Here is a 230,686-nt window from a genome sequence, read left to right as displayed (position 1 = left end):
GCAATGCGTCCGAGTTGACCATCTACGCTTGGAATACCCACTGAGCCGCACGAGACCACGATGAGTACACCGACCACATCCGTCGCCGTGTCCGTCTTTGCCGAGCAGGCGCTGCCGCCGTGGCGGCGCGCGGTGCTCAAGGTCGGTAGCAGTCTGTTGGCTGCCGATGGCGGTGGCGTCAGTCCGCGTTTCGCGCTGGGCCTGGCGCAGTTCGTCTCCGCCAATTTGGCAGCCGGGCGCGAACTGGTGATCGTCTCCTCCGGCGCGGTTGCCGCTGGCCGCGCGATTGTGCCCAAAGCCGCCGAGGCCGGCGCGGCGCTGGCGGCGCGGCAGGCACTGGCCGCGCTCGGTCAGGCGCAATTGATTGCGCTGTGGCAGCGTTTCTTCGAACGACCGGTGGCGCAGGTGCTGCTGACCCACGACGACCTGCGCAACCGCCGCCGCTATCTCAACGCGCGCGCCACTCTGGGCGAACTGCTGCGGCTGGGCGCGCTGCCGGTGGTCAACGAGAACGATACCGTGTCGGTGGACGAACTCACACTGGGCGACAACGATAATCTCGCCGCCATTGTCGCCGCACTGATCGATGCCGATGCTTTGTTTATCGCCACCGATATCGACGGCCTGTACACCGCCGATCCACGCCGCGATCAGCAGGCGCAGCCGTTGGACGTAGTGCAGGAATTGAGCGCGTCGGTGCTGGCGATGGCTGGTGGTAGCGGCAGCGGTGTCGGTACCGGCGGCATGCGCACCAAGCTGGAGGCGGCGGTCAAGGCCGGTGCCGCAGGCATCGAAACCTATCTGTTCAATGGTCGCAATGCCGAGGTGGTGCGTGCGCTGGCGCAGGATCGTCTGCGTGGTACCCGCATCCATGCCGCACGCACCCGCATCGCCGCGCGCAAGTACTGGCTGCGCCATGTGCCGGTGGAACCCGGTGCGATTTGGATCGATGCCGGTGCTGCGGCCGCGCTGGTCGACAAGGGGGCCTCGCTGTTGCCGGGCGGCGTCGCGGGGGCCGATGGCGAATTTCGTCGCGGCGACATGGTCCAGGTGTGCCTGCGTCAAGCCGCTGGCGAGCGCTGCCTGGCGCGTGGGGTCAGCCAGTACGCGGCGGCGGACATCCGCCGCATCGCCGGCCATCACTCGCGCGACATCGAGGCGATCCTGGGCTACAACTATGGCGAGAACGTGATCCATCGGGACGATCTGGTGCTGCAGGAGCCGGGGCCCGGGACCGGGGACTCGGGACGCGGAACAGCGGCATAGCGGTACCCAGGTTTGCTGGCGTCGGCCACGCGTCAGCGCCAGTGCGTTGGTTCGATACGATTCGGCGAACGCGCCGCTTTTCTCGGATATTTCATTGCGCCTCAATCATCCATCCTCTGGAACCAAGTCATGACCTCCATCCGCGACCTCGTCCTGCAATGCCGCGATGCCGCGCAGGCGCTGGCGCAGTTGTCGTCCGCAGCCAAGCAGGCGTTGCTGGAGGCGATGGCGGCGGCACTGCAGGCCGATGCCGAGGGGATCCTCGCCGCCAATGCGCGCGATCTGGATGCGGCGCGGGCCAAAGGCGTCGGTACTGCGCTGCTGGATCGGCTGGCGCTGGACCGTTCGCGCCTGGACGGCATCGCGGCGGCGTTGCGCGAGGTGGCCGCGCTACCCGACCCGGTTGGACAGATCACCCGCGACGACGTGCGCCCCAACGGTATCCGCGTGCAGAAGATCCGTGTGCCGCTGGGTGTGGTGGCGATGATCTACGAGGCGCGCCCGAACGTGACGGCCGATGCTGCCGCGCTGTGCATCAAGGCCGGTAACGCAGTCGTCCTGCGTGGTGGCTCGGAGGCGATCCATTCCAATACCGCCATCGCCGCGTCGTTGCGCCGCGCGTTGCGCGAGGCCGGTCTCGGCGAGGCCGCGCTGACCTTGGTCGAGGACCTGCGCCGCGAGACCATGCTGGAGTTGCTGCAGCTCAACGATCTCGTCGATCTGGCGATCCCGCGTGGCGGCGAGGGCTTGATCCGTTTCGTTGCCGAACACGCGCGCGTGCCGGTGATCAAACACTACAAGGGCGTGTGCCATCTGTTCGTGGACGCCTCGGCCGACCTGGACCTGGCGGTCAAGTTGCTGATCGACGGCAAGACCACGCGTCCGGCGGCCTGTAATTCCCTGGAGACATTGTTGGTCCACGCCGACATCGCCACGCGCTTCCTGCCGTTGGCGGCACAGGCGTTGCGCCAACGCGGCGTGGCGTTGCGTGGCGACGCCGCCACCCGCGCGCTGCTGCCGCAGATCGACCCGGCCAGCGACGACGACTACGCCGCCGAGTACCTGGACCTGATTCTGGCGGTCGCGGTGGTGCCGGATCTGGACGCGGCGATTGCGCATATCCGCCGCTACGGCTCGGACCATACCGAGGTCATCGCCACCGCCGATACCGCCAATGCCGAGGCGTTCGTGCAGGCGCTGCGCGCGGCGGTGGTGATGGTCAATGCCTCCTCGCGGTTTTCCGATGGTGGCGAGCTTGGCCTTGGCGCGGAGATCGGCATCTCGACCACACGCCTGCACGCCTACGGCCCGATGGGGTTGGACGCGCTGACCGTGGAGCGTTTCGTGGTACGCGGCGAAGGCCAGGTGCGGCATCCGGACACTGCGTCCTGATGTATCCGCTCATACCAAGTTGTGCTGCGCGCTGGCGGCCGCAGCAGTGGTGTTGTCTGCTTGCGCCATACGTCATCGGCAGACCGTCCTCTCTGGCGAGCATCGAAGCGGACGATCTGCGACCTTTGACACTCCCCTGGCGGCCTGTCGCCGTCTAACCTGACACACTTGTCTCTTAACTGTGATGCGATCAGCTCATGCGCCGTCTTGTTCCCCGTCTGCTTGCCACCGCCGTCGCCGTCATGATCGCCAATGGCGCGATCGCCCAGACCGCGCCCATGACGCCGGACATCACCGGCAAGCCTTTCGTCGCGCCGACCGCGATGGACGACTACATCAAGCGCGAGGTGATGATCCCGATGCGCGACGGGGTCAAGCTGCATACGGTGATCGTGCTGCCCAAGCATGCACATGGCGCGCCGATCCTGCTGACGCGCACGCCCTACGAGGCCAGCGAGCGCGCCAAACGTCTGTTCTCCCCGCAGATGCGCGAGCTGCTGCCGCAGAGCGATGAGGTCTTCGTGGACGGCGGTTACATTCGCGTATACCAGGACGTGCGCGGCAAGTACGGCTCCGAGGGCGATTACGTGATGACCCGGCCACTGCGCGGCCCGCTCAATTCCACCAAGGTGGATCACGCCACCGACGCCTGGGACACCATCGACTGGCTGGTCAAGCACGTGCCCGAGTCCAACGGCAAGGTCGGCATGATCGGCTCGTCTTACGAGGGATTCACCGTGGTCATGGCGCTGACCGATCCGCATCCGGCGCTGAAGGTGGCAGCGCCGGAAAGCCCGATGATCGATGGCTGGATGGGCGATGACTGGCTCAACTACGGCGCTTTCCGCCAGGTCAACCTGGATTACTTCACCGCCCAGCTGAGCAAGCGCGGCAAGGGCACGAGCATTGCGCGCCAGGGGTACGACGACTACAGCAACTTCCTGCGCGCCGGTTCGGTCGGTGCCTATGCCAAGGCCGCTGGCCTGGAGCAACTGCCGTGGTGGCACAAGCTCACCGAGCACCCGGCTTACGATGCGTTCTGGCAACTCCAGGCGCTGGACAAGGTCATGGCGCGCACCCCGTTGAAAGTGCCGACGATGTGGTTGCAGGGCTTGTGGGATCAGGAAGACATGTGGGGCGCGATCCACAGTTACACCGCGATGGAGCCGCGCGACACCGACAACGACCGCAACTATCTGGTGATGGGGCCGTGGCGGCATAGTCAGGTCAATGGCGGCGGCACCTCGTTGGGTGCGTTGCAGTTCGACGGCGATACCACGCTGCAATTCCGCCGCGACGTGTTGAAGCCGTTCTTCGACCAATACCTGGTGGACGGCGCGCCCAAGGCCGACACGCCGCCGGTGCTGATCTACAACACCGGCGCCAACCACTGGGATCGCCTGCAGCACTGGCCCTTGAGTTGTGCGCAGGGCTGCGCGGCGCAGAGCAAGCCGCTGTACCTGGAAGCTGGCGGCACGGTGTCGTTCGATGCGCCTAAAGCCGGGCAGGGCGAGTACACCGAATATGTGTCCGACCCCGCCAAGCCGGTGCCGTTCGTGCCGCGCCCGGTTGTGTTCAGTGACCGCGGCATGTGGACCACCTGGCTGGTCCACGATCAACGTTTCGTCGATGGCCGCCCGGATGTGTTGACCTTCGTCAGCGAGCCGTTGCAAGCGCCGTTGCGCATCGCTGGTGCGCCGCAGGTGCACCTGCAGGCCTCCACCAGCGGCCGTGATAGCGACTGGGTGGTCAAGTTGATCGATGTGTACCCGGATCAGGTGGCCTCCGATCCGCAAATGGGCGGCTACGAATTGCCGATATCGCTGGCGATCTTCCGTGGCCGCTACCGCGAGAGTTTCGAGCATCCCGCACCGCTAGCGCCGAACCAGCCGCTGGCTTACACGTTCGGGTTGCCTACCGCCAACCACATCTTCCAGCGCGGTCACCGGGTGATGGTGCAGGTGCAATCCAGCCTGTTCCCACTGTACGACCGTAACCCGCAGACCTACGTGCCGAACATCTATTTCGCCAAGCCCGGCGATTATCAAAAAGCCACGCAGCGGATCTGGCACACGCCGCAGCAGCCCAGCTTCATCGAATTGCCGGTGTATTGAGCATGCCGTGAGCGCATCCGTGCCGCACTGCGGAACGCCCACCACCGGGCGCTCCGTAGTGCGGCGCATGGCGCCTTGCAAGTGGTGTCGTCAGTGACGCGAACGTGCATGAGCGCCGGCCTGTTGGGCGTTTGTCGAATGCGCTCAATCGTTTGCGCACGATTCGTGCCGAGTGTGTGTATGCGGACCGAAAACGCCAAGCCCGCTCGCGTGATTCCGGCAAGCAAACGGAGTCCTGCTGGATGCGCAGATATCAGCGAAAAACCTGATTGAACGCATCAGGTTGTGAGTGCTACGTAGACATTTTTAGTGGCCCATCTGCATCGCCGCATTTGCAAAAAGTACGGTCTCTGGATTCGAGTGCGAAAATAATTCGAAGGTTTCGTGCGTTCTTCAGTCAGATTTCCGAGTATTTTCTGCCTATTTTCTCATGCGGCTGCGTATTCATAAAAATCACAATGTAATTAGGGTTGCGCGTTCATTGTTCATTGCTGAATTTTGTCTACCCATGGTCTGCGTGCCCGGGTGTATACCTATTGGAAATATTTTCATGCATGTGCAATGTAGTCTGGAAGTTGCAAGATCTGCGTAATTTCCATTATCAAGCAGCCAATCTCATTCTGGGCTTTCAGAGCTTTTTAAATACATTGTTGCCATCTTTTTGCGTTCGCGCTGTCCATGCCTTGATTGGCATTGAGTGTGGTTAAAAAAGCGTCGCGAGTCGTGATGGGGTGAGCATGCGCGGCGCGCGGGAATCGCGATGCACAAAGGTGGTGCGTGAATATTTCCAGCATTTTCCGCGTTTTTCCGGCGGCACTACAGTGGTGTTGTTGGTGAATCTAAAGACGTTTTTTGTTGAGATCTCCGAATTGTTTCTGTTCGACGGTGCTGCCTCATCAGCGCTCCGACGTCGTAACTGAAAAAAATAATGCAGCATTTCGATACTTGAATTGCCCAATGGGCGATTGATCGAGTGCTTTCCTTTGCGAAAACCCAGGACACCCAATATGAGAAAGCGATACGGCAAGCGCCAGAACGCAATGGCGGCACACGCGAGAATGTTCTTGGAGGCACCTGTGCGTGATGCCTCCACTGGCGGCGAACTTGAGCAGCGGCGCCGATTGCGCTTGACCGCATCCGCATTGGCTGTGGCCCTGGCAAGTGTGGGTTGGTCGGGAGCGGGCTGGGCCAGCGTCTTTGCGCCGGTGAATTCCGCTGGCAATGTCACGACCTGCACCTCTGGCGGGGGAGTTCTCGTAGGCAGGAGCAATCCGGGGGCCACCAATGCTTATCCCACCGATGGCTCGGGTACCTTTGCAAGCGTGGCCGGTTGCAATGCGACCGGCGCCGGCCTGGATGCGGTCAGTATTTTCGGCAGCTTCGGTCAGGCGACGGGCGCCGGCGCATCGGTGTTCGGTTCTCAGTCCACGGCCGCGCGCTGGGCTTCGGCGTTCGGTCTGCAAAACCAGGCCAGCGGCACGGCCAGCACCGCGTTGGGTTTCGGCAGCACTGCCAGCGCATTGAACAGCGTGGCCATTGGTGGGGCCGGCGGCGACGGTACTACCCCGCTGTCTCAGGCCAACTCGACGACCGCCTCGGGAACCAATTCAGTGGCAATTGGCAGCAATTCCACCAGCGGCGCGCAAGCTTCTGGCCTCGGTGCCATCGCCATCGGTGGTCAGTCGGTGGCCTCGGCGCAAAATACCATTGCCATTGGCACGAATGCGCAGGCCACGGCGATTGCCTCGTTGGCGATGGGCACCAATGCGACGGCGGCGGCGCAAGCCGTGGCCATCGGTAACAACGCGTTCGCCAACGCGCTGCTGGCAACCGCGCTGGGTAACGGGGCCAACGCCGGGACGAGGTCCTTGGCGGCTGGCGTCGGCGCCACTGCCAGCGGTACCTCTGCGGTGGCGCTGGGCAATGCGGCCAATGCCGGCGCCAATGCCTCGGCCATCGCCATCGGTGTGTCTTCCAGTGCGCAGGCCGCGTCGGCTATCTCCATCGGTGCGTCTTCCAGTGCGCAGGCCGCGTCGAGCATCGCTCTCGGTCCGTCCTCCAGTGCGCAGGCTGCGTCGGGTATCGCCATCGGCAATACCGCTCAATCCGGCGCCACTGGCCAGAACGTGGCGATCGGCTCCTCGGCGTCGGCCAATAGCGGCACGACGGCGGGCGGTGCGGTGGCGATCGGCCTGAGTCAAAACGCTACCGGCAACGGTGCGGTGGCCATTGGCGATCCCAACGTCTCCAACGGTACCGGCGCGGTGGCGGTGGGTGCGAACAACACGGCGGCCGGTGATGCCGCTGGCAACACCACGGCCAACGGTGCGGTCGCTATCGGTAATGCCAATAGCGCGATCGGGCAAGGCGCGGTGGCCTTGGGCAACGCGTCCACCGCCGGTGCGGCGAGCGCCATCGCGCTGGGCGATACCGCGACGGCCAATGGCTCGAACGCCATCGCGCTAGGGGGGAACTCCAACGCCAGTGCGCAACGTGCGGTGGCGATTGGTCAATCCGCCGCTGCCACTGGCACCAACGCGGTCGCGCTGGGTTTCTCCACCAGCGCAAACGGTGTGGGCTCGGTGGTGGTGGGCAGTGGTGCCAGCGACAACGGCGCCACCAGCAGCGTGGTGATTGGCCGTGGCGCGAGCATTGCGGCGGGCATCGCCGGGGTCAACGTGGCGTTGGGGCAGGGCAGCAGCGTGACCGCGGCGCCGGTCGGCACCACGGGCGCCACGCTCAACGGGACCACCTATTCCTTCGCCGGGACCGCGCCGGTCGGCACGCTCAGCATCGGCACCGCCGGCAACGAGCGCACGCTGACCAATCTGGCTGCTGGTCAGGTCAGCGCCAGCAGCACGGACGCGGTCAATGGCAGCCAGTTGTTCGCCACCAACAGTGCCGTGCAGAGCTTGGGCAGTAGCGTTGGCAATATCAATAACGGTGGCGGCATCAAGTATTTTCGTAGTAATTCGACCCAAGCCGATGCGACCGCCAGCGGCACCGATAGCGTGGCGATTGGTCCAGCCTCCAGCGCCAGTGCGCAGAATGCGGTGGCGCTGGGCAATGCCTCCACTGCTGCTGCGCAAAATGCGCTCGCGCTGGGTTTCTCCACCACTGCGAGCGGTGTGGGATCGGTGGTGGCCGGCAGCGGCGCCAGCGACAACGGCGCCACCAGCAGCGTGGTGATTGGCCGTGGCGCGAGCATTGCGGCGGGCATCGCCGGGGTCAACGTGGCGCTGGGGCAGGGTAGCAGCGTGACCGCGGCGCCGGTCGCCACCACGGGCGCCACGATCAACGGGACCGCGTATTCCTTCGCGGGGACCGCGCCGGTCGGTACGCTCAGCGTGGGCAGCGCCGGCAACGAGCGCACGCTGACCAATTTGGCCGCTGGCCGGCTCAGTCTCGGCAGTACCGACGCGGTCAACGGCAGCCAGTTGTTCGCCACCAACAGTGCCGTGCAAAGCCTGGCCAGCTCGGTGCAGGCCAACACCATCCACTACTACAGCGCGAACGACAATGGCGTGGTCGGCAGCAATTTCGCGAACGATGCTGCCACTGGCGGCAATGCGACGGCGGTGGGCAAGAACGCATCGGCTTCGGGTCAGGGGGCGTTTGCGGCTGGTCTGGGCGCATCGGCCAGCATCGACAACAGCGTGGCGCTTGGTGCGGGTGCGGTCTCCAATCGTGCGCTGGCCGCCGCTACCGGCACGATTCCTGCGGGCAGTTCGCTGATCAACTACAACACCACCGATCGCACCTTGCTTGGTGCGCTCAGCCTTGGCAGCAGCACCAGTTATCGGCAGATCACCAATGTCGCCGACGGTACGCAAGCGCAGGATGCAGTGACCGTTCGTCAGTTGGCCGGTGCGCTGACATCCTTTGCGGTGACCCCGGTACAGTATTTCCATGCCAACTCCACCGCGACCGATGCATTGGCAATCGGTACCGAATCGGTGGCGGTGGGGCCGCAGACCGTGGTCAACGGCGATAACGGCATCGGTGTCGGCAATGGTGCGGTGGTGCAGCGAGCCGCGCCCGGTGGCATTGCAATTGGTCAGGGCGCCAATGTTCAGTTGGCCGATGCGGTGGCATTGGGGACGCAGGCATCGGCGGCGGCCACGCAAGCGGTGGCGGTGGGCGCCGGCAGCAAGGTGAGCCAGGCTGGCGGCGTCGCGTTGGGCGCAGGCGCGGTGGCCTCCACGGCTGCCGGTGCGGCTGGGTATGTGCCCGGCAATGCCAGCGCGAGTCAGGCCGCCGCGATCAATGCCACCACCAGCACGCTGGCGAGTGTGTCGGTCGGCGATGCGGCTAACGGTGCTTATCGCCAGATCAACGGGGTGGCGGCAGGTTCGCAGGACAGCGATGCGGTCAACGTCGCGCAGCTCAAAGGTGTGCAGTCGCAGGTACAACAAGTGCAGAACGGTTCGGTCGGTTACGACACCAATCCCGATGGCAGCGCCAATTACCAAAGCCTGACCCTGGGGCGTGCCAATCCCGCTGGTGTCAGCGCTCCGGTGGCCGTGCATAACGTGGCTGCTGGTACGGCGACGAGCGATGCGGTCAATGTCGGTCAACTGAATGCGGGTGTTCAGGCTGCAAAAGATTGGTCGAAGTCCTATACCGACCAACGCTTCGCAAGCCTCGACAGTAATATCGGCAAAGTCAGTGAGCACGCTAATGCCGGCACTGCGTCCGCGATGGCGATGGCGAGCTTGCCGCAGGCCTATCAGCCGGATCAGAGCGCGATGGCGGTGGCATTGAGTAGCTTCCACGGACAAAGCGGTATTGCGATCGGTCTTTCCACGGTTTCCGAAAGCGGCAGTTGGGTTTATCGGCTGAGCGCCAGTTCCAACAGCCGTGGTGATAGCGGTGCGTCGATTGGTGCGGCGCGGGTTTGGTAGTCGCTCTCCAGTGCGATGGCCTCCATGGCCTGCGTGAGAGCGCATTCCATGGGGGCTGGCGCACGCTCCAGCATGCGCACCATCGCGGAGTGAATATTTGCAATGTCCCTTGTATCGAGCTGCGCGGTGCTGAGGGTGGCGTTCTGAGGGCTGGAATACAGCACGATTCACTCAGGCCGCACTGTCAATCTCAGGTTCCGTCCATTGGGCGTTGCATTCTTCGCGCGCAGTTTGGTCTTGCGATGTTCGGTGCTTGGATCAGTGCCATTTACGCGTGTTTTTGCTCTGCCGCAACTTCGGTTGGGACTGTGCAATGTGCTTTGCACGCAAGTGCTGCGATGCACAGATGTCCGCCATCTCCCCGTGCTTTTTTGCCTGGTCTGGCCGTCAATATCCTTTCAGCCAAGGCGATGGCATGTCGTATGCGTTACCACCAGCGCTGCGATGGATTGCCGGATCGACTGTTCGACGTACAAAAAAGCCCGGAAAACTCTCGTTTTCCAGGCTTGATTGATGGTCGGGGAGACAGGATTCGAACCTGCGACCTCTACGTCCCGAACGTAGCGCTCTACCAGACTGAGCTACACCCCGAATAAGCCGCACATGATACGGGTTCCCCCCCGCCTTCGGCAAGATCCTTGGCGAAAAATTTTCAGCCTGTCGGGCTGCCGGCCTTGCTTGACTTCGTCGGGCCTCCAATTTCATGCCATGGAACATGGTAATGCCGGCATCCCAGATGAAGCCGGTTGTAAGCAGGGTGGTATCAGGCCGGCAAAGCGCGCAAAGCCGATGATGCGCATGATGCGGAATCTGGCGGCGGCGTAGGACGACCGCGGCGAGCCACCATGGTGTTTGCGTAGTCGCGCCGCCGTCGAGGGCGGGCGCGTCGCCATCGGCGGCGATAGCGGCAAGATCGCATTGGGCCATGGCGGCGAGCGATTTACAGCGTGTCCAGGAACTGCCGCAGCGCTGGCCCGAAGCGTGCGAAATCGACCAGAAAGGCATCGTGCCCCTGCGGCGAGTCCAGGCCGATGAACTGCGCGTCGGCACCGCCATTGCGCAGGCCCTCGGCGATCTGTTCCTGTTGTTGCACCGGGAACAGGATGTCGGTGTTGGCGCCGATGGCCAGGGCGCGCGCGACGCGGATCGTCGCCAGCCCGGCGAGGACGTCGCCATTGCCGTATTCGGCCAGGTCGAACCAGTCCATCGAGCGGCTTAGATATAGGTAGCAGTTGGGATCGAAGCGGCGTACGAAACGCCGCGCGTGGCCTTCGAGGTAGCTTTCGACCTTGAATTCCAGGCCGAACGGATCGTCGTCGATCTGGTCCGAATCCAGGCGTACGCGGCCGAAGCGGCCATCCCATTCCAGCGCAGAGCGGTAGGTGATCACGCCGAGTTTGCGCGCCATGCGCATGCCCGATTCGGGATAGGTGGTTTCGTCGTAGTCGCCGCCGTTCCAGTTCGGATCCAGACGGATCGCCTCGCGTTGCAATGAGCGGATTGCAATCGAGAACGGCAGCGCCCGCGCGCTACCGGAAATGTTGAGATGGCTGCGTGCCAGTCCGGGATGCCGGCGTAGCAGCGCCAGTGCGGTCATGCCACCCATGGAATTACCGATCAGGCAGGCCAGTTGCGCAATGCCCAGCGCACGCACCACATGCGCGGCGGCATCGGCACCGTCTTCAATGGATAACTCCGGAAAGCGCAAGCGGTACGGCTGGCCATCGTCCGGATGCGGCGATGCCGGACCAGTCGAGCCTTTGCAACTGCCCAGTGCGTTCATGCAGATCACGAACCAGCGTTGCGTATCGATCGGTTTACCGGGGCCGAGCATGTTTTCCCACCAGCCCGGTGTGGGATCGTCGGCATGCGCGGCGGCATGCGCGTCCGGCGACAAGCCGGTGACGATCAGGACCGCGTTGCCGCGATCCGCCGCCAGTGTGCCCCAGGTTTCGTAAGCCACCCGCGCGTTGAGCAAATGGCCGCCGCGTTTCATCGGGAACGGCGAGGGCAGGGCGAGGAAACGGCTAGCAGGCGGGATGAATTCGGTCATGTGCCGATTCTAGAGCGTGTGATGTAGGTTGGTGGTGCCGCCGTGGAGATCGGCCGAGCGCCGCCTCGCCAGTGCGATCACTGGGGATGTACGCAATTCGAGTGCGCGTTCCACCGTGATACGGCACGCGCTGTCGCCGCATCCACACCGTCTTGGTGCCGACTCGTAGACTGCCTCGCGTACCTCGCCAGTTCTGGCATGGAGCGTGGTGCGTGGATGCGAGGTTGGCTTCAATGCTTGCCGATGCGCAGTTGCACCGGCGCGCTGGTCGGCAGCGTCACGATGACCGCTGCCGATTCCAAGTCGCCGTTCTGACGCATGGCATCGCCGCTGGCCGATAGCCGCGCGACCACTTCGACTTGCCGCAGTTGCGACAACGTTTGCGTGGGCATCGGACTGTCCGCATCGCTGAGCGTGACCTGCAACGGCAGTGCCCGCAGCGGTTGTTTTTGCACCGCCACCGGCATCGGGGAGCCACCGGGAACGCGTGCGATCACGAAGAGACTGGCGTCTTTGCGCAGGCGCATGCGTGCGGCGACATCGGGCTCCACCGAGACCACCACGGCCAGCGTCGCGGCGGCGGGCGCTGCGCTGCCGGTTGCGCGGGTGGTGCCGGCGATGGCGGCTTGTGGCAATGGCGGTAGGCCAGCAGCGGCACGGGCAGCATCGATTTGCGGGCGTAATGCCTGCGCGGTTCCCGCATCCACACGTGGCAGCAGTGCCTGCCACGTGGCGGCAGCGGCGGCATTCTGGCCGCGTTGGCGTTGCGCGATCCCCAGGAACCACGCCGCGCGTTCGCTGTTCGGCGCAATTTGCAAGGCCTTTTCTAGCCAGGCGAGCGCCTGGTCGTCGAAACGTCGCTGCGGGTCGGCGAGTGCACGCGCCTGTGCGGCTTCGATCAGGATCGGTGCCTGGTCCGGTGCCAGATGTGCCGCACGGGCGAAGGCGGCAGCGGCCTCGGTGTTGCGTCCTAGCGCGCGTTGACTGCGGCCCAGCAACGCCCAGCCGTCGGCGCGGGTGGGGTCTTGACGCAATGCCGCCTGCAATTGTGCGACGCCTTCTTCCAGCGTGTGCGGCGCTTGTCGCTGTTGCGCCTGCAACGCCCGTGGCGTGCCGACCAGCGCATACAGCGCGGCGGTCGCAGCACTCAGCGCTAGCACCGCGACCACGAGCAGCACCCCACGACGTCGATCACCGCGCAGCGGCCACAGCACCGTCGTGAACAGCAACGCTGCCAGTCCCACGGCGATGCTGGACATCTGCCAACTCAGCATCGCCTCACCACTCCTGTTGATCCAGCAGTGGATTGGTGTCCGTGGTCGGGGCGCGTCGACGCACCAGTCGGACCAGCAGCAGCGCACCAGCACCGAGCAATGCCAATGGCCCGAACCATAGCAGCCAGGTGCGTGCTTCGAGTCGTGGTCGGTACAGCACGAACTCGCCATAGCGCGCGACCAGGAACTGTTTGATTTGTGCATCCGAACGGCCCTGCTGCATCAGCTCTAGCACCTCGCGACGCAGGTCCATGGCGATCTGCGCATGCGAGTCGGCCAGCGATTGGTTCTGGCATTGCACGCAGCGCAACTCAGCGGTCAGCGCATGGAAGCGCGCTTCCTCGGCGGCGGAGCGGTAGGCCAGCGGGGTCGGGTCGGAGAGCGGCACGGCACCGGCTAGCGTGGACCAGGCCAGCAGTACCAGCAATCCACCCCGCAAGGCGTGCCGGCAGTGGTTCATTGGCCGGCCTGGCCTGGTGTGGCTGCGGGAGCGTCGCGTTCGGCCTGGCGCAGCGCTGGCAGCAGTTCGTTCTGGATGATGCGCTCGCTCAGTGGGCCAGCATGTTTCCAGCGCACCACGCCATGCGCATCGACCAGGAATGTTTCCGGCGCTGCGGCCACGCCCCAGTCGATTGCGGTGCGGCCCTCGGGATCGAACAGTACTGCCAGGAACGGGTTACCCAACTGCTCCAGCCAGTGCAGGGCATCGTCGCGCTTGTCTTTCCAGTCGTAGCCGATCACCCGCACGCGCTTGCTCAGGGCGAATTGGGTCAGTACCGGGTGTTCTTCGCGGCAGGACGGGCACCAGCTACCCCAGACGTTGAGTACGTAGGGTGCGCCGAGTAGATCGCGGCTGCGCACGCTTACCGTGGCGTCGTGCAGCAAGGGCAGCGCGAAGGTCGGCGCGGGCTTGCCGATCAGCGCCGATGGCAGCGTATCGCGATCGGCGCTGCCAGAATGCTTGACAGCGTAGAGCAACAGCGCCAGCAGGCAGAGGCCGCACAGTGCGCCGAGCAGGATGACCGGCAGCGGCAGGCGAGCGGAGGTGGGATTGGACATCATGGGGTCTCCGGAGAACGACGGAAGCGCCGGTCGGCCGCGCTGACGAAACCACCCAGCGCCATCAGTGCCGCGCCGAGCCAGATCCAGCGCACGAAGGGTTTGACGTGCAGGCGCATCGCCCAGGCGTTGCCGCCCAGTGGTTCGCCCAGGGAGACGTAGATGTCACCGAATAGACCAGCGTGGATGCCTGCTTCGGTCATGGCTTGGCCGCCGCTGGCATACAGGCGCTTCTCGGGAAACAGTCGTGTCATTGGGTGATCGTCGTACAGCACTTGTAGGTGGGCGCGTTCGGCCACGTAGTTTGGTCCCCGATGTTGCTGGAGATCACGCAGTTCGAAGCGGTAACGGCCTATCTCCACATGCTGCCCCGGTGCTAACGCTACCTCGCGCTGTTGTTCCAGTGCTTGCACCAGCAGCGCGCCGATCAGGAACACCGCGATACCGCCATGAGCCAAGCTCATGCCGAGCATTTCTGCGCTGAAACGGCTGCCTTTGAGCTGCATCCGACTCCATACGAAGCGTGCCGTGCCGAGCAGCACCCAGGCTGCTGCGGCGATGCCGACGCCGGTTTTCCATGGGCTTTGTGGCGCCAGGAAAAAGCCGAGTATCCCGGCCAACAGCGCCAGCGCCGCCCACGGTGCCAGGAGTGCCAGTGGCCGCGATGCTTGTTCGCGCTGCCAGCGGGTTAGCGGCCCGAATGGCAGCAGGGCGACCAGCGGCGCCATCAGCACCACGAACAGCGTGCCGAAATAGGGCGGGCCGACCGAGAGCTTGCCCAGGTCCAGCGCATCGGCCAGCAGTGGATACAACGTGCCCAGCAGCACCATCGCGCAGGCGCAGGTCAGCAGCAGGTTGTTGATCAGCAGCAGGGTCTCGCGCGAGGCGGCGGCGAAGGTTTGTCGCGCAGCGTCCGCGCTGGCCCCCACATGGCCGGCGCGTAGCGCGTACAGCAGGAGCGCGCCACCGCACAGCAAGCTCAGGAAGACCAGAATGAACAGACCACGGGCTGGATCGGCGGCGAACGAATGCACGCTCGTCAGCACCCCCGAGCGCACCAGAAACGTGCCCAGCAGCGAGAGCGAGAACGTGGCGATCGCCAGCAGCAGCGTCCACGCGGTGAAGCTGCCGCGCTTTTCCGTGACCGCCTGCGAATGCAGCAATGCCGCGCCGGCTAGCCACGGCATGAAGCTGGCATTCTCCACCGGATCCCAGAACCACCAGCCGCCCCAGCCCAATTCGTCATACGCCCACCAACTGCCTAGGGCGATGCCGATGGTCAAAAATCCCCAGGCCACATTGGTCCACGGCCGCGTCCAACGCAGCCAGCGCGCATCCACCTGACCATCCAGCAACGCAGCCACGGCGAACGCGAACGGCACCGCGAAACCGACGTAACCGGCGTACAGCAGCGGTGGATGGATCACTAGCCCAGGGTCTTGCAGCAGCGGATTGAGATCGTGCCCTTCCAGCGGCGCTGGTAACAGCCGTGCAAAGGGATTGGAGGTAAACAGCAGGAACGCTAGGAAACCCGTGCTCACCAATGCCAGTGTGCCGATCACCCGCGCCATCACGCTGGCCGGCAGATGCCGAGACGACAGCGCTACGGCCGCGGTCCACAGCGCAAGAATCAGCGTCCACAGCAGCAACGACCCTTCGTGCGCGCCCCACACCGCCGAATAACGGTAAACCAGCGGCAGCAGCGAGTTGGAATTGTCGGCCACGTAGGCCACCGAGAAATCCCCGGTCACGAAGGCATGGGTGAGCACTGCGAACGCGCCAGCAACCAGCAACAATTGCGCGTATACCGCCGGGCGTGCCACCGCCATCCAGCGCGTGTCCCCGCGTTGCGCCCCCGCCAGCGGCACCACGGCCTGTAGCACGGCGGTGAGCAGGGCGAGGATCAGCAGGAGTTGGCCCAGTTCAGGCAACATGGTGCCAGTCCCACAGCTCGCGATCCTTCAACCATAAAGCTGGGACAAGGGGCGGTGAATCCATGCTCCAGGCAGAGCCTAAGCGGACGATGCCGAGGTGTTGCGAATTCATCGGCTCAGATCCAGCGGCGCGGCTGGCTCGGTCTTGGTCTGGCGCTTGCGTTGCGCACGCAGCCGCGCCGCACGCACGGCACTGCGCAGTTGCACGCGCGCCAGGATGAAGTCGGCCAGCAACACGCCAGCGAATACCGCATAGGCACCGATCACGTAGGGCAGGTAGTTCATCCGCGCACCTGCGCCTGTTGCGCGACCCAGTCCTTGCCGGCTTCGCGGCGCAGGTTGTCGGCGCGTGCCCGCGTCAGCAACGCGCCGGCGAACCAGAATTTGGTCGCTGCGACCATCCACCACAACGGCGGCAGCATGCTCGGGTCCATGCTGGACTGGCCGAACAGGCGGATGGTCTGGCCTTGGTGCAGCGAGTTCCACCACACCACCGAATAGCGAATCACCGGCAGTAACACCACCCCGACGATGGCCAGCAGCCCGGCGGCACGCGCAGCGATGCGTCGGTCCTCAATCGCCCGGTACAGGCCCATCACCCCGATGTACAGGAACAGCAGAATCAATTCGCTGGTCAGGCGTGGATCCCAATCCCACCATGTGCCCCACATTGGCCGGCCCCAGATGCTGCCAGTCAGCAGGGTGATCAAGGTGAAGGTGGCACCGATCGGCGCGCAGGCCATCGCCAGGATCTCGCAGAGTTTGATCCGCCACACCTGCGCGATGGCCGCATATACGGCCATCAGCCCGAACACGAACAAACTCATCCAGGCACAGGGCACGTGGATGTAGAGGATGCGAAAGGCGTCGCTCTGCAGACGGTCGGCCGGCACCACGAACAGCGCCTGCCAGATGCCCACGCCGGCCAGCAGCAGTGCAAGCAGATAGCACCACGGTGTCCAGCGCGCGGCGAGACGATCGAAAATGGGCGGCGAACCGAGTTGGTGAAACCAGCGGACGAAGGAGGCCATGCGGTCGATTCTAGCGGGCGGAAGGCGGGCGTCGATGCGGCGAGCGCGATGCGCTGCGGCAACGCCACCGCTGCATGGTACGGCCCATACGGCGTCGACGCTGCGCCAACGGTACTCAGCTCAGCGCGATGCGGATTGCCGCCGCCGCCGCCAGTGGCGCCAGTACCAGCCCCAGCACCAGTCCCGCCGCCAACAAGAGCAAGCCACCGCCAGGATCCAGTCCCTGTGCCGCAGCCGCCACGCTACCGGCGCCGAACACCAGCACCGGGACGTATAGCGGCAGCGCCAGCAGCGCGACCAGAATCCCCGCGCGCTGCATGCTCACCGTCAACGCGGCTACGACGGCGCCGATGAGGCTGAGCAGCGGAGTTCCCAGCGCCAACGATGCCAGCAGCGCCAGCATGTGCTCATGCGGCAGGTGCAGTAATTCGCCCAGCAAGGGCGTCGCCACGATCAGCGGCAAGGCGGTGGTCGTCCAGTGCACCAGCACCCGCACCAGCACCAGCCAGGCCAACGGCACCGGCGCCAATAGCCATTGTTCCAGCGAGCCGTCCTCGGCGTCGCTGCGGAATAGGCTGTCCAGTGCCAGCAGTCCGGCCAGCAGGACGGCCAGCCACAGCGTGGCGGCGGCGACTTCGCCAAGCAGGCGTGGCTGGTTGCCCAACGCCAGTGCAAACAGGACCACGATCAGCAGCGCCAACAGCACGGGCTGCAGCGCATCGCCGCGGCGGCGCCATAGCAGGCGCAGGTCGCGCCGCAGCAATGCGCGTGTGGCTTGCCACAGGCCGGGAACGGGCGCTGCCGGGCTCATGCCTCCACTCCGCTCAACTGCAGTAGCCGGGTGCGCACCGGCGGCGCGGCATAGGCACCATGGGTCGTGACCAAGGCCGCGCCACCACTGCGCAGGTGTGCGGCGATCATGCGGTTGACCAGGTTGATGCCGTCCAGGTCGAGATTGGCGTAGGGCTCGTCGAGCAGCCAGAGCGGGGCTGGCGACAACCACATGCGCGCCAGCGCCAAGCGCTTCTTCTGTCCGGCGGAGAGTTGTCGGACCAGTGTGTCTTCATAGCCGGCCAGGCCGACGATGGCCAAGGCGCTGCCGGGCATCTGTTTGGCGCGGCGGCCTTGCAGGCCACAGACGTAGTGCAGATTTTCCAGCGTGCTCAGGTCTGCCTTCAATGCGCCCAGATGACCGAGGTAGGCCATGAAGCGGGCACGGTCGCCGCGTCGGACCGGGTGGCCGTCGATTTCGATCCGTCCAGCCTCTGCACGCAGCAGGCCGACCAGCACGCGTAGCAGGGTGGTCTTGCCGGCACCGTTGTCGCCTTGCACCAGCAGCGCCTCGCCGGGATCCAGACGGAAGTCCAGCGGGCCGAACACGGCCGCATCGTCGCGGGCGAAGGTGAGCCCGTGCGCAGCCAACAGCGGTGGCGAAGCATGCAGCGGATCGGTCATCGGCAAAGAGCCGCGACGGATCGCGCGGCAGCGGGCTTGGCAAGAGAAGACGCATTGTAAGAGATGCGGGCGTCCGGCGGTTGTTGCCGGTGGGCGGTCACACGATTTTGCGCCGTTGCGGCGCATCGCTGACAAACGGCATTGCGTACACTAGGGTGCTTTCCCATTGCCGCATTTTTTCCCATGCACCTGCAGACCAAGCTGCCCAAGGTGGGCACCACCATCTTCACCGTCATGTCGCAATTGGCCGCTGAGCATGGCGCGGTGAACCTGGGGCAAGGGTTTCCCGACTTCCCTGCGCCAGCGCGCTTGATCGACGCACTGGCCCGTGCGGCCCGCGAAGGCCACAACCAGTACCCGCCGATGACAGGTGTGCCGGTGTTGCGTCAGGCAATCGCCGAGAAGGCGCTGCGCTGCTACGGCGCGCAGGTTGATCCGGACACGGAGGTCACTGTGACCAGCGGTGCCACCGAGGCGTTGTTCAACGCCATCCATGCGGTTGTGCGGCCCGGCGATGAGGTGATCGTGCTCGATCCCGCCTACGACTGCTACGAGCCGGCGATCGATCTGGCTGGTGCGTGCGCGGTGCATGTCGCGCTGGACCCGCATAGTTTCGCCGTGGACTGGGAGCGCGTGCGTGCAGCGATCACGCCGCGCACGCGGCTGCTGATGATCAACAGCCCGCATAATCCGTCCGGCGCGATGCTCGGTGCCGAGGATTTGCAGGCGGTCGCCGAACTGCTGCGCGGTCGCGACATCTTTCTGATTTCCGACGAGGTCTACGAGCACATCGTGTTCGATGGCCGCCGTCATGAGTCGGTGCTGCGCTGGCCGGAACTGCGTGAGCGCGCATTCGTCATCTCCAGCTTCGGCAAGACCTATCACTGCACTGGCTGGAAGATCGGCTACGCAATCGCGCCGCCAGCACTCAGCGCCGAGTTTCGTAAGGTCCACCAATACAACACGTTCACCAGCTTTGGCCCGGCGCAGCATGCGTTCGCCGCGATGATCCGCGAAGAGCCAGAACACGACGAGCAACTCGGTGCGTTCTACCAGGCCAAGCGCGACCGCTTCGCCGAGCAATTGCGCGGCACACGGCTCACGCCGCTGCCGGTGCCGGGCGGTTACTTCCAACTGGTCGATTACTCTGCGATCAGTGATCTGCCGGACACCGAGTTCGTCAAGTGGCTGACGATCGAGAAAGGCGTGGCGGCGATCCCGCTATCGCCGTTCTATCAGACCCCGCCGCACGGCCAGCGGCTGGCGCGGCTGTGCTTCGCCAAGAACGCGGCGACCCTGGACACGGCGATCGAGCGGCTGCGGCGGCTTTGATGTATTGCCGGGGCCCGGCACTCGGAAGCGTTCATCGACGCCGATCTCGCTGTTGATTTTCCGGATCACCAGTCCGGATCTTTCACTCCTGCGGACATCTCATGTACCCCACTCACGACCTGCGCATTTCTCTCGTCCAAGGCGACACCCTCTGGCACGATCCTGCTGGGAATCGCCTGTATTACGCCGAACTGCTGGCGCCGCTGGCCGGCGTGACCGATCTGGTAATTCTGCCGGAGACCTTCACCAGCGGTTTCTCCAACGATGCGCTGGAGCAGGCCGAAGACATGCAGGGGCCGACGGTGGCGTGGATGCGCGCGCAGGCGATGGGCTTGAATGCGGCAGTGACCGGCAGCGTGCAACTGCGCGTATCCGATGCACACGGCGGCAGCAGGGTGTTCAACCGTTTGTTGTGGGTCACGCCCGACGGCGCTTTGCAGCACTACGACAAGCGTCATCTGTTCCGCTACGGCAACGAACATCTGCGCTATGCCGCTGGGCGCGAGCGCCTATGCGTGGAATGGAAAGGCTGGCGGATCAATCCGCAGGTTTGCTACGACCTGCGTTTTCCGGTGTTCTGTCGCAACCGCTACGACGTCGAACGTCCGGGGGAGATGGATTTCGACCTGCAATTGTTCGTCGCCAACTGGCCATCGGCGCGTGCCTATGCCTGGCAGACCTTGCTGCGTGCACGGGCGATCGAGAATCTTTGCTTCGTGGCGGCAGTCAACCGCGTCGGTGTGGATGGCAACGACCTGCATTACGCGGGAGACAGCGCGGTGATCGACTTCCTCGGTCAGCCGCAGTTGGAAATCCGCGGGCGTGAACAGGTCGCGACCACGACCATTTCCGCAGAGGCATTGGCGGCACATCGTGCGCGCTTCCCGGCGATGCTCGATGCCGATGGCTTCGTCCTCGGCGTACCCAATGCCGATGCCTGAACGGCACCGTGACGGCACTGGCGGCGCACACACCGCCTAGTCGTAGGCGCTGCTAGGCTCGCCCCGGATTATCCCAACGGAGCGTTGCCATGACTAAATTGCTCACGACTGCCGCGTTGCTTGCCGGTATTGCCCTCATGCCGCAGGCGCATGCCGCCGGCAATATCGACTGCCAATTGCATTTCAACTTGTCCGGTTGGTCGCTGTTGTACAAGACTGCTAAAGGCAACGGCACCATCACCTGCGACAACGGTGCCAGCATCCCGGTCCGGATCAACGTCAAGGGCGGCGGCCTGAGCGTGGGTAAATCCAAGATCGTCAATGGCCGTGGTCGGTTTACCGGCGCTTATTCGCTCAACGATCTGTTTGGTACCTATGCCTCGGCAGAAGCGCATGCCGGTGTGGTCAAGTCCTCCGATGCGCAGGTGATGACCAAGGGCGACATTTCGTTGGCGTTGGCCGGTACCGGTAAGGGGGTGGACCTTGGCGTGGACGTTGCCGGTTTCACCATCGAGCGCCGCTGACTCCACCCACGACAATCCTGGCCGTCTCGCCCTGCAAGCAAGTGTGGGCGAGACGGCCGCAGCATGCGATTGGATGATCGATTCGTGCAGGTAAGCGCGCGTGTTCGGTGCGGTGATTGTCCCGCTGTTTAGTAGGCTTTGCTGGTGCTCCGCCCGAAGATGTTCTGCTGGGAGTTGGCAAGATCCTGGAACTGGGTGATCGGCAACGGTCGGCTGAAGTAATAGCCTTGGCCGATGTCGCATTTGATGCTGCGCATCCGCATCAGGTCTTCTTCGGTTTCGATGCCTGTGGCAATGACACGCATGCCCAGTCCGTGCGCCAATTGCACTATCGCTTCGAGCATGTCGAATACATGACGGGTGAGTCGTGAGCGCCAGACCATTCGCCGGTCGATTTTCAGGAGATTGAACGGCGCGGTGCACAGACGGTTGAGCGAAAACGCACCGGTGCCGAAATCGTCGATGACGCAATCGATGCCATTCAGGCGCCAATGCGCTACCGCGCCAGCAATGAGGGTGTCGTTGTTGTTCGTGCTGCCGCTCTCTGTCACTTCGATGGCGAATTGATTGCTGCTGCCACCAGAGTGTTTGAGTCGTTGCACGATGTTGTCCGCCCAGGTCGCTGAGGCGATATCCCTGGAAGAAATGTTGATCGACAGCTTGAGTGGGTGTGTTGCAGTCAGCGATTGGCTTACGCTGGCAGCGGTGTCGATGAATTGGTCGATCAGTTCCCAGCCAAGGTCGCACTCTTGTAGGTTGGTCAGAAAGCGATCCGGGCTTATGACGCCCAGCGTTGGGTGGTGCCAGCGCACCAGCGCTTCCGCACCGACCATGGTGCCAGTGGTCAGGTAGTAGCTTGGCTGAAAGAAGGCGGCGATCTCGCCGGCGCGATAGGCGCGAAACACTTCGTTGGCGCCAATGAGTGGGGCAGGATCCTCGATCACCTGACCATTCGCATCGGCGGTGATCGGTGTTGCCGCCCGATACAGCATGTCGGTGAAATCGAACAGGCGCAGGGGTTCTCCAGCGAAGATCACCTGCATCGAACTACTGGCGTGTTGCCTCGCATACTCATAGATCGCGCTCTGGATACGCATGTCCGTCAAGCCGCTCACGATCAGGTGGCCGCTGTAGTGGATCTGGGTCAGGGCATCCACCAATTGCAGAATCGACGCACCCGGCAGGCGCGCGGAAGCGACCAGTAGGTCGAAGGATGTCGTGCGGATTTGTTCGAACACTGCCCCGCTATCGTGGGCGCTATAGATGTGCGTTGCACCGAGACGTTGCAAGAGCTTGCTCACGTAGCTGCCTTGCAATTCGTTTTCGTAAGCCACGATGGCATTCTTTATGCTGATAAAAGGCATGTGCGTGGTGCTGTTCATGGTTGATCCGCTCAAGGCTACTGGCAATGGTGTGCGATTGCATAATCGATACAATCGAGGAGTTTCAGCATGTGCGTATGCAAGTTCTTACGCGATGGCGCGTTGCCTAGCTATACATAGGCGGTTGCCCAAAATGCTGATGGTCGCCATGTTGGCGATACATGCGTGCGTGGCGCATGTAAGCTAGGTGCTGGAAATATCTTCGCTGGTGATAGCGCAGACGCTGGGCTATGCTGAAGCGCAATGTTCTTTATGCCCTGCCGTCACGCGTTGCGCTCGTTTGGGAATAAACATGCCGCAAAAGTTGCTCGCCAGAACGGGCCGATACTACCGGCGCATCCTCTACGGTGCCGCGACCGCGCTATCCATGTCCATCGTCGCCGCCGCGTTGCTGTTCTGCAGCGGCATTATCGACCAGTACCGCGATAAGCAGATCGCACAGTTCGTCAAGAGCAGCGAAGAGGTGCAGACGCAGGTGGACGAACTTTCGGCGCGGCTGGTCCAGTTCGCCGATCTTTACGAAGGCGTATGGAATCTGCGTCAGAACGACGTGGTGCCGGTGCAGCATTATGCGCGCAAGCTTGCAGAGGGGAAGGGTGTCACTGTCACCGAGGACGACCTCACCGCGACGCCGTTTACCTTGATTAGTTCATTGAACGGCACAGCAGATGTGGCTCGGCTGGCCACGGCGCTGCGCGTGGTGCGCGACATGTCCGCAGCACCTTCTATCGATGCCAGGAAAACCGGAGTGACTCTGGATGGTTTCCTTTACTCACCCGATGCCACCTTCATGGCGGTGTCGCCAGTCATGGGGTTGGCTCAGTTGCAGAGTGCACGCAGCGACGGAGTGAGGGCATTCATCCGCCAACGTATCGACGAGCCAGAACGTTTGATCGCTGCCACGCCCACGCAAGACCTGCGCAGCCAGCGGCCGCTGTGGCGGCCCGCCGACGAACGTGACGGAGGCTTGTCGGTATCGCAACTCATCGTGCCGATGTTTCGTGATGGGCAGCGTGTTTTTACCATTGCGCTGTCGTTGCCGGATCGTCAGTTCATGCGCTTTTTTCTGCGCAAGGAGACGCGGCGTCCCGGTTTCTTTTTGTTGAGCAATGCCGGTCAAGAGAATCTGGGGGATTCCCCGCGCAGTGCCGAGGAAGTGGACTTGCTGCGTAGGGTGCGCGCGCAGACTGAGCAATTTTCCCGTGTGGGTGGCGAGCCGATCGCGTTCTACCGCAGTGGCACCTTCTTCGTGGCACAGCGCATCGGTGGCCCGGATTGGATCGCTGTCTATGCCTACACCTGGGAAGACGTGTTGGCCAATCTGCAGCACGAGTTCGTCACCGGCGCGCTGGTCTGTTTGCTGGCGCTTGGGTTCATGTGGGCCGCCGCAGTGTATTTCGACCTGCGCGTAACCAAGCCGCTACTCAAAAATGCCGAGAAATTGATCGAGGCTGAGCATTTCAGTAAGGCGATTATCGATACCTTGCCGATCGGTATTGGTATCTACGCGCCAGACAGCGATGCGGTGATGCTGGAGAACGGGGTGGCCCAGCGCATGCTCGGCAATCGCCTCGATGAGGGCAGCCTGGGCTTCTATCGTCATGTCATGCGCGAACGCAACGCCGAAGCCGTGACCGGCGACCATCATTCCTTCATCGAGGTGCGTTGGGATCTGGCTGAAGGGCAGAGCAGCTATATCGGCGTGGCGTCTTCGCAGACCCGTTTCGGCGGACAACCGGTGATTCTGCTGGGTCTGGTGGATATCAACGAGCGCAAAGCCAACGAAATGCTGTTGATGGAAGCCAAGCAGACCGCCGACGAGGCCAATCGGGCCAAGTCGATGTTCTTGGCGATCGTCAGCCATGAGATTCGCACACCGTTGCACGGGGCGATGGGGCATCTCGAGCTGCTTTCGCGCAGTGCGCTGAGCTTCGAGCAGGGCGAGTGGGTGGACATGATCCGCCGCTCGTTCGACGCCTTGTTGAACCTGGTCAACGATCTGCTCGATTCGACCAAGCTCGAGGCCAATGCCCTGAAGATCAATCCGGTGCAGATGTCGCCCAACGAGGTGCTGGAGCGTTGCGCTCGCAGCTTCGGTGCGTCGATTCTGCTGGGTGGGGTGGCGTTCTACTGCGTCACCGATCCGGATCTGGATGCGATGTTGGAGGGGGACGATCAACGCTTGGCGCAAATTCTGCAGAATCTGCTCGGCAATGCCGCCAAGTTTACCGAACGCGGTTCGATCATGATTTCCTCGCGTTGCTTGAAGCAGGCCGACGGCCAGCTATGGGCGCGCTTCGAGGTGGCCGATACCGGAATCGGCATTCCCGCGTCGATGCAGTCGGCGATTTTCAATCCGTTGGCGCAGGCCGACGATAGTATCAGCCGGCGCTTCGGCGGGACCGGGTTGGGCCTGTTCCTGTGCCGTAATCTGTGTCATCTGATGGGTGGGCGCATCAGTGTGCGCAGCGAACCTGGCACTGGTAGCGTGTTCTGGGTCGATCTACCGTTCAAGCGCACTGGCCGCGCTCTGCTTGCCGAAGCGCGACCTTTGGAGGGTTTCGTCGTCGATGTGCTGTGTCCGCATCCTGCCTGGCGCGCCATGCTCGCCGAGCGTCTGCGCCGCTGGGGCGCGACCTTGAATACTGCCGACGCTGCGAACGCCTCGCTGCATGTGCGCATCGTGGCCGAAGCCGATAACCGCGCCTGGCGCACCGCCGATCTGAGTGCGGTTCCAGTGCTCGGCACGGTCTTTGTTTCGGCCAAAGGACCGCTGACTCCGAAGCGGCACGAAAATCAGGTCGAAGTGAGTTCGTTGAGCTATGCCGGGCTATTGGAAGCGCTGGCCGAGCTGACGGGCACAGCCGCCGAGCATGCACAGCGGCACGCGAGCGGAGCCGGGGTGGAGGGCGTGGAGCAGAATCTGGACATTCTCGTTGCCGAAGACGATGCGGTGAACCGCACGTTGATCAAACACCAACTGGCCGCGCTGGGGTGTACCCGGGTACGTGTGGCGATCGATGGTATGGAAGCGCTCAAGCTATGGCTCGAACGCCGCGCCGATCTGGTCATCACCGATCTGGGCATGCCACACCTGGATGGTGTCGGTTTGCTGCGCAAGTTGCGCGAATTCGATCCGGGCGCGCGGGTGGTGGCGACCTCCGCGTCGGCGGCGGCGGAGATCAGTGCCGATACCGAGCAGTTCTCTGACTCACTGCAAAAACCCGTGTTATTGAGCGACCTGCGTCGCGTCTTGAGGAATGCCATGTTGTCCCGATCCTCCTCCACAAGTTCCGCCAAGCCTCAGGAGTACCGCTCCGATGAACTGGACGCGATGTTACGTCAGGCGTTTTACGCTGAATGGAGCAGTGAGCGGCAGCTCATTGAGCAGGCGTTGGCCGTACAGGACTTGGAGTCGCTACGCCGACGTATACATCGCCTGCAGGGAGCGTTGATGGCCTTGGGAATGGACGAGCTGGTGGAAGAACTGCAATTGCTGCAGCAGGCTTATGCTGGCGGCGATTGGATGTTGCTGAGGTCGCTCTGCCGGCAACTCCTGTCGCATATAGAGGCTAAGTTGAGTTGAGCGTGCGTGACCCGGGTTCGTGGGTTCCTGTCTGTCGCCGCTCTGCGGCGGGCTAGGTGTCCTGGATGTCCAGTTCGCGCAGTAAGGCGGCCAGTTCCACGTCGTTCTTGACACCTAGCTTCCTCATGGCCGCGATCTTTTGGTTGCTGATCGTCTTGGGGCTACGCTTGAGTCGCGCGGCGATTTCGCCCAGCGACAATCCATCGGCGGTCATCCGTGCCACCGCGGCTTCCTTGGCGGAGAGGGTGTTCACCCCGGTGGCGCCACTCCTGCTATAGCGCGTGCTCAGCAGCGCCGCCGACAGCGAGCTTGGTACATAGAGGCGGCCGCTTGCCACGTCGCGTACCGCGGCGACCAGGTTGCCGAAATCGGCACGGCTCTTGCCGATGAAACCGGAAGCGCCGAGTTGCAAGGCTGCCGAGACGATCGACGGTGCCGTATGCGCGCTGAGCACTAACAGTCGCATATTGGGAGAGAACCGGCGCAGGCGCTGCAGTAGGTGCAAGCCATCGGCTTGTGGGTCGCTTTCGAACTCGTAGTCGCACAACAGCACATCCACCGGCTGCTCGGCGAGCGACCGCAGCAACTGGTCGATGGCATCGCAACTGAACACGACTTCGATGTCCAGATTGTCTTTCAGCACGCTGGTGACGCCGAGCAGCACGATCGGGTGGTCGTCGGCGATGCCGACACGGATCCTGTCCATTGTTCAGTTCCTGTGGGTAATTGCCGTCATCGGCGCGCCTATCCGACGAATCATACGGCAACCCTGGCAGCCATGGCTCAGCGGAAAGAGCCGCGTGGCTGCCGCAAATCCTTGCTTTTTGCTAAGCAAACCATGGCGTGCGACACGGCTGTTTTAGGCGTTGGCCCAATGATGAATTGGGGGCGATCCCATCGTCGTGGTGCCGGGCGAATTCTACATTTCTATGCAGTCTTCAGCGGGAGCATAGAAATGAACAGGGCATTCAAGATCGTGTGGAATCGTGTCATGGGCGCATGGGTGATCGTGTCTGAATTGGCCAAGACCAAGGCCAAGGGAGGGCGGCAGAAGCGGGCGAGCTATTCGCCGTTTCTTGGTCTGGCCTTAGTAATGCTGGTCTGCAATGTGAATGCACAAGCGGTGACGGACGTGAAGTACGCCCATACCAACTCCACTGGGGACGACAGTAACGCCAGTGGCACCGATAGCAGTGCGATGGGGCCAGCGGCGACGGCGTATGGTGACAATGCCCTGGCGCTGGGCAATGGTGCGGTTGCGGGCAAGGCCAACACGACCGACCAGCCGGACAACTCCTCGACGATCGTCAACGATGTGGCGTTGGGCAATTCGGCCAAGGCCACTGGCGGCAACAGCATTGCGCTGGGCTACGCTGCCACGGCGGATGCCGACAGCGCGCTGGCGTTGGGCAATTCGGCCAAGGCCAGTGGCTACAATAGCACTGCGGTGGGCTACGCTGCTGCGGCCGGTGGCGACAGCGCGAACGCTCTCGGTTATCAAGCCAATGCCAGCGGAATCTACGCGTTGGCGTTGGGCAGGGAGACCAAAGCCTCCGCCTCATACAGCATCGCCCTCGGTTATCAAGCCAACGCCAGCAACAACGCCGCGCTGGCGTTGGGTCCGTTTGCCAATGCCAGCGGCTCAAACAGTATCGCCATCGGTGTTAAGGCCAACACCAGCGGAGACAGAGCGACGGCGTTTGGCGGCGACGCCAAGGCGTCTAGCTTCAGTGCCGCGGTCGGTTTCTTGGCCAATGCCGCCAGCGTAGGAAGCGTCGCCTTCGGTTATGATGCCCAGGCCACAGGCAGAACAGCCAGCAGCGCCGTCGGTTATGGAGCCACAGCCGCCGAATCCGGTGCGACGGCGTTGGGCTTCTACGCGAATGCTAAGGCTAACAGTGCGCTTGCCCTTGGCAGCAAATCGGTGGCCAGCTACGACAACGATGTCGCCCTGGGGGCCCGTAGTAAGACCAGTTCGACGGTTGCCACTGAAAGCGTCGTGCTCAATGGTCGCAGCTACGACTTTGCCGGTACCACGCCGACCAGCACGGTCAGCGTGGGGAGTGAAGGCAAGGAGCGCACCGTGACCAATGTCGCTGCTGGTCGTCTGTCCGACACCAGCACCGATGCAGTCAACGGTTCGCAGTTGCATGCGACCAACACCGAGTTGAGCAAGATCGACGATGCGATCAAGGGCATCAAGAGCGGCGATGGTGTGAAGTACATGCGGGTCAATTCGAGCGGGGACGATAGCGTCGCCACGGGTACCGACAGCGTCGCGATCGGCTCCGATGCGGTCGCCAGCAACGCGAATGATGTGGCGATTGGTGCGAGTACCCGCACGGCGGCGACCACGGCGGTGGCATCGACGACTCTCGGTGGCTCCAGCTACAACTTCGCGGGCAGCGCGCCGGTCGGTGCGTTCAGCGTCGGTGCGGTGGGTGCGGAGCGACAGATCCAGAATGTCGCTGCCGGCCGCCTGAGTGCCAGCAGCACCGATGCGGTAAATGGCTCGCAACTGTATGCCACCAACCAAAAAGTGCAAGACAACTCCAGCGCGATCTCCACGTTGCAGAGCTCGATGACCACCATTCAGCAGACTACCGACAGCGGCGGTGCCTCGTCGGCTGGCAGGGGAACTAGCAGCACGGGCGATGCCAGTTCCGCCAATGTCGACCCACTCATTCAGGTGGTGCCAGTGATCGTTGGCAACGACGGGACCTCGGTGGCGCTTGGGCCGATGGCCACGGCCAGTAACACCAGTGCCACGGCGACCGGCAACAACAGTCAGGCCAGTGGTTTGAACGCGACGGCGATGGGTGCGGATGCGGTCGCTTCCGGTACCGGTAGCGTGGCCGTAGGTAAGGGAGCCAATGCCACGGAGGACAACAGCGTCGCCTTGGGCCAGGGATCGGTGGCCGATCGTGCCAATAGCGTGTCGGTGGGTTCGGCCACGAATCAGCGCCAGATCACCAATGTGGCGGCGGGAACGCAGCGCACCGATGCGGTCAACCTAGGCCAATTGAACGATGGACTGAGCGGTGTGGCGGATTGGTCGCGCAATTACACCGATGCGCGTGTGGGTCAGGTCGATCGGCGCGCCAGTGCCGGCGTAGCGGCGGCGATGGCGATGTCCAGCTTGCCGCAGGCGTACCAGCCGGATCAGAGCGCGGCGGGTGTGTCGCTGAGCTCGTTCCGCGGGGAGCAGGCGATTGCGGTGGGCGTGTCGACGATCAGCGAAAGTGGCCGTTACCTGTTTAAGGTCAATGCCAGTGCCACCACGCGTGGCGATGCAGGTGTGGCAGTGGGGGCCGGTATGGTGTGGTAAGCCGGACTGCCGCCGGCCGGTCGCTGTCATGCGTCGGTCGGTGGCATCCCATCGCCTCGTACAAGCGCGTCGAAGGGCGCGCTTTTTTACTGCCGGCAGCCACGAAAGGGGGCCGGGCGAGGGGGATGAGGTGTGTCTGAGATGAATATATCCGGATACCGCGCGTTCGGCGTTATGGCGCTGTCGTTGATGACGATAGAGCGCACTTTTTCCACTTCATGATACTCGTGTGTGATGCGGTCAGGCGAACGCAATGGTGCGCAGTGGCAAGGGTGTCGCTAGGATGCGCAATGTTCGCCGACAGCTAACCACACGACGTGTCATCCGCCTTTTTGGTCGGTGCTGCCGGTCGCGTGTGACGGGCGCAGTGTCCGCACAATATCTTGGTTTTGCCGGAGTCGCGCCAATGTGCCGCTAGCGCGTGGTCTGGTCGCACAAGAAAATCTGCCGAGTGCGTATGACCCAGGAGAAGATGCCAATGTCTTTTTACCCGCACGACCTGCATCGAGGCGATGTGCCAATTGCCATGGCTGCCGTTGTTGCGCTGTTGTTCTCGCTATTGCTTGTTCCTATTTGCAGCGCTGTCGAGTTGGCGGTGGCGTCGTGCGCAGTCGACCGGCCGGCATTGCTGGCGCTTGACCAGCAGCAGTTCGACCAGGATGTCAGCAACGGTGGCGGTGGTTGGCGTGCATTGGCGGCGTGCCCAGGTTGCGAACTGGCCGCTGCCGATTTGATCCGCGATTACAGGAAAGCCCATCCCCACTCGGCTGATGTCGGGTTGCTCTCCTGGCACGAAGGGCAATTGCGCGCATTCGCTGGCGACAGCGCTGCGGCCATCGCGTTGATGCAGGCGGCCAAGAAGCCGCCTTCGCAGGACATCACCGGTTGGAATCCTTATGTCGATGCGACCGTTGCGTTCCTGGAGCATGATCGCGCGGGATTTGCCAAAGCCAAGCGTGCGCTGAAAGCAGTGCGGCCGTCTGCGGACTTACCACCGCTACAGCACGGAATGCTGCGGATGCCATTGCCCGGCGGGCAGACGTTCGAAATGCGCTGGCCAATGAATATTGACGTGGTCGAAGGCTTGGCGCTTTGCATGCGCCGGCCTTACCGCGTTGCTTATGGGCCGACTGCCGACCGCACAGCTAGTGAGGTCGCTCTCACATCCACACGTGTGGTTTTGATGGATGACAGAGAGAGGCCGGTGCTGCTCGATGCCTCGTGATGCTGCTTGGCGTCTGGTTTTTTGGTATCACGACTAACGTCACGATCTCCCGCTGCGTGCGCTGTGGTGCGGTGCTCTGCTTGCGCGGGCGAGGCTGTGTTGTGCGACGAATGCGCGATGCAATGCGAACGCAGTCAGATGTGCGTTCATCACTTTCTCCGCATTCCCGCTTGCTGTCGCTGGCCACCCCAAAGGGTGCCTTTGCGCAGGCACCCTTGATGGATGTCGGTGATCGTCCACGCCTGCGCCAGTGTCAGCAGACTCAGCCGCCGCCGCGTGGGCCGTGATTGCCGCCACCCGGACGGCCACCGCCCGGACGCCCGCCACCGGGACGATTACCAGCAGGGCGACCGCCTGGCCCACCCGGACCACGTTTGTGCCCGTCGGCGCGCGGGCCGGCTGGACGTGCGGAGCGCGGTGCGGCGCCGTAAGGGTTGAAACCGGGATTGGCGTGGTCGGATGGAAAGCTGGGTGCATTGCCCGGGTGTCCGTAAGGATGCGCCTTACGCTGGCCTTGACCCTGACTGCGGCTTTGGCCTGCACCTGCACCTGCGCCTGCAGGACGCGGCTTGGCGTAGGGACGCCCCTGGCCTTGCCCTTGCCCCTGGCCGCGACCACCTGGACCAGCGTTGCGGTGCCCGCTTGGACCGGTGCTGACGCCATCGGGAACGTACCAGGTGCGGAAGGCGGCGGGGTTGCCGTCCGGTAGTGGCTTGGGTCCCTTCGGTGTGCGTTGTTTGAATGGCTTTTGTGCCTGTTTGGCGGCCATTTCGCCGCTGACGGTCAGCCCGCCGTGCGGTTTCTTGCCGCCGCGGCCACGGCCGCGGTCCTCGCGGAAGGTGTCGAAGCGGCGCAGTTCGCGGGCTTCGTCGGCGGCGTTATGGCCGTTGACGTAGGCATTGCCGCCGCGACCCACATGCACGGCCGCCTTGGCGGCCTTGCGTTGGCCGATCACCGGCTGCAAGGTCAGTGCCGACGGCGCGCCTTCTTCCAGCTTCAGTTCGGCGCGTAGCGCCTCGACTTTGTCTTGCGCCAGTTCCATGGATTGTCCGCGCAGTATTTCCCGCGGCAGCGCCACTTTGCCGTAACGGGTACGCTTGAGTCGGCTGACTTGGCACCCTTGCGATTCCCACAAACGGCGCACTTCGCGGTTGCGTCCTTCCTTGACCACCACCCGGAACCAGTCGTGCGAATCGGTCCCGCCGATGCGTTCGATCTCGTCGAACTTCGCGCTACCGTCTTCCAGCAGGACGCCGCGTGCCAGGCGCTCGATCATGCTGTCCGGCACGCTTTCCTCGCCTTCCGGGGCGCGTACGCGCACCACGTATTCGCGTTCGATCTCGTAGGAGGGGTGCATCATCGCGTTGGCCAGTTCGCCGTCGGTGGTGAGCAGCAGCAGGCCGGTGGTGTTGATGTCCAGGCGGCCGATCGCGATCCAACGTGCGCCCTTCAGTGCCGGCAGTGCCTCGAAAATGGTGGGGCGGCCTTCGGGATCTTCGCGCGTGGTCACTTCGCCTTCGGGCTTGTTGTAGATGAGCACACGCGAGGGCTCGGTCAGTGCGCTGGCGACAAAGTTGCGTCCATCCAGTTCGATTCTGTCTCCGCTCTTGATCGACATGCCGGTTTGCGCGACTTCGCCATTGACCTTGACCAGGCCATCGGCGATGCGTTGTTCGAGCGCGCGGCGCGAACCTAGCCCGGCCTGGGCCAGGACCTTGTGCAGACGTTCTTCCAGTTTCGGCTGCTCGGTGGCGCTCGCGTCGCGTTTGAGCGAGAGCGTGTTCAACGACGGCTTGCGGGTGGTGTCACTCATTTACTTGGCTCCGGTCGGCGCGGTGCGCGTCGGCCTGTGGTTCGGAATCGGCATCGTCAACAGCCACGGTCGTCGTCGCGACGGCGTTGTCTTCGGCTTGGTTCGCATCCGCCGCGCGCTCGCCCGGCGCGGCTTCGGGTTCGCCCGTCGGGGCAGTGTCGCTGGCATCTATAACCGATGGTGTTGCGTTGTCGTCCCCGCTATCGGCATCTGCGTTGGGCAACGGTGTGGTGTCATCGCTCGTTGACGATGGCGTTTGGGCGTTCGCATCGGCACTGGCCTGAGCCATGTCACCGACCGGTAGGGTGTCGCGATCCAGCGGTAGTTGTGGCTCCAGTTCGCCAATGTCTTTGAGTTCGGACAGGGGCGGCAGTTCGTCCAGACGTTTGAGTCCGAAATAATCCAGGAACCCTTTGGTGGTGCCGAACAGAGCGGGCTTTCCCGGTACGTCGCGGTGGCCGACGACACGGATCCACTCGCGCTCTTCCAAGGCCTGGATGATGTTGCTGCTCACCGCCACGCCGCGCACTTGCTCGATCTCGCCACGGGTGATCGGCTGGCGGTATGCGATCAGTGCCAGTGTCTCCAGTGTGGCGCGGGTGTAGCGGGTCTTGCGTTCGGTCCACAGCCGCGCCACCCAGGCATGCACGTCGCTACGTACCTGGTAGCGGAACCCGGAGGCGACTTCGACCAATTCGACGCCACGGTCTTGGCAGGCTTCGCGCAATTGCTCCAGTGCGCGCTCGATGCTGCCGGGCGGGGCGGGTTCGTCCTCGGGAAACAGGCCGTGCAGTTGCGCCAGCGGCAGGGGCTGGTTGGCGGCGAGCAGGGCGGCCTCGACGATGCGGTTGATCAGCGCTTGATCCATGCGTGGGTGGGTTCTTGGTGGACTCAGGGGGCGGCGTCAGCGGTGTCGCTGTCGTCGAACTCGCTGTTGAATTGCAGTGGTGCGTTGGTGTTGCCCAGTGCCAGCGACTTGACGTAGATCGGCGGCAGCGGTGGCCGTTCGGCGGCATCGGCTGGGACATGCGTCAGCGGCTCTTGGACGATATCCAGCAACTGCTCTTTGGCCAGTTCCAGTAAGGCGAGGAAGGTGACCAGTACGCCCAGTTTGCCTTCCTCGGCCGTGAACAGCGATTCAAAACGGTGGAACTTGCCGTCGTCCAGACGGCCCAGCACGTCGCCCATCCGCTGGCGCACGCTCAATGCCTCGCGCTTGATCGCGTGGCCGCTGAACAATTCGGCACGCTTGAGCACGTCGTACAAGGCCAGCAGCATTTCCTTCAGTTCCACCTGCGGCGGCAGCTTGACGGCGGTGCGGTCGGGTACGTGCGCATGTACTACAGCGGTGTCGCGGTCCTGCCGCGGCAGTGCATCGATATCTTCGGCCGCCTGCTTGAAGCGTTCGTACTCCTGCAAGCGGCGGACCAGTTCCGCGCGTGGATCCGCTTCCTCGCCATTTTCCACCGGCGGCCGGGGCAGCAGCATCCGCGATTTGATCTCGGCCAGAATCGCGGCCATCACCAGATACTCGGCCGCTAGTTCGAAACGCAGTTCCTGCATCACATTGATGTAGTCCACATACTGCCGGGTGATTTCGGCGACGGGGATGTCCAGAATGTCCAGGTTCTGCCGGCGGATCAAGTACAGCAGCAGGTCGAGAGGGCCCTCGAATGCGTCCAGGATGACTTCCAGCGCATCCGGTGGAATGTACAGATCCTGCGGGATCTGCAGCACCGGCTGCCCATGCACCACCGCCAGCGGCATTTCTTGCTGCTGTGGGTGAGGCGTCTGGATTGGCGGGTTCGCGTCGAGCGCGAGTTCTGAGGTCATCGTTTGGACATCGGTGTTGCGGTAGCAAAGGGCGGGGCAGGGAAGACCTTGCGTAGCTCCTTGCCTGCGGTAGTGCGGTTGATGGCGCGTCGTCCCCGCAACGCGGCCCCTCATTCAACGAAACATTACGACGCACGCCACGCGTGTCGTGGCGGCGGAACAACGGAGGAGGGCGTCTGCGCGGGCGGTGTCAGGCAGCGAATTGGCCGTCGGAAGGGGGCTTTGGTCGCCAGCTACCGGCGGACCTCTGCATCAGGCCGCGTGCAATGCTGCTAAGGGTAATGTGCCGGCAGGGTCGGTGTCCAGCGTTGCGGCGGTAGAATTTGCCGATGTTCGGTGTGTAACGAAGGCAGGTGGCGGATGTGGTACGTGATCGAGGGGTACGATGGCGAGGAGGCGTTGCCAAGGCGCGCGGCGGCGCGGCCAGCGCATTTGCAGCGGCTGGTGGCCCTTCAGGACGCCGGACGCCTGCTGCTGGCCGGGCCGTGTCCGGCGATCGACGCCGAAGATCCTGGTCCCGCCGGCTTCAGCGGGAGCGTGGTGGTGGCCGCGTTCGATTCGTTGGCCCAGGCCCAGGCCTGGGCGCATGCCGATCCGTATGTCGCCGCTGGCGTCTATGCGCGGGTCGAAGTGCGGCCGTTCCGCAAGGTGTTGCCATGAGTCAGGTGGCCGCAGACCGGGTCGAGCGGATCCGCGCGGCGCTGCAGACCGCGTTCGCGCCCCTGGCGTTGGAGATCGAAGACGATAGCCACCGTCATGCCGGGCATGCCGGTGCGCGTGACGGTCGAGGCCATTTCAATGTGCGCGTGGTCAGCGCGGCTTTCGCGGGCATGGCGCCCCTGGCCCGCCACCGCGCGGTGTATACCGCGCTAGGCGATATGATGCAGACCGATATCCATGCGTTGTCGATCCGCGCCGAAGTTCCGGGGGATGAGCGCTGACATCGCCTCTAGACTGGCACGCAGCGGCTTGCGGGCATTGCGGCGTTGTGAGCAAGCGCAATGATGCCGCCGCGAGCCTGTTGCCGCGATGGGGTCGACCAATTTCAACGTGGCTAACAACACCTCGCCAGTTGCTGTCTGGCGGGCAACAGCCTGTGCGATATCATGCAGTACGACCCGTATTCCACGTTGGACGATCAGGATTCAACCTGGCTATCGACAAGCAATGCGACACTGCGGTTCCCGCTGGCCAGTGGCGTTGCGCTGGTTGTTGCATGGAGGGTGGCGCATGCAGGTGAACGTACACGGGGTGGCAGGATGAGGCAAAAACGTAGTTCCGCACGCATGTTGCTGCTCATGATGGCGGCAGGCGTGTTGTTGACTTCGTGCAAGAAAGCCGAGGAGCCGAAGGTGGTGCAGAAGAAGCCGGTCCAGGTGATCCTGGTCGAGGCGCAGCTTCCGCCGAAACCGGTGAAGCCCGAGTTGCCAACGCTATTCAGCGACATCGAGCGGCGCACTTTCCAGTTTTTCTGGGACACGACCAACGAAACCAACGGGCTGACTCCTGATCGCTTCCCGTCGCGTCCGTTCGCCAGTATCGCCTCGGTTGGGTTTGCCCTGACCGCCTATCCCATCGGCGTTGAGAACGGTTGGATCAGCCGCAACCAAGCTGTGGACCGCACGCTGACCACCCTGCGCTTCTTTCGCGATGCGCCGCTGGGACCGCAGCGCATCGGCAAGGCCGGCTACAAAGGTTTCTATTATCATTTTCTGGACATGCAGAATGGTCGTCGCTACGACAGCTGGGTGGAGCTGTCCAGCGTCGATACCGCGATGCTGATGATGGGCGTGCTGTTCGCGCAGTCGTACTACGACGGCAACGATGCGCGCGAGAAGCAGATCCGCGAGATTGCCGATACCTTGTACAAGCGCGTGGACTGGGGCTGGTTGCAGCAGCGCGAGCCGCTGATCTCGATGGGCTGGTTTCCGGAGAGCGGCTTCATCAACCACGATTGGACCGGCTACAACGAAGCGATGATGCTGTACGTGCTCGCGCTCGGTTCGCCGACCCACGCGGTTAGTCCCGATGCGTGGACGCTCTGGACGCGCACCTACAACAATGACTGGGGCGTGTATTACGGGCAGGAGTATCTTTCCTTCGGCCCGATGTTCGCGCATCAATACAGCCATGTCTGGATCGATTTCCGCGACATCCAGGACGAGTACATGCGCGAACGCGGTATCGATTACTTCCTCAACAGCCGCCGCGCGGTGCTGGCGCAGCGCGAGTACGCCATTGCCAACCCCATGAAGTGGAAGGACTACGGCGAGAACGTATGGGGGTTGACCGCCAGCGACGGCCCGCAGAACACCGAGCAGGACTACCACGGCGATCAGCGTGAGTTTCGCCATTATTCTTCGCGCGGTGCGGGGCTGCGCGAGAATTTCGACGATGGCACCCTGGCGCCCACTGCCGCGATTGCCTCGCTGGTGTTCGCGCCGGAGGTGGTGATTCCGACGACCGAGGAAATGCACAAGCGCTACGGCGACTTCATTTATTCCAGCTATGGCTTCCTGGATTCGTTCAACCCCAGCTTCAACTACGATATTCCGCTCAAGACCGGGCGTGTCGTTCCTGGTCGTGGTTGGGTGTCAAGTGATTACATCGGCATCGACCAGGGGCCGATTCTGGCCATGATCGCGAACTATCGCAATGAGTTCGTCTGGAATGTCATGAAGAAGAATAAGTACATCCGGACCGGGCTGGAGCGTGCTGATTTCAGTGGTGGTTGGTTGACCCCTGACGGTGAGGCGCAGTCGATGCTGAAAAAAGACGAACAGGCCGCCAAGGCCAGGGAGATCGGCATCGCCGAATCGCGTGCCGCCGCCGTGCAGGCACCACAGAATCCTGTGCCGCGTCAGCCGCACAATTCGAAATGAAAGTGGCTAACACAACCTCGCCAGTCGCTTCTGGGTGGGCGCCGATAGCGCGCACGAACCGTCGTGTACGGCAGGCGCATGATGACGCTGAGCACGGCCCGCGTCCGCACGGCAGTGACGCAGTTGTTGTGTCAGCGACTGCGAGTACGCTGCGTATGATCCCTCGTTGGCTGCTGCTGTTGGGGCTGGTGGTGGCGTTGTGTGCTTGTGCGCGTATGCCGCAAGGTGAGGTGCTGCGGTTCTGGGCGATGGGGCGCGAGGCGGAGGTCGTGGCCCAATTGATCCCGCAATTTGAGCAGGAAAACCCGGAAATTCACGTGCAGATCCAGAATGTTCCCTGGACCGCCGCGCACGAGAAGCTGTTGACCGCCTTTGCCGCCGACGGATTGCCGGACGTGTGCCAGTTAGGCAATACCTGGATTCCGGAATTCGCCGAGCTGGGGACGTTGCAGCCGTTGCAGCCTTACGTGGCCCATTCCAAGGTCGTGGACCCGACGGATTACTTCCCCGGCATTTGGGACACCAGCGTCATCGACGGCCAGCTCTACGGCGTGCCGTGGTACGTGGATACGCGTTTGTTGTTCTACCGCAAGGACATCCTGCGCGCGTCTGGCGTGGAGACACTGCTGCGGAACTGGGCCGAGTGGGAACAGGCGATGGCGGCGGTGAAGCAACATGTCGGGCCTAAGCGCTATGCGATCTTGATGCCGCTCAACGAGTTCGAGCAGCAATTGTCGCTGGGCCTGCAATTGCCCGATCCGCTGCTGCGCGATCACAACAACTATGGGAATTTCGAAAGCGCCGGTTTTCGCAAGGCGCTGGCGTTCTACGCCAATATGTTCGAGCGTGGCTGGGCGCCAAAGATGTCCGAAACCCAGGTTGCCAACGTGTGGAACGAGTTCTTCAACGGCTTCTACGCGTTCTACATTTCCGGGCCCTGGAACATCCGCGAGTTCCGTAAGGTCGCGCCTGCAGCGTTGCAGGACCAGTGGGGTACGTTGCCGCTGCCAGGTCCCGACGGTCCCGGCGCGGGTATCGCTGGTGGTACCAGTCTGGTGATCTTCCGTAAATCCGGGCACAAGGACGCGGCGTGGAAGCTGATCGAATTCCTGTCGCGGCCGCAGATCCAAGCGCGTTTCCACGCGCTGATCGGCGACATGCCACCTCGCCGCAGTACCTGGGCGTATCCGTCGTTGGCCGACGATCCGCTGGCGCATGCGTTCGCCGATCAGTTGGAACGGGTCAAGCCAGCGCCGAAAGTATTGGAATGGGAGCGTATCGTGCAGGAAATGCGCCTTGCCACCGAGCGTGTGGTGCGTGGCGGCGAACCACAGGACAAGGCCATGCGGGAATTGGATAAACGTGTCGACGAGATTCTAGAAAAACGGCGTTGGATCCATCTTCAGCAGCATCGGCAGGCAACGTCCGCGCCGGTTGCCGGAGCGGGGCGATGAAACGTGGCTCCATGGTCGGCTGGCTGTTCGCCGGCCCGGCGCTGATGGTAATTGGTCTGTTCTTTGGTGTGCCGGTGCTGTCGGCATTGGTGTTGAGCCTCACCGATTTCGACCTGTACGCGCTGGCCGATCGCCACAACTTGCGTTTCGTCGGTGTCGGCAACTATCTTGAGTTGCTGCACACTCCGATGTTCTGGAAGTCGCTGTGGAATACCACTTACTTCGTCATCGTCGGCGTGCCGCTGTCCATTGCCACCTCCCTGGGCGCGGCCCTGCTGCTCAATGCGCCGGTGGCACGATGCAAGGCGCTGTTGCGCACCGCGCTGTTCGCGCCGGTGGTGACCACGCTGGTGGCGGTGGCGGTGATCTGGCGTTATCTGTTCCACACCAGCTATGGCCTGGTCAATTATGCGCTGGCGCATGTGGGCATCGGCCCGATCGACTGGCTTGGCGACCCGCACTGGGCGATGCCGACCATCATGCTGTTCGCGGTCTGGAAAAACTTCGGCTACAACATGGTGATCTTCCTTGCTGGCTTGCAGGCCATTCCGCAGGATCTGTACGAGGCCGCGCGCATCGATGGCGCGTCGAAGTGGCGGCAGTTGCTGCATATCACCCTGCCGATGTTGGGGCCGGTGTTGTTGGTGGTCGGTGTCATCACCGTGTCCGGCTATTTCCAACTATTCGCCGAACCATACGTGATGACGCGCGGTGATCCGCTGCAAAGCACGGTCAGCGTGCTGTATTACATGTTCGATGAAGGCTTCAAGTGGTGGAACCTCGGCCGTGCGTCGGCGGTGGCGTTCCTGCTGTTCCTGATCATCCTGGCAGTGACGACGGTCATGCTGCATTTCGGCCGCAAGAAGGGCTTGGTATGAGTGGCAAGAGTCGGGAGATCGGTGCTTCGCGTTGGCATGCGTTGTTGGTCAACGGCGGGCTGCTGCTGCTCGCTCTGATGAGTCTGGCGCCGCTGTTGTGGATGGTGTCGGTGTCGTTTATGCCTGCAGGGCAAGCCAGTCGCTTTCCGCCGCCGCTACTGCCCAGTGGCGCCACCTTGCGGAACTATGTTGAGTTGTTCCGCCATGCCGGCATGGCGCGCAATTTTGCCAACAGCCTGCTGGTGTCATGCGCGATCACGCTCGGCTCGTTGCTGATCAATACGATGGCCGGCTACGCTTTCGCCAAGCTGCGCTTTGTCGGCAAGGAGCGGGTCTTTCAGGTGCTGTTAGCGGCGTTGGTGATCCCCGCGCAGGTGGCGATGCTGCCGTTGTTCTTGTTGATGAAGCAATTGCACCTGGTCAACAGCTTCGGTGGCGTGGTGGTGCCGGCGCTGGCAACGGTATTCGGCATTTTCCTGGTACGCCAGTATGCGCGCTCGATTCCGGACGAGTTGCTGGAAGCGGCGCGCATCGACGGTGCTGGCGAACTGCGTCTGTTTTTCCAGATCGTCCTGCCGATGCTCAAGCCGGTGTTGGTGACGTTGACGATCTTCACTTTCATGGCCGCATGGAACGACTTCATGTGGCCGTTGATCGTGCTGACCGATCAGGAGCACTACACCCTGCCGGTGGCATTGGCGGCACTGTCGCGCGAGCACATCATGGACGTGGAAATGATGATGGCGGGCGCGGTCGTGACCGTGATTCCGGTACTGGCATTGTTCCTGGCGCTACAGCGCTATTACATCCAAGGCTTGCTGCTCGGTAGTGTGAAGGGCTGAGGCGCAGCGCTTGCATTTCATCGGGGCGCATAGTCGAGCGCAGGCGATCGGGTATCTGTGGCCACAGGTGGGAACAGTGGCGGAGAGCTTTCCTCCATCGGCATGGAAGCGGTGGCACTGGGGCATGGAGCGCGGCGTCGCTCAGGTCAGGTCACGCAAACAGGATAACCAGACATGAGAGATGTGATGCGCAATATGGTGGCGAGGATGAGCGGAAGGACGTTGTTGGCGATTCTGGGCCTGCTGGCGGCGCATGCTTGGGCCGCGCCGCCGACCGCGCCTGTGACGCTGGATAGTTTCAATAATCTGGATAACTGGCAGATCGTCGCTTCCAATCAGGTCACCGCTTCGGCGCGACTGGTGCAGGCAGCCGGCGGCGGCAGGGCCAAGGCCATGTGTCTGGACTACGATTTTAATGGAGTGTCCGGCTATGCAGGCATCCGTCGCGCGTTGCCGATCGAGTACCCGGAGAATTACCAATTCGCGTTCCAGTTGCGCGGTGATTCGCCGCGCAACGACCTGCAGTTCAAGCTGATCGATGCCAGTGGCGACAATGTGTGGTGGTTCAACCAACCGCGCTACGATTTTCCCGCGCAATGGAGCGCGGTCAGCTTCAAGAAGCGGCAGATCGACAAGGCTTGGGGGCCGAGTCCGGAAAAAGAACTCAAGCGCAGTGCGCAAATCGAGTTCACCATCTACAACCAGGTTGGCGGTGCCGGCACGGTGTGCTTCGATCAATTGCGTTTGATCCCGTTGCCGCCGCAGGATACCTCGCCGTTGACGGTCCAGGTCAGTACCGATACCGCGCCAGCATTGCGGCAGCGGATTGCCGACGGCAAGCCGGACACAGTGTGGTACAGCGGCAATGCCAAGACCCAGACAGTGATGCTGGATCTGGGCAAGGTGCGCGAATTCGGCGGTGCCAAAGTGCAGTGGGCGCCTGGTGTCTATGCCTCGCGCTACAAGGTGTTGGGTTCGATCGATGGACTCAGTTGGCGCGAACTGCGCGCTGTCATCGCTGGTAACGGTGTGATCGACTGGCTGGCGCTACCGGAAACCGAGGCGCGCTACGTGCGCTTCGACCTGGAGGACGGCCCCAGCTTTCACTACGGCATTGCCGAGATCGCACTGCAGCCGCTGGCGTTTGCCGCGACGACGAACGACTTCATCAAATCGGTGGCGGCGCAGTCTCCTCGCGGTTGGTTCCCGCGTGGCTTCAGTGCAGAGCAGCCGTACTGGACCATCGTCGGCCTGGATGGCGGTCGCGAACAAGGCTTGATCGGCGAGGATGGTGCGATCGAAGTGGGCAAGGGCGGTTTCAGCATCGAACCGTTCCTGTTACTGGATGGCAAGCGCCTGAGCTGGGCTGACGTGAAGACCACGCAGAGCTTGCAGGACGATTACCTGCCCATTCCCAGCGTGGACTGGCGCCACGACAACGCCGCGTTACGCGTGACGGCCTTCGTGCAGGGAGAGCCGGAGCAAGCGCAGCTGGTGGCGCGTTATCGGCTCAGCAACCCAAGCAAGCAGGCGCACGACTACACCTTGGCCTTGGCGGTACGTCCGTTCCAGGTGAACCCGCCCAGCCAGTTCCTCAATACGCTCGGCGGAGTCAGTCCGATCCGTGCACTGGCGTTCGACGGCGCGCAGGTGCGCGTCGATGGTCAGCCGCGCGTGTTCGCGGTGCAGAAGCCCGACGCCACCTATGCCACCGCGTTCGACGCCGGAATGGACATCGAACGTTTGGGTGCCGACAGCAGCGCTTTGCCGCAGCAAGCGCAGGATCCGGACGGGTTGGCTTCCGGAGCACTGCTGTACCGTGGACGTTTGGCGCCGGGCGAGGTGCGCGAGGTGGCGTTGGTGATCCCACAGACGGGCCTGCATGCGCTGCCGCCGGGCTTCGATGCGGCGCGTGCGCAGGAGCAAGTGGCGGCGCAATGGCACGCAACGCTGGATCGGGTGCAATTGCACGTGCCGGCGCAAGGCAAGGCCCTGGTCGATACGCTGCGCACGGCATTGGCGCACATGTTGATCTCGCGGATCGGGCCACGTCTGCAACCGGGCACGCGCTCCTATTCGCGCAGTTGGATCCGCGACGGCGCGATGATTTCCGACGCCCTGCTGCGCCTGGGACGCGCCGATGTGGTTCGCGACTACCTTGCCTGGTACGCGCCCCATCAGTTCGACAATGGCATGGTGCCGTGTTGCGTGGATGATCGTGGCAGCGACCCAGTGCCGGAAAACGATAGCCATGGCGAGTTGATTTTCGCCATCGCCAACTACGATCACTACAGCGGCGACCACGCGTTTGTGCAACAGATGTGGCCGCACGTGCTGGGCGCGTATCAGTACATGGAGCAACTGCGTCTGAGCGAGCGGACAGACGAAAATCGTGCGCGTAATCCGGCCTTCTATGGAATGATGCCGGCGTCGATCAGTCACGAAGGCTATTCGGCCAAGCCGATGCACGCTTACTGGGACGATTTCTGGGCCTCGCGCGGCTACACGGACGCGGCAACGCTGGCTGTCGAGTTGGGCCGTGGCGAGGATGCGGCGAGTTTCGCCGCTGCGCGCGACCAGTTCCGCGAGGATCTGAATGCGTCGTTGCAGGCTGCCACGCAGCAGCACCACATCGATTTCCTGCCGGGTTCGGCTGAACTGGGCGATTTCGATCCGACCTCCAGCACCATTGCGCTGGCGCCGGGGCGCGAGCAGGTGCGATTGCCGTCTGCACTGTTGAATGCCACCTTCGAGCGTTACTGGAGTGAGTTCGTAAGCCGCCGCGATGGTCAGCGCGCGTGGAAGGACTACACCCCCTACGAGTGGCGTAATGTCGCTGCGTTCGTGCGGCTGGGCTGGCGCGAGCGGGCCTGGGAGGCGACGACGTTCTTCTTCAAGGATCGCACGCCACAGCCTTGGAACCAGTGGGCGGAAGTCGTCTCGCACACCCCGCGCACGCCATTTTTCCTTGGCGATCTGCCGCATGCCTGGGTGGCCTCGGATTTCGTGCGCTCAGCGCTGGACATGTTCGCGTACACCCGCGATAGCGATGACAGCCTGGTGCTGGCGGCAGGTATTCCGATCGACTGGTTCGACGGCAAAGGCGTGTCCATCGAACAACTGCGCACGCCGCATGGGCTGCTAAGTTATCGGCTGCGGCGGCAGAAAAATCGCTTGGTGTTGAATGTTTCCGATGGCCTGCATGTGCCGAGCGGTGGCCTGGTGTTTCCGTGGCCGTACCCAGGCGAACCTGGGAGCACCGAGATTAATGGTGAATCTGCGCAATGGGAGCAGGGCCAATTGCGTATTCCCACGCTGCCGGCGGATGTGCAGGTCGAGATGCGTTAACGCCGATGCGCGTGCTTGTCGATGGTGTTGCGGGCGCAGCTTTCATGCAGTTGCGAGGGCAGAGTGTCGCTGAGCAGGTGAGCTGCACTCAGTGCTCAGGTTTTTCCGGTGGCATGAGCACTGGGTATGGTGATTTGCGTGCTGGTGCTGGTGCTGTGCGGTGTGACGTTTGCGCCGCTTTTGTGGGCGGCGCGACTGCTGCGTCTGGCTCAGGATAGGGATATGCCGGTGCCGCGATGGGGTGTAATTGCGCGCGCCAGCGCTGCAGCAGCGGTGCGATCCGGGCACCGACGTAGAGCTGTGGGTGCGACGGCGTTTCGCCTTCCTCGCGCTCGCGTGCATGGATCTGCGCGCTGGCAAGACGGTAGCTCTCGACCAAGTCGCTGGTGCGCGCCAGCGCGTCGATCAGCCAGGCGCGGCCGAAATACGTGGCGCTGGCGGTATTGCCGCAGCCGAACGAGGCACGGTCGCGGCGCGCGGCGGTGATAATCAGCGTGTCGGGGGTCTTCAGCGCCGGTACGAAGCCGCCGGAGTAACAGGCCGATAGCACGATAATCCGATTGACAATGCCGGCGTCGTCGAGCAATCCGCGCAGTTCTTTTGGCGTGATGGTGTCGTATTCGGCATCCTCGCCTGGGCCGAATTGCAGATACAGCTCGTGCTGTTCGGTGCCGTGGCTGGTCAGAAACAGCAGCAGTGCATCCTCGCGTTTATCCATCAGGCTGCCGATGCGTTGCAGGGTGTCTGCCAGATTGTCGTAGGAGGCCTGCGGCGCGTAGGCATGGGCGCCGAGATTGTCGCCATGGTTGATCAGCGTGACGATGCGTCCGGCCGCGCCGAAGCGCTGGGCGAACAGTTGGCGCAGGTATAGCGTTTCGTTGCGGAATACGTCTTCGCTGGCGTCGCCGGCGAAGCCGACGACGTACAGGTCGGTGATTCCCGGGCGTTGCGGTTGCAGCGCGTTCAGCGCGCGGCGCAGTTGCGCCTGATCGAGCGGATCCTGCGGTGCCTGCACTTCATTGGCCGCCAGTGTCGTCTTGGCATCGAGTTGGCAGGCGGGCACGACCAGCGCCAGCAGCAATGCCAGCAGTAACCGTCGTGACAGGTGGTGGCGTGACGGTGTCAGGGATGCGATGAACGTAGCGACGGATGCACGCATGCGTGCGCTCAAAAATCCAGGTCGGCGAAGCTCTCTACGCGGTGGTGCCCATTGCAGGCTTCGCCCTGGCGCGGTTGCGGATAATCGGCGCGGCGGTCGATCAGCACCGTGTCCATGCCGGCTGCGCGTGCCGCGTCCAGTTCAGCGACCACGTCGGAGAGAAACACGATTTGCATCGGCGGCAGGCCGATTGCTTCGGCGATCCGCACATAACTGGCTTGCTCGCGCTTGGCACCGATTTCGGTATCGAACCAGCCGGAAAACAGGCTGCGTAGATCGCCAGCGTCGCTGTGGCCGAAGAATAACTGTTGCGCCGGCACCGAACCGGACGAATACACGTACAGCGCGCGTCCATCGGCGTACCAGCGGCGCAGCGCCGGCGCGGCATCGGGATAGATGTGCGCAGTGAAATCGGCGTCGCGGTAGCCGCTTTCCCAAATCATGCCCTGCAGTGCCTTGAGTGCGGTGTGCTTGCGATCTTGATCGATCCAGCCCTGCAGCGTCTCCACGATGACCGCGTCGGTGCAGATGCTGCCGCATTCGCTAGCCACCGTGTCCAGCCATTGCCGGACCTGCGGCTGCTGGCCGTGCTCGCTGACGAAGCCGGGCAGAGCACGGCGCGCATAGGGGAACAAGACGTCCTTGACGAAGGAAATGCTGCTGGTGGTGCCTTCGATATCGGTCAAGATCGCACGCGGAGCGGCCATGGTTCAGTGCGCCTCGCCGCGCTGGGCCGGCTCGTAGCGCGGGAAGCGCTGGGCGATGTCGGTGCCGGTGAAGTGGCCGATCCAACCGTCCGGCTCGGTGAAGAAGCGGATCGCGACGAAGCGCGGCTCCGGGCCCATGTCGAACCAGTGGTGGGTGCCGTCGGGCACGGCGATGAGATCGTTCTGCACGCATTCGATTTCGTAGACCTTGCCCTCCACGTGCAGGGTGAACAGTCCAGAGCCGGCGACGAAGAAGCGCACCTCGTCTTCCTTGTGGAAATGCTCGTCGAGGAACTTCTTGCGCATCTCCTCGCGCTGCGGATGGTCGGGGGCAATGCTGACCACGTCCACGGTCTTGAAGTTGTGCGCGGTCACCAGACGGTCGATGTCGGCGCGGTAGGCGTCCATCACCGCCTCGGGCGAGGCGCCGGCTTGGATCGGTTGGTTAGCTTGCCAGCGCTCGAAGACGACGCCGATTTTCTGCAGCTCGACGGCGATCGCATCGCCATCGCGGCTATCGAACAGCGGCGCCTCGGGAATGGTGTCGGCAAAGATGCGGAGTCGGCTCATGGCGGCAAGACGAAAGATGCTGGGAGGAAGAGGGTAGCAGGTGTATTGCAGGCGACTGTTGCGGCACTGGAACGTATTGCGCGGTGCGACGATGTCTAGCCTTGTGCGCCTAGTTTGCGCAGTTCCAGTTCGCAATGCAGTAGGAATTCGAAGGCTTCCAGGTGTCGGCGCGCTTCGGCCATGTCGCGACCCCAGGCGTACAGGCCGTGCCCGTCGATCAGGTAGCCCCACAGCGCGGTGCGATCAAGTAGTGCATCCACCTGCGCGGCCAGCACCGTCATGTCCTGGGTATTGGCGAAGACGGGCAGGTCCACCGCAATCTCGTGGGTCTGGTTGCCGTGCAGCGCCTTGAGCAATTCGTAGCCTTCCAGGTGGACATGGCCCTGTGCCGCATACAGGCGCGAGGCGATGGTCTGTACCGGCGAATGCGTGTGCAACACGCAACCGATCTCGGGAAAGCGTCGGTACAGTTGGGTATGCAGCAAGGTTTCGGCCGATGGGCGTAATGGACGGCCCACGGCTTGTGCGTCGAAGTCCACGACCATGATGTCGTCCTCCACCAGCCGGCCCTTGTCGCGGCCGGACACGGTGATCGCGGCGTGGCGCGCGTCCAGGCGATGGGAGAAGTTGCTGCTGGTCGCAGGGGTCCAGCCGGCCTCGGACAGTTCGCGGATGTTGCCGATCAGCAATTGGGCCAGCGTGCGCAGGCGTTCGGGGTCGTAGGGCAGGGCATTCATGGGTCTTAGTTTAGAGCCTGCTGGCTTCCTTGTGAGGATCGCGCTCGCGGCAATCAACTGCTCTAGCCGGGACGAGCGTATCGTGCCCGCTCGCGCAATGCCTGCACTATTCGGAGCCTGCGCTGGATGGGCCGTTGTGCAAACGGCTGTGGCGGTAGCCGTAGCCGAAATAGATCACCAGCCCGATCGCGGTCCAGCCGGCCATCAGTAACCAGTTGTACGCGGTCATTGCCGACAGCAGCGCAAGACAGCTCAGGACACCGGCGATGCAGATCGGCCAGACCAACCGAATGCGGAACGGGCGCGGTAGATCCGGCTGGGTGCTGCGCAGGATCAGCACCCCGGCGCAGACCGCGGCGAAGGCGATCAAGGTGCCCATCGAGGTCAATTCGCCGAGCACGTCCAGTGGGAATAGCGCGGCCATCAGGGCGATGCCGACGCCGGTGATCAACGTATTGATGTGGGGTGTGTGGTAGCGCGGATGGATCTTGGTGAACAGCGGTGGTAGCAGACCGTCGCGGGCGATGATCATGAAAATGCGTGGCTGGCCGATGATCATCACCAGCACCACCGAAGACAGGCCGATCAGTGCGCCGACCTCCACGACCACGCGCAGCCAGGCCAGTTGCGGGTGCGCGGCGACGGCGGTTACCACCGGCTCGTCGGTGCCGAGTTGGGTGTATGGCACCAATCCGGTCAGCACCGCAGCCATGGCGATGTAGAGCACGGTGCAGATAATCAGCGACAGCAGCATGCCGATCGGTAGGTCGCGCTGCGGCCGGTGCGATTCCTGCGCCGCGACCGAGACCGCTTCAAAGCCGATGTAAGCGAAGAACACCATGGCCGCGCCGCGCAGCACGCCCTCCAGGCCGTACTTGCTTGGGCCTTGGCTAGCGGGAATGAATGGGTGCCAGTTGGATGGATCCACATAATGCGAGCCGACCACGATCACCAACACGACCAGGCCGCTCTTGAGCACGACCATCGCCATATTCATCGCCGAGGACTTGCGAATGCCGACGTAGCACAGCCAGGTCAACAGCAACACAATGCCGGAGGCGGGTAGATTGGCGATTGCTCCGGTGAGGTGCAGCTTGCCATCCAGCGGCGCGTTGACCAGCGTTGCTGGTAGGTGGAGGTGGAAGTGATCGAGCAGGCTGAGGAAGTAGCCGGTCCAGCTCACCGCGACCGCCGCCGCCGACACGCCGTATTCCAGCACCAGCATCCAGCCGATGAACCAAGCCGCCAGTTCGCCGAAGGTGGCGTAGGTGTAGGTGTAGGCGCTGCCGGACACCGGCACCATCGCCGCGAACTCGGCATAGGCCAGTGCGCAGAACCCGCAGCACAGCGCGGCGAGCACGAACGAGAGCATGATCGCCGGCCCGGCATGGTTTGCCGCCGCCTGGCCGGTGATGACGAAGATGCCGCCGCCGATCACCGCGCCGATGCCCAGCGCAGTCAGCCCCCAGGGGCCGAGCGTGCGTTGCAGGCCCAGCCCACCGGCATCTGCGTGGCTGGCGTGCGGGTGTTTGGTGGCCAAGAGGTGTTTGAGCATGGAACGGCTCCAGCCGGACGTGGCGCGCAGTGCGAAGGAATGAGGATGAAGGCCGGCGCGTACGCCGGCCGTGGCAGCCGAGGATCAGGCCTTGTCGGCCAGATGGCTGTTGCGGATGCCGTAGCAGAAATAAATGCACAAGCCGAGCAGCGTCCAGACGATGAAGACCTTCCAGTGTTCCTGGAACGCCTGCAAGAACAGCAACACGCAGGCGATCGCGCCGAGCGGACAGATCAGCGGCGCGAGCGGCACCCGGAACGGGCGCGGCAGTTCTGGCTTGGTGAAACGCAGCACCAGCACGCCGATGCAGACCGTGGCGAAGGCGAGCAGGGTCCCCATCGACACCAGTTCGCCAAGGACTTCCAGCGGGATCAATCCGGCCAGTAGCGTGGCGGCCACGCCGACCACGATAGTGCCGACATAGGGCGTATGGAACTTGCGGTGGACCTTGCCGAACAGCCGAGGTAGCAAACCGTCGCGGGACATGGTGTAGAAAATGCGCGGTTGCGCCATCAGCATGACCAGCACCACCGAGGACAGGCCGGCGATGGCGCCGATCTCGATGACGGTCTTCAGCCAAGCCAGGCTGGGATAGTGCTCCAGCGCCGTGGCCACCGGTTTGGCAGTGCCGAGTTGGGTATAGGGCAGCAGACCGGTCAGCACCGCACAGACGATGATGTAGATGACCGTGCAGATCGCCAGCGATACCAGGATGCCGATCGGCATGTTCTTCTGCGGGTCCTTGGTTTCGCCAGCGGAGGTGGAGACCGCGTCGAAGCCGATATAGGAGAAGAACACGATGGAGGCGGCACGGAAGATGCCGCTCCAGCCGAACGTGCCTGGGCCGGTGTTCTCCGGAATGAATGGGGTCCAGTTGGCCGGGTCGATATGCGCGATGCCGACGCCGATGAACAGGCAGATCACCACGACCTTGATCGTCACCACGATGGCGTTGGCCAACGCCGATTGGGTGACGCCGACATAGCACAGCGCGCTGACCGCAACGACAATCAGCACCGCCGGCAGGTTAACCAAGTTGCCGGAGGCGACGAAGGCATGGCCAGTCCATTGCAGCGGTGCACCGGCCAGCTCCGCCGGGAACGGCAGCCCCAGCGTACCGGTGACGAAGCTCATCAGGTAGGCCGACCAGCCGACCGCGACGCTGGAACCCGCGAACAGGTATTCCAGCACCAGGCACCACCCGATGAACCAGGCCACGCCCTCGCCCAAGGTGGCGTAGGAATAGGAATACGCACTACCGGAGACCGGCAACATCGCGGCGAATTCGGCATAGCACAGGCCGGCGAAGGCGCAGGCGATGCCGGCGAACACGAACGAGAGCATCACCGCCGGACCCGCATGGTGAGCGGCCGCCTGTCCGGTCATCACGAAGATGCCGGCACCGATCACCGCGCCGATGCCGAGCATGATCAGGTGCTTGGCGGTGAGGCTGCGTTTGAGGCAGGCTTCGCCCTGCAGACTGCCCTCGAACGGTTCGCCGGCGTCGACATGGCCGGCGGGGGCGATCGGCTTGACCCGCAATAGAGACTTCAGCATTCGGTGTATCCCAGGTAGGGTCGGGGGCAAGCGCCCGGGTATTGAGGTGAAGATGCGTCCATCCCAGGAGTGGATGGCGCAGGCGTCGTACCATGCCAAAGCCGGCCGGCCACCACAAGCTGCGCTGCGCGCCGTATGCCACCATGGCCGGTCCCGATTACGAGAATACGTATGTCCGAACCGCCTTTACGCCAGTCTTTGCACGCATACGCTGAGCGATGCCCGGAACAGGCCGAGCTTGCTGCGCAGTTTCTCGCCTTGCTGGACGATGCCGCCGACCCGTTCGTGCGCGCGCGTCTGGCCGGTCATTTCACCGGCTCGGCGTGGCTGGTCAGTGCCGACGGCGCCCGCACCTTGCTGACCCACCACCGCAAGCTGCGGCGCTGGCTGCAACTGGGTGGTCATGCCGATGGCGAGCGCGATCTGGCCCAGGTAGCATTGAGAGAAGCGCAGGAAGAATCGGGGTTGCCTGGGTTGTTCCTGCTCGATGGCGCCATCTTCGATCTGGATCGACATTGGATTCCGGCGCGCGATGAGGCGCCGGGCCATTGGCATTACGATGCGCGTTACGTGGTGTGCGCTGGCGCGGACGAGACGTTCGCGGTCAGCGCCGAGTCGCTGGCCCTGGCTTGGCGTCCGATTGCGGTATTGCGCAATGATGCCGATCTGGATCCATCGCTGCGGCGCATGGCAAGCAAGTGGGAACTTCGCCCGCGCTGAGGCATGCTCCCGTGTCAGTGAAGTTTCCGCGCTTGCTCAATACGGAGTCCGCGTCAGCAACCTTACCGCTACCCGTGCCAGTTTCTTCTGTAATGGTCCACTGAAATCCTGCTTAGCTTGTTTGCTGATACTTGCTCGGTCAGCAGCTTCTTCAGGCCCGCGTTCCATGCCATCCAACTCCTTAAATGGCCACTGGCCTCCTTCTTGGGCCTGGAATCTCGTCGAATACGCTAGTTCTGTCTGATCCAAATGACAGGTGGCAGGTCGCGTTTGTCATCATCACGCATCATCCACTGATGACTCTCTATGGTGATAGCACCATCTAAGTGAGCGGTTTACGTCACTCGATGTACTCCAAGGAAGACTCTCGTATGCCAAGGAATGTGAAGTGTTGAAGTTGAAAGTGGTGCGGGATGACAAAGTGTAGCGTTGTCGTAGGGGGTGAGTGTATTGGGGATGGAGCTCTTCTAATAGGGCGGGGTGTGCAGAGTGGGTCGAGCGTGACAACTTCGACGATTACTCATGCCGCCACTTGACTCGGTTGCTCATGTGAGTCGTCGGCATTTCGGCACAGCAAGCAAAATTTTGTGATGAGCTCCTCTTAATTTTCCCATTGTTTCGAGTATTTGAACGTTTTTTTGCCAAATACTTGACGTGGCAGGGAATGTGAGGCAGATTCTCGAGCGCAATTTTTGATTGCTCGGCTATAGCAGTAGGAACAGGGGCATGTATCTAAGCCGGTGCATGTAAGGGTGACATGGAAAGTTTGCTATCACATTCTGCTTTTTTAGACGTATATCGCTGGATGGTGGGCATGTTCAATGTTCACTCAATTGCGTGTACGTCAGTCTTTCGCGTCTGTCTCAATCAAACGATGCGCGTGCTGTGCAGGGTCGGCGGAAAATTCCGTGGTCATGCGGGCATCGTGCTGGGTTTTGCTTGTTCATCCAGAAACGTTTCCGTAATTCAGAGGCCAGCGTGAAAAAAACGCATATATTCCGGCTGATTGCTGCGTTGAGCGCCATTGCGCTGTTGAGCGCCTGCGCAACCAGTTCTGCGCCCAATTTCCGTGGTGGCTGGAAGCCGGTCAACCGGCTCTCCGCATCGACGATGGAGATTCCGCTCTACACCTCATACGTATATCAGGCTGTGCCAATGGATGGCACATTGAAGACAATGCTCGAGCGTTGGTCTAAAGATTCCAATATGGAATTGTCCTACGGTATCCAGTCCGACTACACGCTCTATGCGCCCGTTGCCAAGATCAATACTGCCAGCATCCAACAAGCGGTTGCCGAACTGAGCGTGATCTATGCGCCAGAAGGTGTGACGGTCTCTGCTGCGGGTAATCGCATTTTAGTAAAACCCTCGTCGTCGCCCAGTATTACTCCTGGGGTCAGCGGCGGCGCAAAAACAAAGTGACGTCATGCGGGAGCCTGTATGGGCTTGCGCAGCCACATTATGAACCTGGTGAAGTCTGATGTTCGGTAAGAAGCCCGTTGAGAGCGAGAGCGTTAACAAGGCCGTTGCGAAAGCGGTCAATTACGAGATCAGCATTGCTGATTTGGCACGGCGCAGTGAGCGTCGCGCATGGTGGATTGCGTTCAGTGCAATCATCCTGTGCTTGTTGCTCGGCGGTGGTTACTACTACATGTTACCGCTGAAGGAAAAGGTTCCCTACTTGGTGATGGCAGATGCCTATACCGGTAACTCAACTGTATCTGTGTTGCGGGATATTGGTGACGTTAGGAGTATCACTACCAGCGAGGCGCTGGCCAGAAGTAATGTCGCCAGATTCATTACGGCGAGGGAGTCATACGACTCCGAAATGATGGGCCTGAACGACTGGCCGACCGTGTTTTCGATGGCGCCTAAAGATACATCGGTGGGAGCGGAGTATTATGCGTTGCATGCTCCTAATAATCAATCAGCGCCATACTATACTTACGGAAAAACGCGATCCATTCGTGTGGCGATCCTGAGTATTACACTGCAAGGTGGTGCTGGAAAAGCCTATAACGGTGCGAATGTTCGGTTTCAGCGTAGTGTCTATGATAAGAAAAGTGGGCAGTCCACTTTTCTTGATAATAAGTTTGCCATCCTGGGTTTTCGCTATAACAACAACCTGGTGATGGATGAAGATCTTCGCGTGCAGAACCCATTGGGTTTCCAGGTAACGGATTATCGAGTCGATAACGACTACTCGGCGATGCCAGTGCCGCCATCGCCGTCTGTTCAGTCGCCGATGGTGAGCGCGGTGCAGTCGCATCCGCCTGGACCGATGGCTGCACAGTCTTCCATGCCCGCTGGCAACGTGGTTGCTCCTGCCCAGCAACAGATGCCAGCCGCAAATCCTGGTAGTGCACCTGTTTATCCCGGAGCGCAGCCAGCTCTTGCCCCGCCTGCGCCCAACGTTGCACCCCAGAACAATGGCAATGGAGCGAACGTTCGATGAGTTTCTTGACGAAAATGGGTCCTGTGCATATTGCGTCGCTGGCCTTGTCGCTGTTCGCGCCGTTGGCTTCAGCACAGGTGGTTCAGCAGTACGAGTATGAGCCTGACAAGATCTATCAGATCCGTACCGGCCTTGGCATCACCACCCAGGTCGAATTGAGTCCGAACGAGAAGATCCTTGACTACAGTACTGGGTTTAGCAGTGGTTGGGAATTAAGTCGCCGCGAAAACGTCTTCTATCTGAAGCCGAAGAACGTCGATGTTGACACCAATATGATGATCCGCACTGCCACCCATTCCTATATTCTGGAATTGAAAGTGGTCGCCACCGATTGGCAGAGGTTGGAGCAGGCTAAACAGTCCGGTGTTCAATACAAAGTGTCCTTCACCTATCCGAAAGATACTAGTTTCGCTGCGGCGAGTGAGAAGGTGAAGGATGAGTCGCAGTTGGATACGCGGCTGACCAAAGATCGTCATTATTATTTCGATTACGATTACTCCACGCGTTCGAAGCAAATGTGGATCGTGCCGAGCAGCGTTTATGACGATGGAAAGTTCACATACATAAAAATGGATCTGGCGCGTTTCCCGACAGGAAATTTCCCGGCCGTATTCGGTCGAGAGAAGGAGAACGGTGAGGATTTCTTGGTCAATACCACAGTTGAGGGAAATACCCTGATCGTTCATGGGACCTATCCCTTCCTGGTCATCCGCCATGGCAAAAATGTCGTCGGCCTGCGTAGGAATAAGCAAAAGTGAATTCGAACATGCCTCCTTCTGACGAAAATAATGACCATGATCAGGGTCAGCCGCGTTCTCCACAGTCGGGTGACGCTAACCGAGAGAATCCCTATTTCGCTCGTCATCGGCAGACCACCGATCTGGATCTTGACGCCAATGAGCCAGTTCTCAGGTCAAGTGATCTCAAGAAGCTCAATCGTAAAGCATTGGTCTTCTTGGCGGGCGTTGCCTTGCTGTTGGTCATGGCGATTTTCTGGGTCATCGGTGGCGGGCGTGATGCAGCGCCGCCGCCTAAACCACGCCAGGAAGCAGTAGTTGCGCCAGCGCTGCCGCAAACCGCCGCTCCGCCGCCAATCCAGCAGGCCGAACCAGTTCCGTTGGCTGAGCAGCCAAATTTACCGCCGATGCCACCGATGCCACCTGCGACTGTGGCGCAAGATACGCGCCCTTCACGTCAGGAGCGGGGCGCATCGTTGTTGGAGCGGCGCATGGCGGTCATGCAAGAGGCCGGTGGTGCCCAGCAGCAAGGTATCCCCGGGCTATTGCCAGGGCAAGAACAGGGCGGAGCCCAGCAAAAGCAACAGGAGCAGGAAACCTCCGCCAAGCCGATTGCCAATCCGGACGGATTATTGGTGCGCGGCACCTACATTCGCTGTGTGCTTGAGACGCGCATCATTACCGACTTCCCAGGCTTCACATCCTGCATCATCACCGAGCCCGTATATTCGATCAACGGCCGGCGCCTATTGCTGCCAAAGGGGTCGAAAATGTTGGGTCAGTATGGTGCAGTAGAACCGACCGGTCCGCGAATGCAGGTGGTTTGGGATCGCATCACGACCCCGACTGGGATCGACGTCACTATGGTGGGGCCGGGGGTCGACAATCTTGGCAGTGCGGGTCATCCAGGCCAGTACAACGCACATTGGCCAAGCCGGATCTCGTCCGCTCTGATGATCAGTCTTCTCAGCGATGCGTTCAAATGGGAGGCGGCTGAGCACGGCCCCAGGACGACTTCGGTCGGCATCAATTCCGGCGTCGTCACCCAACAGCCCTACGAGAGTAATACGGCCCAATCCATCCAACGCTTGGCGGATCAGGCGTTGGATCGTCGTCACCCAGCGACTGTCACCATCAATCAAGGCACCGTGGTCAATGTGTACGTTGCCAAGGATGTCGATTTCACTGCCGTGTTGCCGCGATGATCGCCTGAGGAATCCGACGTGACTTTCGAAGAATCTCCGACCGCACAGATCTCGACGGATTTCCTGGATTACCAGTACTCGGTGCTGGGAATTCTGGATTATCTCAATTCTCCGGAAGTGACGGAAATCTGCATCAACCGTCCTGGTGAGTTGTACCTGGAGACGCTGCGTGGCTGGCAGCGAATGGACATACCTTCGTTGACCTTCGAGCGTGCGCGGCAGTTCTGTACCTCAGTGGTTAACGAGAGTAATACCGGGCAGCGCATCACGGATGTGGACCCCGTCGTGTCGCTGACCTTCCCGACCGGGCAGCGCGCCCAGTTCGTCATTCCTCCTGCTTGTGATGCAGGGAAAGTGTCGATCACGATTCGTCTCCCGTCCAAGCACACCAAAACGTTAGAGCAATACCAGCAAGACGGGTTTTTCCAGGAAATCCTGGAAATGCAGGCGGGTGTCAGCGAACAGGATCGTGAGTTGCTTGAATTGCGGCGTCAGCACGATTACGCCGAGTTCTTCAAGAAAGCTGTCTTGTTCAAAAAGAATGTTGTCGTTGCTGGTGCTACGGGGAGTGGCAAAACGACGTTCATGAAGTCGCTGGTGAATCATATTCCCAATGAAGAACGTTTGGTCACGATCGAGGATGCACGCGAGCTGTTTATCACGCAGCCAAATGCGGTGCATTTGCTTTACTCGAAGGGCGGGCAAAGTGCGAGTAATGTGACTGCGAAGAGTTGCATGGAAGCCTGTTTGCGGATGAAGCCGGACCGCATTATTCTGGCTGAGTTGCGTGGTGACGAATCTTTCTACTTCATTCGCAACTGTGCTTCAGGTCATCCAGGCTCCATCACCAGTTGCCATGCTGGTAGCATCGGACAGACTTGGGATCAGTTAGCCCTGATGGTCAAAGCATCGGCCGAAGGTTCGGGATTGGAGTTCTCGGTCATCAAGCGCTTGCTCATGATGACCATCGACATTGTGGTGCACATCAAATCGCATGCTGGGCGGCGTTATATCACTGGTATTGATTTCGATCCAGAACGTACACTCTCTGGTGCTAGGAGTGATGTTCATTGACACAATAATTTGCTTGATGGTTGATTGGCTGTAATTTTTTCAGCGATGTCTCATCTGTGACTCCTAAGCACTTGGCGATGGGGTTGATACATACGGAGTGAAGGCTGCATGTTGCCAGGCATGGAACTACTGAGTTGCCCTGAAATGGCGGTTTCGGCCGAAGTCATGCAGCACGTTGTGCGCGTGGAATCCTCACGCAATCCATTCGCGATTGGTGTGGTCGGTGGGCATTTGATCCGACAGCCGAAGAATATCTCCGAAGCGGTCGCCACCGCACACATGTTGGAGCAGAAGGGCTACAACTTTTCCCTCGGGCTAGGGCAGGTCAATCGCTATAACTTGATAAAGTATGGGTTGGATTCATACGAGAAAGCATTTCGGACCTGTCCAAATCTGCAGGTCGCCTCCAAAATTCTCGCGGAATGTTATAGCCGCTCTGGCGGGAATTGGGGCAAATCTTTTAGCTGCTACTATTCCGGAAATTTTGAGACTGGTTACAGCCACGGTTATGTGCAGAAAATCTATGCGTCCATCAACCAAGAGCGCTCTCAAACTGCGACTCCAGTAGTAGCGATCCCGGTAATTCCGGTCGGCATACGCCATGCTGTGACTGGAACTGCAAAGGCTGCGATAGTGCATGAGGTCGATTCGATCATCGCACGTCGCATCGCGGCGTCTAACAATCAACTGGCCGATGGTTTGATCCCGGAAGCGCAGATTTCGACGCGAAATCAGGCTGCTGTCAATACGCAGGGACAAGAAAAGTCGCCAGCGAGTGCCACTGCACTCATGCCGACACAAGAAAAAGATGCTGACCTCTATGTAATACGGTCAACCGGTGGCGGCAAGGGAGTGGCGGTTCCTGTTGGCAGTGGCGCAAATTCAGCTTCTGAGTCTTCCGCGAGTAGTTCGCCGGTTGTTGCGGGATCGGCCGTTGCTGGTAAAGCTGCGCCACCACCGACGTCTGATGATGGAGCGTTCGTATTTTAGCCGGTCTAAGTGGCGTTTTGATGTAAATGATTAAATGATTTCCCCACGTTTTTCAAGTCAAGGAGATACCCATGATGTCCAATAATAATCAGATCAACTCGAACGCCAAGATCATTGGTGTGGCCGCGTTGAAGGCTGCGATTTTTACTGCTGCCATATTTGCTTCCGGTGTTGCCATGGCGGCGGGCACAGGTGCCGATTATGCAGGTGCTGATCAGAAAGTCTGCGGCTTTCTCGGTAAGACGAACAACATTCTGAATATGGCCTCGGTCGTAGTCGTCACCATCGCGACGGTTTTTTCGGGTTACCAGATTGCTTTTGCACATAAGCGTGTTTCTGAAGTTGCGCCAGTTCTCTTGGGAGGCGTGTTGATCGGTGGGGCAGGTCAGTTGGCCAAGATGTTGATCGGCGAAACCGGCCAGGCATCTTGCCAAGCAAGTATCGACCTCATCCAGCACGCGCTGCAGTATGCATAAGGACGTACTTTTCCGGGGTTGTACCCGGCCTGCGATGTTCTTCGGGGTGCCTTACATCCCGTTTTTCATCGGAGCTGGAGGTGGCTTCCTGATGGGAATTTATTTCGACATGCGTTTTCTGTTGCTCATTCCTGTCATCGTTTTTGTTATGCAGCAAATGACCAAGCGTGATGAAATGATTTTCAGAATGCTTGGTTTGCGTTGGATGTTCAAAATGCGTGTGCGTAACCAGCAGCGTTACTCCGGCATGTGGGTTTTTTCTCCAAATGAATATCGGAAGGATGCGTCAGATAAAAATCGTTAAATTTATTTGATATCCGTTTTATCTCAGTGCACGATTTTTATGGCGTGCACTGAATATTTTCTCGTATGTGCGCAATAATTTTCTATAGTGATTTTGACTGTTCCCGACTTACTTAAGTTGGGCCTTGGTAAGACGAAACGTATTTCGAGTTATTCCACTATTATGTTCATCCCAGATACTTCGATCAGTGAGTTCATTTCCATCTCCACTCACGTGGCGCCGTCCGTACTCAAGACGACGGGAGGGGACTTCATGTTGACTTGGCATCTTGGCGGCTTGCCCTTCGTAGGGCGAGAAGAGTGGGAGATCGAACATCGCCACAATACATTCAACCGGATGTTGCAGACCCTGCGCGCCCCCGATTTCGCGAACGTGGCGTTCTGGGTTCATGACGTGCGTCGTCGCCGTCGAATCAATTCCAGTGGTGAGTTCCGTCAAGCCTTCAATCAGGAACTTTCCGACCAGTATTACAGTGCGCTTTCTTCGCAAAAGATCATGCAAAACGAGCTTTACATGACCATGATCTATCGTCCGGTGGTGACCGGTAAGCGGCTGATGAATAAATCTTCTAGCATCACGCAGCTGCAGTCAGAACAGGATCAGGCGATAGCTAAAATTCTTGAACTTGCGGGCAATGTCGAGGCCGTTCTCAAGGATTATTCGCCTTACCGGCTGAGTATGTATGAGGCCAGCAATGGCGTGGTGTTTTCCGAAACGCTGGAATTCTTTGGTTATCTCATCAATCGTATCGATGAGCCGGTGCCAGTGCTGCAGGCACCGGTATCTGCTTATCTTCCAGTCAGTAAGCATATGTTTGCCAATAAAACTGGCGACTATGTGATTAAAACCCCGGAGGGTGTTAATCATTTTGGTGCAATTCTGAATATTAAAGAGTATGTCGACGGTACTTATCCGGGCATTCTTAATGGTATTAAGTATTTAGATTTTGAATATGTTATGACCCATTCTTTCAGTCCGATGGGGCGTCACGACGCGTTGAAGGTGTTGGATCGGACCAAGGGTATGATGGTCTCCTCGGGTGATAAGGCGGTTAGCCAGATTCACGAGCTAGACTTGGCGATGGATCAGTTGTCGTCGGGCAATTTCGTGCTGGGCGAGTACCATTTTACGGTCGCTGTTTATGCCGATACTCAAGAGAAGTTGTCGCAGCAAGTCGCCACCACGCGCGCAGAATTGTCCAATGCTGGTTTCGTCTCGACCAAAGAAGATCTGGCGATTGTCTCATCTTTTTATGCGCAGTTGCCGGGCAACTGGCGCTACCGGACTCGTTTGGCCAATGTCAGTTCATTGAATTTTCTTGGGCTTTCACCTTTGCACAATTTCGCGCAGGGCAAGCGCAATAATAATCCTTGGGGCGAGTGTGTCACCACTCTGCAGACCACGAACGGGCAGCCTTATTATTTCAATTTTCATGCCACGCATCCGGCGGAGAATTCGCTTGGTGAGAAAGCCATTGCCAATACAATGGTCATCGGTAAATCAGGTACAGGTAAGACCGCGCTCATCAACTTCCTGCTCAGTCAGGTGCAGAAATTCGATCCCGTTCCGACTATCTTTTTCTTCGACAAGGATCGTGGCGCGGAGATTTTCGTGCGTGCATGTGGCGGTAACTATCTTGCGCTTGAGAATGGTCAGCCCACCGGATTCAATCCATTTCAGTGCGAACGTAACGAAGCCAATATTCAGTTCTTGTCCGATCTGATCAAAGTCCTCGCTGGAAAGTCTGAATACAGCTCGCGTGAAGAAGAAGATATCTTCCGTGCAGTCGAGGGCATGCTGGATACGCCCATACAATTGCGTAGTATGACCAACTTCCGTAAAAGCTTGCCCAACATGGGTGACGATGGTTTATATGCACGCATTCGCAAGTGGACGGCAGGAAATTCGCACGGCTGGGTGTTCGACAACCCGGTCGATACGATCAATTTGGAAAAAGCCAGCATCATCGGCTTCGACTACACCGACGTGATCGACAATCCGGAAGTGCGTGCCCCGGTCATCAACTATCTATTGCATCGCTTGGAGGCATTGATTGATGGTCGGCCGTTGATCTACGTGATGGATGAGTTCTGGAAGATCCTCGACGGGAAGGGCGGGCTGAAAGAGTTTGCCAAGAACAAGCAGAAGACCATCCGTAAGCAGAATGGCCTGGGCATCTTCGCGACTCAGAGCCCAGAGGATGCGTTGGCCAGCGATATCTCTGCCGCGCTGGTCGAGCAGACTGCCACCATGATCCTGCTGCCCAATCCAAATGCCAGCAAAGAAGACTACATGGATGGCCTCAAGCTCACCGAGGCTGAATATCAAGTGGTCGTGGGTCTAGATGAGCGTTCGCGTTGTTTTCTGGTCAAGCAGGGACACGGATCGTCGGTATGCCAGCTCAACCTGCGCGGTATGGACGATGCGCTATCGGTCATTTCTGCTTCGACCGATAACATCGACATCATGCATCATGTGTTGGATCGTAAGGCCAAAGAGCATGGCGTTGCGCCGGACGATTTGAGGCCCGAACAGTGGTTGAGCGAATTCTATGCAAGGCGTAAGGGGTCCGGAAAATCGGCAGCCGGGAGGTCGTCGTCTTCGGATAGCCGTGGCACCGCAACAGTTGCTTGACGGTGCCTGTCCAGATGGTGATTGCCAGGCTTTTTCCGATTAGCACTGGCTCTTAGTCATTCAGTGGATGCGTTTGAACAGTGCTACATGCAGAGCTGCCGCTGAGTGGCTGTATAACTCCGGCCGCTCCGCATTGTAGTGTTGTTGCGATTCGGACTTGTTGACTTTACCGGGTTCCGGCGACGATCGCCGCCGCCTTGGCGGAGCTCTCGCGGACCTTGTCCCACTGGCCGTTGGCTAGCCACTCTTTCGGCACCATCCACGAGCCACCGATGCAGACCACGTTCGGTTGCGTCAGATATTCGGCAGCCGTGCTCTCGCCGATTCCACCGGTGGGGCATAGTTTCAAGTCGGCCAGCGGACCGGCCAGTCCCTTGAGCATTGCCAGGCCGCCGACCGCCGAGGCCGGGAATAGCTTGCACACGCGGAAACCACGCTCCATCAGTGCCATCAGTTCGCTCGGCGTGCCCGCGCCTGGCACCACCGGCAGGGGCGCTCGCGCCAATGCCTCGGCCAGCATCGGCGTGGTGCCCGGGGTCACGATGAAATCGGCGCCGGCATCGATCGATTGCTGCAACTGACTCGCGTTGAGTACCGTGCCGGCACCGATGACGATATCCGGCAATTCGCGCTTGAGCATTGCCAGCGCTTCCAAGGCAACGGGCGTGCGCAGGGTCAGTTCGATTGCCGGCAGTCCGCCTTCCAGCAGCGCGGCAGAGACGCGGCGTGCTTCTTCCAGGCTGTGCACGGTCACGACGGGCAGGATGCCGGCCGCGCGCAGCAATTGCTCGGCCTTGGTCTGGTGTTCGGCGATGGTCATGAGGGTCTCTGATTGATGTACGCGTCTAGGCCCAGGCCGCGAGTGGCCTGGGGCAGGGTGGGGTTGGTCGGAGCTACGGTAGTCGCTCAGGCGTCCTTGGCCTCGTGTGGTGCGGCAGCGGCTTCGGCGTCGTGTCCAAGTTCGTACTCGGCGTCGTAGTTCCACAGGTCGCCGTCGGCCGCAGGTGGGCCACAGGAGATCGAGAGCGCACCTTGGTCGGCGGGGCCGACCACGCGGCGGTTGATCCCGAACAGATTGCGGCCGATGTCGTGCGCGGCTGGCGCGGTGTTTGGCGCTGGCGTGCGTGCAGCCCATTCGCTGGCGTCCACCAGCACTTCCAGGGTGCCGGCTTCGCCGTCCAGGCGCACGATATCGCCTTCGCGCACGCAGGCGATGGGGCCGCCACGCGCTGCTTCCGGGGTGACGTGGATGGCTGCCGGGAACTTGCCCGAGGCGCCGGACAAACGTCCGTCGGTGACCAACGCCACGCGCCGGCCCTGGTTCTGCAACAGGCCCAGGAGTGGCGCCAGCGAGTGCAGTTCGGGCATGCCATTGGCGCGCGGACCCTGGTAGCGCAGCACGACCACAAAATCGTGCGGCAGCGCGCCAGCGGCGTGCAGTTTGTTCAGCGCCTGCGGCGCATCGATGACGACCGCCGGTGCCTCGATGGTGCGGAATTGCGGTTTCACTGCCGATAGCTTGATCAGCGAGCGACCGAGGTTGCCGCGTAACAGGCGCAAGCCGCCTTGCGCTTCGAACGGGTTGGCGGCCGGTCGCACGACGGCTTCATCGCCGCTCTTGGCCGGGCTCGGCGCGTAGGCCAGCGCGCCGTTTCGCACGCATGGCTCGTCGGCGTAGGCGCGCATGCCACCGGGGACCACGGTGGGCAAGTCGTCGTGCATCAGTCCAGCGTCCATCAACTCGCGGAACACGAAGCCGATGCCGCCGGCGGCAGCGAAGTGGTTCACGTCGGCGTCGCCGTTCGGATACACGCGGGCCAGCAGCGGCACCATTTGCGACAGGGCGTCCAGGTCGTCCCAGGTCAGCACGATGCCGGCCGCACGCGCCACCGCCAGCCAGTGGATGGTGTGGTTGGTGGAACCGCCGGTGGCCATCAGTGCAACCACGGCGTTGACGATGGCACGCTCGTCGATGAGACGGCCAAGCGGGCGAAAGTCGTTGCCCAGCGCGGTGATGCGCAGCGCGCGTTCGGTCGCCTGTTGGGTCAGTGCTTCGCGCAGCGGGGTGCCAGGATTGACGAAGGATGCGCCGGGGAGTTGCACGCCCATCGCTTCCAGCAGCACCTGGTTGGAGTTGGCGGTACCGTAGAAAGTACAGGTGCCAGGGGCATGGTAGGAGGCCGACTCGGCTGCCAGTAACTCCTCGCGGGTGGCCTGACCGGCGGCGTAACGCTCGCGTACTTCGGCTTTTTGTTTGTTGGGAATGCCGGGTGGCATCGGGCCGGCAGGAACGAATATCGCTGGCAGGTGCCCGAAGGCCAGTGCGCCAATCAGCAAACCCGGCACGATCTTGTCGCACACGCCCAGATACAGGCTGGTGTCGAACATGTCGTGGCTCAGGCCGATAGCGGTGGCTTGTGCGATCGCGTCGCGCGAGAACAGCGACAGCTCCATGCCCGGCCGGCCTTGCGTCACACCGTCGCACATCGCCGGGACACCGCCCGCCACTTGTGCGGTGGCGCCAAGCGCGCGGGCGGTGTTGCGGATCAGTTCCGGGTAGTGCTCAAACGGCTGGTGTGCCGAGAGCATGTCGTTGTAGGCGGTGATGATGCCGAGGTTCGGGGTGATCCCGCCTTCGAGGCGACTCTTGTCGGTGGGCCCGCAGGCGGCGAAACCGTGGGCGAGGTTGCCGCAACTCAGGCGGCTGCGAAATGGCCCGTCGCGCAGTGCGGCGTCGATGCCGGCCAGGTAGGCGTGCCGCGACGGCGCACTGCGTACGCGGATACGCTCGGTGATCGCATGAAGTTTGGGATGCAGGGTCATTGGCTGAAATGGTTACGGAGAGGGTAGGGTCCGGGGATCCGGGAACAGCGGCTGGTGCACGGGGCTGTTCCGGGTCCGGGGCATCGGGTCCAGCGTCCCGGCTCGACTACTCGCACCAGTGCACGCGCAAACGCGCACCCGGCGTATCGAACGCGACGCGGATCGGGAATTCGTGTGGATCGTTGCCGGCTAGCGCATGCTCCAGCACCTGCAGTTTCTGCTTGCCGCGCAACAGCAACAAGCGCTGACCGATTGGTGCCAGGCCGGCTGGTGTCAGGGTGATGCGCCGCGGCCAAGTATTGGCTCCGGGGCAGCCGGTGGCATCCAACGCGGCGTAGGGGAGCTGGGTGGTCAGGGCCTTGTTCAGGTCGGTGGCGCCGGGGAATAGCGAAGCCGTGTGGCCGTCGCCGCCCATACCCAGCACCGCCACGCACGCGGCCGGCGCGTGTTGGGCGTGCAGGTTGGCAGCATGCACGCAATCCTGCAGCGGCTTACCGACACGCACCAGCGGTTCGAAGCGTGCCTCCTCGGCGCGGTCCAGCAGGCTGTGTCGGATCAGATAGGCATTGCTATCGCTGTCCTGCGGCGACAGCCAGCGTTCGTCGACCAGGCCGACCTCCAGCTTGGACCAATCCAGCGGCAGTTCGGCCAGCGCCTGGTACACCGGCGCCGGTGTGGTGCCGCCGGAAAGCAGCAGGCGCGCACTACCGCGGCGTTGGATTTCCTCTGCTAACGCGTTGCCGATCTCGGCCGCAGCCGCGTCGATCCATTCGTCTGGATCGTCGTAGCGGATCAGGGTGATGCGGTCGGACAACGTGGCGCTCATGCCATGGCTCCTGGAGATTGCCGCGCGACATCCACTGCATAGGCAGCGGCGCCGAGCAGGCCGGGACGAGGGTGGATCACCGCCAGCGAGGGTACCCGCGCCATGATCGAAGAAAAGCGGCCTTTATGCTCGAAGCGCTGGCGGAAACCGGAGTTCTGGATTGCGTCGAGCATCCTCGGCACCAACCCGCCGGTCAGGAAGACCCCGTCCCAGGCGCCATGCACCAGAACCAAATCCCCGGCGATGGCGCCGAAGACCGCGCAAAACACTTGAATGGTACGCATGGCGCGGTAGTCGCCATGGGCGGCGCGCGCGGAAATGTCTTCCGGTTTCAGTGGGCCCGGATCGTCGCCAGCTATCTCGCTGAGCGCGCGGTGGATGTTGACCAGGCCCGGGCCGCAGACCAGGCGTTCGTTGGAAACGCGGCCGAACTGCTGCGAGAGCAGCTCCAGAATGCGGATTTCTTCTGGCGTGCCCGGCGGAAAGCTGACGTGCCCGCCCTCGGTTTCCAGCGGATAGCTGCGGCCACCACGCACCAGCAGGCCGCCGACGCCCAGGCCGGTGCCAGGACCGATCACGGCGTAGTTGCGCGACATCTCGATTGTCGCCGGACTCCAGCTCGCGCCACCAACCTGGACCACGTCCTGCGGTTGCAGCAGGTTGATCGCCATCGCTTGCGCGGCGAAGTCGTTGATCAGGTGCAGAACGTCGAAGCCGAGCATGCTGCCGGTACGCGAACGCGAGATCACCCAGGGATGGTTGGTGATGCGTGCTTCGTCCCCGTCCACCCGCCCGGCCACTGCGAACACGCCACTGCGCGCGTCCACGCCGGTCTGCTCCAGGTAGTGACGGGCGGCGTCGCCTAGCGATGGAAAGTCCACCACTGCATAGGTCTGGGTGCTGTCGTTGAGCAGCGGGGTGGAGGCGTCCAGGTCGGCGAGGGCGAAGCGCGCGTTGGTGCCGCCGATGTCCGCGACCAGGACTGGTCGCTGCGGTGCACTCATGGTGTGTCTCGCGGCACGGGTTTGGGGGGAGTGGCCGAGACGTAGGCTTGCGCTTCCTGCGGCCCCCAACTGCCGGCCGGATAGAGCTGCAAGGGCAGCCGTGCCTGCGCCCACGCGTCGCTGACGCTGTCGATCCAGGCCCAGGCGGCGCGCACTTCGTCGTCGCGCACGAACAGCGCGTGGTTGCCGTTGAGTGCGTCGAGCATCAGGCGCTCGTAGGCGATGCGTCGGTGTAACCCGGTCGGCACCGATAGTTCCAGTTCCAGCGGCTGCAGCTCCAGTGCGCCCCATTCCGGGCCGGCCAGGCTGCTCATCAGGTCCAGTTCGATATTTTCCTGGGGTTGCAACTGGAAGGTCAGCCGGTTCGGCGTCGCCTGTTGCGCGGTCGGCCGTTCGAACAGCCAGTGGGTGACCGGCTTGAGCGTGACCACCACGCGGGTGGAGCGCTCGGCCATGCGTTTGCCGGTACATAGCCGGAACGGCACCCCGGCCCAGCGCCAGTTGTCGATGTGGGCGGTGACTGCGACGAAGGTCTCCACGTCGCTGCCTTCCGGTGGCTGGTAAGCCTGCGCCGGCTCGCCATTGACGGTGCCGGCGGTGTAGCGCCCGCGCACGCTGTCGCGCGCGGCGTGGGCTGCCTCCAGCGGACGCAACGCGCGCAGCACCTTGACCTTCTCGTCGCGGATACGGTCCGCTTCCAGTGAGGCCGGTGGCTCCATCGCCACCAGACATAGCAACTGCAGGATATGGCTTTGCACCATGTCGCGCAGTGCGCCCGAGCGCGCATAGTAGGCGTCGCGGCCATCCACGCCTTCGCTTTCGGCGACCAGAATATCCACCGACTCGATGTAGTTGCGGTTCCACACCGCTTCCAGCAGCGTGTTGCCGAAGCGTAGGGCGATCAGGTTCTGCACCGCCGCCTTGCCCAGGTAGTGATCCAGGCGGAACACGCGGTCTTCGTCGATCAGCGCGCCGATCGATTGCAGGATCTCGTGTGCGTTGTCCGAGTCGTGGCCGATCGGCTTTTCCAGCATCAGACGGTTCGGCGCGGCCAGCGCGCCGCCCAAGGCCAGACCCTGGCAGGTGCTGATGTAGAGCCCCGGCGGGATCGCCAGGTAACTCACGCACTTGCGCGCGCTCAGGTCGCGCACTGCGTCGGCGACCGATTCTGGGTTACGCAGGTCCACCGAGCGGTAGTCGATGCGGGCCAGCAGTGCCTGCACGATGGACTCGTCGATCTGTGGCATCGCCGCGTGCAGGCGCGGCTTGAGCAGCGCGTGGAACTTGGCGGTATCGTGCGGCGACAGTGCCAGCGCGCGAATGCGGAAATCGTCCGCCAGGAAGCCATCGTCGAGCATGCGCAGTAGCGATGGGAACAGGTAGCGCTGGGCCAGGTCGCCGGTGGCGCCGAACAACAGGAGGGTATCGTGCATCGACCGGATTTCGGTTTCGGGTGACATGTCGTCAATCACTAGTGGCTGGTTTTAGTTGCGTGGCGTTGGTGAAGCGTGTGGCGGGCGCAGACGGTATCTGTTCTGCGGCGCAGACGAAGGCACAACGGGGGATGGTCGTCGGGCGCGAGCGTGCGATGCGAGAGAGGAATACGACTGCAAGACCTCTGAGGATACCTCTCTAATGCCTCAAGCAGCAGCGTCCTGATGCGTCGCGCGCCGGATCGGTGGCGGCCAATCACGTACAGGACCTCCCGCGGGGCAAGGGCGGATCGTGGAAACGGTTGCATGTCAGAATACCGTATCGAGGGTCATTGTTGCCGCTGAGCCGGCACGATGCGACCCGCATGGGCATACGCATGCACCGCCTTCGGGCGGGACCGGCGGCAGCCTGTTTCTCTTGCCGTAAACCGGATACCGCACGATGGCCGAAGTACGACTGGACAACATTCGCAAGGTCTACGACAACGGTCAGGTGGCCGTGCAGGGGGCCAGTTTTGACGTGGCCGATGGCGAGCTGATGGTGCTGGTCGGGCCGTCGGGCTGCGGCAAGTCCACGTTGCTGCGGATGATCGCCGGCCTGGAGGAGATCAGCGGCGGCCAATTGCGTATCGGCGAGCGTGTGGTCAATGAGGTGGCGCCGAAGGATCGCGACATCGCCATGGTGTTTCAGAGCTATGCTTTGTATCCGCACATGACCGTGGCCGAGAACCTGGCGTTTGGGCTCAAGTTGCGTGGGGAGAGCAAGGCGGTCATTCGTCAGCGCGTGGCCGCCGCCGCGCAGACCCTTGGCCTGACCCCGATGCTGGACAAGTTGCCGCGCGCCATGTCTGGTGGCCAGCGTCAGCGCGTGGCCCTGGGCCGAGCGCTGGTGCGCGAGCCTGCGGTGTTCCTGCTCGACGAGCCGCTTTCCAACCTGGATGCCAAGCTGCGCCACACGGTGCGCACCGAGATCGCGCAGCTGCATCGCAAACTCGGCACCACCATGATTTACGTCACCCACGATCAGGTCGAGGCGATGACCCTGGGGCAGCGTATCGTTGTGCTCAAGGATGGGGTCATCCAGCAGATCGATGCGCCGATGGCACTGTACGAGCGCCCGGCCAATCTGTTCGTGGCGGGCTTCCTTGGCAGTCCGGCAATGAACGTGCTGCGTGGGCAATTGCTCGAAGACGACGGCTTGCAGTTGCAACTGGCCGACGCCAGTCGGGTACCGTTGCCGGGCGCGCAGGTCGCGCCGCAGTGGATTGGTCGGCAGATCGCGATCGGCGTGCGTCCTGAGCATCTGCAGCCTAGCGAGGCTGGACAGGGAGGATTCGATGCGATCGTCGATGTGGTGGAGCCGGTCGGTAACGAGATTTTCGTCAACCTTCGCCATGGTGCGCAACCGTTGGTGATGCGGGTCGCGCCGCGCGCGCTGCCAGGGCTGGGCGAGCATCTGCCGGTGGCGGTACGCGGCGCGGCGCTGCATTTCTTCGATCCCGACAGCGGCAATCGGCTGGCGGCAGCCTGAAGGTGCGCGGGCATTGCCACGGCGCCGCGCGCGACGGCTCGCATGTGGCCGTGGCTGCATGGCGGGCGCGGCGCTCAGCGTGCCAGCCCTTCGCGCAGTGGCTGCCAGTGCGCGGTGCGTGCTTGGACTTGTAGGCCGTTGGGCGGTGCCTCTTCCAGTGGCAGTACCGCCAGCGCCAGCGTGCCGGCAGGGCTGACTACGCTGCCGATTGTCTCGCCTTCGCGCAGGACCGGCGTACCGGCTGCGACCGGGACCTCCAGTTCCAATAATTGCAACCCACGTTTGGCCTTGCCCAGGAAATGGGTGCGGGCGACGATTTCCTGGCCCGGATAACAGCCCTTTTTGACGCTGAAGGCGTGCAGCCGGTCCAGCCCGAGTTGTTGCGGGGTCCATTGTTCGCGCTGGGTCGGGTCCAGCCGGGCCAAGCCCAGGCGCAGGTCGGCCTCGCGCCAAGCATCCAAGACGCTCTGCTCGGCCGCATGGCTGGCCTGCGCCGGCAACATGCGTAGCGTGCGCGGCAGGCCATCGCCTCCCATGTCCAGCTCGATTGCCCCGTCCTCGCCGGTCGCCGACAGCGCCCCGTGTGCCTGCGCCGGCAGGCTCAGCCGGCCGTGGGCGCGCAGATCGTCTTCGGCGGCGATGCGCAGCTTGCGCCGGAACACGAAGCGGCCCAGCGCCGTGGCCAGTTCGGCTGCGCCGCCATCGGGCAGCAAAGCCAGCAGCGTGTCCTCTGCCTGTCGCAACAGCGCGAACAGCACGATCACCCGGCCTTTCGTGGTGAGCCAGGCGTTCCATTGCCACTGGCCCACTTGCAGTGCTTGCACGTCGTTGGCGAACTGAGCGTGAGCAAAGGCGACTGCATCCGGGCCGCGCAATGCAACGTACTCCAGGTGTGGCAGGGCGGAAAAACCGCCGGAATCCAGATTCAGGTTGTCAGGCACGAGAGTGGAGGACTAAAATTGAGTTGTTGTGAGACCCTTATGATAGGCCAACCAACCCCCATACCCGAGTCCGATCCCAAAACGCAGCGGCCTGCCGAGGAGACACCTCCGCGTCCGGCGCCTGCGCCGAAGGAGATCGGCGGACGCGGCGGCCTTGAGCCGACGCGCTACGGCGACTGGGAGAAAAACGGACGCTGCATCGATTTCTGAGCAGTATGTGAGCCAACGCGGCCTTAAGCACGCCGCCCAGCCGAGATAACGAGCCAAGCGCATGGCGACCCGTGAACGTCCCCTCTCTCCCCATCTGCAGGTCTATCGTTGGCAGATCCAGATGGTCACGTCCATCTTGCACCGCGCTACCGGCGTCGTGCTGGCGCTCGGTGCTTTGGTCATCGTCGCCGCGCTGTTGGTGCTGATGCGCGGGCAGGCCTCCTGGGACTGCTTCCGTGCAATGGCGGGCACCTGGTACGGCCAAGTGTTCCTGTTCGCCTGGAGTTGGGCGTTCGCCTACCACCTGTGCAACGGCCTGCGTCACATCGTGCAGGACTTCGGTCACGGCTTCAGTATTCCTGCGTTTGTGCGCAGTAGCTGGCTGTCGGTGATCGGCAGTCTGGTCATCGTGGCGCTGATCTGGGTGGACGTCCTCACCGGAGCTGCCGCATGAGTCGCTACCGTACCCCACTGAAGAACGTGCGCGGCCTGGGCGCGGCCAAGTCCGGCACCGAACACTTCGTGTTGCAACGACTCACTGCCACCGCCCTGGTCGGCCTGACCATCTGGTTCCTGACGTTCGTGCTGGGCCTGCTCGGTGCCGACTATGTCACCGCGACCCAGGCGGTCGCCAAACCATGGAATGCCATGCTGCTGGTTGGTTTCCTGATCGCGATGTTCTGGCATGCGCAGATCGGATTGCAGGTGATTGTCGAAGACTACGTGCACAACTCGCTGCTGGCCGTGGCGCTGCAGACCATGGTGAAGTTCATCGCCGTGCTCGGCGCAATCGTCGGTGTATTCGCGGTCGCCCGCATTGCGCTGGGCAGCGCCTGATCGGCGCCCGTAACAGGAATTCAGACTCGATGTCCGCTTACAAGATCACCGAACACAAGTACGACATGGTCGTCGTCGGCGCCGGCGGCGCTGGCTTGCGTGCGACCTTCGGCCTGGCCCAGAAGGGTCTGCAGACGGTCTGCCTGACCAAGGTCTTCCCGACCCGCTCGCATACCGTGGCCGCGCAGGGCGGTATCTCCGCCGCGCTCGGCAACATGGGCGAGGACGACTGGCGTTACCACTTCTACGACACCATCAAGGGGTCGGACTGGCTGGGCGACCAGGACGCCATCGAATACATGTGCCGCGAGGCGATCCCGGCGATTATCGAGCTCGAACACTACGGCGTGCCGTTCAGCCGTACCGAGGACGGCAAGATCTATCAACGCCCGTTCGGCGGCATGACCACCAAATACGGCGAAGGCCCGTCGGCGCAGCGCACCTGCGCCGCCGCTGACCGCACCGGCCATGCCATGTTGCACACCCTGTACCAACAGTCGCTGGCGCACAACGCACGCTTCATGGTCGAGTACTTCGCGCTCGACCTGATCTTCGACCAAGAGGGTGTGTGTCGTGGCGTGCTGGCCCTGGATATGGCCGAAGGATCGCTGCACCTGTTCCGCGCCCATGGCGTGGTGCTGGCCACCGGCGGCTACGGTCGTGCCTACTTCAGCGCCACTTCGGCGCACACGTGCACCGGTGACGGCGGTGGCCTGGTGATGCGTGCTGGCCTGCCGATGCAGGACATGGAGTTCGTGCAGTTTCATCCAACCGGCATCTATGGCGCCGGCTGCCTGATCACCGAGGGCGTGCGCGGCGAAGGCGGCATTCTGCGCAACAGCAGCGGCGAGCGTTTCATGGAGCGCTATGCCCCGCACTACAAGGATCTGGCCTCGCGCGATGTGGTGTCGCGTTCGATGACCATCGAGATCCGCGAAGGTCGCGGTGTCGGCGAACACAAGGATCACATTCTGCTCGACCTGACTCACCTGGGGCCAGGCGTGATCGACGAGAAATTGCCCGGCATCGCCGAGAGTGCGCGCATCTTCGCCGGTGTCGATGTGCATAAACAACCGATTCCGGTGCTGCCGACCGTGCACTACAACATGGGCGGCATCCCCACCAACTATCACGGCGAAGTGGTGCGCAAAGACGGTGACAACCCGGATGCGGTGGTGCCCGGTCTCTACGCCATCGGCGAGGCGGCCTGTGTGTCGGTGCATGGCGCCAATCGTCTTGGGTCCAACTCGTTGCTGGATCTGGTGGTATTCGGACGCGCGGTGGCCAACCGCTGTGCCCAAACGATCAAGACCGATGCGCCGCACAAGGATCTGCCGGGCGACGCCTGCGACAAGGCATTGAGCATGCTCGACAAGCTGCGCCACGCCAACGGCAGCACCCCGACCTCGGTGATTCGCGACAAAATGCAGCGCACCATGCAGTCCGATGCTGCGGTGTTCCGTACCAGCAAGACGCTGAAGGAAGGCGTGGACAAGATGGCGGAGATCTTCGCCAGCTTCGAGGATGTGAAAGTGTCCGATCGCTCGCTGGTGTGGAATTCCGATCTGATCGAGACCTACGAATTGAACAACCTGCTGCTCAACGCGGTGGCGACGATCAACTCGGCCGAACAACGCAAGGAAAGCCGCGGCGCGCACGCGCACGAGGATTTCCCGGAACGCGACGACGCCAACTGGCAGAAACACACCTTGGTCACCGTCGACGACAAGGGCCAGTGCAGCTTCGACTATCGCCCGGTGCACATGTACACGCTCAGCAATGACGTGGACGTGGTGCCGCCGAAGCCGCGCGTGTATTGATCCCAGGGCAGGATCGGCGATGCAATCCAACATGCTCTCGCTGACCGTGATCGCGCTTGGGCTGCTGTTGGCATTGCGCGTCCTGTTCGAACGGTCGATGCTGGGTGTCGAGAGAGGGGGGAGGACCTTGGTCTGCGCCACTCTCTCGATTGTCAGTGACATTTTTTTCCTAAACATGCGTTCGCTGCGGATCTCCTTCCCGCGCACGCAAGCCTGAGCCAACGAGAACAGCCATGGCAGAGTTCAGCCTCCCCAAGAATTCCAAGATCGGCAAAGGCAAGCACTATCCCGCCAAGGGCGCGAAGAATGTGCGTACCTTCAAGGTCTACCGCTGGAATCCGGACGACGACAGCAATCCGCGTACCGACACCTACGATGTGGATTTGGACGCGTGCGGTCCGATGGTTCTGGATGCGCTGATCAAGATCAAAAACGAGATCGACCCAACCCTGACCTTCCGCCGCTCCTGCCGCGAGGGGATCTGTGGTTCGTGCGCGATGAATATCGACGGCACCAATACGCTGGCCTGCACCAAGGCGATTGCCGATTGCGGCAAGCGGGAAGTGCCGATCTACCCGCTGCCGCACATGAGCGTGGTCAAGGATCTGGTCCCCGACCTGACCCACTTCTACGCCCAGTATGCTTCGATCAAGCCATGGATCCGCACCCAGACCCCGCCGCCGCCGGATCGCGAGCGGCTGCAGTCGCCGGAGGATCGCAAGAAGCTCGATGGCCTGTACGAGTGCATCCTATGCGCCTGCTGCTCGACCAGTTGCCCGAGCTACTGGTGGAACGGCGAGCGCTACCTGGGGCCGGCCATCCTGCTGCAGGCCTACCGCTGGATCATCGATTCGCGTGACGAGGACACCGGTGCGCGCCTGGATGATCTGGAAGACCCGTTCAAGCTGTATCGCTGCCATACCATCATGAACTGCGCGCGGACCTGCCCGAAGGGGCTGAACCCAGCGCTGGCGATTGCCGAAATCAAGAAATTGATGATGGCGCGCCGCGCCTGATCGGATCGGCTCGGTGAGCCGTTTCACTGCGGCGGGTTTGCCCGCCGACCACGCGGCGCCGACTCTGCGATTCGGTGCCGCGTTTGTTTCGGCGACCGCTGTGGCGCGTCGTCACCAGGCAAGGGTCGATACGATGGACGACACCACCGAACTGAAAAAGCTGCGTTGGCGCTGCCGGCGCGGCATGCGCGAGCTGGACCAACTGTTCGGCCGTTACCTTGATCAGCGCTGGGCACAGGCGCCGACAGTCGAACGCGGGGTTTTCCTATCGCTGCTCGATTGCGAGGACGATAAATTATGGCGCTGGTTCATGGGGTATGAGGCTTGTCCCGATGCGCATGCCGCCGATCTCATCGCCACCATCCGCGCCATGCCGGCTTGAGTGGCGTCCCTCGCGCTGGCTGCTGGCCGCGCTGAGCTTGCTGGGGGTTTTGGCACCGCTGTCCATCCTCGGTTCTGACCTGCCGCGCGGCGTGGCGTGGCCGGTGGCACTGCTCGCCTTGCTGTATGCGCTGTTGCTATTGCGCAGCGAAGCCGTGCGTCTTCCTTGCATCGTGCTGATCCCTGCTGGGCCTGGCACTGCCACCGTGGACGGCGTGCCGGTCGCCGCGTTGCAAGTCCATTGGCGCGGGCCATTGGCATTCGTGCGCTGGCGCGATGCGCAAGGGCGACGGCGGCATCTGGTGTGGTGGCCCGATACGTTGCCGGCGCCGGCACGACGTGAACTGCGTCTGGCCGCACAGGCCCATGCCGCTTCGTCTGCGCCTCCGTAAATGGCACCATAGCGCTTCCTGGATGGTGGCTGCGCATGTTCAAACCTTTACCCGTGGCCATCGGCCTGCGCTATCTGCGCGCCAAACGTCGCAATAATTTCATTTCCTTCATCTCCATGGCCTCGATCCTCGGCATCGCGCTGGGCGTGACCGTGTTGATCACCACGCTGGCGGTGATGAGCGGTTTCCAGAAGGAGATCCGCGACCGTCTGCTGCAGATGGCCGCGCATGCCACGGTCAGCGCGCAGGGCGCGCCGATGCAGGACTGGCAGCACGCGGTGGACGTTGCGATGCACGACCAGCGTGTGGCCGGTGCCGCGCCCTATGTCGAGGAAGAGGCGCTGTTGACCGGTGTGCGCAACCAGCCGGCGATCGTGCGCGGCATTGTGCCTGCGGAGGAAGCCAAGGTCTCGGTACTGGCGAAAAAGATGAAGCAGGGGTCGGTCGACAGCTTGACTCCCGGTTCCTACAACATCGTACTCGGCCAGGAATTGGCGTTGTGGTTGGGCGTGGCCGTGGGCGACAAGGTCGTGGTGATGCTCGGTGAGCCGCAGGCCAGCCCGATGGGCATGGTGCCGCGTTACAAGCGCTTCACCGTCAGCGGTATCTTCGAGGCAGGCTACAACGAGGTCGACCGTGGTCTGGCGGTGACCAACATGACGGATTTGCAGCGAGTGTTGCGCATGGGCGACGGCGTGACGGGCGTGCGGTTGAAATTGCACGATATGGACTTGGCCTGGAACGTGGCCCGCGATCTGGCGTTGAAGCTACGTGGGCCATACATGGTCAGCGATTGGACCCGCGAGAACGCCAACCTCTATCAGTCACTGAAGATGGAAAAGACCGTCATGGGCATCCTGCTGTCGCTAATCATCGCGATGGGGGCGTTCAACCTGGTGTCCTCGCAGGTGATGCTGGTGACCGACAAGCAGGCCGACATCGCGATTCTGCGCACGCTTGGGTTGAGTCCTGGCGGGGTGATGCAGGTATTCATGGTGCAGGGCACGTTGATCGGCGTGATCGGTACCGTCGCCGGTGTGATCGGTGGCATCGTGCTGACCTTGAACCTGGAACGGATCCTGGCGGGCATCGAAGCGGTGTTCAATATCAAACTCCTGCCCGAGGATGTGTACTACATCACCGGGTTGCCGACCGACATGCAGCCGCACGATGTGGTGGTGATCACCGTTGTGGCGTTGTTGATGAGTTTCCTGGCCACGTTGTATCCGGCATGGCGCGCGGCCCGCACGCAACCAGCGGAGGCGCTGCGCTATGAATAAGCAACCGCAATCGCCGATGGGAAATTCTCAACCGTCGGTGTCGCCGTTGGACGGGGCGGCCGTTCGTGCCGAAGCGTTGGCCAAGACCTACGCCGAAGGCAAGATGCGCACGCCGGTGTTCGACGGACTGGACCTGAGCGTGGCCCCGGGCGAGACCGTAGCCATTGTCGGCGCCTCCGGTGCAGGCAAAAGTACTTTGCTGCATCTGTTGGGAGGCCTGGACGTCCCCACCTCCGGCGAGGTCTACGTCGCCGGTCAGCGCATGTCGGCGCTGACCGACGCGGCACGTGGGCAACTGCGCAATCGCTCGCTTGGGTTCGTCTACCAGTTTCATCATTTGCTACCCGAATTCACCGCGTTGGAAAACGTGATGATGCCGGTGCTGCTGAGTGGGGCGCCGATGCACGACGCCGATGCGCGCGCGCGCGCCTTGCTGGAATCGGTTGGCCTTGGTCATCGCTTGGAACACAAGCCGGGCGAATTGTCCGGTGGCGAACGCCAGCGTGCCGCTGTGGCACGCGCCCTGGTCAACCGCCCGGCCTGCGTGCTTGGCGACGAACCCACCGGCAATCTCGACGATAAGACCGCCGCCAACGTCTTCGCACTGATGCTGGAACTCAATCGTGCACACGGCACCAGCCTGGTGTTGGTCACGCATGATCGCAGTCTGGCGCGCAAGCTTGACCGGGTATTGGAACTGCACCAGGGCAAGTTGCGCGAACTGGCGCCTGCCGAGGTCTGATGCGTCATCGCGATGTTGCGGTATCGCGTGCGGCGTGATGCGTCTGCGCTGTCTTGGCGGCGTGTGCATCGTGCAGACGCGTTGTCGTGTGTGCGGCGGCGTGCATGCGGCGATAGGCAAACTCCGATGCCTTGCGAGGTGTTTATCCGATAGGGAAGCTGTGCCCGCTGTGCGAGGCTGAGCCTGGCATCGATGCGGCGTGTACTGGCGAGGCATCCGCACTGGTGTCCGGATCCATGCCAGGGAGGGCCGGTCGCATGCCGGGTTGTCTTCAGTTCATGCGCATCACGTTGCCAGTCACTCTGGCGCGTCCGCGCGCAGCGGTCGCACCGTTCGGCATTGCCGTCGCGGTCAGTCTCGCTGCCGGCGTGCTGGCCGCGCTGTGGCTGCCGCGTTTGCTCCCATGGCCATTGTCGCTGGCGGCGCTACTGGGCGGCTTGCTGCTGTTTGGCGTGTCGCCACGCTGGCGCTGGTTGGGCGCGTTTGCGGTCGGTGCTGGTTGGCTGGGATTGATCGCGGGGAGGGTACTGGCGCAGCAGTTACCCTCAGATTGGGAAAACCGCGTGACCACCCTCAGTGGTCAGGTGGTGGACTTGCCACAGTCGCAGCCACGGCGCACCCGTTTTCTTATCCGCGTGGATACCGATGCGACACAACCGGCACCGCTGCGTGGACGCCTGCTGCAACTGGCTTGGTACGACGACTTCGGTGCGCTCCAGCCAGGGCCACGTAGCGCCTTGCGTGCGGATGCACACTGGCGCTTGAGCGTGCGCCTGCGTGCGCCGCGCGGGCTCAGCAACCCAGGTGGTTTCGATGCCGAGGCATATGCGCTCGCGCAACGGATCGCCGCCAGCGGTTATGTCGTCGCGCCGCGTGCCGCAATGCAATTAGCGCCCGGGCAGGGCATCGATGCCTGGCGCGAACGCGTGTCGGCACGCATCGCCACGACCGTGCCGAACGCATCTGCGCGCTACGTGCAGGCATTGGCGTTGGGCGACACGCGGCGTCTGGATGAGCGCGATTGGCGCATCCTGCGCGCGGCAGGGCTGACCCATCTGATCGCCATTTCCGGCTTCCATGTGGGGTTGGTTGCGGGAGCCTGTGCCTTGCTTGCGGGCGGACTGTGGCGGCTGTGGCCGCGTCTGGGGCGATCATGGCCACGGCACCAGGCGATGGCCTTGCTGGCGATGCTTGGCGCAGCCGGTTACACCGTGCTATCGGGCATGGCGCTGCCCACGGTCCGCACCGCGTTGATGATCGCGGTGGTCGTGATCGCGCGCCTGTGGCGGCGTCCGGTGCGGGTGGTCGATGCGCTGGCGTTGGCGGCAATCGTCATGCTGATCGCCGATCCGCTGGCGGTGCTGTCAGCCGGTTTCTGGCTGAGTTTCTTCGGTGTCGCCTGGTTGGTCTGGTGCATGCCCAAGGCGGGCAGCGGTTGGCGCGACAAGTTGCGCGAGTTTCTCTCGGCGCAAGGCGTTGCCACGCTCGGCCTGTTGCCGTTGAGCACGATGCTCTTCGGCCAGGCGTCGGCGGTCGGTCCATTAGCCAACCTGTTGGCGATCCCGTGGTGGAGTCTGGTCGTGGTTCCCTTGGCGTTGCTCGGGACTGCGCTTGATGCGCTGCACGCCGGGGCGGGTATCTGGGTGTGGCGTGCGGCAGCGTTTTGTTTCGATCTGACCTGGCCGATGTTCACCAAGCTGGGAGAGAGCCGCTTCGCCCTGTGGTGGTTGCCCGAGCCGCGCGACTGGGCGTTGCCGCTGGCACTCCTTGGTGCGTTCTGGTTGTTGTTGCCGCGCGCGGTGCCGGGCAAGCCGCTGGCGGCGTTGTTGTGGTTGCCGTTGTTCTGGCCGCCATTGGAGCGGCCAGCACCCGGTGAAGTGGAATTGGTGATGATCGATGTGGGGCAGGGATTATCGGTGCTGGTGCGTACCGCGCAGCATCAACTGCTGTACGACACAGGTCCGGCGGTCAAAGACGGGTACGACGCTGGCGAGCGGGCAGTGGTGCCAGCGCTGCATGCGCTGGGTGTGGCGCGGTTACAGCGCGTGGTGATCAGCCACGGTGACAACGATCATGCCGGCGGTTTCGAAGCTGTCCGCGCTGCTTTGCCGGTTGCTTTGGCGCAGGCACCGGCCGGTGCGCCGGTACGGGTGGATCGGCCATGCGTTGCGGGAACCGGCTGGGAGTGGGACGGCGTGCGCTTTCGCTTTCTGCATCCGCCTTCCAGCTTTCCCTATCTCGACAATGAATCCAGCTGCGTGCTCCGCGTCGAAAGTGACGATGGCGCGATCCTGCTCACTGGCGATATCGACGATGTGATCGAACGTCGGCTGCTGCGCCAGGCACCACAGGACCTGCACGCCGAGGTGGTGCTGGCCCCGCATCATGGCAGCGCGCAGGCATCGCAACCTGCGTTCGTCGCCGCCACCGGCGCGCGGCTGGTGCTGATCTCGGCGGGCGAGGGGAACCGCTTCGGCCATCCGCGGCCGGAGGTGGTCGCGCGTTGGCAAGCTTCCGGTGCGCAGGTCGCGTGCACCGCCCAGGCAGGCGCATTGCGCGTCTGGCTTGGGCATGCCGGTGTGCAACTGCGCCAGCGGCGGCCATGGCGGGCGCGGTTGTGGGATGCGGCGGAGCGAGCGCGGACGGCTGCTATCCTATCGGCCAGTGAACGAACGGCCGAACGTGCCGGAGGGATGCGACGTGTTGGAACTGGTCAAGGCGGGGGGCTGGCCGATGCTGCCATTGCTGCTGTTGGGCGTGGTCGCGCTGGCGATTGTCCTGGAGCGGTTCTGGAGCCTGCGCCGTAGCGAAGTTCTGCCGCCGGGGCTGGGTCAGGAAGTGCGCAATTGGGCCACCCGTGGCAAGCTCGATCCGACCCACATCGAATCGTTGCGGCGCAATTCGCCATTAGGCGCGCTGTTGGCTGCCGGCCTGGATGTGCGCCACCGTTCGCGCGAGATCGTGCGCGAGCGCATCGAAGATACAGGCCGTCATGTCGTACATCGGATGGAACGTTTTCTCAATGCCTTGGGGACGGTTGCATCGGCCGGACCACTGTTGGGTCTGCTTGGCACGGTGGTCGGCATGATCCAGATGTTCCTCGGCATCCTCGACCATGGTGTCGGTGACGTGAACCAGCTTGCAGGTGGTATCGGCAAGGCGCTGGTGTGCACCGCGACTGGCATGATCATTGCGGTGCCTGCATTAATCTTCCATCGTCATTTTAAAAATCGTATTGCTGGCTACATCATCGAGATGGAGCAGGAGGCCACGGCGTTGACCGACGTGTTGGAGGGCCACGGCCGTACCAGCGTACCTGCGGCATCCGCACGACCGGCGGCGCAGAGCGCCACCGCCGCGGCCAAGGGCTGAGCCGGTGCGGATTCGCGACGAGCGCGGTCAGGATGAGCCGCATATCGACTTGGTGCCGCTGATCGACGTCATCCTGGTGCTGATTATCTTTTTTGTGGTGACGACGACCTTCGAGGCTCGCTCCACGCTGCAATTGCAGCTACCCAACGCTAGCGACCAGCACACAGCGGTGCCACCGCGTACTCTGAGCGTGTTGATCAATGCCGATGGGCATTATTTCGTCAACGATCAAGAAGTGCTGCGCACTGATTTGCAATCGGTCAAGCGCAGCATCGCTCAGGTCGCGGGCGAGGACCGCACCCAGCCTGTGCTGCTGCGTGCCGATGCGCGGACCCCGTATCAGGCGGTAGTCACCGTGCAGGACGCGCTGGGTCAGCTTGGTTTCCGCCGCATCGCCATCGCCACTGCACCCGATACCAACAGGGACGGAGGCACCAAGTGAACGCACCATTCGCCACGCCCGATCAAGACTCACCCTGGCGGACCTATCGCCGCTTGTTGTCGTATGCCGGTGGCTACCGTGGTTTGTTATTGATCGCCGCCGTTGGCGCGTTGTTGGAAGCTGTGGCCGGCTCGGGTTTTCTCGCGCTGATGAAGCCGATCACCGACGAGACCTTCATTGCCCGCAACCGCGAGGTGGCGATGTGGCTGCCTCTGCAGATCGTCGGTTTGTTCGTATTGCGCGGTCTTGCCGGTTACTTCACCGATATGGCGATGGGACGCGCGGCGCGCAGCATCGCTCGCGACTTTCGCGTCAACGTGCTGGACAAATACCTGCGCCTGCCGGGTAGCCGCTTCGATGTCGAGCCGGTGGCCTCGATGCTGGTGCGGCTGGGCTCGGACAGCGATCAGGTGGCGCAGGCGGCGGTCGATGCGATGAAGGTCATGGTGCAGCAGACGTTGCAGATCGTCGGCGCGCTGGCGGTGATGCTGTGGTACAGCTGGACGGTGACGGTGACGATTTTGCTGGTGGCGCCGCCGCTGGCATGGGTCATGGACCGGGTGGCCAAGCGCTATCGCCGGGTCAGCCACCGCATCCAGGAAAGCAATGCGGAATTGATGCAGGCCGCCGAGCAGGCGCTGTCCGGCAATCAGGAGGTCAAGGTCTACGGCGCGCGTGCCAGCGAGATGCAGCGCTACCAGGGCCTGGCCGATACCAACCTGCGTTTGGCGATGAAGGTCGAGTCCACCCGTGGCATCTCCTCGGCTGCGGTGCAATTGCTGGGTGCGATTGGTCTGGCCGCGCTGTTGTTGATCGCCGGTCACGAGGCATTGGCCGGGCGTTTGACCGCCGGCGAGTTCGTTTCGCTGATGACCGCGATGATGGCAATCATTCCGGCATTGAAGAATCTCACCAACGTGCAGAACATGCTGCAACGTGGTGTTGCTTCGGCGCAGCGGTTGTTCGTGGTGCTGGATGCGCCGGAGGAGCCGGACAGTGGCACACGCCGCATCGCTCGTGCGCAAGGATTGATCGAATTCCGCCAGGTGACCGCCAGTTATCCGGGACAGGTTCGTCCCGCCTTGGCCGAGGTCAGTTTCGTTGCTGCACCTGGAACCGTGACCGCGATCGTTGGGCGTTCCGGTAGCGGTAAATCGAGCCTGGTCAAGTTGATTCCACGTTTTTATGACCCGCAATCCGGGCAGATCCTGCTCGATGGCCAGCCGTTGCAAGATTACCGTCTGGCCGATTTGCGCCGGCAGATTGCGCTGGTCGGGCAGCAGGTGATGCTGTTCGATGGCAGCATCGCCGAGAACGTTGCCTACGGGGAGATGCGCCAAGCGGATGCGGCGCAACTGCGGCACGCGATTACCAGTGCCAACGCTATGGAATTCGTCCAGCAGTTACCCGATGGGATGCAGGCTCAGGTTGGTGCCAAAGGTAGCCGCTTGTCCGGCGGTCAGCGTCAGCGCTTGGCGATTGCGCGCGCCATGCTCAAGGATGCCCCGATTCTGATCCTCGACGAGGCCACAGCGGCGCTGGACAACGAATCCGAGCGCCTGGTGCAAGACGCGCTGCATCGGTTGATGCCCGAGCGCACCACGTTGGTCATCGCGCACCGTCTGTCCACCATCGAACACGCCGACCAAGTGCTGGTGATGGATCAGGGCAGTATCGTCGAGCGCGGCACCCATCGCGAACTGCTGGCACTGGGCGGCGTCTACGCGCACCTGCACCGCATGCAGTTTCGTGAAAGGCCGTTCGAATGAGCGACGAACGCGGACGGCAGACTCCTGCCTATTGGTACGGCACCGGCACCGCGCCGCTGTGGGCGCACGCGCTGACGCCGCTGTACGCGGGGGTGATCGCGCTGCGCCGCGCACTGTATCGTCGTGGCTGGCGTAAGCGTCACAGTCTCGCCGTGCCTGTGGTGGTGGTGGGCAATCTCACCGCGGGCGGCACCGGCAAAACACCGTTGACCATCGCGCTGGTGCGGCGTCTGCAAGAAGCGGGTTGGACGCCGGGGGTGGCCTCGCGTGGCTACGGTCGTCGCCAGGATCAGGTCGCGCGCTGGATCGAGTCTGCAACAGATGCCGAGCTCGGTGGCGATGAGCCGGTGTTGATCGCGCACAAGACCGGCGTGCCGGTGCGGGTGGATCGCGACCGCGTTGCCGCCGCACGCGCACTGCTGCAGGCCGGTTGCGACATCGTGGTCTGCGACGATGGATTGCAGCACTATCGGCTGCAACGCGACGTCGAGATCGAGGTGGTGGATGGTCAGCGCCGTTACGGCAACGCTCGTCTGCTCCCGGCCGGGCCACTGCGCGAGCCGGTCGCGCGCGGCGGTGAATGCGATTTTCGGGTCGTCAACCTGGGCCAGGACAGTGACAGCGGAGAGGTCCAGGTCGGCTTCGGCGAGTGGGCTATGCGCCTGCGCATCGAGAATGCACAGCCTATGCGCGGTGGTCGCGGGCGGTCGTTGCAAAGTTTTGCCGGCCAGCGTGTGCATGCCGTGGCGGGTATCGCGCATCCGCAGCGCTTCTTTGCCATGTTACGCGCGCATGGCATCGGGGTGGTGCCGCATGCGTTTCCCGATCACCACCGTTACAGTGCGGCAGATCTGGCCTTTGGCAGCGAGTTGCCGGTGCTGATGACCGAGAAGGATGCGGTCAAGTGTGCCGCGCTTGTCGATGATTGGTGCTTCAGTGTGCCGTTGGTCGCCGAATTGCCAGCGGCATTTTGGATTGCCCTGCTGGATCGGTTGGACAAGCTGCGTGGTCGCGCCGGCAATGTCGCTGAGTGAGCTGCCCGCGTGCCGAGGAATGTGATGCGCGCAGTGTCCGATGGCGCAGCGCGATAGAATCCTGGTGTATGTCGGGCCTTCGTGGTGCTTCGGCTCTCGCCGATACAATGCGATATGCCGCGTCGTGAGGCCCCGGCCGCGCTTGGCGCGTGCATCCGGGGCGCGTCTGCTTTGCCATTCATGACAACTCTGCGGAGAGACCATCGATGATGTTCGTATCGCGATATTTCCTGCGTTCGTCTGCCGCTGCCGGCATCGCTGTCGTATGAGCGGCGCTGTTTCTGCGCCGTCGTTCGTGGTCGCCATTCCTGCTCGCTATGCGGCCTCGCGCTTGCCGGGCAAGCCGTTGCGGTTGCTTGGCGGTGAGCCGTTGATCCGCCATGTGGCGCGCTGCGCGCTGGCCGCTGGCGCACAGCAGGTATGGGTGGCGGCTGACGATGCGCGCATTGCCGCAGCAGTGGCGGATCTGCAGGGTGTGCATGTGGCGGCGACTTCGGCCGAGCACGTCTCGGGCACTGATCGCCTGGCCGAATGCGCCGATATCGCCGGCTGGGACGATGCGACCCTGGTCGTCAACTTGCAAGGCGACGAGCCGTTCGCGCCTGCCGCAGGCATCGTGGCAGTGGCGCAGGCATTGGCCGAAAGCGACGCCGAAATGGCAACTTTGGGTACGCCTGTGGATGCGGCCGACCACCTGTTCGACCCAAACGTTGTCAAGTTGGTGCGTAATGCGCAGGGCAATGCGTTGTATTTCAGTCGCGCGCCGATCCCATGGCACCGCGAGGCGTTTGCCGCTGCCCGCACGCAATTTTCCCTGCCTGGTCCATGGTTGCGTCATATCGGCATCTACGCGTATCGCGCCGCTTTCCTGCGCCGCTTCGCGGCGATGCCGCCTGGGCAGCTGGAGCAGATCGAGTCACTGGAGCAGTTGCGTGTGTTGGAGGCTGGCTTCCGTATTGCGGTGGCGTTGTCGCCGGCTCCGTTCCCGCCCGGGGTCGATACCCCGGAGGATCTGGCCCGTGCCGAGGCATACCTACAGGGCATGGCATGAAGCTATTGATGGTCTGTCTGGGCAATATCTGCCGCTCGCCGATGGCCGAAGGTGTGTTACGTCATCACCTGCAGCATTCGCCACTGGCCGAGCAGGTGCAGGTGGATTCCGCCGGTACCGGAGATTGGCATCGTGGCGAGCCGCCAGACCCGCGTGCGATCGCTTGCGCCCGTGGTCACGGCGTGGATATTTCCGGGCTGCGTGCGCGGTCGCTGTGCGATGCCGATTTCGCCGCGTTCGACTGGATCTTGTGCGCCGATGCCAGCAATCTGCGCGACGTGCGTCGGCGCGCTCCGATCACGGCGCGTGCGCAGATGGCGCTGTGGCTGCCTTGGGCCGGAGTCGCGGCAGGTGAGGAAATTCCGGATCCGTACACTGGCGATAGCACGCACTTCGAGCGTGTCTGGCGCTTGGTAGACGAAGCCGCCGTCGCTAGCGTGGCGCGGCTCTCGGCTACCTTCGACTCCGGCATAATTGACCGATGAATTCCATTACTGATTTGGAACTGTTGTCGTCCAGTGTCTGGCTGAATGCGGCGCCGACCACCCTGCGTGAACAGCAGGGGCGCGCGCTGGTGTTGGCCTTCGTCAACGCTGCCTCGGTGTGGTGCGTGCAGCGCTTGGCCGAACTGAGCCATTGGCAGACGCGCAATCCCGGCCGGTTGCAGGTCATCGCGGTGCAAGTGCCGCGTTTTGACAGCGAACGCGAACCGGAGGGCGCGCTGAAGCTGCTGCGTCGCCAAGGTATTTCGGTGCCGATTGTGCTTGATGCGGATTGGAAGATTTGGCAGCGTTTCAATATTCATTCCTGGCCGACGTTGGTGCTATTGGACGCCGATGGCTTCGAGTACGAGCGTCTGGTCGGGATCGGTGGCGTCGTGTTGGACAGGGCGCTGCAAGGGGTGTGCGCCGAACAGCCGCTGTCGTTGGACGAGGATCTGCGCGATGTCCGCGAGACTCAACCAGAGCCGCGTTTGCCCTTGCGTTTCCCCACGGGTCTGGCTCTGGCAGAGGATCGCCTGTATATCGCCGATAGCGGTCATCATCGCATTCTCGAATGCACGACCAGTGGCCGTGTGCTACGCCAGTTCGGCACAGGCACTGCGGATTTGATCGACGGTGAGCTGGGCCAGGCGGCGTTCCATCGTCCGCAGGGGTTGGCCGTGCAGCGTGGGGTGCTGTACGTCGTCGATACAGGCAACCACGCACTGCGCCGTATCCACCTGTTGACCGGCCAGGTCGACACGCTATGCGGCAACGGACGTGCTGGCGAGCCGGTCGAGGGCCCGGTGGGGCAGCCCCCGCTGGTCGCGTTGAACCACCCGCAGGATCTCGTGGTCGCCGATAACCATGTGTACATGGCGATGGCCGGCGATAACTGCATCTGGAGTTATGAACTCGGCAGCCGCAGCTTGCGCCGCTGTGCCGGTGCGGGAACGCTGGAGTTGCGCGACGGCAGTGCCTATCTGGCCGCGTTCGCGCAGCCGTGCAGCCTGGCGGTGGTGAATCAAGTGCTGTATGTCTGCGATGCCTTGGGATCGTCGGTGCGCTCGATGCAGTTGCGCGGGGACCTGGTGCAGACCTTGCTCGGTGGTCAGGGAGTGTGGGATTTCGGTCATGAGGATGGTCCGCGCAGCCGTGCCAGGCTGCAATTCCCGCAAGCGATCGCGCTCAGTCCGGACGCGCCGCTGCTGTGGATCGCCGACAGCGGCAACGGCAGTCTGCGCAGTCTGCGTCTGGGCGGTGGGGAATTGTCGACCGTGGCGTTGCCACGGCGTTTGCACGGTCCGGCTGGGCTGGCGGTCGGTGCCGGGACGGTGTGGATTGCCGAGACCGATGCGCATGCCGTGCTGCGCTACGACATTGCTAGCGGCGAACTGAGCGAGCTGCCGATCAGCGAATGAGCGCCTCCGCATTGCCCGCGTTCGATGGTAAGGCGTTTGCCGCCAACCTCAGTACTGCGCCGGGTGTGTATCGCATGTATGCCGCCGACGACACGTTGCTGTACGTCGGCAAGGCTGGCGCGCTGCGCAAGCGCGTGTCCAGCTATTTCAGCGGTTCGCCGAAAAACGCACGGACCATGACCATGCTGGCGCAGGTGGCGCGCATGGACGTGACCGTCACTCGTAGCGAGGGCGAAGCGTTATTGCTGGAAAATCAACTGATCAAATCGTTGGCGCCGCGCTACAACGTGTCGTTGCGCGACGACAAAAGCTATCCCTATGTTCTGTTGACCCGTGAGGAGTGGCCGCGGATCGCCTTGCATCGCGGTCCGCGCGCGGTGCCTGGGCGCTATTTTGGTCCGTATCCGGGCGTGACCGCCGTGCGCGAGACGCTCAACCTGATGCATAAGCTGTTCAAGCTGCGTAATTGCGAGGACAGCGTGTTCCGCAATCGTTCGCGACCGTGTCTGCAATACCAGATCGGCCGCTGTAGCGCGCCATGCGTGGCCTTGGTGGCGGCCGACGAATACGCCGAGGCAGTGCGCCGCGCCATGCTGTTTCTGGACGGTCGCAGTGACCAGCTCGGCGAGGAACTGGTGCAGGCGATGCAAATGGCTAGCGAGCGGCTTGAGTTCGAGCGTGCCGCTCGCCTGCGCGATCTGCTCGGCGCGCTGCGCAGCATGCAGACCCGGCAATATGTCGATGGTCGCGCGGCGGATTTGGACGTCCTCGCTTGCGCCACGCAGGGTGCGCATGCCTGTGTGCTGCTGCTGGCCTTCCGCGATGGCCGTAATCTCGGCACGCGCACGTTTTTTCCCAAGACCAATGGCGAGGAGAGTGCGGCTGAAGTGCTGGGCGCGTTCGTGTCGCAGTACTACGCCGAACATCCGCCGCCGCGCGAGGTGTTGTTGGATCGCGAGATTACCGACGCCGCGTTGATCGAAGCGGCATTGAGTTCCGCTGCCGAGCGCAAAGTCCAACTCAAATGGAACGTGCGTGGTGAGCGTGCTGGCTATCTGGAGCTGGCCAGCCGCAATGCGCAAATCGCGTTGGTCAGCGAACTGAGCAGCCATCAGGCCCAGCATGCCCGCAGCGAGGCGTTGCGGGAAATGCTGGAGCTGGAGGAGCCGGTTAAACGCGTGGAATGTTTCGATATCAGCCACACCATGGGTGAGGCGACCGTGGCATCGTGCGTGGTCTTCGACGCCAGCGGCCCGGTGCGCAGTCAATATCGGCGCTACAACATCAGCGGCATTGAACCGGGCGACGACTATGCGGCGATGCGTCAGGCAATCGAGCGCCGTTTCCGACGTGCCGTGGAAGGCGAAGCCAAGGCGGAGGCGGTGCTGCCGGATGTGTTGTTGATCGACGGCGGTGCCGGCCAGTTGGCGCAAGCCAGCGCGGCGCTGATCGCGCTGGGCGTGGAGGGCGTGCGGTTGATCGGCGTCGCCAAAGGCGTAGAACGCCGTGCCGGTCACGAGACCCTGGTCATGCCGGACGGGCGCGAGTTGCGTCCTGGTGCGGCGTCGCCGGCGCTACAGTTCATCCAGCAGGTGCGCGACGAGGCGCATCGCTTCGCCATCACAGGCCATCGTGGTCGCCGCCAGAAGGCGCGTATGACCAGCAAACTCGAAGACATCCCAGGCATCGGTCCACGTCGCCGCGCCAGCCTGCTGAAGCATTTTGGAGGACTGGCTGGGCTCAAGGCCGCTGGCGAAGCGGAGATCGCGCGGGTGGACGGCATCAATGACGCACTGGCCGCGCGAATCTACGCTAACCTGCATGGACTGCCGGTCCCCGACCCGGCAGGCGAGTAGAGCAGCGCAATGAAGTTGACCATCCCTACCTGGCTCACGCTGCTGCGGATCGTGATGATCCCGATCTTGGTCCTGGTGTTTTACTTGCCCTATCCGTGGACCAACTTCGCCGCCGCTGCGATTTTCGGCGTGGCTGCATTCACCGATTGGCTGGACGGCTGGGTGGCGCGGCGCTACCACCAATATTCGGCGTTCGGTGCGTTCCTCGATCCGGTTGCCGACAAATTGATGGTGGCAGTGGCGCTGTTCCTGATCGTGCAGGGCCATCCGACCCCATGGATGGCAGTCTGGGCGGCGGTGATCGTTGGTCGTGAGATTGCGGTGTCGGCGTTACGCGAATGGATGGCCGAAATCGGCCAACGTGCCAAGGTGCGGGTGGCGATGATCGGCAAGATCAAGACCACCGCACAGATGGTCGCGTTGCTATGCCTGCTGTATTCGGTGATGCCCGATGGCTCGCCGCCGCAGAGTGTGTGGATGGGTTTGTTCATCTTCCATGTCGGCGATTGGACGCTGGCGATCGCGGCGATCCTGACCCTGCTGTCGGGGATCCAGTACCTGCATGCGGCGTGGCCGAGCCTGCGCGCCGACGAGCGTGCGGCGGTGGCGGAAAAGAGTGCAAAAAAAACCGAAGCTAATAGTTGACAGCCTCTGTGTTCCAGGTAGAATTCGCGGCCTCAAGCGGGAATAGCTCAGTTGGTAGAGCGCAACCTTGCCAAGGTTGAGGTCGCGAGTTCGAGTCTCGTTTCCCGCTCCATATTCAGGCCCATCGACATACATCGATAGCGGCAAATACTTCAGATCAAGAACCTCGCCCCGTTTCGCCCTTCCCTAGATCCACTCGGCGATGGCGTTCTTTGCATTGTGACCCAGATCGATCACGCACCCCGACTATCTGCTGCCGAACGAATGGCATCAGGTAACGGATAGGCGTGACAGCAGAGTTTGCATGCCGCAAACAATGTGGATCCGCACAGGTGAGAGATGAAAGATGATCTTTCCCGGCATCTGCAAAGCGCCATGCACTCAGCGGCAGGGTAATGTCGAGGCAGTCAGGATGCGGAACGGATGTTTTAATTGCGCAGCAGCGAGCAGTCGCAAAATCAACGGCGGGTCGTTGAATCGAGATGGAGGCCTGGGTCGGAATTGAACCGGCGTACGCGGATTTGCAGTCCGCTGCATAACCACTCTGCCACCAGGCCGATGGACTTAACATCTCGTCGGAGCGCTATCGCCGCGATCGACAAAAACAAAGCCCCGCTGCCGGGGCCTGTGTCGCAGAAGTTCTACACTTTCTGCGCTTGCAACCCAAGAGTTTGATTCAAAAGAATTTTTTGAATGAAACAGATAGCAAGGGAGTGCATTGTGGACCAAGCTCCACAGCTTGGCAACCCCGCAGCGGCCAAGCGTGCGAACTGCAAATCCGCACCACACACAAACCCGCACTGCATTTTGGCAGTGATCGGCATGAGCGTCAGTGCGCTGCGCTATTGTCCGCGCGCCAATCGCAACGTCGAGTTGCGCGAGCGCATCCTTGCGTTGGCGCATCGCCATCGCCATCGCCATCGCCATCGCCGCGATGGCGTGGGGATGATCCATCTCACACTGCGGCAGGCAGGTCGCATCGTGAACTACAAGCGCGTGGAGCGGTTGTATCGCGAGCAGCACCTGCAAGTGCAGCGTCGCAGGCGCAAAAAGCGCCCATCGGCGAGCGTCAATCGCTGCTGCGGCAAGTGCGGGCCAACCAGGGATGGTCGATGGACTTGGTGTTCGACCGCACCGCTGAAGGCCGGGCACTCAAGTGCCTGGTGATCGTGGACGATGCCACGCATGAAGCGGTGGCGATCGAAGTGGAACGTGCGATCTGGGGACATGGCGTGACGCGCGTGCTCGACCGGTTGGTACGACTACGCCACTTGCCGCAGGTGATCCGCACCGACAGCGGCAAGGACGTCTGTGGCAAGGCGATGGTCCGCTGGGCCCATGAGCGCGGCGTGTAGCTTCGGCTGATCCAGCCGGGTAAGCCAAACCAGAACGCCTACGTGGCGTCGTTCAACGCTCGCTTGCGCGATGAATGTTTCAGCGAGCACCGGTTCCCACGACACTGCTTCACGCCTGCGCAGAGATCGAACGCTGGCGCCGGGAATGCAGCGAAGAACGCGCCAAAAACACCATCGGCGGGATGATACCCACTTACTACGCCAAGCATTTGCAAAACATCGATATCATCAAAACTCGGACTCTAAACCCGGCCACGACTCAGGGTGTGCGGAGGGCGTGGAGTCGTCGCCTCGTCGGCGAAAAAATCCCGCTTGAAAGCGCTGCGCAAATTATGTAATGCTGAGTTGTGGGTGCGTGAAACTGTGTTTGGATGCGGAAGATTTTTAGAAATCCCCCTTAATCTAGAGGTTTCCCATGATCATAAAAGAACGCAGTTGTAATTGGTGTAGCGGCTGGTTGCGGCTTAATGCCGGCGCAGCGCTAGTGGTGACGTTAACACTGCAGGTATCCGCAATTGCGGCAGAAGTTCCAGCGGCGGCCGTTGACAGGGGCACGCCCAGCCACATCGACGCCGTGTCGTCCGATGTTGACGTGCGCCAGAAGGTTTATTTCGCCGGCCCTACAAAGGGCTTCGTCGCCAAGGCGCTTTCGGCATATCTGCCGGCCGGTACTGAAAGCAACTATGACATCCTGGTGATCGGCGATGCCGACCGGGGAGGCAGCGCCACGCTGGAGCTGGCCCGCAAGGCGCTGGCTGAAGGCAAAGAAGTGGTGTTGGACGCCGCCAGCGACGGTTCGGCTCAGTCGGCCCACGCAAATACGCTAAGGGCCCTGGCGGGAACCAGCATCGACTCGGGCGCAGTGCGGGTTAAAAAGGCTGATCGCGGCTACTATGTGACGCCGATCGACACCCCCGAAGTGGTGCAGAAGAAACTGCAGATGGCCGCGGCCAATGCCCAATCGCAAGAATCCGATAGCAAGCCCAGTGTTAATTCCGTACAGAATATTTTCGGAATTCAGAGTAAGGAGCCTGCGCAATGAAAGTCACTCATATCGGTAGTACCTTGGCTTTCGTGCTGGCGGCAACCCCCATTCAGATCGCTCATGCCGATGCCTGTTTTCCGAGCAATGACGGCAACGGTGGGTTCGTGAGCCTGATGGGCGACCATACCTCGTGGGGAATCGCTACGAGCCAGGCTCGCAATACGTGGGACGACTGGATCTGGCGAGGCCCGTTGTTCTACTGCAATAATGCAGGCTTGAATTGCACCTACAGTTGGAGCAAGTCGAACACCTCGGAGTACCAATGGTCGATCGGTGTGAACCTGGCTGCGAGCCTCCCCATCGTCGGAGGATTCTTGGGGATGTTCAACATCGGGGGGGAATACCAGCAACAAAAAAGCTATACGGAGAGCTTCAGTTGGAGTCAGATTATCGAACCCGGTCGTACCGCGCAGCCCGTGCAGGTTGTTGTGCGTCGCTGGAAGGGCGGTGTCTTCCAGGGGGGCTGGTGGAGGGTCGATGGCGGATCATGCACAATCATAAGCCGCGTTGGAAAGGGCTCATACATGAAACCTGGCAACCGTTATTGGTGGGACGGTAGCGTTCACTACGGCAATTGGGATGCTGAGGTAGAAGAGGGCCGCTTCGCCATGTACAACATCTGGTGATCGTCCGTGGCGCATCACGCCTTGGCATTAGGCGTGATGCCGCCTGCAAGGCGACTTGGCGGTAAGTGCGTGGCTTGGGGGATTTCAGCAGACTTCGCTGTCTGCTCGACAGGTAGACGCAGATGTAGCATCAAGACCAAGACGCTACTGACTTCGCTGGAAGTTCACATCATGCGAATTGGAGCGGGAAACGAGACTCGAACTCGCGACCTCAACCTTGGCAAGGTTGCGCTCTACCAACTGAGCTATTCCCGCATTCAGAGCGCATAGTCTACAGTCCTGCGAAGCATCGCGCTAGATCCTTTACAAGGATGTGTCGCGTGCAATGTCTGCGGGCGTTTGCATCCCCGGAGTTCCGTAGACACTCAATGACTCTCGTTGTGCGTGGCGCCGTTCTGGCTCGACAGGGGACAGATCGTCATCGGAAGCGGTGGCGGCGTTTGGAGTTGGGGTGACGCTCCTGTTCCTGAGTCGTGTTCGGGTCTGGGCACGGGTCGCATGATATTGCTGTTGGTCGGATGCCGAGCATGCGCGGACGCGGTGATGTCGCCGATGGCCTTATCTGCTCGCTATTGTTTGTATTCGCATCGCTAAGGCTCTTTAGTCTGTGGATGTCGCAGGGTAGGGAGCCGGCCCGTGTTCTCGTTGAGGCATCAGTCGCGCAGTCGGCCATTGAACGATTGGAGATAGGTGTTTTGATTCGGCCTGCGGGGGTGGATCAGCCGCGACTGCATGCCACGGACAGATTCCCAGGCAAGCAATGCCTTGCCGCAGAACGCTTGGCCATCTTTGCGACGGATCGCCTACGGCAGGCTGCGACTGTGCGCCAGCCGGTCCAGCACGCGCGCCACGCCATGGCCGGAGATGGTGCGCTCCAGCTTGATCGCGACAGCCTCATGCGTTGCGTCGTCCACGATCACCAAGCGCGTGAATGATGGCGAGGCAGGAACGACTCGATGCGGTGGCGGACCATCAAACGACCAGAGCCATGACAGTCAGGCGGTGACCAACAGCTTGAGCGACGACGCGGTGCACATCGCCGTGCTGGTGCATGATGCGCAGATCGTCGGCACGCGCCACGTGGTACTGGTGGCGTGCAACAAGTTGATCTTGGAAACGGCGCAGAACACGCATAGCAAGGACGACGCCAGCCAGCATAAGCGCGGTGTTTCGGCGCTGGCCGTGCCAGCTTCATCATTGCTGGCGGCAAGCAGGCCAACACGCTCGCCACCGCGCAAGTGACCCACAAGCGCGCAGTGCGGTGAACCTCAGAAACGAAAAAACCGCCTCTTCATGGGCGGTTTTTCATATTCCTTCCTTGCTGTAACTTGGAAGTGCAATCAAATCACTATAAATCATTGATTTGATTGGTGGGCGGTACAGGGTTCGAACCTGTGACCCCTACCATGTCAAGGTAGTGCTCTACCGCTGAGCTAACCGCCCCTGTCTGCAACAGCGCACCGTCACAGGGGCGCGCATCTTAGCTCACCTGACGGGCAAGAACAATAGCCTGGGCACGCCTTCGACTAGGTACAGACCTAACCGACCAGACTGGCATCGCGCAGCTTCTTCATCTGGTCGCGCACGCGCGCGGCATCCTCGAATTCCAGGTCGCGCGCATGCTGGTACATCTTCTGCTCCAGTGCCTTGAGCCGTGTCGCGATCTCCGCTGGCTCAAGCGTGCGATAGTCGAGCGATTCTTCCGCCACACGACGTGCCTTCCCCTTGCCGGGTTTGGCTTCGGCCTCACGCGCGCCCTCCAGGATATCCACGATCGGCCGCGCCACCGACTTGGGAGTGATGCCATGCGCCAGGTTGTACTCCACCTGCTTTTCGCGGCGGCGACCGGTCTCGTCGATTGCCGCCTGCATCGAACGCGTCATCTTGTCCGCATACAAAATGGCCTTGCCGCGTACATTGCGCGCAGCACGGCCAATCGTTTGAATCAGCGAACCGGTGGAACGCAAGAATCCCTCCTTGTCCGCATCCAGGATCGCGACCAGCGATACTTCTGGCATGTCCAGTCCTTCGCGTAGCAGGTTGATGCCGACCAGTACATCGAACTTGCCCAGGCGCAGATCACGGATGATTTCCACACGCTCGACGGTATCGATGTCCGAGTGCAGATAGCGCACCTTCACTCCGTGCTCGCCCAGGTACTCGGTGAGGTTCTCGGACATACGCTTGGTCAGAGTGGTCACCAGCACCCGGTCTCCATCGGCCACGCGCAGGTTGATCTGCGAGAGCAGGTCGTCGACCTGGGTGGCGACCGGACGGATCTCCACCTGCGGATCGATCAACCCGGTCGGCCGCACCACCAACTCTGTGATCTCGCCTGCCGACTCGCGCAACTCGTATGGCCCAGGGGTCGCCGACACATAGATACTGCGCGGCGAACGCGCCTCCCACTCTTCGAAGCGCAGTGGCCGGTTGTCCAGCGCCGACGGCAAACGAAACCCGAACTCGACCAGTGTCTCCTTGCGCGAGCGGTCGCCTTTGTACATCGCGCCGATCTGCGGCACGGTGACATGGGATTCGTCCACGACCAGCAAGGCGTCGGGCGGCAGGTAGTCGAATAGGGTCGGCGGCGGCTCGCCCGCCGCCTTACCGGTGAGGTGGCGCGAGTAGTTTTCGATGCCGTTGCAATAGCCCACCTCGGCCATCATCTCCAGGTCGAACTGGGTGCGCTGCGCCAGCCGCTGCGCCTCCACCAGCTTGTTCTGCGCGTATAGCTGTTCGAGCCGTTGTTTGAGCTCAAGCTTGATCGTATCCACCGCGCTGAGCGTGCGCTCGCGGGTGGTCGCATAGTGCGTCTTGGGGTAGATCGTGTAGCGCTGCAGTTTGCGCAGGGTCTCGCCGGTCAGCGGATCGAACAGCGCCAACTGCTCGACGTCACCGTCGAACAGTTCGATCCGCAGCGCCTCGCTGTCGGACTCGGCCGGGAACACGTCGATGACTTCGCCGCGCACACGGAAACTGCCGCGATGCAGTTCGTACTCGTTGCGGGTGTACTGCAGGTCGGTCAGGTGGCGAATCAGTTGACGCTGCTCGATGTGCTCGCCGATCGACAGAATCAAACGCAGCGACAGATAGTCGTCCGGCGCGCCCAGGCCATAGATCGCCGAGACCGTGGCCACCACCAACGCATCGGGGCGTGACAGCAGGGTCTTGGTCGCGGCCAGCCGCATCTGTTCGATGTGTTCGTTGATCGAGCTGTCCTTCTCGATGAAGGTGTCCGAGGACGGCACATAGGCCTCGGGCTGGTAGTAGTCGTAGTAGCTGACGAAGTACTCGACCGCATTGTTCGGGAAAAACGCCTTGAATTCGCCGTATAGCTGCGCCGCCAGCGTCTTGTTCGGCGCCATCACCAAGGTCGGCTTCTGGATCGCCTGGACCACATTGGCGATGGTGTAGGTCTTGCCCGAGCCGGTCACACCGAGCAGGGTCTGCTTGGCCAGACCGGCCTGGAAGCCAGCGACCAGCTTCTCGATCGCTTTTGGCTGGTCGCCTGCTGGCGAATACGGTGAGACGAGCTGAAAACGGTCGGACATGCACACACCTCAAAGGTGGGAGACGGCAATGGGCATCGACTGACCTAGCGCCGAGGGAAGCTCCTACATGGGAACGCAGCCCCCCCTCATTCAAGTCCTGTCACTTGACCATGAGACTGGCAGCCTCTCAAGGATAGGAGGGCGATCATGCGCAAAGTATGCAGCAAAGGCTACACATTGCTGGAAGCAATGATCGTGATGGCACTGATCTGCATCGTCACCGGGATCGGTCTGCCGGGGTTCCGGGACTTGCGGTCGAGCCATCGGGTGAGCGCAACCATCCACCAACTCAGCACTTATTTCGCACTGGCGCGTAACAGCGCCATCAGTTCCGGCATTCCGGTGAGCGTTTGCCCTTCTCTTGGGGACGGCCGCTGTCGCAGCGATAGCGACTGGAGCCAAGGCTGGATGGTGTTCCGCGACCCTGAGCGGCGAGGTCAGCCCGACGCGCCCATCAGCATCCTCAGCCAGGAAACCGCGCCAGCCATCGGCTCGTTGGCGGTGCTATCCAGTCAGGATCGGTCCTTGGTCCGCTTCTTCCCGGACGGACTCAGCAGCGGCAGCAATCTCACGGTCAGGATATGCGAGCGTGGACGGCTACGCGCCAAGGTTGTGGTGAACAACAGTGGCCGGACGCGCTCGGTTAAAGCGCAAGGAGGCCGGTCGTGCCTGGCTCCGGACTGAAAATACAACAGCGGCAATTGCGCGCGGCGGTTGTCATGCCCCGTTGAAATCCTGCACGGGTGTTAGTTTTCGACGGAGAAATCTGTGAGCGAGGTGATGGACGAAGAGCCTAGTGGGAATCTCGCCGGCGCTGACCTCTGCTCCCGCATTCGGAGGGGGTTGCGCGTGCCGGTGCTCAATACAGAATTCGCGTCCGTAATGTTCCCGCCACCCGTGCCAGTTCCTCCTTCAGCGCCGCGGCCTGTTCCACGCTGGCGGCGATGTCGATCACCACATAGCCGACCTTGGGGTCGGTGCGCAGGAATTGGCCGTCGATGTTGACGTTGTGGCGCGAGAACAGATCGTTGATCTGCGACAGCACGCCCGGCACGTTGCGATGGATGTGCAGCAGACGCAGGCTTTGGTCATGCTCGGGCAGGGTGACCTCGGGGAAGTTCACCGCAGACAAGGTGCTGCCGTTGTCGCTGTAGCGCACTAATTTGGCCGCCACTTCCACGCCGATATTGTCTTGCGCTTCCAGCGTGCTGCCGCCCACATGCGGGGTCAGGATCACGTTGTCGTGCGCGGTCAGAGGCGATTCGAATAGTTCGCCGTTGCCCTTGGGTTCGACCGGGAACACGTCCACCGCCGCGCCGCCGATGTGGCCGCTGCGCAGCGCCGCGTCCAGCGCATCGATATCGATCACGCTGCCGCGCGAGGCGTTGATTAGGTGCGCACCCGGCTTCATCTGCGCCAGTTGCGCCGCGCCGATCATGTCCTTGGTCGAGGCGAGCTCGGGCACATGCAGAGTGACCACGTCCGCGCGTGCCAGCAGATCGCTCAGGTCGGCCGCCGCCCGTGCATTGCCCAGCGACAGCTTGGTCTCGATATCGTGGAAGATCACCTGCATGCCCAGCGCTTCGGCCAGCACGCCGACCTGGGTGCCGATGTGGCCGTAGCCGACAATGCCCAGCACCTTGCCGCGAGTTTCGTGGCTGCCGGTGGCCGACTTGGACCAGCCGCCGCGATGGCACTCGGCGTTTCTTTGCGGAATGCCGCGTAACAATAGGATCGCCTCGGCGATGACCAGTTCGGCAACGCTGCGGGTATTGGAGTAGGGCGCGTTGAACACCGGAATCCCGGCCAGTTCGGCCGCGTCCAGGTCGACCTGATTGGTCCCGATACAGAAGCAGCCGATCGCGATCAGGCGCTTTGCCTGCGCCAGCACTGGTGCGCTGAGCTGGGTTCGCGAGCGGATACCGACGATATGTGCCTCGGCGATGCGCTGCTTGAGTTCTTCTTCCGGCAGCGACTTGGCGTGCAATTCGATCTGCGAATAGCCGGCGGCGCGAAACGTGTCGATGGCGGTCTGGCTGATGCCTTCGAGCAGCAGTACACGGATATCCTGCTTCGGGAACGAGGTCTTCTTGGGCGACATTGCGGCGAGCGGGCCATGGCCAACGGGCCGGACACTATGCCAGATGCGCCCGCACTTGGGTGCGTGGCCATTGGCGGCAATGTGGAGGGCGGCGCAGCGTAAACGTAGCGCCGACAATGGTTTCTCCTGTATCGGTCCGTTGTCACGCACGCTGGACGCAGCGGTGCGACACTGGCACGCTTGAGGGCTTGCTTTCGTTGCCGACTTTTGACCATGACTGACCCGCGCCTGGACGCCCTGGCTCACGCCGTTCCGACCCTACGGCTGAAGACCGACCCTGCCGACCTGGAACACTACGGACGCGACTGGACCCGGCGCTGGACCCCGGCGCCGTTGGCGATTGCGCTTCCGGCCACGGTGGAGGAGGTGCAGGCGGTGCTGCGCTGGGCCAATGCCCACGCGGTGGCGGTGGTGCCTTCCGGTGGCCGTACCGGCCTGTCCGGCGGTGCGGTGGCAGCGCACGGCGAACTGGTGCTGAGCCTGGAGCGGATGAACAAAGCGCTGGCCTTCGATCCGGTCGATCGCACGTTGACGGTGCAGGCGGGCATGCCGCTGGAGGCGGTACACAATGCCGCCCGCGAACATGGCCTGGTGTATCCGGTGGATTTCGCCGCGCGCGGCTCGTGCTCGATCGGCGGCAACATCGCTACCAATGCCGGCGGTATCCGGGTGATCCGTTACGGCAATACCCGCGAGTGGATCGCCGGATTGAAAGTGGTCACTGGCAGCGGCGAGCTGCTCGATCTCAACCGCGGGTTGATCAAGAATTCCAGCGGCTACGATTTCCGCCAGTTGCTGATTGGCTCGGAAGGCACGCTCGGCATCGTGGTCGAGGCGACCTTGCGGCTGACCGATCCGCCGCCGCCCAGCAACGTGATGTTGCTGGCGTTGCCCTCGTTCGAGGTGTTGATGCAGGTGTTCGACGCGTTCCGTTCTGCGTTGCAGTTGGAGGCCTTCGAATTCTTCACCGACCGCGCGCTGGAGCATGTGCTGGCGCATGGCGCGCAGGCGCCGTTCGACACGCTGTATCCGTACTACGTGGTCACCGAATACGCCAGTGGCGATGAGGCGCAGGAAGCTGCGGCGCTTGGCGCGTTCGAGGCGTGCATGGAGCAGGGCTGGGTCCTGGATGGGGTCATCAGCCAGAGTCAGGCACAGGCGGCGCAGCTATGGCGCCTGCGCGAGGGCATCACCGAGGCGGTGGCGCGCTACACGCCGTACAAGAACGATGTCTCGGTGCGGATCTCGGCGATGCCGGCGTTCCTGGCGCAGACCCAGGCGCTACTCGCGCAGGCGTACCCGCAGTTCGACGTGGTCTGGTTCGGCCACATCGGCGATGGCAACCTGCATATCAACGTGCTCAAGCCCGAGGCCACCGCGTCGGCGGATTTCATCGCCGCCTGCGAACACGTCACCAAGCTGCTCGCGCAGGTGCTGGCCGCGCATGGTGGCAGTATTTCCGCCGAGCATGGGATCGGCCTGGTCAAGAAGCCCTATCTGGACAGCACCCGCAGTGCGCAGGAGATTGCGTTGATGCGCGCGGTCAAGCGTGTGTTCGATCCATCCGGGTTGCTCAATCCAGGTAAACTGTTCGATAGTTGAGCGCCCATGCGGCGTCGCGGCCCGACACGGGTTCAGCCACTGCTCGCGGTGAATCGCCTGGCGGTGTGCTGTGGCCTTGTCCGCGCTCCTTTACACGACTTTTGTCTGGAACGATTGCGATGACCCGAATGACTGCGCGCTTGACCTTGCTGCTCGCTCTGATCGTGCCCGTGTTCGCGCAGGCGTCCAGCTTCGCCGGCAGCTCGGCTGGTTCCGCATCGGCTGGCTCGGCGGGCAGCTCGGAATCCTCGAACAGCAGTTCCAACCGGAACAACAAGATTGTGCTGCAGGCACGCGATGACGCCGCCGGTTTCGTCGCCAGCGCCGGTCGTATCCGTGGCGCGCAATTGGAGGCGGCGCTGCGTGTGCTGCGCGAGCGCAATCCGCAGGCGCGGCAGGCCAGCGACCTGGAATTGGCGCAGGCGATCCTGGCACTGTGACACTGCGCCGCCGCGTGGCGCGGTGGCTTGTCCTGGCAGCGCTGGCCTGCGCGGTCCCGGCGCAAGCGGTGCAATTGCAATGCGATGACCAGGGGCTGAGCGCTTCCGAGCGCGCGGCCAGTCGGAGCTTGCTCGATGCCGCGCAGGCACGGCTGCCACCGGCCTGGGCGGCGGCACTGCCTGCCTCTGTGTCGCTACAGTGGCGCGACGATCTACCGCCGCAGGTGCACGGACGCGCCTTGGCGCAGCGGGTGCTGTTGAACAAGCAATTGCTGCGCGAATGGATGGCGGCCAATGCCGGCACCGATCCGGCCAGCGATCCGGCACGGCGACCGGCTATGGCCGCGCTGCTGCACGAACTAGCGCATGTTTACGACCATTCCGCAGCCGGCCACTTATCGTCCGATCCGCGCCTGCTGGACTTGGCCGGATGGCAGGTGAGTCCGATGCGCCTGGGCCTGCGTCGTGACCACAACGCCCTCACCGAGCGCAGTCCGGATCGTTACGAGTTGGAATCGCCGGCAGAGTACGTGGCGGTAAATCTGGAACACGTCCTGCTCGATCCGGATTATGCCTGCCGTCGTCCGGCCTTGGCCGACTACTTCGCTCAGCGTCTGGCATGGACGCCGCCGCCGACCCGCTGCGCGCCCGGCCTGACCTTCGTGCAGGACCCGCTGGCCGAGCAGGCGCTGCTGCTGCAAGTGGACCCGGCACGGGTCTATGCGGTGGATTACCTGCTGGCCGAAGGCAATACGCAGCCGATGAGTCGCTGGGGCCACAGCATGCTGCGCCTGGTGATCTGCGCGCCGGGACGGCCGCTCGGGCCGCAATGCCGGCTCGATCTGGCTGACCACGTGGTGCTGTCGTTTCGCGCCTTCGTCAACGATGTGCAGATTTCCAACCTGCGTGGATTGATTGGTTCGTATCCGTCGCGGTTGTTCGTGCTGCCGCTGCATCAAGTGATCGACGATTACACCCAGGTACAACTGCGCGGGCTGCAGTCGCTGCCGTTGAACCTGCGCCGCGATGAGATCGTCGCGTTGCTGGAGCGCGCCGGACAACTGCATTGGAGCTACGACGGTCGCTACTACTTTCTCAGCAATAACTGCGCCGTAGAGACCTACGCCCTGCTGCACGACGCGGTACCGCGATTGGCGGCTGCGCACTTGTCCGGCATCACACCGACCGGCCTGCGTCAGCGCCTGCTGCGCGCTGGTATCGCCGATGCCTCGGTGTTGGAGCGCAACGCGGCGGCGGTGCGGCAGGGGTATTACTTCCCTGCGGCGAGCGCGTATTTCGCCGAGATGTTCGCGGTGGCGCGTGCGGGTCTGGCGTTGCCGGCACGCGATGTCAATGCTTGGCTGGATCTGCCGGCCGCGCAGCGTGCGCCTTGGCTGCAACGCGGCGATCTGCGCGCCAGTGCGGCGTTGTTGCTGCTGGAGAATGCCGCCCGCTTGCGTGCCGAGATGCGCGCTCGCGACGCGCTGAAGCGGCGTTATCTGCGCGCGTCGTCCTGGTTTGCGCTGGTGCGTCCTGGCAACAGCTTGGATTCCGTCGGCGATACCCGCGAGGCGGCCGCGGCGGTACGCGCGGTACTCGCGCAGCAAGGGCTGTTGAGTCAACCGTCCAGTTTGTTGCAGGGTCAGCCGGGCTACGGCCTGCCGCAGGCACAGGAGCGTGCCTGGCTGCAGGAGCGCAGTCAGGCGTGGATCACCCCGCTGCGCGCCGACGGCACCGCACTGCGCAAACGCCTGCGTGATCTGTTGCCGTCGCCGTTGCAGGCGGAGTTGCAGCAGCTCGACACGAACCTGGCGACGCTGGGCGCGCGGCTGCGCACGCTCAACCGCGAGGGCGGCGGGCTGCAATTGAATCAGCCCTCGCAGTTGTCACTGCCGTCAGTGCAGTGAGCGGCAGGTCGATGCAAGGTGGCCGCCATCGCGCGGTGTGGTCGCGCAGGTGTCGTTGTCGCCGCCGCGCGGTGGTGCTCAGTCCGCGCGGCCGGCGAACTCGCCTGTCGTGGTGTTGACCAGCACGCGTTCGCCGTTGCCGATGTACTCCGGCACCATGATCTCGATGCCGGTGTTGAGTTTGGCCGGTTTGGGCCGCTTGGTCGCGGTGCCGCCCTTGAGCTCCGGCGGTGTCTCGACCACTTCCAGGGTGACGCTCTGTGGCAGTTGGATCGCCACCGGCTGGTCGTCGATGACCTGCACGTAGATGCCGCTGAGACCGTCGGTGATGTAGCCGGCGTCGTTGCCGATGGCGTCGGCGTCCAGTGTGTAGGGCGTGTAGTCCTCGTCGTCGAGAAACACGAACGCCTCGCCGTCCTTGTAGGAGAAGCTGGCCTGACGGCGCATCAATTCGACCTCGCGCAGGTCGTCGTCGCCGTCGAAACTGGCGTCGAGCTTGTTGCCACCGGGCACGCTGTACATGACGAAGCGGAAGCGCACGTTGCCGCCACGCCCCTGCGGCGAGCTGCGCTCGATGTCGCGGATCTGGTACACGCTGTTGTTGTATTCGACGACGTTGCCTTTCTTGATTTCGTTGGCTTTCATGGCGGCACAGGATGTGGGTGGAAGCGAAGAGGGGGTGCGCGACAGCGGCCCATGGGCCGCTGTCGCGGTTATTTGGGGGCCAGGCGTACCGCACCGTCGAGGCGGATCACTTCGCCATTGAGGTAGCGGTTGCGCAGCAGGAACATCACCGTGTCGGCGAATTCCTCCGGCTGTCCGAGGCGCGAAGGATACGGGATCGCGGCGGCTAGCGACTGCTGCACGGCCTCGGGCATGCCATCGACCATCGGTGTCCAGAAGATGCCGGGGGCGATGGTGTTGACGCGGATACCGAAGCGCGCAAATTCGCGTGCCATCGGCAGCGTCATCGCCACCACGCCGCCCTTGGACGCGGCATACGCCGCTTGGCCGATCTGGCCTTCGTAGGCGGCGATGCTGGCGGTGTTGACGATCGCACCGCGCTCGCCATCCTCGCCAGGTGCGTTGTGCTGCATCAGGTTCGCCGCCGCTTTGGCGACATTGAAACTGCCGACGAGATTGACCATCACCGTGTTCTGGAACGAGGCCAGCGCCATCGGCGCTTCCTTGCCGAGGATGCGGCCTGCGCCGAGGATGCCGGCACAGTTGATCGCGGTGTTGAGGCCGCCGAGGAACTGCTGTGCGGTATCCAAGTGTGCCGCCACTTGGGCCTCGTTGCTGACGTCGGTGCGCAGGTAGCAAGCCTGCTGCTTGCCCAGTGCGGTAATCGCGGCTGTGCCCTTGTCGTCGTTCAGATCCAGCAGCGCCACCTTGCCACCCTCGGCGACGATGCGCTGTGCCACGGCCAGTCCGAGGCCGGACACGCCGCCGGTGACCACGGCGCGCAGATCGGCAAGTTGCATCGAGATTTCCTTAGCGGACGCGGGAAAACCGCAGTTTAGCCGGGAGCGGCCATGTGGCGCATGTGGGGTTACGGTGCTGGCGTCGTCGTGTCCTGGTCCGCTGCCAGCGCCTGACCGACCTTGCTGCCGGTGGGCCGGTTCAGTCGATGCGCCAGCCAGCGCCCGGTCGCGGCCAGTGCCGATAGATCGATGCCGGTCTGCACGCCGTTGCCATGCAACAGGTAGACCACGTCCTCGCTGGCCACGTTGCCGCTGGCGCCCTTGGCGTAGGGGCAGCCGCCAGCGCCGGACACCGCCGCATCGACCACGCGCACTCCCTCGTCCAGGCACGCGGCGATGTTGGCCAATGCCTGCCCGTAGGTATCGTGGAAGTGCACCGCCAACGCCGCCATCGGCACCTCGCTGGCGACCGCGCGCAGCATCGCCCGTGCCTTGGCCGGCGTGCCGATCCCGATGGTGTCGCCCAGCGAGATTTCGTAGCACCCCATCGCGTGCAGGCGTTGCGCCACCCGCACCACGTCGTTCAACGGGACTACGCCCTGGTAAGGGCAGCCGAGCACGGTGGAAACATAACCGCGCACCTTGACTCCGTCCGCTGCGGCACGCGCCAGTACCGGTGCAAAGCGCGCCAGCGACGCATCGATGCCGGCATTGGTATTGGTGCGGTTGAAGGTTTCCGAGGCTGCGGTGAACACCGCCACTTCGCGCACGCCCACCGCGATGGCGCGCTCGTAGCCCTGTAGATTGGGTACCAGCACGGGATAGTCCACGCCTGGCGTCGGCACGATGCCGGCGTAGACCTGCGCTGCGTCGGCCAGTTGCGGCACCCATGTCGGGCTGACGAAGCTGGTTGCCTCGATGCTCGGCAGGCCGGTGCGAGACAGCCTGGCGATCAACTCGATTTTGTCGACGGTGGCGACCCAGGTCTTCTCGTTCTGCAGGCCGTCGCGCGGACCGACTTCCACCACGCGCACGATATCGCTCATGCCGGCCGCCTCTGTAGATACAAGGTGGCAGAGGTGAGCGCGGCTGCGATGGTTTGGATCACGGCGATTGCTGATTCACATCGCCACCAGCAGCGGCACGGGTGGCTCGCCAGCGGGGCTAGCCTGCTGCTGGTCGACGCGGATACGGCGCGCTGTGGTGACATGTCAGCTCTGGCCGATCCAGCGCGGAGCGCGCTTTTCGAGGAATGCGCCGAGGCCTTCCTGACCTTCGGGCGAGACCCGCAACTGCGCGATCAGCGCGGCATTGGCCTGGTCCAGCGCATCGCGTTCGCCACCAGCGGCGACACGCCGCACTAAGGTCTTGGCGGCGGCGGCGGCCAGCGGCCCGGCTTGGCCCAGCAGCGCCACCTGCTGTTGCACCGCTGCGTCCAGCGCCTGCGGTGCCACCACCTCGTGGACCAGGCCGATCTGCGCGGCGGTGGTGGCGTCGAACGGCTCGGCACTGGCGAACCAGCGCCGCGCCTGGCGTGCACCGATGGCGGCGATCACGTAGGGCGAGATCACCGCCGGCAGCAGGCCCAGGCGACTTTCGCTGAGCGCGAAGCGCGCATCGGTGGACGCCACCGCGATGTCGCAGCATGCGATCAACCCCACCGCGCCGCCGAACGCGGCGCCGTGGACACGCGCGACGGTGGGCTTGGGCAGTTCGTCGAGCACGCGCATCAAGCGCGCCAGGGCCATCGCGTCGTCGTGATTGTCCTGCGCGCTGGCGGCGGCCATCGCGCGCATCCATTGCAGGTCGGCACCGGCCGAGAATGCGCTGCCGGTGCCGCCCAGGACCACGATCTGGATCAGCGGATCGACCGCGATCTGTTGCAGCGCGTCGGTGAGTTGCGCGATCAAGGCGGCGTCGAAGGCGTTGCGCAGTGCGGGGCGGTTCAACTGCAGCGCCAGGACCTTGCCCGATCGCTCCAGCAGCAGTGCATCGCTCATCGATGGATCTCGTGCGGAAAGGGAATGGCTGCCATTGTGCGATCATATCCGGCTGCGCCGCGACCGCCATGGATACGGCGTTGCGATGCTATAATTGATAATCATTCCTATCGACAGAGCCTGTTGTGACCTTGTCCGATATGCCTTTGCGTAGCAGCGCCCTGGTGGAAGCCGTGCACGAGCGCCAGCCCAACGACGCCATTGCGCGGCGTCTGCGCGAGCTGGGGTTCGTCGCCGGCGAGCAGGTGCAAGTGCTGACCAGTGGGCCGATCGGGGGGGAGCCACTGTTGGTGCAGGTGGGCTATACGCGGTTTGCGCTGCGCCGCAGTGAAGCGGCGCGGGTGCAGGTCAGTCCGCTGATCGAGGGGCGGCCATGAAGGAGGCGCTTGCGCCGCTGCGTCTGGCTTTGGTCGGCAACCCGAATTGCGGCAAGACTGCATTGTTCAATCAGTTGACCGGTAGCAGGCAGAAAATCGCCAACTATGCTGGCGTTACCGTCGAGCGCAAGGAGGGGCGCTTGCGTGCGCCATCCGGACGTGAGTTCGCGGTGCTGGATCTGCCCGGTGCCTACAGTCTGCAACCGGCCAGTGTCGATGAAGCCATCACCCGCGATCTGTGCCGTGGCTTTTACCCAGGCGAGCCGGCGCCGGATGTCCTGGTGTGCGTGGTCGATGCGACCAACCTGCGCCTGCACTTGCGTTTCGCATTGGAATTGCGCGCGCTGGGCAAGCCGATGCTGGTGGCGCTGAATATGGTCGACGCCGCGCAGCGCCGTGGTATCGGTATCGACCGCCAGGCACTGGAGCAGGCGCTGGGCGTGCCGGTGATCGAAACCGTGGCGGTGCGTCGCCACGGCGCACGTGCGTTGGTCCAATACCTGGATACGCTGGCACCGGCGTTGCCGCCCGTGGTGGCGTCGGTCGATGCGCGCGGCGACGATCACGATCAGGTGCGCAGCATCCTTGCGCGTGCGGTGACGATGCCCAGCCGCACGGCGCGTATCGACGACGCGCTGGATCGCTGGCTGCTGCATCCGGTCGTCGGGTTGCTGACCTTGGTACTGGTGATGTTCCTGATCTTCCAGGCAGTGTTCGCCTGGGCCAAGCCGCTGATGGATTTGATCGAAGACGCCAGCAATGCACTCGGCGCCTGGGTGGGCGCGGCCATGCCGGCCGGGCCGCTGAACAGCTTGGTGGTGGATGGCGTCATTGCCGGGATAGGCGGCGTGGTGGTGTTTTTGCCGCAGATCCTGATCTTGTGCGGCTTCATTTTGGTGCTGGAAGAATCCGGCTACTTGCCGCGCGCGGCGTTTTTGCTCGATCGCATGATGTCGGCAGCGGGATTGTCTGGACGCTCGTTCATCCCGCTGCTTTCAAGTTTCGCCTGCGCGGTGCCGGGCATCATGTCCACGCGCAGTATCCAGGACCCGCGCGACCGCCTGGCCACCATTCTCGTGGCGCCATTGATGACCTGCTCGGCGCGGCTGCCGGTGTACACGCTGCTGATCGCCGCGTTCGTGCCGCAACAGCAGGTCTGGGGGGTGTTCAATCGGCAGGGGTTGGTGCTGTTCGGCTTGTACGTGGCCGCCATCGTCAGTGGCCTGGGAGTCTCCTGGGCGATGAAGAAATGGCGCCGCGATAGGGGCGAGCATCCGCTGTTGCTGGAGCTGCCTTCGTACCGCGTTCCGCGCCTGCGCGACCTGGGGCTGGGTCTGTGGGAGCGTGCGGCGATCTTTCTCAAGCGCGTGGGCGGCATCATCCTGGCGCTGACCATCCTGCTGTGGTTTCTATTGAATTTCCCGGCAGCACCGGCCAATGCGACCATGCCGATGATCGATTACAGCTTCGCCGGGCGCATCGGCCATGCGATGGCCGTGGTGTTCGCGCCGCTGGGCTTCAATTGGCAGATCTGTATCGCGCTGATCCCGGGGCTGGCCGCACGCGAGGTGGCGGTGTCGTCGCTGGCGACGGTGTATGCGTTGTCCGCCAGCGACGACGCTGCCGCCGCGCAGGCGCTGGCACCGTTGATCGGCAATGGCTGGTCGCTGGCCACCGCGTTATCCCTGTTGGCCTGGTACATCTACGCGCCGATGTGCATTTCCACCCTGGCCACGATCAAGCGCGAGACCAATTCGTGGAAGCAGATGAGCATCGCGGCGTGCTACCTGTTCGCGTTGGCCTATCTGGCCTCGCTCATCACCTACCAGGTCGTCGTGGCGTTGGGAGGGGGGTGAGATGAGTGCCTCGTTGCTGCTGCAGTATCTGCTGATCGCGCTGGCGGTGCTGGTGAGTGCCTGGGTGGTATTGAAGAAACAATTCCCCAGCAGCGTGCGTTGGTTGCGCGGTGCGCTGGCGCGGGTATTGCTGCGGCCGGCTCGCCCGGTGTGGTTGCAGTCTTTGGGGCGGGCGATCGCACCGCCGCCCAGCGTTGGCGCGGGGGGATGTGGCGGTTGCGATAACTGCGGTCCCGCGCCACCGCGTCGACATTGAGACTCGCTGCGTCGGTCAACGGCGTGTCATGTGCAGACGCGCCCGTCTGTGCGGGGCGATGCGATGTCGATGACGGCGTTCTGCATCCTTCATCCATCGTTGCGTGCGCGGTGCGCTGGTCGGCGTTTCGCATCGGATGCGATGGTTTTTGATTTTCCCTCTGTTGTGTTCTGCTGCAAACCGCTAGCCTTGGCGGATGACGACTTCTCCGTTGCGTGTGTTGATTCATGGTGCGTCTGGCCGCATGGGCCAGGCGTTGTTGCGTCTGGCGGCGCAGGATACGGCGGTACAGGTGGTGGCTGCGGTGCTGCGGCGAACACCGGCGCAGCGGGTGATCGATGGCGTGCCGTACTTCGCCGCGGCCGAACTCAATGGCGTGCCCGAGTTCGATGTGGCGATCGATTTCAGCCTGCCGGAGGGCTTTGATCCGGTCCTGGCACTGTGCGTGGCGCGTGGCGCGGCGCTGGTGTCGGGGACCACCGGCCTGGACGCGACACAGCGGCAGGCGTTGGCGGCCGCGGCCGAGCGCATCGCGCTGATCTGGGCGTCGAACTTCAGCCTTGGCGTTGCGGTGTTGAACGAACTGGTGGAGCGTGCCGCCGCGGCGTTGCCCGGCTGGGATTGCGATATCGTCGAATCCCATCATGTGCATAAACAGGATGCACCTTCAGGCACCGCGCTCACCCTGGGCGAGGCAGCCGCACACGGCGGTGCGACCCCGCACTATGCCAGCCTGCGCGCCGGCGACATCGTCGGTGAGCATCTGGTGCAGTTCACCGGCCTTGGCGAGCGGGTGGAGCTGCTGCACCGCGCGACTAATCGCGACATCTTCGCCCGTGGCGCGTTACATGCCGCCACACGCCTGCCGGGACGCGCGCCGGCGGCCTACCGATTGCGCGACTTGCTCGACTGAACGGCGTTTTGACACAAACGGCTGGCGCGGACCGCCGCGCGCCGGTAGAATTCTTCCTCGCCTGTTACCCATCGCCACGAACCCGGAGAAGCGCCGCGTTCGCGGTTTCTTGCAGCCGCAAGTTTTGATGGGGCAGGGTTCCTCTTTTCCCCCAAGGCGAACCTCGTGACTCAACCCGCAATCCTTGTCCTTGAAGACGGCACCGTATTCGAGGGCATTGCCGTAGGTGCCACTGGCCTGTCTGTCGGCGAAGTGGTGTTCAACACCGCCATGACCGGTTACCAGGAAATCGTGACCGATCCGTCGTATGCGCGCCAATTGGTCACGCTGACGTATCCCCATATCGGCAATACCGGTTGCACCGAGCAGGACGACGAGGCCGCTCAAGTCTGGTCGGCTGGCCTGATCGTGCGCGATGTGCCACGTCGTCCCAGCAACTGGCGCAGCCAGGTGGCGTTGCCGCAGTGGCTGGCGCAGCGTGGCGTGGTCGCTATTGCCGGTATCGACACCCGCAAGCTGACCCGTATCCTGCGCGAGAAGGGTGCGCAGAACGGCGCGCTGATGGCCGGTGCGGTGAATGTGGACGCCGCGTTGGAGGCGGCGCGCAGCTTCCCTGGGCTCAAGGGCATGGACCTGGCCAAGGTGGTGTCCACCGATCAACCTTATGCGTGGCGTGAGGGCCAGCTCGATCTGGACCGCAACGTCTTCGTTCAAGCCGAGCCCAAGTTCAAGGTCGTGGCCTACGATTACGGGGTCAAGCGCAATATCCTGCGCATGCTCGCCGAGCGCGGCTGCGAGGTCACCGTGGTGCCGGCGCAGACGCCGGTCGCCGAGGTGTTGGCGATGCAGCCCGACGGCGTGTTTTTGTCCAACGGCCCTGGCGATCCCGCGCCGTGCGATTACGCGATCGCCGCGATCAAAGAGCTGCTTGCACGCAAGATACCGACCTTCGGCATCTGCCTGGGCCACCAACTGCTGGCGTTGGCCGCTGGCGCGCAGACCTTGAAGATGGGGCACGGCCACCATGGCGCCAACCATCCGGTGCAGGATCTGCACAGTGGGCAGGTGATGATCACCTCGCAGAACCATGGTTTCGCGGTCGATGAGGCCTCGCTGCCCGCGCATGTTCGGGTCACCCATCGTTCGCTGTTCGACGGTACCAACCAAGGAATCGAGCTGACCGATGCGCCGGCCTTCGGCTTCCAGGGCCATCCGGAAGCCTCGCCGGGTCCACGCGATGTGGCGCCGTTGTTTGATCGTTTCACTGCGCTGATGGCTGCCGCCGCCTGATGGCCGCGGCGCCGGTTTTGCCGTTGCCGAGTTACTGCTGGCGTCATCAGATCACCTGGCGTGCCCCCGTGGCGCGTCAGGATCGCCTTTACTGAGAATCCCCATGCCCAAGCGCACCGACCTCCAAACCATCCTCATCATCGGCGCCGGCCCGATCGTCATCGGTCAAGCCTGCGAATTCGATTACTCAGGCGCGCAGGCGTGCAAGGCGCTGCGCGATGAGGGCTATCGCGTGGTGCTGGTCAATAGCAACCCCGCCACCATCATGACCGACCCGAACATGGCCGATGCCGTGTATATCGAGCCGATCAACTGGCAGACGGTCGAGAAGATCATCGCCAAGGAAAAACCCGATGCCCTGCTGCCGACCATGGGCGGGCAGACCGCGCTGAACTGCGCACTGGATCTGGCTGACCACGGTGTGCTGGAAAAGTATGGCGTCGAACTGATCGGCGCCAAACGCGAGGCCATCCGCATGGCCGAGGATCGCGAACTGTTCCGCGTGGCGATGGGCGAAATCGGCCTGGAGTGCCCCAAGGCAGCGGTGGCACGCACGCTGGAACAAGCGCTGGAGATTCAGACCAGGGTGGGCTACCCGACCATCATCCGGCCCAGTTTCACCCTTGGCGGCAGCGGCGGCGGCATCGCCTACAACCGCGAGGAGCTGATCGAGATCGTCGGTCGCGGCCTGGAGTTGTCGCCGACCAGCGAGGTGCTGGTCGAAGAATCGGTGCTCGGCTGGAAGGAGTTCGAGATGGAAGTGGTCCGCGACACCGCGGATAACTGCATCATCGTCTGCGCCATCGAGAACCTCGATCCGATGGGCGTGCACACCGGCGACTCGATCACCGTGGCACCGGCACAGACCCTGACCGACAAGGAATACCAACGCCTGCGCGATGCGTCCATCGCGGTGCTGCGCAAGATCGGCGTGGATACCGGCGGCTCCAACGTGCAGTTCGGTATCAACCCGCAGACCGGGCGCGTGGTGGTGATCGAGATGAATCCGCGCGTGTCGCGTTCCTCGGCGCTGGCGTCCAAGGCCACCGGCTTCCCGATCGCCAAGGTCGCGGCCAAGTTGGCGGTGGGCTATACCCTGGACGAATTGAAGAACGAGATCACCGGCGGCTTGACTCCGGCCTCGTTCGAGCCGGCGATCGACTATGTCGTCACCAAGATCCCGCGTTTTGCGTTCGAGAAATTCCCGCAGGCCGATGCGCGCCTGACCACGCAGATGAAGTCGGTGGGCGAGGTGATGGCGATGGGCCGCACCTTCTCCGAGTCGCTGCAGAAGGCGCTGCGCGGCCTGGAGACCGGCAAGATCGGGCTGGACCCAACTGGCTTGGATCTGTGCAACGAGGACGATCTGGCCGCGCTCAGGCGCGAGTTGAAAGCCCCTGGCCCGGAGCGTCTGTTCTACGTCGCCGATGCCTTCCGTGCGGGCATGAGCGTGGAGCAGGTGCATGCGCTGTCGTTCATTGACCCATGGTTCCTGGACCAGATGGAGGAGTTGATCGCGCAGGAGAAGCAAGTGGCTGCCGAGGGGTTGGATGCGCTCGACGCCGCGCGGCTGCGCGTGCTCAAGCGCGCCGGTTTCTCCGATGCGCGCCTGGCGCAATTGACCGATACCAACGAGGCCGCGATCCGCGCGCTGCGTCGCGCGCACAAAGTGCGTCCGGTGTACAAGCGGGTGGACTCGTGCGCGGCTGAATTCGCTACCAGCACCGCCTACCTGTACTCGACCTACGAGGACGAGTGCGAGGCCGCGCCGAGTGACCGCGACAAGATCATGATCCTCGGTGGTGGCCCCAATCGCATCGGCCAGGGCATCGAGTTCGACTATTGCTGCGTGCACGCAGCGCTGGCACTGCGCGAGGATGGCTACGAGACCATCATGGTCAACTGCAATCCGGAGACTGTGTCCACCGACTACGACACCTCCGATCGCCTGTACTTCGAGCCGCTGACGCTGGAAGACGTGTTGGAGATTGTCGACCTGGAGCAACCCAAGGGCGTGATCGTGCAGTACGGCGGACAGACTCCGCTGAAGCTGGCGCGCGCGCTGGAAGCCAACGGCGTGCCGGTGATCGGCACCACGCCCGATTCGATCGACCTGGCTGAGGACCGCGAGCGCTTCCAGCAATTGGTCGACAAACTCGGGTTGAAGCAGCCGCCCAATCGCATTGCCCGCAACGCCGAAGAGGCGCTGGTACTGGCGCGGGAGATCGGCTACCCGCTGGTGGTGCGCCCGAGCTACGTGCTCGGCGGTCGCGCGATGGAGATCGTGTACGGCGAGTCCGACCTGGCGCGTTATGTCCGCGATGCGGTCAAGGTCTCCAACGAGTCGCCGGTGCTGCTGGATCGCTTCCTCGACAACGCGGTGGAAGTGGACGTGGACATCATCGCCGATAAGGACGGCAAGGTCTTGATCGGCGGGGTCATGGAGCACATCGAGGAGGCGGGCGTGCATTCCGGCGATTCCTCCTGTTCGCTGCCGCCGTACTCGCTGTCGCCGGCCACCCAGGCCGAATTGCGTCGTCAGGTGGTCGAATTGGCCAAGGCGTTGCATGTGGTCGGGCTGATGAACACCCAGTTCGCGGTGCAGGTCAACGATAGCGGCGACGATATCGTGTACCTGCTGGAAGTGAACCCGCGTGCCTCGCGCACCGTGCCGTTCGTGTCCAAAGCCATCGGTGTGCCGCTGGCCAAGATCGCCGCGCGCTGCATGGCCGGCAAGACCCTGGCCGAACAAGGCGCGTTGAAGGAAATCGTGCCCGACTACTACTCGGTGAAGGAAGCGATCTTCCCGTTCGCCAAGTTCCAGGGCGTGGACCCGATCCTCGGCCCGGAGATGCGCTCCACCGGCGAGGTGATGGGCGTGGGCCGCAGCTTCAGCGCCGCGTTCGCGCGTGCGCAGGAAGCCGGTGGGATCAAGGCGCCGCCGTTGGGCAAGGCGTTCGTCTCGGTGCGCGATCCGGACAAGCAGCGCGTGCTGCCGGTAGCGCAGGCGCTGGTCGAGCGCGGTTACACCCTGGTCGCCACCCGCGGCACCTGCGCCTGGCTGCAGCAGAACGGGCTGCAGTGCGAACAGATCAACAAAGTCGCCGAGGGGCGTCCGCACATCGTCGATCTGATCAAGAACGGCGAAATCGTGTATATCGTCAATACCACCGAGGGCCGGCCGGCGATTTCCGACTCGTTCTCGATCCGACGCGAAGCGCTGCAACATCGCGTCACCTATTCCACCACGGTCGCTGGCGCGCGTGCGCTGGTGCAGTCATTGGAATTCCGCGGCACCGGCCCGGTCTGGGCGCTGCAGGAACTGCATAAGGAGTTGGACGCGTGAGAGCCCCGATCACCCTGCAAGGCGCGCAGCGCCTGCGCGAAGAACTGGATCACCTGAAATCGGTCAAGCGCCCGGAAATCATCACTGCCATTGCTGAGGCGCGTGCGCATGGCGATCTCAAGGAAAACGCCGAGTACCACGCTGCGCGCGAGCAGCAAGGTTTCATCGAAGGTCGCATCAAGCAGTTGGAGAGCGAGCTGTCGCATGCCGAGGTCATCGACATCAGCAAGCTGGCGGTCGGCAGCAAGGTCGTGTTCGGTGCCACCGTGACCCTGGCCGACGTGGAGACCGACGAAGAAAAACGCTATCAGTTAGTCGGCGATCTGGAGGCGGACATCAAGCTGGGCTTGATCGCGATCTCCTCGCCGCTGGCGCGCGCACTGATCGGCAAGATGGAAGGTGATAGCGTCGGGATTGATGCGCCGGCCGGGCATCGCGAGTACGAAATCGTCAGCGTCCAATATCTGGGCTGACGCCATGGCGGTCGCCAGTGTGCTGTTGCCGGAGCGGAGCCGTTTGGCCGGCGTCGTCCTCGTCGGCGAGATGGCGCGCGCCTTCGGGCGCGCCGACCGCGAGCAGTTGCAACCCGGCAGCGAAGCACAGCTGCGCCGCCATTTCGCCTTGCCGATGGACTCCTGGCCGGTTGCCGCATTGACTCGGCAACGCGATGCCGGTGACGCTGGCGACAGCCTGTGGTTGCGTGCCGACCCCGCCTATGTGGTGCCGGATATGCAGGGCGCGCGGTTGATGGCGCATGGCGACATGCTCCCTATCGACGCAGTGGACCTGGACGCGCTGTTGCCGGCCTTGCAGGACTTGTTCGCAGAGGGCGGGCTGGCGTTGGATGCGCCCGATCCCACGCGCTGGTATCTGCGCGTGCCGCCTGGGCACACACTGCCTGCGTTCGCCGCTCCAGCGCAGGTACTGGGGGCGGATCTATTCGATCATCTGCCGCAGGGAGAAGACGCGCGCCGCTGGCGTGCCTTGCTGACCGATGCGCAGGTGCTGCTGCATCAACATCCCTGGAACCGCGAACGTGCCGCCCGTGGCCAGCCGGCGATCAATTCGCTGTGGTTCTGGGGCGGTGGCGCGTTGCCGGCCACCGTCGCCACCGCGCACGCGCAAGTGCGCAGCCGCGATTCGCTGTTGTGCGCACTGGCCCAGGCGGCCGGGATCGACGCCGAGCAGGCGCAAGCCTCGCGCGTTGATGCGTTGATCGACCTGCGCCAGTTGCGCGCGCCTGAGCAATTTGTCGGTGAGCTGATGCAGCCACTGCTGCAGGCGCTGCGCGAGGGCGAATTGCAACAGTTACTGCTGGATTTCGAGGACGGCACCTGCTTGCGTATCACCGGCGCGCAACGTTGGCGTCTGTGGCGTCGTCCGCTGGTACATCTGCACGCATGAGCCCGGGGTTGCGCATCACCCGGCGGCCGGTCGCGGTCGCGGACGGGCAATGGAGCGATGCCACCCTGCCGCTGTTGCGTCGCATCTATGCCGCGCGTGGCGCGCACGACACGCTGCTGGCGCAGCCGAAACTCGCGCAATTACTGCCGCCGGATACCTTGAGCGGCATCGACGCGGCAGTCGCCCTGCTGGCCGAGGCGATCATGGCCGGGCAGCGTATTTTGGTGGTCGGCGATTTCGATTGCGACGGCGCCACTGCCTGTGCGGTGGCCGTGCGCGGGCTACGCCTGCTCGGGGCCACGCAGGTGCTGCATGCGGTTCCCAATCGCATGGTGCATGGCTATGGGTTATCGCCTGCGTTGGTGGCCGAATTGGCCCCGCTGCAGCCGGACCTGCTGGTCACGGTCGATCATGGCATCGCCTGCCATGCGGGTGTCGCCGCGGCCAAGGCGCTGGGCTGGCGGGTATTGGTCACCGATCATCATCTGCCTGGGCTGACGCTGCCGCTCGCCGACGCCATTGTCGATCCCAATCTGGCCGGCGATGCCTTTCCCAGCAAGATGCTCGCGGGCGTCGGAGTGATCTTCTACGTACTGCTGGCGTTGCGTCGGCATCTGCGTGAGCGAGGTGCATCCGCTAGCACCGTCGCGCCGGATCTGGGAGTGCTGCTGGACTTGGTCGCGGTCGGTACCGTGGCCGATCTGGTGCCGTTGGACGCGAACAACCGTGCGTTGGTGTCGGCTGGATTGCGCCGATTACAGCGCGGCGAAGGTTGTCTGGGCCTGCGTGCGCTGATCGAAGTCAGTGGCCGCGATCCGGCGCGGCTCAGCGCCAGCGACATCGGCTTCGCGCTGGCGCCGCGGCTCAACGCCGCCGGCCGCCTGGAAGACATGGCGTTGGGCATCGCGTTGCTGCTGTGCGAGGACTGGTCACAGGCGCGGGCGATCGCCGCGACGCTGGAGGAGATCAACGCCGAGCGCCGCGCGGTGCAGCAGCAGATGACCGACGCTGCCGAGGCGGTGGTGGCACAGGCGTTGCTGGCCGCGCCCGAGCAGCCGCCGGTGGCGGTATGTCTGTTCGATCCGCACTGGCATCCGGGGGTGATCGGCCTGGTCGCGTCGAAGATGAAGGACCGTCTGCACCGCCCGGTGATCGCCTTCGCCCCTGCCGAGCCTGGCAGCGAGCAGTTGCGCGGCTCGGCGCGCTCGATCCCCGGCTTTCACATCCGCGATGCGATGGCGGCCGTGGAGGCGCGCTTTCCTGGGTTGATGGACAAGTTTGGTGGGCATGCCATGGCCGCGGGATTGAGCCTGCGCCAGGACGCGCTGGCGCAGTTCGAGCAGGCATTCGGCGAACAGGCACTTTCCAGCCTGGATCCACAACTGCTGCATGCCGAGTTGCTCAGCGATGGAGTGCTGGAACCGCACGAGTTGGATCATCGCCACGCCGAAGCGCTGCGCCTGGGCGGGCCATGGGGGCAAGGGTTTCCAGAGCCGCTATTCGATGGCGAATTCGAAGTGCTGCAATGGCGCGTGCTCAAGGAGCGCCATCTCAAGTTGAGCCTGCGCTACGCTGGCTCTCGCGCACCGTTGAATGCGATTTACTTCAATGGTTGGCGTGGCAGTGAACCAGGGCGCCGCGTGCATGTGGCTTATCGTCTGGTCGCCGACGATTATCGTGGCGGCGATGCCGTGCAACTGGTGGTGGAGTCTTGCCAGCCCTTGGCGGACTGAGTCGCGGCGATGTGCGCGATGTATGGCCAAGTTCAATGCGTTGGAGCTCGTCCATGCGCAGGTCGGGCAGGGTGGTCTTGCCACGCAAACGCCAGATGGGCACTGCAGAGGCGCACCCGGAATTGCTAGAATCGCCCTCTTGTTTGCCGGAAACCCCGCAATGATTGAACTTAATCCCATCCGCCACCGCATCGCCGATTTGTCTGATCGGGTGCTGTCGCTACGGGGGTTTCTTTGACTACGACGCCAAGAAAGAGCGTCTAGAAGAAGTCGCCCGCGAGCTGGAAAGCCCTGACGTCTGGAATGACCCCGAGCGCGCCCAGGGCCTAGGTCGTGAACGCGCCAACCTGGAGAAGACCGTCGGCGGCATTGCTAACGTGCTCGATGGACTCAACGAGTCGCTCGAATTGCTCGAATTGGCCGAGAGCGAGAACGACGAGGACACCGCGAACGGGGTGATGGCCGATGTCGAGCGCTTCCAGACGCAGGTGGAGAAGCTGGAATTCCAGCGCATGTTCTCCGGGAAAATGGATGGCTGTAATGCCTTCGTCGATATCCAAGCCGGTGCCGGTGGCACCGAGGCTCAGGATTGGGCAGAAATTCTGCTGCGCATGTATCTGCGCTGGTGCGAATCGCGCGGCTGGAAGACCGAGCTGATGGAAGTCTCCGGCGGTGAAGTGGCCGGGATCAAGTCCGCCACGTTGCGCGTGGAGGGCGATTTCGCCTATGGCTGGTTGAAGACCGAGACTGGTGTGCATCGCCTGGTGCGCAAGTCGCCGTTCGACTCGGACAACCGCCGCCACACCAGTTTCACCTCGGTGTTCGTGTCCCCGGAAGTGGACGACAACATCGATATCGACATCAATCCGGCCGACCTGAAAACCGACGTCTACCGTTCTTCCGGCGCGGGTGGTCAGCACGTCAACAAGACCGAGTCGGCGGTACGCATCACCCACGTGCCGAGCGGGATTGTGGTCGCCTGCCAGACCGGGCGCAGCCAGCACCAGAATCGCGATAATGCGATGAAGATGCTTGCCGCCAAACTGTACGAATTGGAGATCCAGAAGCGCAACGCCGAACGCGATGCGGTGGAGGCGACCAAGTCCGATATCGGGTGGGGCAGTCAGATCCGTAATTACGTCCTCGACCAGAGCCGGATCAAGGATCTGCGCACCGGCATCGAGCGCAGCGACACGCAGAAGGTGCTCGATGGCGACCTGGACGAGTTTGTCGAGGCCAGCCTCAAGTCCGGTTTGGAAGCCGGCGCTAAACGCAGCGATGCCTGACCGGTCGCCTGATGGCGCGTGCCAGGGAATTTGTCGGGCGTCACATATATAAATTCACCGCCGCATCCTCTTCTTTTCCTCACGCGTATTTTTCCCCATGACCGAGCAGACTCCCGCGCCGTCGCTTCCCGTCGACGAGAACAGCCTTATCGCCGAGCGGCGCGCCAAACTGGCCGCGTTACGCGCCCAGGGCGTGGCCTATCCGAACGATTTCCGCCGCAGCGACTTCGCCGGCGATGTGCAGGCCGAGTTTGCCGACCTGGAGCGCTGGACCGCCGACGCTCTGGAAGCACAGGGTCGCAGCCTGCGTCTGGCTGGCCGTCTGTTGGCCAAACGGGTCATGGGCAAGGCCAGCTTCGTGCAGTTGCAGGATGAGTCCGGGCGTATTCAGCTATACCTGCAGGCCAATGCGCTGGGCGCCGCCTACGATGCCTTCAAAGGCTGGGATATCGGCGACATCATCGCAGTGGAGGGCGGGCTGACCCGGACCAAGACCGGCGAGCTTTCGATCAAGGCGACCGCGCTGCGGCTGCTGACCAAGGCGCTGCGTCCATTGCCGGACAAGTGGCATGGCCTGTCCGACGTGGAACAGCGCTACCGCCAGCGCTACGTGGACCTGATCGTGTCGCCGGAGGCGCGCGAGGTCTTCGTGAAGCGCTCCAAGATCATCCGCGCGATGCGCGCTTGGCTGGATGCGCGCCGCTTTCTGGAAGTGGAAACGCCGATGATGCACTACATCCCCGGCGGTGCTACGGCTAAGCCATTCACCACCCATCACAATGCGCTGGATCTGGACCTGTACCTGCGCGTGGCCCCAGAGCTGTATTTGAAGCGGCTGGTGGTCGGCGGGCTGGAGCGGGTTTACGAAATCAACCGGAATTTCCGTAACGAGGGCGTCAGTACCCGGCATAACCCCGAATTCACCATGATGGAGTTGTACGAGGCTTATGCCACGTATCACGAGGTGATGGACCTGACCGAGAGCATCATCCGCGACGTCGCCCGCGACGTCCTCGGGACCACCCAGGTCCACTGGGATGGTGTCGACATCGACCTGGAGCCGGCGTTCCGCCGCTGGCGCATGGATGAGGCCGTGCGCCACCATAATCCGCAGATCAGCGCCGCCGACTGTACCGACCGCGAGGCCTTACGACGCCATTGTGAGCGGCTGAAGATCCGCACCAAACCGTCCTATGGGTGGGGCAAGCTGCTGCTGGAAATCTTCGAGGCCACGGTCGAACCGACCTTGATTCAGCCAACATTCATCACTGATCACCCGGTCGAGGTGTCGCCGCTGGCCCGCTCCAGCGACACGGAGCCGGGTTATACCGACCGTTTTGAATTGTTCATCAATGGTAAGGAAATCGCTAACGGCTTTTCCGAACTCAATGACCCAGAAGACCAGGCAGCGCGGTTTCAGGCCCAGGTTGCGGCGAAGGAGGGCGGGGACGACGAAGCCATGCATTTCGACGCCGATTACATCCGGGCGTTGGAAGTCGGCCTGCCGCCGACCGGTGGCCTGGGGATTGGCATCGATCGTCTAGTCATGTTATTAACCGGAAGTGCTTCGATCCGTGACGTCCTGCTATTCCCGTACATGCGTCCTCAGGCTTAATATCCATACTCAAAAGCTCAGGATGGCGGCATTCTGCATCAGGGGTTGCCCGCAAAAGGAAGTGAAGTGGACGTTCCGGCGTGATCAGCGCCCTGGCGATCCCGTCGTTGTCTCAGTAGCACGCGCTGTGCCGCGTGCGGAGAATTACAGATGCATGATGCCAGCATAAGCCTCTCAGGAGCATCCTCGAATGGGGATCGCACGCTGGTGACGGCAGAGATGGATAATCGTTTGAATATCGTCATCGTTGACGATCAAACATCCGCTCGCACGATGTTGCGGCATGTGATCGAGGATATCGCGCCAGAATTAAGTGTGCGCGACTTTGGCGACTCGCAGGCCGCGCTGGCTTGGTGCGAGGTGGGCAAGGTTGATCTGTTGCTGCTCGACTATCGCATGCCGGGAATGGACGGGCTGGAGTTCGCGCGGCGCCTGCGGCGGCAGCCCAAGCACCGCGATATCCCGATCATTCTGATCACCGTGGTCGGCGACGAGCCGATCCGCCAGGCCGCGCTGGAAGCCGGAGTCATCGATTTCCTGGTCAAGCCGATCCGCCCACGCGAATTGCGCGCGCGTTGCCACAATCTGTTGCAACTGCGTCTGCAGAGCGAAAACATCAAGCAACGCGCGATGTCGCTGGAGCAACGTCTGCTGGCCAGCATGCGCGAAGTGGAGGAGCGCGAGCGCGAGACGCTGTCGCGGTTGGCGCGGGCCATCGAGTATCGCGATGCCGGCACCAGTGCCTACCTGGAGCGCATGGCGCATGTGGCCGGGCTGATTGCCGAACAACTGGGGCTGTCCGAGGATGAAGTGCGGGTCATCGAGATGGCGGCGAGCCTGCACGATATGGGTAAGATCGCCATCCCCGATGCGGTGCTGCTCAAGCCGGGCAAGCTCAGCGAGGACGAGATGGCAGTCATGCGCATGCACCCGCGCATTGGCTACGAACTGCTTAGCGGCAGCCAAAACCGCTTCATCCAGATTGGTGCTTTGATCGCGCTGCGTCACCACGAACGCTACGATGGTAGCGGTTACCCGGATGGCTTGGTCGGCGAAGCGATTCCGCTGGAAGCGCGGATCGTCGCCGTTGCGGACGTTTTCGACGCGCTGATTTCGCCGCGTCCCTACAAGGAGGCCTGGACCATGGATGCGACACTTGCCTATCTCTACGCCCAACGTGGTCGCCTGTTCGACCCACGTTGCGTGGATGCGCTGTTTCGCGGTCGCGAGCAACTGCAGGTGGTTTGCGAGAAATTCTCCACCGCATCGGCGCGACCGGGGGTGTGACGTGATGAACTGGATTGCCTGGGTTAGACAGCGCTTCGCTCAACGTAAGGACAGCGAACACGCGCAGGCGCTGGTGCGTATCGCTGTCATTTCGATCATCTTCGGTTACGTGTTGCTGCTTGGCCCCCGTTCCTCCTTGCCCATGCGTGAATATATGGAGGTGGTTGCCGTCGTTGCGTCGGGGCTGTTGCTTTCAGTTTGCATTGTGGCTTGGTTACTTTGGCGTCCGGAGCGTTGCGATGTGCGGCGGGTCGTCGGCATGATCGCCGACTACGGCCTGATTGCCGCTGCCATGGTGGGCATGGGCGAGCCGTTGGCCTGGATGTATGTCGTGGTGATGTGGGTGACGGTCGGCAATGGCCTGCGCTACGGCAATCAGTATTTGTATCTGGCGGTGGCGATGGGTGTGGCGAGTTTCGGCGCCACAGTCTTGGTGACGCCTTATTGGCGTCATAACATCGGCCTGGGGGTCGGTCTGCTCATTGGCTTGTTCGCTGTGCCGCTGTATTTGTCTGAATTGCTGTGTCAGTTGACTCGGGCAACCAAGGAAGCACAGCGTGCCAACGAAGCCAAGAGCCGCTTCCTGGCCAATATGAGTCATGAGTTCCGCACGCCGTTGAACGGCCTGTCGGGCATGACCGAAGTCTTGGCGACCACGCGGCTGGATGCGGAACAGCGCGAGTGCCTCAACACCATCCAGGCGTCCGCACGCAGTCTCCTGGCATTGGTCGAAGAGGTGCTGGATATCTCGGCGATCGAGGCGGGCAAGCTGCGCATGAACAAGCGCGATTTCTCGCTGCGCGAAACGCTTGAGGGCATCAGCTTGATCCTGCAGCCGCAGGCGCGCGTAAGAAACCTGGGCTATTACGTGGAGGTCGCGCCGGATGTGCCGGATTACTTGTGCGGCGATCCCGGGCATATTCGTCAGGTGCTGCTCAATTTGGCTGGCAATGCCGTCAAGTTCACCGAAACCGGCAGGGTCGACATCCGTGTGCGCCTACACAGGAACGAACTGGAGCAGCCCACGCGTCTGGCATTCGATATTCTCGACACCGGCATCGGGGTTGCACCGGAAATGCGGACACGCTTGTTCGATGCGTTCGAACAGGCCGACGTCGGCTTGACGCGTCGTTACGAAGGCAGTGGTCTGGGAACCACCATCGCCAAGGGCTTGGTCGAGGCCATGGGGGGGAGCATCGGGTATCAGGAGCGCACCCCACGCGGAAGCCATTTCTGGTTCGAATTGCCATTCGTGGCTGCCAGCGTTCCGGCGAAGGTAGTGACGGACACGCCTGCCAGAGATGTGCCGGCGGTCGAGGAGTTCGATGCGAAAGGGAATGTAATTGCGTTCTCCGATCCCTTCCTGCGTCACCGGGCGCGCGTGCGCAGCATGCGTATCTTGGTCGCAGACGATCATGCCGCCAACCGGATGGTGTTGCAGCGCATGCTGCAGAAGGCCGGCCATCGCAGCATCTGTGTCGATGGCGCCGAAGCGGTGCTGGATGCGCTGGCCGAAAGCGAATTCGATGCGGTGATCGTCGATCTGCACATGCCGGACATGAGCGGCTTGGATATGCTCAAGCAATTGCGGGTCATGCATTCCGGTGGTCCGCGCACGCCGGTGGTAATGTTCAGCGCTGACGTCACGCCCGAGTCGATCAAGCGCTGCGAACAGGCCGGTGCGCATAGCTTTCTTGCCAAGCCGGTGGTTGCTAACCGGCTATTGGACACGCTTGCCGATATCGCAGCAGAAGGCCGCTTGAACCGTGCCAATGAGCCCGCCATGCGCCCGCTTGTCGGAGTGTCCGATGGCGTGCTCGACGCGTCCGTATTGGATGAATTGGCCGGGCTCGGGATGGGCGATGGATTCGAGCGCGAGTTCATCTCGCAATGCCTCAACGATGCCGAGGGGTGCCTGGGCGGCATGCAGCTCGCTGGCGACGCGGGACAGTGGGAGCGTCTGCGCGAACATGCCCATGCGATCAAGGGCGTGGCCAGCAATCTGGGCTTGGTCCGACTGGCGAGTCTCGGTGGTGAAATGATGCAGATGGCCGATTGGCAGATACGTAGTGAGTGGAGGGCACGGTTAATGGCGCTCAATGCTGCCTTGACCGAGGGCAGGGAAGCGCTTGAGGCGCGTGCTCGTCGCAGTGCTTCATCCGAAGAGGGTGAATTGCGCTGACGTTCGCGTTATAGCCCGGTGTAAAACCGGGCTATTAGCGGACCATGGTCTTATCCGTTCAGGTCGCGAGGTTTTGTACGCGTCGGGTTTGCGCACGTACCAGGCGATCCATGGTCCGCAGCGATTTTTCGTCCAGCGCCAATGCCGAATCGACCCATATCTCGGTGATCGCCTGCAATTCCTGCAGCGACACCGCTTGTGCCAGATTGCGTGCGGCGTTCATCGCCAAATACGATTGCGGATTGCGGCGCTGGTTATGGATGAGTTGCTTGACGCGCTCCACGCCCTCGTTCTTTGGTACCAGTACATCGACGATACCCATCGTGTACATCTGTTCGCTGCTGTATAGATCCGCGCCCAGAATGATGCGCTCGGCCACATGAGGAGCGACGCGCTTGCAGAGGAAGCTGTAAGCCCCCATGCCTGGAATCAGGCCAAAGATGCCCTCGGGCAAACCCATCGTGACGCCTTCCTCGGCGACGATGGTGTGGCATGCCAGTGCCATTTCCAGGCCGCCGCCCAGTGCATCGCCCTGTAACAGCGCGATGGTGCGGACATCACCAGCGAATCCCTGGTGTAGCTGGTGGACGCCGTTAATACAGCGGGTGGCGTAACTGAGAAGCCGCGCACGATCCTTTTTGCGGATGAGTTCCGAAAAAAGCGCGAGATCGCCTCCAAGATTGAATACGCTCGCATCAGAGGCGATAACCAAATGTTTCAGCGTTGCTTTTCTTGAAGAATGCGGCGATGTGGTCATCGCCTCGAATGCAGTAAGTACATCGTCGATCATATAGCTATGGAAGCAGGGACGCACTCCCGGTTGTGCATTTGCGTGCATGTACAGCCATTGACTCTCGTTTTCGCTATTGGCGTCGATGCGGATGCTGGAATAGGAAAGGGAACGGGGCAGGGTATCGATCATGTTCATGGCGGGGTCTCGAAATATGCGCCCGCAAAAAGTAGTGTGGCGCAGCGGGCGAGTGCGTTTCCACGCCATGGATGCTACACCCGGGTACACTGAGCCCGTACTCTTCTGCGCCACCATTCGCAGAGTTGCCTAATGCGTCTGGATATCGCGCAACTCCCGTCGCAGAATCTTGCCGACATTGGTCTTGGGCAATTCCTCGCGGAATTCGACGATGCGCGGCTGCTTGTAGCCGGTTAGATTGGCACGGGCGTGTGCCTTTACCTCTTCGACGGTCAGTTTCGGGTCTTTTTTGACGATGACCACCTTGACCGCTTCGCCGGATTTTTCGTCCGGTACGCCGACCACCGCCACTTCCAGCACCCCGGGCATCATCGCGATGATTTCCTCGATCTCGTTCGGGTATACGTTGAAGCCTGAAACCAGGATCATGTCCTTCTTGCGGTCGACGATATAGAAGAATCCTTGTTGGTCCATTCGCGCCATGTCGCCGGTTCGGAACCAGCCTTCGGAATCGATCACCTGTGCGGTTTCCTCTGGGCGGCGCCAGTAGCCTTTCATCACCTGTGGACCACGGATACACAACTCGCCGATCTCGCCCTGTGCCATGATTTGCCCTTGGTCGTTCTTGATGCAGGCATCGGTAGAGGGAATCGGCAGTCCAATAGAGCCGTTGTATTCGCTCAGCGTCAATGGATTGATGCAGGCGCCTGGTGAGGTTTCGGTGAGTCCATAGGCTTCCACCACGGTGACGCCGGTGACCTGTTTCCAGTGTTCGGCGACAGCGCGTTGCACCGCCATGCCACCGCCCAATGTGCACTTGAGTGAGGAGAAATCCAATTGTGCAAAGCCGGGCGTGTTCAACAGGCCATTGAACAAAGTATTGACCCCGGTGAAGGCGGTAAAGGGGAAGCGCTTCAACTCCTTGACGAAGCCGACCATGTCGCGCGGGTTGCTGATCAGGTGATTGAGTCCGCCGAGCTGCATGAAGGCTAGCCCGTTCGCGGTCAATGCGAAGATGTGGTACATCGGCAGTGCGGTGATGATGACTTCCTTGCCTTCTTCCAGCTTGCTGGCCGCGGTGATCCAATGGCCGGCTTGCAGCATATTCGCCACCAGATTGCGGTGGGTCAACATCGCGCCCTTGGCGACGCCGGTGGTGCCGCCTGTGTATTGCAGGAACGCGATGTCCTCGTGCGTGATATCCAGTTGCGGCAGCGTGTGCTTGCGTCCGAGTGCGAGCGCCTCGCGAAAGCGAATCGCGTTGGGAATGGCGTAGTCGGGCACTAGTTTTTTGACGTAGCGCAGGACGAAGTTGAACAATGCTCCCTTGGGAAAGTCGAGCATGTCGCCCATCCCTGTAACGATGACCTGTTTGATTGACGTGTCCGCCAGCACGTCCTGCACGGTCTTGGCGAAATTTTCGATCACCACGATGGCGCTGGCGCCAGAATCGACCAGTTGATGACGTAGTTCGCGTGTGGTGTACAAGGGATTGACGTTGACCACGGTCATGCCGGCCAGCAACACGCCGAAGGTGGCGATCGGGTACTGCAGACAGTTCGGCATCATCAGCGCGACCCGGTCCCCTTTCTTGAGGTGCAGCTCCCCCAGTAGATAAGCGGCGAATTGCCGGGACAGCGCGCCGACTTCGCGGTAGCTCAGGGTGGTGCCGAAGTTGGAGTACGCAGGCTTGTCGCTGAACTTGGCCACGGAGGTTTCGAACACATCGGCGACCGAGCGGTACGCTTCGACGTTGATCGTGGCGTCAACGCCGGGCGGGTAACTCTGCAACCATGGACGATCCAGACTCATATGCCACTCCAAAAGACCTATTGATGGGTGTTTGACGCATGCTATCGAGCGTATTTTTACTCTGGCAGCATACCGACCCAAGATGAAAAGTCGAACCACGCACAGTGGACGGTGTGCGATAACCCAATGAACACGGTCGCCACGCATCGTGCGAGTGATCGTCCTGAGCTAGAAGGCGTTGCAGTAAAAATCCCAAGACACGAAAGCGCGAGTCTGTCAGTTGAACGGTGTCACTTCGGTCTTCATAGTTCTTCCAGTGGCATGCGCTGTTCACCCCGCAAAGTGCACCAACTCACGATCACGCACAGTGATGCGCAGTTTGCACCCGATGGCGAAGCCCAACTGTTCCAGCCAGCGGACACGCAGTCTGAGTGCGGGCACGAGCTGGGGGCTGTCGGCATCATCGTCGGTGCACTCTTGGGGTGGACGCACGCGTCGCGGCGGACGTTGTGCGCAGCATTCAGGGCAGGAGGCCGCTCGCGCGTCATCATGGGGCTGAGCATTTGCTTCACAAACGTCGATGGTTTCTCTTTGCCTGGCGTCGGCTGGCTTGGTGAATGCTTGTTGCTGCACACTCTCTCCGCGCACATTGCCGCCATCGGCACGCTGAGCGTGCAGGGTGCAGTCGGTGGCCGCGTGGCGTTCAAGGCGACGGGTGGTTCGCCGGATCGCATCGTGACCGGCACGTCGGACACGCAGATGCCCAGTGCCAGCCTGTTCAACGTGCAATCCAACGACAGCCACACGCTGGAGGAGGATCCACGCTTCACCAATTACCGGGTGTGGCTGAGTTCGGACGCGTCACTGCGGCAGATGGCAGATGGGCTACAACGCCGACACCGCGCAACAACGCCTGGGCAATCAGGACTGCGTGATGAGAGCTGAATTTGACGCCATGGACGAACGCGTTCTAGTTTTCAATTCGCACGCAATCAGGCACGCTAGCGTCACTTGGTCAGGATGGTCAGGCTTGTGGGCGCATTGGAGTTCAGATCCGTTTTGTCAAGTTTTGCGAGCTGTTGCTGTCGATGCAAGAGATCAGGGTTGACAGCCGTCTGAGAGTGCCCAAGATGTAGCTTCGCGGCTTGGCAGAAGCCAAGCGCGAGTCAGCAGCAGCAATGGTGTGTGCAGGCACGCCATGCACTGCCCGAGTGGTGAAATTGGTAGACACAAGGGACTTAAACAATTTGAGCCTTCGGAGGGAAACGTCCGAAGTGAAGCCCGTCAAAGTCGGTGAAAGCCCTGGATGCCCTGGTATCCGAGCCAATGCCGAGCCAAGTCCAGACTCAACGTCTGGGAAGGTGTAGAGAGCAGACGGTGGGCACCTACGGTCGCAAGGCCATGGTGAAGGCGTGCTCCAGACCACGAACAGCGCATGCGCTGGCGGCGAAAGCCGAAGTGGTAAGAAAATCCCTCGCCGCAAGGCGTGCCGGTTCGATTCCGGCCTCGGGCACCAATTTGGAAGCCGCTCCTGTGTTTGCAGGGGCGGCGGTCGTTCATCTGTCGTAATTCTGCGGCGTGTTCGAGCGCTGTCTGCGGTCATCGGGACATCCGGTCTGCGCTCTGCGCGCAGCGCCGTTCAACTCTGCAGGTGACAAGTCGCCAGAGGAACAAACTCTGCGATTGGGTTGTAGAGCATCTCGATGTCGTGGCATGCATCGGGTCTTGCCGTCTCTCTTTTCGGGTAGATGCGTCCGGTGCTGTATCCGTTCGATGTCGCTGGGCGCTGCGATCATGTCGGCGCTTGTGCCGAGCGGTTCAGCTTGCGCCTCGTACTTCCCCTGTTGCGAAAGGGCTGTGAAAGACTGTCGCTCTAGGCTCTCTATCCACTAGCAGGAGAGTCGATTTGTACCACCAGTGGAACATTCTTTGCGATTTTGACGGTACCGTGTCATTGCAGGACGTAACCGACAGCCTGCTTGAGCATCTCGGGCAGCCTGGCTGGCGCGAGCTGGAAGACGATTGGGTGGCCGGACGGATCGGTGCCCGCGAGTGCATGACTGGACAGGTCGCCTTGATCGGCGGGGATGTGGAGGCACTGCACCAAGTGCTCGACGCAGTACGCATCGATCCGGCGTTCGTGCGCTTCGTCCATCTTGCCGAGCGCCTGGGCATACCGTTGAGCATCGTCAGCGATGGCCTGGACTATGCCATCGCGCGGATCCTGGCCCGGCATGGATTGCACCAGTTGCCGATCATCGCCAACCGCCTGTTGCGTACCGACGCCGGGCAGTGGCGGATGGCCTCTCCGCATGCGCAGCCGGACTGCCCCAGCGGCACCTGCAAGTGCGCGGTGATGGCGCAGCAGGCGCCAGTGCACCAGACCTTACTCATCGGTGATGGTCGCTCGGATTTTTGTCTGGCCGGCAAGGCGGATCTGGTCTTTGCCAAGGACGGTCTGCTGCGCCATTGCCGCGCCAACGGCATTGCCCATTGCGCAATCACCGGCTTCGATGACGCCATCGCGTTGTTACCCGCACTCGTCGCGCCGGCTGCGCACAGAGTGTCCTTTCCTCTTCCCGTTACCCAAAGAGCCTGATCCTGATGAACCGGAATGTTTCGCTTTCCACGCCGCTTGAGTCACACGCTGGCGCTGATCACGCGCGCGCGCTCGACGACGCGCAGATGCTGGCCGACGAAGCCCTGTACTGCTCCTATGGCGATACTGTGCATTACAGCGAGCCGCCGCGCATCTTCGAACGCTGCGATGGTAGCTATCTGTACGACACCGACGATGTCCCTTATCTGGACCTGCAGATGTGGTATTCGGCGGTCAATTTCGGTTACGCCAATCCGCGCTTGAACGATGCGCTGAAGCGGCAGATCGATAGTCTGCCGCAGGTTGCCAGCCAATATCTGCACCCGACCAAGATCGAACTGGCCAAGACCATCGCTCAGGATGCCGAGCGCAAGTGGGGCCGCAAGGGCCGTGTTCACTTCAACGTGGGCGGGGCGCAGTCGGTGGAGGATTCGCTGAAGCTGGTGCGTAATGCCAGCGCTGGCAAGAGCCTGGTGTTTGCGTTCGAGGGTGGCTACCACGGTCGCACCTTGGGTGCCTCGGCGATCACCTCTTCGTATCGCTACCGTCGTCGTTTCGGTCATTTCGACCGCGCCCAGTTCATTGAATTCCCTTACCACTTCCGTGGCCCCAAGGGCATGTCCAAGGAGGAATACGGCGAGCAGTGCGTGGCCAAGTTCGCGCGCTTGTTCGAGACCGAATACAACGGCGTGTGGGATCCCAAGGCCGGCCAGTGCGAATACGCGGCGTTCTACGTCGAGCCAATCCAAGGCACCGGCGGTTACGTGATTCCACCGCCAAATTTCTTCACTGGCTTGAAGAAGGTGTTGGATCAGTACGGCATCTTGATGGTTGTGGACGAAATCCAGATGGGCTTCTTCCGCACCGGTAAGCTGTGGGCGATCGAGCATTTCGGCGTGACCCCGGATGTGCTGGTGTTCGGCAAGGCGCTGACCAACGGCCTCAATCCGCTGGCCGGCATTTGGGCGCGCGAGGAGTTGATCAACCCGACCGTGTTCCCGCCGGGTTCGACCCATTCCACCTTCGCCTCCAACCCGCTGGGAACTGCGGTGGGTCTCGAAACCATGCGCATGTTGGCCGAGACCGACTACGAGGCAATGGTGATGGCCAAGGGCGCGCATTTCCTCGATGGTCTGCGTGACCTGCAGCGGCGTCATCCGGAAATCGGCGATGTGGATGGTCTGGGCTTGGCGCTGCGTGCGGAAATCTGCCAGGCCGATGGCTTCACTCCCAATCGCAAGTTGCTCGACACCATGGTCGATATGGGGCTGGAAGGTGAGCTACGCCATAACGGCAAGCGCATCGGCTTGGTGCTGGACGTGGGCGGTTACTACAAGAACGTCATCACTCTGGCGCCGTCGCTGCATATCAGCCACGAGGAAATCGATCTGGGTCTGTCGCTGCTGGATCAGTTGCTGACCCGCGCCAAGCAGGCTGTTTAATGCAGAATGAGAGACGACGCGTCCTGATCGCGTCGTCTCTCATGATTTGCGGTGACGTGCGGGAAAGCCTCAGTCCGCCGCGCGCAGTGCGAGCACCGCGTTGAGTCCACCAAAAGCGAACGAGTTGCTGATTGCTGCGCGTACCGCGCGTGCGCGTGCTTGACCGGGAACATAGTCCAGATCGCACTCGGGATCGGCTTCGAGGAAGTTGGCGGTGGGGGGAACCACCTGCTCGCGCAACGCGTTGATCGTCGCCACCAGTTCCAGCGCGCCGGAGGCGCCGAGGGCATGGCCATGCACGGCTTTGGTCGAGCTGATCGCCAATGTCTGAGCGTGTGCGCCGAACACTTGGTGCAGCGCCTTGGTTTCGCAGCGGTCGTTGGCCTTTGTGCCAGTGCCGTGAGCGTTGACGTAGTCGATTTGTTCCGGTGCCAGACCGGCATCCTGCAGCGCGAGTTGTATTGCCGCCGCGGTACCGTCGACGCTGGGCGCGACGATGTCGCCAGCGTCGGCACTCATGCCGATACCGGCCAGTTCCGCCAACACGACGGCGCCACGCGCGGCTGCATGCGCGGCGCTTTCCAGCACGAACACGCCAGCGCCTTCACCCAGCACCATCCCGCTGCGTTGCGCACAAAATGGCCGGCAGGTGTCCTGGCTGACCACCCGCATCGCTTCCCAGGCGCGGATGACGCCCACGCTCAGAGGTGCTTCGCTACCGCCGCCGATGACCACGTCGGCCAGGCCATGACGGATCATCAGCACCGCTTGTGCGATCGCATGGTTGGCCGAAGCGCAAGCGCTGGACACGGCGAATGCTGGACCCCGCAGGCCGAATGCGATGCTGATCTGGCTGGCCGCAGCGTTGATCATGCTGCGCAAGACGGAAAACGGGTGCATGCGTTCTCCGTCGCGGTACACCCGGAGTAATTGCTCCTCGCGCGAGGCCTCCGGACCAGTGCCAGTGCCGATGATCGTCGCGCAACGCGGGCTGAGCGCAGCGTCGATGTGCAAGCCGGATTGGATGATCGCTTCATGCGTCGCGACCAAGGCCATCTTGGTCATGCGGTCGAGCTGGTTGGTGTCGATGCCCTGCAGTTGGGTTTTATCCGGTGCGAATTCCCGCAGAGAGGCGGCCACGCGCATCTTCAGGCTAAATTCTGGATGCGGCGATACTAGCTCGGAGATGGCGCTGCGGCCCTCGCGTATCCCGTGCCATAGCGCTTGTGTGCCGATGCCGAGTGCGCTGACCGCGCCCATGCCGGTGACGACGACGCGCTGTGCTTGCTTGGACGTCGAAAATGTCATGCTTGGGTCACGGTGTTGCTTTGGCTGCTTTAGCCGCGAGTGCTTCTTCCACTGCCTGCAATAGCTTGCCGAGCGAGCCGTCGTCCAGGTTGGGATCGCGCTCCGGGAATGTGATGTCGAAGTGTTCTTCGATGTCGAACATGATTTCGATAGCCTCGAGCGATGTTACGCCCAGCTCCTGCAGTTTGGAATCCGGGGTCATGTTGCCCATATCGATGTCGACGTGTTTGGCGACGATGCTGTAAATTTGCGACTCTATGGACTCGGTCATGGGGTCTCCGCAGTGAATGATATGGCGCACAGCGGCTTATTGCCGTGACGTTCACCTTCACGTTAAATGATCAATCTTGCAAATGCCTTTCGTCAATCAACTCGAGCCGCCGGTACTCTTGCAGCACTTCTTGCAACATCCGCCGGTCGGGTTCCTGGCTCGCCCGCTGGATCATGGGGTGCCGGCCTTCGAGGCGGACCTCGACTTGCTCACCACAGCCGACCCGACGCTGCGTGCGTGGGTGGCGCGTCTGCCGTGGCAGCGCCTGTGGCAACGCCTGCTGCGGCTACGCACCAGTTTCGTCGGTAGCACCGTCACCGAATATGCCTGCTTGCCGCGTGCGGCCGATCCTGCACAGTTGCCATGTCAATGGCGGGCGCAGTTGGGGCGGCGTCGCCCGCTGTTGATCGTCAAGGATCTCGCGCAAGCTTCGCCGCTTCTGGACGCGGCCGATAACGCTTGGATGCAGGCGTTTCTGGACGCCTGCCAGCGCAGTGGCTACTTGCTGTTACGCGGACAGGCATTGGCCTGGGTTCCGATCGATTTTGCCTCGACAGACGAATATCTGGCGCGTCTGTCGCGTGCGCGCCGGCGCAACATTCGCCGTAAGTTGCGCTCTCGTGCCGATCTGCAGATAGAGGTGCTACAGACGGGGGCCGCCTTCGCCGACCCGACGCTACGCGCGCAGTGCTATGCGCTGTATCAGGAGGTCTACGCGCAGAGCGAGGTGCATTTCGACCTGCTGACTGCAGAGTTTTTTGATGCTTTACTGACCGATTCCGATTCCGGTGGTCTCATGTTCGTGTACCGCCACGATGGGCGCATCATCGGTTGGAATCTGTGTTATGTGCACGATGGTCGTTTGCTGGACAAGTACATCGGCCTGCACTACCCAGCCTCGCACGAGCACAACCTGTACGCGCTGAGTTGGATGGAGAACCTCGACTACGCCTGCCGTCATGGGCTACGTGCCTACGTCGCTGGCTGGACCGATCCAGAGGTGAAGGCACAACTAGGTGCCAGCTTCACCTACACATGGCACGCCGTCTACCTGCGCAACCCACTGTTGCGCTTGGTGCTGCGGCTGTTGCGGCCGTGGTTCGAGTCCGACGATGTGGGCTTGCACGATGGCATTACTGATGAGGGATGAAATGCACGCTCCGGTCGTCTTGGATCTTGATGGTTCGCAGGGCGTGGTGCCCGATGCGTTGCGCCTGTCGTTACGCGATTGGTGCGATGGTCTGCGCTTTGCCTGTTCGCTGGCGCGATTACGCCGTTTCGGCGCGATGCTCGACGCCGCGCTGCCCGTGCAGCATGGCACTGTGTTGCTTGGTAGCGGCGATTTCCATCATCTGAGTTTGCCGCTGATCACGCGGCTGGCCCAGCGTACCCACAAGCCTTTGCGCGTGGTGGTGTTCGATAATCACCCGGACAATATGCGCTTCCCTTTTGCGGTGCATTGCGGTTCCTGGGTGAGGCGGATCGCGGCGTTGCCGCAGGTGGAGCGGATCGAAGTGGCCGGTATCACTTCCGGTGACGTCGGTCTTGCGCATGCCTGGGAGAACCATCTGCTGCCGCTGTATCGCGGCAAGCTGCGCTATTGGTGCAGTGGTGTGGACGTGCGTTGGGCGCGTGGGCTGGGTTTGGGGCGGGCGGTGCGCGGTTTTGCCAGTAGTGCCGAGATGATCGATGCTTTCCTTGAGCATCTGCGGACCACGCCAATGCCGACCTACTTATCGCTGGACAAGGACGTACTGGATCCTCAGGACGTGCGTACCAACTGGGATCAGGGCGAACTGCGTGTGCCGCATTTGCTGGCTGCGATCCAGGTATTGCATGGGCATTTGTGCGGCAGTGACATCACCGGCGAGGTGTCGCTGGCGCATTATCCGCAGTGGTGGAAGCGCAGGCTGGCGGCGTTAGACGCGCAACCCTCGCCGTCGCCCGCTGATCTGTCGGCTTGGCAGGCGCAACAACATGCGTTGAACCAACGCTTGTTGCAGGCGATAGCAGATGCTGGCGGCCCTTGGTGCGTGTAAACATTAGCGTGTCGATGTTTGTTGTCTGCGAGTGATCGCAAAAGATCTAGTTGGCGATCAGAAAAACTGCATCGAGATGCCACTCGGGCGCGTCCGCAGGTGGTGCAGGCTGATGGATATCTGCTCTTAGCTGCAGGTGTCGATCACATCGATGGACATGGTCTGCATGTCGGCTGCGGCGCGCGCCTGTATCGCGGTGGCGCAGGCGGCCTGAAGTGTGGCCACGATTGTTTCGAAGCGCGCATCATCCAGCCATGGACTGTTGCTGATGCTCAGACAGCGTGCGGCGAAATCGTCAGCGTTGGGCATCGCGGTGCGCTCGACGAGCGTCTCCAGGGAGTCGTAGTCGGGCAGGGCATGTGCGAACGGCACCGTCACGCCCAGGCCGCGCGGGCACAGTGCGGTCAGCACGCGTTCGCGTGTGTTGGCATCGGGCAGCAGGACCATCAGGATCGGCCAACTACCTTGTGCGCCGGGTGAGTCGGTGATGACGTGTAATCCCTGGATTGTGGCTAGGCGTGCGCTGCGTTGCCGGCCTTGTTCGCGGACCTGGGCCATGAATGCCGGCCAGCGGGCGCTGGCGCGCACCCCCACCGCCTCACGCCACGCTCCGACGGCGTGCTGTGGAATCGTGGTTCCGAAGCGCTCGTTGGCGGCAGCCACGCGGTCGCCACGACGCAGTGCGCGACGCAGTGGTAGGCCATACACCCAGCGCAGCCAATAGGGTCGGTACAACGCAGCGTAAGCGAGTAATTCGACGCTACGTCGTAGTTCCCAGTTCCAGTCCCGCTGCCCAAGACGTGCGGCGGTGTCGGCGAGCGCGCGGCGCAATGACGCATGCCGGGACATGAGCAGGCCGCCTTCGTACAGGGTCAGGCCCTTGCCTGCGGCCAGGCTGCAAAAGCCGATATCGCCGCCCATGCCAGCGGGAGTGCCGTCGGCGTGGATACCGCCCAGTGCCTGTGTGGCGTCTTCGATCAGCATCGCGTTGCACGTTTCTGCGGCACGCCTCAGTGGCGCAAGGTCGATCAAGCGTCCGCCCAGATGGGTGGCGATGATTGCCAGGGTGTCGTTGCTGCAGCGCTGTGCCAGTTGTGTCGGGTCCAGTTCGAGCGAACCGGGCAACAGATCGCACAGCACAAGTTGCAAGTCGCAGTGCGCCACCGCCAGTGCCACCAGTGGACAGGTGTAGGCCGAGACCAGCACTTGCCGACGCCGGCTGGTCTTGGCCAGGGTGCGCAGGGCGATGATGAGTGCAGCGGTTTCCGAGCAGGTGAGCAGTGCGTCGGGCAGGCCGATCGCGCTGGTCAGGCGTGTGCCGCTGCGGACCGGTAACAGGTCGCGCCAGCGCAGCGGCAATCCTGCGCTTGGTGGCACCTCAATGCGCATCGGCGCGCGTTTCGCGCTCGCCCAAGGCCAAGCATACGATGCCTGTGACGATCAGGACCGCACCCAGGGCCTGTAGTGCGCTGATACGTTCATTGAACCAGAATGCGGAGATCAGCATCACGCTGACCGCTTCCATATGCGAGGCGGCGAAGGCTGGTCCGATCGGCGCGTCTTCGAGTAATTTCATCCAGATACAGAACGAACCGATGTTGCTCAACAGGGCACAGTACAGCCAGGGGCTGGTGAGCAGCCTCAGTAGCCAAGCTAGCTCGGCCTGTGGCGGGAATGCGTCGCTACCGGCCAACTTGAAGCTGATCTGGGCAATGGTATCGAAGCTCATCAGCAGGGCGAAGCCCACTGCATAGCGATGCAATGCGGTGCGGCTCATGTGCCGAGTCCGATGATGGCCACGCCGGTGCTGATCAGGCACATGCCGGCCACTTGCATGCGTTCAAGCCGTTCGCCGAACAGCCAGTGCCCGGCGAGCATGACGACCACGATATTGATCGAACCCAGCAGCACAGCGCGGCCCAGCGGAACCAGCGAGAGGAATGCCGCCCAGGCGAAGAACTCCAGCGCGTAGCAACTCAAGGCCAGCCATAGATACGGTTGCCGTGCGATGCTCAGCCAGCGAGTCGCACCGCTGCCCTGCGGGTTGCTGGCGACGTGTTTGAAGGTGAGTTGGGCGACGGTTTCTAACGTCACCGTCGCCAACCACACGCCTACGACCGATGCCTGCATCGCCATCACGCTTCCTGCTGTGGCTTGTTGGTCAGTGCGGAGAAGAACTGCGCCAGGCGTGCACTGAGGACACGCCGTTCCCGATCCAGGGTGATCATATGGTAGCTGTCGTGTAGCAGGAGCAATTCCGTCGGACCGGAGACATTGGCCACGACCAGATGCGCGTTGCGTGGATTGGCGATGTCGTCATCGGCCGCGTGTGCGACCAGGCACGGCGCTTTGACCTTGGCCAGATTTCGCCGCACCTGGCGCGAGAGCAGATACATTTCGGCCAGGGCATACCATGGGTTGCCGGGGAGGCCGGCTGCACTGCTATCGCCACCGAGCATGGCACCGCTGACCTGGGCGCGAATGCGTTCATCGCGTAGGCCGTAGGGCGGCTCTTCCATGAACATACGCCGTTTGCCGATGCCCAGGCGTTTGAAGACCAGTAGCATGAACGCCAGCCGCGCACGCTTGGGAATGTTCCACCCGTCGTAGCGGAAGGTGGCGCCGAGGACGCCGACCCCGTCCACCCACTGCGGGCGTTCGACCGCTAGTTGCAAGGCCAGCAGTGCGCCCATCGATAACCCCGCGACGAATAGCTTGTCGTACTGCGGGCGCATGCGTGCCGCTGCCTGTTCGACGCTGCCGTACCAATCGCGCCAACTGGTGGCGAGTAGATCGTCTTCGTTGCCGCAATGTCCGGCCAACTGCACGCCGTGTACGCTGAAGCCCTCCCGTTGCAAGCTCTTGCCGAGCAGGCGCATTTCGTTGGGAGTCCCGGTCAGGCCGTGGATCAGCAGCACGCCGTTACGGCCGCCTTCGAAGTGAAATTCCGCAGATTGAGTCATCGCAATGGCGCGGTTGCGCAGTATCGGTAATCCGCGCAGGTTCGCCTCTGCGCGTTTCAACAGCCTTTCATCGGTGGTGCCTTGATAACCTGAGATGCGCGTGGAGCTGCAACGCGTTGGGCATCGTGCCGATATCCCAGGTCCGCTGTGTTTGAGTGGCGTGCGCGTGTGCTTGCTGTGCCGACAGCGTCATCGATGTCGCCTGTGTTCAGTGCCGCTGCGTTGCGGCCGGATTGCGGAAGCGCACCAGAACGCGCTGTCCCAGACGCAGCGTCGAGGGCTGCGTGAACGCCAGCACGCAGCCCACGCTGCGATCATTGCCGGCCGGTGCCGTATCGTCGTGCAGTTGCGTTTGGCCGTAGGCTGGTGCCAGCCAACGCACGACCGCTTCGCCGAGAATGCTCTGGCGGCCGTCGTCGCTGATGACCTGTGCACTCATGCCGGGTGCAACACTGCCGGCATAGCTTTCGTTTAATTCTGCGCGTACCAGGCGCGGCGCGTCCGGTAGCAGGGTGAGCAGCGGGGTGTTGGCCTCGCTGCGGGTGCCGACTGCAGCCGAGAGTTGCAGGACCCGGCCGGCCACAGGCGCATGCAACTGGTATTGCGCACGCTGTAATTCGGCGGCGCGCACTTGCGCATCGGCCAGTGCGGCGTCGCTGCGGGCGTTTTGCAACTCGTCGTCCAGGCTCTGCACCGCGTCGTTGGCGTCGTCGGCACTCTGTTCGTCGCCTGCGCCCAGGCGCGCGGCTTCTGCCAGCCGTCGCTGATGTTGTTGGACATGTCCCAGGCGCTGTTGCAATTGGTGCACATGTGTCGCGGCGGCCTGTGCGTGGGTGTGGGCGATGTCCAGTGCCAAGGCGGCGGCGCGGTCGTCGGCGGCAACCAGGAGTGCACCGCGCTGTACGGCATCGCCTTCGTGAACCGCGACTTCGCGTAGCGTTGCGCTGACCGGCAGGCCAAGTTTCAGTACGCCGCCTTCCACATCGATGCGACCGCGTGCGACCGCCAGATACGCTGGTGGCGCTGCCGATGCCGACGTGGTCTCTGAGGCACGGTCCGACGGCGCGCATGCGACCAGCAACAAACTCAGCAAGGGCGCAATGGCAAACGCTTTCATGGTGCGGGATTCCGAGAGGGCAGGGGCGAGGGGGGTTGGGTCATGCGACGGTCGTCGAGGATGCGGCCGTCTTCCATCGACAGCACGCGGTCGGCATGGCGGATCAGGCGTGGATCGTGGCTCACGCACAGCACCATGGTGTTGTGGCGGCGCGCGATGCGGTGGAGCAAGTCGATCACGATCTGGCCATTGCCAGCATCCAGTGCGCTGGTCGGTTCGTCGGCGAACAACAGCGCCGGATGCTTGGCCAGGGCGCGAGCGATCGCGACGCGCTGCTTCTCGCCACCGGAGAGTTCTGCTGGACGCAGGTGCCGGCGGTGGGCGATGCCGACTTCGGCCAGTGCTTCCTCGGCGCGCGTGCGCACCTCGGTTGCGGCCATGCCCATGTACTGCAGAGGCAGGCAGACCTGGTCCAGGGCGCATAACGCTGGAAACAAATTGAAGCCTTGGAAGATGAAGCCGGTGTGGCGCAGGCGGAAGTGTTCCAGCGCGGTCGCACCGAGCAGGCCCAGGTCTTCGCCCAGCGCAATCACCTGGCCGGCATCGGCAGGTTGCAAGCCGCTGAGGATCGAGAGCAAGGTGCTCTTGCCGCAACCGGATGGGCCGGAAATCAGGGTGAGTTCGCCCTGCCAGACCTGCAGTGCCACGTCATGCAACACCGTTGTGCGCAGCTTGCCGGAGGTGAAACTTTTGCACAGTCCACTGCCGCTTAGCGAAGCGGTGGCTTGATGCAATTTGGTGGGAGAGAAGATCTGGCTCATCGCAGCAGCAACGCGGGATCGGCGCGGCGCAGTCCGCGTAGCGCGGCCAAGGCCGAGACGAAGGTCAGTAGGAGTACCGCGCAGATACACAGGGCCCAGCCGCTAGCGTCGAATGCCACTGGCACGTCGTGCGCACGCCCCAGTGCCACCAGCGCCGCGCCCAGGACACTGGCTCCGGCCAGCCCCAGCGCGCCAACCCAGGCGGCTTGCTCCAGCACTACCCAGCGCAGTGCACGCATGCTCACTCCCAGCGCATTGAGCGTGGCGTATTCGCGGGTGGCACCGAGGACGGTCGCCAGTAACGTCTGGCTGGTGACCGCCATGCCGACAAGGAGCACGATGCCGCCAATGAACAGCACACCGGAACCGGCGCCGGTGTTGAACATCCAGAACAAGATGGTGCGCCGGGCGAAATCGTTCGCGCTCCAGACCTGGACGCGTCTGGGTGTTGTCATGCCGGCGATGGCTTGCGCCACCGTTTGCTGATCGGTACCTGGACGCAGCCGCGCCACGATGTAGGTCGGCCAATCCGGATGCGCGGCGTCGCTGTTGAGGATGCGTGCGGTATCCAGCGAGGTCAGGATGTTGACCCCACCTAGCGTGCGTAGGCCGCGACCGACGCCGATCACCCGGACTCGGTGGCCGTTGATGCGCGCGCTACTGCCGATCCCGACGCCGAGTTTGTCCAGTTCCGAGCGGTCCACGATCACCGTGTCCGGCTCGCGCAGGGCTGCGCGTTGCGCTGGACTGAGCAGTCGCGCGAACATCAGCCCGTCATCACGGGTATCGATGCCGGAGACGTAGATCGACACAGCGCCATTATCGCTTGGGCCGCGCCAGTCGCCGTCGAGCCACACGAATGGTTCGATCTGCGCTACCCGTGGATCCAGATACAGCGGCATGGCCGCGTCTGGGTCGATCTGGCGGCCCTGGTCCACGCTCTGTGTGCCTGGATAGCCCAGCCACAGGTCGGTCTTGGAGGCAGAGATGTAGACACTGGCGCTGCCGAAGATGCCCAGCACCAGCGCTGTCTGTAGCAGTAGCAGCAGGCTGGCGAAGCCGACCGACACGACCACCGGCATGAAACGGCGCCATTCGTAACGCAGGGTCTGGCGGGCTAGCGCGACCATCAGTGCTTGGTACCTTCGTTGACGCTTGCCAGCATCGGTGTGTTCGAACTTCCCAGCGCCATGTGCAGGGCGACGTAGGCCAAGTCGCGCTGGCGCTGCGTTTCCGACAGGGCTAAGGCAGCCTGGTCACGCTCACTCTGCTGCGTAGCCACGTCGAGATCGCTGGCCAGGCCCAGCCGCCGCCTTTGTTGCGTGGCGTCGGCAACCTGTTGCAGGGCCTGCAGTGTTTGCTGTTGGGTCTGGGCGTTCTGTCGTTGCTGTTCGAACGTGCCCAGGGCGTTCTGCACCTCTGCCACCGCTTCCAGCACATTTTGCCGATAGGCCAGGGCGGCGGCTTCCAGCAAGTCGCTGTGCGCCTGTGCCTTCGCCTTACGCAGGCCCCAGTCGAATAGCGGAATGTCGACGAGCGGCCCGACTGAGGCGATGCCGTGGGTGGACGTGCGTCGGTAGCTCACCAGTTTGGTGGACCAGCGGATCGCACCGCCCAGGCCAATGCTCGGGTAGCGGTCGGCTTTGGCGATGCCGAGCTGGCCTGCGGCGCTGAGCACATCGGCCTCATGCGCGGCGATGTCGGGCCGTCGACGCAGCAGGTCGGCCGGCACGCTGTCGATTGCGGCGATCTGTAACGCTGGTGGAGCCGTCGCGGCGGTCGTCGCGGTCCAGGCTGGATCTGGCGCGGAGCGTCCCAACAGCACCGCCAGTCGCTGCGCGGCGGCGGCCGCAGCGCGGCGCGGTTCCTCCACCGCGGTTTGCGCCTGCGCGGCGGCGGCCTGCGCCTGCGCCTCGGTGGCTGGAGCGGCCAGTTGCAACCGGACCAGTGCCGCCTGCAGTGTCGCCTGCTGCTGGCGTGCGGTGGCGATGTCCTGCGACAGACGTTCGGCCTGTTGCGCATGACGCAGATCGATCCAGTAGCGCACCACATCGGCAATGGTGGAGGCACGTACCTGTGCCAGATTGGCTTGCGCGCTCTGCAGGTCGCCGCTGGCCACGAGGTGGTTCGCCTTGTCGCGTCCGAAGAGGGGAAGTTCCCATTCGGCGTTGACACCGGCGACCAGGAACGAGGCGCTGGCGTCAGGGTCGATCGGCTCTTCGGTGCGGATGTGGAGTTGCGGGCGAAGGGGAGCGTCGACGACCGAATTCATGCGCCGCGCCGCACGCAATTTGGCCAGTGCCTGGGCCACGTCGAGGTCCTCGTGCAGCGCTTGTGCGACCAGTGCATCGAGTTGCGGGTCGTGGAAGTCCTGCCACCAGGCGCTGCCTGCGGGACGCGGGTTGGCTGCTTCCGGTACATCGGACCAGTGCGTGGGCAGTGGCTGAGTCAGATCCGGTAATGGGGTGCTGGCACAGCCGCCCAGTGCGATGACGAGCAGCGCCAGGATGCTGTGCAAAAACGTGTGCTGCGCACTCATGCCTTTGGTTCCGTGTTGGCTGGCAGATCCAGTTCGGCGCGTAAGCCTCCAAGTGCCGAGCGCGTATAGCGGATTTTCGCATGATGCCGCGCGGCGATGTTGGCGACGATCGCCAGACCCAGCCCGGTCCCGCCTTCGGGCGCGTCGGGCGCACGGAAGAAACGCTCGCCCAGACGTGGCAGCAAGGCCTCGTCTACGCCCGTGCCCGCATCGTCCACCGCCAACAGGACGTGTTGTCCATCGCAGCGCAGGCTGACGGTGACCATGTTGTTGGCGGCGTGTCGGAAGGCATTGTCCAGCAGATTATCGAGCAATTCGCGCAGTGCCCAGGCATCGGCGGCCACCCAGGCGGTGTCGCTGTCTCCGCCGTCGTAGCCCAGGTCCACATCCGCGTGCAGTGCGTCGGGGATGCGTTCGGTGAGGGCTTGCGGCAGCCATTGCGTCAGGTCCAGTGGCAGCAAAGGCCGGATGCTTTCACGTGGAGTCAGGGTGCGTGTGAGCGCCAGTAACTGGGTGGAGGTGCGAGTGGCACGGTCAGTGAGTCGGCGGATGTGTTGCAGTGCTTGCGCGCTGTCTTGCGGGCTTTTGCTGGCCTGGGCGCGTTGTACGTGCATGCTCAGCCCTGCCAGCGGTGTGCGCAATTGGTGCGCCGCGTCGGCGACGAAGCGTTCCTGCAGTGCCATCAATTGTTTGATCCGGCCGAGCAGGCCATCGATTGCCTGTGTCAGTGGCAGCACCTCCAGCGGGATGTCCGGACCGGAGATCGGGCTGAAGTCGCGCTGGCTGTCGTCGAGCCGTTGCACTGCCGGTCCCAGTAGACGCAGGCCAATTTTCACGCCATGCCAAACCAGGACGAACAGGGAGCAGGTGAGCAGCAGTTCGGTGGGGAGCATCAACAACAGGATCTCGCGTGCGCGTCGTTGGCGGTCGTCCAGGGTTTCGGCGACGGAGACCGTCAGCCAGTCCTCTGCGCTGCGGGTGGAGGGTAGCAACAGGCTGGCCGCGCGCACTGGTACGCCGTTGGCCATGCGCGTGCTGTACAGCATCACTCGCCCCGTCTGGGCAGGAGCGGGGTGCTCGGGAATGTGCTGTGCGCTGCTGCTGATGACGCCATAACGGCGGCTGCGCACCTCGAAAAAGATCCGGCTGCTGTTGCTGTACTCCAACAGTCGCCGTGTCTGCAGCGATAATGGCAACTGCTCGCCAGTGTCGTTGATGGCCTTCGCCAGGGCTTGTGCCTCTTCCTTCAAGTCCATGTCGTGCACATGGTTGCTGTATTTGAGCATCGCCACATAAAACAGCGCCGACACCAGCAGCATCAACAGCAGTGTTGGAATCAGCAGGAACGCCAGCAATCGTCGACGTAGGCTGGGATGGCGGTATGCCGGCTGTCGCGCCGCTGCGGCTGTGCTCACTGCTGAGGCGGCGCATCAGTGGTGGATGCAGCAGCGTGCGATTCTTCCAGCATGTAACCTAGCCCACGGATGGTGCGGATGCCGACCCCCGTGCCATGCAGCTTGCGGCGCAGGCGGTGCATGGAGATGTCCAGGCCATTGTCGGTGATTTCTTGTTGCCAATCGCACAGCGCTTCGGTCAACTGGCCACGGCTGATCACGCGCCCGCTGCGCAGCAGCAGGGTTTCCAGTAAGGCAAATTCGCGTGCGGTCAGATCCAGTGGCTTATCTTGCAGCCAGACCCGGCGCCCGGCCAAGTTGATCCGCAATTGGCCCATGACCAGCTCAGGAACGCCGCCACTGCTGCTGCGACGCAGGAGTGCGCGCGTGCGGGCTAGGAATTCGGACAGTTCGAATGGCTTGATGAGATAGTCGTCAGCGCCCTGGTCGAGTGCTTGGATACGGTCTTCCACCGCGTCGCGCGCGGTCACGACGAGAACCGGAATCTTGTCGCGGCGTTCGCGCAAGCGTTGCAGCACCTGCAGCCCGTCGCGGCGTGGCAGGCCTAGATCCAGCACCAGAAGATGGTAGGACTCGGCCAGGAGCGCGTGATCGGCAGCGGCACCATCGCTGACGTGGTCGACCACATGGCCACATTCGATAAGCGAATCGCGTAGCGCAACGGCAATGGAAGTATCGTCTTCGGCGACCAAGATGCGCATAACCTGTGAATGATTGCAGCCAGGGTGTTGGGAAACCGTCGTAATTGGCGTTAACGGAATCGTTACGATGGATTTTTTCACTTAACGCAGACGATAATTGTGCTTGCGTTCCGTGCTGCTGTCACCTGGTAAGGTCCGCCTTGCGTGCTGTGGGGCGTTGGAAAAGCCTGAACATGCACGCCTGGTTGGCTGATCGTCAGGCGCGATGGTCATTGGCATGCCAGGTCGTTTACAACGACACCGCGCGCTTTTGACATGCCTGCTCCAGCGCAGGTCCAGCTTCACAAGGCTGTTTGGTCCAGCGCTGCTGTTGGGAGCGGCCGCTGTATCCAGTCTCGATGCCATTGTGGGCACCCCAGGCGACGGATGCCCTTTGCGCTGCTGGCTTTGCCCGGCATCGCTTTGCTGAATTTGGATGTCCGCTTTTATTCGGGATCGTAGTCCAGGTTCGAGGCCAACCAGCGTTCAGCCTGCGCCAGCGGCACGTTCTTGCGCCGTGCGTAGTCGGCGACCTGTTCCTTGCCCAGCCGTCCCACCACGAAATACTGGCTGTGCGGGTGGCTGAAGTAGTAACCCGATACCGCCGCGGTCGGCAGCATCGCAAAACTTTCGGTCAGCGACATGCTCGCGTTGCGCTCGGCGTCGAGCATGGCGAACAAGGTGTGTTTCTCGCTGTGGTCGGGACAAGCCGGGTAGCCGGGCGCAGGACGGATGCCACGGTAGCGTTCGGAGATGAGGGCGTCGTTGTCCAACGTCTCGTCGTTGGCGTAGCCCCAGAACTCGGTACGCACGCGCTGATGCAGGCGTTCGGCCAGCGCTTCGGCCAGGCGGTCTGCCAGTGCCTTGAGCAGGATCGCGTTGTAATCGTCGTGTGCGGCCTCGAAGCGGGCCACATGCGGCTCGATGCCGAGCCCGGCGGTCACCGCGAACGCACCAATCCAGTCCTGTTTGCCGCTATCGCGCGGAGCGATGAAATCGGCCAGGCAGAAGTCCGGGCGCTCGACGGGCTTGTCCACTTGCTGGCGTAAAAAGTGCAGCACATGCTGGGACGCTGGAATAGAGGCTGACGATGCGCATGCGCCAAGAGCGGAGCCGCTGGGCGCATCGGGTGTTGCCGCGTCATCAGTCGCGCAGTGCGTGTCGGCAATCAGGACCTCCACATCGTCGCCCACCGACTGCGCCGGCCATAGTCCGAACACGGCTTTGGCGGTCAGCCATTTTTCCTCGACGATGCGCTTGAGCATGACGCGTGCGTCCTGATACAGCTCGCTGGCCTGCTGGCCGACGATTTCGTCGGTGAGGATCGCCGGGAACTTGCCCGCCAGTTCCCATGCCTGGAAGAAAGGCGTCCAGTCGATCAGTTCGATCAGCTCGGGTAGAGGGTAGTCCTCCAATACATGCAGCCCCGGTTGTAGCGGCGCGGGGGGCGTGTAGGTGTCCCAGCCACCGTCGAAGCGTTGTGCGCGCGCATGTTGCAGTGTGACCAGGCGTTTGGCGTCGCCGCGATTCTTGTGGCGTTGGCGAATTTCGGCGTAATCGGCGTCGTTGGAGGCGATGAATGCAGCGCGCAGTTCGCGCGAAATCAGCGATTGGGCCACGCCGACCGCGCGCGAGGCGTCCTTCACCCACACGGTTGGTGCGGCATAGTGCGGGTCGATCTTCAATGCGGTATGCGCACGCGAGGTAGTGGCGCCACCGATCAACAGCGGAATCGAGAAGCCTTGCCGCTGCATCTCGCGCGCGACGTGGGTCATCTCTTCCAGCGATGGCGTGATCAGCCCGGACAAGCCGATGATGTCGGCGTTTTCGGCACGGGCGCGGTCGAGGATGGTCTGGGTTGGCACCATCACACCAAGATCGACCACCTCGAAGTTGTTGCAAGCCAGGACCACGCCGACGATGTTCTTGCCGATGTCGTGCACGTCGCCCTTGACCGTGGCCATGATGATCTTGCCGTTGGACTTGGCGGTATCGCCACTGCGCCGCTTTTCCGCTTCGATGTACGGCAGCAGGTAGGCGACGGCCTTCTTCATCACCCGTGCCGATTTCACCACTTGCGGCAGGAACATCTTGCCGGCACCGAACAGGTCGCCGACCACATTCATGCCGTCCATCAACGGCCCTTCGATGACGTCCAACGGCCGCGAGGACTGTTGCCGGGCTTCTTCGGTGTCCAGCTCGATGAACTCGTCGATGCCGTGCACGAGCGAGTGACTCAGGCGCTCGCGCACGGTTTTCTCACGCCAGACCAGTTTTTCTCGCGTGGCAAGTCCGGTTTCGCGTGTGCCGGTCTTCTTGTGACGCTCGGCGATTTCCAGCAGTCGCTCGGTGGCGTCGCGGCGGCGATTGAGGATCACGTCCTCCACTCGCTCGCGCAGTTCGGCGTCCAGCTCGTCGTAGATCGGCATGCCGCCGGCATTGACGATCCCCATGTCCATGCCGGCGGAGATCGCGTGGTACAAAAACACCGAGTGAATCGCCTGACGCACGCTCTCGTTGCCGCGGAAGGAGAAGGAAACGTTGGAGACGCCGCCGGAGACGTGGCAGTGGGGCAGGGTGCGCTTGATGATGCGGGTGGCTTCGATGAAGTCGACCGCGTAGTTGTCGTGCTCCTCGATCCCGGTGGCGACGGCGAAGATGTTGGGATCGAACACGATGTCTTCGGGCGGAAAGCCGACCTGCTCGGTCAGGATGCGGTAGGCGCGGGTGCAGATCTCGACTTTGCGCGCGCAAGTATCGGCCTGGCCGACTTCATCGAACGCCATTACCACCGCTGCGGCGCCGTAGCGCAGCACTTTGCGCGCCTGTTCGAGGAACACCGCTTCGCCTTCCTTGAGCGAAATCGAGTTGACCACGCTCTTGCCCTGCAGACACTTCAGTCCGGCCTCGATCACGCTCCACTTGGAAGAGTCGACCATGACCGGAATACGTGCGATGTCCGGCTCGGACATGATCAGGTTGAGAAAGCGCACCATCGCTTTCTCCGAGTCGATCAGACCCTCGTCCATGTTGACGTCGAGAATTTGCGCGCCATTGGCGACTTGCTGGCGCGCCACCTCCACAGCCTCCTCGTAGCGTTCTTCCTTAATCAGCTTGCGGAACTGTGCGCTGCCAGTGACGTTGGTGCGCTCGCCGACATTGACGAACAGCAGATCCGGAGTCAGTAGCAGGGGTTCCAGACCGGACAAGCGGGTGATGCGAGCGGAAGACATTGGATCAGCGTTCCAGGAGCGGGCAGGTGCACGAGCGCACAGACGCGGCGGCGCGCAGGCGCCGAGCCATCGGTAAGGCGGTGGCGACAGCGCCGCGCTGTGTGTGCATCTCAGGCGGCCTGCCGCTGCGCTGCCAGCGGCAGGCGTGGACGCAGCCCGCGCACTGCCTCGGCGATCGCGCGGATGTGGGCCGGGGTGGTGCCACAGCAACCGCCGACCAGATTCAACAGCCCCGCTTCGGCAAATTCTTTCAGCGTGGCGGCCATTTCCTCTGGGCTTTCGTCGTATTCGCCGAATGCGTTGGGCAGGCCGGCGTTGGGGTGCGTGCTGACGTAGCCGTCGGCGATCCGCGCCAGGGTCTCCACGTGTGGTCGCAGATCCTTGGCCCCTAGCGCGCAGTTCAAACCGACCGACAGTGGCCGACCATGCGCGACCGAGGCATAGAACGCTTCGGCGGTCTGTCCGGACAGGGTGCGTCCGGAGGCATCGGTGATGGTGCCGGAGATCATCACCGGCAGGCGTCCGCCGCGCGCGTCGAACACCTCCTCAATCGCGTACAGCGCGGCCTTGGCGTTGAGGGTATCGAAGATCGTCTCGACCATCAGCGTGTCGGCACCGCCGTCGATCAGGCCATCGATGGCTTCGCGGTAGGTGGCGCGCAGTTCGTCGAAGCTGGTGTTGCGGTAGCCGGGGTCGTTGACGTCGGGGCTGATGGAGGCGGTGCGGCTGGTCGGGCCGAGGACGCCGATCACAAAGCGTGGTTTGTCCGGTCCGCCGTCGCGGGCTTGTTGTGCTTCCACCGCGTCGCAGCACTCGCGCGCGACCCGCGCGCCGGCTTTGTTGAGTTCGTAGACCAAGTGTTCCAGATGGTAATCGGCCTGACTGATCGCGGTGGCGTTGAAGGTATTGGTTTCGAGCAGGTCGGCGCCGGCTTCGAGATAGGCGCGGTGGATCTCGGCGATCACTTCCGGGCGTGTCAGCAGCAAGAGATCGTTATTGCCTTTCAGGTCGTGACCATGCACCGCATGATCGCAGCCAGGGCCATGCACATGCTGGGCTTGCGCGCTGTCGTAGCCGGCGGCGAAACGCTCGCCGCGATAATCGGCTTCCTGCAAGCCATGGCCCTGGATCATGGTGCCCATCGCGCCATCGATGATGAGGATGCGCTCGGACAGCGCCTGCAGCAGCGCCTGCGCCCGCTGCGGATGCAGCCAGGGCAGGCTTGGGCCTTGAGGAGAGGCGGAGGCGTTCATGACAGGGTTCCCGTACTGATCTTGGATGATGGAAGATTTTCCGGATGCGCGGGCGTGCTCGTTTCTCCCGGCTTGACCGCGATCAACGAAATCACCTCGAAATGCGGCGGGCGCTTTTCCCGGGTCACGGTTTCCAGGCTGGAGACCTCCAGTCCAGCCTTGTGGATGAACTTGCGCAGTTCCTTGGCCGAGAAGCCGAGGTTGACATGCCCGTAGGCCTGCACGGCGGCCTTGTGTTCGTGGTGGGCCAGGCTGCAGAGCAACAAGCGACCGCCGGGGCGCAACACGCGCGCCGATTCCCAGACAGCGTGCGCCGGTTTGGTGGCGTAGGTCAACGCGTGCATCATCACCACCAGGTCGAAGCTGGCATCAGCGAATGGCAGCGCATGCATATCGCCCTCGCGCACCTCCACGTTGCTCAGCCGCCGCAAGCGTTCGCTGGCCGCGGCCACCACGCGCGCGCTGGTGTCGATGCACACGTAGCGCCGCGCATGCGGGGCGACCAGCTCGGCCAGGACGCCGTCGCCGGAGGCGATATCCAGGACGTCGCCGGTTTCCAGCAGCGGCAGTGCGGTGCGCGCCAGCGCTTCCCAAGTGCGCCCGGGCGAATAGTGGCGTTCCATGTCGCCGGCGACCGAGTCGGCCCAGTTCTGGTCGGTGGCGCGGTTGGCCAGGACTGCTGCCACGCGTTCGGCGTCCTGGCGCAGCAGCGGGTCGTCGCTGCCGGTGCTCAGCGCCAGCCACAGTGCGCGTTGCGCCGGATCCAGTAGACTTTCGTCGAAGCGATAATAGGCCGACACGCCAGCACGGCGGTCGCGGACCAGCCCGGCCTCCTTGAGTTTGGCCAGATGGGTCGAGACGCGCGGTTGCGCCAGGCGGGTGATCGCCGAGAGTTCGGCCACGGTCAGTTCTTCTTGCTCCAGTAGCGCCAACAGGCGTACCCGGGTCGCATCGGCGAACACCTTCAATCTGGTCGACCAGTCCTCCAGATCCATAAATATCTCCATATCGCGATATAGAGATATTTTCGGTTGCCACGTAGGTCGGGTCAAGTCAGGCAAACGCTGGCGTATGGTCGGTGGTTAAGATGTGCGTACCAACACGACCGGGAGGCGCGAGGTGGATTTCAAACTTAGCGATGAGCAATTGATGATCCAGGACGTGGCGCGACGCATCGCCCAGGAACGGATCGCCCCCAGCGCCGAACACTACGACCGGACCGGTGAGTTTCCACTGGAAAATATCCGCCTGCTGGGCGAGAACGGTTTGATGGGCATCGAGGTACCGGAGCAATACGGTGGCGCTGGCATGGATCCCATCGCCTATGTGCTGGCCATGATCGAGATCGCCGCTGGCGACGCCGCGCATTCCACCATCATGTCGGTCAACAATTCGCTGTTCTGCGGCGGCATCCTCAAGAACGGTGACGAGGCGCAGAAGCAGAAATATGTGCGCGCCATCGCGCAGGGGCAACAGATCGGTGCCTTTGCGCTGACCGAGCCGCAGTCCGGCTCCGATGCCACCGCGATGCGCTGCCGTGCGCTGCGTCGCGACGATGGCAGCTTCCTGATCAACGGCAAGAAGAGCTGGATCACCTCCGGTCCGGTTGCCAAGTACATCGTGCTATTTGCGATGAGTGAACCGGAGCGGGGCGCACGCGGCATCACCGCCTTCGTGATCGACACCGACAAGCCGGGGTTTCATCGTGGCAAGACCGAACCCAAGCTGGGCATCCGCGCTTCGGCCACCTGCGAGATCGAATTTCAGGATTATCTGGCGACGGCGGACGAGGTGCTGGGGACGCCGGGCGAGGGTTTCAAAATCGCGATGAGCGTGCTCGACGCAGGGCGTATCGGCATTGCCTCGCAGGCCATCGGTCTTGCGCGGGCGGCCTACCAGGCGACGTTGGACTACGTGAAGGAGCGCAAGGCATTCGGTTCACCGATCGGCGCATTTCAGATGACCCAGGCCAAGATCGCCGACATGAAGTGCAAGCTGGATGCGGCATTGCTGCTCACCCTGCGTGCCGCTTGGTTGAAGGGGCAGGGACAGCGATTTACCACCGAAGCATCGGTGGCCAAGCTCACCGCCTCCGAGGCGGCGATGTGGATCACCCACCAGGCGGTGCAGATCCATGGCGGGATGGGGTATTCCAAGGAAATGCCACTGGAGCGCTATTTCCGCGACGCCAAGATCACCGAAATCTACGAAGGAACCTCGGAAATCCAGCGGCTGGTGATCGCGCGCAACGAGACGGGATTGCGTTGAGCCACAGTCGCTGATGTCTACAGACAAAAAAGCGGCGTTTCAGCCGCTTTTTTGTCGCTGCACGGATTGTTTTGCGCGTGCCCGGTGTCCAGGCGAGCGACGCTTTACCGATCCTGCTGATGCAGGTTCATGCCCTGCTCCTGGCGGGTGACGTATTCCTGCGAAGGCTCGTCCAGCTTGTCGCCGAGCATTTTCCGCACCGCTACGAAGAACAGCGGGATGAACAGCACGCCGAGCAGGGTGGCGAACAGCATGCCGCCGATCACACCGGTGCCGATTGCGTGGCGTGCGTTGGCACCCGCGCCACTGGAGATGGCCATCGGCAGCACGCCGAGGATGAACGCGAACGAGGTCATCAGAATCGGACGGAAGCGTAAGTGCGCCGCTTCTGCCGCAGCCTCGCGTAAGGTCTTGCCCATCGCGCGCTGCTCCACGGCGAATTCCACGATCAAAATCGCGTTCTTCGCCGCTAGGCCGATCACCGTGATCAAGCCGATTTTGAAGTAGATGTCGTTGGGCAGCCCGCGCAGCAGCGAGAACGCGACTGCGCCGAGCACGCCGATCGGCACCACCAACAGCACCGAGACCGGAATCGACCAACTCTCGTACAACGCTGCCAGGCACAGGAACACCACCACAATCGACAGGACCAGCAGCAGCGTGGCGGTATTGCCGGCGATGATCTCCTGGTAGGACATGCCGCTCCAGTCGAAGCCGAAGCCCTTGGGCAGATCGTTGGTGACGATGTCTTCCATCGCGCTCATCGCCTGGCCGGAGCTGCTGCCCGGGGCCGGGTTGCCGACAATGTTCATCGCCGAATAGCCGTTGTAGCGGCTCAGCGATGGCGAGCCGTACTCCCAGTTCGACTTCACCACGGTGCTCAATGGGATCATCTGGCGCAGGCCGCTATCGTCGGTGGCGGTGCTGCTGGGCACATAGAAATTACGCAGTGACTCCGGACCGGTGCGGAACGGTGCGTCAGCCTGCATGTTGACGCGCTTGATGCGGCCTTCGTAGAAGAAGTCGTTGACGTAGACAGGCGCCAGCAGCAACTGGATGGATTGGTAGATATCGCTGATCGACAGGCCCATCGACTGCGCCTGCACGCGATCCACCTTGAGTTGCAACTGCGGCGCGTTCTCCAGGCCGTTCGGGCGGACTCCGGCCAGCGTGTTCTGACGCTGCGCAGCCTTGCCGAGCAGCATGTTGCGGGCCTGCAGCAGTGCCTCCTGGCCCGCGCCGCTACGGTCCTGCAGCCACATGTCGAAGCCACCGAATTGGCCCAGTCCCTGCACCGTGGGCAGGTTCACCACGAAAATCTGCGCGTCCTTGATGCCGTAGAACATCCCGTTCAATTGCTCGATCAGTTCGCTTGCGGTGACCGTGCGTTCTTCCCAGGGCTTGAGCCGGATGAAGCCCATGCCCACATTCTCGCCACGTCCCAGAAAACTGAAGCCAGTCACCTGCAGCATTCCTTCGACCGCTTTCTGCTGCTGCAATATGCCGCGCATTTGCGCGAATACCTGGTTGGTACGTGCTTTGGTCGCACCCGGCGGCAACTGCACGATTGCCAGAGCGAACCCCTGATCCTCTTCCGGCAGGAAGCTGCCCGGCATGCGCGTAAACAGGAAGCCGCACAGCACCACCAGCAGGGCGAACACCGCCATCCAGCGTGGCGTGTGCCGGATACTGCCGCCGACCGCGCCGACATAGCGCTGCGATAGCTTCTCGTAGCAAGTGTTGAAGGTGCGATAGAGCCAGTTCGGATTGGCGTTGTGTGTCGGCTTGAGGAAGGCCGCGCATAGCGCCGGAGTAAAGCTCAGTGCCAGGAATGCGGAGAAGCCCATCGACATCGCGATGGTGATCGCGAACTGCTTGTAGATCGCGCCGGCAGCGCCAGGCTGCATGGCCGAGGGGATGAACACCGCCGCCAGCACCACGGTGATCGCCACCACCGCGCCAGTGATCTGATTCATCGCCTTGTGCGTGGCTGCCTTCGGTGCCAGATGCTCATCGGACATGATGCGTTCGACGTTCTCGATCACCACGATCGCATCGTCGACCACGATGCCGATCGCCAGCACCATCGCAAACAGGGTCAATTGGTTGATGGTGAAGCCGATGATCCACATGCCGAGGAAGGTGCCCAGCAGCGCCACCGGGATCACCAGCGTGGGGATGATGGTGGCGCGGAAGTTCTGCAGGAATATCAGCATCACCAGGAACACCAGCACGATTGCCTCGGCCAGGGTCTTGACCACTTCCTCAATCGAGATCTTGACGAAGGTGGTGCTCTCGTAAGGCGTGAACCAGGTGACGCCCTGCGGGAAGCTCGGCTGCAGTTCGTCCATCTTGGCCTTGACCGCGGCGGACACATTCAGCGCATTGGCACCCGGTAGCAACTGGATGGCGAAGGCGCCGGTCGGCTTGCCGTTGTACTGGGTGTCGAAGCCGAAGGTGGTCGGGCCGAACGCGACCCGTGCCACGTCTTTCAGTCGCACCACGGTGCCGTTGCCATCGGCGCGCAGGATGATGTTCTCGAACTGCTCGGGCGAGCTGAAGCGGCCCTCGGCGCTGACCGTCGCGGTGAACGACTGCCCTTGCGGTGCTGGATCGGAGCCGATCGAACCGGCGGCGAACTGCACGTTCTGCGCGCGGATCGCGTTGAGCACGTCGCTGGCGGACATGTGGTAACCCTGTAATTTCTCCGGGTTGAGCCAGATATCCATGGCGTATTCGGCACCGAACTGCTGGGTGCTGCCGACGCCGGGCACGCGCGAGATCTGTTCCAGCACGCGCGAGCCGACGATGTCGTTGAGCGCATTGCGGTCGATTGAGGGATTGTCCGAACGTAGCGCGATCACACTGAGGAAGCCCGCGTTGGCTTTGGCTACCACCACGCCCTGGGCGGTCACTTCCGAGGGCAGGCGCGGCGTCGCCAGTGAGACCTTGTTCTGCACCTGTACTTGCGCGATATCCGGGTTGGTCCCAGTCTCGAAGGTGAGGGTGATGCTGGCGCTGCCGTTGGAGGACGAGGACGAGTTGAAGTACAGCAGGTGATCGATGCCGGTCAGTTGTTGCTCGATCACCTGGGTGACCGAGCGCTCGGTGGTGCTGGCGCTGGCGCCGGGGTAGCTGGCGTTGACGATGACCTGCGGCGGTGCGATCGACGGATAAGACTCCACGCCGAGGTTGAGGATGGCGATCACGCCGCTGAGCGAAATCAAGATCGCCACCACCCAGGCGAAGACCGGATGCTCGATGAAGAACTTAGGCATGGCGCAGGTCCGTTACGGCTGTTTCGGCTGGGCGGAAGCGGTCGCGGCGGCCGGCGTGTCGCCGTGCGCCGCGCCCTGCGGTTGGCCACTGCCCGGCTTGGCCGACGCGGGGCCTCCCGGCTGGCTTGGGGTGTCCGCTGTCCACGGTTTGGCGATGGCCGCCGCGCCTTCCTTGACCTTGGGCAGGCCGCTGACCACGATCTGATCGCCAGCCTGTAGGCCGGCGCCGACGATCCAACGGTCGCCCTGTTGGCCGACCAGAGTGAGATCCTTACGCAGCACCTTGCCATCCTTGCCCACTGCCATGGCGTAGGCGCCCTTGGCATCGCGCAACACCGCGACCTGCGGGATCAGATAGACGTCTTTGCGCTGGCCGAGGTTGGCCGTGAAGCTGACGAAGGCGCCCGGCAACAGCACCCGCTCGGGGTTCGGCAACTGCGCGCGCAGCGTCACCGAGCCGGTGCTGGGGTCGACCGTGGCGCCGGAGAAATCCAGGGTGCCTGTATGCGCGTAGGTGCTGCCGTCGCCAAGTTTGACCTGCACCGTGGACTGGTCCTCGGCATTCAGGGTGACGTTGCCAGTGCTCTGTGCCTGACGCAGTTGCGCAAGCTCGTCGGCGTTCATCGAGAAATTGACGTACAGCGGATCGAGTTGGTCGATGGTGGTCAGCAAGGTGGCGCTGCCCTGGCCGACCAGCGCGCCCTCGGTGACCTGCTGCTTGCCGGCGCGGCCGGCGATGGGAGCGGTCACGGTGGCGTAGCCGAGATTGATGCGCGCGGTTTCCACGGCCGCGCTGGCCTGCTGTACCGCTGCCGAGGCACTGCGTTCGTTGGCTTCGGCGGTGTCCAGGTCGGACTTGGACACATAGGCCTTGGGCGCCAGGCTGCGGGCGCGACTGGCGGCGGCCTTGGCATTGGCGTAGGTGGCTTGGGCCGCGGCCAGTTGCCCCTGCGCCGAGGCCAGCGCCGCATGCAGCGGCGCAGGATCGATCTGGAACAGCGGTTGGCCTTGCTCGACGTCGCTACCTTCGATGTAGAGGCGTTTCTCCAGCACGCCGGCAACGCGTGCGCGCACGTCGGCGCTACGGAATGCGGTCAGCCGACCGACCAGTTCGCGTTGCAGCGGCACGGTCTGCGGCTGCGCCTGCAACACGCCCACTTCCGGCGCTGGCATAGCCTGCTCTTGTTCTTGCTTCTTGCACGATGCAAGGGACACCACGACGGCGCAGGTCAGCGCGAGAGCGCGCAATGTGGAGGTCATCTGGGCGATACTCCGGTCAGAATGTGAAGATGCAAGTCGCCATCCAGGGCGATATTTTGCCCGGAACGCAGGCTGCGCACAGCCTCGCGGATGCGGTGGTCGTGTGCTTGACACAACCGGCGGCGGGAGCATGAAAAGAGGCTCATGATTTTGAACTATACCGTCCAGTTTATAATTTGAATAGCCATGACCGCCATACGTTTCACACCTCATCCGGATGGAGTGAGTGGCGCTCGATCATGACGAAGGATGAGTGTGACGGGGCGATTGTGGCTGTTCTGTGGTGCGCTGGCGCTTGACGGTATGGAACGATCTGGTTTGCGATGTAGCACCTGATTGACAGGTGTCGCCAGTACAATCTTGGCCTTACTATCGAGCATCGTTGCAGCTCTCCGCCATGAAGCCTAAAAACGTCGCTCCCCGTTCCAGCAAGTCCTCGGTCGCCGCCCGTCAGCCAGCGACTCCATCCGTTGCCAAACCAGCATCCAAGTCGAAAGCCAAGCCTGCGGCGACCTCGCGCAAGCCTGTGCCGGTCGTGGAGGCCATGGCCAAGGTGATCGATGCCGCACCGATAGCGGCGGCGGGTTTCAGTTTGGGGCCGGTGTTCGCCGCGCTGCGCAAGCGCTACCCCGCCGCTCGCCAGGAGCAGGCGCAGGCCTTTGCCGAGGCGTTCTACAGGCGTATGGAGGAGGACGAATTCCCGCACCATATCCCGCAGGAATGGGCCGCCTTGGCCGCCTCGATGCTGGAATTCGCGCGCAAGCGCAAACCCGGAACGGCCAACGTGCGGGTGTTCAATCCGACGCTGCGAGACGATGGCTGGGAGTCCACCCACACCGTGCTGCAGATCGTCAACGACGACATGCCATTCCTGGTCGATTCGGTGAGCATCCTGCTCTCGGACCTGGGCATCGGCGTGCATGTCCTTGGCCATCCGGTGTTGCGCATGCAACGCGACAAGAACGGCGCGTTGGAAAGCATCGGCGAAGGCAAGCCGGAATCGCTGATGGCGCTGGAGATTGATCGCCAGCCACCGGAGGAAATGCCACGGGTGCAGGCGGCGATCCAGCGCATTCTCGGCGAGGTGCGCACCATCGTGCGCGATTGGGGTGGCATGCGCGAGAAGATGCTGACCCTGGCCGACGACCTGACCACGCGGCGTTTCCCGGTAGACGACAAGGGCCGGCGCGAGGCGCAGGAGTTCCTGCGGTGGGCTGCGGCCGACCATTTCACTTTCTTCGGCTACCGCGAGTACCGGGTGGAAAAGCAGGGCGGCGAAGACATGCTGGCGCCGTTGCAGGATAGCGGCCTGGGTCTTCTGCGTGGTCAGGACAAGTCGCCGGCGCGTCCGGTGCGCACGCTTGCCGCGCAGGGCCTCAGTGAGGCAGGCACCAAGGATGCCTTGATCCTGACCAAGACCAACGCGCGCTCGCGGGTGCACCGCAGTGGCTACATGGACTATATCGGCGTGTTGGAGTTCGATGCCAAGGGACGCATCATTGCCGAGCAGCGTTTCCTCGGCATGTTCACTTCCAGCGCCTACAACCGCCGCCCATCGGAAATCCCGCTGGTACGCGAGCGCTACGACTACGTGATGCGCAAATCCGAGCTGACTCCGAGTAGCCACAGTGGCAAGGCCTTGCGCCACATTTTGGAGACGCTGCCGCGCGAGGAGCTGTTCCAATCCAATGAGGAAGAACTGTACCGCACCGCGATGGGCATCCTCGGCCTGCAGGAGCGGGTACGTAGTCGCTTGTTCCTGCGCCGCGACAAGTACGGTCGCTTCATTTCTGCGTTGGTGTACATCCCGCGCGAACGCTTCAATACCGATGTGCGCCTACGCATCGAGGCACTGCTGAAGGACGCGCTGCATGCCGAGTACATCGACGCCAACGTGGTGCTGGGCGAATCGCCGTTGGCGCAGTTGCACCTGATTGCGCGGCCAAAGCTGGGCGAGGCGCTGGAATTTGATACCACCGAATTGGAGTCGCGCCTAGCGCACCTGTTGCGCAACTGGCACGACGATTTGCGCGAGGCGTTGGTTGCCAACTGCGGCGAGCGCGATGGTTTGCGTCTGGCGGCCGGTTATGGCCGCGCGCTGCCGGCCGGTTACATCGAGGAATCGACCGCGCAGATCGCCGCACGCGATGTCGAACGCCTGGCCGCGCTGCGTGGTCCGGAAGACCTGCATCTGAGCTTGCAGGCGTTGTACCGCGACGGCAGCGACAGCCTGCGTCTGAAACTCTATCGTCAGCACGACGATTTGCCGCTGTCGGACGTGTTACCGATGCTGGAGAACCTGGGGCTGCGGGTGATTTCCGAGCGTCCCTATCGGCTCACCGTGGATGGGACGCCGTTGTCCATCCAGGATTTCGAGGTTGTGCCACTGGCTGGCATGATCGACGTGGACACTGCCGATGCACCGCTGTGCGAGGCATTCGTGCGGATCTGGCGCGGCGAGGCCGAGAACGATGGCTTCAATCGCCTGATCGTCGGCGCAAGCCTGAGTTGGCGCCAAGTGGCGATCCTGCGCGGTTATTACAAGTATCTGCTACAGACCGGGGTGCCGTTCTCGCAGGTCTACGTCGAGGCGACCTGCAACGGCTACCCACTGTTGGCGCGTTTGTTGGTGGAATTGTTCGAGGCACGCTTCGATCCGGCGACCGGCAGCCAGAGCAAGGCGCAAATCGCCGATGGTCAGGCGGCACTGTCGGCGCAATTGTGGCCGCTTGCCAAGGGCGAGGAGGTCGCGCTGAAAGCGCTACAGCCAGTGATCGACGCGCGCAGCGGCAGCCGCGAGGCACAACTGGAGGCGGTCGGTGCGGCGCTGTTGAAGTTGTTCGATCAGGTCGCCAGCCTGGATGAGGATCGTATCCTGCGCAGCTTCAAGGGCGTGATCGAAGCGACGCTGCGCACCAGCTATTACCAGCGCACTGCCGAGGGTGGGCTGGGGCATTGCATCAGCTTCAAGTTGGATTCGTCGATGGTGCCGGACCTGCCAAAGCCGCGTCCGTATCGCGAGATCTTCGTCTACAGCCCGCGCGTGGAAGGCGTGCACTTGCGCTTCGGTGCGGTAGCGCGTGGCGGCTTGCGTTGGTCGGACCGTCGCGAGGATTTCCGCACCGAGGTCCTTGGTCTGGTCAAGGCGCAGATGGTCAAGAACACGGTCATCGTGCCGGTGGGTGCCAAGGGCGGTTTCTTCTGCAAGCGCCCGCCCGCTGGCGGCGAGCGCGATGCGGTGCTGGCCGAAGGGATCGCCTGCTACAAGTTGTTCATCCAGAGCCTGCTGGACATTACCGATAACATCGTGGGCGGCAAGATCGTGCCGCCGCCGCAGGTAGTGCGCCACGACCAGGACGATCCGTATCTTGTGGTCGCCGCGGACAAGGGCACGGCCACGTTCTCCGATATCGCCAATGGGTTGGCGCTGGACCACGGCTTCTGGCTCGGCGATGCGTTCGCCTCTGGTGGTTCGGTGGGCTATGACCACAAAGGCATGGGCATCACTGCGCGCGGTGCCTGGGAATCGGTCAAGCGTCACTTCCGCGCGCTGGGCCGCGATTGTCAGAGCGAGGACTTCAGTTGTGTGGGGATCGGCGACATGTCCGGCGATGTGTTCGGCAACGGCATGCTGTTGTCGGAGCATTTGCGCCTGCTGGCCGCGTTCGACCATCGGCATATTTTTCTGGATCCGAACCCGGACACGGCGGCGGCGTTCGCCGAACGCGAGCGGTTGTTCAAACTGCCACGTTCGAGTTGGGCTGACTACGACGCCAAGCGGATCAGTGCCGGCGGCGGTGTCTATCCGCGCACCCTCAAGTCGATCGAGATCAGCGCGCCGGTACGCGCCGCGCTGGGTCTTGAGCCTGGAATCAAGCAACTGTCGCCCAACGAGCTGATGCACGCCATCCTCAAGGCGCCGGTGGATCTGTTCTGGAATGGCGGCATCGGCACCTATGTCAAAGCCACCAGCGAGACCCATGGCGATGTCGGCGACCGTGCCAACAACGGCCTGCGCGTCAACGGTGGCCAATTGCGCTGTCGGATCGTGGGCGAGGGCGGTAATCTGGGCCTGACTCAGCTTGGCCGTATCGAAGCGGCGCAGACGGGGGTGCTGCTCAATACCGACTTCATCGACAACTCGGCCGGTGTGGACACCTCCGACCACGAGGTCAACATCAAGATCCTGCTCAACGATGTGGTGCAGGCCAAGAAACTGACGCTGCAGGCACGCAACACGCTGTTGGCCTCGATGACCGGAGAGGTCGCCGAGCTGGTGTTGTGGGACAACATCCGCCAGAACCAGGCGCTTAGCCTGATGGAGCGGATGAGCGTCAAACGCCTGGGATCCAAGCAGCATTTCATCCGCACCCTGGAAGCGCAGGGGCTGCTTGATCGACAAATCGAATATCTGCCTTCGGATGCGGAGATTTCCGCGCGCAAGGCACGCGGTCAGGGTCTGACCCGGCCGGAGTTGGCGGTGCTGTTGTCCTACTCCAAACTGGTCACGTTCCAGCAACTGCTGGAATCGGACATCCCCGAGGATCCTTACCTGTCCAAGGAGCTGCAACGTTACTTCCCACGGCCGCTGCAGAAAAAGTATGCCGATGCGATGGAGCGGCACCGCCTCAAGCGCGAGATCATCGCCACTGCGGTGACCAACACCACCATCAACCGCATGGGGGCCACCTTCCTGATGCGGATGCAGGAGGACACCGGCCGCAGCATTGCCGAGGTCGCCAAGGCCTATACCATCAGCCGCGAGACGCTGGATGCGCGCGCGTTGTGGACGCAGATCGATGCGCTCGACGGCAAGGTGCCCGAATCGGTGCAGATCGATGCCCTGGAAGTGATCTGGACATTGCAGCGGGCGTTCGTGCGCTGGCTGTTGTTCCGTCCGGGCACGATGCCCGGTATCACCGCGGCGGTAGAGCGCTACCACGAGCCGTTCAACGCCATTCGTGTCGCCTCCGGGGTATTGCCGGAAACGCAGCGGCCACTGTACGAGGCGCTGGTGCAGCAGTGGCAGGACAAGGGGTTGCCTGCGGCGTTGGCGCAGCAGTTGTCCGAACTGCGCTTCCTGGAGCCGGCATTTGACATCATCGAAATGGCGCGTACCCGCAAGCTCAAGCCGGTGGAGGTGTCGAAGGTACATTTCCGCCTCGGCGAGGCGCTGCAGTTGCCGTGGTTGTTAGAGCAAATCGACGCGTTGGAAGTCAACGGGCGCTGGCATGCGGTGGCCCGTGGCGTGCTCCGCGACGAATTGGCCAAGCAGCACAGCGCGCTGGCTGGGCAAGTGCTGGCCGTGCCGGGTGCCAACGCCGAAGTCAAGGTGCAACAGTGGTTGCAGCGCGACGACAGTAGTCTGCGCTTCACCTTGAGCATGCTGCAGGAGTTGGCGGCGCAGAAGACTCTGGATTACCCGACGTTGTCGGTGGCGGTGCAGCGTCTGAGCCAACTGGCGGTGCATGCGGTGTAACCCGCATGCTCAGGCCCGTGCGTGCGGGTCTGCGCCGAGCGTTCGTTCGTAGACGATCGTGAGCGTGGGGCGTTTTGTCTCTGCCTCGCGGCGTTGCTGCCTGCTGCGTATCTGGAAAGTGCCGCATTGCTCCAGGTGGAGCGCAATGCTCCGGTCCACAGGCCGATTGGCTGAGTCGCCCACGCCGCTGCTGGAAGTGGGCGGCTGTGGTGTTTCGGTACCTCGTGGTGATGCGGGTTGCGCTCGCGGTGCGACAATGTTTTAAACATGGTTTTATGCGGCGACGCAGTCATGCCAGGCCGGTTATGATCGGCGCGATGAATGCCCCTTTATTGCCGTCTTCGCCCCGGATCTGTTTCCTCGCCAGTGCCACGCCGGAGGCGCAGCAGGCGCATGCGCAGTTGGTTGCGCGCTATGGCGATTACGAGCCGGTTGTGGCCGATGTGCTGTGCGCGCTCGGCGGCGATGGATTCATGTTGCAAACCTTGCATCGCCACGGCGGAATGGGAAAGCCGGTATTCGGCATGAAGTTGGGCACGGTCGGTTTCTTGATGAATCAATTTCGTGCCGAGGACTTCCTGGCGCGTTTGTCTTTGGCCGAACCGGCCAAGCTGCGACCGCTGGAAATGTTGGCGCAAACCGAATCCGGCGCCACCACTGGCTCGTTGGCCTACAACGAGGTCTCACTGCTGCGGCAGACCCGTCAGGCGGCGCATGTGAGCATCGATCTCAACGGCCAGACCAAGATCGATGAGCTGATCGGCGACGGCGTGATGGTCGCCACGCCGGCCGGTAGCACCGCTTACAACTCTTCGGCGCATGGGCCGATTCTGCCATTGGGCTCGCATACCCTGGCGTTGACACCGATTGCCCCATATCGGCCACGGCGTTGGCGTGGTGCGATCCTCAAGGCCGATACCGAAGTGCGCATTCGGGTCCTGGATCCCTACAAGCGTCCGGTCAGCGTCACCGCCGACTCGCACGAAACCCGCGACGTGGTCGAAGTGACCATCCGTGAATCGCGCGATCGGCTGGTCACGCTGCTATTCGATCCGGAACACAATTTGGAAGAGCGGATCCTGAGCGAGCAGTTCATTGTGTGAGCGTGAACGTGGAGCTGCAGCTTCGCTCAGGCGCTGCAGTGCGTTCGGCGCGCATTGCGCAGGCTCGGCTACACTGGTGCGGTTGGATGTTTCCCGAGTCCTGAGTTTCGAGTTCCCAGTCCATGCCTGACAATGCTCCCCGTCTGCTCACTGTCGCGATTACCTCGCGTGCGCTGTTCGACTTGGAAGAAGGCCATGCCTTGTTCGAACGCGAGGGGGTTCAGGCGTATAGCGTCTATCAGCGCGAACGCGAGGACGATGTGCTCCTGCCAGGAGTGGCCTTCCCGGTGGTACGCAAGCTATTGGCGCTGAACCAGGGCACGCCGCCGGAGACTCCGCCGGTGGAGGTGATCCTGCTCTCGCGCAACTCCGCCGACACCGGTCTGCGCATCTTCAATTCGATCCAGCATTACGGCTTGGGCATCGTCCGCGCGACGTTCACCTCCGGCGAAGCGACCTGGCCCTATGTCAAACCGTTCGGTACCGATTTGTTCCTGTCGGCCAATCCGGAATCGGTGCGGCGTGCGCTCAGTCATGGGGTTGCCGCGGCGACGATCCTGCCCAAGCCACCGGGCGAACATGCGCAGGAAGCGGCTGTGGCGGCCGGTGCGCTGGACGCTGGACGTCTGTCCACGCAGTTGCGCATCGCCTTCGATGGCGATGCGGTGATCTTCGGCGACGAGGGCGAGCGACTCGCGCGCGAGCAGGGCGTGGAGGCATTCGGTCGCTACGAGCGCGAAAACGCACGCCAGCCGCTGACCGGCGGTCCGTTCCGCAATTTCCTATCGGCTTTGCAGGCCTTGCAATCGGCATTTCCGGCCGGTGATGCCTCGCCGATCCGCACGGCATTGGTCACCGCGCGCTCGGCGCCAGCGCACGAGCGTGTGATTCGCACGCTGCGCGACTGGGGTGTGCGCCTGGATGAAGCCTTGTTCCTCGGCGGCCGTCATAAGGGGCCGTTTCTGCAGGCGTTCGGCGCGGACATCTTCTTCGACGATTCGCAGCACAACATCGACAGTGCCGCGCGCGAGCGGGTCGCCGCCGGTCATGTGCCGCATGGGGTAGCCAACGATATTGCCACGCCGTAAGCGCTACGGCGCGTGCGGGTCCGCTACATTGCGCTGGTGTGTGGTGTAGGCGAGGTTGCCGAGGTCTGTCGCAGCAAACCCGCCATTTACAGTGGTAACAGAATGTTGCTGAGTTTCCAGTGCAGGCCATCGCGGGTGAACACGCACGGCACGGCAGTGCCATCTTTCGTGTGTATCGTGGCGACGAAGCGTGAGGTCGACTCGAAGCGTTGTTCGGCCTGTTGCAGTGGCTGTGGTGGACGCGGCGCGGCATAGGTGTCGCCGCCGACGGTATCGCCGCTGGCGCGTTTCCACAGCGCATCGCCCTGCAGCAGCGCGCCGATGCCGGCCGGTGTGACCAGCGCATCCACGCTCATGCCACCGACGCTGCCGGCCAGCGACAACAACGCGCCACCGAACAGGTTTGCTTGCATGTCGGGTCCGGCGCGGCGCAACAGCGCATCGTCCAATTGTGCTTTCAGATTGACCCGCAGCGTAGGGAAGTCGACATAGTTCTCCAGCGCGGCGGCATCGCGCTGGCGCAGCGCCTGTTCGATCCCGTGGATCGCCAGATACGGACCGGCGACGATGTAGCCGCCGAGCCCCACCAGCGCGAACAACAGCAACGCCAGCCATTTCTTCATCGCATGTCTCCGGGTGTGCGGGTGTCGTTGTCGCGATGGGTTTTCAGAATTCCAGATCCAGCGCCGCGCACAGGTAATCCACGAACGGCCCCAGCGTGCGCAGGTCGGTGGCGATCTGCGCGCGCAGCTTTGGCCCGGTCATGGCCGCATCGTCGAGGTGGCGCCAGAACACCCAGTTCTTGTGCTTGAGATCGTCGATGAACGGGAATTCGGCCGGAAAGCCGCGCGGTGGTCGCACCAAGACTTCGCTTTCTTCAAGCTCGAAGCGTCGACGCAGCGACGGCGCGTGCGCGGCGCTCTTCCAACTGCCGGGATTGTCGAAGATAAACTGACGCACCTTGCGCTGTGTCTCCGGTTCCGGATGCCAGAGCCCGGCGCCGACGAAGCTCTCGCCCGGCTCCAGGTGGATGTAGAACGATGGCGCCGGCACTTGCTTGCGTCGTGCGTGGAACAGGCGCGCACCCTGCCAGGTCTTGTAGGGCGATTTGTCGTGGGAAAAGCGCGCGTCGCGGTGGATGCGCAACAGCGAGCCGCCCACGCCGCGCGGGTCTGCGCGGAAATGTTCGCTGAGCTGGGCCAAGTCAGGCTGTAAATCGACGATCAGGCGCAGGAACGGCTGACGCACATGTTCTTCGTATTGATGCCGATTGGCGTTGAACCAGGTCTTGTCATTGTGCCGGGCCAGGGCACGCAGAAATTTGAGGCTGGCGTCGCTGAAATAGCTGGTCATAGGGTGCGTTGCAGGTCTTGGCTCCAAGCGGCCAATTGGTCGAGCAGAATGTGCTTGGTAGCATCTTCAGGGTGAGCTAGACGTAAATCGGTCAGTTGCGCGGCATAGCGCTCGAAGGTCAACTCGGACAGGCCGTTATCGACTTGCAAGCGCTGGCGTCGGTAATCGTCCCAGCGCGTCTGTTCGGCGCTCGATAGCGTCTGCGGCCAGTTGCGCGCGCGGTAGCGGAACAACAGTTCGGGCAGGCGTGGATCGCGCAGGCTGCGCTCCAGTGGCGCCAACTGTGTTGGTGCCGTCGCCCGTATTTGTGCCATTGCGCGCTTATCCGTATCGGCCAGAAAGCCATCGTAGAGGGAGGCATCGACGTCGGCGGGTGCGCTGGCTCGCTCGCTGGCGAAGACGCGGCGTACCTTTTCCGCCAGGCTCGGGCCGGCCTCGCGCAAGCGCGCGGCCTTGGCCTGCGCTTGTACCGGGTCGATGCCCAGTCGTTCGAATTCGGCCTCGCGCAGATGCGCCCACGCGACCAAGGCTGGTGCCTTGTTCAGATGCACTTCCTTGAGCGGGATGCGTTGCTCGCCCTCGGGCAGGTCCGCTTGCGGGGTGTAGAGACGGTCGGCGATTTCTTCCGGTGTGCAGCGCAATAGTGCGTCGATGTCGCCTTCCAGGTCGAACACCACCACCCGGCTGTCGATGCGCGGGTGTCGCGTCAGCGGCAGCACTGGGGCGGCACACAGACGCGAGGCTGGGTAGCGCATCGATACATGCAGGACCGGTTGCATCGCGGTCACGTCCAGCAGGCTGGCGCAGAAACGTTTGTCGCGCAGTTTCAGTGCGTAGTCCCACAAGCGCGGTTGGCAGCGACGGAAATGTCGGGCCATGCCGATGGTGGCGTAGACGTCGGAGAGCGCCTCGTGCGCGTCGCCGTCGCGCACGCCATTGGCGAGCGCCAACTGCTCCAGCTTGAACGAGGTGGCGCCATCTTCGCGCTGCGGCCAGACGATGCCATCCGGGCGCAGGGCGTGCATCAGCCGCAACATGTCCAGCAGGTCCCAGCGCGAATTACCACCGCGCCATTCGCGCTCGTAGGGATCGTGGAAGTTGCGGAACAGGCCGTGGCGGATGAATTCGTCATCGAAGCGCAGCGAGTTGTAGCCCAAGGTGCAGGTCTGTGGCCGCGCCATCTGCTCGACGATGCGCGCGAACGCGTCGGCTTCGTTGATGCCTTCGCGCAGCGCTTGCTGTGGGGTGATGCCGGTGATAAGCGTGGCGACCGGAGAGGGCAGCAGGTCGTCGGCTGGCTGCACGAAGAAACTGATTGGTTCCTCGATCTGATTCAGTGCCGCGTCGGTCCGCACCGCCGCGAACTGGGCGATTCGTGTGCGTCGTGGGTCGGCACCGAAGGTTTCCAGGTCGTAGAACAGAAAGCTGTCTGGCATGGTTGCATCGTGATGGTGTGGGCGAGTGTGCGTCGTGAACCCAGCCAATCCGTGGAGGTGTGGTGATTGGTGGGATTCTGGCTGGCCTTGGTGCGATCCGCCGCGATGGACGTTGCTGCTCGCGCGGCCAAGGCTGCGCCCATCAGGGTAAGCCAGATCGTCTCAGCGTGCGCCCTCCAGCGGTGTCAGGCGCGCATGCACGGTGCGTTCCAGCCAGTTCCAGTCGATTCGGCTCAAATCGCAGTGGCCCTGCGTCGCCTGCACCAGGATGTCGCGTTGGATCTGGCTGCGTTCGAGCACTTGCGCATATCCCGTGCGCAGGAAGGTGACCATGCTGTAGTGCGGCACGAAGCGGGTCGGATAGCGTGCTTGCAGTGCCTGTTCCAATTCGCGTTGCAGCAGGAAACCGCTATCGCCGACGCGGTCGCGCATTTCGATGTAGTTTTCCAGCGCCATCTGTTGGATGGCCCCGGCGTTGGGTTTGCGCTCGGCTTCGAATGCGGCGTAGGCACGGGCAAGGTCCGGTTCGCGTTGTAGATGTGCGGCCAGGGCCACGCAGTCTTCGAAGGCGCAATTCATGCCTTGCCCGTGGAACGGCACCATCGCGTGCGCTGCATCGCCGAGCAGCACCGCGCGTGCGCCCAGGTGCCAGCGCTCCAGGCACAGCGTGCCGAGCAGGCCAGGTGGATGCTGTTCCCAGTGTTCGGCCAGTTGCGGCATCAGCGGCAGCGCATCGGCGAAGTCGCGCGCGAACAGCGCCACTGCCTCTTTGCCGCTACGGATGTTGGCGAAGCTTGGCTCGCCCTTGTTGGGCAGAAACAAGGTAACGGTGAAGGTGCCTTCGTGATTGGGCAGGGCGATGCACATGTAATGGCCGCGCGGCCACACGTGCAAGACGTTGGGCTCGATGCAGAAGCTGCCATCGGCGGCGGGAGGGATTTCCAGTTCCTTGTAGGAATGGTCGAGGAATTCGATGTGCTCGGCCATCGGCGCCTGACGTTGCATCGCCCTGCGCAGCGCCGAGCCGGCGCCATCGGCACCGATCATGCTATCGAAATGGATGTCGTGCGGCTGGTCGTTACGGTCGTCGATGAAGCGCGCGTAGCCAGCGTCGAAATCCACCGTGTGCAGGCGGTGGTAGAAGTGGATGCGCGCACCGGCCTGCTCGGCCAACTGCAGCAGGGTGATGTTGAGATCCTTGCGGTGCACCGACCAGATCACTTCGCTGTCGTCGCGCCCGTAGCGCTGCAACTGCGCTTGCCCATCGGCAAGGTGCACCATGCGCCCGCGCATCATCACCGCCTTGGCCATCACCGCGGTGTCCGCGCCGGCTTGGCGCAACGCATGCAGGCCGCGCTCGGCCAGGGCCATGTTGATCGAGCGACCACGCTCGTAATCGTGGATGCGCGGATCGCCACGGCGTTCGTACACGGTGACCTGCCAGCCTTGGCGTGAGAGCAGGATGGCAAGCAGGGAGCCGGCTAAGCCAGCGCCGATCAGGGTGATGTTGCGAGAAGAGTGATTCAATGCGGTGTCCGACAGAGACGCGGCGAGGTGCCGCGCAGGAAGGCGCGGCTCAGAGGCCGGCCCAGGTTTCCACGGCTTCGACGAAGCGGTAGACATCGTGATACTGGTTGTACAGTGGGACCGGGCTGATGCGGATGACGTCCGGCTCGCGCCAGTCGCCGAGAACGCCGACCGATTGCAGGTATTCGAACAACGAGCGGCCACGCGCGCGACCACCGGCCACGCGTAACGACAGTTGGCAGCCGCGTTGCGCCGGATCGGAGGGGGTGAGGATCTGCAAGGTGTTGGCCAGTCGTGCGTGGATCAGCGTCTCCAGGTAACCGGTGAGTTGTTGCGATTTGTGCCGCAATGCGGGCATGCCGGCGCGTTCGAACAATTCCAGCGAGGCGCGTAGCGGCGCCATGCTCAGGATCGGCGGATTGCTGAGTTGCCAGCCGTCGGCACCCGGCGCGGCGACGAAGTCCCGCTGCATTTGAAACCGACTGCGCTTATCGTGGCCCCACCAGCCGGCAAAACGCGGGGTATCGCCATGCCCATGCCGCTCATGCACGAAGGCACCGGCGATCGCACCGGGGCCGGCGTTGAGATACTTGTAATGGCACCACACCGCAAAATCCGCGCCGATGTCGTGCAGATGCAGTGGGAGGTTGCCGATCGCGTGGGCCAGGTCGAAGCCCAGCGCCGCGCCGGCCTTGCGCGCCAACTGCGCCACTGCGGCCAGATCGAAGGCCTGACCGGTGCGGTACTGCACGCCGGGCCATAGCACCAGCGCCAGGCGCGGTGCGTGTTCCTCGATGGTGCGCGCGATCGCCTCCAGCGACACCGTGCCGTCGGCGCTGTCGGGCTGTACTTCGATCAGGTCGGTTGCCGGATCGAAGCCATGGAAGCGGATCTGCGAGACGACCGCATGCCGGTCGGAGGGGAATGCACCGGCTTCGATCAAGATCGCCGGGCGCTCGCGGGTCGGGCGGTAGAAGCTGACCATCAGCAGGTGCAAGTTCACCGTCAGCGTGTTCATCGCCACCACTTCGTGTGGTTGCGCACCGACCAGGCGCGCCAGTGGCGTGGCGAGTAATTCGTGGTAGCTCATCCACTGCGTCGCGCCGTTGAAATGTCCTTCCACGGCCAGGGTCGACCATGTGTCCAGCACTTCCTGCACGGCGGCGCGCGCGCTGCGTGGCTGCAAGCCCAGAGAGTTGCCGACGAAATAGGCCTGGTCGCTGCCTTGATGCTGTGGGAACAGGAATTGCTGCCGTAGCGCATGCAGCGGATCGGCGGCGTCGAGGGCGATGGCGTGCTGGCGGGACAGGGGCGCGTGCATCGGCGGTGATTTCCGGAGACAGGGCAAGAGTTTACCGCTGGCGCAGTGCGGCTTTGTCGAGGCCGCTGGGCGCACCCGGCAAGAGCGCGCTGCGCAGTACGTGGGTCAGGGTGCCAATGCTGTCGGCGATACGGTCGCTGGTATCGGCCAGGGCCGATAGCACGCTGCTCTCGACCCCCTCCTGTGCATGTGCGGCCAGCGCTTCGGCCAGGCGACGTTCGTCGGTACGCAGCGTCGCCGGCGCTGGTGGGGTGCCCTCGTGCAGGCTGTCGGCCAGTTGGGTCAAGGCGCTGTGGGCCTGTTGGTGGAAGTGCTGCAACTCCGGTAGTGCCGGTTGCGCTGGTGCTTCCCGCAGTACGGCTTCCAACATCAGTGAGGCGCGGATCAGACGGTTGCCGTTGGCCAGTACCGATTCGGCCAGGGTGAGTTCGCGTAGGTTGCGCTTGCGCCGCGGTTCGCCACGCAGCCGCTCGATCGAGGCCTGCACGTTGGTGCGTGCGGTGCGTGCGGCGGCGCGGGTTTCCGGCAGGGCCTGCGGCTGTCCTTCCAGCACTGCGAGCAGATGGTCACGATAGGTCAGCAGCAATTGCGCCAGCGTGGCGCGCAGATGTTGGCGTTCCCAGGTCGGCCATAGTGCGTAGGCGACCAGTGCCAGGCCGCTGCCGAGCAGGGTGGCCTGGATGCGCTCGCCGATGGCCTGGCCTGGGGCCATCCCCTCGAAGGACAGCAGCAGCACCAGCATGCCGGTCAGCGATGCCACGCCGAGGCCGTAGTTGACTTGGGTCAGCAAACGGAAGCCCAGGCAAAAGAGGGTGAGTAACAGCAGGCGCACCACCGTCCCGTCCATCACGGCGTGGGTCAGGACGGTGGCCAGCAGCAGCCCGACGAGGGTGCCTGCCACGCGTAGTGCGCCGAAGCGCAGGGTGCCACCGAAATCCGGCTTGAGCACGATCGCGGTGGTCATCGGGATCCAGTAGCCGTGCGGGATCGCCTGCCAGCGCGCGAACAGCACCGCCAGCGCCAGACACACTCCACAGCGCAACGCATGCCGGAACGCGACCGAGGACATGCGCAGGTTGGCGCGCAAGGTTTGCAGTGGCGCCCTTGGTCGCAGTGCGGCCGGTAGGCGTGCCTCGGCCAGTTCGGCCTGGATCTCGCCGCGGCTGCTGGCCCAGTGGCCGTTGCGGACCAGCGCGCGTAACTGCCCGCCGAGTCCTTGTACGCGGGCCACCGCGATACGTAGCAGGCGGCGCTCGCGGGTGTCTTCGGTTTGCGCCTGCACCTGTGCCAGTGTTGCGACAAGATCGTCGAAGCCGGTCATCGAGTCGGCTGCGGCTTTGGGATCGGCGGCGTTATCCATGGCATAGGCCAGTTGGTCCAGTACGACCGCGCTGCGTTCGAGCACGCGCTCGATCGGTACTCGTGCCGGGGAGGTCGTCTCCAGACGCCCGTGCAGGTCGGACAGGGTCAGTAGCTCTTGCCGCGTGCGTTCGCAGAGTTCGGCGATGATGCGTAACGACTGTACTGCCAGTCCGCGCGAACGGTGCTCTCCGTGCAGCATCACCATTGCTTCGAGCACGGCTTCGGTTGCCGGTGCCACGGTGCTCGCATTGGGCCGTTGACGCGCAATGCCGGCTATTTGCCGCATCAGGTCCGCCAGGGCGAAGCGCTCGGGGCGGTACCGTTGCAGTGGCCATGCCGCGAGCGCCATCAGCATCTGCACCACGCCACCGGCGAAGATCAGTGCGGCCACGCCCAGGCTTTGCATCGCAGGCAGATGTACGTCGGCGCTGACCACCAGCAGGATCATGCTGGTCAGCCCGGCCCTGGCCGCGACCGGACCCAGCGCGACCAACAGGCCACCGCCCAGGCCCAGCACCAGGGCGGCCAGCGCGAGCGTCAGGGTCTGCGTACCGATCAGCATGCCCAGCAGGGCAGCCACGCCTGCCGCCAGCGCGGCCATCAGCATGCGCTGCATGCGGGCCCGGTATGGACCTGGCAAGTCGGAGAACATGGTATTGAGCGCACCGGTGGCCACTGCCAGGCCGATTGCGGCATGCCCGCTGGCCACGCCCAGTGCCAGCGGTGCCACCACCGCGACGGTATTGCGCAACGCGACCCGCATCGGGACGTCGCGCGGCTTCAGTGCGATCAGGCTACGTAGCATCGTTGCCCGAGCGCTTGGCGCAGAAGATTCACGGCGCGGCAGCAGGCGCCGGTAGCGGGTGCACGTGCCCGCAGCGTGCGCAGGTGCGCAGGGTCTCGGAGGCGTAGAACCGTGCGAATACCGGTGGGAAATCGGTCTCGATGTTCTGCAGCGGGAAGTATTCTTCGTACAGCAAGTGGTTGCACTGCTGGCAGAACCATAGCAGCCCATCTTTCTCGTGCGGCAGGCGCCGACGTTCGATCACCAGGCCCACCGAGTCGGGTCGCCGCTGCGGCGAATGCGGCACTTTCGGTGGCAACAGGAAGGTTTCGCCGGCGCGGATCGGGATCTCGCGTACCGTGCCGTTTTCCTGGATCTTCAGCACCATCTCGCCTTCGAGCTGGTAGAACCACTCCGGACCTTCGTCGTAGTGAAAGTCCGTGCGCACATTGGGCCCGCCCACCACCATCACGATGAAGTCCTCGGCATGGATGCACTTGTTGCCGACCGGTGGCTTGAGCAGATGCCGGTGTTCGTCGATCCATGCGTGTAGGTTCAGCGGGGCAGGCAGCATGCGGGGACTCCTGGGTAGCGAGGTTCGGCGAGCGGTTCAGCGCTCTTGATGGTCTTGGCTGATACGCGCTAGCGCGGCGGTGTAGCGCGGTTCCAGGTCTTCGATGCGGTCCAGCTCCATGCCCAGGTCGTTGACGCGGCCGTCGCGCAGGCTGTAAACCCAGCCGTGCACGGTCAACTCTTGTCCACGTGACCAAGCATCGCGCACGATCGAGGTGCGGCTGACGTTGACCACTTGCTCGACGACATTGAGTTCGCACAGGCGTGCGTGCTGCAGGCCGAGGTCGCCGGCTTGTTGCAGGCAGTGCTCGTGTTTTTCGGCCACATCGGTGACGTGGCGGATCCAGTTATCGACCAAACCCAGGCGTGCCTGGGTCAGGGCGGCATGCACACCGCCGCAGCCGTAATGGCCGACGACCAGAATGTGTCGTACTTTCAATACATCGACCGCGAATTGGATGACCGACAGACAATTGAGATCGGTATGCACGACCACGTTGGCGATATTGCGGTGGACGAATACATCGCCCGGGGCCATGTCGATGATCTGATTCGCTGGCACACGCGAGTCGGAGCAGCCGATCCATAGGTATTGCGGTGTCTGTTGCTTGGACAGGCGGCTGAAGAACTCGGGATCTTCACGGTTGATGCGCTCGGACCAGTTACGGTTGTTTTGCAGTAGCTGGTCGATTTTGCTCATGGCTGGGCATTATCCCAGAACCTCGTCGCGAATGTGCTGGGGCGTCGGGGTTTGCATATTTTCATAGACACCTCGGCGTATGGAGCGCCGTTGCTCGCCTCCGCCGCAGCGCGGCCTCAGCCTCAGCGCACCACCGGATCGGATATTTGCCGATCCCCTGGCGCGTGACCGCTCGCCAGACTTCCTCCACGCCCTGTCATGGTGCACTCCAGGAGGACAAGCGTGATCTGTACATGCGTTACAAGCGGGGACGCCGCGATTACTGCCAGCGTCTGGTCGCGGCGAGACTGCTACTTGGCAAGTTTCTCAAGGGTTGGTTGGCTAGGGTGGATGCGTTTGCCGATCTGAGTTGAGTGTCGGCAGTGTGCCTGCCGATCGCAACATCTGCGCGCATCCCTGTGCCGCGAGTGTTGCCGATCCGTTGCCTCGGCTTACACGCTGTTGACCTCGCGCGAGCGCGAGATCGTGCCATTGCTGTCCGAGGGGTTATCGACCAAGGACATCGCGGCGCGGCTGCATATCAGCGTCAAGACGATCGGTACCCACCGCGAGCACATCATGTTCAAGCTGGGCATGCAGAGCATCGCGCAATGGACCCGCTATGCCATCGGCGAGACATTGTCGCCGCTGGACGGCGGCCATGCCGGCGCTCGCCACGCGCAGACCACCCAGTATATGGACCGGCCAGCCACTGCGGTTGAGCGATGTGATGCTCAGTCAGGCGGCAACCGTTGACGCATCAGCGCCGCCACCGCCTGCGCACTTGGATCGGCCTGCGCCTGTAACGCGTCATGTACGGCCCGCTGGTTGGCGATGGGATGGTTCTGATTGAGCTTGAGTTTCAACTCCACGCGTTCGACCTCGAAACGGAAGCCGACGATCCCGCCCAACATCCGTCTTTGCACGTCGTTGTCGTGCTCATAGCGCCAGTCGCTCCCCAGTGCATGCTCGTGGCGTTCGCTCAGCCGCGCGACGACATCGGCCAGCAATCCTTCGTCATCGCTGATTTGCAGGTGACCATGCAAGTGTGCGGTGGCGTAGTTCCATGTCGGTACTCGTGTCATCGCCTGCTTGTCCGGATACCAGCTCGGCGAGATATAGGCATGCGGACCGTGCACGATCATCAGGGCCGGTCCGCGATGCCGCGACTGCGGATTGGCGCGTGCCCAATGGCCTTCGATCAGCAGATGCGCGCCATCGCGGTGGTACAGCACCGGCAAGGGGGTGACACAGGGCAGGCCGTCGGCGACGGTCACCAGGGTGACAAAGGGATCGTGTGCGATCAGCCAGTCGAGCGCACGCAGATCGGTTTCGGCGAACGCGGGTGGGATGTGCATCGTTGGCGTTTAGGCCCGCGCGCCCAGGCTCTGGGTCATGCGCCCGCGCAGGCTGGCATCGTCCTTGGCTTGCGGTGGCGATATCTCTTCCAGGGAGAAACCGCGCGCTCGGGCGTCGTCCTCGTCCAGGCCGTCGAATGCGACGAACTCGGCGTCGAACAGCGCGGCGCGCGCGCTGTCTTCGCTGTCGTAGCTGAGGGTGTTGCCGTCGCTGTCCAGCACTTCGGCGGTGCCGGCAGCGCGCACGCGCAGGCGCGCCCACACCAGCAGGCGGCCTAGGCTGGCCAGGTACCACTGATCGTGGGTGGAGTCGTTTGAGGTCATTGGGTCACCATGGAGAGCAGCCAGAGCAGGGCGGCCATGCCCAGGCCGAAAAAGATGGTCAGCAGCGACAGCCAGGCCGGTGTCGCCAGCCCGGAGAGCGCGCGGTCGCCGAGCGGGCGATAGCGCCGGGTCAGTAGCCAGCCCAGCGCAATCGGTTTGAGAAAGGCGCCTTGTCCGAACGTCTCAACCAGTGGCCGGTGGCGGTCGCGGATGTGCACCAGGGTCAACGGCCAAAAGATCAGGAACGCGCTGGCCCCGGCGATCGCCACGCCGACGAAACACAGCGCGAAGAACAGGATCATGGCGCGTCCTCTCCCAATGGCCTCAGAATTCGGCGCTACCCGGCGCGCGCGGGTAGGCAATGGCGTCGCGGATGTTGCTCAGGCCGCACACGTAGACCACCAGACGCTCGAAACCCAGGCCGAAGCCGGCATGCGGCACCGTGCCGTAGCGGCGGAAGTCGCGATACCAGCCGTAGTGCTGTGGGTCCAGGCCGAATTGCAGCATGCGCGTATCCAGCACATCCAGGCGCTCTTCGCGCTGGCTGCCGCCGATGATCTCGCCGATGCCCGGGGCCAGCACGTCCATCGCCGCCACGGTCTTGCCGTCGTCGTTCAGGCGCATGTAGAAAGCTTTGATGTGCTCGGGATAGTTGGTCACCACCACCGGGCGGCCGACGTGTTGCTCGGTCAGCCAGCGCTCGTGCTCGGTCTGCAGATCCAGGCCCCATTCCACCGGGAACTCGAACGTCTGCCCGGACCGTTGCAGCAGGCTGATCGCATCGGTGTATTCGATACGCTCGAACGGCGAATTGACGAACGTCTCCAGCTTGCTGATGGCGGTTTTGTCCACGCGTTCGGCAAGGAACGCCAGGTCGTCGCCACGCTCCTCCAACACCGCGCGGAACAGGAATTTGAGGAAATCTTCGGCGACCCGCGCGTCTTCGGCCAGATCGGCGAAGGCGATCTCCGGCTCGATCATCCAGAATTCGGCTAGATGGCGGGTGGTGTGGCTGTTCTCGGCGCGAAAGGTCGGGCCGAAGGTGTAGACCTTGCTCAGCGCCAGACAGTAGGCCTCGACATTGAGCTGGCCGGAGACGGTCAGGAAGGTTTCCTTGCCGAAGAAGTCGCGACCGAAATCGACCTGCCCCTTGCTGTCGCGTGGCAGGTTGGCCATGTCCAGCGTGGAGACGCGGAACATCTGTCCGGCGCCCTCGGCGTCGGAGGTGGTGATGATCGGCGTGCTGATCCATTGGTAGCCGTTCTGGTGGAAATAGCGGTGTACCGCTTGCGCCAGACAGTTGCGGATCCGGGTCACCGCGCCGAACAGATTGGTGCGCGGGCGCAGGTGCGCCACATCGCGCAGGAATTCCAGCGAATGCACTTTGGGTTGGATCGGGTAGGTCTCCGGATCTTCGACCCAGCCCAATACTTCGATGCTCGCGGCCTGGATCTCGAAGCTTTGGCCCTGGCCTTGCGAGGCGACCAGATGCCCGCGCGCGATCACCGCGCAGCCGGCGGTCAGGCGCTTGACTTCCGACTCGTAGTTGGGCAATTCGGCCGGAGCCACCACCTGGATCGGCGCGAAGCAGGAACCGTCGCTGACATTGACGAAGGACAACCCCGCCTTGGAATCGCGCCGGGTACGGACCCAGCCGCGGACGGTCACTTCGCCGCCGACCGGGATCTTCCCCGCCAGCGCATGTTCAACGCTCACCACCGTCATGACTTGAATCCTCGCCGCAGCGGCTCGATATGGAATGAACAAGTGTACTGGCTGGAGCGTTGCGCTTGCGAGGCGTCGCGGGCATCGGCCGTATAATGTTCTATCGCAGTCGTTGGAGTCGTTCGCCATGGCCATCCGCCTTACCCCCGCCGCGTTTGCCCGTGTGCAGCGTTTCCTTGCTCAGACTCCCGGTGCGCTGGGGCTACGTTTCGGGGTGGTGCGCACCGGCTGTTCCGGTTGGGGGCACGTCACCGATCTGGCGCGCGAGGCGCACGCGGACGATGCCGTGTTCGAGCAGGACGGAGTGCGCATTTATGTCGATGCCGCCAGTCTGCGCTTGGTCGATGGCACCGAAATCGACTTCGCCAAGCAGGGCCTGGGCGAGACCTTCGTATTCCGTAATCCCAATGCCACAGCCGAGTGTGGCTGCGGCGAGAGCTTCACCACCGACGCGGCGCACGCGGCGTCCTGAGCGTGATGCGCCGCCGCTGGCGGGCATGACGGTTCGTCTCTCACCAAGCGTAGTGGGTGAAGATCAGCTCTGGCGACAGACGCGCGAAGCCGATTTCGCACACTTGGGCCGCCACGAATTGCGCGCAGAGTGTTTCGGTCAGGCGCAGATGCAGGCGTTGCCGTGCCAGGTCGATGTCGCACAGGCGTGCCGCGCTGAAGTCGAAGTAGCGTCCAACCGCGCCGTAGGCGGCTTTGAACAAGCTCTCCTTGGCCGAAAATAGTGCGGTCAGCAGCAGGTCGTGCGACCACTGCGCGTCGGCCGCCTTTGCCAGACGCGCCGCTTCGTCGGCATCGATGGCGATGCTCAGCAACGCCGCGCGTGCGCTAGGTGCGATCATGCGTTCCAAGTCGATGCCGACGCCTTGGCGCGTGTTGGCGGCCACGGCGATGGCGGCCGCGTAGTCGTCGCAGTGGGAAATGCTGCCCAGGCTGCCGGCAGGCCAGCAGGGTGCGCGCGTCGCCCCGATTGCAATGTCTGCCTGCGCTTGTGCAGGTCCCAGCACCTCTTGCAGCGCCAATCGCGCGGCCAGACGGCCGAACAGAAACTCGGCCTGACGCTTGCGCACGCTGCGGGCAATGCTGTCCGGGCAGGCGATCGTCATTGCCGCGAAAGCCCCTGGATCGAACTGCGCGGCATCGAACCCCAACAGGTACAGCGCCGTGCCGTCCTCAAGCAGATGGCGGTGGGCACTGCGCGTGGCTGCAAGCAGTTCCGGCGCTAACGACAGCCGCAATGGCTGACCCACGCTCAAGCAGGCGGCGCTGTGCGACTGCGCGTTCATCGGTTGAGACGGCAGGAGTTCCGGCGCCTGCCGCAGCGGCAAGACATGATTGAGTGCCGCGTTGCGCTGAGGGCCATGGAGGCGAATGTTGGCGGTAACATTGCGCTAGTGTCGCAGAATCGCCACTGCTCGCCGTCGGGCCTGGAGTCGATGCGCTGGGAGTGATGCAAGAGGACAGAGGAAGCGGGGTAGGGCGGGCGTCGCGGGCGCCTGACCTTGTCATTAGTGAAGGAGGCTGCCATAATTTCTGGCTTCCTGCGTCGATTGAGGCGGGAACCCTTGCTCCACCGCCACCTGCGGGGGGCTGACCGGCCCTCGGGCCACATCCGAAAGGTACAACCACATGAGTCGTCATTACGAAATCGTGTTCCTGGTTCATCCGGACCAGAGCGAGCAAGTCCCCGCCATGATCGAGCGCTACAAGTCGCTGGTCGAGAATGGCGGCGGCACCATTCACCGTCTGGAAGACTGGGGCCGTCGGCAGTTGGCCTACCCGATCCAGAACCTGGTGAAGGCGCACTACGTCATGCTCAACATCGAAGTGGATCAGACCGTGTTGAGCGAGCTGCTCGAAAGCTTCCGCTTCAACGACGCCGTGCTGCGCCACCTGGCGATCAAGCGCGATGCTGCCGACACCGAGCAGTCGCTGATCATGAAGAGCAAGGACGAGAAGGGCGACAAGCCCGACCGTGGTGAGCGTCGTCGTCGCGACGACGACGATGGCGATGCATCCGCCACCGCCAACGAAGCCGACGGCGACGCCGTCGAAGCCGCCTAAGGAGCACGCTCATGTCCAAGTTCTTCCGTCGTCGCAAGTTCTGCAAATTCACCGCCGAGGGCGTCAAAGAGATCGACTACAAGGATCTCAACACCCTGCGCCAGTACCTCACCGAGAACGGCAAGATCGTGCCGAGCCGCGTGACCGGCACCAAGTCCAAGTACCAGCGTCAGCTGGCCACGGCGGTCAAGCGTGCGCGTTTCCTGGCGCTGATCCCGTACACGGACAACCACGACGTTTGATCCGAGTCGTTCGCAAGCGCACGCATTTGCGTGTGCGGCGAGCGAAACAACAGCCGGGTGTCGGTCGGGGACATGGCCGATTCCGCGCAATCCAATCCCGTCCTATTCGGACAGCACGCGTTGCGGTGGCCACATGCCACCGCTAACGAATAACGGAGCAATCCCATGCAATTGATTCTTCTGCAGAAAGTCACCAACCTGGGCGGCCTCGGCGACAAAGTCGACGTCAAGCCGGGTTACGGCCGCAACTACCTGGTGCCGCAGGGCAAGGCGGTGCCGGCCACCGCCGCCAACATCGCCGAATTCGAAGCCAAGCGCGCCGAATACGAAGCCAAGGCCAAGGCCATCCACGACGACGCCAACGCCCGCGCTGCCAAGCTGGAAGGTGCCAGCGTGACAGTCAAGGCCAACGCCTCCACCGAAGGCAAGCTGTACGGCTCGGTCGGCCCGCGCGATATCGCCGAGGCCTTCACCGCAGCGGGTATGCCGCTGGAGAAGGGCGAAGTGGTGCTGGGCGAAGGCGCGTTCCGCAATATCGGCGAATACGAGGTGCTGGTGCGCCTGCACGCCGATGTGGAAACCACAGTCAAGGTCGTGGTCGAAGCGGAAGCTTGATCGGCGTACCTGGTTTCACCGACACGGGCACCGCAAGGTGCCCGTGTCGTTTCTGGATCCGCATGTGCGGTGGTGCCCAAGGCTGGCTCAGGTTGGGGCCTTTCCGATGCCGCTGGCCCCACCGTGCGCAGGGGCCGCTATACTCAGTGGCCCGCGTCTGTCTCCAGCCCGTCGATGCAAGCGCATCAATCGGTTGGACGTAGGACTTTACCTAGATTTTCATTAGCGGCAGCGCGTGTCGGGATGCCGGCAGCACTTGCCATGGATTCCCCGCCTCATGCGCCTGTCGACCATCAAGCTGTCCGGCTTCAAGTCCTTCGTCGATCCGACCACGCTGCACCTGCCGACCAATATGACCGGCATCGTCGGTCCGAACGGCTGCGGCAAGTCGAACATCATCGACGCGGTGCGCTGGGTGATGGGCGAAAGCTCGGCCAGCCGCCTGCGCGGCGATTCGTTGACCGACGTGATTTTTTCCGGTTCCTCGGCGCGCAAGCCGGTGTCGCAGGCCACGGTCGAGTTGATCTTCGACAATTCCGATCACACCATCGCTGGCGAGTACGCCGCGTTCAACGAGATCTCGGTCAAGCGCCAGGTCAGCCGCGATGGCAGCAGCAGCTACTCGCTCAACGGCACCAAGTGTCGTCGCCGCGACATCACCGATCTGTTCTTGGGCACCGGCCTGGGGCCGCGCAGCTACTCGATCATCGAACAGGGCATGATCAGCCAGATCATCGAGGCGCGCCCGGAAGATCTGCGCGTGTACCTGGAAGAAGCCGCTGGCATCTCCAAATACAAGGAGCGGCGCAAGGAAACCGAGACTCGCATCCGTCATACCCGCGAGAACCTTGAACGCCTGGGCGACTTGCGCGAAGAGATCGGCAAGCAACTCGAACATCTCAAACGTCAGGCGCGTCAGGCCGAGCAATATCAGGCGTTGCAGGAAGAGCGGCGGATCAAGGATGCGCAATGGAAAGCACTGGGGTACCGCGGTCTGGACGGACGCCTGCAGGGGCTGCGCGAGGCGTTGGACCAGGAGGAAACCCGGCTGCAGCAACTGATCGCCGAGCAACGCGATGCCGAAGCGCGTATCGAGACCGGGCGCGTGCGTCGCGAAGAAGCCGCCGAGGCGCTCAGCACCGCGCAAGCCGAGGTCTACAAGGTCGGCAGCACCTTGGCCCGGATCGAACAGCAGATTCAGCACCAGCGTGATCTCTCGCAACGCTTGCACAAGGCGCGCGACGAGGCGCAACTGGCGCTGGCCGAACTCGGTCAGCACATCGGCAGCGATGAGGCCAAGCTAGCGTTGCTACGCGAATCGGTGGATGTTGCTGGCCCCCAGCTTGAACAACTGCAGGAAGACAACACCTACAAGCAGGACGCTCTACGCGATGCCGAAGCGCGCCTGGCCGACTGGCAGCTGCGCTGGGAATCGCATCAACGGCATACCGCCGAGGCTTCGCGTGCCGGCGAGGTGGAGCGCACCCGTGTCGATTATCTGGACCGGCAGTCGCTGGAGGCCGAGCGCCGCCGCGAAGCGCTATCGACCGAACGCGCCGGGTTGGACCTGGATGCGCTGGCGGAGGCTTTCGAGCAACTGCAATTACAGCACGAGACCCAACGTGCCGCGCTGGATGGTCTGAATGAGCAGGTCGAGGCGCGCAAGCAGGCGGTGGCGGCATTGCAAGAGCAGCAGCGTGGCGCGCAGACGGAACTGGCCGACGTGCGCAAGCAGGCGCAGGCTGCGCGCGGTCGCTTGTCGTCGCTGGAAACCTTGCAGCAGGCCGCCTTGGGCCAGGAACAGGGCGCTGCAGTGGCGTGGCTGCAGGCGCGCGGGCTGGATTCGGCGGCGCGTGTGGGCGAGCGACTCAGCGTGGAAAGCGGCTGGGAGAACGCGGTCGAAGGCGCGCTCGGGCAGTTGATCGAAGGCGTGTTGGTGGAAGCGCCGGAGAGTTTGGTCGATGCGTTGAGCGAACTCGGCGAGGGTCGCATCGCCCTGGTCAGCGATGACGCGAGCGCCGCACAATTCGCGCCGACCTCGTTGGCGTGCAAGGTGCAGGGGCCGCTGGCGATCCGCCGACTGCTGGCGCGCCTGCACGCGGCGGAGGATCTGGTCGCCGCGCGCGCGCTCTTGCCGCAACTGAGCGAGGGCGATGCGATCATCACCCGCGATGGCGCGCGTCTCGGACATGGCTGGCTGCGTGTGTCGCGCTCCGGCGCCGCCAAGCAGGGCGCGCTGCTGCGCGAACGCGAGATCCAGACCTTGCGCGGGCAGATCGACGCGTTGCAGGATCGCGAAGCCGAATTGGAACGGCGTCTGGCGGATTTACGCGACCAGTTGCTGGCTGGCGAGCAGCAGCGTGAGGACGCGCAGCGCCAGTTGTACCTGGCCCATCGCAGCGTTTCCGAGCTGGCAGGGCAATTGCAGAGCCAGCAAGGCAAGGTCGATGCTGCGCGTACCCGCATCGAGCGGATCGAGATCGAAATCGCACAGTTGTTGGAAACCCTGGACGGCAGCCGTGCGCAGGCGCGTGAGGCGCGTTCCAAGCTAGAGGACGCGGTGACCAGCATGGGCGACCTGGAGTCGCTCCGGCAGGCGCTGGAAAGCGAGCGTCGCCAACTCACTGAAGCGCGGGATCTGGCCCGTGACGCCGCTCGCCGGGTGCGCGAGGCTTCGCACGCACTGGCGCTGACGTTGGAATCGCAGCGTACCCAGATTGCCTCGCTCAGCCAGGCGCTGGAGCGCATGGGCAACCAGCGTGGACAATTGGATACGCGCCTGGGCGAACTCAGCGCACAACTCAATGAAGGCGACTCGCCGGTGCAGGCGCTGCAAGCCGAACACCAGGCCGCGCTGAGCGAGCGCGTGCGCACCGACCGCGTGCTGGGCGAGGCGCGCGCGCAGTTGGATGGAATCGACAACGAATTGCGTGGGTTGGAGCAGACCCGCCAGCAGCGCGACGAACACGCCTTGGCGCAGCGCGAGCGTATCGCCCAGCGCCGACTCGATCAGCAGGCGCTGGTGCTCAATGCCGAGCAACTGTCCGAAGCGGTGGTCAAGGCCGGCTTCGTGCTGGAAGACGTCATCAATGGCTTGCCCGAACATGCCGATCCCAGCGAATGGGAGCAGGCGGTGCAGCAGATCGATGCGCGCATGCGCCGGTTGGAACCGGTCAACCTGGCAGCGATCAGCGAATACGGCGAGGCCGCGCAGCGCGCGGAGTACCTGGAAGCGCAGGATGTGGACCTGAACACGGCGTTGGAAACGCTGGAAGAAGCGATCCGCAAGATCGACCGCGAGACCCGTGGCCGCTTCAAGGATACTTTTGATCGCGTCAATTCCGGTGTGCAGGCGCTGTATCCGCGCCTGTTCGGCGGCGGCCATGCCTATCTGGAACTGACTGGCGAAGACCTGCTCGACACTGGCGTGGCCATCATGGCGCGGCCGCCGGGCAAGCGGGTGTCCAGCATCTCGCTGTTGTCCGGTGGCGAGAAGGCGATGACCGCCGTGGCGCTGGTGTTCGCGATTTTCCAGCTCAATCCTGCGCCGTTCTGCCTGCTCGACGAGGTCGACGCGCCACTGGACGAGGCCAACGTCGGCCGTCTGGCGGCGATGGTCAAGGAAATGAGCGAAAAAGTGCAGTTCCTGTTCGTCAGCCACAACAAGGCGACGATGGAAGCGGCGCACCAGCTCAGCGGTGTCACCATGCGCGAACCGGGCGTCAGCCGCCTGGTCAGCGTGGACTTGGAAGAGGCCGCGCGTTTGGCGGGCGCTGCCTAACGTGACATGCTAAAGCGACTTTACCTTTCTGTGCACCCTTGCCGGAGTACCCCCTGAATGTCCGACATGGCAATGCTACGCATCGGCATCCTCGCTGTTGGTTTGCTGTTGATTGCGGCGATCTTTGTGTTCGGTCGTCCGAAGAAACCGAGCCAGGGCCGGCGCGTGGAAGCGAACGACCCTGCCAGCCCGCGCCGCGAGCCCTCCCTCGGTGACACCGCGCTGTCCGATGCCGATCTGGATGGTCAGGCGCGCCAATCCGAATTGGGCCTGCCGGCGGTCGAATCACTGGGGACCGAACTCGGCAAACGGCCGAGCCAGGATTTCGACAAGATCGTCTCGCTGTATGTCGCCGCGCGTGCCGGCCAGATGTTGCGCGGCGAGGACATCGTGGTCGCCGCCGAGAAGACCGGGCTGGTGTTCGGGCACATGGACGTGTTCCACCGTCTGGTCGAAGGCCATCCAGAGCGTGGTCCCATCTTCAGTATGGCGAGCATCATGAAGCCGGGCAGTTTCGATATGGCCAACATCCGCGAGATGCAGACCCCGGCGATTGCCTTCTTCCTCACCTTGCCGGCACCGCTGACCGCGCTCGATGCCTGGGAGAAGATGCTGCCGACCGTGCAGCGCATGGGCGAACTACTCGACGGTGTGGTCCTGGACGATAGCCGCAATGCGCTTGGTCGCCAGCGGATTGCCCACATTCGCGACGATCTGCGTGCCTACGATCGCCAACACCAAGCGCCGCCGCTGACCAAGACCCCGCGCTGGTAGGCGCTGGGTAACGGCGAGCTTCTGAGGCTGCGCCAGACGCGCGTGGCACGGTCGTGTTTGCTGGCACCACGGTCGCGACCGCGACATTGGACCGATCCGCCATTGCGGGCGAACACGATCTTGCCTGCCGTGCCGACTTACTTGCGTGCCTGCATGAACGCATCGCGGAAGCGCAGCATCTCCGCCTCGGTGCCGACGGTCACGCGCACTCGCGTCGGCCAGCTCGGCCAGGTGCGCCCCACGATCACCTCGTGCTTGGCCATCGCCGCCGCGAAAGCCTTGCCATCGTGCTTGACGTCGACCATGAAACAGTTGGCCTGCGACGGTAAACAGGTATAGCCCTTGCTCTTCAGCCAGGCGATGGTGGCGTCGCGGATGCGTGCGTTTTCGGCACGGCGTACCTGCACCAATTGCCCATCGCTCAAGCTGGTGATGCCCGCCGCCGCTGCGGTGATCGCCACCGGGTTTTGGCCGAAGCCGGCGAGCTTGCCCAGCAGCCCTGGTGAAGCGACCGCCAGGCCCAGGCGCAGGCCGGCCATACCGTAGATCTTGGAGAACGTCCGTAGCACCAGCAGATCCTGGCGCTGGTCGATCAGGTCGATCACCGATGGCTGTTCGCTGTAGTGGAGATAGGCTTCGTCGACCAATAGCACGCTGGAAGCGGGCTTGTTGTGCAGTAGCCATTCGATCTCGGCACGCGGGGTGATCGAGCCGGTCGGATTGTTGGGATTGCACAGGTAGATCAGCCCGGCGTTCGGATCGGCGCCGGCCATGGCCTTGACGTCGTGTGCGCCGTCGGCGCGTAGCGGCACCCGCCGCACCGGCGCACCTTGCGCAGCGGCGACATCGGCCACCGTCTCGAATGTCGGATCGGCCACCACCACGCTGGCGCGCGCGGAGGTGAACGCGCGTGCGGCGCGCGCCAGTGCTTCGCTGGATCCTGGATAGACCGCCACGTGGTCGCTGGGTAAATGTTCTTGGCCAGCGAATGCGGTGACCAGCGTGTCGGACAACTCCAGCAGGTAGCGGCCGGCGCGCGGCAGGATCGCTTGCACGGCCTCCAGTGCGGCAGGCGAGGGGCCGAGTGGGCATTCGTTGAAGTTCAGATACACCGTCCCGGTGGCCGGCGCTACGCTGGGTGTGGCCGCTGCGGCAGAGAGCTTGCGCCGAGCCGCCTCGGCTGTTGGGGCCAGGCCCACGGCACCGAGCGTCAGACCCGAGGTGGCCAGAGACAGAAACGAACGACGCGATACCGGTAAGGACACGGGATGCTCCAGGGGGAAGGGGGTAACGCCACCGCTCCATTCATCCTAGGGTAACCAGAGATGCAGGGATGAAGTCGAGTTCGCAGAACGGACATCGCTTCAGTCCTTGGTGCCCATCCCATTGCCAGCGGGCCTGCCTTGATTGAACCGGACTTCGGCGGTTTTACCTGCCGCGTGGATGCCCAATGCGGATCGGCTGCAACTGCGCGCACGCAACGCGCCATCCTGAACAAGGAGCGTCATGCTATCGATCAAGCACGGCAATCGGGTTTTTGCTGGCTCCGTGTCCGCTGTTTCGGTTTGCCGAACGTTCCGCCATGCCGACGCGCCCGCTACTATCGCCCCCTCTCTTGGTTATCCCGTTCCTGCCACGCATGACTGTCACACCCACTCCTCAGCAACGTGTCGCCGAACTGCGCAGTCAGCTGGAGGATGCCAATCACCGCTACTACGTCCTGGCCGATCCTGCCATTCCTGATGCCGAGTACGACGCGCTGATGCGCGAACTGGAGGCGCTGGAGGCCGCGCATCCGGCGTTGGCGCGCGAGGATTCACCGACCCGCAGCGTCGGTGCGCGGCCGGATAGCGGCTTTCCCGAAGTGCGCCATGCGATTCCGATGCTGTCGTTGGCCAATGCGTTCGAAACTGCCGGCGTGCCCGAGGATGCCGACGACCGCATCCGCTTTGCCGAAGTTGCCGACTTCGAGCGCCGCATCGAGCGCGAACTGGAGTTGGCCGCGCCGGTCTTCTCGGTCGAACCCAAGCTGGATGGCCTGGCGATCAGCCTGCGCTACGAGGATGGCGTGTTCGTACAGGGCGCCACGCGTGGTGACGGCAGCACCGGCGAGGACGTCACCGCGAACCTGCGTCAGGTGCGTTCGGTCCCGCTGAGGTTGCGCGAGCTTGGCATGCCGATGCCGGCGGTGCTGGAAGTGCGCGGAGAAATCTACATGCCGCGTGCCGCGTTCGCCGCGTGGAACGCACGCGCGTTGGAGCGCAACGAGAAACTGCTGGCCAACCCACGCAACGGCGCTGCCGGTTCGTTGCGCCAACTCGATCCAGCGGTGACCCGGCGTAGACCGCTGGCATTCTTCGCCTATTCGGTAGGCCAGGTGCGTGGCCTGGAACTGCCCGAAACCCATTCGCAGACCCTGCAGTTACTGCGCCGCTATGGTTTCCCGGTGGCGCCGCAAGCCGATACCGCGACCGGCTTCGATGGCCTGATTGCCTATTTCCGCCGCATCGGTGCGCTGCGCGATGGCTTGCCCTACGACATCGATGGGGTGGTTTACAAACTCGACGACTACGATCAGCAAGCGGCGATGGGTTTCGTCGCACGCGCGCCGCGCTGGGCGCTGGCGCACAAGTTTCCGGCGCAGGAGCAGTCCACCGTGCTGCGCGCGATCGAGGTGCAGATCGGCCGCACCGGTGCCGCCACTCCGGTGGCACGCTTGGAGCCGGTGCAGGTCGCCGGGGTCATCGTCACCAATGCGACCTTGCACAATGCCGACCAGATCGCGCGGCTGGACGTGCGTGTCGGTGACACGGTGATCGTGCGCCGCGCTGGCGATGTGATTCCCGAAGTGGTGCGGGTGATCGAAGCACGTCGCCCACCTGACACTTGCCCGTGGACGATGCCGGCGGCATGTCCGGTGTGTGGTTCGGAACTGGTCAAGGAAGACGATGCGGTGGCCTGGCGTTGCAGCGGTGGCTTGGCGTGCGCAGCACAGCGCAAGGAAGCGGTACGCCATTTCGCCTCGCGTCGTGCACTGGACATCGAAGGCCTGGGAGAACGTCAGGCCGATGCGCTGGTCGAATTCGACTTCGTGCAGTCGCTGGCCGATCTGTATGCGTTGCGCGTGGAAGATCTGGTGCGGATGAAGGCGGCGCTGGATGCGGCCAGCGCCGCCGATCTGCTGCAGGCGGTGGAGGAGAGTAAGGGAGCGCTGGTGCTCGATGCTGCCGGTCGCGCCGCGTTGGCGCAGCAGGCGCCGCGATGGCGGCATGCCGATTTCCTGCGCACGCACTTGACGGTGGACCTCGGTGGCAAATTGGCGACGAAGTGGGCGGAGAATCTGCTTGCCGGCATCGATGCCAGTCGCGCCACCACGCTGCCGCGTTTTCTGTTCGCACTGGGTATCCCGCATCTGGGCGAAACCACCGCCAAGGCGTTGGCCTACTGGCTGGGATCGCTGGCGTTCGTGCGCAGTACTCCGGCGGCGGTGTTGCAGGCGCTGCCGGATATCGGTGGCGAGGTTGCCCGTGCGATCGCCACGTTCTTCGAACAGCCCGGCAACGCCGCTGTAGTAGATGCCTTGATCGCAGCCGGGATTGGCTTTGCCGACGAAGGCCGTCCGCCCGCAGCACTGCGCGAACGCCTGGATCTGGCGCACCTGCTCGGCACACTGCCGGTGGATAAACTCGGCGATAAGAGCGCGCAGCGTTTGGCGGCCACGTATGGCACGTTGGATGCGTTGCTGCGCGCCAACGAAAGCGGCTGGACCGGCGCGGGACTATCGGCGGCGGGCGCGGCCAATCTGGCCGCCTATCTGGCCGATCCTGCGCAGCGGCAGGCATTGCTGGATGCGGAGGCCGCAATGCGACGCTTGCTCGATGCCGCGCCGCAACAATCGACGCGCCACTCAGGTCCACTGGACGGACAGACTGCCGTGCTGACCGGCAGCCTGACGCAACTCACCCGCGATGCGGCAAAAGCGCGGCTGGAAGCCCTGGGAGCCAAGGTCGCCGGCAGTGTGTCGAAGAAGACCAGCTTCGTCGTCGCCGGTAGCGAGGCCGGTTCCAAGCTGGACAAGGCGCAGGAACTGGGTGTGGCGGTCTGGGATGAGGTGCAACTGCTGGCGTTCCTGGCCGAACACGAGGAGCAGGGATGAATCCACTCGTGCCACCGGTCGCCGTCGGGACGCACGTCGACCTGACGGCGCTGCGGCTGCGCGCCGCGCTCAATGCCTGCATTCGCCGTTTCTTCGCCGCCCGCGACGTGCTTGAGCTGGAGACGCCGATTCTGTCGGTGGCCGGTAATACCGAACCGAATATCGAGAGTTTCCAGACAAGCTTCAGTGGCCATGTCGATGCCGGTGCAGCACTGCGCTGGTTGCGCACCTCGCCCGAGTATCCGCTAAAGCGCTTGCTGGCCGCCGGCGTTGGCGATTGCTACGAACTGGGCCGGGTATTTCGCAATGGCGAGGCGGGCGGTCGCCACAATCCCGAATTCACCATGCTGGAGTGGTACCGGGTCGGCTGGAACCATCTGCAACTGGTCGAGGAAACCGTGGCGCTGGTGCGCGAAGCGCTGGCCTTGGTCGCGCGCAGTGCGTCGTTGCAGGTGCTCAGCTATCGGCAGCTATTTCTGGAAACGCTGGGCCTGGATCCGTTCGTCGCGTCATTGGAAGCACTGCAACAGCCGTTGTGCGATATCCGCATCGAGGCGCAGGGCTTGAATCGCGACGACTGGCTGGATCTGTTGATGACCCATCGGTTGCAACCTGGATTCCCGTCTGATCGCATCACCGTGGTGCACGATTGGCCGGCCAGCCAGTGTGCCTTGGCGCGCGTGCGCGATGAGGTTCCGCCGGTCGCCGAGCGTTTCGAGCTCTACCTGGGCGGCTACGAACTAGCCAACGGCTATCATGAACTCAATGACGCCAGCGAGCAGCGCAGGCGCTTCCTACGCGACCACGCGGTGCGCCACGCGCGCGGCATGCCGCTGCCGCCGCTGGACGAGCGGTTGTTGCAGGCCTTGCCGGGCTTACCCGATTGTGCAGGTGTGGCGGTTGGTGTGGATCGTTTGTTGATGGCGATGTGCGGCACGACGCAGATCGGTGCGGTACTCGCTTACGATTTCGCCCATGCCTGAGCCGATGCTCATGGGCAATATCCGGATGCGATTGTGCTATCCATGTTGATGATGGTCTGATCGGGCCGGGCATGCGCTAGCATGTACACCGTGTTGTCTCCGATGTTCAGGATCCTAGGCAGAGGTGCGCAGCCAAGTATGAAATGGTCTTACGGGCTCGCGGGTGGCTGTTGGTTGGCATTGGCTATGAGCGTATCGCCCGTGGCGGCGCAGCAGAACGCCCCTGTCGATGCCTATGCCGACGCGGTGGTGCGCTGCGAATCGCGCGACATGCTCTGGACGCATTGCGCGATGCCCACCGCGCAGGGAGTGCAATTGGTGCGGCAACTTTCCGACAACGATTGCATCCGCGGCAGCGAGTGGGGAGTGGACGCCACCGGCGTGTGGGTGACGCAGAGCTGCCGCGCCGAATTTCTTTCCATTCCATCCGAACAACCGCACCACAGCGCCATGCGTCGTCTGCTGCATTGCGAGTCCAGCGGTCGGGTCGAGAGTTGCCCGGTGATGTTGCATGGGGCACCAGTGCGGCTGATGCGGCAACTCTCCTCCATGCCTTGCCAGAAAGAACGCAGTTGGGGCGTGGGGCGTAACGAGATCTGGGTTGCGCGCGGGTGCCGGGGCGAATTCGAGATCGGCGCCAGCGACGGTTCCGGTTTTCCACCGGGTGCGCGTGTGGTGTTATGTGAATCCAAGGGGCATGCGCACAGGCGTTGTGGGGCCAGCATCGAAGACTCGGCGCAGTTGCTTCGCCAACTTTCCGGTTCGCCCTGCGTGCAGGACGACAGTTGGGGGTGGGATCGCGATGGCATTTGGGTCGACAAGGGCTGTCGCGCGGAGTTCACTGTCAACTGAGCCTTGCCCGTGCGTGGATCCGGCAAGCAGGCAGGGCCAGACGGTTACAATGGTGCGATGAACGCCTCTCTCGCCATCGATTACGCACGCTACGACCATATCCGCCCGATTTTGTGGACGGGCGATGCGCTGGAACTGCTGGATCAGCGCAAATTGCCTTTTGCTGTGGAGCACGTGCGCTGTACTGACAGCGATCAGGTCGCCGAGGCGATCCATACGCTGGCGGTGCGTGGTGCGCCGGCGATCGGTATTGCTGCCGGCTGGGGAGCGGTGCTGGCAGCGCACGCGGTGCAGGCCGAGACTGGCGCCGAGGCGCTGCTCGCGCTTGAGCCTGCGTTGCAACGGCTCAATGCCGCGCGTCCAACAGCCGTGAACCTGGCTTGGGCGCTGGCACGCATGCGCAGGGTGCTAAGCACGGCCGGTGGCGATTGGCGCGGCGTACTCGCGCGCCAAGCGCAGGCCATCGCCGAGGAAGACCTTGCCGCCAACCGCAAGATGGGGGCGCTCGGCGCCGGACTGATCGCGTCCGGTAGCGGGGTGCTGACCCATTGCAATACCGGTTCGCTGGCGACTGCCGGCTTCGGCACTGCCCTGGGTGTCATCCGCGCTGGCGTCGCCCAGCAGCGGATCGCCAAGGTATTCGCCGGTGAAACCCGGCCGTGGTTGCAGGGCGCGCGCTTGACAGTGTGGGAGCTGCAGCAGGATGGAATTCATGCGACGCTGATCGCCGATTCCGCCGCCTCGCACCTGATGAAGACGGGGGCGGTGCAATGGGTGATCGTTGGCGCCGATCGCATCTGCGCCAATGGCGATACCGCCAACAAGATCGGCACCTATCAGCTCGCCATTGCCGCCCGCCATCACGGCGTCAAGTTCATGGTGGTGGCGCCATCGTCGACGGTGGACATGGACACCGCCGACGGCGCACAGATCGACATCGAGCAGCGCGACCCGGGGGAGTTGTTCGGTGTCGGCGGCGTGCGCACCGTGGCCGATGGCATCGCCGCCTGGAACCCTGTGTTCGACGTGACCCCGGCGGCCTTGATCGATGCCATCGTCACCGAGCGCGGGGTGATCGAGCGCCCGGACCATGCGCGTATGCGTGCGGCCTTCGGCGGCTGAACTCGGCAGGGCGTCCCCCCTCCAGGCGCGCCGGCAAGCACGTGCAAGTGCTTGTTCGCGCCGACAAAACCGGGCACCGGCACGCCCGCCGTGATAGAATTCGGCGGTTAGATCGACCGCTGCGTGTCCTCGGCGTTCGGCACCGGCAGCTCTGCTTGCCGCAGGCCGGAGGCATGGTTGATCCGCCACCAGACTTTCGGAATCAGAATGGCAGAATCGGCCAAGGAAATCATCCAGGTCAACCTGGAAGACGAGATGCGCAAGAGCTACCTCGATTACGCCATGAGCGTGATCGTGGGGCGTGCGCTCCCGGATGCGCGCGATGGCCTCAAGCCGGTGCATCGCCGCGTGTTGTTCGCAATGAACGAGCTGGGCGCGCACAGCAACAAGCCCTATTACAAGTCGGCGCGTATCGTCGGCGACGTCATCGGTAAATACCATCCGCACGGCGACCAGTCGGTGTACGACACCCTGGTGCGCATGGCGCAGCCATTCTCGCTGCGCTACATGCTGGTGGACGGGCAGGGCAACTTCGGTTCGGTCGATGGCGATTCCGCTGCGGCGATGCGTTACACCGAAGCTCGGATGTCGCGGCTCACCCACGAGTTGATTGCCGATATCGACAAGGAAACCGTCGATTTCCAGCCTAACTACGACGAGAAAGAGCAGGAGCCGTCGGTCATGCCGACGCGCTTTCCGAACCTGTTGGTCAACGGCTCGGCGGGTATCGCCGTGGGCATGGCGACCAACATTCCGCCGCATAATCTGAGCGAGTCGATCAACGCCTGCATCGCGCTGATCGATAACCCGCAGATCGATGTCGATGGATTGATGGAATACATTCCCGGCCCGGATTTCCCCACGGCCGGCATCGTCAATGGCACCGCCGGCATCATCGCCGGCTACCGCACCGGTCGTGGCCGCGTGCGCATGCGCGCCAGGGCCGAGATCGAAATCCAGGACAATGGCCGCGAGGCGATTGTCGTCACCGAAATCCCTTACCAGGTCAACAAGGCGCGGTTGATCGAGAAGATCGCCGAACTGGTCAAGGAAAAGAAGCTGGAGGGCATCAGCGAATTGCGCGATGAGTCCGATAAGGACGGCATGCGCATTTACATCGAAGTCAAGCGTGGCGAAGCCGCCGACGTGGTGCTGAATAATCTGTACCAGCAGACCCAGATGGAGTCGGTGTTCGGCATCAACATGGTGGCGCTGGTCGATGGCCGTCCGCAGTTGCTCAATCTCAAGCAGATGCTGGAGGCGTTCGTCCGTCACCGCCGCGAGGTGGTCACCCGCCGCACCATCTTCGAACTGCGCAAGGCGCGCGCGCGCGCGCATATCCTCGAAGGCCTGACCGTTGCGTTGGCCAACATCGACGAGATGATCGAGCTGATCAAGACCTCGGCGAACCCGACCGAAGCACGCGAACGCATGCTGGCCAAAACCTGGCAACCGGGTCTGGTCGGTGCCTTGCTGAGCGCGGCCGGGGCGGAGGCATCGCGCCCGGACGATCTGCCCAGCGGGGTCGGCTTGGGCGCTGGCGGCTATCAACTGACCGAAGTGCAGGCCACGCAGATCCTGGAAATGCGTCTGCACCGCCTCACTGGCCTGGAGCAGGAGCGGCTCACCGAAGAGTACAAGCAGTTGTTGGAGGCGATTTCCGGACTGATCCGGATTCTCGAAAACCCAGACGTGCTGTTGCAGGTGATTCGCGAGGAGCTGGTCAGCATCCGCGAGGAGTACGGCGACGTGCGTCGCACCGAGATCCGCCACAGCGAGGAGGATCTGGACATCCTCGACCTGATCGCGCCGGAAGACGTGGTGGTCACCCTGTCGCATGCCGGTTACGCCAAGCGCCAGCCGGTCAGTGCCTACCGGGCACAACGTCGCGGTGGACGTGGCCGCAGCGCGGCGGCGACCAAAGAAGAGGATTTCATCGATCATCTATGGCTGGTCAACACCCACGATACGCTGTTGACCTTCACCAGTAGCGGCAAGGTGTTCTGGTTGCCGGTGTACCAGTTGCCCGAGGCCGGCCCCAATGCGCGTGGCCGTCCGGTTATCAATTGGATCCCGCTGGAGCCGGGCGAGCGAGTGCAGGCGGTCCTACCGGTACGTGAATACGCCGACGGCCACTATGTGTTCTTCGCCACCCGCAAGGGAATGGTCAAGAAGACCCCGCTGAGCGAGTTTGCCTACCAACTCAAGCGCGGCAAGGTCGCGATCAACCTGGACGAGGGCGATGCCCTGGTCGACGTGGCGCTGACCGATGGCGAGCGCGATGTGCTGCTGTTCGCCTCCAATGGCAAGACCGTGCGTTTCTCCGAGCGCCCCAAGGACGAGGAGAGCGACGAGGCGGTTGTCGATGAGATCGCGGTAGACGATGCCTCGGCCGCTGACGACGATGCTATGGGAGAGGATGGCGAGGAGACACGCGGTGCACGGCGCAAGAGCCGTGGCGGGGTCAAGCCGACCGGCCGTAGCAGCCGCGGTGTGCGTGGTATCCGCCTGGCCAAGAGCGAGTATGTGGTCAGCCTGATCGTGACCGATCCGGCCGAAGACCAGGACGAGGATGCCGACGATGCCGATCTGGTGCAGGAAGCCGAAGCCGATGCGCAGACGCGCACTGCCGACGAGGCAGACGCCTATATCCTCACCGCGACCGAAAATGGCTATGGCAAGCGCACTCCGTTGGGCGAGTATCCACGCAAGGGCCGTGGTACCCAGGGCGTGATCGGTATCCAGACCAGCGAGCGCAACGGCAAGCTGGTCGGTGCAGTTTTGCTGAGCGCTAAGGACGAGGTGTTACTGATCTCCGACGGCGGCACCCTGGTGCGCACCCGTGCCTCGGAAATCTCGCGTGTCGGTCGCAATACCCAGGGGGTGACCCTGATTCGCCTGTCCAAGGGCGAAAAGCTGCAGGCCGTGGAGCGCCTGGACGGTTCGCTGGTTGAAGAGGAATCGCTGTCCGGCGAAGACAGCGTGACCGACACCGCCAGCATCGCCTCGCCGCAGGACTGATCGCCGCGTCCATGGGACGTCTCGTAAAAGACATGACGATGCCGGCATTACGCCGGCATCGTTGTTTTGGACAGATGACTGCTTAGAGTTGGCAGGGATGCGATTGCGTATCGCCAGCGTGCGCGTTGCGGCGCGATTACTCCAACTGGTCGCGCGCGAATGCCGCGTCCAACGCCTCCATCGCGTCGCGCGGGGTGAGCGTGGCGGCTTTTTCGAATGCCTGCGCTGCCTCGTCCTCGCGTTTGTCGCCGTGCAACAGCAACAGCACGTTGGCATGTTCGATATGCGCGATCGGTGCCTCCGGGGTTAATTTCAGCGCTTGCCGGATATGCTGCTCGGCACTGGCGGCCTTGGCGCCGTAGGTGAGCCCGCCGATCATCGCGCCAACCTTGCCGATGATTTCGGCGTGGTACACGCTCAGCGCCATGTGCGCCTCGGCATGCTTGGGCTGCAGTTCCAGCGCGGTTTCCAGCGATTTGCGCACCTTGCCGGCGATCCCCTGTTTAATCGCCTTGGCGATGCTCAGTTCCTGGCTGTAGCGGCCTAGCGCAAAGGCATGGCGATAGTGGCTGTTGGCTTCCTCCGGCAGTGCGGCGATGGCCGCCTCGGCCAGGGTGGCGGCCTGTTGCAGACGTTGTAGTTTGTCTTTGCCGTCGGCGACCAGATAGCTGGTGTGGATGCCCAATGCCTTGATCGCCACCGATGCGCCCAGCACACCCAGCGTCTGTCCGGCCGTGTAGGCACGTTCGAACTGACCATGGTGGAAAGCGCGCCATGCCTCGATCAGCGCCGCCGACAAAGTCTGCGCATCGTGGCCTTTCCCCGCTTTGCCGACGGCATTGAGCAGCGCCTGCGCACGTGCCAGATCTGGATAGGGTTCGCGGTCGCCGGCATGCAGCGTGGGCCAGGCCTTTTTCAACGCTTCGCCGGGATAGGCATAGGCCTTGGCGTCGTGCGGAAATGACACCCATGCGCTTGGGGGTGTGGCCATGTGTGGCATTCCTGTGATCTGTGCCGAGCATGGCCTGGTCATCGTCGGCTGGCAAGGGATAGTGTGTTTACTCAAGCCGCTCTCGCCAGCATGCGCATCACGTTGCTGTGTTGGCATCGGGAGATCTGCGATGGTGATGAAGAAGATGAATAAGCGTTCGTCTATTCCCGAGTCGGGCCTGCCGGCCCGGCGATATTTATGGCTGGCCAGTCTGGGCCTGGTGTCGCTGACCCATCGGCGCGCGTTGGCGGCTGCCAGCGGTGCCGTGGATAGTGCGACCAGCCTGAAAGCGCGCCTGGCCCAGTGGAGCGATGGCGCTGAACATAGCGTGCGCGAGGGCGCGGCGGCGTTGCGCGGTCAGGTGCAGCCGTTGAGTGCCGAAGTCCAAGCGCGCTTGCAGCCGGTGTTGGTCAAGCTGGGCTTGCAATCGGCACCGCGCGCCAGACCGCGCAAGCGAGCGGCAGCGGCCAAGTCGACCGCCAGGAAAACGGCGAGGAAGGCCGCCGCCACGCCGCCGCGGACCCGTCAGGCACGGGCCTGAGGGGCCGCGCGCAGGCATGCAGCGGGCTCACGCCTGGTCGCATGATGCGCAGTTGCGCTGGTGCGTCGACGCCGCGCTCAGTCCACCAGATAGGCGTCGGTCAATGCGGCCAGATGCGCGCGTTCGGCCTCGCGCAGGAATGGGCTGATCAAGCGCATCACCTGCACGATGCCATGGCGAATCGCCAGTTGCTCGTTCTTCTCGCCGTGCGCGGCGGCGTAGTTGAGCCAGAAGGTTGCCACCACCAGCACGTTGGTGGCGATGCCGTGTCGTTCTTGTGCCGTGGCGTGCATCGCACCGGTCTGGGCTAGCCCTTGCAATGCGGCTTGTGTGCTGTCGTCGGCACGCTGCAGGATGCGCGAGAAGCGTAGACGCAAGCGTCGGCTGCGGCTAAGGATTTCGATCAGGTCGCGGTACAGGAAGCGGTAGTCCCAGATGCATTCGAACACCAGATGCAGCTGCAGCCAAAAGTCTTCCAGTCCCGGCACTCGCGCGCCCGGTAGTACCATCGCCGCGTCCATGCGCTCCTCGTAGCGCGTGAACAGGTGTTCGATGATGTCGTCCTTGTTGCGGAAGTGGTAATACAGATTGCCAGGGCTGATTTCCAGCTCGTCGGCGATATGATTGGTGGTGACGTGCGGCTCGCCCTGCGCGTTGAACATCGCCAGGGCGGTATCGAGAATGCGTCGTCGGGTGTCGCGCGCCATCAGGCAAGCAGCTTCTTCACCAAATCCACGTATTTCTTTTGTGCTTCTGTCTGGGGCATGCCCTTGAGCTTGGCTCGCGCCTCGTATTTGGCAGTGCCCACGAAATCGAAGAAACCAGGTTTCTTACCGCTCACATCACCTTCCGCACCCTGTTTATATAGCGCGTACAGTCGCAATAAGGTGTCGTTGTCTGGGCGCTCTTCGCGTTGTTTGATGTCACGGGCGGCTTTTTCGAACGCCGCTTTGATATCCGCCATTAGATGTCGCTCCGTGCTGACCGGCAGGCATCACAGCATGGGTGAAAGGTCGGGTCAACGCAAACTGTGGCATGGACGAGGTCTATCCCTTGTTCCTGCAGGTTGCTGCACAGCGGCTGTATGCGTTACATCATCGGCAGTGCATCGGCACGCATGGCATCGGCACGCATGAGTGTGGCGTCGGGTTCCTGTGCGGTCTGCGCCTGTCGCGCCAATGAGGCCTTGGCTGCGATGGAGCGGATCGCATCGGTCACTTCGGCCAGTGGAACTTGATTGCTCAGGCGTTGGAAGGTGTCGCGGCTGTTGTAGCCAGATCCGTCGCGCAGATAGTGCTCGTACATTTCCAGCAGTTCGATGCAGGCCGCGGTTAGGGTCTCCATGTTGTTCCTTGCCAGAGCATGGCCGACCTGGTCGAGGTTATGCAGGCAATCGGAGAGCCAGTGCAGGTCGTAGCGTGCGCTGTTGGGTTCCGGTCCGTTGTTGCCACGGCTGTAGGCGCTGTAACGGCGAATACTGCGGGCCACGCGGGCCACGTGCGCCAATAGGGTGCCGACCTCGTCGGCGATGTCGATCTGGGCCAGCGCGATGCTGGATTTGGGTGTGTATGCTTCGGAATGTGACTGGGATTGTGAATGCGAATGTGACTGGGCGGGCGAGGATGACGCGGTGCCGGCTGGTTGCTGCTCCGTGTCGGGCGTTGCTTCCGACTCCATCGGCGGAGCTGCTTGCATGAGTTCGTATTCGTGGCGCAGGGTCTCCAGCTCCTGCATCTGTGCGGTGGCCTGGGCCTTCAGTTGCGTCACCGCCGCCTGATAGCGCCCAATGATCTCCTGGGCGCTGGCATCGCGCCGATACGCCTGCCCAAGCCGCTGGAACAGGCCGTGCGCGAACGCGGTTGCCACGGCCGCCCATAGCGCGATTGCAGGAGTCAGATAGATCAGGATGCCCATACAGGCTCCTTGAAATGTTGGAGCTCTTGTCGGCACGCTGGCCGTAATCTTGAGGGGGCAACAGGCAAGCAGGGAAGGCTGTTCCATTTTCCGGCTGGATGACGCGGTGGGGGCCGTTGCGTGCTGGGCCCGCAGGTGTGGTCTGCGGGCGGGCGGTCAGCGCAGGATGCCTGGCAAATCCAACTGTTTTTCTTTAGCGCAGTCGATCGCGACGGCATAGCCGGCATCGGCATGTCGCATCACCCCGATGGCCGGGTCGTTCCACAGCACGCGGGCGATGCGCTTGGCGGCGGCTTGGCTACCGTCGCAGACGATGACCATGCCGGCATGCTGCGAAAAGCCCATGCCGACGCCACCGCCATGGTGCAGCGAGACCCAGGTCGCGCCGCTGGAGGTGTTGAGTAGGGCGTTGAGCAACGGCCAACAGGAGCAGGAGGTCGCCACGGGAGGGACTTTACTGGCCCTGCATTGCCTGCATTTCGCCGATGGTCGCCCATTCGCGTTGGAAGAGCGGGTGATCAACCCGGTGGCGGTACCGGAAGCCTTGCACATGGATTTTGCGATCACCGTGCCCGGCAGTTGTGTTGCAACATGTCTCCTGGACGCGCGCCGAACACCGCATCAGTGCGGTCGGCGTCGACGCCGCTTAGGCCGCGCGGTTGCAGGTAGCGGCAGGCACGGCCTGTCTGTCGATCGATCGCCGCACCTGGCGGGGTGAGCTGCCGGTGACCTTCGTGCGTCAGCTGTTCCTCGGCGACAGCTACGATCTGGTCGCGCTGTTCTCGCCCGGGGAGCGTAGAAGCGCTGCCGCGGTGGCATCGGCTCCAGCACCATACTCCAGCGTGCATTTGTCCTGCTCGCCGCTCTCTGGCAAGTTAGCACCGAGGGCGGGCGAAGGGCCATGGCCACGCAACGAGGGATAGCTGGGCATGACGTATTTCGTGACAGGTGCTACTGGCTTTATCGGCCGCTATCTGATGACCAATCTGTTGCGCCGCAAAGGCATCGTGCATGTTCTGTTGCGCAAAGAATCCCAGCGCAAGTTCGATGCGCTGGTGCGTGAGCACGGCTGGGACCCCAAGCGCCTGGTGGTGTTGCACGGCGATGTGGGGAGCGCGTCTTGCGGATTGGATGCCGCGCAGTGCAAGGCGCTCAATGGCAAGGTCAAGCACTTCTTCCACTTGGCCGCGTTGTACGATTTTACCGCCAAGGCTCAGGCGCAACGCGTCGCCAACCTCGAAGGCACCCGCAATGCGTTGGAGCTGGCTGCGCAGATCGGCGCTGGCGTATTCCACCACACCAGTTCGATTGCGGTAGCCGGGTTGTACCCGGGTGTTTTTCGCGAGGACATGTTTGAAGAAGCCGAAGGGCTGGATGATCCCTACCTACGTACCAAGCACGACGCCGAGGCGCTGGTGCGTGCCGAGACCCGGATCAAGTGGCGCATCTACCGTCCGGCGATGGTGGTCGGCGATTCGCGCAGCGGCGCCATGGACAAGATCGATGGGCCGTATTACTTCTTCCCGCTCATCAAGAAGCTGCGTCAGCTATTGCCGTCGTGGGCGCCGATGCTGGGCATCGAAGGCGGGCGGATCAATCTGGTGCCGGTGGATTTTGTCGCCAATGCAATGGACCACATCGCGCATAAACCCAAGCTCGATGGTCGCGCGTTCCATCTGACCGATCCGGAACCGCGGCGCATTGGCGAGGTGCTCAACTTGTTTTGCCGCGCTGGTCATGCGCCGGAGATGAGCTTGCGCGTGGATACGCGGATGTTTGCCTTCGTACCTGCCAATATTCGCGAGGCCATCGGTGGCTTGCCGCCAATCCAGCGTTTCACCGGCATGCTGCTGCGGGATTTCCGCATCCCGCGCGAAGTGCTGAAGTTCATCAGCTATCCAACCCGCTTCGATAGCCGCGAGACTGAGCGCGCACTCAAGGACAGCGGCATTACCTTGCCACGGCTTGAAGACTACGCCTGGCGTCTGTGGGATTACTGGGAACGGCAACTGGATCCGGACCTGTTCGTCGACCGCTCGCTCAAGGGCAAAGTGCGCGGCAAAGTTGTGTTGATCACCGGAGGCTCATCTGGGATTGGCCTGGCCACCGCACAGCGTGTCGCCGAGGCCGGTGCCATCACTATCATCGTTGCGCGTGGCGAACAGGAACTGCATGCCGCACGCGATGCGATGAACGCCAAGGGCGGCAAGGTGTTCGCTTATACCGCCGACTTGTCGGATATGCACGAGTGCGATCAGTTGCTCAAGACCGTGCTCGATGCGCATGGCCGTGTCGATGTGTTGATCAACAACGCGGGGCGCTCGATCCGCCGCTCGATCGAACTCAGTTACGAGCGCTTCCACGATTTCGAGCGGACCATGCAATTGAACTATTTCGGCAGTCTGCGCTTGATCATGGGCGTGCTGCCGGGTATGACCACGCGGCGCAAGGGCCACATCATCAACGTCAGTTCGATTGGCGTGTTGGCCAATTCGCCGCGCTTCTCCGCGTATGTCGCCTCCAAGGCAGCGCTGGATGCTTGGAGCCGCTGTGCGCAGGGCGAATTGTCGAGTAAGGGCATCAGCTTCACCACGGTCAATATGCCGCTGGTGAAAACACCCATGATCGCTCCGACCAAGATGTACGACAACGTGCCGACGTTGAGCGTCGAGGAGGCCGCCGACTTGATGGTCAAGGCAATCATCGAGCGTCCCAGTCGCGTGGCAACGCGCTTGGGTATCTTCGCCGCGCTGGTCAACGCGCTGGCGCCGAAAGCCTACGAGGTGGTGATGAACACCGCCTTCGAACTCTTCCCGGATTCGGCCGCCGCCAAGGGCGACCGCAAGGCACTGCGCGAGGCCAAGCCGAGTCAGGAGCAGATCGCGTTCGCCGCGCTGATGCGCGGGGTGCATTGGTGAGGAAAGCTCTGGTTCTGGCCGTGTTGGTGAGCCACTCTTAAAACGTTTGACACTGCCGCCAGCGTACCGGCTCAGCGTGGCCGGGACGTGGGTTGAGTTGGATGCGAACGGTCCGCAGTGAGGAATAGCGCTCCACCTCGTTGCAGATGCGCGGCCACACTTGGTCGTCTTCGCCGCTGCGGTCGATCACCAGCGTGATCGGTGTCTGCCAGATACCGCGGATCACCCCAGGGGTGCGTGCCAGGACTTTGGAGATCGAGTGACGTTGATTCTGCTCGCTCGCCGGGTCCGCTGGCGCAATATCTGCACGACTGTCCGCCTGTCCATCCGCGGCGTGGTCGTGAATAGACGGGGCTGAGTCAGCGCCGAGGATTGTCGCGCTGTGGATTGCCACAGGTGTTTGCGCGATTGCTACCTGCGCCGTGCCTGTGGTGGGCTCGGCCACGCCGACGTGTTGTAGCAGACCGCCGATGCCAAGTAAAAGTGCGAGGGTGAGCGCGGCCAGCGCCGCGATAGTGATATGCCGTTGTGCGCGTCGACGGCTGGCACCGATGACCTCGTCTTCCAGTTCGCTCGGCAGATATGGCTTGAGCATCGGCCAGATGCGGCGACCATCGAGGATCTCCACCGACTGTTTTTCGGCAGCGGCGATGCCGTCGCGTTCCACCTTGCCTTCGGTGATCAGGATGCTACCCCGAGCGCCCATCAGCCGTGCCGTCGTACCTAATTCGTTGACTGCGCTTGAGCCGATCCGGTATGCGCGGCCATGTTTGCAAGACAGTAGCCAGCGCTCGCCGCCGCGTACCATCACGAAATCGCTTTTCGGTTCCAGGGAGGTGTCTGTTTCCAGGGTCGGGTCGTGGAGGTCGCGCTGCTCGCGCATCGCGCGCCGCACCATGCGGGAAAAATCACGCCAATGCAGGCCCACCAAGGCATTCAACCCAGCGGCAGTCTCGTTCTCGCGACGCCTCACCAGCCAGAGGTAAAGGCTACTGGCGAGCCATGCCGTCACTGCCAATCCTGTTGCCGCAATCCAGGAGGACATGCTTACACCCGTGTATACAATTCGAGACACGAGTGTATCGTTGGCGTGTCAAGGTCCCGCCAAGGCCGCTGCCGCAGCAGCCAGGCGGCCGACTAGGAACGGCACGCGAATGCGGAAACCGCCAAGGGCGGTGGGCGAAGGATCTTCTGCCGGACTGACTGAGCGGCAGCGACAGTCAGGGCAACGCCGTTATTCCTTCGGTGTCCTGCTAGCTTGGCGGCTGGCGCGCTTGGTGGGGGCATCCTTGGTTGCTGCGGACTTCGCCGGCCGTCGCGCTGGTGTCGCAGGTTTGCCCGCACTTGTGCGTGTCGCCGAGGTTTTGGATGGCTGCTTCGCCGCCGTGGATGTCTTGCCTGCTGGTCGCGCGCTCCGCCCCCTGCCACCGAGATGGCGTAGTTCGGCATTCAACGTGTCCACGCGCTCGATCAGGGCGCCGAGGTCTTCGCGACTCGGCACTTCCAGACGGCGCAACGCGCGTTGCACCCGGTCTTCGAACACTTTCTCCAGCCGGTCCCAGGTATCGGCTGCACGCTCGCGGGCCTGACCGACCCGGTTTTCGACCGCATCGCGTACCGCATCGACGCTACCGCCGGCCAGCTTGCGGGTGTTCTCTTCCAGGCTCAGCCCTTCTTTGACCAGGGTCTCGAACAGCTTGCCACCTTCGGCCTGGGCGCGACCGAACGCACCGACACCAGCGAGCCAGACTTGCTGTGCCGATTCGCCCAGGCGCTTGGACAGTTTCTCGGCTTGTGTCTGCAGGCTGTCGTCAGTGACAGTGGAACTGCGCTGCTTACGCGCGGATTTCTTCAAAGTAGCCATGACGATACGCTTCCTTCGGCAGATGGGTGGCTGAGTTGGAGACTTAAATTTACGACGTCCACTAGAGTAATCACACAATCCTGTCGCTGTAGCAGCGCTTGGCCGGCGGTGGGGTTACTTGTGATCCAGCGGTTGCTGCCTGGCACGGCTGTTGGCACGGTGACGTGCGACCACCTGATCCACATCGTCGAGTGCACGTCGCAGCCGTGCGGTGGTTTCGGTCATGCGTCGCGGCTGCACGTCAACGCCATCGAGGAAGGTCCGGTGGCGGTCGTTGAGGATCGCATGGCGCAGCACGATGCCGTGCGCGGCCAGCATCGGCTCCAGCGTTTGTGCGTTGCGACGTAAATCGGACAGTGTGTTGCGGTAGGCAAGTTGGCATACGCGATGGCGTGCGGAATAGCTGAATAAATTGGTGAAGAACAGTTCGCTGTTGTCGGCATTGGGCTCGAACACCATCTGATCGATCTGCGGATATTGCCGTGCGTACTTCTCCAGCCCGACCTGCATGCGCGACTGCAGCAGCGTGCGGAAGGTCTGCGACAGCACCGCTGGAAGACCGCCGGCCAGTAGCCGTGCTCGGTCGATGTGGCCGTTGCGCCGTGGTGCGTGGGTGGCGTCGTAGGGCACCAGCGGATTGATCCCGATCATCAGGTCGATGCCGCGTTCCAGCAGGGTGGAGGCGTGCATCGTGCGCCGCAGCGCGCCGTCTACGTAGTGGTGCCCGTCGATTTCCACCGGCGGATATAGCCCGGGCAGCGCCGCACTGGCCTGCACCGCGAGCGAGATCGGCACCTGATCCAGTCCGCGTTCGCCGAAGCGCACGGTACGGCCGCTGTCCAGGTCCACCGCGACCACGAACAGATCCGTGTCCAGTGCGCGGAAGTCGTTGCTGCGGCCACGGCGGCTGAACACGTCCTGCAGGAAGCGCTCCACGCCGGCATTGTCAAACAGCCCACTTGGGACCAGACCGCCGAAGCGGCTGATCAGATCCGACCAGCGGGTCTTGTGCGGCTCGGTCAGCAGGTCGTGCCACCAATCGTAGGCCAGCCTTGGCAGGTTGGCGGCACGGCGCAGGTATTCGTAGACGTTGGGGCGCAGGAAATCCTCGGGCCGGAAATGCGCATCGTCGCTGTTGCCGGTGACGAAGATCCGACAGATTTCGGCGCTGCTCACCCGGTTGGCCAAGCCGGCAGTCAGGAACGCGCCGGAACTGACACCCACGTAGCAATCCAGACGGGTCAGGTCCAGCCCGTCCATTGCCTCGTCCAGCGCCCGCAACGCCCCCAGGCCATACATGCCGCCGATCGGGCCACCGCCGGCGATGGCCAGGCCGATGCGGCCGTGGGAACGGGGACGTGGCGAGGCGCTGTGGAGGGAAAGCATGCGCGGTCCGCAGGAGGCAGTGGTGCGAGTGTAGCCGAGCGCCACTGCTTGCGGTCGTCGCGGGCTGCGACGATCATCGGCAGTCATGGCGCGCAGCAATCCCGTCCTGGAACGACTCGGCCGCCGTTTGGCCTGGCATCAGGCGCTGCACGATCCGGCACGCGAGCCGCGTAACGCGCTGCCCTGGTTGCAGGCGCTACGGCGCTGGCAGTCGCAGCGGTTGGAGCGCAGTTTTGCGCACTTCCTGCACGATCCGCAGCGTCGTCCTGCGGCGATGTTCTTTCTTACCGACGTCTATGCTGACCGCGACTTCAGCCGTCGCGATGCCGATATCGTCAAAGTACTGCCGATGATGCAGCGGCTGATGCCCGCTGCGTTGCTGGACACGGTCGTCGATGGCATCGAGCTGGGCGCGTTGACGCACGCCCTGGACCTGCGCATGGCCGCCGTGCTGCATGCACTGGCGCCGCAGGAGCAGCGCCTTGAGGTGGATCTCTATGCCCAGGCGTACCGGCGGACGAGTTTGCCGCGCTTACGTCGGCGCCAAATCGAGCTGATCGCCGACGTCGGCCTGGGTCTGGCCTCGGCGGTACGGACCCCTGGCGTGCGCATGCTGCTGCGCTTCTCCCGCGGGCCGGCCAAGGCGGCAGGATTGTCGCAATTGCAGGGATTCCTGGAGCGGGGTTTCGATGCGTTCTCCAGCCTCGACGATGCGCAGGGCTTTATCAACGATATCGAAACTGCCGAACGCACCGCGTCGCAGCGGCTGTTCGCCGGTCACCCACAGCCGTTCGCGCCTGACTGACAGTGCCGTGCGCGCCTGCCGTCAAAGTCCGTCATCTCCACCGCAGCGATGACCGCAGGGGAGCGGGATAGGGGAGCGAGTGCGCTGTTCAGCTGAGTTTTTCGGAGAGAACCCGCTGGATCTCGCTTTCCACCATGCCTTTCATTGCCGATAGCAGGAAGCCCAGTTCGGCAGTCACATGCACCTGTTTTGGCAACAGCTCGATGCGCCCGTCCACCCCGGAGCGCGAGAACAGCAGCGCATCGCCTTCCCAACGCGATTCCAGATCGAAGCGTTCGGCCAGTTTCTTGGCGGCGGCGTCGATCGCCTTGCGCGCTTGCGCTGGGGTCTTGCCATGGTCGTGACGGATGTCGATGCTGGACATGCTGGCTCCTGCGCGGGCGAACGGCCCGCATAAACGATCCTGCATTGTGCGGATGTGCGCCGTATTGTCCAGGTGCCGCGCGCTTCTCTTCTGCGCACGCGTTCAACCTGCTAGGCTGCGCGCCGTGCCCGACCTGCAAGTCCATTTCAGCAACCGCCAACAACCCGACTGGCCCCTGTGCGCGGGCGTACATCGCATCGTGCGATTGGCTAGCGGTGAGGTGAGATTGGTCGAGGACAGCCAGGGAGCGCGGCTGCTGGCGCAGTTTCGCCTGGATTGGCGTGGTTTGTGGTTGCAGGTCGCTGAAGGCAGTCGTGGCATCCACGTGAACGGACGGCCGGTGCGGCGGATGGCGCTGCTGCGCGCTGGCGACGCGGTCTATGTCGACGGCGTGGAAATGATGGTGCAGGGCGAGTGTCAATCGCTGCAACGCCCGCCCGATCCCCGCGATACTACGGACGAGGATCCTTGCCTGGTCCTGCGTGGCCTCGGTGGCCAGCATCACGGACGCAGTTTCACCCTTGACCGGGTGCGCCATGTCGGCCGCCTGCGCGAGTGCGACATCCGCATCGATGACCCGGCCTTCGCCGAGCGCCATGCACGCCTGGAGCGACATGGCGAGGGAGTGCTATTGCGCGGTCTTGGCGACGCGCAGACCCAGGTCAATGGCATCGTGGTGCGCAACTGTTGGCTGCAAGCGGGCGATCAAGTGGTGTTCGACGCACAACACCGCTTCGTATTGGAAATGCCGCAGGCAAGCGGCGGCGAGCCGCAGATGCAGGTTCCTGCGCGTGCGACGCAGACTCCGGCGCAGACCGCGATCACGCGCCCAGCCACTGCGCGTCGGTGGCCGTGGCTGTTGCTCAGCGCGCTGCTGCTGGCCGCCGCGCTCAGCGGACTGCTGTGGTTCGGCGCGCGCTGAGCGCACGCCAAGCGCGCCAGCCCAGCAGCAAGGCCAGGATCGCCGCATACAGCAGCGGTTCGCGGATATCCGATTTCACCAGCCACCAAAAATGCAGTACGGCGAGTACGCCGATTACGTAGATGGCCTTGTGCAGCTTGCCCCAGTTGCGCTTGAGCCGGCGCATCCAACCCTGGGTGGAGGTGATCGCCAGCGGGATCAGCAGCAGCCAGGCGATGAAGCCGACCGTGATGTAGGGACGCTTGACGATCTCCTCGAAGATCTGCGCCCAGTAACCGCGCAGATCCAGTCCCAGATACGCGGCCAGATGCACGCAGGCGTAGAAGAACGCGTACAGCCCGAGCATGCGCCGGAAGCGCAGCAGCACGGCTTGCCCGGTCAGTTGCCGCAGCGGCGTGATGGCCAGAGTCAGCAACAACAACCGCAACGCCCAGATGCCGGTGCGGTGTTCGATGGCAGCCACCGGATCGGCCCCGAGTGCATCGCTGCCGGTTTGCCAGACCTGCCAGAACTGCCAACCCAGCCAGGCCATCGGCAGCATCGCCAATCCATGCACGAGCGTTTTGGCGGCAATCAGGCTGCCCGATGCCTGACGGCTCACGCCGCCATCTCGCGCTGCATTGCCGTTGCGTGCGTGGTTTTCCAGTCTTCCATCAGCCATCCACAATCGCGCACGCTCAGTACCATTTCTTCAGATCCATTCCAGCATAAAGCGCCGCGACCTGATCGGCATAGCCATTGAATGGGCGGGTTGGGATGCGTTCGGCGAACAGTTTGCTGGCCTTGCCGGCGATGCGACGTTCGGTCTTCTGGCTCCAGCGCGGGTGATCCACGGCGGGATTGACGTTGGAAAAAAAGCCGTATTCGGACGGTTGCAGTTCATGCCAGGCGGTCTCCGGCATGCGTTCGACAAAACGGATCTCGACGATTGACTTGATGCTCTTGAAACCGTATTTCCACGGTACCACCAGGCGTAGCGGCGCACCGTTCTGCTGCGGCAGTGGTTTGCCGTACAGGCCGGTGGCGAGCAGGGTGAGCGGGTGCATCGCCTCGTCGATACGCAAGCCTTCCTTGTACGGCCAGTCGATCGAGTGGTAGCGGATGCCCGGCATTTGCTGCGGATCGTCCAGGGTGGTGAAGGCGACGTACTTGGCCTTGGAGGTCGGCGCAAAGCGTTTGAGCACCTCGCCCAACGGCACCCCGAGCCATGGAATCACCATCGACCAGCCTTCGACGCAGCGCAGGCGGTAGATACGCTCCTCTGGCGTACTTCCCTTGAGCAGGTCGTTCAATGCAAGGGTGCCGGGTTTCTCGCATTCGCCGGAGACTTTGACCGACCAGGGCGAGGGGCGCAGGGTCTTGGCCGCTTTCGACGGATCGGTCTTGTCGGTGCCGAATTCGTAGAAGTTGTTGTAGCTGGTCACGTCCTCGTAGCGGGTGAGTTCTTCGTTGGTACGAAAGCCGCTGCGCGCTTGTTCCACGGTCACCACGGTTTTGGGTGGTGCCGGTGGCTCGGCGGAGGCGCAGCCGACCAGGCTCGACATCGGGCCCAGTGCCAACACTTGCAGCAGACGCCGCCGGTCGCGATAGACCGCCTCGTCGGTGATCTCACGACTGGGAATGTTGAGGGCATCGCGCAAGGACATGGCGGACTCCTGGCTGCAGGCGAGTGAGTGATGACAGTGACTTCAGCACAGATTACGCGTCCGCCAGGCCAATGGATGCATCTGCAACCTAAATTGCCAGGCCGCAAGCTGTTGCGCTGCGGCATACTAGGGGATCTTTCGGATAGGTGCCCCATGACCCGCGCGTTCAATTTCAGTGCCGGCCCCGCTGCCTTGCCGGAATCGGTCCTGCGTCAGGCGCAGGCGGAGATGTTGGAGTGGAATGGCGTGGGGGCTTCCCTCGTCGAACTGAGTCATCGCGGCCCTGAATTTATGGAGGTCGCCGCGCAGGCCGAGGCCGATCTACGGCAGTTGCTCGGCATTTCCGACGACTACGCCGTGCTGTTCCTGTCCGGTGGTGCCACCACCCAGCAGGCGTTGCTGGCGTTGAACTTCGCCGCGCCCGGGCAGACCGTGGACTACGTGGTCACCGGGCACTGGAGCAAGACGGCGATCAAGCAGGTCACGCCTTACGTCAATGTGCATGTGGCTGCCAGCAGCGAGGCCGGCGGTTTTTGCGATATTCCCGCGCGCAGTGCTTGGCAGCTCAGCGACGATGCCGCTTATGTCCACATCACCGCCAACGAAACCATTCATGGCGTGGAGTTTCGTCAGACGCCGGACGTTGGAGCGGTGCCGCTGTTCGCCGATTTCAGTTCCAGTATCGCCGCCGAGCCGATCGACGTCTCCAAGTACGCGCTGCTGTATGCCGGTGCGCAGAAAAATCTTGGCCCGGTGGGCGTGGCGGTGGTGATCGTCCGTCGCGATCTGTTGCAGCGCGCAGGCCAGCCGCGAGCGGACATCTTCGACTACCGCTCGCACGTGGCGCGCGATTCGATGCTCAACACGCCGCCAACCTGGAACTGGTATCTGGCCGGGCTGGTGTTCAAGTGGATGCTGGCCGAGGGCGGGGTGGAAGAATTCGCGCGCCGCAACCGCGCCAAGTCGGCGCTGGTGTATGCGGCGATTGATGCCTCCGGCGGCTTCTACCGCAACCAGGTGGTGCCTGAGGCGCGTTCGCGGATGAATATCCCGTTCTTCCTGCCCGACGACACGCTCACCGCGCGTTTCGTCGCCGAGTCCAAGGCGGCCGGGCTCCTGGCGCTGAAGGGGCATAAGGCGGTCGGTGGTATTCGCGCCTCGTTGTACAACGCCATGCCACTGGCCGGAGCGCAGGCATTGGTCGATTTCATGCGCGATTTTCAGCAACGCAACGGTTGAGTCGTCACTGTAGAAGCGGCGTCAGCCGCGACCGGATGGCCTTGTCGGCATATCCGGAACATCGAGGAATCATGAGTCATGGCCGCAACGCCTAAAAAATCCCCTTCCGCTGGTAATAAAGCGTCCAAGCCGACCTCCGGCACCGTCGCCAAGTCCAACGCCCCCGCGCTGGCTGACGTGCGTGCCAAGATCGACGAGATCGACCGCAACATCCAGGCCTTGATCGCCGAGCGCGCGCAGTTCGCACGCCAGGTCGGCTTGGCCAAGGGCAAGCTTGCCGCGGCGGTGGATTACTACCGTCCCGAGCGCGAAGCGCAAGTGTTGCGGATGGTGGTGGACCGTAATCAGGGCCCGCTCAGCGATGAAGTGCTGGTCCACGTGTTCCGCGAGATCATGTCGGCGTGTCTGGCCCAGCAGGAGCCGCTCAAGATCGGCTACCTCGGCCCGGAAGGCACCTTCAGCCAGCAGGCGGTGCTCAAGCATTTCGGCCGCTCGGCGGTGGGTTTGCCGATGGCGTCGATTGAGGAGGTGTTCCAGGAAGTGGAGAACGGCAATGCCGATTTCGGCGTTGTGCCGGTGGAAAACTCAGGGCAGGGCACCATCCAGGTCACTCTGGACATGTTCATCACCTCCAAGCTGAAGATTTGCGGCGAGACCGAGTTGCGTGTGCATCAGTTCCTGCTCTCGCGCAGCGGGCGGCTGGATGCAATCGAGCGCATCTACGCGCATCCGCAGGCCTTCGCGCAGACCGCAGGCTGGCTGCGTGCGCAACTGCCCAAGGTTGAGAAGATCCCCGTCTCCAGCAATGCCGAGGGCGCGCGACGCGCGCGCAATGCCGACGATGCGGCCGCGATTGGCGGCGAGAGCGCGGCGCAGGTGTACGCGCTGAAGAAGGTCGTCACCAAATCGATTGAGGACGATGCCGACAACACCACGCGTTTTCTGGTGATCGGGCGCAAGATTTTTCCGCCGTCCGGGCATGATCGCAGCTCGGTGCTGGTGTTCATTCACGACAAGCCTGGCGCTTTGTTCGATGTGCTCAGCCCATTCGCGCGCCATGGCATCAGCATGAATCGGATCGAGTCGCGTCCATCGCATCAGGGCAAGTGGGAGTACGGGTTCTTCATCGACCTGGCCGGACATGTGGAGGACGAGGCGATGAAGCAGGCGTTGGCCGAATTGAAGGCGCACTCGGCGCAGATCAAGGTGTTGGGGTCGTATCCGGTGTCGGTACCTTGATCGTGTTGTCCATGCCCGCAGTGCGCTGCCGGCAGTCACAGCGGCAATCGCCTTGATGTGGCAGTGGCCCTTCGGGGTTTGGTGAAGAATTTCAGGAACGATGATGAGCAACGAGCAAAGCTGGATCGCAACGAAAGGGACGGCGCTGCAGGGCACGTTGACGGTGCCGGGCGACAAATCGGTATCGCACCGGGCGGTGATGTTCGCGGCGCTGGCCGATGGTGTGTCGCGGATCGATGGCTTTCTCGAAGGCGAGGATACCCGCTCGACTGCGGCGATCTTCGCCAAACTCGGGGTGCGGATCGAAACACCGTCGCCATCGCAGCGCCTCGTGCATGGTGTTGGCGTCGATGGGCTGCGGGCACCGCAGGGCGAATTGGATTGTGGCAATGCCGGCACCGGCATGCGTCTGCTCGCGGGCCTGCTCGCGGCACAGCCCTTCGACAGCGTGTTGGTCGGCGATGCGTCGTTGTCCAAGCGGCCGATGCGTCGGGTGACCGAGCCGCTGGCGTCGATGGGGGCGCGGATCGACACCCAGGCCAATGGCGTGCCGCCGCTGCATATCCATGGTGGTCAGGCCTTGCACGGGATCGATTTCGTCTCGCCGGTGGCCAGCGCGCAGGTCAAGTCCGCTGTGCTGTTGGCGGGTCTGTATGCCGAAGGTGTCACCTCGGTGCAGGAGCCGAATCCCACCCGTGACTACACCGAGCGCATGTTGTCCGCGTTCGGAGTGGAGATTGCGTTCGCGCCTGGGCAGGCGCGCTTGCGCGGCGGCCAGCGCCTGCGCGCCACCGATATCGCGGTCCCGGCGGATTTCTCTTCTGCCGCGTTCTTTATCGTCGCGGCCAGCATCATTCCAGGCTCGGACATCACCTTGAAGGCGGTCGGACTCAATCCGCGTCGCACCGGGTTGCTTGCGGCGCTCAGGCTGATGGGCGCGGACATCGTCGAGCACAACCACAGCGAGCATGGTGGCGAGCCGGTGGCCGATCTGCGCGTGCGCCATGCCTCGCTGCGCGGTGCAAAGATCCCGGAAACGGTGGTGCCGGACATGATCGACGAGTTCCCAGCGCTGTTTATCGCTGCCGCTGCGGCGCAGGGGCAGACCGTGGTCAGTGGCGCTGCCGAATTACGAGTGAAGGAGTCGGATCGGTTGGCGGCGATGGCCACCGGTCTGCGCACGCTCGGCATCGTTGTCGATGAGACGCCGGATGGTGCCACCATCCACGGCGGCACCTTGGGCGCGGGCAGGATCGAAAGTCATGGCGATCACCGCATCGCGATGGCCTTCGCCATCGCGGGGCAGTTGGCACAGGGTGAAGTGAGGATTGAAGAGGTTGCCAATGTGGCGACGTCGTTCCCCGGCTTCGACGCCTTGGCGCGTCATGCGGGTTTCGCTTTGCGCGAAGCCTGATAGCGGAGTAGGAGCAGGGGGGCGTCTAGCGCGCCACCCCAGGGTATCAGCCTGCGCCCTTTGGGCGTGGCGGGTCGTTGGCCGGTGTCGCTGATGACGTGTGTGGGCTGCCGATGCCCGAGTCCTGATCGAACGCTAGCCACCACCCGCACGCCGCCAATGCCAGCGCGATCACGATCATCCATGCCCATGGAGAACCTTGGTCGGCACCTACCGGTGGCGCAGGGGCCTGTCGCCAACTATTGGGATGCGGTGTCGTCTTGTAGTGACTCGACATGACGGCACTCCTGCACCGTGAGAGGACGCCGGTAGTGTTGCCGAAGATCCTCGCGCACCGTGTCACTTGCATGTGAACACGGTGGGTGTGTCAGGGCTTGGATTCAGCTATGGCCCCGGCTTGAAGTCGATTGGGATCTCGATGCTGGCCGGCACCGGCCGGCCGGCCTGTTGCGCGGGACGGAAGCGCCAGCGGCGCACGCTGTCCATCGCCGCGCGGTCCAGATCGCGCGAGCCGCTGCGCTTGATCAGGGCTACGCCGGTGGGTATCCCGCTGTTGTCCACGTCGACGCGGACCAACACCGTACCGGCCTCGCCACGCCGCAACGCCTCTACCGGATAGCGTGGCGGCGGCATCTGACCTTCGATCGGGACCGGCCGGTCGCTGGTCGCCGATCCAGTGGCATGGGAAGCAACGTTGGTCGCGGTGCTGGCTGTCGCTGCGCTTGAGGTGCGCGCAGGTGGTGGGGCGGGGGTGGTTTCGACCAGCTTCGGCGTCTCTTGGGACGGTGCCGGTTTGGCCTGCGGCATCTCGCTGGCGGCGTCATTGCTGGCGGGTAGCGGTTCCGGTAGCGGTTTGATCGCTGCTGTTTCCTGCGGCACCTGTGTTGTCTGTGGCTGATGGGAATCGTCGTCTTTGCGTCCGCCCAGCCAGACCGCCCAGAACAACAGCAGGCCGGCGGCGAAGGCGCTGCCGGTGATCGCGAGCAGGCGCCACGGTAAATGCAATACGCGGGCGGAGCGGGAGGACGGGGGCGGGGTGGGCATGGGATTCACCGTGGATAGCGCATCGATTCTGGCATGGCGCTGGTGAATCGCACACTGCGTTGCCAAGCGTCGGCAAAGCTACCTCAGACAGGCGATAATGGCGTATTCGTTGCCACTGCCTGCCGCATCCATGCTCGATCCTGCTTTGCTTCGCCAACAGCCCGCCGTCCTTGCCGAGCAGCTGCGCAGCCGCCGTGGCTATGCCCTGGATGTGGTCGCTCTGGAGGCTTTGGAGGCCGACCGCAAGCGCATCCAGGTGCGTACCCAGGAATTGCAGAGCCTGCGCAATAGTCGTTCCAAGGCGATTGGCCAAGCCAAGGCAAAGGGCGAGGACGTGACTGCACTGATGGCCGAGGTAGCTGGATTCGGCGACGAACTGAAGGCCTCCGAGCAGCGTCTGGACGAGATCCGCGCCCAGTTGGAGACGTTGGCGCTGGAGATTCCCAATCTACCCCATGCCGACGTGCCGACCGGAAAGGACGAGGCCGACAACGTCGAAGTGCAGCGTTGGGGCACGCCGCGCACGTTCGATTTCGAGGTCAAGGATCACGTCGAGCTGGGGATGCAACACGGCTGGCTGGACGGCGAATCCGCCGCCAAGCTGTCGGGGGCGCGCTTCACCGTGTTGCGTGGCCCGATCGCGCGGCTGCATCGCGCCTTGGCGCAGTTCATGCTCGATCTGCATACCGGCCCGCATGATTATCAAGAAACCAACGTGCCGGTGATCGTCAACGCCGACAGCCTGTACGGCACCGGTCAGCTCCCCAAGTTCGAGGAAGACATGTTCGCCACCGCACTGGGCGAACAGAAACGCTACTTGATCTCCACTTCCGAGATCTCGCTGACCAATCTGGTCCGCGACGAGATCGTCGAAGCCGAGCGGCTGCCGTTGCGCATGACCGCGCATTCTTTGTGCTTCCGCTCCGAAGCCGGTAGCGGTGGCCGCGATACCCGCGGCATGATCCGCCAGCATCAGTTCGAGAAGGTGGAATTGGTCAGCGTATGCCGCCCCGAAGAGAGCACCGCCGAACACGAGCGCATGACCCGTTGTGCCGAAGTGGTGCTGGAGACGCTCGGCTTGCCGTATCGCAAGATGCTGCTGTGTAGCGGCGACATGGGGTTTTCGGCGAGCAAAACCTACGACCTGGAAGTCTGGCTACCCTCGCAGCAGACCTATCGCGAGATTTCCTCCTGCTCCAATTGCGGCGATTTCCAGGCGCGGCGCATGCAGGCGCGTTGGCGCAATCCCGCCACCGGCAAGCCCGAGCTGCTGCACACGCTCAACGGCTCCGGTACCGCCGTTGGTCGCGCGATGATCGCGGTGATGGAGAACTATCAAAACGCCGATGGCTCGATCAGTGTGCCCCAGGCATTGCAGCCCTATATGGGGGGTGTCGAACGTATCGGTTGAGAGCGGCTAACAAAACGCCTGAGTCCTTGCCGGACGACGGACACGGACTGCGCTGGTTGCGCTCGTCCGTCTACAGTTCGTTCGGCGATATGCATGGCATTGGAGCATGATAGGGCATCGTAACGAATGCGATCGCTCTATACAGCGGATGTCGTTGTAAGATAAGAGTCGATTGGATCCGATTGTCCCCATCGTTCTGAAGATCGAAAAAACATGCACGACCTCAACGACCTGTACTACTTCGCGATGGTGGTCGATCACGGTGGCTTCGCCGCTGCCGAGCGTGCGCTGGGGATTCCCAAGTCGCGCCTGAGCCGTCGCATCAGCCAGTTGGAAAGCGACCTCGGCGTACGTCTACTGCAGCGTTCCACGCGCCGCTTCGCCGTTACCGATCTGGGGATGAACGTGCACCGCCATGCGCAGATGATGCTGGCCGAAGCCCAGGCTGCACGCGAAGTGGTGGACCGACTGAGTATCGAGCCGCGTGGTTTGGTCCGGGTCAGCGTGCCGGTATCGCTGGCGCAGATGCAACTACCTAAATTGTTGCCGATGTTCCTGGATCAATATCCCAAGGTGCGGTTGCAGTTGAACATCAGCAACCGTCGCGTGGACATCATCAACGAAGGCTACGACGTCGCTTTACGTGTGCGTTCGCGCCTGGACGACGATGGCAGTCTGGTGATGCGCAGCTTCGGTCACGTGCAGGAATTGCTGGTGGCTAGCCCCAAATATCTTGACCGCGCCGGGCGTCCGAAAGAGCCGGAAGAGTTGACCTCGCACGTGACCCTGAGCATCAGCGAGGACGAGGTGCGGCAGCATTGGGAACTGCATGGCCCTGCAGGCGAAGTACGTCGCGTCGATTTGCAGCCGCGCGTGGCTGGGTTCGACTTCCCGCTGCTGCAATCGATGGTCAAGGATGGCTTCGGTGTCACCTTGCTGCCCGAGACGGTCTGTGCGGAGGCGGTGCGCAACGGCGAACTGGAAGTGGTATTGCCGAAATGGTCCTTGCCGCAGGGCATCTGCCATGCGGTGTTCGCCTCGCGCCGTGGCTTGTTGCCGGCCGTGCGGGTGTTCATTGACTTCCTCGCCGAACACCTGCCAGGGCAGCTCGAAGCCTCGCGCTTGCACTGTGGTGGTGACAGTCGATAGCGGATCAGTTCGATGTCGGCCGATGTCGGCGAGCAAAACAGGCGCTGGCGTGCGAAAATGTACGGCGGTGTCGGCAGGCAGCAGCATGTAGAATGTCTGCCTTGGCACAGCTAGAAGTCATGTGCACGTCGATATGGTCGACATGGCGTGCGCACATGCCGCTGAGTTTTTACGGCGGTATGCAGTGGTTCGCAATCGGAGAGATGGCCGAGCGGTTTAAGGCACCGGTCTTGAAAACAGTTGTAGGAAGCGTGGCAGAGTGGTCGATTGCACCGGTCTTGAAAACCGGCAACGGGCAACCGTTCGTGAGTTCGAATCTCACCGCTTCCGCCAATTAAGACAATAGCTTGGCGGGGTTCTGCGTGTTGCCCAGTAAGTAAAAATAAGCCTCGCAACTGACCACGGCAGGGCTTGAATCGGCGGCCCTCAGCACGATGACCAAAGCGGCTCGTTTAGCTTGTCGTGTGTTTAACAATTCCTGCAAGGGACCGTAAGGCTATAGAGAGTGCATCCCTAGATGGCAGAACAGTTCCACTACCCACCCGAGGTGCTGAACCTGCTTGTGGATACGATCCCGCTGCTCTGTCGTAGCAAGAAGGATGTCGTACTGTTCATGCAAGGCGCTGGCGTTGACCCAAGCGATCTAGCAGACTTGTCGCGCACCGTCCGCACGGCTCCTGAGTCCATCAACAAGTACGAAATCACCCGCACCGTTTTGGCAAAGGTCAATACTAGGGGGGATAGCGGGTTGCGCCCGCGCCGCGAGATCATCAAGCGGGTTGTCGAGTTCGAGGACTACTCCACATGCTGGCCGAATGACCAACTCAAGGCTAAAGGCTTGGTTGCGAGCCTGCGGGATGTAGTCAACGTCAAGGACTCTTTCACACGTATGAAGCAGGAACGGGATGCCGAGCGCGAGCAGGTGCTAGCACGTCAGCGTGCGGAGCAAGCCGCCGCCATTGCCAAGCGTGCTGCCATTGAAGACGTTAGCCGACGCCTCTTTGCCCTATTCAGCATGGACGACAGGCCCCAAGAGCGAGGCAAGCTGCTTGAGGCTGTGTTGAGCGATTTGTTCAAGGCTTACGGCATTTATGTTCTTGAGAATTTCCGTCGCAAAGACCCAGACACCGGCACGGTCCTTGAACAGATTGATGGGGTAATTGAACTGGATGGAGCGATCCATCTTGTCGAAATGAAGTGGCTGAACGCGCCGGTGGGCATGGGTGAGTTTTCACCACACCTGAGCCGCTTGTTCATGCGTGCGAATGCACAAGGCATCTTCATTGCGACGAACGGCTACACAGAGTCAGTTTTGACCGAATGCAAAAGCGCCCTGAACCAAAAGACCATGTTCCTTTGTTCATTGCAGGAGTTCGTGATGCTGCTTCAGAGGCAAGGTGATTTGGTTGTACTGCTGAAGAAGAAGTCACAAGCTGCCATCATCGACAAAAATCCCTACCTCGAGGTTCTCGCCTAATAACTGACAACACGGAGCGCCCATGACATTAGATGAAATCAAAGCTTGCCTCCAAGCAGGTACCTTCCAAGTTGCAAATGAGACAGCTTTGTCCAATGGTTCGGGCACTCAACTGCGCTTACAAAACGGTGCAATCGTTAACAGTTACCACACCGGCAATTTCAACGTCCAAGGCAAGAACCAACAGGCTGTGAAAGAGTGTCTTGGTGTGACGGTCGCTCAAAAAGCCGCCGCCACGCCGCAAAACGGTGCCGCCCCAGCCAAGCCGATGCTCAGCAAGGTGTTCGTCGTTTATGGGCACGACACGGTGGCACGTACCGAACTTGAAGCAATGTTGCGCCGATGGAGGCTTGAACCTTTGATCTTGGATCAACTCCCGTCAGAAGGTCAGACCATCATAGAGAAGCTGGAGAAGTACACGGCAGAGGTGAAATTCGCCGTAGTGCTCGCCACACCTGATGACGAGGGATACCGCGTTGGCCACGAAGATGAAAAAGCATTCCGTGCGCGGCAAAACGTCGTCATGGAATTGGGCGTGGTGCTTACGCTACTTGGGCGCAAGAACGTTGCCATCCTTATGAAGCAGCAGGAAAACATGGAGCGCCCGTCTGACATTCAAGGTTTGCTCTACATCCCGTTCAAGGACAATTTGCAGAAAGATGCAGGGCCACTGCTGGCAAAAGAGATGGCGGCACAGGGCTACCCCATATCGCTGGCGAACCTGTAGCCGTCGCTATGGCCCATGGCTTGGTACGCGCCACGGTCGGGCTTACCATGGACATCTTCTGCGGACTGCGGAAGCTCGCACCCCTCGCCACCCGCGCCAGCGGCACGCTGCCGCAGATGCCCAGCAAAGGAACGGCATGCCTGTCGAAACTCTGTTCGATCCGTCCCCGCGCATTGCCGTCATCGGCCTCGGATATGTCGGCCTGCCGCTGGCGGTGGCGTTCGGTGCGCGCTACGACACCCTTGGCTACGACATCGATGCACGACGCGTGGCACAACTGCGTGCTGGGTACGATCAGACCCTGGAGATGCAGGCCGAGGAGTTGCGCGCTGGCGTACAGTTGCACTACAGCGATGATGTGGCCGCGTTGCGCGACCGCACGGTCTACATCGTCACCGTGCCGACCCCGATCGATGCACATGAGCAGCCGGACTTGCAGCCGCTGCGCCAGGCCAGCCAATTGTTGGCCGGCGTACTCAAGCACGGCGATCTGGTGATCTACGAGTCAACGGTGTACCCGGGCACGACCGAGGAAGTGTGTGTGCCGCTGCTGGAGCAGGGCTCGGGCTTGCGCTGCAACGTCGATTTTCACTGCGGCTACAGCCCGGAGCGGGTCAGTCCCGGTGATCGTCAGCGGCGCCTCACCGATATCCGCAAGATCACCTCCGGCTCCAATGCCGCCGCCGCCGCTGCGGTCGATGCACTGTATGCGCAGATCATCACGGCAGGCACTTGGCGTGCGCCTTCGATCCGCGTGGCCGAGGCGGCCAAGGTGGTGGAAAATATCCAGCGCGACGTCAATATCGCGCTGGTCAACGAATTGGCGTTGATCTTCGATCGGCTGGAGATTGATACGCAGGATGTGCTGGAGGCTGCGGGGACCAAGTGGAACTTCCTGCCGTTCCGGCCCGGTCTGGTCGGTGGTCATTGCATTGGTGTGGACCCGTATTACTTGCTGCACAAGTCCGAAAGCGTCGGTTATCACCCGGATCTGATTCATACTGCGCGCAAGGTCAATAACCGGGTCGGTGCGCATGTCGCCGCGCGGGTGCAGGCGTTGCTGGCCGGCAAGGGTGTGCCGATGGTGGCGGCCCATGTCCTGGTGCTCGGCGTTACCTTCAAAGAAAACTGCCCGGACTTGCGCAACAGTCGAGCGCTGGAGTTGGTCCAGGCGCTGGCTGCCACCGGGGCCCGCGTGGACGCTTGCGATCCGTGGGCCGATCCGCAGGCCGCGCGTGCGCATGGCGTCGACCTGCTGCCCGAGCCGGTCCCGGGTCGTTACGATGCCGTGGTGCTGGCGGTGGCGCACGACGCTTATCGTCGCTTCGCTGCCGCGCAGATTCGTGCGCTGGGTAACTCGGATCTGGTGGTCTACGACGTCAAGTCGGTATGGCCGCGCGAGGCGGTGGACGACCGTTTGTAGCCGCGTCGTCCTTGTGCAGGTGGTTTGTTGACGCGGTACGCGGGTGGAGCGGGGTAGTCACGTTCCGACGTCATTGCCCACCGTCAGGGCCTACACTCGCCGCTGGCTTTCGACTCCCGCAAGGAACGTCATGCGTCGTTACCTAGCTTATATCGCCAGTTGTCTGTTGCTGGCGTTGTCTATCGCGCTGTGCACGATCTGGCCGCTGTGGGGTCTGGGCGTGGTCGCATTCACTGTGCTTTCCGTACTTGGCACGGTGGATTTATTGCAGACGCGCAGTACGTTGCGGCGTAACTACCCGATCCTGGCGCATTTCCGCTATGGCTTGGAATCGGTTGGTCCGGAGGTGCGTCAATACTTCATGCAGAGCGATATCGAAGAGGCACCGTTCTCGCGTCAACAGCGTGCCTTGGTCTACGAGCGTGCCAAGAACGTCATGGATGTTGTGCCGTTCGGCACTCAGCGTAGTGCTTATGCAGCCGATTACGAGTGGATCAACCACTCATTGGCCACCGCCGAGATTGCCGATCATGACTTCCGCCTCACCGTGGGTGCCGATTGCGCGCAGCCATACTCGGCCAGCGTATTCAATATTTCGGCGATGAGTTTCGGTGCGCTGTCGGCCAACGCCATCCGCGCACTCAACCGCGGCGCGCGCCAGGGCGGCTTCTATCACGATACCGGGGAAGGCTCGATTTCGCCCTATCACCGTGAAGGTGGTGGCGACTTGGTATGGGAAATCGGCTCGGGTTATTTCGGTTGCCGCGATGCAAACGGGCACTTCGACGAGTCGCGGTTCGTCGCCAGCGCCACCTTGGCGCAGGTCAAGATGATCGAGATCAAGCTCTCGCAGGGGGCCAAACCTGGTCATGGCGGTGTACTGCCGGCGGCCAAGGTCAGCGTCGAGATCGCGGCCACGCGTGGAGTGGCGCTGGGTCAGGATTGCGTCTCGCCGTCCCGACATACGGCATTCTCCACGCCGTTGGAGCTGCTGCAGTTCGTCGCCAGGCTGCGCACGCTGTCTGGCGGCAAGCCGACGGGGTTCAAATTGGCCATCGGTCATCCCTGGGAGTGGTTCGCCATCGCCAAGGCGATGCAGGAGAGCCGGATGTACCCGGACTTCATCGTCGTCGATGGGGCCGAGGGCGGCACCGGCGCGGCGCCAGCGGAGTTCATCGACCATGTCGGCGTGCCGATGCAGGAGGCCCTGCTGTTGGTGCACAACACCCTGGTCGGACTGGACATCCGTGAGCGGGTCAAGCTTGGCGCGGCTGGCAAGATCACCAGTGCCTTCGACATCGCGCGGACCCTGGCGCTGGGGGCGGACTGGTGCAATGCCGCGCGCGGCTTCATGTTCGCGTTGGGCTGCATTCAGTCTTTGAGCTGCCATAACGACCGTTGCCCGACCGGCATCGCCACCCAGGACCGCCGCCGCTGGCAGCACCTGGATCCGACCGACAAGGCCAACCGGGTCGCGCACTATCACGCCAATACGCTCAAGGCATTGGCCGAGTTGCTCAGTGCCGCTGGCTTGCAACACCCAGCACAGCTTGCGCCTGAACACATTATGCGTCGGATTTCGCATGTGGAGATCCGCTCGCTGGCGTCGCTCTATTCTTATCTTGAGCCGGGCGAACTGTTGCGGACGCTCCCCGACCATGCTGTGTTCCGGGATTACTGGACCGATGCGCGCAGCGATTCGTTTCAGCCGCCGGCACGGATTCGTCGCCAATCCGCCAGCAAAGCACGCTGAATGCCGAAAGCCTTCAGTCCGGGCCAGTCCTGGCCGATGATAAGAGATGCCAGAGTGCGCCGATGACGGCGGCAGGGGCATGACCGTCGCCAGCATCGGGTCTGGTCCGCTCCACCGCCCCTTCAGGCTCATTCTCCCTTGACGCCTTGGCCGGCTATTGTGATCGTTATATTTGAACTGCATGCCCGGCATGAGCCAGACCCAACCTCCTTCTTTCATGCCCGTACCATTGCCCGAGGTGGAGCCGCAACGATTGCGTGCGTTGGCCGAACTGGAGATGTTGGATACGCCGCCTGAGTCGGTTTTCAACGATCTGATCTGGCTTGCCAGTCAACTGTGCGAGGTCCCGATTGCGATTGTGTCGCTGATCGACGAGCGGCGCCAATGGTTCAAGGCGAGCTGTGGGCTTGACGTGATCGAGACTCCGCGCGAGCTGGCGTTCTGCGCCTACGCGCTGTCGTCGCCGCAATTGATGGAGGTCCCCGATGCGCTGTTGGACCCGCGCTTTGCCGACAATGCGCTGGTGTTGGGTTCACCGCACATCCGTTTCTATGCCGGCATGCCTTTGCTGGGAAGTGGCGGCTACATCTACGGCACCTTGTGCGTGATCGACACCAAGCCGCGGCAGTTGAGTGAGCGTCAGCGCGAAGGACTGCAACGCTTAGCCAAGCAGGTCACTGCACAACTGGAGACACGCCGTGATGGCCGTATCGCCCAGACCCAGGCGCAGACCCTGTCGTTGCTGCTGGAGACCATGCCCGATGCGGTGGTGTCGTGCACCGCCGACGGCACTCTGGGCCAGTTCAACCACGTTGCGCGGCAATGGCATAGCGCCGACCCTCGCGCGCTACCGCCGGCGCAATGGCCGGAGTACTTCAACCTGTTCGACGCCGATGGCGAACGCCTGCTCGAAATGGAACAGGTGCCGCTGGTGCGCGCCTGGCGTGGCGAATCGATACGCGACGTGGAGATTGTGATCGCAGCCAAGGGGCAGCAGAAGCGGAGCGTGCTGTGCAATGCAGAGCGTCTGTATGCACCCGATGGGCACCTTCTCGGCGCGGTGTGCGTGATGCGCGATATCACCGCTGAACGTGAGGCCACGCGTGCGGCGCTGCTTGCTGGGCAACGCTTCTCCGGTGCGTTTTCGGCAGCAGCTCATGGCATGGCGCTGGTGTCGTTGGAAGGACGCTGGCTAGAGGTCAACGACGCCTTGTGCGCGATGCTCGGTTACACTCGCGAGCAGATGCTGGATATGGATTTCAAGCACATTACGCACCCGGAGGACATTACCAGGGACGGGATGTTGCTGGAGGAGTTGGTTGCCGGCGAGCGTAACGATTACCACTTGGACAAGCGCTACCTGTGTCGTGATGGCCGCACCTTGTGGGGGCATCTTGCGGTATCTCTGGTGCGCGACGAACACCAACGTCCGGTGCATTTCGTCTCGCAAATTCAGGATGTCACCGAGCGGCAATTGGCCGAGCAGCGTCTGCGCCACAGCGAATCGCAGTTACGCACAATTGCCGATAATGCGCCGGCACTGATCGCCTACGTCGACCGTGACCTGCGCTTTCAGTTCGTCAACAAGCCCTATGCCGATTGGTTCGCGCTGCTGCCGACACAGATCGTCGGCCGTCATCTGCGCGAGGTGCTGGATACGGTGCAGTTCGAACTGCTTGCCCCGCACATGTTGCCGGCGCTGGATGGGCAGCCGGCGCAGTTCGACGCCGAGCTCAACGATGCGGCCGGCGAGGCGCGGATCATGCATTTCAGCTTAGTGCCGGACGATGCCTTGGCGCCGCAACGTGCCGGTTTCCACATGATGGTCAGCGACATCACCGGGCAGACCCGGTCTGCGCGAATGATGGAAGCGCGTGCGCTGCACGACGAGCTGACCGGGCTGCCCAACCGCATGGCCTGGAATCAGGCTCTGCGTCAAATGCTCAATCAGTCTGGGCGTCGCAGCGATGCCCACGCTGCGTTGATGTTCCTGGATATGAACGATTTCAAGGGCATCAATGATCGTTACGGCCACCATGTCGGTGACGCGGTGCTGGTGCATTTCGCCCGCCTGCTCAAGACGTGCCTACGCGAGAAAGACTTCATCGCGCGGCTGGGCGGTGACGAATTCGTGGTCTTGTTCGACATTCTCGAGGATCCGCAGCACGAAGCGATCGCGGCGGCGGAGCGGGTCCTGGCTGTCGCCGCCGAGGGCTGTCTGGTCGAGGGCCAGCGGCTGCCTTTGCAGCCGAGCATCGGCATTGCCGTGCAGACTGGCCCCAGCTTTGACCCGACATTGCTCACGCAGCGCGCGGACGAGGCAATGTATGCGGCCAAGCGCGACCCGAACCGTCGCGTGCAGATCGCGACGCTCTGAGCGCGGTACTGGCGCGCCCATTTCCCGGGCGTTGCCGTGTTCAGCCAGTGGCGCGTTGTAGCCAGGCAACCGCGCCGCGACCGGCGCGCACCCCGCTGGCGAAGCAGGCGGTTAGCAGGTAGCCCCCGGTCGGCGCTTCCCAGTCGAGCATTTCGCCCGCGCAGAAGGTGCCTGGCCGGGCGTGCAGCATCAGGTGTGGGTCCAGCGCTTCCAGGCGCACGCCGCCGGCGCTGCTGATCGCCTCGGCCAGGGGGCGCGGTCGTAACAGGGTCAGCGGCAGGCGCTTGAGTGTGGCAGCGGCCTGGGCCAGATCCTGGCCGGCCTGCTTGCCCAGCACTTCGAACAGTAGAGCGGCTTTGACCCCATCGATTCCTGCCTGCCGGCGCAGGTGTTCGCCGAAGCTGCGCCCACCGCGCGGCTTGCACAGTTCGTCCTGTAGACGTTGCAGTGTGCGCCCTGGCACCAGATCCAGCCACAATGTGGTCGGCCCGTGGGTGCTGATCGTCTCACGCAGTTGCGCCGACAGCGCGTAGATCAGGCTGCCTTCGATCCCGCCGTCGCTGACCACACATTCGCCTTGTAGCGATTGCGCACGGCGATCGGTGTCGTGCCAGTGCACGATCACCGGCTTCAGCGGCGCACCGGCATGACGTTCGCGGAAATGCGCACTCCAGGCCACATCGAAGCCACAGTTGGCCGGCTGCAGCGGTGCCAGGGCCACACCGTGCGCGCGAAGTGTGTCCTGCCAGGCGCCATCGGAACCGAGCTGCGGCCAACTGCCGCCGCCCAACGCCAGCACGCAGGCGTTGGCTTGGACCAGGCATTCGCCGTCGGCGCTGGAAAAGCGCAGCGCGCCATCGGCGTTCCAACCATGCCAGTGGTGTTGGACGTGGAAGCGGACCCCTGCGTCCTTCAGTCGGCGCACCCATCCGCGCAGCAGCGGTGCCGCTTTGCGGTCTAGGGGGAACACCCGCCCGGAGCTGCCGACATAGGTTTCCACGCCTTGCGCTTGCGCCCAGGCACGCAGCGCCTGCGCATCGAAATCGGCCAGCCAGTCGCCGACGGTGGTGGCACGTTCGCGGTAACGCGAGACGAAGTCGGTAAATGGATCAGAGTGGGTGAGGTTGAGTCCGCCCTTGCCAGCGATCAGGAACTTGCGCCCGACCGAGCCCTTGGCTTCGTACAGATCAACCTCGGCGCCGGCCGCGCGCGCGGTTTCGGCGGCGATCAGCCCTGCTGGGCCGCCGCCGACGATGGCGATACGACCGTGCACGCGGGCGCCGGGCTTGCTGACGGACATCGCGGCAACCGGCTCAATGCGGCGTGATGTCGAGCAGTTCGACGTCGAACACCAGCGAGGCGCCAGGCGGGATCACGCCGCCTGCGCCGTTGTCGCCGTAGCCGTACTCCGGTGGCAGCAGCAATCGGCGCTTACCGCCCACGCGCATCCCCGTCACACCCTCGTCCCAGCCACGGATCACCTGACCGGCGCCGAGCAGGAAGGAAAAGGGTTGACCATGGTCGGCGGAGGCGTCGAATTTCATGCCTTGCTTGTCCTTGGCGTGTTCGTCGTACAGCCAGCCGGTGTAATGCACGGTCACTCGATTGCCAGAGTGCGCCTGCGCACCGTTGCCGACGCGCTCGTCGAGTGCCTGGAAGCTGGCGATCCGGCCTCCTGGCGGCGGGCCTGGCGGGGTGCAGCCGCCCGACAGCCAGGCTGGCAACGACAGACTCAACAACAGCAGGACACGGCGCATGAGCAACATCCACGGCGGACAGGGCGTGCAAGGGTAGCGCATCGCCGCAGCGGCTATCATCGGCGCATGGCCAAACTATTGCTCAACCTGCGCGACGTGCCAGAGGACGAACACACCGAGGTGTGCGCGCTACTCGATGCTGCGTGCATCGATTACTACCAAACCCGAGCCGGCACGTTTGGCATCTCCGCTGGCGGCATCTGGCTGCGCGAGGATGCCGACCAAGCGCGTGCCAAGGCGCTATTGGCCGATTACCAGACACAGCGTGGGGCGCGTGCCCGTGCCGAGCGCGCGGCGGCGTTGCGTGATGGCAGCGCCGAGACCTTCGCCAGTTTGTTGCGACGGCGTCCACTGTTCGTGTTGGGCACCTTGCTCGGCATGCTGCTGGTCGCCTCGCTGGTGCTGTTGCCATTCGTGCTACTGCGCGGCTAGAGCTGCAGTTGCGAGGCTAAAATACGCAGATGATCGCCAATACCGCTGCCTATCACTTCGTCGTTGTCGACGATCCGGATGCGCTTGCCGCGCAATTGCACACATCGGCCGAACAGGGCGGATTGCGCGGTACCATCCTGGTGGCGGGGGAGGGCATCAATCTATTCCTGGCCGGAGCGACAGCGGCCATCGATGCCTTTTACGCGCAGTTGCGCGCAGATCCGCGCTTTGTCGATCTGCGGGTCAAGACCAGCGTCAGCGCGCAGCAACCGTTCGCACGGCTGAAAGCCAAGGTCAAACCTGAAATTATCAGTTTCCGTCGCGACGCCGCCTCGCCATTGGCCGGCACGCGCGCGCCGGCGGTAGCGCCGCTCACCTTGCAGCGTTGGCTGCGCCAGGGCCATGACGACAGCGGTCGGCGCGTGGTTTTGCTGGACACGCGTAATGCGCAGGAAGTTGAACATGGCACCTTCGCTGGCGCGCTGACCTTGCCGATCGTCAAGTTCACCGAACTGCCCGAGGCGTTGGCAGCGCATCGCACGGCACTGGCCGACGCCACCGTGGTCAGCTTCTGCACGGGCGGGATTCGCTGTGAGAAAGCGGCCTTGTGGATGCGCGCCGATGGCATGGAGAACGTGCTGCAACTGGATGGCGGCATTCTCGGTTACTTCGAGGAAGTGGGCGGCGAGGGGTACGAGGGCCGCTGCTTCGTCTTTGATGATCGCGTGGCGCTGGATCCGCAACTGCAGCCGTTGGTACCGTAGATGCCTGCGTCGGCATCAGGCGTGCGTTGTAGATCCAGTCGCCGCCGGTGCTGATTTTTCCGCGCGCGTTTTCGCATGTGCGCTGCGGTTGAAGCTGGGTTTGGAGATAGCAGTTGCTATCTGCGATGCCTCCAGCGCGCTGTCAAATCTGACCGCCGTCGTGGCCTGGACGTAAGCATGTCTGTGCCAGCCTGTTGCGCTCAGGCGTACTGCATCTTCCGGGTCATTCCACCGTCCACCACGATGTCCTGACCGGTAATGAAGCCTGCCTGTTCCGAGAGTAAATACACCGCCAGTGCGCCGATGTCCTGCGGCGTGCCCACGCGGCCAGCGGGGTGTTGGGTGTGATCCTGCCGCGACAGGATTGGTTTACGTCGCGTGCTCGGCTTGCGCCATGCGTCCGTGGCGATCCAGCCTGGGCTGATGCAGTTGACCCGCACCGCAGGTCCAGCACTGATCGCCAGCGCATGGGTGAATGCCACCAGCCCCCCCTTGGCTGCGGCGTAGGCCTCGCTGTCCGCTTCGGACTGATGGGCGCGTGTCGATGCGATATTGACGATCGCCGCGCCGCTGCGGCTGGCCTTCAGGGCGGGCAGCGCGTGTTTGCTGCACAGGAACGCGCCGCCCAGGTTCGTGCCCAGGCGCCGTTGCCACTCGCGCAACGATAGGTGTTCAATCGGTCCTGTGTATGGATCGGCGATACCGGCATTGTTGACCAGGCCGTCGATGTGTCCGAATCGCGCCAGCGCGGTGTCGATGAAACGGCGCACGCTCGCCTCGGCGGTCACATCCAGGCGTCGGAATAGCACGCGGTCTGCTGCATCCAGTTCGGCCAGACAGGCACGCCCAGCTTCGATATCGAGATCGCCGATTGCGACATAGCCGCCGGCGTCCAGCACCGCATGCGCCACACCGCGGCCAATACCTTGCGCGCCGCCACTAATCAGTACCACACGATCACGCAACGGCAACAGGGGAACGCTAGAGGACGGCGGTACAAGAGACATGGTGGCACTCGGGCAGGGTGGGGGCACGGCGTGTCGGGGATGCGGTGTGGCAGGCGTCGCCGCTGATGACCGATAGCGATGCCAGCGTACATCCGCGTTCGGGTTGTTGTTGCTGCAACATTGCCGTGACCCGTGGCTGCTGTTGATTGCCAACAGCTACGGCGACATCGCACAGTTTATGTACGTCTTACATTCTCGCCGATGTCGTGAGCGCGGCCAGCGCTGCGGCATGAATTCTGGAAGTATTTGCGCAATTGCATGCGCAGAAGGCGGGCGCCGCTCCGGTTGCCGGGTCTATTGTGTCGATGTGCATCACAGGATCGAAACGTCTTCACGGCTAGTTGATTTTGTCGGGTGTGTCATCTGCTCGCACCGTGTTCCACTGCGGCTATCGGTCGCAGTAATGCGGCTTCGGTCAATCAGGTTCTATAGGTGATGACGACATGAGCGAACAACATGCTGCGCCTTCTGTGCACGACTGTGGACTGGAAGCCGCCTTGCAGCAGATGTCGATCTATCTGGAGCGTTTACGCGGTCATGTTGCAGATGCCCCTGACATGCACACCAGCGTGCCGCGCGTGAGTCACATGTTCGTCAGCGAATCGGACCTGCGTCTTCTGCAGGGGTGAGGCAGGGGGTGTCGGCGTTGCAGCGTGGCGTTGGCTACCACGCGTGGTACATCGACAGCCCTGAGGCGCAAACCTGTGCCTGGCTACGCACTACCGCGCCGCTGCCCTAGACACAGCGGCCTTTGCTTGCGTTTGCCAATGCCATTCACGCGGTGATGTCATCGCTGTTCTCGTCCTGCAGCTTGCGCAACAGCAGCTTGTCCACGCGTGCGCCGTCCAGGTCTACGATCTCGATTCGCCAGCCGGCCCAGTCGAAGAACTCGCCGGTATGCGGGATGCGTCCGAAGTAGGAGATGCACAAGCCCGCCAGCGTGTTGTAGTCGTTTTCCTCGGCGCTGGGCAACTCCGCGCCACCCAGCAACTCGCGCAGGTCCTCGATTGCCAGCGAACCATCGATCAGCAGCGAGCCGTCGTCACGGGTCACCACCAATGCGTCCTCATCGGCGTTGTCCACCGATTGCAGACGGCCGACCACCGCGCCCATCAGGTCGCTGACCGTGACCAGTCCCTGGATCTCGCCGTACTCGTCCACCACCAGCGCCATGGACTGCTGTTCCTCGCGGAAAATCTCCAGCAGCTTCATCGCATGGGTGGATTCGGACACGAACAGCGTGTCGCGCAGGCTTTGGAACAACTGCTCACCACCGTTGCCCATGCGAGTCACCAGTGACTTCACTTCCAGCACGCCGGCGATGTCCTGATCGTTGCCGCGGTACACGGGGTAGCGCGAGAATTCATGTTCGTGCATCACCTGCAAGTTGCGTTGCGGCTCGGCGTTGGCATCCAGCCAGGCGATACGATTGCGCGGGGTCATCAGGCTGTCCGCGGTGCGGTCGCCCAGTCGCATGACCCGGTTCATCATGTTGCGTTCGTGCGCGTCGATCACGCCGGCCTCATGGCTTTCGGCGACCAGCATGCGGATTTCTTCTTCGGTCACCGATGCCGATTCGTCCTTGCCCAGACCGAACAGGCGCAGCACCAGTCGGGTCGAGCGCGACAGCAGCCAAACGCCGGGGGCGGCGATTCGTGCCAGCCAACTCATCGGGATCGCGACGATGCTGGCGATGGTTTCCGAACGCGTCAGTGCCAGGCGTTTGGGGACGAGTTCACCGAAGATCAGCGTCAGGAAGGTGATCAGGACGATTGCCAGCGTTTTGCCGATCACGGCCGAATACGGCTGCGGTTGCCCGATCAGGGTGAAGTTCGCGGCCAACGTCGGGAACAGTGCTTGCAACCGGGTCGCAATCGCTGCGCCGATGGCTTCGCCGCCGAACACGCCGGTCAGGATACCGATGGCGGTGATGCCGATCTGCACCGTGGAGAGGAAGTTCTCGGGATTCTCGGCCAGCGCCAATGCCTTGGCGGCGCGCGAACTGGACTGCGCCATCTGCTTCAGCCGGCTCTTGCGCGACGTCATCAGTGACATCTCCGACATCGCGAAGAAGCCATTCAGCAGCACCAGGGCGGCCACGATCAACAGTTCAAGCATGCGCACGCTCCCTGGCGGCGAGGGAGGCGGGGACCTGGGCGCCTTGGCGGCGCAGCGAAGGGGGATGAGATGCGTCTTCCATAGCATGCACCCGGCGAGGGGCGGCATCACATGGTAACAAACCATCGCGGCAACTGTGTCCCCCCGGAGGTCGGGCCTGCTGGATTGCGATGCTCGGCGGTTATTGGCAAATATGATCGTCGGCGGCATGCAAGGAAATAACGCCGGCCTCAGGCTTGTGACGGTCCTCGCCAATCCTTACACTGTGACCGTCAGCGTTTGACGTTGTCCCCGGGGGTGCACTGGTTTCGACGGGGGTTGCAAAATCGCTTGGCGCATGCCGAGGGGGCAGCTTTCCTCGTAAATCCAGCCGCAAACTTATAGTTGCCAACGACGACAACTACGCTCTGGCCGCTTAAGGCCTAGCCCCGAAATCGCTTGTGTCCGTGCTCGCGACGTAGGGTCATTATCACGGAATCGTCGGTGGTGGCTGCCTGTCAGCCACTGGCTAAATCAAGCAGGCTGGTCCCGGGATGCGCTTCGCACATCGTGCTGTTCCGGGATGAGATGCAACGATGAGCTAAGCATGTAGTGCCGGGGATGGAGTGCCTTCGGACGGCGGTTCGATTCCGCCCACCTCCACCATTCATCCAGAACCCAACCGCTCTCGGTTGGGTTTTTTTCTGCCCGGAACCCCAGTGTTGGCGGGGCTTCTGGCATTAGACTTCATCGTGGATCGCTCAAGCGATTTCGTGTTTGTCGAAGTGAATCAGCAAGGGCAGTTTCTCTGGATTGAAGACTACCTCCCTGAGATGAGAGCGCTGGCTGGATTCTGCGAATTTGTCATCGGTCTGATGCCGGGCAAACCGCGGCCCGGAGCCATTGACTTCAACAGTTTGGAGTTGCAGCTTATCTGCGACTCCAGCCGGTACAAGCAGCTTGCCCGGCAGCTTGCCGCGTCCCGAACAGTCGATACGAAACATCTTGACAAGCACCCTTGGTGAGGCAGCGATGCGCAGACTGTTAAGGGTTTGGATCTGTTTGTTTCTCGGCGTCTTGGCAGCGTCCGTGCACGCGACAGGGATTGCTCAACCGGATGTGCTGGACAAACTTCTAGCCTTCCAAACCAAGGCGAGCAGTGGGCCTCTCAAGGCACAAGAGTTGCGCGAAGTGGCAAAGGTGCTGGATGGTGGAGTACCGACCGAAGCCCAAGTCGGATGCGAAGGGGTCAATGCCCTCGGCCCCATCGTCCTCGCTTTGCGTGGCGAGAGAAAGTTACAGCGAATGCTCATGGACGCGCTGTATGAGCGTGTAGGGGATGACGTCGATCCACGGGGTTACGCCGCGCTGGCCGACCGCGTGTCACTTTCTCGCAGGAAAAAGCAGACGTATGGTGCGTTCCCTGAGATTAAGGACGGAGTGCTCAGATTGCCGCAGGGTTTGAACGCGATGGCCGTGAACCAGGAGCGCGATGATCTAGGACTGGCTCCGATTGCGCTAGATCTTCGTTCCGCCAACGACTTGATCGCTGTCGGAATACCCTACGATCAGGTGATCGGTGCGAACGCCTTGTGCCAGCGACAGCCACCCATCACGCATGCCGATCTGAGGCGGTCTCTGGATGAGCGGTACGCGAGAGACCAGAAGTTAAGAGAGGTGTGGGATCTGGCAGGAACAGGCGCAAATTCCGTGGAAGCGAAGGCCGCTGATGCGGACGACGCCAAGAACGCGGTGTTTGTGACACAGGTGCTCAAGGAGCAGGGCTTCCCTGACGTGCAGATGGTCGGTCGCAAGGGCGTCATGGAGTTCTTCATCCTTGTGCAGCACTCCCACAGCCCTGAGTTGATCCGGGACGCACTCGCAAAAGCACGCCCGCTGATGCTCCGTGGCGAGATGGTGCGCCATGACTACGCGCTGAGGCTCCCAGTTCAGCGAGGACGGCGGAAAGGTCGAGCCTTATCCTATCCAGGACAAGGCATCGCTGGATCAGAGGCGAGAGGTCATGGAGATGGAGCCGTTCGATTCCTACATGCGATCCATGCAAAGTAAGTGAACCGGGGCGTGCCGTGCGCAGTAGCAAAGCTGCCGCAGCCCGGTGCGGATGGGAATGTCGGTTGAGCGATGGAACACGTCCGATGAGATCAGGCTGGTGGTGCTTGACCTAGTGATGCCCGGCAAGTTCAAGCGGGTGCGTCTGGTACAGCAGTAATGGAGGCCGACGTCCACCCGCGTCGGCTCGCGCTATCTGCTGCGCACCATTTGTCTACCGATGGGTGATACCGCACCTCTGGCTGCTTCGCGTGCCGCTGTGGCACTCTTCTATGCATTCGATCGGATGCGGCAGGACGCGAGCATGAAGGGCAATTTGCTGAGCCAAGCGCTTCCCGCGTTGCGGGGTAACGAAACGCATCCCTATACGATCAAACCACGTCATGCGCACGCTGCTCTGTTGCCGGCGCGTTGAACGCCCGGACGCTCTTTAATCTCTTACATCAAGGACCTTACGATGACTGCCGCACAGATGGATTCGACCCAGCGGCCGCACCGCGCGCCGACAGCGCCGCGCGGGGAGGTGGTGGCACGGCTCACCGCGGTGACGAAGACCTTCGGCAAACGTGTGGCGCTGGACCACCTCAGCTTTGAACTGTACGCCGGCGAGGTGATCGCGCTGTTGGGCCCCAACGGCGCCGGCAAGACCACCACGGTACGCCTGCTGCTTGGCCTGACCGAACCCACGGCCGGCATCGCCGAGCTCTTCGGGGGTGACCCGCGTTCGCGCGCGGCGCGTAAGCGCGTGGGCGTGATGCTGCAGGTCGGCCTAGCCGCCGTGCCTGAACACATGCACGTCAGCGAGCACATCGAGCTGTTCCGCAGCTACTACGACCATCCGCTGCCGACCGCCGAGGTGATCCGTCTAGCCGGTTTGGAAGGCCTGGAAAAGCGCCGATTCGGCAAGCTCTCCGGCGGCCAGCAGCAGCGGCTGATGTTCGCGCTGGCACTGTGCGGGGATCCCGATTTCCTGTTCTTGGACGAACCCACGGTCGGGCTGGACACGCAAGCGCGGCGCGCACTATGGACGCATGTGCGCGACTTCGTGGCGCGCGGCAAGACCGTGCTGCTGACCACGCACTATCTGGCCGAGGCCGACGAGTTAGCGAACCGCATCTTGCTGGTCAAGGGCGGCCGAGTGATCGCCGAAGGCACGCCCGAGCAGATCAAGGCCAGCCAGGGAGTACGCGCGATCCGCTGCCGCACGTCGCTGACGCTGGCCGAGGTCGAGCGCATCGCCGGCGTCGCCTCGGCCAGCCGTATCGACGACGACATCACGGCGATTTTGGCCAGCGAGCCCGAACAGGTCGTGCTGGCGCTGATGCAGCGTGACCCCATGCTGAGTCAGCTCCACATCGCCGACATCGCCCTTGAAGACGCGATCGAGTCGCTGACCGATACCACCCCGGCTGGACGCTGAAGCGCCCCCTCGAACACCACACCGGAAACCACCCGATGGACTCCATCCTCATGCTCGGCAAGACCCGCCGCGTCTATTGGCTAGAACTCAAATACGAACTGCTGCGACTCGTGCGCTCGCCGATGTACGTGTTCTCCATGCTCGGCCTGCCACTGGCTTTCTTCTTGATCTTCGGGTTGGCCAACCGCAGCGCAGATTTTCTCGGCTACCCGATGCCGCGCTATCTGCTGGCTAGCTACACCTGCTTTGGTGCGATGGGCTCGGCGCTATTCGCCATCGGCGCGGGGTTGGCACTGGAGCGCGGACGCGGCTGGCTCGAACTCAAGCGCGCGTCGCCGATGCCGCCCGCGGCTTATGTACTGGCCAAGCTGGCGGCCAGTGTCGTGTTCGGCCTGAGCATCGGCCTGATGCTGATGGTCATTGCCGGACTGGTGATCAACCTGCAGGTCAGCGCCGTGCAGGTGCTGCAGTTCCTTGCCGTCATCACGCTGGGCGTGCTTTGTTTCGCGGCCATCGGCGTTTTTGCCGGGATGCTGATGCCGCCGGACTCGGCCGCCGGGCTGATGAACCTGGTCTACCTGCCGCTGTCGCTGTGCGGCGGACTGTGGCTGCCAATCGAGCAACTGCCCGCATGGCTGCAGGGACTGGCGAAGCTGCTGCCTAGCTACCACTTCAACCGGCTAGCACTGGCCGCGCTGGGCTACGCCAACGAAGCCAGCTGGCTGGCGCTGCTGGTGCTGGCAGGCTATACGGCGGTCTTCGGCGTCGGTGCGGCGCTGATGTTTCGGGCACAGGAAGCCAACCGGTGAAAGCAGGCTACGCATAACTTACGAAGTGCTACAGCTCCAACGTCAGCAGATGCAGGAGTCGGCACGCATTGAGCGAGACACGTCAACTCACCACGTGCGGATGATCGAAGATCGGACTCATGCGGAAGTTGACCGCGAGCCCGCCAAGAACGCGAAGGCGACACGTGCGACAAGTCGGTCCAGTATTCGCCTCACCCGCACCTGACATAAGAGACATTATGCGAAATGCGCAGGATCGCGAAACTGCGACTCCGTTGGCTGTGGCTGTGGTTGACCTCGTGGCTACCATCACGAAAGCCCAGCGACAAGGAAATCGCAGCATGAGCGACACCTACAACATCGACCGCCGGCCACCGTGCTGGGAAGCTGGAAAGCCATGTCCGAACCACTGCGCACAAGCACACGCGCGGCACGTCATAGACAACCATGTTGAGTTGCATGGACCTTGGGCAGGCTGGCGACTGGCTGGACGCGACCTAGTCGCACCAACGGGGGAAAGAATCCCGGAACACAGGCTGCGCGGTTTGCTCTGGCGTGCCGATGCAACAGACTTGCGTGACGCAACACGAAACCGGAACAAGGCCAGAAAAGCGCGTCAGCAGGCCATGGTAAAAGTTGTTGTCGTGGACCTCGCAACTTGGCGGGATCGACACTTCGGACGCATGGCCGGCTGAAGCGTCTACGCAGGGGCAGGCCCCTGCACCCCACAATCCAGCCAGGGTATGTGTAGACAAGGGGCGGAATATGGAAGAGACCGAAGAGGCGCAGGAAATAACCGCAGGAAAACGACCGGAATACTTGCATGCACCAAAGCGTGAAGGATCCGGAATATGGCTAACGCTGATCGTAGGGACATGCCTAGCAGCCGCACTGGCAGGCGGTGCCAAAATCTACCTAGACACGGTCGCAGACTGGCAAAGCGCCAGGGATGACAAAGCAGCGAGGACGACCGCACAACGAAACGCAGGGAGCGCCGCGTTAGCCGCACAACAGATCGAATACAGGGAACGCCGAATAGCTGAAATTCGCGCAGAACTAATAGAACGCGCAGAAGCAGAACGCGCAGAAAATGCGCGATTAATAAAATGGATGTCTTCCGACGAAGTAAGATGCATAAACGGAATGAAATTTAGAGCGTGTTATGAACTTGAGGCTTTCGCGGCTATCGTAAGCGGATGAAGCTAGCACGCTCCTATCCGACCGACGTATCCGATGAAGAATGGGCCTTCGCTGCACCATATTTGACGCTGATGGA

Annotated in this window: 193 protein-coding genes, 6 tRNA genes, 1 other RNA gene and 6 pseudogenes (1 of these 206 running past the window's edge); 118 read left to right on the top strand and 88 right to left on the bottom strand. The window is 62.9% G+C overall.

The window, feature by feature from the left end; all coding sequences use genetic code 11:
- The 4 genes from XALGPE39_RS08400 to XALGPE39_RS08385 form a co-directional block, all read left to right on the top strand.
- Positions 1 to 44, top strand: partial view of a YciI family protein gene (locus XALGPE39_RS08400; RefSeq protein ID WP_045727793.1) — the final stretch only. Its footprint begins 214 nt before the window's first position; only the last 44 of its 258 coding nucleotides appear in the window; its start codon lies beyond the left edge, outside the window; its stop codon occupies positions 42 to 44.
- Between the two features lie 16 nt (positions 45 to 60).
- Positions 61 to 1,266 carry a glutamate 5-kinase gene (gene proB / locus XALGPE39_RS08395; RefSeq protein WP_045727792.1) on the top strand — a complete coding sequence of 402 codons (1,206 nt, stop codon included), beginning with the start codon at positions 61 to 63 and terminating at the stop codon, positions 1,264 to 1,266.
- A gap of 129 nt (positions 1,267 to 1,395) precedes the next feature.
- Complete coding sequence (locus XALGPE39_RS08390) at positions 1,396 to 2,658, top strand: glutamate-5-semialdehyde dehydrogenase (RefSeq protein ID WP_045727791.1); 1,263 nt, start codon at positions 1,396 to 1,398, stop codon at positions 2,656 to 2,658.
- A 197-nt stretch (positions 2,659 to 2,855) separates the two neighbouring features.
- On the top strand, positions 2,856 to 4,772 hold the full coding sequence (locus XALGPE39_RS08385; protein WP_045727790.1) for a CocE/NonD family hydrolase: 1,917 nt from the start codon (positions 2,856 to 2,858) through the stop codon (positions 4,770 to 4,772).
- Between the two features lie 703 nt (positions 4,773 to 5,475).
- Here XALGPE39_RS08385 and XALGPE39_RS15970 read toward each other — a convergent pair.
- On the bottom strand, positions 5,476 to 6,000 hold the full coding sequence (locus XALGPE39_RS15970) for a hypothetical protein (protein WP_161795333.1): 525 nt from the start codon (positions 5,998 to 6,000) through the stop codon (positions 5,476 to 5,478).
- Positions 6,001 to 6,094: 94 nt separating this feature from the next.
- Between XALGPE39_RS15970 and XALGPE39_RS15965 the strand changes: the two genes are divergently transcribed.
- Positions 6,095 to 9,676 carry a YadA-like family protein gene (locus XALGPE39_RS15965; RefSeq protein WP_161795332.1) on the top strand — a complete coding sequence of 1,194 codons (3,582 nt, stop codon included), beginning with the start codon at positions 6,095 to 6,097 and terminating at the stop codon, positions 9,674 to 9,676.
- Between the two features lie 514 nt (positions 9,677 to 10,190).
- On the opposite strand, the gene XALGPE39_RS08370 is transcribed toward XALGPE39_RS15965, so the two are convergent.
- From XALGPE39_RS08370 to ccmA, 10 genes are all read right to left on the bottom strand, one after another.
- Positions 10,191 to 10,267: transfer RNA gene (locus XALGPE39_RS08370), tRNA-Pro, on the bottom strand.
- Positions 10,268 to 10,616: 349 nt separating this feature from the next.
- Entirely contained in the window at positions 10,617 to 11,729 is a 1,113-nt protein-coding gene (locus XALGPE39_RS08365; protein WP_045727788.1) for a homoserine O-acetyltransferase, read from the bottom strand.
- A gap of 230 nt (positions 11,730 to 11,959) precedes the next feature.
- The gene (locus XALGPE39_RS08360) at positions 11,960 to 13,003 is read right to left on the bottom strand and encodes a cytochrome c biogenesis protein (protein ID WP_045727787.1); all 1,044 of its coding nucleotides are present in this window, start codon (positions 13,001 to 13,003) and stop codon (positions 11,960 to 11,962) included.
- 4 nt (positions 13,004 to 13,007) lie between these two features.
- A complete protein-coding gene (locus XALGPE39_RS08355; RefSeq protein ID WP_045727786.1) occupies positions 13,008 to 13,463 on the bottom strand; it encodes a cytochrome c-type biogenesis protein in 456 nt (151 codons plus the stop codon).
- Positions 13,460 to 14,062, bottom strand: a complete 603-nt coding sequence (locus XALGPE39_RS08350; RefSeq protein WP_045729068.1) for a DsbE family thiol:disulfide interchange protein — start codon at positions 14,060 to 14,062, stop codon at positions 13,460 to 13,462. Before XALGPE39_RS08350 ends, XALGPE39_RS08355 begins: the two co-directional genes overlap by 4 nt.
- Entirely contained in the window at positions 14,062 to 15,996 is a 1,935-nt protein-coding gene (locus tag XALGPE39_RS08345; protein ID WP_045727785.1) for a heme lyase CcmF/NrfE family subunit, read from the bottom strand. The genes XALGPE39_RS08350 and XALGPE39_RS08345 overlap by 1 nt, the downstream gene beginning before the upstream one ends.
- A gap of 108 nt (positions 15,997 to 16,104) precedes the next feature.
- Positions 16,105 to 16,281: a heme exporter protein CcmD gene (locus XALGPE39_RS08340; RefSeq protein WP_045727784.1), complete on the bottom strand. Its 177-nt coding sequence runs from the start codon at positions 16,279 to 16,281 to the stop codon at positions 16,105 to 16,107.
- Positions 16,278 to 17,027, bottom strand: a complete 750-nt coding sequence (locus XALGPE39_RS08335; protein ID WP_045727783.1) for a heme ABC transporter permease — start codon at positions 17,025 to 17,027, stop codon at positions 16,278 to 16,280. The genes XALGPE39_RS08340 and XALGPE39_RS08335 overlap by 4 nt, the downstream gene beginning before the upstream one ends.
- Positions 17,028 to 17,142: 115 nt before the next feature.
- Positions 17,143 to 17,838: a heme exporter protein CcmB gene (gene ccmB / locus XALGPE39_RS08330; RefSeq protein ID WP_045727782.1), complete on the bottom strand. Its 696-nt coding sequence runs from the start codon at positions 17,836 to 17,838 to the stop codon at positions 17,143 to 17,145.
- Positions 17,835 to 18,482: a heme ABC exporter ATP-binding protein CcmA gene (gene ccmA, locus XALGPE39_RS08325; protein ID WP_045727781.1), complete on the bottom strand. Its 648-nt coding sequence runs from the start codon at positions 18,480 to 18,482 to the stop codon at positions 17,835 to 17,837. Before ccmA ends, ccmB begins: the two co-directional genes overlap by 4 nt.
- Before the next feature lie 183 nt (positions 18,483 to 18,665).
- Between ccmA and XALGPE39_RS08320 the strand changes: the two genes are divergently transcribed.
- From XALGPE39_RS08320 to XALGPE39_RS08310, 3 genes are all read left to right on the top strand, one after another.
- Positions 18,666 to 19,814: a pyridoxal phosphate-dependent aminotransferase gene (locus tag XALGPE39_RS08320; RefSeq protein WP_045727780.1), complete on the top strand. Its 1,149-nt coding sequence runs from the start codon at positions 18,666 to 18,668 to the stop codon at positions 19,812 to 19,814.
- A gap of 101 nt (positions 19,815 to 19,915) precedes the next feature.
- Complete coding sequence (locus tag XALGPE39_RS08315; protein WP_045727779.1) at positions 19,916 to 20,755, top strand: amidohydrolase; 840 nt, start codon at positions 19,916 to 19,918, stop codon at positions 20,753 to 20,755.
- An 89-nt stretch (positions 20,756 to 20,844) separates the two neighbouring features.
- The gene (locus tag XALGPE39_RS08310; protein WP_045727778.1) at positions 20,845 to 21,279 is read left to right on the top strand and encodes a hypothetical protein; all 435 of its coding nucleotides are present in this window, start codon (positions 20,845 to 20,847) and stop codon (positions 21,277 to 21,279) included.
- A 128-nt stretch (positions 21,280 to 21,407) separates the two neighbouring features.
- On the opposite strand, the gene XALGPE39_RS08305 is transcribed toward XALGPE39_RS08310, so the two are convergent.
- A complete protein-coding gene (locus XALGPE39_RS08305) occupies positions 21,408 to 22,661 on the bottom strand; it encodes an EAL domain-containing protein (RefSeq protein WP_045727777.1) in 1,254 nt (417 codons plus the stop codon).
- 292 nt (positions 22,662 to 22,953) lie between these two features.
- Between XALGPE39_RS08305 and XALGPE39_RS08300 the strand changes: the two genes are divergently transcribed.
- Entirely contained in the window at positions 22,954 to 26,247 is a 3,294-nt protein-coding gene (locus XALGPE39_RS08300; protein ID WP_045727776.1) for an ATP-binding protein, read from the top strand.
- Between the two features lie 52 nt (positions 26,248 to 26,299).
- Here XALGPE39_RS08300 and XALGPE39_RS08295 read toward each other — a convergent pair whose 3' ends face one another.
- On the bottom strand, positions 26,300 to 26,953 hold the full coding sequence (locus XALGPE39_RS08295) for a response regulator transcription factor (protein WP_045727775.1): 654 nt from the start codon (positions 26,951 to 26,953) through the stop codon (positions 26,300 to 26,302).
- A 249-nt stretch (positions 26,954 to 27,202) separates the two neighbouring features.
- Between XALGPE39_RS08295 and XALGPE39_RS08290 the strand changes: the two genes are divergently transcribed.
- On the top strand, positions 27,203 to 29,575 hold the full coding sequence (locus tag XALGPE39_RS08290; protein ID WP_052690039.1) for an ESPR-type extended signal peptide-containing protein: 2,373 nt from the start codon (positions 27,203 to 27,205) through the stop codon (positions 29,573 to 29,575).
- A 478-nt stretch (positions 29,576 to 30,053) separates the two neighbouring features.
- Positions 30,054 to 30,800: a hypothetical protein gene (locus tag XALGPE39_RS08285; protein ID WP_235429773.1), complete on the top strand. Its 747-nt coding sequence runs from the start codon at positions 30,054 to 30,056 to the stop codon at positions 30,798 to 30,800.
- Between the two features lie 262 nt (positions 30,801 to 31,062).
- Here XALGPE39_RS08285 and XALGPE39_RS08280 read toward each other — a convergent pair whose 3' ends face one another.
- Genes XALGPE39_RS08280 through XALGPE39_RS08270 form a run of 3 tightly spaced genes read right to left on the bottom strand, consistent with a single transcriptional unit; the run spans position 31,063 to position 34,446 of the window.
- The gene (locus XALGPE39_RS08280; RefSeq protein ID WP_045727774.1) at positions 31,063 to 32,613 is read right to left on the bottom strand and encodes a pseudouridine synthase; all 1,551 of its coding nucleotides are present in this window, start codon (positions 32,611 to 32,613) and stop codon (positions 31,063 to 31,065) included.
- Complete coding sequence (scpB, locus tag XALGPE39_RS08275; protein WP_045727773.1) at positions 32,606 to 33,481, bottom strand: SMC-Scp complex subunit ScpB; 876 nt, start codon at positions 33,479 to 33,481, stop codon at positions 32,606 to 32,608. The genes XALGPE39_RS08280 and scpB overlap by 8 nt, the downstream gene beginning before the upstream one ends.
- 23 nt (positions 33,482 to 33,504) lie before the next feature.
- A complete protein-coding gene (locus XALGPE39_RS08270) occupies positions 33,505 to 34,446 on the bottom strand; it encodes a ScpA family protein (RefSeq protein ID WP_045727772.1) in 942 nt (313 codons plus the stop codon).
- A 360-nt stretch (positions 34,447 to 34,806) separates the two neighbouring features.
- On the opposite strand from XALGPE39_RS08270, the gene XALGPE39_RS08265 reads away from it, so the two are divergent.
- The 7 genes from XALGPE39_RS08265 (at position 34,807) to XALGPE39_RS08235 (ending at position 43,850) form a co-directional block, all read left to right on the top strand.
- Positions 34,807 to 35,106 carry a YciI family protein gene (locus XALGPE39_RS08265; RefSeq protein ID WP_045727771.1) on the top strand — a complete coding sequence of 100 codons (300 nt, stop codon included), beginning with the start codon at positions 34,807 to 34,809 and terminating at the stop codon, positions 35,104 to 35,106.
- The gene (locus tag XALGPE39_RS08260) at positions 35,103 to 35,387 is read left to right on the top strand and encodes a BolA family protein (RefSeq protein ID WP_045727770.1); all 285 of its coding nucleotides are present in this window, start codon (positions 35,103 to 35,105) and stop codon (positions 35,385 to 35,387) included. Before XALGPE39_RS08265 ends, XALGPE39_RS08260 begins: the two co-directional genes overlap by 4 nt.
- Before the next feature lie 282 nt (positions 35,388 to 35,669).
- Positions 35,670 to 37,328: a glucoamylase family protein gene (locus XALGPE39_RS08255; RefSeq protein ID WP_235429883.1), complete on the top strand. Its 1,659-nt coding sequence runs from the start codon at positions 35,670 to 35,672 to the stop codon at positions 37,326 to 37,328.
- Positions 37,329 to 37,543: 215 nt separating this feature from the next.
- A complete protein-coding gene (locus XALGPE39_RS08250) occupies positions 37,544 to 38,782 on the top strand; it encodes a sugar ABC transporter substrate-binding protein (protein ID WP_235429881.1) in 1,239 nt (412 codons plus the stop codon).
- Positions 38,779 to 39,660: a sugar ABC transporter permease gene (locus XALGPE39_RS08245; protein WP_045727767.1), complete on the top strand. Its 882-nt coding sequence runs from the start codon at positions 38,779 to 38,781 to the stop codon at positions 39,658 to 39,660. The genes XALGPE39_RS08250 and XALGPE39_RS08245 overlap by 4 nt, the downstream gene beginning before the upstream one ends.
- Entirely contained in the window at positions 39,657 to 40,502 is an 846-nt protein-coding gene (locus XALGPE39_RS08240; RefSeq protein ID WP_045727766.1) for a carbohydrate ABC transporter permease, read from the top strand. The genes XALGPE39_RS08245 and XALGPE39_RS08240 overlap by 4 nt, the downstream gene beginning before the upstream one ends.
- Before the next feature lie 174 nt (positions 40,503 to 40,676).
- Positions 40,677 to 43,850 carry a discoidin domain-containing protein gene (locus tag XALGPE39_RS08235; RefSeq protein ID WP_235429772.1) on the top strand — a complete coding sequence of 1,058 codons (3,174 nt, stop codon included), beginning with the start codon at positions 40,677 to 40,679 and terminating at the stop codon, positions 43,848 to 43,850.
- An 88-nt stretch (positions 43,851 to 43,938) separates the two neighbouring features.
- On the opposite strand, the gene XALGPE39_RS08230 is transcribed toward XALGPE39_RS08235, so the two are convergent.
- From XALGPE39_RS08230 to XALGPE39_RS08205, 6 genes are all read right to left on the bottom strand, one after another.
- The gene (locus tag XALGPE39_RS08230) at positions 43,939 to 45,009 is read right to left on the bottom strand and encodes a C13 family peptidase (protein ID WP_045727764.1); all 1,071 of its coding nucleotides are present in this window, start codon (positions 45,007 to 45,009) and stop codon (positions 43,939 to 43,941) included.
- Positions 45,010 to 45,017: 8 nt separating this feature from the next.
- Positions 45,018 to 45,716 carry an acireductone synthase gene (gene mtnC / locus XALGPE39_RS08225; RefSeq protein WP_045727763.1) on the bottom strand — a complete coding sequence of 233 codons (699 nt, stop codon included), beginning with the start codon at positions 45,714 to 45,716 and terminating at the stop codon, positions 45,018 to 45,020.
- Between the two features lie 3 nt (positions 45,717 to 45,719).
- Positions 45,720 to 46,286: an acireductone dioxygenase gene (locus XALGPE39_RS08220; protein WP_045727762.1), complete on the bottom strand. Its 567-nt coding sequence runs from the start codon at positions 46,284 to 46,286 to the stop codon at positions 45,720 to 45,722.
- Positions 46,287 to 46,381: 95 nt separating this feature from the next.
- Entirely contained in the window at positions 46,382 to 47,023 is a 642-nt protein-coding gene (locus XALGPE39_RS08215; RefSeq protein WP_045727761.1) for a methylthioribulose 1-phosphate dehydratase, read from the bottom strand.
- 106 nt (positions 47,024 to 47,129) lie between these two features.
- A complete protein-coding gene (locus tag XALGPE39_RS08210; RefSeq protein ID WP_045727760.1) occupies positions 47,130 to 48,578 on the bottom strand; it encodes an amino acid permease in 1,449 nt (482 codons plus the stop codon).
- Positions 48,579 to 48,662: 84 nt separating this feature from the next.
- Positions 48,663 to 50,135 carry an amino acid permease gene (locus XALGPE39_RS08205; protein WP_045727759.1) on the bottom strand — a complete coding sequence of 491 codons (1,473 nt, stop codon included), beginning with the start codon at positions 50,133 to 50,135 and terminating at the stop codon, positions 48,663 to 48,665.
- A gap of 135 nt (positions 50,136 to 50,270) precedes the next feature.
- Between XALGPE39_RS08205 and XALGPE39_RS08200 the strand changes: the two genes are divergently transcribed.
- From XALGPE39_RS08200 to XALGPE39_RS08160, 10 genes are all read left to right on the top strand, one after another.
- Entirely contained in the window at positions 50,271 to 50,855 is a 585-nt protein-coding gene (locus XALGPE39_RS08200) for an NUDIX hydrolase (protein ID WP_200893868.1), read from the top strand.
- Positions 50,856 to 51,848: 993 nt separating this feature from the next.
- On the top strand, positions 51,849 to 52,277 hold the full coding sequence (locus XALGPE39_RS08195; protein ID WP_045729065.1) for a hypothetical protein: 429 nt from the start codon (positions 51,849 to 51,851) through the stop codon (positions 52,275 to 52,277).
- Between the two features lie 58 nt (positions 52,278 to 52,335).
- The gene (locus XALGPE39_RS08190; RefSeq protein ID WP_045727757.1) at positions 52,336 to 53,310 is read left to right on the top strand and encodes a type IV secretion system protein; all 975 of its coding nucleotides are present in this window, start codon (positions 52,336 to 52,338) and stop codon (positions 53,308 to 53,310) included.
- Positions 53,307 to 54,068 carry a TrbG/VirB9 family P-type conjugative transfer protein gene (locus XALGPE39_RS08185; RefSeq protein ID WP_045727756.1) on the top strand — a complete coding sequence of 254 codons (762 nt, stop codon included), beginning with the start codon at positions 53,307 to 53,309 and terminating at the stop codon, positions 54,066 to 54,068. The genes XALGPE39_RS08190 and XALGPE39_RS08185 overlap by 4 nt, the downstream gene beginning before the upstream one ends.
- Positions 54,065 to 55,252 carry a TrbI/VirB10 family protein gene (locus XALGPE39_RS08180; RefSeq protein ID WP_045727755.1) on the top strand — a complete coding sequence of 396 codons (1,188 nt, stop codon included), beginning with the start codon at positions 54,065 to 54,067 and terminating at the stop codon, positions 55,250 to 55,252. Before XALGPE39_RS08185 ends, XALGPE39_RS08180 begins: the two co-directional genes overlap by 4 nt.
- Positions 55,253 to 55,270: 18 nt before the next feature.
- On the top strand, positions 55,271 to 56,326 hold the full coding sequence (gene virB11 / locus XALGPE39_RS08175; RefSeq protein WP_045727754.1) for a P-type DNA transfer ATPase VirB11: 1,056 nt from the start codon (positions 55,271 to 55,273) through the stop codon (positions 56,324 to 56,326).
- Between the two features lie 108 nt (positions 56,327 to 56,434).
- The gene (locus XALGPE39_RS15215; protein ID WP_082061858.1) at positions 56,435 to 57,316 is read left to right on the top strand and encodes a lytic transglycosylase domain-containing protein; all 882 of its coding nucleotides are present in this window, start codon (positions 56,435 to 56,437) and stop codon (positions 57,314 to 57,316) included.
- Positions 57,317 to 57,390: 74 nt separating this feature from the next.
- Positions 57,391 to 57,792, top strand: a complete 402-nt coding sequence (locus XALGPE39_RS08170) for a TrbC/VirB2 family protein (protein ID WP_045729064.1) — start codon at positions 57,391 to 57,393, stop codon at positions 57,790 to 57,792.
- Positions 57,785 to 58,096 (top strand): VirB3 family type IV secretion system protein, encoded by a 312-nt coding sequence (locus XALGPE39_RS08165; protein ID WP_082061857.1) that lies wholly within the window; start codon positions 57,785 to 57,787, stop codon positions 58,094 to 58,096. The genes XALGPE39_RS08170 and XALGPE39_RS08165 overlap by 8 nt, the downstream gene beginning before the upstream one ends.
- 162 nt (positions 58,097 to 58,258) lie before the next feature.
- Positions 58,259 to 60,730 (top strand): VirB4 family type IV secretion/conjugal transfer ATPase, encoded by a 2,472-nt coding sequence (locus tag XALGPE39_RS08160; protein WP_045727752.1) that lies wholly within the window; start codon positions 58,259 to 58,261, stop codon positions 60,728 to 60,730.
- Positions 60,731 to 60,896: 166 nt separating this feature from the next.
- Here the strand turns inward: XALGPE39_RS08160 and XALGPE39_RS08155 are convergent, their stop codons facing one another.
- The 5 genes from XALGPE39_RS08155 to zwf all read right to left on the bottom strand — a co-directional run bounded on the left by XALGPE39_RS08155 (position 60,897) and on the right by zwf (position 66,816).
- Positions 60,897 to 61,550: a bifunctional 4-hydroxy-2-oxoglutarate aldolase/2-dehydro-3-deoxy-phosphogluconate aldolase gene (locus XALGPE39_RS08155; protein WP_045727751.1), complete on the bottom strand. Its 654-nt coding sequence runs from the start codon at positions 61,548 to 61,550 to the stop codon at positions 60,897 to 60,899.
- 86 nt (positions 61,551 to 61,636) lie between these two features.
- On the bottom strand, positions 61,637 to 63,553 hold the full coding sequence (gene edd, locus XALGPE39_RS08150; RefSeq protein ID WP_045727750.1) for a phosphogluconate dehydratase: 1,917 nt from the start codon (positions 63,551 to 63,553) through the stop codon (positions 61,637 to 61,639).
- 106 nt (positions 63,554 to 63,659) lie between these two features.
- Positions 63,660 to 64,379 (bottom strand): 6-phosphogluconolactonase, encoded by a 720-nt coding sequence (gene pgl, locus XALGPE39_RS08145; protein WP_045727749.1) that lies wholly within the window; start codon positions 64,377 to 64,379, stop codon positions 63,660 to 63,662.
- Positions 64,376 to 65,383 (bottom strand): glucokinase, encoded by a 1,008-nt coding sequence (glk, locus tag XALGPE39_RS08140; protein ID WP_045727748.1) that lies wholly within the window; start codon positions 65,381 to 65,383, stop codon positions 64,376 to 64,378. The genes pgl and glk overlap by 4 nt, the downstream gene beginning before the upstream one ends.
- Complete coding sequence (gene zwf / locus XALGPE39_RS08135) at positions 65,380 to 66,816, bottom strand: glucose-6-phosphate dehydrogenase (protein WP_045729063.1); 1,437 nt, start codon at positions 66,814 to 66,816, stop codon at positions 65,380 to 65,382. Before zwf ends, glk begins: the two co-directional genes overlap by 4 nt.
- Before the next feature lie 442 nt (positions 66,817 to 67,258).
- Here zwf and ugpC point away from each other — a divergent pair, with 442 nt between their 5' ends.
- Positions 67,259 to 68,347: a sn-glycerol-3-phosphate ABC transporter ATP-binding protein UgpC gene (ugpC, locus tag XALGPE39_RS08130; protein ID WP_045727747.1), complete on the top strand. Its 1,089-nt coding sequence runs from the start codon at positions 67,259 to 67,261 to the stop codon at positions 68,345 to 68,347.
- A gap of 74 nt (positions 68,348 to 68,421) precedes the next feature.
- On the opposite strand, the gene XALGPE39_RS08125 is transcribed toward ugpC, so the two are convergent.
- A complete protein-coding gene (locus XALGPE39_RS08125; RefSeq protein ID WP_045727746.1) occupies positions 68,422 to 69,288 on the bottom strand; it encodes a folate-binding protein YgfZ in 867 nt (288 codons plus the stop codon).
- A gap of 39 nt (positions 69,289 to 69,327) precedes the next feature.
- Here XALGPE39_RS08125 and XALGPE39_RS15210 point away from each other — a divergent pair, with 39 nt between their 5' ends.
- The 21 genes from XALGPE39_RS15210 to XALGPE39_RS08025 all read left to right on the top strand — a co-directional run bounded on the left by XALGPE39_RS15210 (position 69,328) and on the right by XALGPE39_RS08025 (position 88,150).
- Positions 69,328 to 69,498 (top strand): DUF1674 domain-containing protein, encoded by a 171-nt coding sequence (locus XALGPE39_RS15210; RefSeq protein ID WP_082061856.1) that lies wholly within the window; start codon positions 69,328 to 69,330, stop codon positions 69,496 to 69,498.
- Positions 69,499 to 69,559: 61 nt separating this feature from the next.
- Complete coding sequence (gene sdhC, locus XALGPE39_RS08120; protein ID WP_045727745.1) at positions 69,560 to 69,952, top strand: succinate dehydrogenase, cytochrome b556 subunit; 393 nt, start codon at positions 69,560 to 69,562, stop codon at positions 69,950 to 69,952.
- Positions 69,949 to 70,335, top strand: a complete 387-nt coding sequence (gene sdhD, locus XALGPE39_RS08115; protein ID WP_045727744.1) for a succinate dehydrogenase, hydrophobic membrane anchor protein — start codon at positions 69,949 to 69,951, stop codon at positions 70,333 to 70,335. Before sdhC ends, sdhD begins: the two co-directional genes overlap by 4 nt.
- Positions 70,336 to 70,364: 29 nt before the next feature.
- Complete coding sequence (sdhA, locus tag XALGPE39_RS08110; protein WP_045727743.1) at positions 70,365 to 72,155, top strand: succinate dehydrogenase flavoprotein subunit; 1,791 nt, start codon at positions 70,365 to 70,367, stop codon at positions 72,153 to 72,155.
- 19 nt (positions 72,156 to 72,174) lie between these two features.
- Positions 72,175 to 72,372, top strand: a complete 198-nt coding sequence (locus XALGPE39_RS08105) for a hypothetical protein (RefSeq protein ID WP_045727742.1) — start codon at positions 72,175 to 72,177, stop codon at positions 72,370 to 72,372.
- A gap of 16 nt (positions 72,373 to 72,388) precedes the next feature.
- A complete protein-coding gene (locus XALGPE39_RS08100; RefSeq protein ID WP_045727741.1) occupies positions 72,389 to 73,171 on the top strand; it encodes a succinate dehydrogenase iron-sulfur subunit in 783 nt (260 codons plus the stop codon).
- A 133-nt stretch (positions 73,172 to 73,304) separates the two neighbouring features.
- Complete coding sequence (locus XALGPE39_RS08095; RefSeq protein ID WP_045729062.1) at positions 73,305 to 73,553, top strand: succinate dehydrogenase assembly factor 2; 249 nt, start codon at positions 73,305 to 73,307, stop codon at positions 73,551 to 73,553.
- The gene (locus XALGPE39_RS08090; protein ID WP_045727740.1) at positions 73,504 to 73,944 is read left to right on the top strand and encodes a hypothetical protein; all 441 of its coding nucleotides are present in this window, start codon (positions 73,504 to 73,506) and stop codon (positions 73,942 to 73,944) included. The genes XALGPE39_RS08095 and XALGPE39_RS08090 overlap by 50 nt, the downstream gene beginning before the upstream one ends.
- Positions 73,945 to 73,979: 35 nt before the next feature.
- Positions 73,980 to 75,224: a lipoprotein-releasing ABC transporter permease subunit gene (locus tag XALGPE39_RS08085; protein ID WP_045727739.1), complete on the top strand. Its 1,245-nt coding sequence runs from the start codon at positions 73,980 to 73,982 to the stop codon at positions 75,222 to 75,224.
- A gap of 16 nt (positions 75,225 to 75,240) precedes the next feature.
- Entirely contained in the window at positions 75,241 to 75,966 is a 726-nt protein-coding gene (lolD, locus tag XALGPE39_RS08080; protein ID WP_152624958.1) for a lipoprotein-releasing ABC transporter ATP-binding protein LolD, read from the top strand.
- A gap of 278 nt (positions 75,967 to 76,244) precedes the next feature.
- Positions 76,245 to 78,773 (top strand): DNA internalization-related competence protein ComEC/Rec2, encoded by a 2,529-nt coding sequence (locus XALGPE39_RS08075; RefSeq protein ID WP_045727737.1) that lies wholly within the window; start codon positions 76,245 to 76,247, stop codon positions 78,771 to 78,773.
- On the top strand, positions 78,667 to 79,338 hold the full coding sequence (locus XALGPE39_RS08070) for a MotA/TolQ/ExbB proton channel family protein (protein WP_045727736.1): 672 nt from the start codon (positions 78,667 to 78,669) through the stop codon (positions 79,336 to 79,338). Before XALGPE39_RS08075 ends, XALGPE39_RS08070 begins: the two co-directional genes overlap by 107 nt.
- Before the next feature lie 4 nt (positions 79,339 to 79,342).
- Positions 79,343 to 79,780 (top strand): biopolymer transporter ExbD, encoded by a 438-nt coding sequence (locus tag XALGPE39_RS08065; RefSeq protein WP_045727735.1) that lies wholly within the window; start codon positions 79,343 to 79,345, stop codon positions 79,778 to 79,780.
- Positions 79,777 to 81,549, top strand: a complete 1,773-nt coding sequence (msbA, locus tag XALGPE39_RS08060; protein ID WP_045727734.1) for a lipid A export permease/ATP-binding protein MsbA — start codon at positions 79,777 to 79,779, stop codon at positions 81,547 to 81,549. The genes XALGPE39_RS08065 and msbA overlap by 4 nt, the downstream gene beginning before the upstream one ends.
- Positions 81,546 to 82,583 carry a tetraacyldisaccharide 4'-kinase gene (gene lpxK / locus XALGPE39_RS08055; RefSeq protein WP_045727733.1) on the top strand — a complete coding sequence of 346 codons (1,038 nt, stop codon included), beginning with the start codon at positions 81,546 to 81,548 and terminating at the stop codon, positions 82,581 to 82,583. Before msbA ends, lpxK begins: the two co-directional genes overlap by 4 nt.
- Positions 82,584 to 82,848: 265 nt before the next feature.
- Positions 82,849 to 83,634, top strand: coding sequence for a 3-deoxy-manno-octulosonate cytidylyltransferase (gene kdsB / locus XALGPE39_RS08050; protein ID WP_045727732.1), 786 nt, complete (start codon positions 82,849 to 82,851; stop codon positions 83,632 to 83,634).
- A complete protein-coding gene (locus XALGPE39_RS08045; RefSeq protein WP_045727731.1) occupies positions 83,631 to 84,119 on the top strand; it encodes a low molecular weight protein-tyrosine-phosphatase in 489 nt (162 codons plus the stop codon). Before kdsB ends, XALGPE39_RS08045 begins: the two co-directional genes overlap by 4 nt.
- A complete protein-coding gene (locus XALGPE39_RS08040; protein ID WP_045727730.1) occupies positions 84,116 to 85,537 on the top strand; it encodes a nhl repeat protein in 1,422 nt (473 codons plus the stop codon). Before XALGPE39_RS08045 ends, XALGPE39_RS08040 begins: the two co-directional genes overlap by 4 nt.
- Positions 85,534 to 87,393, top strand: coding sequence for an excinuclease ABC subunit UvrC (uvrC, locus tag XALGPE39_RS08035; RefSeq protein WP_045727729.1), 1,860 nt, complete (start codon positions 85,534 to 85,536; stop codon positions 87,391 to 87,393). Before XALGPE39_RS08040 ends, uvrC begins: the two co-directional genes overlap by 4 nt.
- A 9-nt stretch (positions 87,394 to 87,402) precedes the next feature.
- On the top strand, positions 87,403 to 88,038 hold the full coding sequence (gene pgsA, locus XALGPE39_RS08030) for a CDP-diacylglycerol--glycerol-3-phosphate 3-phosphatidyltransferase (protein ID WP_045727728.1): 636 nt from the start codon (positions 87,403 to 87,405) through the stop codon (positions 88,036 to 88,038).
- A gap of 36 nt (positions 88,039 to 88,074) precedes the next feature.
- Positions 88,075 to 88,150 (top strand) — tRNA-Gly (locus tag XALGPE39_RS08025).
- Positions 88,151 to 88,521: 371 nt separating this feature from the next.
- Here XALGPE39_RS08025 and XALGPE39_RS08020 read toward each other — a convergent pair.
- Positions 88,522 to 88,595, bottom strand: a tRNA-Cys gene (locus XALGPE39_RS08020).
- A 250-nt stretch (positions 88,596 to 88,845) separates the two neighbouring features.
- On the opposite strand from XALGPE39_RS08020, the pseudogene XALGPE39_RS08015 reads away from it, so the two are divergent.
- The 3 genes and pseudogenes from XALGPE39_RS08015 to XALGPE39_RS14895 all read left to right on the top strand — a co-directional run.
- Positions 88,846 to 89,623, top strand: a pseudogene (locus XALGPE39_RS08015) (IS3 family transposase); the annotation flags it as partial.
- Between the two features lie 185 nt (positions 89,624 to 89,808).
- A complete protein-coding gene (locus XALGPE39_RS08010) occupies positions 89,809 to 90,435 on the top strand; it encodes a hypothetical protein (RefSeq protein ID WP_045727727.1) in 627 nt (208 codons plus the stop codon).
- The gene (locus XALGPE39_RS14895; RefSeq protein ID WP_052690037.1) at positions 90,432 to 91,064 is read left to right on the top strand and encodes a hypothetical protein; all 633 of its coding nucleotides are present in this window, start codon (positions 90,432 to 90,434) and stop codon (positions 91,062 to 91,064) included. The genes XALGPE39_RS08010 and XALGPE39_RS14895 overlap by 4 nt, the downstream gene beginning before the upstream one ends.
- A gap of 179 nt (positions 91,065 to 91,243) precedes the next feature.
- Here XALGPE39_RS14895 and XALGPE39_RS08000 read toward each other — a convergent pair.
- A tRNA-Gly gene (locus XALGPE39_RS08000) sits at positions 91,244 to 91,319 on the bottom strand.
- Between the two features lie 236 nt (positions 91,320 to 91,555).
- A pseudogene (locus XALGPE39_RS16435) lies at positions 91,556 to 91,987 on the bottom strand (transposase); the annotation flags it as partial.
- On the opposite strand from XALGPE39_RS16435, the gene XALGPE39_RS07990 reads away from it, so the two are divergent.
- Positions 91,944 to 92,306, top strand: coding sequence for a hypothetical protein (locus XALGPE39_RS07990; protein WP_152624852.1), 363 nt, complete (start codon positions 91,944 to 91,946; stop codon positions 92,304 to 92,306). The pseudogene XALGPE39_RS16435 and the gene XALGPE39_RS07990 sit on opposite strands and share 44 nt — an antisense overlap.
- A 126-nt stretch (positions 92,307 to 92,432) precedes the next feature.
- On the opposite strand, the gene XALGPE39_RS07985 is transcribed toward XALGPE39_RS07990, so the two are convergent.
- Positions 92,433 to 92,507: transfer RNA gene (locus tag XALGPE39_RS07985), tRNA-Val, on the bottom strand.
- A 95-nt stretch (positions 92,508 to 92,602) separates the two neighbouring features.
- Positions 92,603 to 94,615, bottom strand: a complete 2,013-nt coding sequence (gene uvrB, locus XALGPE39_RS07980; RefSeq protein ID WP_045727725.1) for an excinuclease ABC subunit UvrB — start codon at positions 94,613 to 94,615, stop codon at positions 92,603 to 92,605.
- 147 nt (positions 94,616 to 94,762) lie between these two features.
- On the opposite strand from uvrB, the gene XALGPE39_RS07975 reads away from it, so the two are divergent.
- Positions 94,763 to 95,299 carry a GspH/FimT family pseudopilin gene (locus XALGPE39_RS07975; RefSeq protein WP_045727724.1) on the top strand — a complete coding sequence of 179 codons (537 nt, stop codon included), beginning with the start codon at positions 94,763 to 94,765 and terminating at the stop codon, positions 95,297 to 95,299.
- Positions 95,300 to 95,474: 175 nt separating this feature from the next.
- Here XALGPE39_RS07975 and serA read toward each other — a convergent pair whose 3' ends face one another.
- A complete protein-coding gene (gene serA / locus XALGPE39_RS07970) occupies positions 95,475 to 96,716 on the bottom strand; it encodes a phosphoglycerate dehydrogenase (protein ID WP_045727723.1) in 1,242 nt (413 codons plus the stop codon).
- A 213-nt stretch (positions 96,717 to 96,929) separates the two neighbouring features.
- Between serA and XALGPE39_RS07965 the strand changes: the two genes are divergently transcribed.
- From XALGPE39_RS07965 to XALGPE39_RS07955, 3 genes are all read left to right on the top strand, one after another.
- The gene (locus XALGPE39_RS07965) at positions 96,930 to 98,318 is read left to right on the top strand and encodes an FAD-binding oxidoreductase (RefSeq protein ID WP_045727722.1); all 1,389 of its coding nucleotides are present in this window, start codon (positions 96,930 to 96,932) and stop codon (positions 98,316 to 98,318) included.
- 128 nt (positions 98,319 to 98,446) lie between these two features.
- Positions 98,447 to 98,758, top strand: coding sequence for a DUF2388 domain-containing protein (locus XALGPE39_RS07960; RefSeq protein WP_045727721.1), 312 nt, complete (start codon positions 98,447 to 98,449; stop codon positions 98,756 to 98,758).
- Positions 98,755 to 100,665 (top strand): DUF4105 domain-containing protein, encoded by a 1,911-nt coding sequence (locus XALGPE39_RS07955; protein WP_045727720.1) that lies wholly within the window; start codon positions 98,755 to 98,757, stop codon positions 100,663 to 100,665. The genes XALGPE39_RS07960 and XALGPE39_RS07955 overlap by 4 nt, the downstream gene beginning before the upstream one ends.
- A 78-nt stretch (positions 100,666 to 100,743) precedes the next feature.
- Here XALGPE39_RS07955 and yeiP read toward each other — a convergent pair whose 3' ends face one another.
- The 4 genes from yeiP to XALGPE39_RS07935 all read right to left on the bottom strand — a co-directional run bounded on the left by yeiP (position 100,744) and on the right by XALGPE39_RS07935 (position 104,089).
- Positions 100,744 to 101,310, bottom strand: a complete 567-nt coding sequence (gene yeiP, locus XALGPE39_RS07950) for an elongation factor P-like protein YeiP (RefSeq protein ID WP_045727719.1) — start codon at positions 101,308 to 101,310, stop codon at positions 100,744 to 100,746.
- A gap of 68 nt (positions 101,311 to 101,378) precedes the next feature.
- Entirely contained in the window at positions 101,379 to 102,149 is a 771-nt protein-coding gene (locus XALGPE39_RS07945; protein WP_045727718.1) for an SDR family oxidoreductase, read from the bottom strand.
- 68 nt (positions 102,150 to 102,217) lie between these two features.
- The gene (locus XALGPE39_RS07940; RefSeq protein ID WP_045727717.1) at positions 102,218 to 103,135 is read right to left on the bottom strand and encodes a hydroxymethylglutaryl-CoA lyase; all 918 of its coding nucleotides are present in this window, start codon (positions 103,133 to 103,135) and stop codon (positions 102,218 to 102,220) included.
- A gap of 165 nt (positions 103,136 to 103,300) precedes the next feature.
- A complete protein-coding gene (locus XALGPE39_RS07935) occupies positions 103,301 to 104,089 on the bottom strand; it encodes an enoyl-CoA hydratase-related protein (protein ID WP_045727716.1) in 789 nt (262 codons plus the stop codon).
- Positions 104,090 to 104,214: 125 nt separating this feature from the next.
- On the opposite strand from XALGPE39_RS07935, the gene XALGPE39_RS07930 reads away from it, so the two are divergent.
- The 13 genes from XALGPE39_RS07930 (at position 104,215) to XALGPE39_RS07870 (ending at position 121,634) form a co-directional block, all read left to right on the top strand.
- Positions 104,215 to 104,466, top strand: a complete 252-nt coding sequence (locus tag XALGPE39_RS07930; protein ID WP_152624851.1) for a FeoA family protein — start codon at positions 104,215 to 104,217, stop codon at positions 104,464 to 104,466.
- Positions 104,463 to 106,322: a ferrous iron transporter B gene (locus XALGPE39_RS07925; RefSeq protein ID WP_045727714.1), complete on the top strand. Its 1,860-nt coding sequence runs from the start codon at positions 104,463 to 104,465 to the stop codon at positions 106,320 to 106,322. Before XALGPE39_RS07930 ends, XALGPE39_RS07925 begins: the two co-directional genes overlap by 4 nt.
- A gap of 1 nt (position 106,323) precedes the next feature.
- Positions 106,324 to 106,578: a DUF6587 family protein gene (locus XALGPE39_RS07920; RefSeq protein WP_045727713.1), complete on the top strand. Its 255-nt coding sequence runs from the start codon at positions 106,324 to 106,326 to the stop codon at positions 106,576 to 106,578.
- 196 nt (positions 106,579 to 106,774) lie between these two features.
- Positions 106,775 to 107,491 (top strand): 4-hydroxy-tetrahydrodipicolinate reductase, encoded by a 717-nt coding sequence (dapB, locus tag XALGPE39_RS07915; protein ID WP_082061854.1) that lies wholly within the window; start codon positions 106,775 to 106,777, stop codon positions 107,489 to 107,491.
- 165 nt (positions 107,492 to 107,656) lie between these two features.
- Positions 107,657 to 108,781, top strand: a complete 1,125-nt coding sequence (carA, locus tag XALGPE39_RS07910; RefSeq protein ID WP_045727711.1) for a glutamine-hydrolyzing carbamoyl-phosphate synthase small subunit — start codon at positions 107,657 to 107,659, stop codon at positions 108,779 to 108,781.
- 103 nt (positions 108,782 to 108,884) lie between these two features.
- Positions 108,885 to 112,127: a carbamoyl-phosphate synthase large subunit gene (gene carB, locus XALGPE39_RS07905; protein WP_045727710.1), complete on the top strand. Its 3,243-nt coding sequence runs from the start codon at positions 108,885 to 108,887 to the stop codon at positions 112,125 to 112,127.
- Positions 112,128 to 112,135: 8 nt separating this feature from the next.
- Positions 112,136 to 112,600 carry a transcription elongation factor GreA gene (greA, locus tag XALGPE39_RS07900; RefSeq protein ID WP_200893911.1) on the top strand — a complete coding sequence of 155 codons (465 nt, stop codon included), beginning with the start codon at positions 112,136 to 112,138 and terminating at the stop codon, positions 112,598 to 112,600.
- 4 nt (positions 112,601 to 112,604) lie between these two features.
- The gene (locus tag XALGPE39_RS07895; RefSeq protein WP_045727708.1) at positions 112,605 to 113,531 is read left to right on the top strand and encodes a phosphoglycerate mutase; all 927 of its coding nucleotides are present in this window, start codon (positions 112,605 to 112,607) and stop codon (positions 113,529 to 113,531) included.
- Positions 113,528 to 115,264 (top strand): single-stranded-DNA-specific exonuclease RecJ, encoded by a 1,737-nt coding sequence (gene recJ / locus XALGPE39_RS07890; protein ID WP_045727707.1) that lies wholly within the window; start codon positions 113,528 to 113,530, stop codon positions 115,262 to 115,264. The genes XALGPE39_RS07895 and recJ overlap by 4 nt, the downstream gene beginning before the upstream one ends.
- A 160-nt stretch (positions 115,265 to 115,424) precedes the next feature.
- Positions 115,425 to 116,550 (top strand): peptide chain release factor 2 gene (gene prfB / locus XALGPE39_RS15600; RefSeq protein WP_152624850.1). Its coding sequence is split into 2 segments (ribosomal slippage): positions 115,425 to 115,499 and positions 115,501 to 116,550, totalling 1,125 coding nucleotides; the frame shifts between segments, so codons are not numbered across the junction.
- A 97-nt stretch (positions 116,551 to 116,647) separates the two neighbouring features.
- Positions 116,648 to 118,165 carry a lysine--tRNA ligase gene (gene lysS / locus XALGPE39_RS07880; RefSeq protein WP_045727706.1) on the top strand — a complete coding sequence of 506 codons (1,518 nt, stop codon included), beginning with the start codon at positions 116,648 to 116,650 and terminating at the stop codon, positions 118,163 to 118,165.
- Between the two features lie 219 nt (positions 118,166 to 118,384).
- Entirely contained in the window at positions 118,385 to 119,452 is a 1,068-nt protein-coding gene (locus XALGPE39_RS07875; protein WP_235429771.1) for a two-component system response regulator, read from the top strand.
- A 4-nt stretch (positions 119,453 to 119,456) separates the two neighbouring features.
- Positions 119,457 to 121,634 carry a response regulator gene (locus tag XALGPE39_RS07870; RefSeq protein ID WP_200893867.1) on the top strand — a complete coding sequence of 726 codons (2,178 nt, stop codon included), beginning with the start codon at positions 119,457 to 119,459 and terminating at the stop codon, positions 121,632 to 121,634.
- Between the two features lie 58 nt (positions 121,635 to 121,692).
- Here XALGPE39_RS07870 and XALGPE39_RS07865 read toward each other — a convergent pair whose 3' ends face one another.
- The 3 genes from XALGPE39_RS07865 to XALGPE39_RS16645 all read right to left on the bottom strand — a co-directional run bounded on the left by XALGPE39_RS07865 (position 121,693) and on the right by XALGPE39_RS16645 (position 124,755).
- On the bottom strand, positions 121,693 to 122,562 hold the full coding sequence (locus tag XALGPE39_RS07865) for a crotonase/enoyl-CoA hydratase family protein (RefSeq protein WP_045727703.1): 870 nt from the start codon (positions 122,560 to 122,562) through the stop codon (positions 121,693 to 121,695).
- Positions 122,563 to 122,691: 129 nt separating this feature from the next.
- On the bottom strand, positions 122,692 to 124,374 hold the full coding sequence (locus tag XALGPE39_RS07860; protein WP_045727702.1) for a long-chain fatty acid--CoA ligase: 1,683 nt from the start codon (positions 124,372 to 124,374) through the stop codon (positions 122,692 to 122,694).
- Positions 124,375 to 124,644: 270 nt separating this feature from the next.
- A complete protein-coding gene (locus XALGPE39_RS16645) occupies positions 124,645 to 124,755 on the bottom strand; it encodes a SymE family type I addiction module toxin (RefSeq protein WP_343123019.1) in 111 nt (36 codons plus the stop codon).
- A 180-nt stretch (positions 124,756 to 124,935) separates the two neighbouring features.
- Here XALGPE39_RS16645 and XALGPE39_RS16215 point away from each other — a divergent pair, with 180 nt between their 5' ends.
- The 3 genes from XALGPE39_RS16215 to XALGPE39_RS07840 all read left to right on the top strand — a co-directional run bounded on the left by XALGPE39_RS16215 (position 124,936) and on the right by XALGPE39_RS07840 (position 128,355).
- Complete coding sequence (locus XALGPE39_RS16215) at positions 124,936 to 125,259, top strand: hypothetical protein (protein WP_152624849.1); 324 nt, start codon at positions 124,936 to 124,938, stop codon at positions 125,257 to 125,259.
- Positions 125,260 to 126,220: 961 nt separating this feature from the next.
- The gene (locus XALGPE39_RS07845; protein ID WP_082061853.1) at positions 126,221 to 126,913 is read left to right on the top strand and encodes an MtnX-like HAD-IB family phosphatase; all 693 of its coding nucleotides are present in this window, start codon (positions 126,221 to 126,223) and stop codon (positions 126,911 to 126,913) included.
- A gap of 86 nt (positions 126,914 to 126,999) precedes the next feature.
- The gene (locus XALGPE39_RS07840) at positions 127,000 to 128,355 is read left to right on the top strand and encodes an aminotransferase class III-fold pyridoxal phosphate-dependent enzyme (RefSeq protein WP_045738293.1); all 1,356 of its coding nucleotides are present in this window, start codon (positions 127,000 to 127,002) and stop codon (positions 128,353 to 128,355) included.
- A 69-nt stretch (positions 128,356 to 128,424) separates the two neighbouring features.
- On the opposite strand, the gene XALGPE39_RS07835 is transcribed toward XALGPE39_RS07840, so the two are convergent.
- Both XALGPE39_RS07835 and XALGPE39_RS07830 read right to left on the bottom strand, forming a co-directional pair.
- Positions 128,425 to 129,663, bottom strand: coding sequence for a beta-ketoacyl-[acyl-carrier-protein] synthase family protein (locus XALGPE39_RS07835; protein WP_045727699.1), 1,239 nt, complete (start codon positions 129,661 to 129,663; stop codon positions 128,425 to 128,427).
- Positions 129,664 to 129,670: 7 nt separating this feature from the next.
- Entirely contained in the window at positions 129,671 to 129,934 is a 264-nt protein-coding gene (locus XALGPE39_RS07830; RefSeq protein WP_045727698.1) for an acyl carrier protein, read from the bottom strand.
- Between the two features lie 82 nt (positions 129,935 to 130,016).
- On the opposite strand from XALGPE39_RS07830, the gene XALGPE39_RS07825 reads away from it, so the two are divergent.
- A complete protein-coding gene (locus XALGPE39_RS07825; RefSeq protein WP_045727697.1) occupies positions 130,017 to 131,084 on the top strand; it encodes a GNAT family N-acetyltransferase in 1,068 nt (355 codons plus the stop codon).
- Between the two features lies 1 nt (position 131,085).
- Positions 131,086 to 131,973, top strand: a complete 888-nt coding sequence (locus XALGPE39_RS07820; RefSeq protein ID WP_045727696.1) for an arginase family protein — start codon at positions 131,086 to 131,088, stop codon at positions 131,971 to 131,973.
- 126 nt (positions 131,974 to 132,099) lie between these two features.
- Here XALGPE39_RS07820 and XALGPE39_RS07815 read toward each other — a convergent pair whose 3' ends face one another.
- The 13 genes from XALGPE39_RS07815 to XALGPE39_RS07755 all read right to left on the bottom strand — a co-directional run bounded on the left by XALGPE39_RS07815 (position 132,100) and on the right by XALGPE39_RS07755 (position 146,929).
- On the bottom strand, positions 132,100 to 133,362 hold the full coding sequence (locus XALGPE39_RS07815) for a DegT/DnrJ/EryC1/StrS family aminotransferase (RefSeq protein WP_045727695.1): 1,263 nt from the start codon (positions 133,360 to 133,362) through the stop codon (positions 132,100 to 132,102).
- On the bottom strand, positions 133,352 to 133,750 hold the full coding sequence (locus tag XALGPE39_RS07810) for an EamA family transporter (RefSeq protein WP_045727694.1): 399 nt from the start codon (positions 133,748 to 133,750) through the stop codon (positions 133,352 to 133,354). The genes XALGPE39_RS07815 and XALGPE39_RS07810 overlap by 11 nt, the downstream gene beginning before the upstream one ends.
- The gene (locus tag XALGPE39_RS07805; RefSeq protein ID WP_045727693.1) at positions 133,747 to 134,109 is read right to left on the bottom strand and encodes an EamA family transporter; all 363 of its coding nucleotides are present in this window, start codon (positions 134,107 to 134,109) and stop codon (positions 133,747 to 133,749) included. Before XALGPE39_RS07805 ends, XALGPE39_RS07810 begins: the two co-directional genes overlap by 4 nt.
- Positions 134,109 to 134,936, bottom strand: coding sequence for an alpha/beta fold hydrolase (locus XALGPE39_RS07800; protein WP_045729058.1), 828 nt, complete (start codon positions 134,934 to 134,936; stop codon positions 134,109 to 134,111). Before XALGPE39_RS07800 ends, XALGPE39_RS07805 begins: the two co-directional genes overlap by 1 nt.
- A 208-nt stretch (positions 134,937 to 135,144) precedes the next feature.
- Positions 135,145 to 136,053, bottom strand: a complete 909-nt coding sequence (locus tag XALGPE39_RS07795; protein ID WP_045727692.1) for an HlyD family secretion protein — start codon at positions 136,051 to 136,053, stop codon at positions 135,145 to 135,147.
- Positions 136,050 to 136,814 (bottom strand): ABC transporter ATP-binding protein, encoded by a 765-nt coding sequence (locus XALGPE39_RS07790; protein ID WP_045727691.1) that lies wholly within the window; start codon positions 136,812 to 136,814, stop codon positions 136,050 to 136,052. Before XALGPE39_RS07790 ends, XALGPE39_RS07795 begins: the two co-directional genes overlap by 4 nt.
- Positions 136,811 to 137,944, bottom strand: coding sequence for an ABC transporter permease (locus tag XALGPE39_RS07785; RefSeq protein WP_045727690.1), 1,134 nt, complete (start codon positions 137,942 to 137,944; stop codon positions 136,811 to 136,813). The genes XALGPE39_RS07790 and XALGPE39_RS07785 overlap by 4 nt, the downstream gene beginning before the upstream one ends.
- The gene (locus tag XALGPE39_RS07780; protein ID WP_045727689.1) at positions 137,944 to 139,353 is read right to left on the bottom strand and encodes a TolC family protein; all 1,410 of its coding nucleotides are present in this window, start codon (positions 139,351 to 139,353) and stop codon (positions 137,944 to 137,946) included. Before XALGPE39_RS07780 ends, XALGPE39_RS07785 begins: the two co-directional genes overlap by 1 nt.
- The gene (locus XALGPE39_RS07775; RefSeq protein WP_045727688.1) at positions 139,350 to 140,768 is read right to left on the bottom strand and encodes a sensor histidine kinase; all 1,419 of its coding nucleotides are present in this window, start codon (positions 140,766 to 140,768) and stop codon (positions 139,350 to 139,352) included. Before XALGPE39_RS07775 ends, XALGPE39_RS07780 begins: the two co-directional genes overlap by 4 nt.
- A complete protein-coding gene (locus XALGPE39_RS07770) occupies positions 140,765 to 141,469 on the bottom strand; it encodes a response regulator transcription factor (protein ID WP_045727687.1) in 705 nt (234 codons plus the stop codon). Before XALGPE39_RS07770 ends, XALGPE39_RS07775 begins: the two co-directional genes overlap by 4 nt.
- A gap of 425 nt (positions 141,470 to 141,894) precedes the next feature.
- The gene (gene metH / locus XALGPE39_RS07765; RefSeq protein ID WP_045727686.1) at positions 141,895 to 144,681 is read right to left on the bottom strand and encodes a methionine synthase; all 2,787 of its coding nucleotides are present in this window, start codon (positions 144,679 to 144,681) and stop codon (positions 141,895 to 141,897) included.
- Positions 144,682 to 144,791: 110 nt separating this feature from the next.
- Entirely contained in the window at positions 144,792 to 145,934 is a 1,143-nt protein-coding gene (locus tag XALGPE39_RS07760; protein ID WP_045727685.1) for a homocysteine S-methyltransferase family protein, read from the bottom strand.
- Entirely contained in the window at positions 145,931 to 146,929 is a 999-nt protein-coding gene (locus XALGPE39_RS07755) for a metalloregulator ArsR/SmtB family transcription factor (protein ID WP_045727684.1), read from the bottom strand. Before XALGPE39_RS07755 ends, XALGPE39_RS07760 begins: the two co-directional genes overlap by 4 nt.
- A gap of 94 nt (positions 146,930 to 147,023) precedes the next feature.
- On the opposite strand from XALGPE39_RS07755, the gene XALGPE39_RS07750 reads away from it, so the two are divergent.
- A complete protein-coding gene (locus XALGPE39_RS07750; protein ID WP_343123018.1) occupies positions 147,024 to 148,202 on the top strand; it encodes an acyl-CoA dehydrogenase family protein in 1,179 nt (392 codons plus the stop codon).
- A 104-nt stretch (positions 148,203 to 148,306) separates the two neighbouring features.
- Here the strand turns inward: XALGPE39_RS07750 and XALGPE39_RS07745 are convergent, their stop codons facing one another.
- A complete protein-coding gene (locus XALGPE39_RS07745; RefSeq protein WP_045727683.1) occupies positions 148,307 to 151,480 on the bottom strand; it encodes a multidrug efflux RND transporter permease subunit in 3,174 nt (1,057 codons plus the stop codon).
- Between the two features lie 12 nt (positions 151,481 to 151,492).
- A complete protein-coding gene (locus XALGPE39_RS07740) occupies positions 151,493 to 152,740 on the bottom strand; it encodes an efflux RND transporter periplasmic adaptor subunit (protein WP_045727682.1) in 1,248 nt (415 codons plus the stop codon).
- Positions 152,741 to 153,137: 397 nt separating this feature from the next.
- Here XALGPE39_RS07740 and XALGPE39_RS07735 point away from each other — a divergent pair, with 397 nt between their 5' ends.
- The 3 genes from XALGPE39_RS07735 (at position 153,138) to XALGPE39_RS07725 (ending at position 160,410) form a co-directional block, all read left to right on the top strand.
- Positions 153,138 to 158,219, top strand: coding sequence for an NAD-glutamate dehydrogenase domain-containing protein (locus XALGPE39_RS07735; RefSeq protein WP_045727681.1), 5,082 nt, complete (start codon positions 153,138 to 153,140; stop codon positions 158,217 to 158,219).
- 332 nt (positions 158,220 to 158,551) lie between these two features.
- Positions 158,552 to 159,322: an NAD kinase gene (locus XALGPE39_RS07730; protein ID WP_152624957.1), complete on the top strand. Its 771-nt coding sequence runs from the start codon at positions 158,552 to 158,554 to the stop codon at positions 159,320 to 159,322.
- A 122-nt stretch (positions 159,323 to 159,444) separates the two neighbouring features.
- Positions 159,445 to 160,410, top strand: a complete 966-nt coding sequence (locus XALGPE39_RS07725; RefSeq protein WP_045727679.1) for a 5'-nucleotidase — start codon at positions 159,445 to 159,447, stop codon at positions 160,408 to 160,410.
- A gap of 86 nt (positions 160,411 to 160,496) precedes the next feature.
- Here the strand turns inward: XALGPE39_RS07725 and XALGPE39_RS07720 are convergent, their stop codons facing one another.
- From XALGPE39_RS07720 to can, 8 genes are all read right to left on the bottom strand, one after another.
- Entirely contained in the window at positions 160,497 to 161,033 is a 537-nt protein-coding gene (locus XALGPE39_RS07720) for a DUF2939 domain-containing protein (protein WP_045727678.1), read from the bottom strand.
- Positions 161,034 to 161,076: 43 nt separating this feature from the next.
- Complete coding sequence (locus tag XALGPE39_RS07715) at positions 161,077 to 161,763, bottom strand: DUF2461 domain-containing protein (RefSeq protein ID WP_045727677.1); 687 nt, start codon at positions 161,761 to 161,763, stop codon at positions 161,077 to 161,079.
- Positions 161,760 to 163,199 carry an exodeoxyribonuclease I gene (gene sbcB / locus XALGPE39_RS07710; protein WP_045727676.1) on the bottom strand — a complete coding sequence of 480 codons (1,440 nt, stop codon included), beginning with the start codon at positions 163,197 to 163,199 and terminating at the stop codon, positions 161,760 to 161,762. Before sbcB ends, XALGPE39_RS07715 begins: the two co-directional genes overlap by 4 nt.
- Before the next feature lie 162 nt (positions 163,200 to 163,361).
- Positions 163,362 to 164,726 carry an NAD(P)/FAD-dependent oxidoreductase gene (locus XALGPE39_RS07705; protein WP_045727675.1) on the bottom strand — a complete coding sequence of 455 codons (1,365 nt, stop codon included), beginning with the start codon at positions 164,724 to 164,726 and terminating at the stop codon, positions 163,362 to 163,364.
- Between the two features lie 49 nt (positions 164,727 to 164,775).
- Positions 164,776 to 166,047, bottom strand: coding sequence for a kynureninase (gene kynU / locus XALGPE39_RS07700; RefSeq protein WP_045727674.1), 1,272 nt, complete (start codon positions 166,045 to 166,047; stop codon positions 164,776 to 164,778).
- A gap of 31 nt (positions 166,048 to 166,078) precedes the next feature.
- Positions 166,079 to 168,214 carry an FUSC family protein gene (locus XALGPE39_RS07695; RefSeq protein ID WP_045727673.1) on the bottom strand — a complete coding sequence of 712 codons (2,136 nt, stop codon included), beginning with the start codon at positions 168,212 to 168,214 and terminating at the stop codon, positions 166,079 to 166,081.
- A gap of 28 nt (positions 168,215 to 168,242) precedes the next feature.
- Entirely contained in the window at positions 168,243 to 168,767 is a 525-nt protein-coding gene (locus XALGPE39_RS07690) for a 3-hydroxyanthranilate 3,4-dioxygenase (RefSeq protein ID WP_045727672.1), read from the bottom strand.
- Positions 168,768 to 168,803: 36 nt separating this feature from the next.
- The gene (gene can / locus XALGPE39_RS07685) at positions 168,804 to 169,466 is read right to left on the bottom strand and encodes a carbonate dehydratase (RefSeq protein WP_045727671.1); all 663 of its coding nucleotides are present in this window, start codon (positions 169,464 to 169,466) and stop codon (positions 168,804 to 168,806) included.
- 215 nt (positions 169,467 to 169,681) lie between these two features.
- Here can and XALGPE39_RS15205 point away from each other — a divergent pair.
- Positions 169,682 to 169,819 (top strand): annotated as a pseudogene (locus tag XALGPE39_RS15205) (N-acetylmuramidase); the annotation flags it as partial.
- Between the two features lie 73 nt (positions 169,820 to 169,892).
- Positions 169,893 to 170,201 (top strand): annotated as a pseudogene (locus XALGPE39_RS07680) (helix-turn-helix transcriptional regulator); the annotation flags it as partial.
- Here XALGPE39_RS07680 and XALGPE39_RS07675 read toward each other — a convergent pair.
- From XALGPE39_RS07675 to asnS, 4 genes are read right to left on the bottom strand one after another with little or no spacing between them, the layout of a single operon-like run.
- Positions 170,180 to 170,803, bottom strand: a complete 624-nt coding sequence (locus XALGPE39_RS07675; RefSeq protein ID WP_045727670.1) for an FMN-binding negative transcriptional regulator — start codon at positions 170,801 to 170,803, stop codon at positions 170,180 to 170,182. The pseudogene XALGPE39_RS07680 and the gene XALGPE39_RS07675 overlap by 22 nt on opposite strands.
- 9 nt (positions 170,804 to 170,812) lie before the next feature.
- Positions 170,813 to 171,127 (bottom strand): hypothetical protein, encoded by a 315-nt coding sequence (locus XALGPE39_RS07670; RefSeq protein WP_045727669.1) that lies wholly within the window; start codon positions 171,125 to 171,127, stop codon positions 170,813 to 170,815.
- Positions 171,124 to 171,429, bottom strand: a complete 306-nt coding sequence (locus XALGPE39_RS07665) for a hypothetical protein (RefSeq protein ID WP_045727668.1) — start codon at positions 171,427 to 171,429, stop codon at positions 171,124 to 171,126. Before XALGPE39_RS07665 ends, XALGPE39_RS07670 begins: the two co-directional genes overlap by 4 nt.
- Before the next feature lie 22 nt (positions 171,430 to 171,451).
- Positions 171,452 to 172,852 carry an asparagine--tRNA ligase gene (gene asnS, locus XALGPE39_RS07660; protein ID WP_045727667.1) on the bottom strand — a complete coding sequence of 467 codons (1,401 nt, stop codon included), beginning with the start codon at positions 172,850 to 172,852 and terminating at the stop codon, positions 171,452 to 171,454.
- Positions 172,853 to 172,979: 127 nt separating this feature from the next.
- Here asnS and XALGPE39_RS07655 point away from each other — a divergent pair, with 127 nt between their 5' ends.
- The gene (locus tag XALGPE39_RS07655; RefSeq protein WP_045729056.1) at positions 172,980 to 173,324 is read left to right on the top strand and encodes an iron-sulfur cluster assembly accessory protein; all 345 of its coding nucleotides are present in this window, start codon (positions 172,980 to 172,982) and stop codon (positions 173,322 to 173,324) included.
- Between the two features lie 40 nt (positions 173,325 to 173,364).
- On the opposite strand, the gene XALGPE39_RS07650 is transcribed toward XALGPE39_RS07655, so the two are convergent.
- Positions 173,365 to 174,147 carry a 4'-phosphopantetheinyl transferase superfamily protein gene (locus XALGPE39_RS07650; RefSeq protein WP_052690036.1) on the bottom strand — a complete coding sequence of 261 codons (783 nt, stop codon included), beginning with the start codon at positions 174,145 to 174,147 and terminating at the stop codon, positions 173,365 to 173,367.
- A gap of 343 nt (positions 174,148 to 174,490) precedes the next feature.
- Here XALGPE39_RS07650 and rpsF point away from each other — a divergent pair, with 343 nt between their 5' ends.
- From rpsF to zipA, 5 genes are all read left to right on the top strand, one after another.
- Entirely contained in the window at positions 174,491 to 174,925 is a 435-nt protein-coding gene (gene rpsF, locus XALGPE39_RS07645; RefSeq protein WP_045727666.1) for a 30S ribosomal protein S6, read from the top strand.
- A gap of 11 nt (positions 174,926 to 174,936) precedes the next feature.
- A complete protein-coding gene (rpsR, locus tag XALGPE39_RS07640) occupies positions 174,937 to 175,167 on the top strand; it encodes a 30S ribosomal protein S18 (RefSeq protein WP_002804494.1) in 231 nt (76 codons plus the stop codon).
- Between the two features lie 165 nt (positions 175,168 to 175,332).
- A complete protein-coding gene (rplI, locus tag XALGPE39_RS07635; RefSeq protein ID WP_045727665.1) occupies positions 175,333 to 175,782 on the top strand; it encodes a 50S ribosomal protein L9 in 450 nt (149 codons plus the stop codon).
- A 277-nt stretch (positions 175,783 to 176,059) separates the two neighbouring features.
- A complete protein-coding gene (gene smc, locus XALGPE39_RS07630) occupies positions 176,060 to 179,563 on the top strand; it encodes a chromosome segregation protein SMC (protein ID WP_045727664.1) in 3,504 nt (1,167 codons plus the stop codon).
- Between the two features lie 57 nt (positions 179,564 to 179,620).
- A complete protein-coding gene (gene zipA, locus XALGPE39_RS07625; protein ID WP_045727663.1) occupies positions 179,621 to 180,337 on the top strand; it encodes a cell division protein ZipA in 717 nt (238 codons plus the stop codon).
- A gap of 137 nt (positions 180,338 to 180,474) precedes the next feature.
- Here the strand turns inward: zipA and XALGPE39_RS07620 are convergent, their stop codons facing one another.
- Positions 180,475 to 181,602 (bottom strand): pyridoxal phosphate-dependent aminotransferase, encoded by a 1,128-nt coding sequence (locus tag XALGPE39_RS07620; RefSeq protein WP_045727662.1) that lies wholly within the window; start codon positions 181,600 to 181,602, stop codon positions 180,475 to 180,477.
- A gap of 374 nt (positions 181,603 to 181,976) precedes the next feature.
- Between XALGPE39_RS07620 and ligA the strand changes: the two genes are divergently transcribed.
- The 5 genes from ligA to gyrA all read left to right on the top strand — a co-directional run bounded on the left by ligA (position 181,977) and on the right by gyrA (position 190,471).
- Positions 181,977 to 184,493 (top strand): NAD-dependent DNA ligase LigA, encoded by a 2,517-nt coding sequence (gene ligA / locus XALGPE39_RS07615; protein ID WP_045727661.1) that lies wholly within the window; start codon positions 181,977 to 181,979, stop codon positions 184,491 to 184,493.
- Positions 184,490 to 185,476: an EF-P lysine aminoacylase EpmA gene (gene epmA / locus XALGPE39_RS07610; RefSeq protein WP_045727660.1), complete on the top strand. Its 987-nt coding sequence runs from the start codon at positions 184,490 to 184,492 to the stop codon at positions 185,474 to 185,476. The genes ligA and epmA overlap by 4 nt, the downstream gene beginning before the upstream one ends.
- A 186-nt stretch (positions 185,477 to 185,662) precedes the next feature.
- Positions 185,663 to 186,328 carry a DUF3011 domain-containing protein gene (locus XALGPE39_RS07605; RefSeq protein ID WP_045727659.1) on the top strand — a complete coding sequence of 222 codons (666 nt, stop codon included), beginning with the start codon at positions 185,663 to 185,665 and terminating at the stop codon, positions 186,326 to 186,328.
- A gap of 57 nt (positions 186,329 to 186,385) precedes the next feature.
- The gene (mtnA, locus tag XALGPE39_RS07600; RefSeq protein ID WP_045729054.1) at positions 186,386 to 187,450 is read left to right on the top strand and encodes an S-methyl-5-thioribose-1-phosphate isomerase; all 1,065 of its coding nucleotides are present in this window, start codon (positions 186,386 to 186,388) and stop codon (positions 187,448 to 187,450) included.
- A 207-nt stretch (positions 187,451 to 187,657) separates the two neighbouring features.
- The gene (gyrA, locus tag XALGPE39_RS07595; RefSeq protein ID WP_045727658.1) at positions 187,658 to 190,471 is read left to right on the top strand and encodes a DNA gyrase subunit A; all 2,814 of its coding nucleotides are present in this window, start codon (positions 187,658 to 187,660) and stop codon (positions 190,469 to 190,471) included.
- A gap of 136 nt (positions 190,472 to 190,607) precedes the next feature.
- Here the strand turns inward: gyrA and XALGPE39_RS07590 are convergent, their stop codons facing one another.
- On the bottom strand, positions 190,608 to 191,462 hold the full coding sequence (locus XALGPE39_RS07590) for a hypothetical protein (protein WP_045727657.1): 855 nt from the start codon (positions 191,460 to 191,462) through the stop codon (positions 190,608 to 190,610).
- A gap of 145 nt (positions 191,463 to 191,607) precedes the next feature.
- On the opposite strand from XALGPE39_RS07590, the gene XALGPE39_RS07585 reads away from it, so the two are divergent.
- A complete protein-coding gene (locus XALGPE39_RS07585) occupies positions 191,608 to 192,003 on the top strand; it encodes a hypothetical protein (RefSeq protein ID WP_200893866.1) in 396 nt (131 codons plus the stop codon).
- A 77-nt stretch (positions 192,004 to 192,080) separates the two neighbouring features.
- On the opposite strand, the gene XALGPE39_RS07580 is transcribed toward XALGPE39_RS07585, so the two are convergent.
- From XALGPE39_RS07580 to XALGPE39_RS07565, 4 genes and pseudogenes are all read right to left on the bottom strand, one after another.
- Positions 192,081 to 192,710 carry a TetR/AcrR family transcriptional regulator gene (locus XALGPE39_RS07580; protein WP_045727655.1) on the bottom strand — a complete coding sequence of 210 codons (630 nt, stop codon included), beginning with the start codon at positions 192,708 to 192,710 and terminating at the stop codon, positions 192,081 to 192,083.
- On the bottom strand, positions 192,710 to 192,967 hold the full coding sequence (locus XALGPE39_RS07575) for an acyl-CoA-binding protein (protein ID WP_045727654.1): 258 nt from the start codon (positions 192,965 to 192,967) through the stop codon (positions 192,710 to 192,712). The genes XALGPE39_RS07580 and XALGPE39_RS07575 overlap by 1 nt, the downstream gene beginning before the upstream one ends.
- 125 nt (positions 192,968 to 193,092) lie before the next feature.
- Entirely contained in the window at positions 193,093 to 193,917 is an 825-nt protein-coding gene (locus XALGPE39_RS07570; protein ID WP_045727653.1) for a hypothetical protein, read from the bottom strand.
- Positions 193,918 to 194,073: 156 nt separating this feature from the next.
- Positions 194,074 to 194,340, bottom strand: a pseudogene (locus XALGPE39_RS07565) (urocanate hydratase); the annotation flags it as partial.
- A 1-nt stretch (position 194,341) separates the two neighbouring features.
- Between XALGPE39_RS07565 and XALGPE39_RS15595 the strand changes: the two are divergent.
- A pseudogene (locus XALGPE39_RS15595) lies at positions 194,342 to 194,714 on the top strand (UTRA domain-containing protein); the annotation flags it as partial.
- Between the two features lie 132 nt (positions 194,715 to 194,846).
- Positions 194,847 to 196,835 (top strand): SDR family oxidoreductase, encoded by a 1,989-nt coding sequence (locus tag XALGPE39_RS07560; protein ID WP_045727651.1) that lies wholly within the window; start codon positions 194,847 to 194,849, stop codon positions 196,833 to 196,835.
- 37 nt (positions 196,836 to 196,872) lie between these two features.
- Here XALGPE39_RS07560 and XALGPE39_RS07555 read toward each other — a convergent pair whose 3' ends face one another.
- The 3 genes from XALGPE39_RS07555 to XALGPE39_RS07545 all read right to left on the bottom strand — a co-directional run bounded on the left by XALGPE39_RS07555 (position 196,873) and on the right by XALGPE39_RS07545 (position 200,085).
- Complete coding sequence (locus tag XALGPE39_RS07555) at positions 196,873 to 197,880, bottom strand: restriction endonuclease (protein WP_045727650.1); 1,008 nt, start codon at positions 197,878 to 197,880, stop codon at positions 196,873 to 196,875.
- A 189-nt stretch (positions 197,881 to 198,069) separates the two neighbouring features.
- Complete coding sequence (locus tag XALGPE39_RS07550; protein WP_045727649.1) at positions 198,070 to 198,699, bottom strand: phasin family protein; 630 nt, start codon at positions 198,697 to 198,699, stop codon at positions 198,070 to 198,072.
- 114 nt (positions 198,700 to 198,813) lie between these two features.
- Positions 198,814 to 200,085 carry a patatin-like phospholipase family protein gene (locus XALGPE39_RS07545; RefSeq protein WP_045729053.1) on the bottom strand — a complete coding sequence of 424 codons (1,272 nt, stop codon included), beginning with the start codon at positions 200,083 to 200,085 and terminating at the stop codon, positions 198,814 to 198,816.
- Between the two features lie 85 nt (positions 200,086 to 200,170).
- Here XALGPE39_RS07545 and XALGPE39_RS07540 point away from each other — a divergent pair, with 85 nt between their 5' ends.
- Complete coding sequence (locus tag XALGPE39_RS07540) at positions 200,171 to 200,890, top strand: hypothetical protein (RefSeq protein WP_045727648.1); 720 nt, start codon at positions 200,171 to 200,173, stop codon at positions 200,888 to 200,890.
- An 88-nt stretch (positions 200,891 to 200,978) separates the two neighbouring features.
- Here XALGPE39_RS07540 and XALGPE39_RS07535 read toward each other — a convergent pair whose 3' ends face one another.
- Positions 200,979 to 201,254 (bottom strand): polyhydroxyalkanoic acid system family protein, encoded by a 276-nt coding sequence (locus XALGPE39_RS07535; RefSeq protein WP_045729052.1) that lies wholly within the window; start codon positions 201,252 to 201,254, stop codon positions 200,979 to 200,981.
- Between the two features lie 124 nt (positions 201,255 to 201,378).
- Between XALGPE39_RS07535 and XALGPE39_RS07530 the strand changes: the two genes are divergently transcribed.
- A complete protein-coding gene (locus XALGPE39_RS07530; protein ID WP_045727647.1) occupies positions 201,379 to 202,176 on the top strand; it encodes an FHA domain-containing protein in 798 nt (265 codons plus the stop codon).
- On the opposite strand, the gene msrQ is transcribed toward XALGPE39_RS07530, so the two are convergent.
- Complete coding sequence (gene msrQ, locus XALGPE39_RS07525) at positions 202,145 to 202,717, bottom strand: protein-methionine-sulfoxide reductase heme-binding subunit MsrQ (RefSeq protein ID WP_045729051.1); 573 nt, start codon at positions 202,715 to 202,717, stop codon at positions 202,145 to 202,147. The two genes, XALGPE39_RS07530 and msrQ, sit on opposite strands and share 32 nt — an antisense overlap.
- Before the next feature lie 136 nt (positions 202,718 to 202,853).
- Positions 202,854 to 203,822, bottom strand: coding sequence for a protein-methionine-sulfoxide reductase catalytic subunit MsrP (msrP, locus tag XALGPE39_RS07520; RefSeq protein ID WP_045727646.1), 969 nt, complete (start codon positions 203,820 to 203,822; stop codon positions 202,854 to 202,856).
- A gap of 153 nt (positions 203,823 to 203,975) precedes the next feature.
- Between msrP and serC the strand changes: the two genes are divergently transcribed.
- The 3 genes from serC to aroA all read left to right on the top strand — a co-directional run bounded on the left by serC (position 203,976) and on the right by aroA (position 207,714).
- Positions 203,976 to 205,061, top strand: coding sequence for a 3-phosphoserine/phosphohydroxythreonine transaminase (gene serC / locus XALGPE39_RS07515; protein ID WP_045727645.1), 1,086 nt, complete (start codon positions 203,976 to 203,978; stop codon positions 205,059 to 205,061).
- 78 nt (positions 205,062 to 205,139) lie between these two features.
- Positions 205,140 to 206,300, top strand: coding sequence for a prephenate dehydratase (gene pheA / locus XALGPE39_RS07510; protein WP_045727644.1), 1,161 nt, complete (start codon positions 205,140 to 205,142; stop codon positions 206,298 to 206,300).
- Between the two features lie 100 nt (positions 206,301 to 206,400).
- On the top strand, positions 206,401 to 207,714 hold the full coding sequence (gene aroA, locus XALGPE39_RS07505) for a 3-phosphoshikimate 1-carboxyvinyltransferase (RefSeq protein WP_045727643.1): 1,314 nt from the start codon (positions 206,401 to 206,403) through the stop codon (positions 207,712 to 207,714).
- Positions 207,715 to 208,098: 384 nt separating this feature from the next.
- On the opposite strand, the gene XALGPE39_RS07500 is transcribed toward aroA, so the two are convergent.
- A complete protein-coding gene (locus XALGPE39_RS07500) occupies positions 208,099 to 208,758 on the bottom strand; it encodes an energy transducer TonB (RefSeq protein ID WP_045727642.1) in 660 nt (219 codons plus the stop codon).
- 130 nt (positions 208,759 to 208,888) lie between these two features.
- Between XALGPE39_RS07500 and serS the strand changes: the two genes are divergently transcribed.
- The 8 genes from serS to XALGPE39_RS07460 all read left to right on the top strand — a co-directional run bounded on the left by serS (position 208,889) and on the right by XALGPE39_RS07460 (position 219,075).
- Positions 208,889 to 210,169, top strand: coding sequence for a serine--tRNA ligase (serS, locus tag XALGPE39_RS07495; RefSeq protein ID WP_045729050.1), 1,281 nt, complete (start codon positions 208,889 to 208,891; stop codon positions 210,167 to 210,169).
- 213 nt (positions 210,170 to 210,382) lie between these two features.
- Positions 210,383 to 211,318 (top strand): LysR family transcriptional regulator, encoded by a 936-nt coding sequence (locus XALGPE39_RS07490; protein WP_045727641.1) that lies wholly within the window; start codon positions 210,383 to 210,385, stop codon positions 211,316 to 211,318.
- A 245-nt stretch (positions 211,319 to 211,563) separates the two neighbouring features.
- A tRNA-Ser gene (locus XALGPE39_RS07485) sits at positions 211,564 to 211,651 on the top strand.
- A gap of 184 nt (positions 211,652 to 211,835) precedes the next feature.
- Positions 211,836 to 212,795, top strand: a complete 960-nt coding sequence (locus XALGPE39_RS16430) for a restriction endonuclease (protein ID WP_045727640.1) — start codon at positions 211,836 to 211,838, stop codon at positions 212,793 to 212,795.
- Between the two features lie 22 nt (positions 212,796 to 212,817).
- A complete protein-coding gene (locus tag XALGPE39_RS16205; protein ID WP_200893865.1) occupies positions 212,818 to 213,522 on the top strand; it encodes a TIR domain-containing protein in 705 nt (234 codons plus the stop codon).
- A gap of 136 nt (positions 213,523 to 213,658) precedes the next feature.
- Complete coding sequence (locus tag XALGPE39_RS07470; protein ID WP_045727639.1) at positions 213,659 to 214,945, top strand: nucleotide sugar dehydrogenase; 1,287 nt, start codon at positions 213,659 to 213,661, stop codon at positions 214,943 to 214,945.
- A 130-nt stretch (positions 214,946 to 215,075) separates the two neighbouring features.
- The gene (locus tag XALGPE39_RS07465; protein WP_045727638.1) at positions 215,076 to 216,698 is read left to right on the top strand and encodes an FMN-binding glutamate synthase family protein; all 1,623 of its coding nucleotides are present in this window, start codon (positions 215,076 to 215,078) and stop codon (positions 216,696 to 216,698) included.
- A gap of 190 nt (positions 216,699 to 216,888) precedes the next feature.
- Entirely contained in the window at positions 216,889 to 219,075 is a 2,187-nt protein-coding gene (locus tag XALGPE39_RS07460; protein WP_045727637.1) for a diguanylate cyclase, read from the top strand.
- Positions 219,076 to 219,115: 40 nt separating this feature from the next.
- Here XALGPE39_RS07460 and XALGPE39_RS07455 read toward each other — a convergent pair whose 3' ends face one another.
- Together XALGPE39_RS07455 and XALGPE39_RS07450 are read right to left on the bottom strand one after the other, a co-directional pair.
- Positions 219,116 to 220,375 carry a TIGR03862 family flavoprotein gene (locus tag XALGPE39_RS07455; RefSeq protein ID WP_045727636.1) on the bottom strand — a complete coding sequence of 420 codons (1,260 nt, stop codon included), beginning with the start codon at positions 220,373 to 220,375 and terminating at the stop codon, positions 219,116 to 219,118.
- A gap of 13 nt (positions 220,376 to 220,388) precedes the next feature.
- Positions 220,389 to 220,832, bottom strand: a complete 444-nt coding sequence (locus XALGPE39_RS07450; protein ID WP_045729048.1) for an FKBP-type peptidyl-prolyl cis-trans isomerase — start codon at positions 220,830 to 220,832, stop codon at positions 220,389 to 220,391.
- A gap of 66 nt (positions 220,833 to 220,898) precedes the next feature.
- Here XALGPE39_RS07450 and XALGPE39_RS07445 point away from each other — a divergent pair, with 66 nt between their 5' ends.
- Both XALGPE39_RS07445 and XALGPE39_RS07440 read left to right on the top strand, forming a co-directional pair.
- Positions 220,899 to 221,264, top strand: a complete 366-nt coding sequence (locus XALGPE39_RS07445) for a DUF6164 family protein (protein WP_045727635.1) — start codon at positions 220,899 to 220,901, stop codon at positions 221,262 to 221,264.
- Positions 221,265 to 221,293: 29 nt separating this feature from the next.
- A complete protein-coding gene (locus tag XALGPE39_RS07440; protein WP_045727634.1) occupies positions 221,294 to 222,028 on the top strand; it encodes a sulfurtransferase in 735 nt (244 codons plus the stop codon).
- A 200-nt stretch (positions 222,029 to 222,228) separates the two neighbouring features.
- On the opposite strand, the gene XALGPE39_RS07435 is transcribed toward XALGPE39_RS07440, so the two are convergent.
- Positions 222,229 to 223,035, bottom strand: coding sequence for an SDR family oxidoreductase (locus tag XALGPE39_RS07435; RefSeq protein WP_045727633.1), 807 nt, complete (start codon positions 223,033 to 223,035; stop codon positions 222,229 to 222,231).
- Positions 223,036 to 223,478: 443 nt separating this feature from the next.
- On the opposite strand from XALGPE39_RS07435, the gene XALGPE39_RS07430 reads away from it, so the two are divergent.
- Positions 223,479 to 223,664 (top strand): hypothetical protein, encoded by a 186-nt coding sequence (locus XALGPE39_RS07430; protein ID WP_045727632.1) that lies wholly within the window; start codon positions 223,479 to 223,481, stop codon positions 223,662 to 223,664.
- A 145-nt stretch (positions 223,665 to 223,809) separates the two neighbouring features.
- Here XALGPE39_RS07430 and XALGPE39_RS07425 read toward each other — a convergent pair whose 3' ends face one another.
- Positions 223,810 to 225,153 (bottom strand): hemolysin family protein, encoded by a 1,344-nt coding sequence (locus tag XALGPE39_RS07425; RefSeq protein ID WP_045727631.1) that lies wholly within the window; start codon positions 225,151 to 225,153, stop codon positions 223,810 to 223,812.
- Between the two features lie 293 nt (positions 225,154 to 225,446).
- On the opposite strand from XALGPE39_RS07425, the gene ssrA reads away from it, so the two are divergent.
- From ssrA to XALGPE39_RS15580, 6 genes are all read left to right on the top strand, one after another.
- Positions 225,447 to 225,798: a transfer-messenger RNA gene (ssrA, locus tag XALGPE39_RS15195) on the top strand.
- A 56-nt stretch (positions 225,799 to 225,854) separates the two neighbouring features.
- Positions 225,855 to 226,157, top strand: a complete 303-nt coding sequence (locus XALGPE39_RS16040; protein WP_162484585.1) for a hypothetical protein — start codon at positions 225,855 to 225,857, stop codon at positions 226,155 to 226,157.
- Positions 226,158 to 226,164: 7 nt separating this feature from the next.
- Positions 226,165 to 227,202, top strand: a complete 1,038-nt coding sequence (locus XALGPE39_RS07415; protein ID WP_045727629.1) for a hypothetical protein — start codon at positions 226,165 to 226,167, stop codon at positions 227,200 to 227,202.
- A gap of 457 nt (positions 227,203 to 227,659) precedes the next feature.
- Positions 227,660 to 228,622 (top strand): ABC transporter ATP-binding protein, encoded by a 963-nt coding sequence (locus XALGPE39_RS07405; RefSeq protein WP_052690030.1) that lies wholly within the window; start codon positions 227,660 to 227,662, stop codon positions 228,620 to 228,622.
- Positions 228,623 to 228,657: 35 nt separating this feature from the next.
- Complete coding sequence (locus XALGPE39_RS07400; protein ID WP_045727627.1) at positions 228,658 to 229,431, top strand: ABC transporter permease; 774 nt, start codon at positions 228,658 to 228,660, stop codon at positions 229,429 to 229,431.
- Between the two features lie 744 nt (positions 229,432 to 230,175).
- Positions 230,176 to 230,610, top strand: a complete 435-nt coding sequence (locus XALGPE39_RS15580; RefSeq protein ID WP_152624846.1) for a hypothetical protein — start codon at positions 230,176 to 230,178, stop codon at positions 230,608 to 230,610.
- The last annotated feature ends 76 nt before the right edge of the window (positions 230,611 to 230,686 follow it).

Source organism: Xanthomonas sp. GPE 39, assembly GCF_000963005.1.
In the GTDB taxonomy this organism is placed as follows: Bacteria; Pseudomonadota; Gammaproteobacteria; order Xanthomonadales; family Xanthomonadaceae; genus Xanthomonas_A.
This window is presented reverse-complemented; position numbering and strand designations above follow the sequence as displayed.

Coding starts and splice junctions, on each gene's coding strand:
- XALGPE39_RS07735 (WP_045727681.1), top strand. CDS start 153,138: ATGAAGCCTAAAAACGTCGCTCCCCGTTCCAGCAAGTCCTCGGTCGCC.
- XALGPE39_RS07430 (WP_045727632.1), top strand. CDS start 223,479: ATGAGCGAACAACATGCTGCGCCTTCTGTGCACGACTGTGGACTGGAA.
- XALGPE39_RS07860 (WP_045727702.1), bottom strand. CDS start 124,374: ATGAGTCTGGATCGTCCATGGTTGCAGAGTTACCCGCCCGGCGTTGAC.
- rpsF (WP_045727666.1), top strand. CDS start 174,491: ATGAGTCGTCATTACGAAATCGTGTTCCTGGTTCATCCGGACCAGAGC.
- XALGPE39_RS07825 (WP_045727697.1), top strand. CDS start 130,017: ATGCCTTTCGTCAATCAACTCGAGCCGCCGGTACTCTTGCAGCACTTC.
- XALGPE39_RS07405 (WP_052690030.1), top strand. CDS start 227,660: ATGACTGCCGCACAGATGGATTCGACCCAGCGGCCGCACCGCGCGCCG.
- XALGPE39_RS07400 (WP_045727627.1), top strand. CDS start 228,658: ATGGACTCCATCCTCATGCTCGGCAAGACCCGCCGCGTCTATTGGCTA.
- XALGPE39_RS08385 (WP_045727790.1), top strand. CDS start 2,856: ATGCGCCGTCTTGTTCCCCGTCTGCTTGCCACCGCCGTCGCCGTCATG.
- XALGPE39_RS08270 (WP_045727772.1), bottom strand. CDS start 34,446: ATGACCTCAGAACTCGCGCTCGACGCGAACCCGCCAATCCAGACGCCT.
- XALGPE39_RS08295 (WP_045727775.1), bottom strand. CDS start 26,953: ATGGACAGGATCCGTGTCGGCATCGCCGACGACCACCCGATCGTGCTG.
- gyrA (WP_045727658.1), top strand. CDS start 187,658: ATGGCAGAATCGGCCAAGGAAATCATCCAGGTCAACCTGGAAGACGAG.
- XALGPE39_RS07445 (WP_045727635.1), top strand. CDS start 220,899: ATGGCCAAACTATTGCTCAACCTGCGCGACGTGCCAGAGGACGAACAC.
- XALGPE39_RS08215 (WP_045727761.1), bottom strand. CDS start 47,023: ATGAATGCCCTGCCCTACGACCCCGAACGCCTGCGCACGCTGGCCCAA.
- XALGPE39_RS07740 (WP_045727682.1), bottom strand. CDS start 152,740: ATGACCTCCACATTGCGCGCTCTCGCGCTGACCTGCGCCGTCGTGGTG.
- XALGPE39_RS08190 (WP_045727757.1), top strand. CDS start 52,336: ATGTTCGGTAAGAAGCCCGTTGAGAGCGAGAGCGTTAACAAGGCCGTT.
- XALGPE39_RS07415 (WP_045727629.1), top strand. CDS start 226,165: ATGCGCAGACTGTTAAGGGTTTGGATCTGTTTGTTTCTCGGCGTCTTG.
- XALGPE39_RS15580 (WP_152624846.1), top strand. CDS start 230,176: ATGGAAGAGACCGAAGAGGCGCAGGAAATAACCGCAGGAAAACGACCG.
- XALGPE39_RS08285 (WP_235429773.1), top strand. CDS start 30,054: ATGTCTTTTTACCCGCACGACCTGCATCGAGGCGATGTGCCAATTGCC.
- XALGPE39_RS07785 (WP_045727690.1), bottom strand. CDS start 137,944: ATGGTCGCGCTAGCCCGCCAGACCCTGCGTTACGAATGGCGCCGTTTC.
- uvrC (WP_045727729.1), top strand. CDS start 85,534: ATGAGCGCCTCCGCATTGCCCGCGTTCGATGGTAAGGCGTTTGCCGCC.
- XALGPE39_RS07830 (WP_045727698.1), bottom strand. CDS start 129,934: ATGACCGAGTCCATAGAGTCGCAAATTTACAGCATCGTCGCCAAACAC.
- XALGPE39_RS08315 (WP_045727779.1), top strand. CDS start 19,916: ATGTACCCCACTCACGACCTGCGCATTTCTCTCGTCCAAGGCGACACC.
- XALGPE39_RS08280 (WP_045727774.1), bottom strand. CDS start 32,613: ATGAGTGACACCACCCGCAAGCCGTCGTTGAACACGCTCTCGCTCAAA.
- XALGPE39_RS08355 (WP_045727786.1), bottom strand. CDS start 13,463: ATGAACCACTGCCGGCACGCCTTGCGGGGTGGATTGCTGGTACTGCTG.
- XALGPE39_RS08290 (WP_052690039.1), top strand. CDS start 27,203: ATGAACAGGGCATTCAAGATCGTGTGGAATCGTGTCATGGGCGCATGG.
- pgl (WP_045727749.1), bottom strand. CDS start 64,379: ATGAGCGCCACGTTGTCCGACCGCATCACCCTGATCCGCTACGACGAT.
- XALGPE39_RS08235 (WP_235429772.1), top strand. CDS start 40,677: ATGAGAGATGTGATGCGCAATATGGTGGCGAGGATGAGCGGAAGGACG.
- zwf (WP_045729063.1), bottom strand. CDS start 66,816: ATGCACGATACCCTCCTGTTGTTCGGCGCCACCGGCGACCTGGCCCAG.
- XALGPE39_RS07770 (WP_045727687.1), bottom strand. CDS start 141,469: ATGCGCATCTTGGTCGCCGAAGACGATACTTCCATTGCCGTTGCGCTA.
- XALGPE39_RS14895 (WP_052690037.1), top strand. CDS start 90,432: ATGAAAGTCACTCATATCGGTAGTACCTTGGCTTTCGTGCTGGCGGCA.
- XALGPE39_RS07555 (WP_045727650.1), bottom strand. CDS start 197,880: ATGTCCTCCTGGATTGCGGCAACAGGATTGGCAGTGACGGCATGGCTC.
- XALGPE39_RS07820 (WP_045727696.1), top strand. CDS start 131,086: ATGCACGCTCCGGTCGTCTTGGATCTTGATGGTTCGCAGGGCGTGGTG.
- XALGPE39_RS08160 (WP_045727752.1), top strand. CDS start 58,259: ATGTTCATCCCAGATACTTCGATCAGTGAGTTCATTTCCATCTCCACT.
- XALGPE39_RS08010 (WP_045727727.1), top strand. CDS start 89,809: ATGATCATAAAAGAACGCAGTTGTAATTGGTGTAGCGGCTGGTTGCGG.
- XALGPE39_RS07465 (WP_045727638.1), top strand. CDS start 215,076: ATGCGTCGTTACCTAGCTTATATCGCCAGTTGTCTGTTGCTGGCGTTG.
- XALGPE39_RS08345 (WP_045727785.1), bottom strand. CDS start 15,996: ATGTTGCCTGAACTGGGCCAACTCCTGCTGATCCTCGCCCTGCTCACC.
- ccmA (WP_045727781.1), bottom strand. CDS start 18,482: ATGACCGATCCGCTGCATGCTTCGCCACCGCTGTTGGCTGCGCACGGG.
- XALGPE39_RS08170 (WP_045729064.1), top strand. CDS start 57,391: ATGTCCAATAATAATCAGATCAACTCGAACGCCAAGATCATTGGTGTG.
- recJ (WP_045727707.1), top strand. CDS start 113,528: ATGAGCCCGGGGTTGCGCATCACCCGGCGGCCGGTCGCGGTCGCGGAC.
- XALGPE39_RS07650 (WP_052690036.1), bottom strand. CDS start 174,147: ATGAACGCGCAGTCGCACAGCGCCGCCTGCTTGAGCGTGGGTCAGCCA.
- XALGPE39_RS07920 (WP_045727713.1), top strand. CDS start 106,324: ATGAGTGCCTCGTTGCTGCTGCAGTATCTGCTGATCGCGCTGGCGGTG.
- XALGPE39_RS08305 (WP_045727777.1), bottom strand. CDS start 22,661: ATGAACAGCACCACGCACATGCCTTTTATCAGCATAAAGAATGCCATC.
- XALGPE39_RS07935 (WP_045727716.1), bottom strand. CDS start 104,089: ATGAGCGATGCACTGCTGCTGGAGCGATCGGGCAAGGTCCTGGCGCTG.
- XALGPE39_RS07455 (WP_045727636.1), bottom strand. CDS start 220,375: ATGTCCGTCAGCAAGCCCGGCGCCCGCGTGCACGGTCGTATCGCCATC.
- XALGPE39_RS08340 (WP_045727784.1), bottom strand. CDS start 16,281: ATGAACTACCTGCCCTACGTGATCGGTGCCTATGCGGTATTCGCTGGC.
- ccmB (WP_045727782.1), bottom strand. CDS start 17,838: ATGAGCCCGGCAGCGCCCGTTCCCGGCCTGTGGCAAGCCACACGCGCA.
- XALGPE39_RS15215 (WP_082061858.1), top strand. CDS start 56,435: ATGTTGCCAGGCATGGAACTACTGAGTTGCCCTGAAATGGCGGTTTCG.
- XALGPE39_RS07545 (WP_045729053.1), bottom strand. CDS start 200,085: ATGCTTTCCCTCCACAGCGCCTCGCCACGTCCCCGTTCCCACGGCCGC.
- msrP (WP_045727646.1), bottom strand. CDS start 203,822: ATGTCCTTGCGCGATGCCCTCAACATTCCCAGTCGTGAGATCACCGAC.
- XALGPE39_RS07840 (WP_045738293.1), top strand. CDS start 127,000: ATGCTGGCCGACGAAGCCCTGTACTGCTCCTATGGCGATACTGTGCAT.
- XALGPE39_RS07725 (WP_045727679.1), top strand. CDS start 159,445: ATGCCTGACAATGCTCCCCGTCTGCTCACTGTCGCGATTACCTCGCGT.
- XALGPE39_RS07975 (WP_045727724.1), top strand. CDS start 94,763: ATGCGCAAAGTATGCAGCAAAGGCTACACATTGCTGGAAGCAATGATC.
- XALGPE39_RS07605 (WP_045727659.1), top strand. CDS start 185,663: ATGAGCGTATCGCCCGTGGCGGCGCAGCAGAACGCCCCTGTCGATGCC.
- XALGPE39_RS08260 (WP_045727770.1), top strand. CDS start 35,103: ATGAGTCAGGTGGCCGCAGACCGGGTCGAGCGGATCCGCGCGGCGCTG.
- XALGPE39_RS07580 (WP_045727655.1), bottom strand. CDS start 192,710: ATGGCGCGCGACACCCGACGACGCATTCTCGATACCGCCCTGGCGATG.
- XALGPE39_RS07460 (WP_045727637.1), top strand. CDS start 216,889: ATGAGCCAGACCCAACCTCCTTCTTTCATGCCCGTACCATTGCCCGAG.
- yeiP (WP_045727719.1), bottom strand. CDS start 101,310: ATGAAAGCCAACGAAATCAAGAAAGGCAACGTCGTCGAATACAACAAC.
- XALGPE39_RS15210 (WP_082061856.1), top strand. CDS start 69,328: ATGATAGGCCAACCAACCCCCATACCCGAGTCCGATCCCAAAACGCAG.
- XALGPE39_RS07945 (WP_045727718.1), bottom strand. CDS start 102,149: ATGCAACTTGCCGATCTGCGCGCCGTGGTCACCGGCGGCGTGTCCGGC.
- XALGPE39_RS07870 (WP_200893867.1), top strand. CDS start 119,457: ATGAACTGGATTGCCTGGGTTAGACAGCGCTTCGCTCAACGTAAGGAC.
- XALGPE39_RS08085 (WP_045727739.1), top strand. CDS start 73,980: ATGTTCAAACCTTTACCCGTGGCCATCGGCCTGCGCTATCTGCGCGCC.
- carB (WP_045727710.1), top strand. CDS start 108,885: ATGCCCAAGCGCACCGACCTCCAAACCATCCTCATCATCGGCGCCGGC.
- XALGPE39_RS08210 (WP_045727760.1), bottom strand. CDS start 48,578: ATGCTCAAACACCTCTTGGCCACCAAACACCCGCACGCCAGCCACGCA.
- XALGPE39_RS07875 (WP_235429771.1), top strand. CDS start 118,385: ATGGATAATCGTTTGAATATCGTCATCGTTGACGATCAAACATCCGCT.
- can (WP_045727671.1), bottom strand. CDS start 169,466: ATGAGCAAAATCGACCAGCTACTGCAAAACAACCGTAACTGGTCCGAG.
- XALGPE39_RS07865 (WP_045727703.1), bottom strand. CDS start 122,562: ATGAACATGATCGATACCCTGCCCCGTTCCCTTTCCTATTCCAGCATC.
- XALGPE39_RS07575 (WP_045727654.1), bottom strand. CDS start 192,967: ATGGCGGATATCAAAGCGGCGTTCGAAAAAGCCGCCCGTGACATCAAA.
- XALGPE39_RS07470 (WP_045727639.1), top strand. CDS start 213,659: ATGCCTGTCGAAACTCTGTTCGATCCGTCCCCGCGCATTGCCGTCATC.
- XALGPE39_RS08045 (WP_045727731.1), top strand. CDS start 83,631: ATGAAGCTATTGATGGTCTGTCTGGGCAATATCTGCCGCTCGCCGATG.
- XALGPE39_RS08185 (WP_045727756.1), top strand. CDS start 53,307: ATGAGTTTCTTGACGAAAATGGGTCCTGTGCATATTGCGTCGCTGGCC.
- XALGPE39_RS07535 (WP_045729052.1), bottom strand. CDS start 201,254: ATGTCCAGCATCGACATCCGTCACGACCATGGCAAGACCCCAGCGCAA.
- XALGPE39_RS07780 (WP_045727689.1), bottom strand. CDS start 139,353: ATGAGTGCGCAGCACACGTTTTTGCACAGCATCCTGGCGCTGCTCGTC.
- XALGPE39_RS07815 (WP_045727695.1), bottom strand. CDS start 133,362: ATGCGCATTGAGGTGCCACCAAGCGCAGGATTGCCGCTGCGCTGGCGC.
- scpB (WP_045727773.1), bottom strand. CDS start 33,481: ATGGATCAAGCGCTGATCAACCGCATCGTCGAGGCCGCCCTGCTCGCC.
- serS (WP_045729050.1), top strand. CDS start 208,889: ATGCTCGATCCTGCTTTGCTTCGCCAACAGCCCGCCGTCCTTGCCGAG.
- rplI (WP_045727665.1), top strand. CDS start 175,333: ATGCAATTGATTCTTCTGCAGAAAGTCACCAACCTGGGCGGCCTCGGC.
- sdhD (WP_045727744.1), top strand. CDS start 69,949: ATGAGTCGCTACCGTACCCCACTGAAGAACGTGCGCGGCCTGGGCGCG.
- XALGPE39_RS07670 (WP_045727669.1), bottom strand. CDS start 171,127: ATGACCTCAAACGACTCCACCCACGATCAGTGGTACCTGGCCAGCCTA.
- XALGPE39_RS08365 (WP_045727788.1), bottom strand. CDS start 11,729: ATGACCGAATTCATCCCGCCTGCTAGCCGTTTCCTCGCCCTGCCCTCG.
- XALGPE39_RS08075 (WP_045727737.1), top strand. CDS start 76,245: ATGCGCATCACGTTGCCAGTCACTCTGGCGCGTCCGCGCGCAGCGGTC.
- XALGPE39_RS07440 (WP_045727634.1), top strand. CDS start 221,294: ATGATCGCCAATACCGCTGCCTATCACTTCGTCGTTGTCGACGATCCG.
- epmA (WP_045727660.1), top strand. CDS start 184,490: ATGAATCCACTCGTGCCACCGGTCGCCGTCGGGACGCACGTCGACCTG.
- XALGPE39_RS08200 (WP_200893868.1), top strand. CDS start 50,271: ATGCCACCATGGCCGGTCCCGATTACGAGAATACGTATGTCCGAACCG.
- XALGPE39_RS08265 (WP_045727771.1), top strand. CDS start 34,807: ATGTGGTACGTGATCGAGGGGTACGATGGCGAGGAGGCGTTGCCAAGG.
- zipA (WP_045727663.1), top strand. CDS start 179,621: ATGTCCGACATGGCAATGCTACGCATCGGCATCCTCGCTGTTGGTTTG.
- XALGPE39_RS07560 (WP_045727651.1), top strand. CDS start 194,847: ATGACGTATTTCGTGACAGGTGCTACTGGCTTTATCGGCCGCTATCTG.
- XALGPE39_RS07665 (WP_045727668.1), bottom strand. CDS start 171,429: ATGATCCTGTTCTTCGCGCTGTGTTTCGTCGGCGTGGCGATCGCCGGG.
- XALGPE39_RS07810 (WP_045727694.1), bottom strand. CDS start 133,750: ATGAGCCGCACCGCATTGCATCGCTATGCAGTGGGCTTCGCCCTGCTG.
- XALGPE39_RS07755 (WP_045727684.1), bottom strand. CDS start 146,929: ATGGATCTGGAGGACTGGTCGACCAGATTGAAGGTGTTCGCCGATGCG.
- pgsA (WP_045727728.1), top strand. CDS start 87,403: ATGAAGTTGACCATCCCTACCTGGCTCACGCTGCTGCGGATCGTGATG.
- XALGPE39_RS08155 (WP_045727751.1), bottom strand. CDS start 61,550: ATGACCATCGCCGAACACCAGACCAAGGCCGAGCAATTGCTGCGCGCG.
- glk (WP_045727748.1), bottom strand. CDS start 65,383: ATGAGTGCACCGCAGCGACCAGTCCTGGTCGCGGACATCGGCGGCACC.
- XALGPE39_RS08095 (WP_045729062.1), top strand. CDS start 73,305: ATGGACGACACCACCGAACTGAAAAAGCTGCGTTGGCGCTGCCGGCGC.
- mtnA (WP_045729054.1), top strand. CDS start 186,386: ATGAACGCCTCTCTCGCCATCGATTACGCACGCTACGACCATATCCGC.
- XALGPE39_RS07965 (WP_045727722.1), top strand. CDS start 96,930: ATGACTGACCCGCGCCTGGACGCCCTGGCTCACGCCGTTCCGACCCTA.
- XALGPE39_RS07695 (WP_045727673.1), bottom strand. CDS start 168,214: ATGCTACGTAGCCTGATCGCACTGAAGCCGCGCGACGTCCCGATGCGG.
- kdsB (WP_045727732.1), top strand. CDS start 82,849: ATGAGCGGCGCTGTTTCTGCGCCGTCGTTCGTGGTCGCCATTCCTGCT.
- lysS (WP_045727706.1), top strand. CDS start 116,648: ATGACCGAGCAGACTCCCGCGCCGTCGCTTCCCGTCGACGAGAACAGC.
- aroA (WP_045727643.1), top strand. CDS start 206,401: ATGATGAGCAACGAGCAAAGCTGGATCGCAACGAAAGGGACGGCGCTG.
- msrQ (WP_045729051.1), bottom strand. CDS start 202,717: ATGCTGCCGATGGCCTGGCTGGGTTGGCAGTTCTGGCAGGTCTGGCAA.
- XALGPE39_RS08230 (WP_045727764.1), bottom strand. CDS start 45,009: ATGCGTGCATCCGTCGCTACGTTCATCGCATCCCTGACACCGTCACGC.
- uvrB (WP_045727725.1), bottom strand. CDS start 94,615: ATGTCCGACCGTTTTCAGCTCGTCTCACCGTATTCGCCAGCAGGCGAC.
- XALGPE39_RS07550 (WP_045727649.1), bottom strand. CDS start 198,699: ATGGCTACTTTGAAGAAATCCGCGCGTAAGCAGCGCAGTTCCACTGTC.
- XALGPE39_RS08300 (WP_045727776.1), top strand. CDS start 22,954: ATGCCGCAAAAGTTGCTCGCCAGAACGGGCCGATACTACCGGCGCATC.
- XALGPE39_RS07675 (WP_045727670.1), bottom strand. CDS start 170,803: ATGCACATCCCACCCGCGTTCGCCGAAACCGATCTGCGTGCGCTCGAC.
- serC (WP_045727645.1), top strand. CDS start 203,976: ATGACCCGCGCGTTCAATTTCAGTGCCGGCCCCGCTGCCTTGCCGGAA.
- XALGPE39_RS07925 (WP_045727714.1), top strand. CDS start 104,463: ATGAAGGAGGCGCTTGCGCCGCTGCGTCTGGCTTTGGTCGGCAACCCG.
- XALGPE39_RS07895 (WP_045727708.1), top strand. CDS start 112,605: ATGGCGGTCGCCAGTGTGCTGTTGCCGGAGCGGAGCCGTTTGGCCGGC.
- lolD (WP_152624958.1), top strand. CDS start 75,241: ATGGGAAATTCTCAACCGTCGGTGTCGCCGTTGGACGGGGCGGCCGTT.
- dapB (WP_082061854.1), top strand. CDS start 106,775: ATGACGACTTCTCCGTTGCGTGTGTTGATTCATGGTGCGTCTGGCCGC.
- ligA (WP_045727661.1), top strand. CDS start 181,977: ATGACTGTCACACCCACTCCTCAGCAACGTGTCGCCGAACTGCGCAGT.
- XALGPE39_RS08100 (WP_045727741.1), top strand. CDS start 72,389: ATGGCAGAGTTCAGCCTCCCCAAGAATTCCAAGATCGGCAAAGGCAAG.
- XALGPE39_RS08240 (WP_045727766.1), top strand. CDS start 39,657: ATGAGTGGCAAGAGTCGGGAGATCGGTGCTTCGCGTTGGCATGCGTTG.
- XALGPE39_RS07800 (WP_045729058.1), bottom strand. CDS start 134,936: ATGACTCAATCTGCGGAATTTCACTTCGAAGGCGGCCGTAACGGCGTG.
- XALGPE39_RS07540 (WP_045727648.1), top strand. CDS start 200,171: ATGGCGCGCAGCAATCCCGTCCTGGAACGACTCGGCCGCCGTTTGGCC.
- XALGPE39_RS07760 (WP_045727685.1), bottom strand. CDS start 145,934: ATGAACGCCTCCGCCTCTCCTCAAGGCCCAAGCCTGCCCTGGCTGCAT.
- XALGPE39_RS08360 (WP_045727787.1), bottom strand. CDS start 13,003: ATGCTGAGTTGGCAGATGTCCAGCATCGCCGTGGGACTGGCAGCGTTG.
- XALGPE39_RS07585 (WP_200893866.1), top strand. CDS start 191,608: ATGAATAAGCGTTCGTCTATTCCCGAGTCGGGCCTGCCGGCCCGGCGA.
- XALGPE39_RS08090 (WP_045727740.1), top strand. CDS start 73,504: ATGCGCATGCCGCCGATCTCATCGCCACCATCCGCGCCATGCCGGCTT.
- XALGPE39_RS08250 (WP_235429881.1), top strand. CDS start 37,544: ATGCCGCAAGGTGAGGTGCTGCGGTTCTGGGCGATGGGGCGCGAGGCG.
- kynU (WP_045727674.1), bottom strand. CDS start 166,047: ATGCACGCGCCCCTGTCCCGCCAGCACGCCATCGCCCTCGACGCCGCC.
- XALGPE39_RS07835 (WP_045727699.1), bottom strand. CDS start 129,663: ATGACATTTTCGACGTCCAAGCAAGCACAGCGCGTCGTCGTCACCGGC.
- mtnC (WP_045727763.1), bottom strand. CDS start 45,716: ATGGCCGCTCCGCGTGCGATCTTGACCGATATCGAAGGCACCACCAGC.
- XALGPE39_RS16430 (WP_045727640.1), top strand. CDS start 211,836: ATGGCAGAACAGTTCCACTACCCACCCGAGGTGCTGAACCTGCTTGTG.
- XALGPE39_RS08040 (WP_045727730.1), top strand. CDS start 84,116: ATGAATTCCATTACTGATTTGGAACTGTTGTCGTCCAGTGTCTGGCTG.
- XALGPE39_RS07570 (WP_045727653.1), bottom strand. CDS start 193,917: ATGGGCATCCTGATCTATCTGACTCCTGCAATCGCGCTATGGGCGGCC.
- lpxK (WP_045727733.1), top strand. CDS start 81,546: ATGAGCGACGAACGCGGACGGCAGACTCCTGCCTATTGGTACGGCACC.
- smc (WP_045727664.1), top strand. CDS start 176,060: ATGCGCCTGTCGACCATCAAGCTGTCCGGCTTCAAGTCCTTCGTCGAT.
- XALGPE39_RS07940 (WP_045727717.1), bottom strand. CDS start 103,135: ATGAGCGATATCGTGCGCGTGGTGGAAGTCGGTCCGCGCGACGGCCTG.
- XALGPE39_RS07805 (WP_045727693.1), bottom strand. CDS start 134,109: ATGGCGATGCAGGCATCGGTCGTAGGCGTGTGGTTGGCGACGGTGACG.
- XALGPE39_RS07795 (WP_045727692.1), bottom strand. CDS start 136,053: ATGAAAGCGTTTGCCATTGCGCCCTTGCTGAGTTTGTTGCTGGTCGCA.
- XALGPE39_RS07745 (WP_045727683.1), bottom strand. CDS start 151,480: ATGCCTAAGTTCTTCATCGAGCATCCGGTCTTCGCCTGGGTGGTGGCG.
- XALGPE39_RS08220 (WP_045727762.1), bottom strand. CDS start 46,286: ATGAGCCGACTCCGCATCTTTGCCGACACCATTCCCGAGGCGCCGCTG.
- XALGPE39_RS08390 (WP_045727791.1), top strand. CDS start 1,396: ATGACCTCCATCCGCGACCTCGTCCTGCAATGCCGCGATGCCGCGCAG.
- metH (WP_045727686.1), bottom strand. CDS start 144,681: ATGTCTTCCGCTCGCATCACCCGCTTGTCCGGTCTGGAACCCCTGCTA.
- XALGPE39_RS08320 (WP_045727780.1), top strand. CDS start 18,666: ATGCACCTGCAGACCAAGCTGCCCAAGGTGGGCACCACCATCTTCACC.
- sbcB (WP_045727676.1), bottom strand. CDS start 163,199: ATGCCAGACAGCTTTCTGTTCTACGACCTGGAAACCTTCGGTGCCGAC.
- XALGPE39_RS07590 (WP_045727657.1), bottom strand. CDS start 191,462: ATGGCCACACCCCCAAGCGCATGGGTGTCATTTCCGCACGACGCCAAG.
- XALGPE39_RS16205 (WP_200893865.1), top strand. CDS start 212,818: ATGACATTAGATGAAATCAAAGCTTGCCTCCAAGCAGGTACCTTCCAA.
- XALGPE39_RS08205 (WP_045727759.1), bottom strand. CDS start 50,135: ATGCTGAAGTCTCTATTGCGGGTCAAGCCGATCGCCCCCGCCGGCCAT.
- rpsR (WP_002804494.1), top strand. CDS start 174,937: ATGTCCAAGTTCTTCCGTCGTCGCAAGTTCTGCAAATTCACCGCCGAG.
- XALGPE39_RS08310 (WP_045727778.1), top strand. CDS start 20,845: ATGACTAAATTGCTCACGACTGCCGCGTTGCTTGCCGGTATTGCCCTC.
- pheA (WP_045727644.1), top strand. CDS start 205,140: ATGGCCGCAACGCCTAAAAAATCCCCTTCCGCTGGTAATAAAGCGTCC.
- XALGPE39_RS07500 (WP_045727642.1), bottom strand. CDS start 208,758: ATGCCCACCCCGCCCCCGTCCTCCCGCTCCGCCCGCGTATTGCATTTA.
- serA (WP_045727723.1), bottom strand. CDS start 96,716: ATGTCGCCCAAGAAGACCTCGTTCCCGAAGCAGGATATCCGTGTACTG.
- XALGPE39_RS07490 (WP_045727641.1), top strand. CDS start 210,383: ATGCACGACCTCAACGACCTGTACTACTTCGCGATGGTGGTCGATCAC.
- XALGPE39_RS07790 (WP_045727691.1), bottom strand. CDS start 136,814: ATGAGCCAGATCTTCTCTCCCACCAAATTGCATCAAGCCACCGCTTCG.
- XALGPE39_RS08335 (WP_045727783.1), bottom strand. CDS start 17,027: ATGGCCTCCTTCGTCCGCTGGTTTCACCAACTCGGTTCGCCGCCCATT.
- XALGPE39_RS07655 (WP_045729056.1), top strand. CDS start 172,980: ATGGCCATCCGCCTTACCCCCGCCGCGTTTGCCCGTGTGCAGCGTTTC.
- edd (WP_045727750.1), bottom strand. CDS start 63,553: ATGACCCTGCATCCCAAACTTCATGCGATCACCGAGCGTATCCGCGTA.
- XALGPE39_RS08350 (WP_045729068.1), bottom strand. CDS start 14,062: ATGTCCAATCCCACCTCCGCTCGCCTGCCGCTGCCGGTCATCCTGCTC.
- XALGPE39_RS08105 (WP_045727742.1), top strand. CDS start 72,175: ATGCAATCCAACATGCTCTCGCTGACCGTGATCGCGCTTGGGCTGCTG.
- XALGPE39_RS07690 (WP_045727672.1), bottom strand. CDS start 168,767: ATGCTGCCTGCCCCGCTGAACCTACACGCATGGATCGACGAACACCGG.
- XALGPE39_RS07960 (WP_045727721.1), top strand. CDS start 98,447: ATGACTGCGCGCTTGACCTTGCTGCTCGCTCTGATCGTGCCCGTGTTC.
- XALGPE39_RS08245 (WP_045727767.1), top strand. CDS start 38,779: ATGAAACGTGGCTCCATGGTCGGCTGGCTGTTCGCCGGCCCGGCGCTG.
- XALGPE39_RS07450 (WP_045729048.1), bottom strand. CDS start 220,832: ATGCGCCGTGTCCTGCTGTTGTTGAGTCTGTCGTTGCCAGCCTGGCTG.
- XALGPE39_RS07715 (WP_045727677.1), bottom strand. CDS start 161,763: ATGACCAGCTATTTCAGCGACGCCAGCCTCAAATTTCTGCGTGCCCTG.
- sdhC (WP_045727745.1), top strand. CDS start 69,560: ATGGCGACCCGTGAACGTCCCCTCTCTCCCCATCTGCAGGTCTATCGT.
- XALGPE39_RS07425 (WP_045727631.1), bottom strand. CDS start 225,153: ATGCTTGAACTGTTGATCGTGGCCGCCCTGGTGCTGCTGAATGGCTTC.
- sdhA (WP_045727743.1), top strand. CDS start 70,365: ATGTCCGCTTACAAGATCACCGAACACAAGTACGACATGGTCGTCGTC.
- proB (WP_045727792.1), top strand. CDS start 61: ATGAGTACACCGACCACATCCGTCGCCGTGTCCGTCTTTGCCGAGCAG.
- ugpC (WP_045727747.1), top strand. CDS start 67,259: ATGGCCGAAGTACGACTGGACAACATTCGCAAGGTCTACGACAACGGT.
- XALGPE39_RS07435 (WP_045727633.1), bottom strand. CDS start 223,035: ATGTCTCTTGTACCGCCGTCCTCTAGCGTTCCCCTGTTGCCGTTGCGT.
- asnS (WP_045727667.1), bottom strand. CDS start 172,852: ATGACGGTGGTGAGCGTTGAACATGCGCTGGCGGGGAAGATCCCGGTC.
- XALGPE39_RS08165 (WP_082061857.1), top strand. CDS start 57,785: ATGCATAAGGACGTACTTTTCCGGGGTTGTACCCGGCCTGCGATGTTC.
- XALGPE39_RS07720 (WP_045727678.1), bottom strand. CDS start 161,033: ATGAAGAAATGGCTGGCGTTGCTGTTGTTCGCGCTGGTGGGGCTCGGC.